This window comes from Streptomyces sp. NBC_01506 (assembly GCF_045040295.1).
Classification (GTDB): Bacteria; Actinomycetota; Actinomycetes; order Streptomycetales; family Streptomycetaceae; genus Streptomyces.
Genome location: NZ_CP109422.1, coordinates 7,561,644 through 7,790,553, shown reverse-complemented (window position 1 = coordinate 7,790,553; position 228,910 = coordinate 7,561,644). Strand labels below are relative to the sequence as shown.

General features: G+C 70.5%; 206 protein-coding genes, 1 tRNA gene, 3 rRNA genes and 5 pseudogenes (1 of these 215 running past the window's edge). 78 read left to right on the top strand and 137 right to left on the bottom strand.

What is annotated here, in order from left to right:
• Positions 1-883: the 5' portion of an aldehyde dehydrogenase family protein gene (locus OG329_RS34945; protein WP_405800563.1), read on the bottom strand. Its footprint begins 491 nt before the window's first position; the window shows 883 of its 1,374 coding nt (coding positions 1-883); it begins with the start codon at positions 881-883; the stop codon falls past the left edge of the window.
• An 11-nt stretch (positions 884-894) separates the two neighbouring features.
• Positions 895-2,265, bottom strand: coding sequence for a glutamine synthetase family protein (locus OG329_RS34940; RefSeq protein WP_405800561.1), 1,371 nt, complete (start codon positions 2,263-2,265; stop codon positions 895-897).
• Between the two features lie 78 nt (positions 2,266-2,343).
• Between OG329_RS34940 and OG329_RS34935 the strand changes: the two genes are divergently transcribed.
• From OG329_RS34935 to OG329_RS34925, 3 genes are all read left to right on the top strand, one after another.
• A complete protein-coding gene (locus OG329_RS34935) occupies positions 2,344-3,096 on the top strand; it encodes a FadR/GntR family transcriptional regulator (protein WP_405800559.1) in 753 nt (250 codons plus the stop codon).
• A gap of 156 nt (positions 3,097-3,252) precedes the next feature.
• Positions 3,253-4,803 (top strand): ethanolamine permease, encoded by a 1,551-nt coding sequence (gene eat / locus OG329_RS34930; RefSeq protein ID WP_405800557.1) that lies wholly within the window; start codon positions 3,253-3,255, stop codon positions 4,801-4,803.
• 59 nt (positions 4,804-4,862) lie between these two features.
• Positions 4,863-5,549 (top strand): gamma-glutamyl-gamma-aminobutyrate hydrolase family protein, encoded by a 687-nt coding sequence (locus OG329_RS34925; RefSeq protein WP_405800555.1) that lies wholly within the window; start codon positions 4,863-4,865, stop codon positions 5,547-5,549.
• Here the strand turns inward: OG329_RS34925 and OG329_RS34920 are convergent, their stop codons facing one another.
• Positions 5,550-6,533: a LysR family transcriptional regulator gene (locus OG329_RS34920; protein WP_405800553.1), complete on the bottom strand. Its 984-nt coding sequence runs from the start codon at positions 6,531-6,533 to the stop codon at positions 5,550-5,552.
• A gap of 70 nt (positions 6,534-6,603) precedes the next feature.
• Here OG329_RS34920 and OG329_RS34915 point away from each other — a divergent pair, with 70 nt between their 5' ends.
• Positions 6,604-7,779: a TDT family transporter gene (locus OG329_RS34915; protein ID WP_405800551.1), complete on the top strand. Its 1,176-nt coding sequence runs from the start codon at positions 6,604-6,606 to the stop codon at positions 7,777-7,779.
• Here the strand turns inward: OG329_RS34915 and OG329_RS34910 are convergent.
• The 4 genes from OG329_RS34910 to OG329_RS34895 form a co-directional block, all read right to left on the bottom strand.
• On the bottom strand, positions 7,718-8,440 hold the full coding sequence (locus OG329_RS34910) for a helical backbone metal receptor (RefSeq protein WP_405800550.1): 723 nt from the start codon (positions 8,438-8,440) through the stop codon (positions 7,718-7,720). The two genes, OG329_RS34915 and OG329_RS34910, sit on opposite strands and share 62 nt — an antisense overlap.
• 12 nt (positions 8,441-8,452) lie before the next feature.
• Positions 8,453-9,007 carry a helix-turn-helix domain-containing protein gene (locus OG329_RS34905; RefSeq protein ID WP_405800549.1) on the bottom strand — a complete coding sequence of 185 codons (555 nt, stop codon included), beginning with the start codon at positions 9,005-9,007 and terminating at the stop codon, positions 8,453-8,455.
• Between the two features lie 267 nt (positions 9,008-9,274).
• Positions 9,275-11,899, bottom strand: a complete 2,625-nt coding sequence (locus OG329_RS34900) for an ABC transporter permease/substrate binding protein (RefSeq protein WP_405800547.1) — start codon at positions 11,897-11,899, stop codon at positions 9,275-9,277.
• The gene (locus tag OG329_RS34895) at positions 11,892-12,989 is read right to left on the bottom strand and encodes a glycine betaine/L-proline ABC transporter ATP-binding protein (protein WP_405802185.1); all 1,098 of its coding nucleotides are present in this window, start codon (positions 12,987-12,989) and stop codon (positions 11,892-11,894) included. Before OG329_RS34895 ends, OG329_RS34900 begins: the two co-directional genes overlap by 8 nt.
• 361 nt (positions 12,990-13,350) lie before the next feature.
• Here OG329_RS34895 and OG329_RS34890 point away from each other — a divergent pair, with 361 nt between their 5' ends.
• The 3 genes from OG329_RS34890 (at position 13,351) to OG329_RS34880 (ending at position 16,273) form a co-directional block, all read left to right on the top strand.
• Complete coding sequence (locus OG329_RS34890; RefSeq protein ID WP_405802184.1) at positions 13,351-14,256, top strand: 5'-3' exonuclease H3TH domain-containing protein; 906 nt, start codon at positions 13,351-13,353, stop codon at positions 14,254-14,256.
• Between the two features lie 115 nt (positions 14,257-14,371).
• Entirely contained in the window at positions 14,372-15,217 is an 846-nt protein-coding gene (locus tag OG329_RS34885) for a siderophore-interacting protein (protein ID WP_405800546.1), read from the top strand.
• A gap of 96 nt (positions 15,218-15,313) precedes the next feature.
• Positions 15,314-16,273 carry an ADP-ribosylglycohydrolase family protein gene (locus tag OG329_RS34880; protein WP_405800544.1) on the top strand — a complete coding sequence of 320 codons (960 nt, stop codon included), beginning with the start codon at positions 15,314-15,316 and terminating at the stop codon, positions 16,271-16,273.
• A 71-nt stretch (positions 16,274-16,344) separates the two neighbouring features.
• On the opposite strand, the gene OG329_RS34875 is transcribed toward OG329_RS34880, so the two are convergent.
• From OG329_RS34875 to OG329_RS34820, 12 genes are all read right to left on the bottom strand, one after another.
• Positions 16,345-19,173, bottom strand: coding sequence for a DEAD/DEAH box helicase (locus OG329_RS34875; protein ID WP_405802183.1), 2,829 nt, complete (start codon positions 19,171-19,173; stop codon positions 16,345-16,347).
• Between the two features lie 68 nt (positions 19,174-19,241).
• Positions 19,242-20,138, bottom strand: a complete 897-nt coding sequence (locus tag OG329_RS34870) for a diacylglycerol kinase (RefSeq protein ID WP_405802182.1) — start codon at positions 20,136-20,138, stop codon at positions 19,242-19,244.
• A gap of 34 nt (positions 20,139-20,172) precedes the next feature.
• The gene (gene tatC, locus OG329_RS34865; protein WP_405800542.1) at positions 20,173-21,063 is read right to left on the bottom strand and encodes a twin-arginine translocase subunit TatC; all 891 of its coding nucleotides are present in this window, start codon (positions 21,061-21,063) and stop codon (positions 20,173-20,175) included.
• A gap of 112 nt (positions 21,064-21,175) precedes the next feature.
• A complete protein-coding gene (gene tatA, locus OG329_RS34860) occupies positions 21,176-21,475 on the bottom strand; it encodes a Sec-independent protein translocase subunit TatA (RefSeq protein ID WP_405800541.1) in 300 nt (99 codons plus the stop codon).
• A gap of 207 nt (positions 21,476-21,682) precedes the next feature.
• Positions 21,683-21,880: a hypothetical protein gene (locus tag OG329_RS34855; RefSeq protein ID WP_405800540.1), complete on the bottom strand. Its 198-nt coding sequence runs from the start codon at positions 21,878-21,880 to the stop codon at positions 21,683-21,685.
• A 17-nt stretch (positions 21,881-21,897) separates the two neighbouring features.
• Positions 21,898-22,158 (bottom strand): hypothetical protein, encoded by a 261-nt coding sequence (locus OG329_RS34850; protein WP_405800538.1) that lies wholly within the window; start codon positions 22,156-22,158, stop codon positions 21,898-21,900.
• 14 nt (positions 22,159-22,172) lie between these two features.
• On the bottom strand, positions 22,173-23,192 hold the full coding sequence (locus OG329_RS34845) for a helix-turn-helix transcriptional regulator (RefSeq protein ID WP_405800537.1): 1,020 nt from the start codon (positions 23,190-23,192) through the stop codon (positions 22,173-22,175).
• Positions 23,193-23,209: 17 nt separating this feature from the next.
• Complete coding sequence (locus OG329_RS34840) at positions 23,210-24,166, bottom strand: helix-turn-helix transcriptional regulator (RefSeq protein ID WP_405800535.1); 957 nt, start codon at positions 24,164-24,166, stop codon at positions 23,210-23,212.
• 175 nt (positions 24,167-24,341) lie between these two features.
• On the bottom strand, positions 24,342-24,716 hold the full coding sequence (locus OG329_RS34835; RefSeq protein ID WP_405800534.1) for an FKBP-type peptidyl-prolyl cis-trans isomerase: 375 nt from the start codon (positions 24,714-24,716) through the stop codon (positions 24,342-24,344).
• Between the two features lie 43 nt (positions 24,717-24,759).
• The gene (locus OG329_RS34830) at positions 24,760-25,695 is read right to left on the bottom strand and encodes an FKBP-type peptidyl-prolyl cis-trans isomerase (RefSeq protein ID WP_405800533.1); all 936 of its coding nucleotides are present in this window, start codon (positions 25,693-25,695) and stop codon (positions 24,760-24,762) included.
• 126 nt (positions 25,696-25,821) lie between these two features.
• Positions 25,822-27,183: a Pup--protein ligase gene (gene pafA, locus OG329_RS34825; RefSeq protein WP_078078166.1), complete on the bottom strand. Its 1,362-nt coding sequence runs from the start codon at positions 27,181-27,183 to the stop codon at positions 25,822-25,824.
• A 9-nt stretch (positions 27,184-27,192) separates the two neighbouring features.
• A complete protein-coding gene (locus tag OG329_RS34820; RefSeq protein ID WP_405800531.1) occupies positions 27,193-28,464 on the bottom strand; it encodes an MFS transporter in 1,272 nt (423 codons plus the stop codon).
• Positions 28,465-28,623: 159 nt separating this feature from the next.
• Here OG329_RS34820 and OG329_RS34815 point away from each other — a divergent pair, with 159 nt between their 5' ends.
• Complete coding sequence (locus tag OG329_RS34815; protein WP_405800530.1) at positions 28,624-29,682, top strand: LacI family DNA-binding transcriptional regulator; 1,059 nt, start codon at positions 28,624-28,626, stop codon at positions 29,680-29,682.
• 106 nt (positions 29,683-29,788) lie between these two features.
• On the opposite strand, the gene prcA is transcribed toward OG329_RS34815, so the two are convergent.
• From prcA to arc, 6 genes are all read right to left on the bottom strand, one after another.
• Positions 29,789-30,562, bottom strand: coding sequence for a proteasome subunit alpha (gene prcA, locus OG329_RS34810; protein ID WP_405800529.1), 774 nt, complete (start codon positions 30,560-30,562; stop codon positions 29,789-29,791).
• A gap of 54 nt (positions 30,563-30,616) precedes the next feature.
• Positions 30,617-31,462 (bottom strand): proteasome subunit beta, encoded by an 846-nt coding sequence (gene prcB, locus OG329_RS34805; RefSeq protein WP_405800528.1) that lies wholly within the window; start codon positions 31,460-31,462, stop codon positions 30,617-30,619.
• Positions 31,414-32,019 (bottom strand): endonuclease VII domain-containing protein, encoded by a 606-nt coding sequence (locus OG329_RS34800; RefSeq protein WP_405800527.1) that lies wholly within the window; start codon positions 32,017-32,019, stop codon positions 31,414-31,416. The genes prcB and OG329_RS34800 overlap by 49 nt, the downstream gene beginning before the upstream one ends.
• Before the next feature lie 3 nt (positions 32,020-32,022).
• On the bottom strand, positions 32,023-32,241 hold the full coding sequence (locus OG329_RS34795) for a ubiquitin-like protein Pup (RefSeq protein WP_405800526.1): 219 nt from the start codon (positions 32,239-32,241) through the stop codon (positions 32,023-32,025).
• A gap of 133 nt (positions 32,242-32,374) precedes the next feature.
• Entirely contained in the window at positions 32,375-33,886 is a 1,512-nt protein-coding gene (gene dop / locus OG329_RS34790; RefSeq protein WP_405800525.1) for a depupylase/deamidase Dop, read from the bottom strand.
• Between the two features lie 236 nt (positions 33,887-34,122).
• Positions 34,123-35,889: a proteasome ATPase gene (arc, locus tag OG329_RS34785; protein WP_405800523.1), complete on the bottom strand. Its 1,767-nt coding sequence runs from the start codon at positions 35,887-35,889 to the stop codon at positions 34,123-34,125.
• A 253-nt stretch (positions 35,890-36,142) separates the two neighbouring features.
• Here arc and OG329_RS34780 point away from each other — a divergent pair, with 253 nt between their 5' ends.
• Positions 36,143-36,463 (top strand): ferredoxin, encoded by a 321-nt coding sequence (locus OG329_RS34780; RefSeq protein WP_405800522.1) that lies wholly within the window; start codon positions 36,143-36,145, stop codon positions 36,461-36,463.
• A gap of 63 nt (positions 36,464-36,526) precedes the next feature.
• Here the strand turns inward: OG329_RS34780 and OG329_RS34775 are convergent, their stop codons facing one another.
• The 3 genes from OG329_RS34775 to OG329_RS34765 form a co-directional block, all read right to left on the bottom strand.
• Positions 36,527-37,114: a hypothetical protein gene (locus OG329_RS34775; protein WP_405800521.1), complete on the bottom strand. Its 588-nt coding sequence runs from the start codon at positions 37,112-37,114 to the stop codon at positions 36,527-36,529.
• Positions 37,115-37,319: 205 nt separating this feature from the next.
• Complete coding sequence (locus tag OG329_RS34770) at positions 37,320-38,222, bottom strand: tRNA (adenine-N1)-methyltransferase (protein WP_405800520.1); 903 nt, start codon at positions 38,220-38,222, stop codon at positions 37,320-37,322.
• A 53-nt stretch (positions 38,223-38,275) separates the two neighbouring features.
• Entirely contained in the window at positions 38,276-39,523 is a 1,248-nt protein-coding gene (locus OG329_RS34765) for a site-2 protease family protein (RefSeq protein ID WP_405800519.1), read from the bottom strand.
• A gap of 107 nt (positions 39,524-39,630) precedes the next feature.
• On the opposite strand from OG329_RS34765, the gene OG329_RS34760 reads away from it, so the two are divergent.
• Together OG329_RS34760 and OG329_RS34755 are read left to right on the top strand one after the other, a co-directional pair.
• Positions 39,631-40,503 (top strand): RecB family exonuclease, encoded by an 873-nt coding sequence (locus OG329_RS34760; protein WP_405800517.1) that lies wholly within the window; start codon positions 39,631-39,633, stop codon positions 40,501-40,503.
• Between the two features lie 81 nt (positions 40,504-40,584).
• Entirely contained in the window at positions 40,585-41,256 is a 672-nt protein-coding gene (locus OG329_RS34755) for a response regulator transcription factor (protein ID WP_023542799.1), read from the top strand.
• A gap of 115 nt (positions 41,257-41,371) precedes the next feature.
• On the opposite strand, the gene OG329_RS34750 is transcribed toward OG329_RS34755, so the two are convergent.
• From OG329_RS34750 to metH, 3 genes are all read right to left on the bottom strand, one after another.
• Positions 41,372-42,976 carry an ABC transporter substrate-binding protein gene (locus OG329_RS34750; protein ID WP_405800516.1) on the bottom strand — a complete coding sequence of 535 codons (1,605 nt, stop codon included), beginning with the start codon at positions 42,974-42,976 and terminating at the stop codon, positions 41,372-41,374.
• Between the two features lie 464 nt (positions 42,977-43,440).
• Positions 43,441-44,145, bottom strand: coding sequence for an HAD family hydrolase (locus tag OG329_RS34745; RefSeq protein WP_405800515.1), 705 nt, complete (start codon positions 44,143-44,145; stop codon positions 43,441-43,443).
• A gap of 129 nt (positions 44,146-44,274) precedes the next feature.
• Complete coding sequence (gene metH, locus OG329_RS34740; RefSeq protein ID WP_405800514.1) at positions 44,275-47,787, bottom strand: methionine synthase; 3,513 nt, start codon at positions 47,785-47,787, stop codon at positions 44,275-44,277.
• A 220-nt stretch (positions 47,788-48,007) separates the two neighbouring features.
• Here metH and OG329_RS34735 point away from each other — a divergent pair, with 220 nt between their 5' ends.
• From OG329_RS34735 to OG329_RS34715, 5 genes are all read left to right on the top strand, one after another.
• Positions 48,008-48,772: an IclR family transcriptional regulator gene (locus OG329_RS34735; protein ID WP_405800513.1), complete on the top strand. Its 765-nt coding sequence runs from the start codon at positions 48,008-48,010 to the stop codon at positions 48,770-48,772.
• Positions 48,773-48,999: 227 nt separating this feature from the next.
• The gene (locus tag OG329_RS34730; RefSeq protein ID WP_405800512.1) at positions 49,000-49,791 is read left to right on the top strand and encodes an MIP/aquaporin family protein; all 792 of its coding nucleotides are present in this window, start codon (positions 49,000-49,002) and stop codon (positions 49,789-49,791) included.
• Between the two features lie 51 nt (positions 49,792-49,842).
• Positions 49,843-51,393: a glycerol kinase GlpK gene (gene glpK / locus OG329_RS34725; RefSeq protein ID WP_405800511.1), complete on the top strand. Its 1,551-nt coding sequence runs from the start codon at positions 49,843-49,845 to the stop codon at positions 51,391-51,393.
• A 46-nt stretch (positions 51,394-51,439) separates the two neighbouring features.
• Positions 51,440-53,053, top strand: coding sequence for an FAD-dependent oxidoreductase (locus OG329_RS34720; RefSeq protein ID WP_405800509.1), 1,614 nt, complete (start codon positions 51,440-51,442; stop codon positions 53,051-53,053).
• 199 nt (positions 53,054-53,252) lie between these two features.
• Entirely contained in the window at positions 53,253-53,924 is a 672-nt protein-coding gene (locus OG329_RS34715; protein WP_405800508.1) for a FadR/GntR family transcriptional regulator, read from the top strand.
• A gap of 112 nt (positions 53,925-54,036) precedes the next feature.
• Here OG329_RS34715 and OG329_RS34710 read toward each other — a convergent pair whose 3' ends face one another.
• From OG329_RS34710 to OG329_RS34690, 5 genes are read right to left on the bottom strand one after another with little or no spacing between them, the layout of a single operon-like run.
• Positions 54,037-55,068: an ABC transporter permease gene (locus tag OG329_RS34710; RefSeq protein ID WP_405800507.1), complete on the bottom strand. Its 1,032-nt coding sequence runs from the start codon at positions 55,066-55,068 to the stop codon at positions 54,037-54,039.
• Positions 55,065-56,639, bottom strand: a complete 1,575-nt coding sequence (locus tag OG329_RS34705) for a sugar ABC transporter ATP-binding protein (protein WP_405800506.1) — start codon at positions 56,637-56,639, stop codon at positions 55,065-55,067. The genes OG329_RS34710 and OG329_RS34705 overlap by 4 nt, the downstream gene beginning before the upstream one ends.
• A gap of 2 nt (positions 56,640-56,641) precedes the next feature.
• On the bottom strand, positions 56,642-57,715 hold the full coding sequence (locus OG329_RS34700; protein ID WP_405800505.1) for a sugar ABC transporter substrate-binding protein: 1,074 nt from the start codon (positions 57,713-57,715) through the stop codon (positions 56,642-56,644).
• Between the two features lie 43 nt (positions 57,716-57,758).
• Positions 57,759-58,547, bottom strand: a complete 789-nt coding sequence (locus tag OG329_RS34695) for an SDR family NAD(P)-dependent oxidoreductase (RefSeq protein WP_405800504.1) — start codon at positions 58,545-58,547, stop codon at positions 57,759-57,761.
• Positions 58,544-59,863 (bottom strand): enolase C-terminal domain-like protein, encoded by a 1,320-nt coding sequence (locus OG329_RS34690; protein WP_405800502.1) that lies wholly within the window; start codon positions 59,861-59,863, stop codon positions 58,544-58,546. The genes OG329_RS34695 and OG329_RS34690 overlap by 4 nt, the downstream gene beginning before the upstream one ends.
• 255 nt (positions 59,864-60,118) lie before the next feature.
• Between OG329_RS34690 and OG329_RS34685 the strand changes: the two genes are divergently transcribed.
• The gene (locus OG329_RS34685; protein WP_405800501.1) at positions 60,119-61,198 is read left to right on the top strand and encodes a PAC2 family protein; all 1,080 of its coding nucleotides are present in this window, start codon (positions 60,119-60,121) and stop codon (positions 61,196-61,198) included.
• Positions 61,199-61,345: 147 nt separating this feature from the next.
• Here the strand turns inward: OG329_RS34685 and mshC are convergent, their stop codons facing one another.
• The 4 genes from mshC to OG329_RS34665 all read right to left on the bottom strand — a co-directional run bounded on the left by mshC (position 61,346) and on the right by OG329_RS34665 (position 64,901).
• Positions 61,346-62,575, bottom strand: a complete 1,230-nt coding sequence (gene mshC, locus OG329_RS34680; protein ID WP_405800500.1) for a cysteine--1-D-myo-inosityl 2-amino-2-deoxy-alpha-D-glucopyranoside ligase — start codon at positions 62,573-62,575, stop codon at positions 61,346-61,348.
• Positions 62,576-62,693: 118 nt separating this feature from the next.
• Positions 62,694-63,527: an SCO1664 family protein gene (locus OG329_RS34675; protein WP_405800499.1), complete on the bottom strand. Its 834-nt coding sequence runs from the start codon at positions 63,525-63,527 to the stop codon at positions 62,694-62,696.
• The gene (locus OG329_RS34670; RefSeq protein ID WP_078078138.1) at positions 63,491-64,081 is read right to left on the bottom strand and encodes a DUF3090 domain-containing protein; all 591 of its coding nucleotides are present in this window, start codon (positions 64,079-64,081) and stop codon (positions 63,491-63,493) included. The genes OG329_RS34675 and OG329_RS34670 overlap by 37 nt, the downstream gene beginning before the upstream one ends.
• 106 nt (positions 64,082-64,187) lie before the next feature.
• Entirely contained in the window at positions 64,188-64,901 is a 714-nt protein-coding gene (locus tag OG329_RS34665; RefSeq protein ID WP_405800497.1) for a histidine phosphatase family protein, read from the bottom strand.
• Between the two features lie 122 nt (positions 64,902-65,023).
• Here OG329_RS34665 and OG329_RS34660 point away from each other — a divergent pair, with 122 nt between their 5' ends.
• Complete coding sequence (locus OG329_RS34660; protein ID WP_405800496.1) at positions 65,024-66,037, top strand: magnesium and cobalt transport protein CorA; 1,014 nt, start codon at positions 65,024-65,026, stop codon at positions 66,035-66,037.
• 96 nt (positions 66,038-66,133) lie between these two features.
• Here the strand turns inward: OG329_RS34660 and OG329_RS34655 are convergent, their stop codons facing one another.
• Positions 66,134-66,916, bottom strand: coding sequence for a ferritin-like domain-containing protein (locus OG329_RS34655; RefSeq protein WP_405800494.1), 783 nt, complete (start codon positions 66,914-66,916; stop codon positions 66,134-66,136).
• A gap of 242 nt (positions 66,917-67,158) precedes the next feature.
• On the bottom strand, positions 67,159-68,211 hold the full coding sequence (locus OG329_RS34650; protein WP_405800493.1) for an LLM class F420-dependent oxidoreductase: 1,053 nt from the start codon (positions 68,209-68,211) through the stop codon (positions 67,159-67,161).
• Positions 68,212-68,361: 150 nt separating this feature from the next.
• On the opposite strand from OG329_RS34650, the gene OG329_RS34645 reads away from it, so the two are divergent.
• Positions 68,362-69,345 carry an aldo/keto reductase gene (locus OG329_RS34645; protein ID WP_405800492.1) on the top strand — a complete coding sequence of 328 codons (984 nt, stop codon included), beginning with the start codon at positions 68,362-68,364 and terminating at the stop codon, positions 69,343-69,345.
• A gap of 299 nt (positions 69,346-69,644) precedes the next feature.
• The gene (locus tag OG329_RS34640) at positions 69,645-71,930 is read left to right on the top strand and encodes a helix-hairpin-helix domain-containing protein (protein WP_405802180.1); all 2,286 of its coding nucleotides are present in this window, start codon (positions 69,645-69,647) and stop codon (positions 71,928-71,930) included.
• A gap of 350 nt (positions 71,931-72,280) precedes the next feature.
• Here OG329_RS34640 and OG329_RS34635 read toward each other — a convergent pair whose 3' ends face one another.
• Positions 72,281-72,964 carry a hypothetical protein gene (locus OG329_RS34635; RefSeq protein WP_405800490.1) on the bottom strand — a complete coding sequence of 228 codons (684 nt, stop codon included), beginning with the start codon at positions 72,962-72,964 and terminating at the stop codon, positions 72,281-72,283.
• A gap of 47 nt (positions 72,965-73,011) precedes the next feature.
• On the opposite strand from OG329_RS34635, the gene OG329_RS34630 reads away from it, so the two are divergent.
• A complete protein-coding gene (locus tag OG329_RS34630) occupies positions 73,012-73,200 on the top strand; it encodes a DUF5703 family protein (RefSeq protein WP_405800489.1) in 189 nt (62 codons plus the stop codon).
• Between the two features lie 79 nt (positions 73,201-73,279).
• Here OG329_RS34630 and OG329_RS34625 read toward each other — a convergent pair whose 3' ends face one another.
• From OG329_RS34625 to OG329_RS34615, 3 genes are all read right to left on the bottom strand, one after another.
• Positions 73,280-74,056: a chaplin gene (locus OG329_RS34625; RefSeq protein ID WP_405800488.1), complete on the bottom strand. Its 777-nt coding sequence runs from the start codon at positions 74,054-74,056 to the stop codon at positions 73,280-73,282.
• A gap of 135 nt (positions 74,057-74,191) precedes the next feature.
• Positions 74,192-74,425, bottom strand: a complete 234-nt coding sequence (locus OG329_RS34620) for a chaplin (RefSeq protein ID WP_405800487.1) — start codon at positions 74,423-74,425, stop codon at positions 74,192-74,194.
• 135 nt (positions 74,426-74,560) lie between these two features.
• Positions 74,561-75,925 (bottom strand): M20/M25/M40 family metallo-hydrolase, encoded by a 1,365-nt coding sequence (locus OG329_RS34615; protein ID WP_405800486.1) that lies wholly within the window; start codon positions 75,923-75,925, stop codon positions 74,561-74,563.
• Between the two features lie 88 nt (positions 75,926-76,013).
• Between OG329_RS34615 and OG329_RS34610 the strand changes: the two genes are divergently transcribed.
• Positions 76,014-76,101: transfer RNA gene (locus OG329_RS34610), tRNA-Leu, on the top strand.
• Between the two features lie 157 nt (positions 76,102-76,258).
• Here the strand turns inward: OG329_RS34610 and OG329_RS34605 are convergent.
• The 4 genes from OG329_RS34605 to OG329_RS34590 all read right to left on the bottom strand — a co-directional run bounded on the left by OG329_RS34605 (position 76,259) and on the right by OG329_RS34590 (position 79,288).
• Positions 76,259-76,672: a hypothetical protein gene (locus tag OG329_RS34605; protein WP_405800485.1), complete on the bottom strand. Its 414-nt coding sequence runs from the start codon at positions 76,670-76,672 to the stop codon at positions 76,259-76,261.
• Between the two features lie 109 nt (positions 76,673-76,781).
• Positions 76,782-77,429: an MBL fold metallo-hydrolase gene (locus OG329_RS34600; RefSeq protein WP_405800484.1), complete on the bottom strand. Its 648-nt coding sequence runs from the start codon at positions 77,427-77,429 to the stop codon at positions 76,782-76,784.
• Positions 77,429-78,514 carry an S-(hydroxymethyl)mycothiol dehydrogenase gene (locus OG329_RS34595; protein WP_405800482.1) on the bottom strand — a complete coding sequence of 362 codons (1,086 nt, stop codon included), beginning with the start codon at positions 78,512-78,514 and terminating at the stop codon, positions 77,429-77,431. The genes OG329_RS34600 and OG329_RS34595 overlap by 1 nt, the downstream gene beginning before the upstream one ends.
• Before the next feature lie 72 nt (positions 78,515-78,586).
• Positions 78,587-79,288: a FadR/GntR family transcriptional regulator gene (locus tag OG329_RS34590; protein ID WP_405800481.1), complete on the bottom strand. Its 702-nt coding sequence runs from the start codon at positions 79,286-79,288 to the stop codon at positions 78,587-78,589.
• A gap of 146 nt (positions 79,289-79,434) precedes the next feature.
• Between OG329_RS34590 and OG329_RS34585 the strand changes: the two genes are divergently transcribed.
• Together OG329_RS34585 and OG329_RS34580 are read left to right on the top strand one after the other, a co-directional pair.
• Positions 79,435-79,983: a gluconokinase gene (locus tag OG329_RS34585; protein ID WP_405800479.1), complete on the top strand. Its 549-nt coding sequence runs from the start codon at positions 79,435-79,437 to the stop codon at positions 79,981-79,983.
• A gap of 91 nt (positions 79,984-80,074) precedes the next feature.
• Positions 80,075-81,484 (top strand): GntP family permease, encoded by a 1,410-nt coding sequence (locus tag OG329_RS34580; protein WP_405800478.1) that lies wholly within the window; start codon positions 80,075-80,077, stop codon positions 81,482-81,484.
• A 28-nt stretch (positions 81,485-81,512) separates the two neighbouring features.
• Here OG329_RS34580 and OG329_RS34575 read toward each other — a convergent pair whose 3' ends face one another.
• Positions 81,513-82,226, bottom strand: a complete 714-nt coding sequence (locus OG329_RS34575) for a cytochrome b/b6 domain-containing protein (protein ID WP_405800476.1) — start codon at positions 82,224-82,226, stop codon at positions 81,513-81,515.
• Positions 82,168-82,833, bottom strand: coding sequence for a molybdopterin-dependent oxidoreductase (locus OG329_RS34570; protein WP_405802179.1), 666 nt, complete (start codon positions 82,831-82,833; stop codon positions 82,168-82,170). Before OG329_RS34570 ends, OG329_RS34575 begins: the two co-directional genes overlap by 59 nt.
• A gap of 159 nt (positions 82,834-82,992) precedes the next feature.
• Between OG329_RS34570 and OG329_RS34565 the strand changes: the two genes are divergently transcribed.
• Positions 82,993-83,427 carry an ASCH domain-containing protein gene (locus OG329_RS34565; RefSeq protein WP_405800474.1) on the top strand — a complete coding sequence of 145 codons (435 nt, stop codon included), beginning with the start codon at positions 82,993-82,995 and terminating at the stop codon, positions 83,425-83,427.
• 23 nt (positions 83,428-83,450) lie between these two features.
• On the opposite strand, the gene OG329_RS34560 is transcribed toward OG329_RS34565, so the two are convergent.
• Positions 83,451-85,106: an FAD-binding dehydrogenase gene (locus OG329_RS34560; RefSeq protein ID WP_405800473.1), complete on the bottom strand. Its 1,656-nt coding sequence runs from the start codon at positions 85,104-85,106 to the stop codon at positions 83,451-83,453.
• A gap of 104 nt (positions 85,107-85,210) precedes the next feature.
• Between OG329_RS34560 and OG329_RS34555 the strand changes: the two genes are divergently transcribed.
• The 4 genes from OG329_RS34555 to OG329_RS34540 all read left to right on the top strand — a co-directional run bounded on the left by OG329_RS34555 (position 85,211) and on the right by OG329_RS34540 (position 87,568).
• Positions 85,211-85,750, top strand: a complete 540-nt coding sequence (locus OG329_RS34555; protein ID WP_405800472.1) for an NUDIX hydrolase — start codon at positions 85,211-85,213, stop codon at positions 85,748-85,750.
• 10 nt (positions 85,751-85,760) lie between these two features.
• Complete coding sequence (locus tag OG329_RS34550; RefSeq protein ID WP_405800471.1) at positions 85,761-86,153, top strand: YidH family protein; 393 nt, start codon at positions 85,761-85,763, stop codon at positions 86,151-86,153.
• On the top strand, positions 86,153-86,473 hold the full coding sequence (locus OG329_RS34545) for a DUF202 domain-containing protein (RefSeq protein WP_405800470.1): 321 nt from the start codon (positions 86,153-86,155) through the stop codon (positions 86,471-86,473). Before OG329_RS34550 ends, OG329_RS34545 begins: the two co-directional genes overlap by 1 nt.
• A gap of 177 nt (positions 86,474-86,650) precedes the next feature.
• A complete protein-coding gene (locus OG329_RS34540; RefSeq protein WP_405800468.1) occupies positions 86,651-87,568 on the top strand; it encodes an alpha/beta fold hydrolase in 918 nt (305 codons plus the stop codon).
• 31 nt (positions 87,569-87,599) lie between these two features.
• Here OG329_RS34540 and OG329_RS34535 read toward each other — a convergent pair whose 3' ends face one another.
• The 6 genes from OG329_RS34535 to OG329_RS34510 form a co-directional block, all read right to left on the bottom strand.
• Entirely contained in the window at positions 87,600-88,259 is a 660-nt protein-coding gene (locus OG329_RS34535) for a response regulator (RefSeq protein WP_405800466.1), read from the bottom strand.
• Complete coding sequence (locus OG329_RS34530; RefSeq protein WP_405800464.1) at positions 88,256-89,410, bottom strand: sensor histidine kinase; 1,155 nt, start codon at positions 89,408-89,410, stop codon at positions 88,256-88,258. The genes OG329_RS34535 and OG329_RS34530 overlap by 4 nt, the downstream gene beginning before the upstream one ends.
• A gap of 88 nt (positions 89,411-89,498) precedes the next feature.
• On the bottom strand, positions 89,499-89,666 hold the full coding sequence (locus OG329_RS34525) for a hypothetical protein (RefSeq protein WP_405800463.1): 168 nt from the start codon (positions 89,664-89,666) through the stop codon (positions 89,499-89,501).
• Positions 89,667-90,380: 714 nt separating this feature from the next.
• Entirely contained in the window at positions 90,381-90,572 is a 192-nt protein-coding gene (locus OG329_RS34520; RefSeq protein WP_405800461.1) for a hypothetical protein, read from the bottom strand.
• Positions 90,572-90,739: a hypothetical protein gene (locus OG329_RS34515; RefSeq protein ID WP_405800459.1), complete on the bottom strand. Its 168-nt coding sequence runs from the start codon at positions 90,737-90,739 to the stop codon at positions 90,572-90,574. The genes OG329_RS34520 and OG329_RS34515 overlap by 1 nt, the downstream gene beginning before the upstream one ends.
• A complete protein-coding gene (locus OG329_RS34510; protein WP_405800457.1) occupies positions 90,736-90,864 on the bottom strand; it encodes a hypothetical protein in 129 nt (42 codons plus the stop codon). The genes OG329_RS34515 and OG329_RS34510 overlap by 4 nt, the downstream gene beginning before the upstream one ends.
• A gap of 242 nt (positions 90,865-91,106) precedes the next feature.
• On the opposite strand from OG329_RS34510, the gene OG329_RS34505 reads away from it, so the two are divergent.
• Positions 91,107-92,297, top strand: a complete 1,191-nt coding sequence (locus tag OG329_RS34505) for a helix-turn-helix domain-containing protein (RefSeq protein ID WP_405800455.1) — start codon at positions 91,107-91,109, stop codon at positions 92,295-92,297.
• Positions 92,298-92,748: 451 nt separating this feature from the next.
• Here the strand turns inward: OG329_RS34505 and OG329_RS34500 are convergent, their stop codons facing one another.
• Positions 92,749-93,711 (bottom strand): hypothetical protein, encoded by a 963-nt coding sequence (locus tag OG329_RS34500; RefSeq protein ID WP_405800453.1) that lies wholly within the window; start codon positions 93,709-93,711, stop codon positions 92,749-92,751.
• A 142-nt stretch (positions 93,712-93,853) separates the two neighbouring features.
• Between OG329_RS34500 and OG329_RS34495 the strand changes: the two genes are divergently transcribed.
• The 3 genes from OG329_RS34495 (at position 93,854) to OG329_RS34485 (ending at position 96,526) form a co-directional block, all read left to right on the top strand.
• Positions 93,854-94,150 (top strand): hypothetical protein, encoded by a 297-nt coding sequence (locus tag OG329_RS34495; protein ID WP_405800452.1) that lies wholly within the window; start codon positions 93,854-93,856, stop codon positions 94,148-94,150.
• Between the two features lie 125 nt (positions 94,151-94,275).
• Positions 94,276-95,298, top strand: coding sequence for a phosphotransferase family protein (locus tag OG329_RS34490; RefSeq protein WP_405800450.1), 1,023 nt, complete (start codon positions 94,276-94,278; stop codon positions 95,296-95,298).
• A gap of 7 nt (positions 95,299-95,305) precedes the next feature.
• Positions 95,306-96,526: an acyl-CoA dehydrogenase family protein gene (locus tag OG329_RS34485; protein ID WP_405800448.1), complete on the top strand. Its 1,221-nt coding sequence runs from the start codon at positions 95,306-95,308 to the stop codon at positions 96,524-96,526.
• Between the two features lie 5 nt (positions 96,527-96,531).
• Here the strand turns inward: OG329_RS34485 and OG329_RS34480 are convergent, their stop codons facing one another.
• Genes OG329_RS34480 through OG329_RS34470 form a run of 3 tightly spaced genes read right to left on the bottom strand, consistent with a single transcriptional unit; the run spans position 96,532 to position 99,707 of the window.
• On the bottom strand, positions 96,532-97,125 hold the full coding sequence (locus OG329_RS34480; protein WP_405800447.1) for a TetR/AcrR family transcriptional regulator: 594 nt from the start codon (positions 97,123-97,125) through the stop codon (positions 96,532-96,534).
• 18 nt (positions 97,126-97,143) lie between these two features.
• Complete coding sequence (locus tag OG329_RS34475) at positions 97,144-98,934, bottom strand: class I adenylate-forming enzyme family protein (RefSeq protein ID WP_405800445.1); 1,791 nt, start codon at positions 98,932-98,934, stop codon at positions 97,144-97,146.
• Entirely contained in the window at positions 98,931-99,707 is a 777-nt protein-coding gene (locus tag OG329_RS34470) for an SDR family oxidoreductase (RefSeq protein ID WP_405800443.1), read from the bottom strand. Before OG329_RS34470 ends, OG329_RS34475 begins: the two co-directional genes overlap by 4 nt.
• Before the next feature lie 191 nt (positions 99,708-99,898).
• Here OG329_RS34470 and OG329_RS34465 point away from each other — a divergent pair, with 191 nt between their 5' ends.
• Both OG329_RS34465 and OG329_RS34460 read left to right on the top strand, forming a co-directional pair.
• The gene (locus tag OG329_RS34465; protein ID WP_405800442.1) at positions 99,899-101,173 is read left to right on the top strand and encodes an exo-beta-N-acetylmuramidase NamZ domain-containing protein; all 1,275 of its coding nucleotides are present in this window, start codon (positions 99,899-99,901) and stop codon (positions 101,171-101,173) included.
• 198 nt (positions 101,174-101,371) lie between these two features.
• Positions 101,372-101,983, top strand: a complete 612-nt coding sequence (locus OG329_RS34460) for a hypothetical protein (RefSeq protein ID WP_405800441.1) — start codon at positions 101,372-101,374, stop codon at positions 101,981-101,983.
• A gap of 150 nt (positions 101,984-102,133) precedes the next feature.
• On the opposite strand, the gene soxR is transcribed toward OG329_RS34460, so the two are convergent.
• Positions 102,134-102,604 (bottom strand): redox-sensitive transcriptional activator SoxR, encoded by a 471-nt coding sequence (gene soxR, locus OG329_RS34455; RefSeq protein ID WP_405800440.1) that lies wholly within the window; start codon positions 102,602-102,604, stop codon positions 102,134-102,136.
• A gap of 118 nt (positions 102,605-102,722) precedes the next feature.
• On the opposite strand from soxR, the gene OG329_RS34450 reads away from it, so the two are divergent.
• Entirely contained in the window at positions 102,723-103,184 is a 462-nt protein-coding gene (locus tag OG329_RS34450) for a MaoC family dehydratase (protein ID WP_405800438.1), read from the top strand.
• Here the strand turns inward: OG329_RS34450 and OG329_RS34445 are convergent.
• Positions 103,175-103,861 (bottom strand): TetR/AcrR family transcriptional regulator, encoded by a 687-nt coding sequence (locus OG329_RS34445; protein ID WP_405800437.1) that lies wholly within the window; start codon positions 103,859-103,861, stop codon positions 103,175-103,177. The genes OG329_RS34450 and OG329_RS34445 overlap by 10 nt on opposite strands.
• Before the next feature lie 156 nt (positions 103,862-104,017).
• On the opposite strand from OG329_RS34445, the gene OG329_RS34440 reads away from it, so the two are divergent.
• Genes OG329_RS34440 through OG329_RS34430 form a run of 3 tightly spaced genes read left to right on the top strand, consistent with a single transcriptional unit; the run spans position 104,018 to position 106,497 of the window.
• On the top strand, positions 104,018-104,674 hold the full coding sequence (locus tag OG329_RS34440) for a TetR/AcrR family transcriptional regulator (RefSeq protein WP_405800436.1): 657 nt from the start codon (positions 104,018-104,020) through the stop codon (positions 104,672-104,674).
• A gap of 14 nt (positions 104,675-104,688) precedes the next feature.
• Entirely contained in the window at positions 104,689-105,465 is a 777-nt protein-coding gene (locus tag OG329_RS34435; RefSeq protein ID WP_405800434.1) for an ArsR/SmtB family transcription factor, read from the top strand.
• A 33-nt stretch (positions 105,466-105,498) separates the two neighbouring features.
• Positions 105,499-106,497, top strand: coding sequence for a DMT family transporter (locus tag OG329_RS34430; protein WP_405800433.1), 999 nt, complete (start codon positions 105,499-105,501; stop codon positions 106,495-106,497).
• Between the two features lie 17 nt (positions 106,498-106,514).
• Here the strand turns inward: OG329_RS34430 and OG329_RS34425 are convergent, their stop codons facing one another.
• The 7 genes from OG329_RS34425 to OG329_RS34395 all read right to left on the bottom strand — a co-directional run bounded on the left by OG329_RS34425 (position 106,515) and on the right by OG329_RS34395 (position 116,831).
• Positions 106,515-107,594: a Zn-dependent alcohol dehydrogenase gene (locus OG329_RS34425; RefSeq protein WP_405800432.1), complete on the bottom strand. Its 1,080-nt coding sequence runs from the start codon at positions 107,592-107,594 to the stop codon at positions 106,515-106,517.
• 18 nt (positions 107,595-107,612) lie between these two features.
• The gene (locus OG329_RS34420; RefSeq protein ID WP_405800430.1) at positions 107,613-109,025 is read right to left on the bottom strand and encodes an aldehyde dehydrogenase family protein; all 1,413 of its coding nucleotides are present in this window, start codon (positions 109,023-109,025) and stop codon (positions 107,613-107,615) included.
• 110 nt (positions 109,026-109,135) lie between these two features.
• Positions 109,136-110,500, bottom strand: coding sequence for an ABC transporter ATP-binding protein (locus OG329_RS34415; protein WP_405800429.1), 1,365 nt, complete (start codon positions 110,498-110,500; stop codon positions 109,136-109,138).
• A gap of 122 nt (positions 110,501-110,622) precedes the next feature.
• Complete coding sequence (locus OG329_RS34410; RefSeq protein ID WP_405800428.1) at positions 110,623-111,918, bottom strand: MFS transporter; 1,296 nt, start codon at positions 111,916-111,918, stop codon at positions 110,623-110,625.
• Complete coding sequence (locus OG329_RS34405) at positions 111,918-113,384, bottom strand: CitMHS family transporter (RefSeq protein ID WP_405800426.1); 1,467 nt, start codon at positions 113,382-113,384, stop codon at positions 111,918-111,920. Before OG329_RS34405 ends, OG329_RS34410 begins: the two co-directional genes overlap by 1 nt.
• 150 nt (positions 113,385-113,534) lie before the next feature.
• On the bottom strand, positions 113,535-115,793 hold the full coding sequence (locus OG329_RS34400) for a molybdopterin oxidoreductase family protein (protein WP_405800424.1): 2,259 nt from the start codon (positions 115,791-115,793) through the stop codon (positions 113,535-113,537).
• Positions 115,794-116,228: 435 nt separating this feature from the next.
• On the bottom strand, positions 116,229-116,831 hold the full coding sequence (locus tag OG329_RS34395) for a TetR family transcriptional regulator (protein ID WP_405800422.1): 603 nt from the start codon (positions 116,829-116,831) through the stop codon (positions 116,229-116,231).
• 217 nt (positions 116,832-117,048) lie between these two features.
• On the opposite strand from OG329_RS34395, the gene hmgA reads away from it, so the two are divergent.
• The 3 genes from hmgA (at position 117,049) to OG329_RS34380 (ending at position 120,463) form a co-directional block, all read left to right on the top strand.
• Entirely contained in the window at positions 117,049-118,407 is a 1,359-nt protein-coding gene (hmgA, locus tag OG329_RS34390) for a homogentisate 1,2-dioxygenase (protein WP_405800421.1), read from the top strand.
• 19 nt (positions 118,408-118,426) lie between these two features.
• Positions 118,427-119,176: a GntR family transcriptional regulator gene (locus tag OG329_RS34385; protein WP_405800420.1), complete on the top strand. Its 750-nt coding sequence runs from the start codon at positions 118,427-118,429 to the stop codon at positions 119,174-119,176.
• Between the two features lie 81 nt (positions 119,177-119,257).
• Positions 119,258-120,463: a type ISP restriction/modification enzyme gene (locus OG329_RS34380; protein WP_405800419.1), complete on the top strand. Its 1,206-nt coding sequence runs from the start codon at positions 119,258-119,260 to the stop codon at positions 120,461-120,463.
• A 17-nt stretch (positions 120,464-120,480) separates the two neighbouring features.
• Here the strand turns inward: OG329_RS34380 and OG329_RS34375 are convergent, their stop codons facing one another.
• Positions 120,481-121,194 (bottom strand): TetR/AcrR family transcriptional regulator, encoded by a 714-nt coding sequence (locus OG329_RS34375; protein WP_405800418.1) that lies wholly within the window; start codon positions 121,192-121,194, stop codon positions 120,481-120,483.
• 77 nt (positions 121,195-121,271) lie between these two features.
• Between OG329_RS34375 and OG329_RS34370 the strand changes: the two genes are divergently transcribed.
• The gene (locus tag OG329_RS34370; protein ID WP_405800417.1) at positions 121,272-122,255 is read left to right on the top strand and encodes an ATP-binding cassette domain-containing protein; all 984 of its coding nucleotides are present in this window, start codon (positions 121,272-121,274) and stop codon (positions 122,253-122,255) included.
• Positions 122,252-123,034 carry an ABC transporter permease gene (locus OG329_RS34365; RefSeq protein WP_405800416.1) on the top strand — a complete coding sequence of 261 codons (783 nt, stop codon included), beginning with the start codon at positions 122,252-122,254 and terminating at the stop codon, positions 123,032-123,034. The genes OG329_RS34370 and OG329_RS34365 overlap by 4 nt, the downstream gene beginning before the upstream one ends.
• Before the next feature lie 238 nt (positions 123,035-123,272).
• Here OG329_RS34365 and OG329_RS34360 read toward each other — a convergent pair whose 3' ends face one another.
• Both OG329_RS34360 and OG329_RS34355 read right to left on the bottom strand, forming a co-directional pair.
• Positions 123,273-123,536: a hypothetical protein gene (locus OG329_RS34360; protein ID WP_405800414.1), complete on the bottom strand. Its 264-nt coding sequence runs from the start codon at positions 123,534-123,536 to the stop codon at positions 123,273-123,275.
• 309 nt (positions 123,537-123,845) lie between these two features.
• Positions 123,846-124,652 (bottom strand): SGNH/GDSL hydrolase family protein, encoded by an 807-nt coding sequence (locus OG329_RS34355; protein WP_405800413.1) that lies wholly within the window; start codon positions 124,650-124,652, stop codon positions 123,846-123,848.
• Positions 124,653-125,368: 716 nt separating this feature from the next.
• Here OG329_RS34355 and OG329_RS34350 point away from each other — a divergent pair.
• From OG329_RS34350 to OG329_RS34310, 9 genes and pseudogenes are all read left to right on the top strand, one after another.
• Entirely contained in the window at positions 125,369-126,313 is a 945-nt protein-coding gene (locus tag OG329_RS34350) for a glycosyltransferase family 2 protein (RefSeq protein WP_405800412.1), read from the top strand.
• On the top strand, positions 126,310-127,392 hold the full coding sequence (locus OG329_RS34345; RefSeq protein WP_405800411.1) for a glycosyltransferase family 2 protein: 1,083 nt from the start codon (positions 126,310-126,312) through the stop codon (positions 127,390-127,392). Before OG329_RS34350 ends, OG329_RS34345 begins: the two co-directional genes overlap by 4 nt.
• Entirely contained in the window at positions 127,389-128,309 is a 921-nt protein-coding gene (locus OG329_RS34340) for a polysaccharide deacetylase family protein (RefSeq protein WP_405800410.1), read from the top strand. The genes OG329_RS34345 and OG329_RS34340 overlap by 4 nt, the downstream gene beginning before the upstream one ends.
• A gap of 95 nt (positions 128,310-128,404) precedes the next feature.
• Positions 128,405-129,514 (top strand): DUF5925 domain-containing protein, encoded by a 1,110-nt coding sequence (locus OG329_RS34335; RefSeq protein WP_405800409.1) that lies wholly within the window; start codon positions 128,405-128,407, stop codon positions 129,512-129,514.
• Positions 129,515-129,571: 57 nt separating this feature from the next.
• Positions 129,572-130,039, top strand: coding sequence for a MarR family winged helix-turn-helix transcriptional regulator (locus OG329_RS34330; protein ID WP_405800407.1), 468 nt, complete (start codon positions 129,572-129,574; stop codon positions 130,037-130,039).
• Positions 130,036-130,926 (top strand): ABC transporter ATP-binding protein, encoded by an 891-nt coding sequence (locus tag OG329_RS34325; protein ID WP_405800405.1) that lies wholly within the window; start codon positions 130,036-130,038, stop codon positions 130,924-130,926. The genes OG329_RS34330 and OG329_RS34325 overlap by 4 nt, the downstream gene beginning before the upstream one ends.
• Entirely contained in the window at positions 130,886-131,746 is an 861-nt protein-coding gene (locus OG329_RS34320) for an ABC transporter permease (protein ID WP_405800403.1), read from the top strand. Before OG329_RS34325 ends, OG329_RS34320 begins: the two co-directional genes overlap by 41 nt.
• Positions 131,747-131,770: 24 nt before the next feature.
• Positions 131,771-132,094, top strand: a pseudogene (locus OG329_RS34315) (alcohol dehydrogenase catalytic domain-containing protein); the annotation flags it as partial.
• A gap of 203 nt (positions 132,095-132,297) precedes the next feature.
• Positions 132,298-132,426 carry a hypothetical protein gene (locus OG329_RS34310; protein WP_405800401.1) on the top strand — a complete coding sequence of 43 codons (129 nt, stop codon included), beginning with the start codon at positions 132,298-132,300 and terminating at the stop codon, positions 132,424-132,426.
• Between the two features lie 26 nt (positions 132,427-132,452).
• Here the strand turns inward: OG329_RS34310 and OG329_RS34305 are convergent, their stop codons facing one another.
• Entirely contained in the window at positions 132,453-132,845 is a 393-nt protein-coding gene (locus tag OG329_RS34305; RefSeq protein WP_405800400.1) for a GntR family transcriptional regulator, read from the bottom strand.
• Positions 132,846-132,954: 109 nt separating this feature from the next.
• Here OG329_RS34305 and OG329_RS34300 point away from each other — a divergent pair, with 109 nt between their 5' ends.
• Both OG329_RS34300 and OG329_RS34295 read left to right on the top strand, forming a co-directional pair.
• Positions 132,955-133,875 (top strand): GNAT family N-acetyltransferase, encoded by a 921-nt coding sequence (locus tag OG329_RS34300; protein WP_405800398.1) that lies wholly within the window; start codon positions 132,955-132,957, stop codon positions 133,873-133,875.
• On the top strand, positions 133,856-134,419 hold the full coding sequence (locus OG329_RS34295) for a DUF402 domain-containing protein (protein WP_405800397.1): 564 nt from the start codon (positions 133,856-133,858) through the stop codon (positions 134,417-134,419). The genes OG329_RS34300 and OG329_RS34295 overlap by 20 nt, the downstream gene beginning before the upstream one ends.
• On the opposite strand, the gene OG329_RS34290 is transcribed toward OG329_RS34295, so the two are convergent.
• The 4 genes from OG329_RS34290 to OG329_RS34275 all read right to left on the bottom strand — a co-directional run bounded on the left by OG329_RS34290 (position 134,376) and on the right by OG329_RS34275 (position 138,729).
• On the bottom strand, positions 134,376-135,521 hold the full coding sequence (locus tag OG329_RS34290; protein WP_405800395.1) for a methyltransferase domain-containing protein: 1,146 nt from the start codon (positions 135,519-135,521) through the stop codon (positions 134,376-134,378). The genes OG329_RS34295 and OG329_RS34290 overlap by 44 nt on opposite strands.
• A 137-nt stretch (positions 135,522-135,658) precedes the next feature.
• Positions 135,659-137,164, bottom strand: coding sequence for a tripartite tricarboxylate transporter permease (locus OG329_RS34285; RefSeq protein WP_405800394.1), 1,506 nt, complete (start codon positions 137,162-137,164; stop codon positions 135,659-135,661).
• 3 nt (positions 137,165-137,167) lie between these two features.
• Positions 137,168-137,650 carry a tripartite tricarboxylate transporter TctB family protein gene (locus OG329_RS34280; protein WP_405802177.1) on the bottom strand — a complete coding sequence of 161 codons (483 nt, stop codon included), beginning with the start codon at positions 137,648-137,650 and terminating at the stop codon, positions 137,168-137,170.
• A 95-nt stretch (positions 137,651-137,745) separates the two neighbouring features.
• Entirely contained in the window at positions 137,746-138,729 is a 984-nt protein-coding gene (locus OG329_RS34275) for a Bug family tripartite tricarboxylate transporter substrate binding protein (RefSeq protein ID WP_405800392.1), read from the bottom strand.
• A 166-nt stretch (positions 138,730-138,895) separates the two neighbouring features.
• Here OG329_RS34275 and OG329_RS34270 point away from each other — a divergent pair, with 166 nt between their 5' ends.
• The 4 genes and pseudogenes from OG329_RS34270 to OG329_RS34255 all read left to right on the top strand — a co-directional run bounded on the left by OG329_RS34270 (position 138,896) and on the right by OG329_RS34255 (position 142,359).
• Positions 138,896-139,549: a response regulator gene (locus OG329_RS34270; RefSeq protein WP_405802176.1), complete on the top strand. Its 654-nt coding sequence runs from the start codon at positions 138,896-138,898 to the stop codon at positions 139,547-139,549.
• 272 nt (positions 139,550-139,821) lie between these two features.
• Positions 139,822-140,412, top strand: a pseudogene (locus tag OG329_RS34265) (family 20 glycosylhydrolase); the annotation flags it as partial.
• A gap of 138 nt (positions 140,413-140,550) precedes the next feature.
• Positions 140,551-141,097: pseudogene (locus OG329_RS34260) on the top strand (hypothetical protein); the annotation flags it as partial.
• A 260-nt stretch (positions 141,098-141,357) separates the two neighbouring features.
• Positions 141,358-142,359 carry a lytic polysaccharide monooxygenase gene (locus OG329_RS34255; RefSeq protein WP_405800391.1) on the top strand — a complete coding sequence of 334 codons (1,002 nt, stop codon included), beginning with the start codon at positions 141,358-141,360 and terminating at the stop codon, positions 142,357-142,359.
• Positions 142,360-142,423: 64 nt separating this feature from the next.
• Here the strand turns inward: OG329_RS34255 and OG329_RS34250 are convergent, their stop codons facing one another.
• Entirely contained in the window at positions 142,424-143,314 is an 891-nt protein-coding gene (locus OG329_RS34250) for an esterase/lipase family protein (protein ID WP_405800389.1), read from the bottom strand.
• A gap of 648 nt (positions 143,315-143,962) precedes the next feature.
• Here OG329_RS34250 and OG329_RS34245 point away from each other — a divergent pair.
• Complete coding sequence (locus tag OG329_RS34245; RefSeq protein WP_405800387.1) at positions 143,963-144,289, top strand: hypothetical protein; 327 nt, start codon at positions 143,963-143,965, stop codon at positions 144,287-144,289.
• A gap of 502 nt (positions 144,290-144,791) precedes the next feature.
• Here OG329_RS34245 and OG329_RS34240 read toward each other — a convergent pair.
• On the bottom strand, positions 144,792-145,862 hold the full coding sequence (locus OG329_RS34240) for an FAD-dependent oxidoreductase (RefSeq protein WP_405800386.1): 1,071 nt from the start codon (positions 145,860-145,862) through the stop codon (positions 144,792-144,794).
• A 125-nt stretch (positions 145,863-145,987) separates the two neighbouring features.
• Between OG329_RS34240 and OG329_RS34235 the strand changes: the two genes are divergently transcribed.
• Together OG329_RS34235 and OG329_RS34230 are read left to right on the top strand one after the other, a co-directional pair.
• Positions 145,988-146,575, top strand: a complete 588-nt coding sequence (locus OG329_RS34235) for a TetR/AcrR family transcriptional regulator (protein WP_405800385.1) — start codon at positions 145,988-145,990, stop codon at positions 146,573-146,575.
• Between the two features lie 208 nt (positions 146,576-146,783).
• On the top strand, positions 146,784-147,674 hold the full coding sequence (locus OG329_RS34230) for an intradiol ring-cleavage dioxygenase (protein WP_405800383.1): 891 nt from the start codon (positions 146,784-146,786) through the stop codon (positions 147,672-147,674).
• Here OG329_RS34230 and OG329_RS34225 read toward each other — a convergent pair.
• Both OG329_RS34225 and OG329_RS34220 read right to left on the bottom strand, forming a co-directional pair.
• Positions 147,645-147,977, bottom strand: coding sequence for an alpha/beta hydrolase fold domain-containing protein (locus OG329_RS34225; RefSeq protein ID WP_405802175.1), 333 nt, complete (start codon positions 147,975-147,977; stop codon positions 147,645-147,647). The two genes, OG329_RS34230 and OG329_RS34225, sit on opposite strands and share 30 nt — an antisense overlap.
• Positions 147,978-148,011: 34 nt before the next feature.
• Positions 148,012-149,307, bottom strand: a pseudogene (locus OG329_RS34220) (AMP-binding protein); the annotation flags it as partial.
• 150 nt (positions 149,308-149,457) lie between these two features.
• On the opposite strand from OG329_RS34220, the gene OG329_RS34215 reads away from it, so the two are divergent.
• Positions 149,458-150,330: a LuxR C-terminal-related transcriptional regulator gene (locus OG329_RS34215; protein WP_405800381.1), complete on the top strand. Its 873-nt coding sequence runs from the start codon at positions 149,458-149,460 to the stop codon at positions 150,328-150,330.
• 99 nt (positions 150,331-150,429) lie between these two features.
• Here OG329_RS34215 and OG329_RS34210 read toward each other — a convergent pair whose 3' ends face one another.
• From OG329_RS34210 to OG329_RS34185, 6 genes are all read right to left on the bottom strand, one after another.
• Entirely contained in the window at positions 150,430-151,446 is a 1,017-nt protein-coding gene (locus tag OG329_RS34210) for an ImpB/MucB/SamB family protein (RefSeq protein ID WP_405800380.1), read from the bottom strand.
• Complete coding sequence (locus tag OG329_RS34205) at positions 151,443-154,901, bottom strand: DNA polymerase III subunit alpha (RefSeq protein WP_405800379.1); 3,459 nt, start codon at positions 154,899-154,901, stop codon at positions 151,443-151,445. The genes OG329_RS34210 and OG329_RS34205 overlap by 4 nt, the downstream gene beginning before the upstream one ends.
• Positions 154,902-155,617: 716 nt before the next feature.
• Positions 155,618-156,703: a S1 family peptidase gene (locus OG329_RS34200; protein ID WP_405800378.1), complete on the bottom strand. Its 1,086-nt coding sequence runs from the start codon at positions 156,701-156,703 to the stop codon at positions 155,618-155,620.
• 343 nt (positions 156,704-157,046) lie between these two features.
• Positions 157,047-157,946 carry a S1 family peptidase gene (locus OG329_RS34195; protein WP_405800376.1) on the bottom strand — a complete coding sequence of 300 codons (900 nt, stop codon included), beginning with the start codon at positions 157,944-157,946 and terminating at the stop codon, positions 157,047-157,049.
• A gap of 289 nt (positions 157,947-158,235) precedes the next feature.
• On the bottom strand, positions 158,236-159,036 hold the full coding sequence (locus OG329_RS34190) for a DUF1684 domain-containing protein (RefSeq protein WP_405800374.1): 801 nt from the start codon (positions 159,034-159,036) through the stop codon (positions 158,236-158,238).
• Positions 159,037-159,117: 81 nt separating this feature from the next.
• The gene (locus OG329_RS34185; protein WP_405800372.1) at positions 159,118-160,332 is read right to left on the bottom strand and encodes a DUF5685 family protein; all 1,215 of its coding nucleotides are present in this window, start codon (positions 160,330-160,332) and stop codon (positions 159,118-159,120) included.
• Positions 160,333-160,610: 278 nt separating this feature from the next.
• On the opposite strand from OG329_RS34185, the gene OG329_RS34180 reads away from it, so the two are divergent.
• Complete coding sequence (locus OG329_RS34180; RefSeq protein ID WP_405800371.1) at positions 160,611-161,045, top strand: cell division protein SepF; 435 nt, start codon at positions 160,611-160,613, stop codon at positions 161,043-161,045.
• A 46-nt stretch (positions 161,046-161,091) separates the two neighbouring features.
• On the opposite strand, the gene OG329_RS34175 is transcribed toward OG329_RS34180, so the two are convergent.
• Together OG329_RS34175 and OG329_RS34170 are read right to left on the bottom strand one after the other, a co-directional pair.
• On the bottom strand, positions 161,092-162,294 hold the full coding sequence (locus tag OG329_RS34175; protein WP_405800370.1) for an acyl-CoA dehydrogenase family protein: 1,203 nt from the start codon (positions 162,292-162,294) through the stop codon (positions 161,092-161,094).
• Positions 162,295-162,385: 91 nt separating this feature from the next.
• The gene (locus OG329_RS34170; RefSeq protein WP_405800369.1) at positions 162,386-164,122 is read right to left on the bottom strand and encodes an MFS transporter; all 1,737 of its coding nucleotides are present in this window, start codon (positions 164,120-164,122) and stop codon (positions 162,386-162,388) included.
• Positions 164,123-164,564: 442 nt separating this feature from the next.
• Here OG329_RS34170 and OG329_RS34165 point away from each other — a divergent pair, with 442 nt between their 5' ends.
• Positions 164,565-165,563 carry a phosphatase PAP2 family protein gene (locus OG329_RS34165; RefSeq protein ID WP_405800367.1) on the top strand — a complete coding sequence of 333 codons (999 nt, stop codon included), beginning with the start codon at positions 164,565-164,567 and terminating at the stop codon, positions 165,561-165,563.
• Positions 165,564-165,676: 113 nt separating this feature from the next.
• On the opposite strand, the gene OG329_RS34160 is transcribed toward OG329_RS34165, so the two are convergent.
• The 4 genes from OG329_RS34160 to OG329_RS34145 all read right to left on the bottom strand — a co-directional run bounded on the left by OG329_RS34160 (position 165,677) and on the right by OG329_RS34145 (position 169,361).
• Positions 165,677-165,892: an I78 family peptidase inhibitor gene (locus OG329_RS34160; RefSeq protein ID WP_405800366.1), complete on the bottom strand. Its 216-nt coding sequence runs from the start codon at positions 165,890-165,892 to the stop codon at positions 165,677-165,679.
• Between the two features lie 369 nt (positions 165,893-166,261).
• On the bottom strand, positions 166,262-167,227 hold the full coding sequence (locus OG329_RS34155; protein WP_405800364.1) for a helix-turn-helix transcriptional regulator: 966 nt from the start codon (positions 167,225-167,227) through the stop codon (positions 166,262-166,264).
• A 62-nt stretch (positions 167,228-167,289) separates the two neighbouring features.
• Entirely contained in the window at positions 167,290-168,078 is a 789-nt protein-coding gene (locus OG329_RS34150) for a transferase (protein ID WP_405800363.1), read from the bottom strand.
• On the bottom strand, positions 168,075-169,361 hold the full coding sequence (locus OG329_RS34145; protein ID WP_405800361.1) for a glycosyltransferase family 4 protein: 1,287 nt from the start codon (positions 169,359-169,361) through the stop codon (positions 168,075-168,077). Before OG329_RS34145 ends, OG329_RS34150 begins: the two co-directional genes overlap by 4 nt.
• A 334-nt stretch (positions 169,362-169,695) precedes the next feature.
• On the opposite strand from OG329_RS34145, the gene OG329_RS34140 reads away from it, so the two are divergent.
• Positions 169,696-170,472 carry a hypothetical protein gene (locus OG329_RS34140; protein ID WP_405800360.1) on the top strand — a complete coding sequence of 259 codons (777 nt, stop codon included), beginning with the start codon at positions 169,696-169,698 and terminating at the stop codon, positions 170,470-170,472.
• Positions 170,473-170,759: 287 nt separating this feature from the next.
• Entirely contained in the window at positions 170,760-171,038 is a 279-nt protein-coding gene (locus OG329_RS34135; RefSeq protein ID WP_405800358.1) for a hypothetical protein, read from the top strand.
• A gap of 131 nt (positions 171,039-171,169) precedes the next feature.
• Here the strand turns inward: OG329_RS34135 and der are convergent, their stop codons facing one another.
• From der to aroH, 5 genes are all read right to left on the bottom strand, one after another.
• Positions 171,170-172,630: a ribosome biogenesis GTPase Der gene (der, locus tag OG329_RS34130; RefSeq protein ID WP_405800356.1), complete on the bottom strand. Its 1,461-nt coding sequence runs from the start codon at positions 172,628-172,630 to the stop codon at positions 171,170-171,172.
• 51 nt (positions 172,631-172,681) lie between these two features.
• Positions 172,682-173,404, bottom strand: coding sequence for a lysophospholipid acyltransferase family protein (locus tag OG329_RS34125; protein ID WP_405800354.1), 723 nt, complete (start codon positions 173,402-173,404; stop codon positions 172,682-172,684).
• Positions 173,362-174,087: a (d)CMP kinase gene (cmk, locus tag OG329_RS34120; RefSeq protein ID WP_405800353.1), complete on the bottom strand. Its 726-nt coding sequence runs from the start codon at positions 174,085-174,087 to the stop codon at positions 173,362-173,364. Before cmk ends, OG329_RS34125 begins: the two co-directional genes overlap by 43 nt.
• 196 nt (positions 174,088-174,283) lie before the next feature.
• A complete protein-coding gene (locus OG329_RS34115) occupies positions 174,284-175,369 on the bottom strand; it encodes a prephenate dehydrogenase (protein ID WP_405800351.1) in 1,086 nt (361 codons plus the stop codon).
• Positions 175,366-175,734: a chorismate mutase gene (gene aroH, locus OG329_RS34110; protein WP_405800349.1), complete on the bottom strand. Its 369-nt coding sequence runs from the start codon at positions 175,732-175,734 to the stop codon at positions 175,366-175,368. The genes OG329_RS34115 and aroH overlap by 4 nt, the downstream gene beginning before the upstream one ends.
• A 160-nt stretch (positions 175,735-175,894) precedes the next feature.
• On the opposite strand from aroH, the gene OG329_RS34105 reads away from it, so the two are divergent.
• Positions 175,895-176,647, top strand: a complete 753-nt coding sequence (locus tag OG329_RS34105) for a DNA polymerase beta superfamily protein (RefSeq protein ID WP_405800348.1) — start codon at positions 175,895-175,897, stop codon at positions 176,645-176,647.
• Here OG329_RS34105 and OG329_RS34100 read toward each other — a convergent pair.
• From OG329_RS34100 to OG329_RS34035, 14 genes are all read right to left on the bottom strand, one after another.
• Positions 176,579-177,427, bottom strand: coding sequence for a DNA polymerase beta superfamily protein (locus tag OG329_RS34100; RefSeq protein ID WP_405800347.1), 849 nt, complete (start codon positions 177,425-177,427; stop codon positions 176,579-176,581). The two genes, OG329_RS34105 and OG329_RS34100, sit on opposite strands and share 69 nt — an antisense overlap.
• 3 nt (positions 177,428-177,430) lie before the next feature.
• Positions 177,431-178,483: an ADP-ribosylglycohydrolase family protein gene (locus OG329_RS34095; RefSeq protein WP_405800345.1), complete on the bottom strand. Its 1,053-nt coding sequence runs from the start codon at positions 178,481-178,483 to the stop codon at positions 177,431-177,433.
• Complete coding sequence (locus OG329_RS34090) at positions 178,480-179,256, bottom strand: NUDIX hydrolase (protein WP_405800343.1); 777 nt, start codon at positions 179,254-179,256, stop codon at positions 178,480-178,482. The genes OG329_RS34095 and OG329_RS34090 overlap by 4 nt, the downstream gene beginning before the upstream one ends.
• On the bottom strand, positions 179,253-180,335 hold the full coding sequence (locus OG329_RS34085) for an AAA family ATPase (RefSeq protein ID WP_405800341.1): 1,083 nt from the start codon (positions 180,333-180,335) through the stop codon (positions 179,253-179,255). The genes OG329_RS34090 and OG329_RS34085 overlap by 4 nt, the downstream gene beginning before the upstream one ends.
• Positions 180,332-180,988 (bottom strand): nicotinamide riboside transporter PnuC, encoded by a 657-nt coding sequence (pnuC, locus tag OG329_RS34080; RefSeq protein ID WP_405800340.1) that lies wholly within the window; start codon positions 180,986-180,988, stop codon positions 180,332-180,334. Before pnuC ends, OG329_RS34085 begins: the two co-directional genes overlap by 4 nt.
• A gap of 153 nt (positions 180,989-181,141) precedes the next feature.
• Positions 181,142-182,353 (bottom strand): pseudouridine synthase, encoded by a 1,212-nt coding sequence (locus tag OG329_RS34075; protein WP_405800338.1) that lies wholly within the window; start codon positions 182,351-182,353, stop codon positions 181,142-181,144.
• Complete coding sequence (scpB, locus tag OG329_RS34070) at positions 182,353-182,928, bottom strand: SMC-Scp complex subunit ScpB (protein WP_405802174.1); 576 nt, start codon at positions 182,926-182,928, stop codon at positions 182,353-182,355. Before scpB ends, OG329_RS34075 begins: the two co-directional genes overlap by 1 nt.
• 56 nt (positions 182,929-182,984) lie before the next feature.
• Positions 182,985-184,103: a segregation and condensation protein A gene (locus tag OG329_RS34065; protein ID WP_405802172.1), complete on the bottom strand. Its 1,119-nt coding sequence runs from the start codon at positions 184,101-184,103 to the stop codon at positions 182,985-182,987.
• Positions 184,104-184,152: 49 nt separating this feature from the next.
• A complete protein-coding gene (locus tag OG329_RS34060; protein WP_405802170.1) occupies positions 184,153-184,740 on the bottom strand; it encodes a hypothetical protein in 588 nt (195 codons plus the stop codon).
• Positions 184,737-185,861, bottom strand: coding sequence for a ParA family protein (locus OG329_RS34055; protein WP_405800336.1), 1,125 nt, complete (start codon positions 185,859-185,861; stop codon positions 184,737-184,739). The genes OG329_RS34060 and OG329_RS34055 overlap by 4 nt, the downstream gene beginning before the upstream one ends.
• A gap of 369 nt (positions 185,862-186,230) precedes the next feature.
• Positions 186,231-187,346 carry an alanine dehydrogenase gene (gene ald, locus OG329_RS34050; protein WP_405802169.1) on the bottom strand — a complete coding sequence of 372 codons (1,116 nt, stop codon included), beginning with the start codon at positions 187,344-187,346 and terminating at the stop codon, positions 186,231-186,233.
• A 141-nt stretch (positions 187,347-187,487) separates the two neighbouring features.
• Complete coding sequence (locus OG329_RS34045) at positions 187,488-189,575, bottom strand: tetratricopeptide repeat protein (RefSeq protein WP_405800334.1); 2,088 nt, start codon at positions 189,573-189,575, stop codon at positions 187,488-187,490.
• Between the two features lie 1,660 nt (positions 189,576-191,235).
• Positions 191,236-191,862, bottom strand: coding sequence for an NUDIX domain-containing protein (locus tag OG329_RS34040; protein WP_405800333.1), 627 nt, complete (start codon positions 191,860-191,862; stop codon positions 191,236-191,238).
• 105 nt (positions 191,863-191,967) lie between these two features.
• Positions 191,968-193,626, bottom strand: coding sequence for a CTP synthase (locus tag OG329_RS34035; protein ID WP_405800331.1), 1,659 nt, complete (start codon positions 193,624-193,626; stop codon positions 191,968-191,970).
• Positions 193,627-194,358: 732 nt separating this feature from the next.
• Between OG329_RS34035 and OG329_RS34030 the strand changes: the two genes are divergently transcribed.
• Positions 194,359-196,167, top strand: coding sequence for a glycoside hydrolase family 15 protein (locus tag OG329_RS34030; RefSeq protein WP_405802167.1), 1,809 nt, complete (start codon positions 194,359-194,361; stop codon positions 196,165-196,167).
• A gap of 46 nt (positions 196,168-196,213) precedes the next feature.
• Positions 196,214-197,857: a PucR family transcriptional regulator gene (locus OG329_RS34025; protein WP_405800330.1), complete on the top strand. Its 1,644-nt coding sequence runs from the start codon at positions 196,214-196,216 to the stop codon at positions 197,855-197,857.
• A gap of 64 nt (positions 197,858-197,921) precedes the next feature.
• Here the strand turns inward: OG329_RS34025 and OG329_RS34020 are convergent, their stop codons facing one another.
• The 3 genes from OG329_RS34020 to OG329_RS34010 all read right to left on the bottom strand — a co-directional run bounded on the left by OG329_RS34020 (position 197,922) and on the right by OG329_RS34010 (position 201,578).
• Positions 197,922-199,031 carry a glycosyltransferase family 4 protein gene (locus OG329_RS34020; protein ID WP_405800328.1) on the bottom strand — a complete coding sequence of 370 codons (1,110 nt, stop codon included), beginning with the start codon at positions 199,029-199,031 and terminating at the stop codon, positions 197,922-197,924.
• A 224-nt stretch (positions 199,032-199,255) separates the two neighbouring features.
• On the bottom strand, positions 199,256-200,977 hold the full coding sequence (recN, locus tag OG329_RS34015) for a DNA repair protein RecN (protein WP_405802166.1): 1,722 nt from the start codon (positions 200,975-200,977) through the stop codon (positions 199,256-199,258).
• Between the two features lie 124 nt (positions 200,978-201,101).
• A complete protein-coding gene (locus OG329_RS34010) occupies positions 201,102-201,578 on the bottom strand; it encodes an SRPBCC family protein (protein WP_405800327.1) in 477 nt (158 codons plus the stop codon).
• Between the two features lie 85 nt (positions 201,579-201,663).
• Here OG329_RS34010 and OG329_RS34005 point away from each other — a divergent pair, with 85 nt between their 5' ends.
• Complete coding sequence (locus tag OG329_RS34005) at positions 201,664-202,269, top strand: TetR/AcrR family transcriptional regulator (protein WP_405800326.1); 606 nt, start codon at positions 201,664-201,666, stop codon at positions 202,267-202,269.
• A gap of 227 nt (positions 202,270-202,496) precedes the next feature.
• Here the strand turns inward: OG329_RS34005 and OG329_RS34000 are convergent, their stop codons facing one another.
• Genes OG329_RS34000 through OG329_RS33990 form a run of 3 tightly spaced genes read right to left on the bottom strand, consistent with a single transcriptional unit; the run spans position 202,497 to position 204,623 of the window.
• Complete coding sequence (locus OG329_RS34000; RefSeq protein WP_405800324.1) at positions 202,497-203,465, bottom strand: NAD kinase; 969 nt, start codon at positions 203,463-203,465, stop codon at positions 202,497-202,499.
• Positions 203,462-204,277, bottom strand: coding sequence for a TlyA family RNA methyltransferase (locus OG329_RS33995; protein ID WP_405800322.1), 816 nt, complete (start codon positions 204,275-204,277; stop codon positions 203,462-203,464). The genes OG329_RS34000 and OG329_RS33995 overlap by 4 nt, the downstream gene beginning before the upstream one ends.
• A gap of 7 nt (positions 204,278-204,284) precedes the next feature.
• On the bottom strand, positions 204,285-204,623 hold the full coding sequence (locus OG329_RS33990; protein WP_405800321.1) for a hypothetical protein: 339 nt from the start codon (positions 204,621-204,623) through the stop codon (positions 204,285-204,287).
• A 42-nt stretch (positions 204,624-204,665) separates the two neighbouring features.
• Between OG329_RS33990 and OG329_RS33985 the strand changes: the two genes are divergently transcribed.
• On the top strand, positions 204,666-205,013 hold the full coding sequence (locus OG329_RS33985; RefSeq protein ID WP_405800320.1) for an SCP2 sterol-binding domain-containing protein: 348 nt from the start codon (positions 204,666-204,668) through the stop codon (positions 205,011-205,013).
• 48 nt (positions 205,014-205,061) lie between these two features.
• Here the strand turns inward: OG329_RS33985 and OG329_RS33980 are convergent.
• The 3 genes and pseudogenes from OG329_RS33980 to OG329_RS33970 all read right to left on the bottom strand — a co-directional run bounded on the left by OG329_RS33980 (position 205,062) and on the right by OG329_RS33970 (position 208,150).
• Positions 205,062-205,878, bottom strand: a pseudogene (locus tag OG329_RS33980) (ABC transporter ATP-binding protein).
• A 98-nt stretch (positions 205,879-205,976) separates the two neighbouring features.
• Positions 205,977-207,071, bottom strand: a complete 1,095-nt coding sequence (locus OG329_RS33975; protein WP_405802165.1) for a FecCD family ABC transporter permease — start codon at positions 207,069-207,071, stop codon at positions 205,977-205,979.
• 8 nt (positions 207,072-207,079) lie between these two features.
• Positions 207,080-208,150 (bottom strand): FecCD family ABC transporter permease, encoded by a 1,071-nt coding sequence (locus tag OG329_RS33970; RefSeq protein WP_405800319.1) that lies wholly within the window; start codon positions 208,148-208,150, stop codon positions 207,080-207,082.
• Between the two features lie 123 nt (positions 208,151-208,273).
• Between OG329_RS33970 and OG329_RS33965 the strand changes: the two genes are divergently transcribed.
• Complete coding sequence (locus tag OG329_RS33965) at positions 208,274-209,137, top strand: siderophore-interacting protein (protein WP_405800318.1); 864 nt, start codon at positions 208,274-208,276, stop codon at positions 209,135-209,137.
• Positions 209,138-209,256: 119 nt separating this feature from the next.
• Here OG329_RS33965 and OG329_RS33960 read toward each other — a convergent pair whose 3' ends face one another.
• Positions 209,257-210,285, bottom strand: coding sequence for an HAD hydrolase-like protein (locus tag OG329_RS33960; protein WP_405800317.1), 1,029 nt, complete (start codon positions 210,283-210,285; stop codon positions 209,257-209,259).
• 85 nt (positions 210,286-210,370) lie between these two features.
• On the opposite strand from OG329_RS33960, the gene OG329_RS33955 reads away from it, so the two are divergent.
• The gene (locus OG329_RS33955) at positions 210,371-211,705 is read left to right on the top strand and encodes a DUF1015 family protein (RefSeq protein ID WP_405800315.1); all 1,335 of its coding nucleotides are present in this window, start codon (positions 210,371-210,373) and stop codon (positions 211,703-211,705) included.
• Positions 211,706-211,781: 76 nt separating this feature from the next.
• Here OG329_RS33955 and OG329_RS33950 read toward each other — a convergent pair whose 3' ends face one another.
• The 5 genes from OG329_RS33950 to OG329_RS33930 all read right to left on the bottom strand — a co-directional run bounded on the left by OG329_RS33950 (position 211,782) and on the right by OG329_RS33930 (position 219,982).
• Positions 211,782-212,516, bottom strand: a complete 735-nt coding sequence (locus OG329_RS33950; protein ID WP_405800314.1) for a hypothetical protein — start codon at positions 212,514-212,516, stop codon at positions 211,782-211,784.
• A gap of 1,082 nt (positions 212,517-213,598) precedes the next feature.
• A 5S ribosomal RNA gene (gene rrf, locus OG329_RS33945) occupies positions 213,599-213,715 on the bottom strand.
• A gap of 136 nt (positions 213,716-213,851) precedes the next feature.
• A 23S ribosomal RNA gene (locus OG329_RS33940) occupies positions 213,852-216,976 on the bottom strand.
• Between the two features lie 318 nt (positions 216,977-217,294).
• Positions 217,295-218,818: ribosomal RNA gene (locus OG329_RS33935) — 16S ribosomal RNA — on the bottom strand.
• Together the 16S, 23S and 5S rRNA genes form the textbook arrangement of a ribosomal RNA operon.
• Positions 218,819-219,340: 522 nt before the next feature.
• Positions 219,341-219,982 carry a DNA-3-methyladenine glycosylase gene (locus tag OG329_RS33930; RefSeq protein WP_405800313.1) on the bottom strand — a complete coding sequence of 214 codons (642 nt, stop codon included), beginning with the start codon at positions 219,980-219,982 and terminating at the stop codon, positions 219,341-219,343.
• 75 nt (positions 219,983-220,057) lie between these two features.
• On the opposite strand from OG329_RS33930, the gene OG329_RS33925 reads away from it, so the two are divergent.
• The 3 genes from OG329_RS33925 (at position 220,058) to OG329_RS33915 (ending at position 222,151) form a co-directional block, all read left to right on the top strand.
• On the top strand, positions 220,058-220,840 hold the full coding sequence (locus OG329_RS33925; RefSeq protein ID WP_356597135.1) for a sporulation protein: 783 nt from the start codon (positions 220,058-220,060) through the stop codon (positions 220,838-220,840).
• A gap of 70 nt (positions 220,841-220,910) precedes the next feature.
• Positions 220,911-221,450 carry a YbhB/YbcL family Raf kinase inhibitor-like protein gene (locus OG329_RS33920; protein WP_405800310.1) on the top strand — a complete coding sequence of 180 codons (540 nt, stop codon included), beginning with the start codon at positions 220,911-220,913 and terminating at the stop codon, positions 221,448-221,450.
• A gap of 188 nt (positions 221,451-221,638) precedes the next feature.
• Complete coding sequence (locus OG329_RS33915; protein WP_405800308.1) at positions 221,639-222,151, top strand: HNH endonuclease; 513 nt, start codon at positions 221,639-221,641, stop codon at positions 222,149-222,151.
• A gap of 106 nt (positions 222,152-222,257) precedes the next feature.
• Here the strand turns inward: OG329_RS33915 and OG329_RS33910 are convergent, their stop codons facing one another.
• The 4 genes from OG329_RS33910 to OG329_RS33895 all read right to left on the bottom strand — a co-directional run bounded on the left by OG329_RS33910 (position 222,258) and on the right by OG329_RS33895 (position 225,542).
• Complete coding sequence (locus OG329_RS33910; RefSeq protein ID WP_405800307.1) at positions 222,258-223,025, bottom strand: sulfite exporter TauE/SafE family protein; 768 nt, start codon at positions 223,023-223,025, stop codon at positions 222,258-222,260.
• A gap of 120 nt (positions 223,026-223,145) precedes the next feature.
• Positions 223,146-224,075 carry an SPFH domain-containing protein gene (locus OG329_RS33905; RefSeq protein WP_078078021.1) on the bottom strand — a complete coding sequence of 310 codons (930 nt, stop codon included), beginning with the start codon at positions 224,073-224,075 and terminating at the stop codon, positions 223,146-223,148.
• A gap of 170 nt (positions 224,076-224,245) precedes the next feature.
• Positions 224,246-224,677, bottom strand: coding sequence for an NfeD family protein (locus OG329_RS33900; RefSeq protein WP_405800305.1), 432 nt, complete (start codon positions 224,675-224,677; stop codon positions 224,246-224,248).
• A 73-nt stretch (positions 224,678-224,750) separates the two neighbouring features.
• Positions 224,751-225,542 carry an ABC transporter ATP-binding protein gene (locus OG329_RS33895; protein ID WP_405800304.1) on the bottom strand — a complete coding sequence of 264 codons (792 nt, stop codon included), beginning with the start codon at positions 225,540-225,542 and terminating at the stop codon, positions 224,751-224,753.
• A gap of 135 nt (positions 225,543-225,677) precedes the next feature.
• On the opposite strand from OG329_RS33895, the gene OG329_RS33890 reads away from it, so the two are divergent.
• Positions 225,678-226,463: a hypothetical protein gene (locus tag OG329_RS33890; RefSeq protein ID WP_405800302.1), complete on the top strand. Its 786-nt coding sequence runs from the start codon at positions 225,678-225,680 to the stop codon at positions 226,461-226,463.
• A gap of 153 nt (positions 226,464-226,616) precedes the next feature.
• Here the strand turns inward: OG329_RS33890 and OG329_RS33885 are convergent, their stop codons facing one another.
• The 3 genes from OG329_RS33885 to OG329_RS33875 form a co-directional block, all read right to left on the bottom strand.
• Entirely contained in the window at positions 226,617-226,862 is a 246-nt protein-coding gene (locus OG329_RS33885; RefSeq protein ID WP_405800300.1) for a chaplin, read from the bottom strand.
• 171 nt (positions 226,863-227,033) lie between these two features.
• A complete protein-coding gene (locus OG329_RS33880) occupies positions 227,034-227,681 on the bottom strand; it encodes a response regulator (RefSeq protein WP_405800299.1) in 648 nt (215 codons plus the stop codon).
• On the bottom strand, positions 227,674-228,819 hold the full coding sequence (locus OG329_RS33875) for a GAF domain-containing sensor histidine kinase (protein WP_405800298.1): 1,146 nt from the start codon (positions 228,817-228,819) through the stop codon (positions 227,674-227,676). Before OG329_RS33875 ends, OG329_RS33880 begins: the two co-directional genes overlap by 8 nt.
• Positions 228,820-228,910 lie beyond the last annotated feature (91 nt).

The following is a 228,910-nucleotide window of genomic DNA, read 5'->3' as shown; positions in this document are numbered from 1 at the left end:
CCACCGACCGCACGGCGGGGGCGAGGAGTTCGAGGAACCGGTCGTACACGGTGCGCTGGACGAGGATGCGGGTGCGGGCGCAGCAGTCCTGTCCCGCGTTGTCCAGATAGGCCATCGGGGCCTGTGCCGCCGCCTGTTCCACGTCGGCGTCGGCGAAGACGATGTTGGGGCTCTTGCCGCCGAGTTCGAGGGTCACGCGTTTCATGTGCCGCGCGCCCCTGGCCATGATCTCGCGGCCCACCCGGGTGGAGCCGGTGAAGACGATCTTGGCCACGCCGGGGTGGTCGACCAGCGCCTGGCCGGCGACGTCCCCGGCGCCCGGCAGGACCTGGAACAGATGCTCGGGAAGCCCTGCCTCCAGGGCGAGTTCGGCCAGGCGCAGAGCGGTCAGCGGGGTGGTCTCGGCGGGCTTGAGGAGTACGGCGTTGCCTGCCGCCAGCGCGGGCGCGGTGCCCCAGGCGGCGATGGGCATGGGGAAGTTCCACGGGGCGATGACGCCGACGACCCCGAGCGGTTCGAGGAGGGTGATGTCGAGACCGCCGGCGACCGGGATCTGCCGGCCGGTCAGGCGCTCCACTCCCCCGGCGGCGTAGTCGAGGAGGTCGCGGACGTTGCCCGCCTCCCAGCGGGCGTTCCCGAGGGTGTGGCCCGCCTCCTCGACCTCCAGTCGGGCGAGTTCTTCGAGGTGGCCGTCGACCGTGGTGGCGAAGCGGCGCAGCAGGCGCGCGCGGTCGGCGGGGGCGGCGGCCGACCACCGGCGCTGGGCGGTGGCGGCCCGTGCGACGGCCGTGTCGACCTCGGCCGCGCTCGTCGCCGGGACGGTGGCGACGACCTCCTCGGTCGCCGGATTGAGGATCTGATGGGCGTGGGGCTGGTCGGGCACGGCGGTGTTCCTCACATGCGTTCGAAGGAGCGGCGCAGCTCCCAGTCGGTCACGGCGGCGTCGAAGGCGGCCAGTTCGACGCGCGCCAGATTGAGGTAGTGGGCGACGACCTCGTCCCCGAACGCGGCCTTGGCGATGGGGCTGTGCTCCCACAGGTCGGCGGCCTCGCGCAGGGTGGTGGGGACCTGCTCGTACGCGGAGGTGTAGGCGTTCCCGGCGCAGGGCTCGGGGAGTTCGAGCGCGTGCTCGATGCCGTACAGCCCCGCCGCCACCAGCCCCGCGACGGCCAGATGGGGGTTGACGTCGCCGCCGGGCAGCCGGTTCTCGAAGCGCGTGGAGCGGCCGTGGCCGACGACCCGAAGTGAGCAGGTGCGGTTGTCGTTGCCCCACGCGACGGCGGTCGGGGCGAACGAGCCGGGTGCGAAGCGTTTGTAGGAGTTGATGTTGGGCGCGTACAGCAGGGAGAACTCGCGCAGCGCGGCGAGCTGCCCGGCCAGGAAGTGGCGCATCACGGGAGACATGCCGTGGGCGTCGTCGCCCGCCATCACGTTCGTGCCGGGTTCGTCGGCGGACTGGAGCGAGAGATGGATGTGGCAGGAATTGCCCTCGCGCTCGTTGTACTTGGCCATGAAGGTGAGCGAGACGCCTTCTTGGGAGGCGATCTCCTTGGCACCGGTCTTGTAGATGGCGTGCTGGTCACAGGTGACCAGGGCGTCGTCGTAACGGAAGACGATCTCGTGCTGGCCCGGATTGCACTCGCCCTTGGCGGACTCGACGGTCAGACCGGCGGCGGTCATGTCGTTGCGGATCCGGCGCAGCAGGGGCTCGATACGGCCGGTGCCGAGGATCGAGTAGTCGACGTTGTACTGGTTGGCGGGGGTGAGGGAGCGGTAGCCGCTGTCCCACGCCTGCTCGAAGGTGTCCTTGAAGACGATGAACTCGAGTTCCGTGCCGACGTGCGCGGTGTAGCCCTGCTCGGCGAGCCGGTCGAGCTGGCGGCGCAGGATCTGGCGGGGCGCGGCGACGACCGGTGAGCCGTCGTTCCAGGCGAGGTCGGCGATGAGCATCGCCGTCCCCTCGTTCCAGGGGACACGGCGCAGGGTCGAGAAGTCGGGGTGCATGGCGAAGTCGCCGTAACCGCGGTCCCAGGAGGACATCGCGTAGCCGTCGACGGTGTTCAGCTCGACGTCGACGGCGAGGAGGTAGTTGCAGCCCTCCGTGCCGTGTTCCAGTACGTCCTCCAGGAAGAACCGCGCGGCGAACCGCTTGCCCTGGAGTCTGCCCTGCATGTCGGGGAAGGCCAGGACGACGGTGTCGATCTCGCCGCTCACCACAAGGGCGCGCAGTTCCTCGACGGAGAGCGGGGGTGTGCGGTCTGCCACGGGACAACTCCTCCATCGGCCAGCCGGGGACCTTAAGGTATTCCGGGAGACCATTGCTTGGGAAGGGGAAACGGCGACGTGGCGAAGAAGGATGCGGCGAAGAAGGGTGAGCCGGCCGACCGGCTGACGTCCGTCCTGCGCCCCGTGCGGGCGGGCAACGGTTTCGAGGAGGCTCTGGAGCAGATCATGCAGGTGCTGCGACTGGGGCTGGTCGCGGGCGGCGAACGGCTGCCCGCCGAGCGGGAGTTGGCGGAGCGGCTGCGGATCAGCCGGGTCACGCTGCGCGAGGTGCTGAAGGTCCTCACGGAGCAGGGGCTGGTGGAGAGCCGGCGGGGGCGCTACGGCGGCACGTTCGTCCGGCCCCGGCCCGACACCCCGCCGCAGGGGGTCGAGGAGGAGCTGCGCCGCCGGGTGTCGGGCGTCGACATCGAGGACGTGCTGCGCTTCCGCGAGGTGCTGGAGGTGGGCGCGGCGGGCCTGTGCGCGGCGCACGGGCTGACCGAGCGCGAGGCGGCCCGGCTGCGTACGGCGCTCGCGGCCACGCACGACGCCCCGCTGGGCGACTACCGCCGACTCGACACGCTGCTGCATCTGACGCTCGCGGAGCTGTCCGGCTCGGCGCGGCTCACCGAGCAGTACGCGTCGGTCCGCGCGACCGTGAACGACCTGCTGGACTGCATCCCGCTGCTGGTACGGAACTTGGAGCACTCCCAGCAGCAGCACACGGCGCTGGTGGAGGCGGTCCTGGCCGGCGACGCGGACGCGGCGCGCGAGGTGATGCGCGAGCACTGCGGCGGGACGGCGGCGCTGCTGCGGGGATTTCTGGCCTGAGAGCCCGATCGGCCCCGTCCGGCGGTCGAGCCCGTCCGGCGATCGAGGGCAGGGCCACCAGGCCCGTAACAGCGGCTTAACGCACAGGGCTTGCGCACGAGCGATTCCGGCCGCAATGGTGTGGCCTCACACCTTTACCCGAGGCAGGAGCGGCTCATGGCCGAAGACACGGACTCCGGTATCCCACTCGCCAAACCACCCGGTCCGACGGGTCCGACGGGTCCGACGGGTCCGGCAGGTCCGGCAGGTCCGACGGGTCCGGCAGGTCCGGCGGGCACGGCACCGGGCGGCTCCGCCGAAGACGCGGCCTATCTGAACCGCCGCACGCTGAAGCGCGGCAGCGCCGGCTGGCTCCTGCTGACCGGCCTCGGCGTCGCCTACGTCGTCTCCGGGGACTTCTCCGGCTGGAACATCGGACTCTCCGAGGGCGGCTTCGGCGGGCTCGCCATCGCGACCCTCCTGATGGGCGCGATGTACGCCTGTCTCGTCTTCTCGCTCGCCGAGCTGTCCGCGATCCTGCCCACGGCGGGCGGCGGTTACGGCTTCGCGCGCCGCGCGCTCGGCACCTGGGGCGGCTTCCTGACCGGCACGGCCATCCTCATCGAGTACATCCTGGCGCCCGCCGCGATCTCCATCTTCATCGGTGACTACGTCGAGTCGCTGAACCTCTTCGGACTGGACGCGGGCTGGCCGGTCTATCTCGCCTGCTTCGCCATCTTCATCGGCATCCATCTGTGGGGCGTCGGCGAGGCGCTGCGCTTCAGCCTCGTCGTGACGGCCATCGCCGTCGCCGCGCTGCTGATCTTCGCCGTGGGAGCCTTCACCGAGTTCGACAGCAGCGGCCTCAACGACATCCCCGTCCAGGAGGACGCCTTCGGGTCCAACTCCTGGCTGCCGTACGGCCTGTTGGGCATCTGGGCCGCGTTCCCGTTCGGTATGTGGTTCTTCCTGGGCGTCGAGGGTGTGCCGCTGGCCGCCGAGGAGGCCAAGGACCCGGTGCGCTCGATGCCGCGCGCCCTGTCGATCTCCATGGGCATCCTCGTCCTGCTGGCCCTGATCACGTTCTTCGCCGCGACCGGCGCCCGTGGCTCCGCCGCGGTCCAGGAGGCGGGCAATCCGCTGGTGGTCGCGCTCCAGGGCGACGGCGAGCCCACGGCGCTCAGCCGGTTCGTCAACTACGCGGGGCTCGCCGGTCTGGTCGCGTCCTTCTTCTCGCTCATCTACGCCGGTTCCCGGCAGTTGTTCGCGCTCTCGCGCGCCGGCTATCTGCCCCGCTTCCTCTCACTGACCAGCAGCCGCAAGGCCCCGTACCTCGGCCTGCTGATACCCGGCGCGATCGGCTTCGCGCTGGCCGCCGGCAGCGGCAACGGCGGCCGGATGCTGAACGTCGCGGTCTTCGGCGCCACCATCTCCTACGCCCTGATGGCCCTGTCGCACCTGGTACTGCGGCGCCGCGAGCCCGGTCTGCACCGTCCGTACCGCACACCGGGCGGCATGCTGACCTCCGGCGTGGCGTTCGTCCTGGCCCTGTCGGCGCTGGTGGCGACCTTCCTGGTGGACAAGGACGCCGCGTTCATCGCGCTCGGCGTCTATGTGGTCGCCCTCGCCTACTTCGCCTTCTACAGTCGGCACCGGCTGGTCGCCGCCGCCCCCGAGGAGGAGTTCGCCGCGCTCGCGGAGGCCGAGGCCGAGCTGAAACGGGACTGAACGCAAAGCGTGACAGCACAGCACAAGCACAGCACAGCACCGCGACGGAGGAACGATCCTTGAAACCGCTCATCGGCGTCAGCACGTATCTGGAGACGTCGGCCAGGTGGGGCGTCTGGGACCTGCCCGCCGCCCTGCTGCCCGTGGGATATCCCCGGCTCGTCCAGCGCGCGGGCGGCGTCGCCGTCATGCTCCCGCCGGACGAGCCGGCCACCGCCGCCTCGGTGGTTGCCCGGCTCGACGGGCTGGTCGTCGCGGGGGGTCCGGATGTGGAGCCCGTACGGTACGGGGCCGAGCCCGACCCCCGTACCGGACCACCGGCCAGGGAGCGGGACGACTGGGAACTCGCCCTCATCGAGGCCGCGTTGGCGTTCGGGACACCGCTGCTCGCGATCTGCCGGGGCATGCAACTGCTGAACGTCGCGCTCGGCGGGACGCTCATCCAGCATCTCGAGGGCCATACGGCCGCGACCCTCGGCGTCTTCGGCGAGCATCCGGTGAAGCCGGTGCCGGGCACTCGGTACGGGACCGCCGTGCCGGAGGAGTCGGATGTGCCGTCCTCGCACCACCAGGCGGTGGACCGACTGGGCGAGGGGCTGATCGTCTCGGCGTATGCGGGCGACGGGACGGTGGAGGCGGTGGAGCTGGGCGACGAGCGGTGGGTGCTGGGGGTGCAGTGGCATCCGGAGATGGGCGAGGACGTGCGCGTGATGGCGGCGCTGGTGACGGCGGCGTCGCAGGCGTGATCAGCGGGGTGGCGTTACCGGCCGTACGAGCATGACCGGATCTAACCCGCCCGGCCGCTCGCCCTCCAGATCCGTACGCGTCAACGACAGCAGCTCGCGCGCCGGACCGCTCGGCCTGTGCCCCGCCGGCCACACCGCCCGCAGGTCGCGACGGAGTGACACCCCCGAAACCGCCACCTCCATCAGCCGCCGCGACGCCAGCTCCTCCCCCACGGCCAGCTCACTGAGCACCGAGGGCCCCGCGCCGCTCACCACCGCCGCCTTGACCGCCGTCGTCGAGGACAGTTCGAGCAGCGGCGCGGCAACACCTCCGTAGGAGGCGAGCGCCGCGTCGAGCACCTGGCGGGTGCCCGAGCCCTCCTCACGGAGGATCAACGGGGCGGCGGCCAGCTCCTCGGGCGTCAGGGCCGTACGGCGCCCCCACGCGTGCGTCGGCGCGACGACGACGACCAGCCGGTCGCGGCCGATCACCGTGCCGTCCAGTCCCGCGGGCACGGCCAGGCCCTCCGCGAAGCCGAGATCCGCCTCGCCGCCGATCAGCCGCGCGGCCACCGCGCCCGAGTTGCCCGCGAGGAGCGAGACAGCCGTGTCCGGCCGGGCCGCGCGGAGCGCGATGAGCCAGCCGGGCAGCAGATACTCGGCGATGGTCATGCTCGCGGCGACCCGCAGCCGTGAGTCACGCCGGTCGCGCAGCGCCTGTGCGCCCGCGTCGAACGCCTCGGCCGCCTCCATGATCCGCCGCGCCCAGTCGGTGACGAGCGCGCCCGTGCCGGTGAGCCGGGACCCGCTGGGCGACCGGTCGAAAAGGCTCACCCCGAGCTGCCGTTCGACGGACCGTATCCGGCTGCTCGCCGCGGGCTGGCTGATGCCCAGCTCACGGGCCGCCCCGCCCATGCTGCCGTGCCGCGCGACGGCGATGAGCAGTTCCAGAGCGCCCAGTTCGGGCACCCGGTGGGCGAGGCTCACCGTGGGCTCGTCAGTCATACGTTCAGGTTATGGCCTCATAGCGCCAAGGGGCCTGGTGGGGAGGACATCGCCCGAGGAGGGTAGGACCATGCCCGCCCTCGCCCCGACAGCCCTGATCACGCGACCCGCCCCGCCCCGACCACGGCCCTTCCCGGTCCTGCGCCACGTCGGACCCAACTGGTACGCGAGCGTCATGGGGACCGCGATCGTCGCGAGCGCGGGCGCCGCCCTGCCCTGGGACCCCGGAGGGGTCCCCGTACTGCGCGCCGCTCTTGTCACCGTATGGGCGCTGTCCGCGCTGATGCTCCTGCTCGTGCTGACGGCCCGCGCCGGGCACTGGGTCCACCACCGCGACCGGGCGCGCGCCCATCTGCTCGATCCGGCGGTGGCGCCGTTCTACGGATGTCTGGCGATGGCGCTGCTCGCGGTCGGCGGCGCCACCCTCGCGGTGGGCCGGTATGTGATCGGCGAGAGCGCCGCCGTGGCCGTGGACGCCGTGCTTTTCACGGCGGGCACGCTGGTCGCTCTGGCGGGCGCCGTGGCCGTCCCGTATCTGATGGTGGTACGGCACAGGGTGCGGGCCGCCGACGTGTCCCCGGTGTGGCTCCTGCCGGTGGTGGCCCCGATGGTGTCGGCGGCGCTCGGCCCGGCGCTGATCCCGTATCTGCCCGCCGGTCAGTGGCGCGAGGCGCTGCTGCTGGCCTGCTATGCCATGTTCGGCCTGAGCCTGCTCGCCACGCTCACCCTGCTGCCGCTGGTCTTCGGCAGGCTCGTCCTGATCGGTCCGCTGCCCGTCGCCCTGACGCCCGCGCTCTTTCTCGTCCTGGGCCCGCTCGGCCAGTCCACGACGGCGGTCGGCCATCTCGCGCGGGCCGCGCCCACCGCGCTCGGCGCCCCGGCCACCGACCCGTACGCCTCGGCCCTGGACGCCTTCGCCGTGCTGTACGGCGTCCCGGTGATGGGCTTCGCGCTGCTGTGGCTGGCGCTGGCACTCGCGATGGTCGTGCGGGCGGTACGGCGCGGGATGGCGTTCTCGATGACGTGGTGGGCCTTCACCTTCCCGGTCGGTACGTGTGTGACCGGCGCCGCCGGGCTCGCCCGCGCCACGGGGCTGGCCGCCCTGGCCTGGCTGTCACTCGCCCTGTTCGTGCTGCTGACGGCCGCCTGGGCGGTCGCCTGGACCCGTACCGTCCACGGCCTGGTCAGCGGAGCGCTGCCCGCAGCGCCGCCGGTGCTTGGACCAGCGACGGCCCGTACCAGGTGAGGAACCGCCCGTCGACCAGCGCCGCCGGCAGTCCGGGAAAGCACTCGGGACCGTCGTCGGCGGTGAAGCGGTACGGCTCGTCGGGCAGGACCACCAGATCGGCGCCCGAGGCCCGCAGCCGGTCCGGTTCGATGCGCGGGTAGCGCTCGGCCAGCTCCCCGTAGACGTTGTGCACACCGAGCCTGGCGAGCAGATCGCCCGCGAAGGTGTCACCGCCCAGCACCATCCACGGCCTGCGCCAGATCGGTACGACCGCCCGGCGCCCTTCTCCGTACGAAGGAGGCACCGCCGCCCAGGCGTCGCGAGCCTCGTCCAGCCAGCGCGGCACCGCGAGCCCACAGCCCGTGACGAGCATCCGCTCCAGTTCGGCGAACGCCTGGTCGAGCCGGCGCACCTCGGTGACCAGCACCTCGATGCCCGCCGCCCGCAGCGCGGCCAGATCCGGCTCCCGGTTCTCCTCCTCGTTGGCCACCACGAGGTCGGGGCGCAGCGCGGTGATGACGGCGATGTCCGGATTCTTGGTGCCGCCCACGCGTACGACGTCGAGCCCGGCGGGGTGGACGCACCAGTCGGTGGCGCCCACCAGGAGTCCGGGCGCGGTGACCGCGACGGCCTCGGTGAGCGAGGGGACCAACGAGACGACCCGCGGTGCGGCGGTCACGGCGCGCGCCGCTCAGCGCCGGGTGTCGAACGTCGCGTCGATGTGTTCGGCGACGGCGACGACCAGGATGCGGGTGCCCGGCTCGGTGGCGCGCCAGCGGTGCCTGACCCCTCCGGAGAGATACAGCGTGTCGCCGCGCTCCAGGCGGTACGCGCGGCCTTCGGCCTCGACCTCCACCGAGCCGTCGGCGATGTACATCACCTCGTCGTTGCGGTGCTGGTACTCGCGCCCGGTGTCCTGCTCGCCGGTGTACTCCTTGGCGTGCAGTTGGTGTCCGCCCCGGGCCACCCTGCGTACACCGGGGCCGGGGCCGCCGCCGTCGGCCCGTACGACGTCGACCGTGCGCGCCGAGTCCGCCGCGGCGTGCAGCACGGCGATGGTGGTCTCCAGGGCGCCGGCCACCCGCTCCAGCGAGCGGGCGCTCGGCCGGGCGCGTTCGTTCTCGATCTGGCTGAGGAAAGGCACGGAGAGCCCGCTGCGGTCGGCGACGGCCGCCAGTGTGAGACCGAGGGACCTGCGCCGCCTGCGGACGGCGGCGCCCACCCTGAGCGCTTCCTTGTCGTCCATGTCTGGGCTCCCTCCCGGCCGGATCGTCATCTTCTCAGAGTTGACGGCCGCGCAAGGGCGGTCTGTCCCACTCACCGCGATGCGGTGAGGCGATCCGGTTACCGATCCGTAGGGCCACACGCTCCAACGTACGACGCCGCGCCCCCGAACGCGCCCTGCCGGCGGGCACCGAAAGGGCGGGCACCGCTTCGCGCGACGCCCGCCCTTTCGCCACACATCGACATGCCGATACACCGGCACATCGGTACGGCGATACGTTCCGTTCCGCTACTGCGGAGCGATCTGATCGGCGATGCCCGGATTCTTCGCCATCCAGGCCCTCACCGCCTCCTCCTCATGCCCCGTACCCCGCTTCTGGATCTCGTTCTCCAGCCCGGCGAGCTGTTCCTCGCTGAGCTTGAAGTTCTTGAACCACTCGGTGAGCTGCGGGTAGTTCTTCGGAAAGTCCTTGTTGGCCACGGTGCGGATCTGGTCGCCCTCGCCGAACGCCTTCTTCGGGTCCTTCAGCTTGGTCAGCTCGTACTCGCTGTAGGCCCAGTGCGGGGTCCACAGCATGACCGCGATGGGCTCCTTCTTCGCGTACGAGCGCTCCAGTTCGGCCAGCATGCCGGGCGTGGAGCTGTCGACGACCTCGTAGCCGCCGTCCAGGCCGTAGTCCGGCAGGACCGTGTTCTTAAGGATGTTCATGGTTTCGGTGCCGGGCTCGATACCGACGATCCGGCCCTTGAACTCGTCCTCGCGGCCCTTCAGGTCGGCCAGCGAGTCGACGCCCTTCACATAGGAGGGCACGGCGATCTCCAGTGACGTCGGCCCGTACCAGGAGCCGAGGTCGGAGAGTTTGTCGCCGTACTTGTCCCAGTATCTCTTCTGTGTGTTGGGCAGCCAGCCGTCGAACTGGACGTCGATCTGCCCCCGGGCGAGCGCCGTGTACATCGGACCGACCTCGAACTGCTTGAGGTTCATCGTGTAACCCCGGTCCTCCAGCACCGCCTTCCACAGATACGTGGCCGCGATGTCCTCCTCCCAGGGGAACCAGGCGACCTCGATGGGCCTGTCACGTTCGTCCTTGCCGTTCGCGCCCTTGCTGACGCCGGAGACCGGGGTCCACTTGTCGGCCAGTTCGGGGTTGTCCGCCAGCCAGGCGCGTACGGCCTCCTGCTCCTTGCCCTTGCCGGCGCCCTGGATCTTCGCCTCGAGGCTGGTGAGCTGGTCCTCGGTCATCTTGAAGCTCTTGAGCCACTTGGCGATGCTCGGGTTCTCGGCGGAGAAGCCCTTGCGGGCGAGCATGTGCACGCCGTCGCCCTCACCCCAGGTGCCCTTGGGGTCGGTGAGCTTCTTCAGGTCGTAGGTGTTGTACGCCCAGTGCGGGGACCAGAGCGTGACGACGACCGGTTCCTTCTTCTCGTACGCGCGCTTCAGCTCGGCCAGCATGCCGGGCGTGGAGCCGTCGACGACCTTGTACTCGCCCTCGAGGCCGTACTCCTTCAGGACCTTGTCCTTGAGGATGCCCATCTCGCCGGCGCTGGGCTCGATGCCGATGATCCGGCCCTTGAACTGGTCGGCCTGGCCCTTGAGATCCGCGAGCGAGTCGACACCCTTCACGTACGAGGGCACGGACAGCTCCAGGGACGTCTCGCCGTACCAGGCGCCCATGTCCTCCAGTTTGTCCTGGTACTTGGCCCAGTAGGTGGCGTGGGTGGTCGGCAGCCAGGAGTCGGTCTGGAGGTCGACCTGGCCGTTCGCCTGGCCGGTGTAGAGCGCCCCGGCCTCGTACTGGGTGGCCTCGACCTCGTAACCGCGCCGCTCCAGCAGTTCCTTCCAGAGGAAGGTGGAGGCGACGCCCTCGTCCCAGGGGATGTAGCCCATGCTGATCTTCTTGCCCTGGCCGACGTCCCCCTCGCCGGCGACCGTCGCGGCCTTGTCGCCGCCGCCGAAGATGCTCATGCCGCCCGCGACGAGCGCGAGGACGACCACACCGACCACCGCGACCGAGGGACGCGGCCGGTGGTCCCGCACCTTGAGCGAACCGCTCATCGCCCGCGCCTTGGCGAGCGCACGGCGGCCCAGCGGCGAGACCTGCCGGCCCAGCGCGCCGGTCAGCCGGTCCAGATACATCGCCAGGATGACGATGGAGACACCCGCCTCGAAGCCGAGCCCGATGTCGACGTTGCCGATGGCGCGGTAGACGGCGCCGCCGAGACCACCGCCGCCGACCATGCCGGCGATGACGACCATCGACAGACCCAGCATGATCACCTGGTTGATGCCGGCCATGATCGTCGGGAGCGCGAGCGGAAGCTGGACGCGCAGCAGGGTGTCGCGCGGGCTGGTGCCGAACGCCTCGGCGGCCTCCACCAGTTCGGCGTCGACCTGCCGGATGCCCAGCTCCGTCATGCGGACGCCGGGCGGCAGGGCGAAGATGATCGTGGCGATGATGCCGGGGACCACGCCGACGCCGAAGAAGATGATGCCGGGGATCAGATAGACCATCGCGGGCATCGTCTGCATGAAGTCGAGCACGGGCCGGATGACGGCGCTGACGGTGCTCGAGCGCGCGGCCCAGACGCCGAGGGGCACCGCGATGACCAGGATGACGATCGTCGCGACGAGCACGAGCGAGAGCGTCGACATCGCGAGTTCCCACAGCTCGATCGAGTCGATGAGGGCGAAGCCGACGAAGGCGAGCACGGCCGCGAGGAGGCCGCGAAGCCACCAGGCGAGTACGGCCAGGATGCCGGCGAGGAGCAGCGGCTGGGGACCGTTGAGCACCGCGTCGACGGCGTCGTACATGTGGGTGACGAGCGAGCTGATCGCGTCGAACAGCCAGGAGAGATGGCGCTGGAGGAAGTCGACTCCGCTGTCGACCCACTCGCCGAGCGGGAGCCTAGGCACTGGCCGCCTCCTTGTCGACGGTCAGCGTCGTCGGCCCGACGCCGGCCACCGGCGCCGCAGGGGGCGCGGGCGCGTCGGCGGGGGTCATCGGCTCGCCGAGTACGGCCAGGAGCCGGGCGCGCGGTACGACGCCGACCAGGCGCCCCTCGTCGTCGGTGACGGCGACGGGGACCGAGCTGGTCGAGCAGGGGGTGAACAGCTCGATGATCGGAGTGCCCACGGAGACGGTGGCGGGCGCCGCCGCCAGCACGTCCTTGTCCGTGCGCAGCTCCTTGCCGTCGTCGGTACGGCTGCCATGGGCGGTGTCGGCGTCCGCCATGATCGCGCCGGCGGTCAGGACTCGTGAGCGGTCGACGTCCTGGGTGAAGGAGGCGACGTAGTCGTTGGCCGGGGTGACGAGGATGTCCTCGGCGGTGCCGAGCTGGACGATCTCGCCGTCGCGCATCACGGCGATCCGGTCGCCGAGCCGCATGGCCTCGTTGAGGTCGTGGGTGATGAAGACGATGGTCTTCTTCAGCCGCTTCTGGAGTTCCAGGAGCTGGTCCTGCATGTCACGGCGGATGAGCGGGTCGAGCGCGCTGAACGACTCGTCCATCAGCAGCAGGTCCGCGTCGGTGGCGAGCGCGCGGGCGAGGCCCACCCGCTGCTGCATACCGCCGGACAGCTCGTCGGGCCAGGCCTTCTCCCAGCCGGCCAGGCCCGCGAGTTCAAGCGCCTCGGCGGCGCGTCTTTCGCGCTCGCGGCGTGGGATGCCCTGGACCTCCAGGCCGTATCCCGCGTTCTCGAGCACGCTGCGGTGCGGAAAGAGCGCGAAGTGCTGGAACACCATGCTGATCTTGGTGGAGCGCACGGTACGAAGCTGGGCCGCGCTCAGGGCGGTCAGATCCTGGCCGTCGAAGAGCACCCGCCCCGCCGTCGGCTCCAGCAGACCGTTGAGCATGCGCAGCAGCGTGGACTTGCCGGACCCGGAGAGGCCCATCACGACGAATATCTGACCGGGATCGACGGAGAACGAGGCGTCGATCACCGCGGCGGTCGTGCCGTCGGCGCGCAACTCGTCGCGGTCCGTGCCGCTTTCGAGCTTCCGCACCGCGTCTTCGGGTCGTGCGCCGAACACCTTGTACAGATGTTCCGCCTGGAGCCTGGACACATACACCTCACGCCGTCGAAATGAGAAACGGCCCGCCACCCCCGCCGGCGGGCCGTGAAGCGGTACGGGGTCTGCCCGCGTGGCCGGTCCACGGCCCCCGAGAGTTCGCGCCCGGGTTCGCTCCGGATGCGCGCCTGCCCTCCCTTGCATGGCCCAAACGTCTATGTGGTCCACTCCACTCGGGCACTTCCTCGCAGGTCGGACGGGGCGCCGGCGGTTCCGGGCCGCCGGGCTCACGGCCGCCGGTGTCCGGCCGCTGTCAGTGGGATGCGGCATCATCAGGGATGTGACGCGACGCCTGATGCTCCTCGACACCGCCTCCCTCTACTTCCGCGCCTATTTCGGGGTCCCCGACTCGGTGCGCGCCCCTGACGGCACGCCCGTCAACGCGGTCCGGGGCCTGCTCGACTTCATCACCCGGCTCGTCCAGGACCACCACCCGGACGACCTCGTGGCCTGCTGGGACGCCGACTGGCGGCCCCGGTGGCGGGTGGATCTGATCCCGTCGTACAAGGCGCACCGCGTGGCGGTGGAGACGGCTCAGGGCCCGGACGAGGAGGAGACCCCGGACACCCTCGCACCGCAGGTGCCGATCATCGAGGCCGTGCTGGACGCGCTGGGGATCGCCCGCGTCGGCGTGGCGGGGTACGAGGCGGACGACGTGATCGGCACCCTCGCCGGCGCCGCTGCCGGCCCGGTGGACATCGTCACCGGCGACCGCGACCTGTATCAGTTGGTGGACGACGCCCGCGGGGTGCGGGTCTTGTATCCGCTCAAAGGCGTCGGATCGCTCCAGATGACGGACGAGGCGTGGCTGCGCGAGAAGTACGGGGTGACCGGCTCCGGGTATGTCGATCTGGCGCTGCTGCGGGGCGATCCGAGCGACGGGCTGCCCGGTGTGCCCGGGATCGGGGAGAAGACGGCGGCCAAGCTGCTGGACGCGTTCGGGGATCTGGCGGGGATCATGGCGGCGGTCGACGATCCGCGTTCGGGGCTGACACCCTCGCAGCGCAAGCGGCTGGACGAGGCCAGGGCCTATGTGGCCGTCGCCCCGACGGTGGTGCGGGTCGCCGGGGACGTACCCCTGCCGGAGTTCGACCCGGCGCTGCCCGCCGAACCGCTCGACCCGGAGACCCTGGACGCGCTGGCCGCGCGGTGGGGTCTGAACAACGCGCTGCACCGGCTGCTCACCACGCTGGGGAAGTGACGGGCCCGGGGCGACAAGAGGTGCGGCGGGCGGCGGGGTGTTAACTTAGGTAAACCTAAGCACCGCACGGCCGCCGAGCGGTGGTCGCGCACCGTACGAGTCAGGGGAGACCGCCGTGGCAGCAGAGCCGGCCCGTAAGTCACCGAAGGTCCATGAGGCGCGGGTGGTGCGCGGTCAGCGCATCACGCCGCACATGGTGCGCCTGGTCCTCGGCGGCGACGGACCCGCCGCGCTGGGAGCGGGCGAATTCACCGACCGCTACGTGAAGTTGCTGTTCGCCCCCGAGGGCGTCAGCTACCCCGAACCGTTCGACGTGGGCCGGATCCGCGAGGACTTCCCGCGCGAGCAGTGGCCCGCGACCCGTACGTACACGGTGCGTGAGTGGAATCAGACCGCCGGGGAGATCACGATCGACTTCGTGGTGCACGGCGACGAGGGCCTGGCGGGACCGTGGGCGGCTGCCGCGCGACCCGGCGACACGGTGCGATTCCTGGGCCCCGGCGGGTCGTACGCCCCCGACCCGGCCGCCGACTGGCATCTGTTCGTCGGTGACGCGAGCGCGCTGCCCGCGATCGCCGCGTCGGTCGAGCAGGCTCCCGAGGACGCCACGATCCACGCGTTCATCGAGGTGGAGGGCCCCGACGAGGAGCAGAAGATAGCCGCCCCCGCAGGGACGGACATCGTCTGGCTGCACCGAGGGACCCGCCCGGCCGGCGAGGCGCTGGTCGCCGCCGTACGGGCACTGGACTTCCCCACCGGCGACGTACACGCGTTCGTGCACGGTGAGGCGGGCTTCGTGAAGGAGCTGCGCCGCCATCTGCGGCACGACCGGAAGATCCCGCGCGAGCGCCTTTCGATCTCCGGCTACTGGCGGCTGGGCCAGAGCGACGAGGCGTGGCGGGCGGTCAAGCGCGAGTGGAACGAGCAGGTGGAGCGCGAGCAGGAGGACACGAACGCCTGACCCGTCGCGCCCCCTCCCCGTCGCCGGACGGCCCCCATCCCGCGTACGCCCCGCACCCGGCACTCGAGACCCGCGGTCGGTCCTTATGCTGGCCGGATGGCTCCCGTGGATCAGCCGGACGCCCCGGACGGAACAGCCCGACGCGATCGGGTGCGCGGAGCGGTCGTCGGCTCAGCCGTCGGTGACGCGCTCGGAGCGCCTTTCGAGTTCGGCCCGGCCGGTGGATTCGGCGCCCGCTTCCCGGACGGCGCGGGCGAGATGCACGGAGGCGGCGGCTGGGACCCGGGCGAGGCCACGGACGATACGCAGATGGCGGTGCTGATCGGCGAGTCGCTGCTGGAACGCGGCGGTCTCGACCTGCCCGACATCTTCGGCCGGTTCCGCCGCTGGGCCGCGGCCGACCCCAAGGACATCGGACTCCAGACCGAACAGGTCCTGATGAGCGGCGATCCGTGGGACCTCGCATCCGCCCTCCACTTCCGGCGCTCCGGACGGGCCGCCGGCAACGGCTCGTTGATGCGCGCGGCCACCCCCGCCGTGTACTTCGCCGCGGCGGGCCGCGAGGCCACCATGTCGGCCGCCCGCCGGATCGCGGCACTCACCCACGGCGACGCGGCGGCGTGGGAGGGCACAGCCGTGCTGCACGAGCTGATCCGGGTGGCACTGGAGGGCGGCGACCCGGTGGCCGCCGTCCCCGGCACGCTCAGGGACGTACGCGAGGAGCACCGTCCGCGCTGGGCCACCGTGCTCGACCCCGGATGGCACCCCGACGACGCGACGGAGTTCAACGGCGCGGTCTGGCCCTGCCTGGGCTCGGCCCTGTGGGCCCTGCGGACGACCGGCTCGTTCGAAGGCTCCCTGGCGGCGGCGATCGACCTGGGCGGCGACACGGACACGGTCGCGGCGGTCACCGGCGCGCTCGCGGGCGCCGTGTACGGCTTCGACGCGATCCCCCACCGCTGGACACAGCCGCTCCATGTGCCCCTGCCCGGGTACGGGGACCGGGTGCTGCGTACGCCCGAACTGGCCCGGCTCGCACAGTCGTTGACGGACTGACACCCGGGACCTGTCGTCGGAACGTCCGTCGTACGGCCCTCGGCCTCGACTGCGACCGTGAGCCCCCGTCGTCACCCCACCGAGCTGTACGCCACCACCCCGCGCAGCACCGCGTCGACGGCCTTGCGCGCGTTCTTCGCGACCGTGCTGTTCTCGCGGGGTGCCGCCGCGGCGATCTGACCCAGGACGTCGATCACCTGCTTGCACCAGCGCACGAAGTCACCCGCCGGCATCTCGGCGTCGCGCAGCACCTCGTCGAGGCCCTTGCCCGACGCCCACATGTGCACGGGCCAGGCGAAGCCGAGATCGGGCTCGCGCTGGCCGACCCCCTCCGCCTGATTGATCTTGAAGTCCTCCTCCAGCGCGTCGAGCCGGCCCCAGATACGGACCATCTCGCCGAGAGCCGCCTTGGCCGCGCCACTCGGCAGCCGGGGCGCCACCGCGTCGTCCGACTGGCGCGCCTCGAAGACCAACGCCGAGACGCACGCGGCCAGTTCGGCCGGGGAGAGCCCTTCCCACACGCCTTCGCGCAGACATTCGCTGGCGAGCAGGTCCAACTCGCCGTACAGCCGCGCGAGCCGCCGCCCGTTGCCCGTGACCTCGTCGCCACGCAGATAGTCCATCTCCGTAAGGAGGGCGACGATCCGGTCGAAGGTGCGGGCGATGGTGTTCGTACGGCCCTCGATCCGCCGCTCCAGTTGCCGCGTGTCCCGTTGCAGCCGGTGGTAGCGCTCGGCCCAGCGCGCGTGGTCCTCGCGCTCGTCGCAGCCGTGGCACGGGTGCGCGCGCAGCGCCGCGCGCAACTGGGCGATCTCACGGTCGTCGGCGGCCGGCGCGCGCCCCTTGCGGTGCCGCTCCGGTACGACATGACCGGCCTTCGTGCGCAGCGCGGACGCCAGGTCGCGGCGCGACTGCGGCGAGCGCTGGTTGAAGCTCTTGGGGATCCGCATCCGGTCCAGCGCCTCGACCGGCACGGGGAAGTCCATCGACGCGAGCCGCTTGACCTGCCGCTCGGCGGTCAGGACCAGCGGCCTGGGGCCGTCGTGATACTCCACGCCCCGGTGTACGTTGGCCCGCCCGGCCGGCAGTCCGGGGTCGAGCACGAGGGCGAGACCGGCGAACTTGCCGGTCGGGACGTGGATGACATCGCCGGGCTTGAGCTTCTCCAGCGAGGACGCGGCGGCGGCCCGCCGCTGCACGGCTCCCTGCTTGGCCAGCTCCGTCTCGCGGTCCTTGAGGTCGCGGCGCAGCCGCGCGTACTCCTCGAAGTCCCCCAAGTGGCAGGTCATGCCCGCCCGGTAGCCCTCCATCCCCTCTTCGTTCTTCTGGACCTGCCGGGAGATCCCGACGACCGACTTGTCCGCCTGGAACTGCGCGAACGAGGTCTCCAGCAGCTCGCGCGAGCGGTGGCTGCCGAACTGCTGCACCAGATTGACGGCCATGTTGTACGACGGCCGGAAGCTGGAGCGCAGCGGATACGTGCGCGTGCCCGCGAGGCCGGCGAGCGCACCCGGGTCCATGCCGCGCTGCCACAGGACCACCGCGTGGCCCTCGACGTCGATGCCACGCCGGCCGGCCCGGCCGGTCAACTGCGTGTACTCACCTGGGGTGATGTCCGCGTGCTGCTCGCCGTTCCACTTGACGAGCTTCTCCAGGACGACCGACCTGGCGGGCATGTTGATGCCGAGCGCCAGGGTCTCCGTGGCGAACACGGCCTTGACCAGGCCCCGTACGAACAGCTCCTCGACGACTTCCTTGAACGTGGGCAGCATGCCGGCATGGTGGGCGGCGATGCCACGCTCCAGGCCCTCCAGCCACTCGTAGTACCCCAGCACATGCAGGTCCTCGGTGGGGATGGACGCCGTGCGCGCCTCCACGATCTCGCGGACCCTGGCCCGTCGCGCGTCGTCGTTGAGCCGCAGCCCCGCGTACATGCACTGCTGTACGGCGGCCTCGCAGCCGGCCCTGCTGAAGATGAAGGTGATCGCGGGCAGCAGATCCTCGGCGTCCAGCCGCTGGATGACCTCGGGCCGGCTCGGCGTCCAGATCCGGCCGCGCTGTCGGCGCTCGCGCTCCCGGTCGGCCTCGCGGACCATCTTGCCGCGGCGGCGGTCCCGCGGGTTGTACGTCTTCTGATTCTCCATCCGGGCCAGCCGCACGAGGTCGGGGTTGACCTCGCGGCGCGCCCCGCCACGGCCTCCGTGGTCGGTGCCCTCCTCGAAGAGGTCGTACATCCGGCGGCCCGCGAAGACGTGCTGCCACAGCGGCACGGGGCGGTGCTCGGAGACGATCACCTCGGTGCTGCCACGGACGGTGTCCAGCCAGTCACCGAACTCCTCGGCGTTGGAGACCGTCGCCGACAGGGACACCAGGGTCACGGACTCGGGGAGGTGGATGATCACCTCTTCCCAGACGGCGCCCCGGAAGCGGTCGGACAGGTAGTGCACCTCGTCCATCACGACATAGCCGAGCCCCGTCAGCGACTGCGAGCCCGCATAGAGCATGTTGCGCAGGACCTCGGTGGTCATGACGACCACCGGGGCGTCGGAATTGACGCTGTTGTCGCCGGTGAGCAGGCCCACCTTGTCGGCGCCGTAGCGTTTCGCCAGATCCGCGTACTTCTGGTTGGACAGCGCCTTGATGGGTGTGGTGTAGAAGCATTTACGGCCTTCGGCGAGCGCCAGGTGCACCGCGAACTCACCGACGATCGTCTTGCCGGAGCCGGTGGGCGCCGCGACCAGGACGCCCTTGCCCGACTCCAGCGCCTGGCACGCCTCGATCTGGAACGGGTCGAGGCCGAACTCGTACATCTCGCGGAACGGCGCGAGTGCGGTGGCCTGCTCGGCTGCGCGGATCCGAGCTGCTGCGTAACGCTCGGCCGGTGTGAGGTCCTCTGTCATCTTGCTCACGAGCCTACCCGTCCCCTCTGACAGTCAGCCGATCTTTATCGGCGAGCTGGCGGGCCCCGTCAGGGGCCGGCGGTCAGGACCCGTACGGCCCCGGCGACACACTCCGCGGTCAGGGGCAGCGGCCCGAGCCGCTCCCCGTCGGCGTATCCGGTCAGACCGGGGGCGGCCAGGGTGATCTTCGAGGTGCGGTACACGGTGACCTTGGGATGGCTGAGGTGCGTGCCCCGGTAGACGCGCGGAAAGACCTTCAGCAGCGTGGCACGGCTACAGTCCCCGACGACCGTCACATCGAAAAGCCCGTCGTCCATGACGGCGTCCGCGCAGATCCGCATCCCGCCTCCGTAGGAGGGGCCGTTGCCGACGGCGATCAGGGTCGCCTGGATCTGCCGTTCGATGCCGTCGTCCAGGGTGACGCGGTAGGCGATGGGCTTGAAGGCGGCCAGTTCGGCCACCATCGCCAGGTCGTACTTGAGGCGGCCGCTCGGCCGGCGCATGCGGTTGCCGCGGTCGTTGACGCGTGAGTCGAACCCGGAGGCGAGGACGGTCCCGAACCACCGGCCCGCGACCCGCCCCAGGTCCAGCTCCCGGATCCCGTCGTTCTTGAGCGCGTCGGCCGCGATCCGGCCGGCCGCCTCGGGGTCGCGGACCGGCAGGCCCAGCGCCCGGCCGAAGTCGTTGCCGGTGCCGACCGCGACGACGCCGAGCGGGGTGCCGGTACCGGCCACGGCCTGGAGAGCGAGGGAGACCAGACCGTCCCCGCCGACGGCGATCAGCGCACCCGTTCCCGCCGCGACGGCCTCCCGTGCGCGCCGCAGCGCGTCACCGGCGTCGGAACCGAGCACCGTACGGACGGAGTACCCCGCGTCCCGCAGGGCACGGGCGGCCGGCTGCGCGGCACGCGCGCCCCTGCCGCGCCCCGCGGTGGGATTGACGAACAGGCTGATCTCACTGGTCACAGTCACGGTCGGGGCTCGGTCCGATCGATCCGGATCAGGTGATGTCGTCGTAGCCGTTCACACGGCTCGCACGGCTGCTGTCCGCCTGCTCGGGCAGGCCGGGCACCGCGGAGACCGGTTCGACACTTCCGACGCTCTCCGGGGCGAGGTCCAGATCGGATGCCTCGTCGTCGTCCAACTCCGCGTCCGGGTTCTTGCGGCGCTTACGCCGGTCGTTGATGAGCGAGAAGCCGACCGCGCCGAAGTAGAGGATGACGATGGGTCCGGCCAGCGCGAGCATGCCCACGGGGTCGGTCGTGGGAGTGATCACCGCGCCGAAGACGAAGACACCCATGACGACGCCCCGCCACCATCCGACCATCCTGCGGCCGGTGACGACGCCGGTCAGGTTGAGCATCACCAGAACCAGCGGCAACTCGAAGGCGACCCCGAAGACCAGCACCATGCGGGTGGTGAAGTCCAGGACCTCGTCCAGCGAGAGAAGGTTGCCGGAGCCCTCCGGCGTGAGGCTGATCAGCACCTTCATGCTGATCGGCAGAATGATGTAGGCGAGGTACGCACCGGCCGTGAACAGCGGCACGGCGGTCGCGACGAACGCGTAGGTGTACTTCTTCTCGTTCTTGTGCAGGCCCGGGGCGATGAACGCCCACAACTGGTAGAGCCACACGGGGCTGGCCACGATGATGCCGGTCGTGAGGCTGATCCGGATCGTCGTGGTGAACGGCGAGGTGAGGGTGTTGAACACGACGTCCGCGCAGTTGCCGCCGTCGCTGACCTCGTCCTTCCCGCACTTGGGTACGGAATCGCCGAGGAAGGACATGATCTGCTCGCTGTAGAACACGGCCACGATCGTCACCACGACGATCGCGAGCAGGCCCTTCGACAGGCGGTTGCGCAGCTCACGAAGATGCTCCACGAGCGGCATGCGCCCCTCGGGATCCTTCTCTTGTGTGCGGGCAGACTTGGGCAACCCACGTCCTCATCTCGTGCGGCAGGCCGTCACCGTGCCCGGTGCGTGCATCGGCCCAGGGGTCGGATCAGCGCTTGGTCGAGTCGGTCGGCTCCGCGACGGGGCGCGAGCTGGTGACATCGCCGGGTGCGGCCTGGATGGTCCGGGGCGCGGGCTGGTCCGGGTCCGCGGAGGCGGTGGCGGTCGGCGGGTCCGTCGGAGCCGTGCCGCTCTTGTTCTCGTCGGACTTCATCGCCTTCGCCTCGCTCTTGAGGATGCGCGCCGACTTGCCGAGTGAACGGGCCATGTCGGGGAGCTTCTTGGCGCCGAAGAGCAGGATGATGACGACGAGAATAAGGATGATCTCGGTGGGGCCGAGCCTACCCATAGCGATTACCTTCTTCACCGAGGCGACAGGGAGTCTGTGACGACGACCGGACACCTGTCCGAGCGCCGTGCTGGGAGCGATCGTAACCCGCAGGGGTAAACGCAGGGCAATGCCTGTGCATACTCCCCGCGACGGCCCCCGCCTCCAGTCCGAGACCGCTTCGTCAGCCTACCGCCCGAACTGGCGATAAAGGGAGGGTGCATTCATTTATCGGATGGCGTCACCGGTCTTCGCGAGATGGGTGGCCGCCACCTCCAGCTCCTCCGCCGCCCGGTTGATCCGCCGCGTCGTGGAGGCGACTTGCTGGCCGAGGCGCTGGGCCTCGACGAAGACACGGATCGCGAGGACGCCGAGCACGGCGATCCCGCAGAAGCCGAGGACGACGGCGAGCATGGGCCAGAACATGCGAGGAGCCTTTTCCGCTAGCTGGTGGAATGCAGGCGCAGCGTCCGAACGCCGCCCCGGGTGAGCAGTTCGACGATGCGCTCACCTGCGGGTTTACGCACCGCCGCGTCACACTCGGGGCAGATGAACGAGTAGAAGGTCGTACGGCGGCTGGCGCCGATCGCGAGCCGCAGCGCACCGGCCGAGAGCTCGAAGCGGGCCTTGCACTCGGGGCAGGCGGCCTGGAAGAGAACCGGCACCGTGGACGTCGGCGCGGAGCAACCACTCATCACGGACATAACCCCCAAATCCCCTAGTGTCGTTGATTCGCGTCATCGGAGCCCGAGCCGGCCTCGGCGCCCGAGCCCGCAGCGAGCCCGGGGCCGGAGCCGTACGCCGCCAGCGCCTCACGAGCGGCCCTCCGCGCGCTCTCCGCCAGATCTTGAGGGGACGCGATCCGTCCGTCCCTGCCCAGCCGCAGCGCGAGCCGCCGAAGAGAAGCCGGCGCCGGCGTACGCAGCGTGATCCGCAGCCCCCCGTCGGCCAACTCCTCCGCGCTGTCGTGCGGGTAGTACTCGGCCACCCAGCGCCCGCCGGGCCCGACCTCGACCACCACCTCGGGATCGTCCGCCGACGGCTGCACCAGCCCCTCCGACAGATCACGCAGCTCCAGCTCCGGCGGCGCGGCCGGCTCGTCCAGCAACTTGATCTCGGCGACCCGGTCCAGCCGGAACGTACGCCGCGCCTCGGAGAGCCGGCACCAGGCCTCCATATACGTATGCCCCACCGCGAACAGCCTGATCGGATCGACCTCGCGCTCGGTCAGCTCGTCGCGCGCCGGCGAGTAGTAGCGCAGCCACAGCCGGCGCCGCTCCGAGATGGCCCGGTCCACATCGGCGAAGACACCGCCCTCGGACTCGAACGTCACCGACAGCCGGGAACTGGCACCCGCCGCCTCCCCCGCCGCGGCCTCCAGCTTCGCGGTGGCACGCAACAGCGCCTGCCGGTCGCTCTCCCGCAGCCCCGGCAGCGTGGCGACCGCGCGCGCGGCCACCAGCAGCGCCGTCGCCTCGTCCGCGGCCAGCCGCAGCGGCTCGGCGACATCGTCCGGGTTGTGCCACCAGATCCGGTCACCGTCGGTGTCGATGTCGAGAAGGTCACCACCGCGGAAACTCGTCCCGCACATGGGCAGGACATCGAGATCCGAGATCAACTCGTCCTCGGTGATGCCAAAAGCACGGGCGACATCACTGACGTGCGCGCCGGGGCGCTCGCGCAGATACGTCACCAGCGAGAGCATCCGACGGGTCTGGTCGATGGCGTTGGCTGCCATATGTGTACGCGTTCCCCTCAGACCTTGGCCACGGCGCGCAGCCGGTCCACGACATCGGCCCGCAGATCCGCGGGCTCCAGCACGACCACGTCGGGGCCGAACTCCACCAGCCAGGCGTCCAGACCATGACCGTACGGGATCTCCAACTCGTCCCAGCCGTCGCCCAGTTCCCTCGACGACACCGCCCTGGCACGCAGCGGGTAACCACAGTCCGAGCGCAGCCGGATCAGCGCCGAGCGCGTCGCCGTCTCACCGGCCCAGCTCTCGACCGTCTCGCGCACCGTGACCACATCGGGGACCGGGGCGGTGAAACCACCCGTCCTGGAACGGACCTTGCCGGTGATCCGCGAGAGCCGGAAGACCCGCTCGGCCCGGCGCTCGCGGTCCCAGCCGGCCAGATACCAGTGACCGCGCCAGCACTCCAGGGTCCAGGGCTCCACCTGACGCTGCTCCGGCTTGGCGGCGTTGGCCTTGCGGTAGTCGAAGACGACGGGCCGCCGGTCCCGGCAGGCGAGCATCAGCGGCTCGAACGCGGCCTCGTGGACCGGGATACGCGGTTCCAGGGCGCTGTGATGCGCCTCGTACGAATCCTCCGCCTCCGGCATCCCCGCGGCCCGCAGCTTCTGCAGCGCCCCACTGGCGGCGCCCGCGAGACGGGCCTGCTGCCAGACCTTCGCGGCGAGCCCCAGCGCGGCGGCCTCCTCGGCGTCCAGAGTGATGGCCGGAAGCCGGTTGCTGTCACGGCGGGCCAGATAACCGGTCTCGCCGTCCAGATTCTCCACCGTCTCGATGACCAGACCGAGTTCGCGCAGATCGTCCTTGTCCCGCTCGAACATCCGGTTGAAGCTGTCCTCGGAGCCGGCTTCCAGATACGCCTCGATGGACTCGCGCAACTCGCGCTTGCTGAGCGGGCGCCGGGTGCCGAGCAGGCACAGCGCGAGATTCATCAACCGCTCGGCCTTGGCAATGGCCATCGACGCCCTACACCTCATCTGATAGTGCCGGATCCGCGCGTCGACCGTACCGCCCGGAAGTCCCGCGGTAAAAGCCGAGGGCCCACGCCGCACAGCATGGGCCCTCGGGGTGTCCGTAACCGATCGGACGGCGACGTCCATCAGTACGCCGCTTCGTACGTCGATCAGACAGCGATCAGACAGCGACCAGATCGCAGACGAAGATCAGCGTCTCGCCGGGAGCGATCGCGCCGCCACCCGCGCCACGCTCGCCGTAGGCGAGGTGCGAGGGAATCGTCAACTGCCGGCGACCGCCGACCTTCATGCCCTGGACACCCTGGTCCCAGCCGGAGATGACCTTTCCTGCACCGAGCTCGAACTGCAGCGGCGTACCTCGGTTCCAGGAGGCGTCGAATTCCTCACCGGTGGAGAAGGCCACGCCCACGTAGTGGACGGAGACGGTGTCACCCGCCTTCGCCACGGCGCCCTCGCCCTCCCAGATGTCCTTGATCTCCAGGTCGGCCGGCGGCTCGCCACCCGGGAAGTCGATCTCGGGCTTGTCGATGCTCACTGAACTGCTCCTCTAAATGATGAACGGGGCAACCGGGACAGTCTTACACCTTCGCCAGGATGTCCACGGCGAACACCAGAGTGGAGTTCTTCGGGATGCCCTCCTGCTCCTTGTCACCGAACGCGTCGGCCGGCGGGATCACGACCAGCACACGGCTGCCGACCTTCTTGCCGACGACACCGTCCTTCAGCCCCTTGAGGGTGAGCTGCGGCAGCGGGAACGTCACCGTCTTGCCGTTCGCGTACGTGCTGTCGAACGTCTTGGCGTCCTTCCACAGCAGCGCCTCGTAATTCAGCACGACCGTGTCGGTGTCCTTGACGACCTCGCCCTTGCTCTCCAGCACATAGTTGGAGACGAGCTTGTTCGGCGGATCCGTCTTCGGGATCGTGACCTTGGGCGCCTTGCCGTCGGCGTTGACCCCGACCTTCGGCAGATCGGCGTTGCCCTGCGCGACCTCGGTGCCCTTCGCGGTCGTCGGGACCTCGGTCGCCTTCAGAATGTCGACCACGAACACCAGCGTGGCGTTGGGCTTGATGTCGCCCTGGCCCTGCGCGCCGTAACCGAGGTCCGGCGGGATGACCAGCTCGACACGGCTGCCGACCTTCTGGCCCTCCAGGCCCTTGTCCCAGCCCTGGATGACCATGCCGGCGCCGAGCGTCAGATCGAAAGGCGTCTTGCGGTCGAAGCTGTTGTCGAAGGGCTTGGTCGAATCCCACGACTGGCCCAGGTAGTTGACCTGGATCGCGTCGCCCTTCTTGAGCTTCGCGCCGTCACCCTCACTGATGACATCGGTCTGAAGCTCCTTCGACGGAGTTCCCTCACCCTTCCCGAGGGTCGGCTTCTCACCGAACTTGGCACCCGCTGTGATCTCGGGAAAACCGTTCTTGGACGAGGTGGAGTCGGAGCCTCCGTCGTCACCGCACGCCGCCAGCGACAGCAGCAGTAGGGGGATGACGACGAGGCCGGCAAGTCGGCGCACGAATTTCCTCAGATCTCAGACGGAAGGTTTAGGTCCTCGACACTCTAAGGCGTGCCAAGGGCCCCGCACGAGAAACGTACGGGGCCCGAGTGGCGTTCCGGTCGGCCGCGGGCAGTGATCGAACTGTCACATACCGGCGATCAGCTTTTCGACCCGGTCGTCCACCGAGCGGAACGGGTCCTTGCACAGCACGGTGCGCTGCGCCTGGTCGTTGAGCTTGAGATGGACCCAGTCGACGGTGAAGTCCCGCCGCTGCTCCTGGGCCCGGCGAATGAAGTCCCCGCGCAGCCGCGCCCGGGTCGTCTGCGGGGGCACCGACTTGCCCTCGAAGATCTTCATGTCGTTGCAGATCCGGGCCGCCTGACCGCGCTTCTCCAGCAGGTAGTACAGCCCCCGGCGGCGGTGGATGTCGTGGTAGGCGAGGTCTATCTGGGCGACCCGCGGATGGGACATGGTCATGTTGTGCTTCGCCCGGTAGCGCTCGATGAGCTTGTACTTCATGACCCAGTCGATCTCCGTACCGATCCGGTCCAGATCCTCGGCCTCGATCGCGTCGAGCGTACGGCCCCAGAGCTCCAGCACCTGCTCCACGGTGCCGGTGCGGATGCCCCGGCGGTCGACGAAGTCCACGGCCTTCTCGTAATACTCCCGCTGGACCTCGATCGCGGACGCCTCACGCCCGCTGGCCAGACGCACCTTGCGCTGACCGGTGATGTCATGGCTGACCTCACGGATCGCCCGGATCGGGTTCTCCAGGGTGAGATCGCGCATGACCGTGCCCGCCTCGATCATGCGCAGCACGAGATCCGTGGCACCGACCTTGAGGAGCATCGTGGTCTCGGACATGTTCGAGTCGCCGACGATGACATGCAGCCGGCGGTAGCGCTCCGCGTCGGCGTGCGGTTCGTCACGGGTGTTGATGATCGGACGCGAACGGGTGGTGGCGGAGCTGACACCCTCCCAGATGTGCTCGGCGCGCTGACTGACGCAGTAGACCGCGCCACGCGGAGTCTGCAGCACCTTGCCGGCACCGCAGAGCAACTGCCGGGTGACGAGGAACGGGATGAGGATGTCAGCGAGCCGGGAGAATTCCCCATGGCGGGCGACGAGATAATTCTCGTGGCAGCCGTAGGAGTTTCCCGCCGAATCGGTGTTGTTCTTGAACAGATAGACGTCGCCCGCGATTCCCTCCTCGTGCAGGCGGCGTTCGGCGTCGACGAGCAGGCCCTCCAGAATGCGCTCGCCCGCCTTGTCGTGCGTGACCAGCTCGGTCACGTTGTCGCATTCGGGTGTCGCGTATTCCGGATGCGATCCCACGTCGAGGTAGAGGCGGGCGCCGTTCCGCAGGAAGACGTTGCTGCTGCGGCCCCATGACACAACACGGCGGAAGAGGTAGCGCGCCACTTCGTCAGGTGACAGCCGGCGCTGTCCCCTGAAGGTGCACGTGACGCCGTACTCGTTCTCCAGCCCGAAAATGCGGCGGTCCATGTCTGAACATTACGCCTGATGGCCTGAGCTGAAACCGTGTTGGGCCGCACCGTTGCGATCATTTTCGTATCCGGCTTCCCCGTCGGCACCGCTCACGGCGCCGTCGGGCTCCACCTCGAGCACCTTCTGGGTGGCCAGCAGAACCAGCAGCGCGGCGACACCGCCCGCCCCCGCGACGGCGAAGCTCGCCGACGTCCCGGCGAGTTCGACGGCCGGGCCGGCCACCGCCGTACCGAACGCGGTGCCGACACCGAAGGTGGTGACGAGCCAGGAGAACGCCTCCGTGACGGTGCCGCGCGGGGCGTGCCGGTCGACGACGATGAACGCGCAGGCCAGCGCGGGCGCCAGAAAGACACCCGCGAGGGCCGCGAGCGCCGTCATCGCCACCACACCGGGGGTGATCATCAGCGGCAGATAACAGACGGCGAGCAGCGCGGTGATCCCCAGCAGCCTGCGTTCGGGGGTGCCCGTCCACTGCCTCGCCCCGTACACCAGGCCGCCGAGCAGCGCCCCTAGGCCCAGGGCGGCCATCAGCCAGCCGTAGACGGACTCGCTGCCCTGGTCGTCGCCGTACGCGACACCGGCGACCGTGATGGAACCCAGCGCCAGACCGATGAAGAGGAAGGCCGCGAGGAGCGCGAGGAGCCCGGGTGAACGCAGCGCGCCCAGCCAGTGCGCCTCGCGGGGCGCCGAGCGCCAGGCGCGCGAGGGTTTCGACAGCACGACCGTCAGCGCGCCGAGCACGCCTATGGCGTTGATGACCAGCAGGGCCGCGGCCGGGGACCACAGGGCGACGAGGAGGGTGACGAACAGCGGGCCCGCCGTGAACATCACCTCCTGCGCCACGGCGTCCATGGCGTACGCCCGGTGCACCCGGTCCTCCCGGCCCAGCACACTGGGCCACAGGGCCCGCAGACCGCCTTCGAGCGGCGGGGTGAAGAAGCCGGCGACGGCGACCGCCGCGTAGGCCAGGACCAGCGGATCGATCCCGGTCACGGCCAGGAGCACCATGCCGAGGGCCGAGACGAGCGCGGCGGGAAGCTGCACACGCGGCTGACCGACCAGGTCCACGGCCCGGCCGAGCAGCGGCTGGCCGATCGCGGTGGAGAGCCCGTAGACGGCCGTCAGGGCGCCCGCGAGGGTGTAACTGCCGCCCGCGTCACGGGTGAACAGGACGATGGCGATATGGCCGGTGGCGCTCGGCAGCCGCCCGACGAGCGTGCCGGTGAGCAGTCGTGCGGCGTGCGGTGCCTTGAGAATGTCCCCATAGCCTGCGGCCATGACTCCCCTTCTCTCCCCCGGTTCACCCGGCACAGTCAAGTTTTACGTATAACTTCCGGGGTCATACGTACCATGTCACCAGCCCACGGGTCCACCCACCCACCGGGACGAGCAAAGCGGCGCCCCACCCGCGGGCAGTCACCACGGAGGACGACACCCATGGCAGAGCCGCCCGCCACGGACCGGCACGCCCCCGGCACGGCCGCCCGCCCCACGAGGCCGACCAGCAGGGACGTCGCACGCGCCGCCGGGGTGTCGCAGGCCACCGTGTCCCTCGTCCTCGGCGACAAATGGCCCGGCCGCGTCTCCGAACGCACCGCCGGAATCGTCCGGGACACCGCCCGCGAACTCGGCTACCGACCCAACCTCGCCGCCCGCAACCTGCGCCTCGGCCGGACCAGGACCGTACTGCTGGTCGTGCCGTCGCTCACCCACGAGTTCTTCGCCGGCGTCTACACCGGCGCCGCGTCCGTCGCCGCCGAACACAGCGTCGGCGTGGTCCTCTACCCGTCACCCGACGGCGTCAGCCCCGCCAAGGACCCGTTCGCGTCGGCACGGGCGGCACTGGACGGAGTGATCGCCTCCTCCATCGCCACCGAGGCACTGGCCGCCATCCGCGGCACCGACCTGCCGCTGGTGATGCTCGACAGCGACCCCGCCGACACCGGCGCCGCCGCACACGTGAACCTCGACATCGCCGACGCCATGCGGCAGGTCACCGGCCATCTGCTCGCGCTCGGCCACCGCCGCATCACCCACCTCGCCTCCGCCGTGACCTCCTGGACCTTCACCGTCCGCGCCCAGACTCTCGCCGAGGCGGTACGAGACGTGCCCGAGGCGGTCGTACGCACCGTGCCCGCACCCCTGGAGATTCATGCCGCGCGCGAGGCCGCACAGCGGGCACTCAGCGGCCCCGGTCCCCGGCCCACCGCCCTGATCTGCGACAGCGACGTCCTCGCGGCGGGCGCCGTCAAGGCCGTACGCAAACTCGGCCTGCGAGTGCCGGACGACGTCTCCGTCACCGGCTTCGACGACCTGGCCCTCGCCACCGCGGTGGAACCCGAACTGACCACCGTACGACTGCCCGCCGAGCGCGTCGGCGAGCACGGCATGTCGGCACTGCTGGCCATCCTCGACGGACGCCGGCCCGAGAACACCGTCCTGCCCGTCTCCCTGGTGATCCGCGGCTCCACCGCACCCCCGCCGCCGCCTGCCTGAGCCGCCCCACATACCCCGGACCGCCGGTCCGCCCCCAGTCAGCCCCCGGACACACCGGTGCCCCGGACCGCACACGCGAACCGGGGCACCGAAGCGAACGCGCCACTCACTCCTCGGCGTCGCCCGACTCCTCGGTCTCCTCGATGTCCGAGGGAGCATCCGTCGGCGTGGACGCCGCACCGTCCGCCTCCAGCAGCCGGGCGAGCTGACGGCCCACCACACGCTTGAACTTGCGCTCCTGCGGCCTGGTGCGGTCCAGAACCGCCACCTCCAACCGCTCCGCGGGAATCTCCCGCTCACCGCCGTTGGTGTCCCGCGACAGAGCCTGCACAGCCAGCTTCAACGCCTCGGCGAGCGACATCCCGTCACGGTGCTGCTGATCAAGAAACGTACTGATCTGCTCCGAATTACCGCCCACGGCCACCGAACCGTGCTCATCCACGATCGACCCGTCGTGCGGCAGCCGGTAGATCTGGTCACCGTCCGCCGTCGGACCCACCTCGGCGACGACCAACTCCACCTCGTACGGCTTCTCACCGGCACTGGAGAAGATCGTGCCCAGCGTCTGCGCGTACACATTCGCGAGCCCACGGGCCGTCACATCGTCACGGTCATAGGTATATCCACGCAGATCCGCGTAGCGCACACCGCCGATGCGCAGATTCTCGTACTCGTTGTACTTGCCGGCGGCGGCGAACCCGATCCGGTCGTAGATCTCGCTGAACTTGTGCAGCGCGCGGGACGGATTCTCACCGACGAAGACGATGCCGTCGGCATACTGCAGCACAACCAGGCTGCGACCGCGGGCGATGCCCTTGCGGGCGTACTCCGCCCGGTCGGCCATGGCCTGCTGGGGTGAGACATAGAACGGCGTCGACACCGGCTATCCGTCCCTTCCTGTCAGTGACGTGTTTTTGTTCAGCAGAGGCCGGAGTCAGAGCAGTTCGGCGCGCGGGCCGTCGGGCTGCTCCATCCGGCGCTCGATGATCGAGCGGGCGATCCGCGAGGACTCCTCGTCGGAGACCCTGCGGAAGCCCTCGTCGCTCATGATGGTGACGATGGGATAGATCTTGCGCGCCATGTCCGGACCGGCCGTGGCCGAATCGTCGTCAGCCGCGTCGTAGAGCGCCTGGACAACCAGGGTGACGGCCTGCTCCTCCGTCAGACCCTCACGGAAAAGCTTCTTCATCGCGCCACGCGCGAAGATCGAGCCCGACCCGGTGGACGCGTACCCGTACTCCTCGGAACGGCCGCCCGTCACGTCGTACGAGAAGATACGGCCCGTCTCCCGGTCGACGTCCCAGCCGGCGAAAAGCGGGACGACAGCCAGACCCTGCATGGCCATGGAGAGATTGCCACGGATCATGGTGGAGAGCCGGTTGGCCTTGCCCTCGAACGAGAGCTGCGCGCCTTCGACCTTCTCGAAGTGCTCCAGCTCCAACTGAAAGAGCTTGACCATCTCCACGGCGAGACCCGCCGTACCCGCGATGCCCACGGCCGAGTACTCGTCGGCCGGGAAGACCTTCTCCATGTCGCGCAGCGAGATCATGTTGCCCATGGTCCCGCGCCGGTCACCGGCGAGGATGACCCCACCCGCGAACGTCACAGCGACGATCGTCGTCCCGTGCGGCGCCTCGAACGCACCCTGCACGGGCGGCAGCACCCGATTGCCGGGCAGGATCTCGGGCGAGTGGGCCGACAGGAAGTCCATGAACGAGGCCGACCCGGGCGTCAGGAAGGCAGCCGGTAGACGCCCGGTGCCACGAGTGTTGGCTTCCACGCGTTTCCTTCCAGATATGCGGTGGCACGGCGCAGGGTGTCGGGATCGTCCCCCAACTTGCCAATGGCCGAATTGCAGTTGAAGCACAGTACGCCCCGGACCCTACCCGTCTCATGGCAGTGATCCACGTGCGCGGCGGGGGCGGACAGGCAGATGACACAGATACCCATCTGCGACGAGATCATCTCGTCACGCTGGGCGATGGTGAGGCCGTACTGTCGCTTGAGGTGTCCCGCGCGACCTTGGACCGCCCGACATGACTTGCACCGCGTGGACAATCCGTCCGAGGCGCTGGAATTCCGATGCCACTCGCTGTGAGGTTTGACGACGCCACAGACCCGGCACAGCTTGTGACCGGCCGCCACCTCGACCTTTTGACGAACGACCTTGCCCTCGGCTTCCCGGCGGCGCCGGTGGCGCATGGCACCGTACTCCGCCACACACTGCCGACACCGCGTCTGGAGGCCGTCTCGCCTATTTCTGTCCGCCGCGAAGGAGCTGAGCGGCAGAACGCGACGACAGGCCGCGCACTGCTTCCCTTCGGACGAATCGCCCATTGTTCACTCTCCGCCTTTTTGAACGAAACTCCGCACGAAATCCTCGGCATTTTCCTCGAGTACGTCGTCGATTTCGTCCAGCACGGAGTCCACGTCGTCCGACAGTTTTTCCTGGCGTTCCTTGAGGTCCTCGGACTGCTGTACGTCCTCGGTCTGCTCCTCCACGTCCTCGGTGGAACGCGTTGCCTTCTGCTGCCCGCCGTCGGTGTCCTTGGTCGCCATATCCCTCACCCCGCTCGGTTGCCCCGCTCGATGTGACCTTCAAGATCCGACCCTACAAGCAGGGTCCGACATCGGCCCCGCAGTTGCTACAACGTCCGGGCGCCACCTCCATGATTCCCGGACCGGGACCATTTCAGCCGCCCGAGAGCACCCGGACCAGGTCTTCGGCCGTGCGGCACCGGTCCAGGAGCGCTTTCACGTGGTTACGGGTGCCCCGGAGAGGTTCCAGGGTCGGTACCCGCTGGAGGGAGTCCCTGCCCGGCAGGTCGAAGATGACCGAGTCCCAGGAGGCCGCGGCGACGTCGTCCGCGTACTGCTCCAGACAGCGGCCCCGGAAGTACGCGCGTGTGTCCTCAGGTGGCTTCGTCTCGGCCCGTTCGACGTCCGGTTCGTCCAGGAGCCTGCTCATCTTGCCGCGGGCCACCAGACGGTTGTACAGGCCCTTCTCGGGGCGTACGTCCGAGTACTGGAGATCGACCAGGTGCAGCCGTGCCGCGTCCCACTCCAGGTTGTCGCGGCGGCGGTAGCCCTCCAGGATCTCTTTCTTGGTGACCCAGTCCAGTTCGCCCGACAGGCTCATCGGGTCGTTCTCCAGGCGGTTGAGCGTGTCTTCCCAGCGGCCCAGGACGTCGCGGGTCTGCTCGTCCGCGTCGGCGCCGTAGCGCTCCTCGACATATTTGCGCGCGAGTTCGAAATACTCCATCTGGAGCTGCACAGCGGTGAGTGTCCGGCCGCTGCGGAGAGTGATCAGACGGGCCAGGGTCGGATCGTGCGAGACCTGGTGGAGCGTGCGCACGGGCTGGTCCACGGCCAGGTCGACATTGATGAACCCGTCCTCGATCATGGACAGGACCAGGGATGTCGTCCCCAGTTTGAGATAGGTGGAGATCTCCGAGAGATTCGCGTCGCCGATGATCACATGGAGTCGGCGGTATTTCTCGGCGTCCGAGTGCGGTTCGTCCCTGGTGTTGATGATGGGCCGTTTGAGGGTGGTCTCCAGCCCTACCTCGACCTCGAAGTAGTCGGCTCGCTGGCTGATCTGGAAGCCGTGCTCGTGGCCGTCCTGGCCGATGCCCACCCGGCCGGCGCCGGTGACGACCTGCCGTGAGACGAAGAACGGCGTCAGATGCCGCACGATGTCCGAGAACGGGGTCTCCCGCTGCATCAGGTAGTTCTCGTGCGTGCCGTACGAGGCGCCCTTGTTGTCGGTGTTGTTCTTGTACAGGAGGATCGGCTGGGCTCCGGGGAGCTGTCCGGCGCGTTCGGCGGCCTCGGCCATGATGCGTTCGCCGGCCTTGTCCCACAGGACGGCGTCACGCGGGTTGGTGATCTCCGGAGAGCTGTATTCCGGGTGCGCGTGGTCGACGTAGAGGCGTGCGCCGTTGGTGAGGATCACATTGGCGAGCCCGATGTCCTCGTCGGTGAGCTGGCTGGACTCGGCGGCCTCGCGGGCGAGGTCGAAGCCTCGTGCGTCCCGCAGCGGGTTCTCCTCCTCGAAGTCCCAGCGGGCGCGGCGCGCCCTGTGCATCGCCGCCGCGTAGGCGTTGACGATCTGGGACGAGGTGAGCATGGCATTGGCGTTCGGTTGGCCGGGGACGGAGATGCCGTACTCCGTCTCGATGCCCATTACTCGCCGTACGGTCATGCGGCCCTCCTTGCCCGGCGGCGCTCCCCTTCGGGAGCGGCGCTCAAGTACCGCTGTCTCTCCGGTGCGTGTGCGGTGCCCGTCCCCGCACTGCGCGACGTGGCGGTACCGATGAGCCTAGAACGGCTCCGCACTGGTGGGGAGATCGTTTCCGTCATTGCCCTGGTGTCGTGAAAGGTACGGGGAAAACAGCCGGCTGCGGATGCCCGTCCGGACATCCGCAGCCGGTCTGTGTCTTACAGGTACTGTCCGGTGTTCGCGACGGTGTCGATGGAGCGTCCGGTGTCCGCGCCTTGTTTTCCGGTGACCAGGGTGCGGATGAAGACGATCCGCTCGCCCTTCTTGCCGGAGATGCGGGCCCAGTCGTCCGGGTTGGTGGTGTTGGGCAGGTCCTCGTTCTCCTTGAACTCGTCCACGCATGCCTGGAGGAGATGGGCGACGCGGAGTCCTCGCTGGTTCTCGTCGAGGAAGTCCTTGATGGCCATCTTCTTGGCCCGGTCGACGATGTTCTGGATCATCGCGCCGGAGTTGAAGTCCTTGAAGTAGAGGACTTCCTTGTCGCCGTTGGCGTAGGTGACCTCGAGGAAGCGATTCTCCTCGGATTCGGTGTACATGCGCTCGACGACGGACTGGATCATGGCCTGGACCGTGGACTCGGGGGAGCCCTTGTGCTCGGACAGGTCTTCCTCGTGCAGGGGCAGCGAGGACCGCAGGTACTTGGCGAAGATGTCCTTCGCCGCTTCCGCGTCCGGGCGCTCGATCTTGATCTTCACGTCGAGGCGGCCGGGGCGCAGGATCGCGGGGTCGATCATGTCCTCGCGGTTGGAGGCGCCGATGACGATGACGTTCTCCAGGCCCTCCACACCGTCGATCTCGGCGAGGAGCTGCGGGACGATGGTGTTTTCCACGTCCGAGCTGACTCCGGAGCCGCGGGTGCGGAAGAGGGATTCCATCTCGTCGAAGAAGACGATGACGGGGGTGCCCTCGCTGGCCTTCTCACGGGCGCGCTGGAAGACCAGGCGGATGTGCCGCTCGGTCTCGCCGACGTACTTGTTGAGAAGTTCGGGGCCCTTGATGTTGAGGAAGTAGCTCTTTCCCGCGGGGCGGCCGCTGACTTCGGCGACCTTCTTGGCGAGGGAGTTGGCCACGGCCTTGGCGATGAGTGTCTTGCCGCAGCCGGGCGGGCCGTAGAGCAGGATGCCCTTCGGCGGGCGCAGTTCGTGCTCTTTGAAGAGGTCCGGGTGGAGGTAGGGAAGTTCGACGGCGTCGCGGATCATCTCGATCTGGCCGCCGAGTCCGCCGATCTTGCTGTAGTCGACGTCCGGTACTTCTTCGAGGACGAGTTCTTCGACCTCGCTCTTGGGGACGACTTCGTAGACGTAGCCGGAGCGTGGTTCGAGCAGGAGGGCGTCGCCGGCGCGGATGTTGATGTCGAGCAGCGGCTCGGCGAGCCGTACCACCCGTTCCTCGTCGGTGTGCCCCACGACCAGGGCACGCTCGCCGTCCTCGAGGATTTCCTTGAGGGTGACGATGTCCCCGGCCCGCTCGAATTCCATGGCCTCGACCACGTTGAGGGCCTCGTTGAGCATGACTTCCTGGCCGCGTCGGAGCTGTTCGAGCTCGACGCCGGGGCTGACGTTCACCCGGAGCTTGCGGCCCCCGGTGAAGATGTCGGCCGTGCCGTCCTCGTTCGCGTGCAGGAAGACGCCGAAGCCGGCCGGTGGCTGTGCGAGCCGGTCGACTTCTTCCTTGAGGGCCACGATCTGGTCGCGGGCCTCACGCAGCGTGTTGGCGAGCCGCTCGTTCTGCGCGGACACTCCTGCCAGGTTTGTCTGCAGTTCGACGATCCGCTCTTCGAGAATCCTCGTATGACGCGGAGAGTCGGCGAGCTTACGTCGCAGGACGGCGATTTCCTGCTCGAGATAGGCAACCTGGCCGGCTGGGTCTTCTGACCCCCGCCCGGGCCGGATGCCGCGGTTGATGTCGTCGTCGTGGGCTGCCACGGTCCTCACCTCCTCCAAGGGGAGCTGGACGCTTCCTGACCCTACCTGGGTAGGTGGTGATTAAAACCCCTAGATCACAAAGACTGTCGGGGTGTGTCCGATCTTCACCCTTGCGCTCTCCCTCACGCCAGGGGAATACCCACCGTTCAACATCGGAAAGCGGCCGGTTGTATCGTCGGAGTGTTCAACACCCGTCGGGGCTGGCGCGACTTGCCCTGGTTCGCCTCGTCCTACGCAGGAAACGGCAGGAGATATGACCGTGCAGCAGCAGGCTCCGACCGACGCCGTCACTGAGGGCGGCGAGCCGCTCGAGGTGTGGATCGACCAGGACCTGTGCACCGGTGACGGGATCTGCGCCCAGTACGCGCCCGACGTGTTCGAGCTGGACATCGACGGGCTCGCTTATGTCAAGAGCGCGGACGACGAGCTGCTGCAGGCGCCTGGTGCCACCACGCGGGTGCCGTTGCCGATCTTGAAGGATGTTGTCGACTCGGCCAAGGAGTGCCCGGGTGACTGCATTCATGTACGGCGCGTCTCGGACAGTGTCGAGGTGTACGGCCCGGACGCGCAGTGAGCGTGCCGGGGGCGGCTGTGGCGCCTTCGCCGTTTGGGCGGGGTCGTCGCTCGGTGTGACGGGTCAGACGCTCTGTGACTCGTTCCGGGCGCTCTGTACGAAGGCGCCGTTCTTCCATTCCCAGGTGAGCCGCTGTTCTTCGTCGGGGCAGCAGCCGGGTACGTCGGGGCCGGAGTAGCCGAGCAGCCGGGCGTGGACGAGGCCGTCGCGTATCTCGAGGTCGGCGACGCTCTGCCGGTCGGCGGGGTCCACGAGTGTGGCGACGATGCGGGGCGCGCTCGCGTCCTTGGTCGCTGTGAGTACGTAGACGCCGCTGGGCGGGGTGCCGGATCCGGCGTCGCAGCGGGCGGCGGCGACGGTCTCGGGGCGGCCGTCGCCGTCGAGGTCTCCGGTGGTCTTCTTTGTGACGACCGCTTTCGCGCCACCGCATTCGAGCGGGAAGTCGACGGCGGCGGTGTCGGGCGCGGGTGTCGGCGCCGTGTCGGGGGCGGTGTGTGTGCTGGTGCCGGAGCCGGACTGGTGGGCGGTGGCGGCGTCGGGCTGGAGCAGTCCGGCGCCGGCGACCACGGCGGCCATCGCGGTGGCGGTGGCGAGCCAGTGCACCGGGCGCGGGCGGGTGTGCGCGAGGTCCGGGACGTCGGAGATCTGCACGCGGTGTCTCCTGTGAAGGCGGTGCCGGTGGGGGTGGCGAGAATGGTGCCACATGTCACAGTGCGGTGGAACAGCGGGGTCCGTAAGGCCAACGTAAAGGCGCCGCCGCCGAGTTCGTGTCGGGTGGACGTGAACTGGGCGGCGGCGGTGTCGTGTTGTGGGCCGTGCGGCGATTCGTGCCTGTGGGCCGGGTGGTGACGTGGGCTCAGCCTCGGGTGCCGCTGCCGCTTCCGGGGCCGTCGTAGTCGTCGCCGTACGCGCCCTTGGAGGGGCGGCGGCGGCGCAGGGGCGGCTCGACGCCGTCGGCGAGGCGGCGGGCGGTGATCAGGAAGCCGGTGTGGCCGATCATGCGGTGGTCGGGGCGTACGGCGAGTCCTTCGACGTGCCAGTTGCGGACCATCGATTCCCAGGCGGCCGGTTCGTTGAACGAGCCGTGTTCGCGGATCGTCTCGACGGTGCGGGCGAGCTGGGTGGTGGTGGCGACGTAGGCGCAGAGGATGCCGCCGGGCACGAGGGCCTTCGACACGGGCTCGACGCATTCCCAGGGGGCGAGCATGTCGAGGATGACGCGGTCGACCTCGGTGTCCGAGAGGTTGTCCTGGAGGTCGCCGACGGTGAGCTGCCAGGCGGGGTGCGGGCCGCCGAAGTAGCGTTCCACGTTCTGCCGGGCGATGTCGGCGAAGTCCTGGCGGCGCTCGTAGGAGTGCAGCATGCCCTGGTCGCCGATGGCGCGCAGCAGGAAGCTGCTGAGCGAGCCCGATCCCACTCCGGCTTCGACGATGCGGGCGCCGGGGAAGATGTCGGCGAAGGCCAGGATCTGGCCCGCGTCCTTGGGGTAGACCACGGCGGCGCCGCGGGGCATGGACAGGACGTAGTCGGGGAGCAGGGGGCGCAGCGCGAGGTAGGCGACGTTTCCCGTGGTGCGGACAACACTGCCCTCGGGGGCACCGATCAGCTCGTCGTGGGGGAAGGAACCCTTGTGGGTGTGGAAATTCTTCCCCGCTTCGAGCGTGAAGGTGTAGTGGCGTCCCTTGGGGTCGGTGAGCTGGACCTGGTCCCCGACTTTGAAGGGGCCGCGACGACGGGCGGCTCCGGTCGGTTCGGACATGCGGTCAGACTACCTGCTTCTTTTGAGGGTCCCTCACCTGGTGTGGGGCGCTGTCATTTGGCGTCGGGCCTGGCCATGGCGGCGACGAAGGCGCGTTCGACGTCGGCGGTGGACAGCACTCCGTAGATCTCGCCGGTGTCCTCGACGACCAGGTATTCGGTGGCGGGGTTGGCCCTGAGCCGGTCGAGGAGTGCTTCTCCGGCGAGTTCGGCGGGGACTTTCATGCCGTCGGTGAGGTCGTGGGCGAGACCGCTGACGGCGACCCAGGGGCGGCGGTGGGTGGGGACGCCGACGATGGCCGCCTCGCGGACGAGGCCGGTGGGTTCGCCCTGTCCGTCGACGACGACCAGGGCGCGGGCTCCGGCTTCGTTGGCGCGGCGCAGTGCTTCGGAGAGGGGGGTGGCCGATTCGACGGGGACGGCGCGGCGGGTGAGGGCGCGGGCGCGTAGTTCGGGCAGGTGTTCGCGTAGGCGTGCCATGCGCAGGCTGTTGCCGGCGCCGGTCCAGATGATGGCGGCGAGGATGGCGGCGAGGAGCGCGTCGGTGACGGTCTCCATGCCGCCGATGTCCTTGGTGGAGTTGCCGAGGGCACCGGTGTGGGTGAGCAGGGGCAGGCCGATGAGGACGGCGACGGCGAGGGCTCTGCCGACCCAGGCGGCGGCGACGGTGCCGGCCATGGGTTTGCCGGTGATCTTCCAGACGACGGCGCGCAGCATCCGGCCGCCGTCGAGCGGCAGGCCGGGCAGGAGGTTGAAGGCGGCGACGATGAGGTTGGAGATCATGAGTCCGGCGAGCAGGACGCCGGGGACGGTGCCGGGTTCGACGGTCATCATGGTGAGGTAGAAGAAGCCGGCGAGGACGAGGGAGAGCAGGGGGCCGACGAAGGCGAGCATGAATTCGCGGCCGGGGGTCTCCGATTCCTTCTCGATCTCGGAGACGCCGCCGAAGAACTGGAGCTGGATGCGGCGTACGGGCAGCTTGTAGCGCAGGGCGACGACGGTGTGGGCGAGTTCGTGGACGAGTACGGAGGCGTAGAAGGCGACGGCGAAGAAGAGGGCGACGAGGTAGCGGACTCCGCCGAGGTGGGGCAGTACGCGGTCGAGCTGGCCGCCGAAGACCCAGGTGATGAGGGCGGCCACCAGGAACCAGCTCGGGGCGACGTAGACGGGTACGCCGAAGGGGCGGCCCATGAGAATCCCGCCGCCGGGGTCTTCGGGCCGCTTGCGCTTGCGGCGGGGGGGCGCGTCCTCAGGACCGGACCGCGGCCTCTTGCTCTCGCCGCTCTCGTCGTCCTTGTTCACGTCGTCCCTTCGTTGCGGCGCCGTCGCTCGCTCGATGGTGCCGTGTGCGAGTTCTTGCGTCGATGGTATTCCGCTCGCTGTCAGTGGCGGGCCGTAGGGTCTGAGTCATGAGTACGAGTCAGCAGCCCACGTCGCTGTCGCCGTCGCGTGCGAGCGACTTCATGCAGTGCCCTCTGCTGTACCGGTTCCGGGTGATCGACAAGCTTCCGGAGAAGCCGAGCGAGGCGGCCACCCGGGGGACGCTGGTGCACGCGGTGCTGGAGAGGCTGTTCGACGACCCCGCTGTCGAGCGTACGGCGCCGCGGGCCAGGTCGTTGGTTCCCGGGCAGTGGGAGCGGCTGCTGGAGTCGAGGCCGGAGCTGGGTGAGCTGTTCGAGGGGGACGAGGGCGGTGAGCGGCTGGCGGGGTGGCTGTCGCAGGCCGAGCAGTTGGTGGAGCGGTGGTTCGCGCTGGAGGATCCGACGCGTCTGGAGCCGGCGGAGCGTGAGTTGTTCGTGGAGACGGAGCTGGAGTCGGGGCTGCGGCTGCGCGGGGTGATCGACCGGGTCGACGTGGCGCCGTCGGGTGAGGTGCGGATCGTCGATTACAAGACGGGCAAGGCGCCGCGTGCGGAGTACGCGGAGGGGGCGCTGTTCCAGATGAAGTTCTACGCCCTGGTGATCTGGCGGTTGAAGCGGGTGGTACCGCGCCGGCTCCAGCTCGTGTATCTGGGCAGTGGGGACGTGTTGACGTACGACCCGGTGGAGGCGGATCTGGAGCGTGTCGAGCGCAAGTTGCTGGCGCTGTGGGACGCGATCAGGGAGGCGACGCGGACGGGTGACTGGCGGCCGCGGCCGACGAAGCTGTGCGGCTGGTGCGACCATCAGGCGGTGTGTCCGGAGTTCGGCGGGACTCCCCCGGTGTATCCGCTGACGGTGCCGCCGCCGCAGAGCGCCGAGCCGCTGACGGCCGGGGGGCCGGTGGTTTCCACCGGGCCCTAGCGGGGCGGCGTGTGCCCGCCGCGTTCGCGGGCGGGTGCTCAAGGCAGAATGGGCCGGGATCGGTCTACCGAAGGAGATCCCGTGGCGATCCGCGTCCTACTGGTCGATGACCAGCCACTGCTGCGCACCGGCTTCCGGATGATTCTGGAGGCCGAGCAGGACATCGCGGTCGTCGGTGAGGCCGGGGACGGCCTCCAGGCCATCGATCAGGTCCGGGCGCTGCAGCCCGATGTCGTCCTGATGGATATCCGGATGCCGCGGATGGACGGGGTCGAGGCGACCCGCCAGATCACCGGTCCCGGCAAGGACGGTCCGGCGAAGGTGCTGGTGCTGACGACGTTCGATCTGGACGAGTACGTGGTGGAGGCGCTGCGCGCGGGGGCGAGCGGTTTTCTGCTGAAGGACGCGCCGGCGAACGAGTTGGTGCAGGCGATCCGGGTGGTGGCAGCCGGTGAGGCGATGCTGGCGCCGAGCATCACGCGCAGGCTGCTCGACAAGTACGCGGACCATCTGCCGTCGGGTGACGAGCAGGTGCCGGACACGCTGCACACGCTGACCGAGCGTGAGGTCGAGGTGTTGAAGCTGGTGGCGCGCGGGCTGTCCAACGCGGAGATCGCGGCGGATCTGTTCGTCAGTGAGACGACGGTCAAGACGCATGTGGGTCATGTGCTGACGAAGCTGAGCCTGCGTGACCGTGTGCAGGCGGCGGTGTACGCGTACGAGAGCGGTCTGGTGCGCCCCGGCGCGCAGTGATCGCGCCTCGGCGCGGTCCGGCGTACGGCGGAGGTCCCCGGCATCACCTCGATGCCGGGGACCTCTGCCGTACGACCCGTACGACCCGTACGACCCGTACGACCCGTGGGGCCGGTCAGACCGCGCTGCCGGTGCCCAGCTCCCAGAGCAGCAGTTCGCCCGAGGGGTTGAGGGCCCATTCCACACCGGAGATCTCGTCGGCGGCGGCCACGTACTGCTTGCCCTGCCACAGCGGCAGCACCGGCACGTCCTCGGCGACGATGTCCTGTATCTGTGCGAAGTCCTTGGCGGCGGCGCTGCGCTCGGCCTCGCCGCGGGACTGCGGGATCAACTGCCCGCTGACCTTCTTGTTGGCGTACGGCGCGTTGAGGAAGTTGTCCTCGTCGAGGAACGGTGCGACGTAGTTGTCCGGGTCGGGGAAGTCGGGGAACCAGCCCATGCCGTAGACGGTGTAGTCGCCGCGTGTCTGGGCGGGCCGGAATTTGGACCACTCGGTGCCCTTGGTGTCGACCTGGAAGAGGCCGCTGGAGTTGAGCTGCTTCTTGAGCGTCTCGAACTCCTTGGCCGTGGCCTCGCCGTAGTGGTCGGTGGTGTAGTTCAGGGTGAACTTCACCGGTGTGTCGACACCGGCCTCGTCGAGGAGTCTGGCGGCCTCGGCCCGGTCGGGCTCGCCGTACTTGTTGAAGAACGAGTTGGTGTGCGCGGTGATGGTCGACGGGATGAGCGAGTAGAGCGGTTCGGCGGTGGAGCCGTAGACCTCGGAGGCGATCTGGCCGCGGTCCACGAGGGAGGCGACGGCCTGGCGTACGGCCTTGTCCTTCACGACCGGCTCGTCGGTGTCGAAGGCGAGGTAGCGGATCTCCAGGCCGGGCATCTCGGTGAGTTCGATGCCGTCCTTGGGCTTGGCGGACATGTCCTCGATCTGACCGGGCGACATGGTGCGGGCCATCACGTCGATCTCGCCGGAGTCCAGTGCCTTGCCCATGGCGTCCGCGTCGGGGTACGAGCGCAGCTCGACCTTGTCGTTGCGGAGTTCGAGGTCGCCCTTGTACGAGGTGTTCTTGGTGAAGGTCGCCTTGACGATGCGGTCGCCGTCGACCTCGGACTTGACGTTGTAGGGGCCGGAGCCGTCCACGTCGAATCCGTCGCGGAGCTTCTTGCCGTCGTACGAGTCGGGGTTGACGATGCCGGCGACGGGCGTCGAGAGCTTGTACGGGAACGTGGCGTCGGGGGTCTTGAGGTGGAAGATGACCTCGGCGTCGCTGGGCGTCTCGATGGTGTCGATGTTCTTGAGCAGGCCGACCGCGCCGGCGTCGGAGTTGATGTCGATCACGCGCTCGACGGAGAACTTCACGTCTTGCGAGGTGATCTCGCCGCCGCCGGCGAATTTCAGGCCCTCGCGCAGCTCGCAGCGGTAGCTCTCGTTCTGGTTGTCCGAGAAGCGGCAGTTGGACGCCGCCTCGGGGACGGGGGCGCCGCCGCCGCGCGGGATGGCCATGAGGGTCTGGAGGGACTGGCGCAGGACGTTCCAGGAGCCGGTGTCGTAGGCGAACGCCGGGTCGAAGGGCGCCGGGGACTCCTTGGTGGCGGTGAACTGGTCCGTGGTGCCGACGACGATGACGTCACCGCTGCCGGACCCGCTGTCGGACCCGCCGCAGGCGGCGAGCACCGGGGCGAGCAGTCCGGCCACAACCGGCAGCACGAGAGACTTGCGCTTCATCCTGGACGTACTCCCTGATCCGAACACCCGGCGACACAACGGTGGTTGAGAATTTCGCGACGTGATTGACCGTCGGAGGGCACCGGTGAGGCGGTGAACGTGTGGCGAAGTTCTCGCGACGAGATTAGTCCGCAGGTCCGGATGTGCTGAACCGGGCCCACTTCGGGCGTAATCGCGAAGTGCTCAACGAATGCTGTGAAGCGGTATTCGCCCGCCGGAATGATTCGCACATCAGGCGCTAAAACTGGACACATGGGCGCCCGGATCGGCGTGGCGAACGGGCGGGACAGGCGCGGGGAACGGGCAGGATGACCCGCGGCGACGGCGGGGCGAGTGACAAACGTCACCCGCATTCCCCGCCGGGCAATCATGATCATGTTCGTGATGATCGCTTGACGCCCACCGTAAAGGCGTGCCGCAATCCCCCGGACTTTCGATAGTTTCAGGGGCCACGCTCTGTATGTCTATGAGCGCTTGTGCGTAATCAGACCGCGCAGGAATACCAGATCGACCTCTTCGAGAGAGTTCACGATCACCCGGCCCGCCGCAGCGGCGATGGGGGCGACGGAGGGCACGGCCACCACCCGGCAGCCCGCGGCCTCGGCCGAGGCGACGCCGGTCGCCGTGTCCTCGATGACGGCGCATCTGGCTGGGGCGGCGCTCAGGCCGCGCGCGGCGATCAGATACGGGTCGGGGTGCGGCTTGGTGTTCAGCACCTCGTCACCGGCCACGGTGAGGCTGAAGTGGTGGCGTCCGACGGACTCCAGCACCCGGTCGATGATGCGCCGGTGGGAGGCGGAGACCAGGGCCGTGGGCACGCCGTGGTGGGCCAGCTCGGCGAGGAGCCGGGCGGCGCCCGGCATCAGCGGTACGTCGCTGCCGACGCGCTCCTCGAAGCGGTCGTTGAGCAGTACGGTCAGCTCGGCGAGGGTGATGTCGGCACCCGTCGCCTCGATGAGGTAGCCGGCGCTCCTGGTCATCGGCCCGCCGACGACCACATCGCGCCACGCGTCGTCCAGGGGGTGTCCGAGGTCCTTGAAGACCGCGACCTCCGTGTCCCACCAGAAGCCCTCGGTGTCGACCAGGGTGCCGTCCATGTCGAGAAGGACGGCCTCGAGGGCCGATCCTTCGGCCGTACGGGTCAAGGACACGGGAACCGTACTGGTCATGCGGCACACCTCCGAGAGGGACGAGAAGGCCGGTCACCTTTCCTGACGGGGATTCCCGTCGGGTCCGGCAACCGGCCTGCACTGGACCGACAAGTGTACGACTCGTCCGTAAAAAGCGCGCGGTGGGCGCTATCGCGCGTTGAAGTACTTCGCCTCGGGGTGGTGGATGACGATGGCGTCGGTGGACTGCTCCGGGTGGAGCTGGAACTCCTCGGAGAGCTCGACGCCGATCCGGCCGGGCTGAAGGAGATCGGCGATCTTCGCGCGGTCCTCCAGGTTGGGGCAGGCGCCGTAGCCGAGCGAGAAGCGGGCGCCCCGGTACTTCAGCGCGAACATGTCCTCGACCTGCGAGGGGTCCTCGGCCGCGAAGCCCAGCTCGGAGCGGACGCGGGCGTGCCAGTACTCGGCGAGGGCTTCGGCGAGCTGGACGGACAGTCCGTGCAGTTCCAGGTAGTCCCGGTAGGCGTTGCGCTCGAACAGCTCGGCGGTGACGCCGCCGATCCTCGAGCCGACGGTGACGACCTGGAGGCCCACGACGTCGGTCTCGCCTGACTCCTCGGGGCGGAAGAAGTCCGCGAGGCACAGGCGCCGGCCGCGGCGCTGGCGCGGGAAGGTGAATCGGGTCCGCTCGGAGCCGTCCTCACCGAGCAGGATCAGGTCGTCGCCCTTGGACACGCAGGGGAAGTAGCCGTAGACGACGGCGGCTTCGAGCATGTTGTCGGTGTGGAGCTTGTCCAGCCAGCCCCGCAGATGCGGCCGTCCCTCCGACTCCACCAGCTCCTCGTACGAGGGTCCGCCCTTGCGGGCCTCCTTCAGCCCCCACTGGCCCTTGAACAGGGCGCCTTCGTCCAGCCAGGAGGCGTACTCCTTGAGCTGGATTCCCTTGATGACGCGGGTGCCCCAGAAGGGCGGCTCGGGAACGGGGTTGGTGGTCGACACGTCCGAGCGGACGGTGCCTTCCTCGGGGCGCTCCTCCACCACGGCGGCTGTGGCGGCGGGCTTGACGCGGCGCTGCTTGAGCTCGGGCAGTACGGCTCCGGGGACGCCGCGCTTGATCCCGATGAGCGCGTCCATCAGCCGCAGCCCCTCGAACGCGTCGCGGGCGTAGCGGACCTCGCCCTCGTAGATCTCGTGGAGGTCCTGTTCGACGTAGGCGCGGGTCAGGGCGGCGCCGCCGAGGATGACGGGGAAGTCGGCCGCCATCTTGCGCTGGTTCAGCTCCTGAAGGTTCTCCTTCATGATGACGGTCGACTTCACCAGCAGTCCCGACATCCCGATCACATCCGCCCGGTGTTCCTCGGCGGCCTCCAGGATCGCGGAGACGGGCTGCTTGATGCCGAGATTCACCACGGTGTAGCCGTTGTTGGACAGGATGATGTCGACCAGGTTCTTGCCGATGTCGTGCACATCGCCGCGGACGGTGGCCAGGACGATGGTGCCCTTGCCGTCGTCATCCGTCTTCTCCATGTGCGGTTCGAGGAAGGCGACGGCCTTCTTCATGACCTCGGCGGACTGGAGAACGAACGGCAACTGCATCTGGCCGGAGCCGAACAGCTCGCCGACGACCTTCATGCCGTTCAGCAGGGTGTCGTTGACGATGGCCAGCGCGGGCCGCTCTGCGAGGGCGGCGGTGAGGTCGTCCTCCAGGCCGTTCTTCTCGCCGTCGATGATGCGCCGTTCCAGGCGTTCGTTCAGCGGCAGCGCAAGCAGTTCCTCGGCCCTGCCGTCCTTCATCGACTTGGTGTTGACGCCCTCGAACAGCTCCATCAGCTTCTGGAGGGGGTCGTAGCCTTCTTCGCGCCGGTCGTAGATCAGGTCGAGTGCGACCCTGACCTGCTCCTCCTCCAGTCGGGCGATCGGCAGGATCTTCGACGCGTGCACGATGGCCGAATCCAGGCCGGCCTTCACACACTCGTCCAGGAACACCGAGTTGAGGACGATGCGGGCGGCCGGGTTGAGGCCGAAGGAGATGTTCGACAGACCCAGGGTGGTCTGGACGTCGGGGTGGCGCTTCTTCAGTTCGCGGATCGCCTCGATCGTCGCGATGCCGTCCTTGCGCGACTCCTCCTGGCCCGTGCAGATCGTGAACGTGAGGGTGTCGATGAGGATGTCCGGCTCATGGACGCCCCAGTTGCCGGTCAGGTCCGCGATCAGCCGCTCGGCGATGGCGACCTTGTGCTCGGGGGTACGGGCCTGGCCCTCCTCGTCGATGGTCAGCGCGATCAGCGCCGCACCGTGCTCGACGGCCAGTTCGGTGACCTTCGCGAAGCGGGACTCGGGCCCGTCGCCGTCCTCGTAGTTGACGGAGTTGATGACCGCGCGCCCGCCCAGCTTCTCCAACCCGGCCCGCAGCACGGGCAGTTCGGTGGAGTCCAGCACGATGGGCAGCGTGGAGGCGGTCGCGAAGCGGCCGGCCAGCTCGGCCATGTCGGCGACCCCGTCGCGGCCCACGTAGTCGACGCACAGGTCGAGCAGATGCGCGCCCTCGCGGATCTGGGCGCGTGCCATCTCTACGCAGTCGTCCCAGCGGCCTTCCAGCATGGCCTCACGGAACTTCTTCGACCCGTTGGCGTTCGTGCGCTCACCGATGGCCAGATACGAGGTGTCCTGGCGGAAGGGCACCGTCTGGTACAGCGACGCCGCGCCCGGCTCCGGTCGCGGCGCCCGCTCGGTGATCGCCGCGCCCCGTACCCGCTCCACGACCTGACGCAGATGTTCCGGAGTCGTACCGCAGCAGCCGCCGACCAGCGACATGCCGTAGTCGCGGACGAAGTTCTCCTGCGCGTCGGCGAGTTCACCGGGGGTCAGGGGGTAGTGCGCACCGTCCTTGCCGAGGACGGGCAGGCCGGCGTTGGGCATGCAGGACAGGGGGATACGGGAGTGGCGGGCCAGATAGCGCAGATGCTCGCTCATCTCGGCCGGCCCGGTGGCGCAGTTCAGACCGATCATGTCGATGCCCAGCGGCTCCAGCGCCGTCAGGGCCGCACCGATCTCGGACCCGAGCAGCATCGTGCCGGTCGTCTCGACGGTCACGGAGCAGATGATCGGCAGTTCGGTGCCGGTGGTCTCCAGTGCCCGGCGGGCTCCGAGGACGGCCGCCTTCGTCTGGAGCAGATCCTGGGTGGTCTCCACGAGCAGCGCGTCGGCGCCGCCGGCGATCATGCCCTCGGCGTTGCGCTGGTAGGCGTCGCGCAGCGTCACATAGTCGACATGTCCCAGGGTCGGCAGCTTCGTGCCCGGTCCCATCGAGCCGAGCACCCAGCGCTGCTGCCCGGTCGACACCGTGAACTCGTCGGCGACCTCGCGGGCGATTCGCGCGCCGGCCTCGGAGAGTTCGTAGACCCGCTCGGGGATGTCGTACTCGGCGAGCGCGGCGAAGTTCGTACCGAAGGTGTTCGTCTCGACGCAGTCGACCCCGACCGCGAAGTACTCCTCGTGGACCGACCGGACGATGTCCGGGCGTGTCACGTTCAGGATCTCGTTGCAGCCTTCCAGGTCCTGGAAGTCCTCCATCGTCGGGTCCTGCGCCTGGAGCATGGTGCCCATCGCCCCGTCGGCCACCACGACGCGGGTGGCGAGCGCCTCGCGCAGGGCTTCGACGCGGGTGCGGCTGTCGGCGGAAAGGCTGGAGGACGGGGCCATGAAAATACTCCCGGGGATGCGACGGCTGTCGGCTTTGCGCCTTCCGGTGGAAGGGGCACCCGGCCAGGGTAGCGGTGCCCGTCCCGGTGCGGCGTTCTGTTTCACGGGGCGGACGCCCGCGCGTCGGCCGAGTGGGATTCAGGCTGTCCCTCACTCAAGGTCGGCATGGGCCCATAATGTTCAGCATTGTCGAACGACAGCGTCAGGAAGGTCCGGGCCGATGGCGAAGAGCATCCAGTCGCTCCAGCGCGCGGCGGCGGTGCTGCGGCTTCTCGCGGGGGGCGAGCGCAGGCTCGGCCTGTCCGACATCGCCTCCTCGCTGGGTCTCGCCAAGGGGACGGTGCACGGGATTCTGCGCACGCTCCAGGAGGAGGGGTTCGTGGAGCAGGACGCCGCCTCCGGCCGCTATCAGCTCGGGGCCGAGCTGCTGCGGCTGGGCAACAGCTATCTGGACGTCCATGAGCTGCGCTCCCGCGCCCTGGTGTGGACGGACGATCTGGCGCGGTCCAGCGGCGAGAGCGTGCATCTGGGGGTGCTGCACCTGGAGGGCGTACTGATCGTGCACCACGTCTTCAGGCCGGACGACAGCCGGCAGGTCCTCGAGGTGGGCGCGATGCAGCCACTGCACTCCACGGCGCTGGGCAAGGTGCTCGCGGCGTACGACCCGGTGGCGCGCGGCGAGGCTGTCAGAGGCACCCGGGAGCCGCTGACCTCGCGCACCGTCACTGATCTGGAGCAATTCGAGAAGATTCTCGAACGCACCAGGTCGCGCGGCTGGGCGACGGATATCGAGGAGAGCTGGGAAGGGGTGGCCGCGGTGGCCGCGCCGATCCACGACCGGCGCCGGATGCCGGTGGGAGCCATAGCTCTCACCGGAGCGGTGGAACGGCTGTGTGAGAACGGTGAGATTCGTACGGAGCTGATCACAGCGGTGCGCGAATGTGCGCGTTCGGTGTCCAGAGATGTCGGCGCCGGGCGGTTTTGAGTCGCAGAGCGGATGATCTGAGAAGAACAAGGTTCCAACGACGGGACCCTTGACGACTCCTTCACCCCAGGATGACACTGCCGTTCAGCGGTCGGCATTGTCGAACATTGATCGACGGGTCAACATGTGTGCACGACAAGGCCAGAGGCCGGCAACGCCCTCACCTGAGGGCTCGGACCATCGGTGCGAGCCGCTGATCCGCCTTCCCCTGGACGAAGGAGTCTTGGGTGTCACACTTCGACATCTTCATAGGCGAGACCGTAGGTACCGCTCTCCTGATCCTGCTCGGTGGTGGCGTGGTGGCGGGCGTCGTCCTCAAACGCTCCAAATCGCACGACGCGGGCTGGGTCGCCATCAGCTTCGGATGGGGATTCGCGGTCCTGACCGGGGCATATCTCGCCGCCGGTGTCTCGGGCGCCCATCTGAACCCCGCGGTCACCCTCGGTCTCGCGATATCCGGCGGTACGCGGTGGAGCGATGTCCCGCTCTACATGGCGAGCGAGTTGCTGGGCGCCATGATCGGCGCTTTCCTGGTTTGGGTGACGTACATGGGGCAGTTCAAGGCCCATCTGACCGACCGGGAGATCCTCGCTCAGCAGCCGGCGATCGAGGGTCTGGTCGATCAGCGGGCGGCGCCCAAGGCCGGTCCGGTCCTGGGCATCTTCTCGACGGGCCCGGAGATCCGGCACACCGTGCAGAACGTGCTCACCGAGATCATCGCCACCTTCGTCCTGGTCATCGCGATCCTCACCCAGGGGCTGAACGACGAGGGCAACGGCCTGGGTGTGCTGGGCGTACTGATCACCGCGCTGGTCGTGGTGGGTATCGGGCTCTCGCTCGGTGGCCCCACCGGATACGCGATCAACCCGGCGCGTGACCTCGGCCCCCGTATCGTCCACGCGCTGCTGCCGCTGCCGAACAAGGGCGGCTCCGACTGGACGTACGCGTGGATCCCCGTCGTCGCCCCGCTGATCGGCGCCGCCGCGGCGGCCGGTCTCTACAACTGGGCCTTCAAGTAGGCCGCCAGCCCCGACTTCCTCCGCCCTCCGCACCGAGCAGGAGCAGACACCGTGAGTGAGACACAGAGCACCGGGACTTCCTCCCACGGAACGGGCCCGTTCATCGCGGCCATCGACCAGGGCACGACGTCCAGCCGCTGCATCGTCTTCGACGTCGACGGGCGCATCGTCGCCGTCGACCAGAAGGAACACCAGCAGATCTTCCCGAAGCCGGGCTGGGTCGAGCACGACGCCAAGGAGATCTGGACCAACGTCCAGGAAGTCGTGGCGAACGCCATCGAGAAGGCCGGCATCACCAAGGCCGACGTGCTGGCGATCGGGATCACCAACCAGCGCGAGACCACCATGCTCTGGGACAAGAACACCGGTGAGCCCGTCCACAACGCCATCGTCTGGCAGGACACCCGCACCAGCGGGCTCGTGAAGGAACTGGGCCGCAACGTGGGCCAGGACCGGTTCCGCCGGGACACCGGGCTGCCGCTGGCGACCTACTTCGCCGGGCCGAAGGCCCGCTGGCTGCTGGACAACGTCGAGGGCCTGCGCGAGCGCGCCGAGAGCGGCGACATCCTGTTCGGCACGATGGACTCCTGGGTCATCTGGAATCTGACCGGCGGCACGGACGGCGGTGTGCACGTCACCGACGTCACCAACGCCTCCCGCACGATGCTGATGCGCCTCGACACCCTGGAGTGGGACCCGAAGATCTGCAACTCCATCGGGGTCCCGATGGCGATGCTCCCGAAGATCCGCTCGTCGTCCGAGGTGTACGGGACGGCCAAGGGCGGCCCGCTGAACGGGATTCCGGTCGCCTCGGCGCTCGGTGACCAGCAGGCGGCCCTGTTCGGCCAGTGCTGCTTCGCCGAGGGCGAGGCCAAGTCGACCTACGGCACCGGCACGTTCATGCTGATGAACACCGCCCACAAGCCCATCAACTCCTACAACGGGCTGCTGACCACGGTCGGTTACCGCATCGGGGACGAGAAGGCGGTGTACGCGCTGGAGGGCTCCATCGCCGTCACCGGCGCCCTCGTGCAGTGGATGCGCGACCAGATGGGCCTGATCAAGACCGCTCCCGAGATCGAGACGCTGGCCTCCTCGGTGGAGGACAACGGCGGCGCGTACTTCGTCCCCGCCTTCTCGGGCCTGTTCGCTCCGCACTGGGACTCGGCCGCCCGCGGTGTGATCGCCGGTCTCACCGGCTATGTCACCAAGGCGCACATCGCCCGCGCGGTGCTGGAGGCCACGGCCTGGCAGACCCGTGAGATCAGCGACGCGATGACCAAGGACTCCAAGGTCGAGCTGACGTCTCTCAAGGTCGACGGCGGTATGACCGCCAACAACCTGCTGATGCAGACGCTCTCCAACGTCCTCGACGCGCCCGTCGTACGCCCGATGGTCGCCGAGACGACCTGTCTGGGCGCCGCGTACGCCGCCGGGCTGGCGGTCGGCTTCTGGCCGGACACCGACGCGCTGCGGGCCAACTGGCGCCGCGCCGCGGAGTGGACGCCGGACATGGACGCGACGAAGCGCGACCGCGAGTACAAGAACTGGCTCAAGGCCGTGGACCGCACCAAAGCCTGGGTGGACGACGACGAGAACTGACCCGGGTCCGTTCACCCGCGTCCGTTCGTCCGAGCGAGGAGGCACCATGACCACCCTTCACAGCGGTCCCGCCCTGGGCACGCATCCGGCCGGCGGCTCCCTCCCGAGCCGTGCCGAGACCCGGGAGCAACTGTCCCGCGCCACCTACGACCTGCTGGTCATCGGTGGCGGCATCCTGGGCATCTCCACCGCCTGGCACGCCTCCCAGTCGGGACTGCGGGTGGCCCTGGTGGACGGTGGCGACTTCGCGGGCGCCACCTCGTCCGCGTCCTCCAAGCTGCTCCACGGCGGTCTGCGCTATCTCCAGACCGGCGAGGTGAAGCTGGTCGCCGAGAACCACTTCGAACGCCGCGCGGTCTCCCGCCGGGTGGCGCCCCATCTGGCGAACCCGCTCACGTTCTATCTGCCCGTCTACAAGAACGGGCCGCACAGCGCGGCCAAACTGGGCGCCGGTGTGTTCGCGTACTCGGCGCTCTCCGCCTTCGGCGACGGCGTCGGGCATCTGCTGAGCCCGGCCAAGGCCCGGCGCGCGGTGCCCGAGCTGCGCACGGACAATCTGCGGGCCGTGGCCGTGTACGGCGACGACCAGATGAACGACTCGCGGATGGCCGTCATGACGGTCCGCGCCGCCGTCGAGTCGGGTGCCGCCGTCCTCAACCACGCGTCGGTCACCGGACTGCGGTTCACCGGCGGCCGGGTGACGGGCGCCGACCTCAAGGACGGGATGGACGGTACGGAGTTCGGGGTCGACGCCCGGCTCGTACTGAACGCGACCGGCCCGTGGGTCGACCATCTGCGCAAGATGGAGGACCCGCGCTGCGAGCCCTCCATCCGGCTGTCCAAGGGCGCGCATCTGGTGCTGCGGCGCACCGCGCCGTGGAACGCGGCGCTCGCGACGCCGATCGACAAGTACCGCATCACCTTCGCCCTCCCCTGGGAGGACATGCTGCTGCTCGGCACGACGGACGAGACGTACGAGGGCGATCCGGCGCAGGTGGCGGTCACCGACGCGGACATCCACCAGATCCTGGACGAGGCGTCTCTGTCCGTACGCGACCAGCAGCTCTCGCGGGATCTGATCACCTACTCGTTCGCCGGGCTGCGGGTGCTGCCCGGCGGTCCCGGTGACACCTCGACCGCCAAGCGGGAGACGGTCGTCACCGAGGGCAGCGGCGGCATGCTGTCGGTGGCGGGCGGCAAGTGGACGACGTTCCGCCATATCGGCCGTACGGTGCTGGACAAGCTGGAGACCCTGCCGGGCCGGCCGCTCGGCTCCGACATCGAGCCGACGTCGCGGCTGCCGAAGATGCTGCCGCTGCCGGGCATCGCCAATCCGCACGCGGTGACGCACCGGCTGCTGATCGACGGCGGCTCGCACGGCGACGGGATCGCGCGGGACACCGCGCACCATCTGGCCACGCACTACGGGTCGTTGGCGTTCGACATCGCCCGGCTGGCGTACGAGCGGCCGGAGTTGGGCGAGCGTATCCACCCGGACGCGCCGGAGATCTGGGCGCAGGTCGTGTACGCGCGTGACCACGAGTGGGCCGAGACGGCGGACGACGTACTGCGGCGCCGTACGACGCTGACGATCCGGGGTCTCGACACGGAGCCGATCCGGGCCCGGGTCGAGGAGCTGCTGAGCCGGCGGAACACCTGAGCGAGTGGGACGGCCTGTCGGGCGGGATGAGCGGCGGGCGCCACGCCTCGAATCAAATTCCGAAACCGTGCCGGCCGTGCCGGGGCCGGGGACACCGGCCCCGGCCCCGCCGATCCGGAGAACTCCGGCGGAACGGGGCGCCGGGCGTGCGCGGAGACGCATAATGGAGGCCGATACATCGGATGTATGGAGGTCGCCCATGGCTGTCACCGACGAGGCCATCGAGAAGATCAAGGGAATGATCGTCTCGGGCGCGCTGCGCCCGGGGGACCGCCTTCCCAAGGAGAGCGAGCTCGCCGCCGAACTGGGTCTGTCGCGCAACTCGCTGCGCGAGGCGGTGCGCGCCCTGTCGCTGATCCGCATTCTCGACGTACGGCAGGGCGACGGGACGTATGTCACCAGTCTCGATCCTCAACTGCTGCTGGAAGCGCTGAGTTTCGTGGTCGACTTCCACCGGGACGACACGGTGCTGGAGTTCCTGGCGGTACGCCGGATCCTGGAGCCGGCCGCGACGGCGATGGCCGCCTCCCGTATCAAGGACTCCGAACTGGACGTGCTGGGCGAGCAGTTGGACGCGCTCGGGGCGGATCCCTCGGTGGAGGAGCTGGTCGCTTCCGACCTGGAGTTCCACCGGGGCATCGTGCAGACCTCGGGCAACTCGGTGCTGTGCTCGCTGCTTGACGGTCTGTCAGGGCCCACGACCCGGGCCCGGGTGTGGCGCGGGCTGACGCAGGAGGACGCGGTGAGCCGCACCCTGCACGAGCACCGGGCGATCCTGGCCGCGCTGCGTGACCGGGACGCGGAGGCGGCGCGGTCGTGGGCGACGGTGCATATCGCGAGTGTGGAGCAGTGGCTGCGCTCCACGCTCTGAGACGCCATTGGCGGCCGGCCGGGCAGGACGAAGCCCGGCCGTCCGGCAGACGGGCCTCCCGGGAGGTGAATCCATCCCGGGAGGCCCGTGTCCGTGGTGGTGCGGGTGGCCGTCAGTCCTGCTTCTCGCCGCTCGCGAACCGCGAGATGACCAGGGCGACGATGATGATCGCGCCGTTCAGGAACTGGTTCCACAGCGCGGGCACCCCGCCCAGCGTCATCACGTTCACCACGAGTTGAAGCGTCAGCACACCGGTCAGCGCGCCGAACAGCGTGCCGCGCCCGCCCTTGAGGCTGATGCCGCCGATCACGGCGGCGGCGAAGACCTGGAAGATCCAGCCGTTGCCCTGGGTGGCGGCGACGGAGCCGTAGTGCCCGGTGTAGAGGACGCCGGCGAAGGCCGCGAGGATGCCGCCGATGGCGAGCACGATCCAGGTGATGCGGTCGACCCGGATCCCGGCGGCGCGTGCCGCCTCCGGGTTGCCGCCGATCGCGTACAGCGAGCGCCCGTGCCGCAGCCAGGCGAGCGACGCGCCGCCGACGGCGAACAGCGCCAGACAGATCCAGACGGCGGCCGGTGCCCCCAGCCAGTCGGTCTTGCCGAGGTAGCGGAAGGACTCCGGGACATCGGTGATCGACTTGCCCTCGGTGATGCCGATCTGGAGACCGCGCAGCATGGTGAGCATGCCGAGCGTCGCGATGAACCCGTTGACCCGCAGCTTCAGGATCAGGAAGCCGTTGATCACGCCGACGATCAGACCGACCAGCAGGCACGCCGGGATGGCCATCCACTCGGGCAGCACCCCGAGACCGGCGAACCGGCCGCCCTCCTCGGGCAGCACCATCCACATGGCGATCACCGGCGCGATGCCGATGGTCGACTCCAGCGACAGGTCCATCCGGCCGCAGATCAGGATCAGTGCCTGGCCGAGCACCAGCAGGCTCAGTTCGGACGACTGCTGGACGACGCTGATCAGATTGTTGGAGGTGAGGAAGACCGGCGAGACGATGAAGCCGATCACCATCAGCACCAGGATCACCGGCACGAGCGAGAAGTCGCTCCATCTGATGAGCTTGAGCCGGCTCAGCGGGTGGTCGTCGTCGCGCTCCTTGTCGAGCACCGGCGGTCGTATCGTCTCGGTCATCGGCTCTCCCCCACACCTTCCATGGCGGCGACCAGTTCCCGGTCGGTCCACCCGCTCCCGAACGTTGCCACCACTCGCCCGTGGAACAGGGCGAGTACGCGGTCGCAGACCCGTAGATCATCCAGCTCGTCGGAGATGATCACGGCCGCGTTTCCCTCGTCCGCCACCCGGCGTACGACGCCGAGCAGCGAGTCCTTCGACTTGACGTCGACGCCCGCCGTGGGGCGCAGCGCCACCAGCACGCTGGGCGCGCGGGCCAGGGCCCTGGCGACGACCACCTTCTGCTGGTTGCCGCCCGACAGGCCCGAGACCGGCTGCTCGGGCCCTGTCGTCTTGATGTCCAGCGAGTCGATCATGGACCGGGCGAACTCCCTTGTACGGGAGGGCAGTACGGTCCCCCACGGGCCGAGCTGGTCGGCGACCGTGAGTGTGGCGTTCTCGGCGACGCTGCGGTTCAGTACGAGCCCCTGGAGGTGCCGGTCCTCGGGGATGTAGCCGATCCCGGCGTCCAGGGAGTGCGGCACGCTGCCGGGTTTCACCGTACGGTCGCGGACCGCGATCCGGCCCGCCGTCGCCTTGCGCATGCCGACCAGGGTCTCGCCCAGCGCGGTGTTGCCGCTGGCGGCGGACCCGGCCAGGCCCAGGACCTCACCGGGCCGTACTTCGAGGTCGAGGGGTTCGAACTCGCCGTCCAGACAGAGCCCTTCGGTGGTCAGTACGGGCTCCACCGCCTCGTCCGGCGCCACCGCGTGCGCGGCGTGCCAGGCCGCCGCCGAACTCGCCGCGTCACCGGTCATGGCGGTCACCAGGTCCGCCTTGGCCAGTTCGGCGACCGGTGCGGTCAGGACGTGGCGGGCGTCGCGGTAGACGGTGACGGCGGTGCACAGCTCGTACACCTCCTGGAGGTGGTGGGAGATGAAGAGGAACGCCACCCCCTGGCTCTGGAGATCACGGAGCTTGGCGAAGAGGCTGTCGATGCCCCGTGCGTCGAGCTGGGCCGTGGGCTCGTCGAGGATGATCAGCCGGGCGCCGAACGACAGGGCGCGGGCGATCTCCACGAACTGCCGCTGTTCGACGGCGAGATCCTTGGCGCGCGCGTTCGGGTCGACGCTGACGCCGTACTCGGCGAGCAGTTCCTCGGCCCGGGTACGCAGCCGGCGCCAACTGATGAGACGGCCGCCGCCCCCGGAACGTCCCTTGTCCAGACCGTAGTTGTTGAGGAACAGGTTCTCGGCGACGGTCAGGTCGGGCACGACCATCGACTTCTGGTAGACGCAGGCGACCTTGGACTGCCAGGCGGTGATGTCGCCGAAGGCGGGCGCCGGTTCACCGCCGAAGCTCACCTGGCCCGCGTCGGCCTCGTGGAGTCCGGTGAGGACGCTGACGAGGGTGGACTTGCCGGCGCCGTTGCGCCCGACGAGTGCGTGGGACTCGCCGGGCGCGACGGTCAGCCGGACACCGTCGAGCGCCACGGTGGGACCGAAGCGCTTGACGATGCCCTCGGCGTGGACGGCGGGCGCCGGCGCCGCGACCGCGTCGGGCGCCTGGGCCTGGGCTCGGGCGGAATCCATGGTTAGCTCTTTTTCTCCAACTGGTTGGCCCACAGCGCCTTGTCGTCCACGTTCTCCTTGGTCACCAGGGGCGCGGGAAGCTGGTCCTCGAAGCCGTTCGGGATCTTGATGATGTTGGAGTCGTGGTCGGTCGGGCCCTCCTTCGGGGTCTTCCCGGCCAGCGCCTCCTTCGCGTAGTACAGGGCGTACTTGGCGTACAGGTCGGCGGGCTGCGAGATCGTGGCGTCGATCTTGCCCTCGCGGATCGCGTCCAGCTCCTCGGGGATGCCGTCGTTGGAGATGATCGTGATGTGGCCCTTCTCCCCCGGCGGCTTGAGGAGCTTCTTCTGCTCCAGGAGTGCGAGCGTGGGCTGGAGGAAGACACCGCCGGCCTGCATGTAGATGCCGTTGAGGTCCGGGTGGGCGGCGAGGGTGGACTGGAGCTTGGCGGACGCCACTTCGCCCTTCCACTCGGTGGCCAGCTCGAACACCTCGATGTCCGGGAACTTCTCGTCCATGCAGCTCTTGAACGCCTCCGAGCGGTCACGGCCGTTGATGGAGGAGAGGTCGCCCTGGAACTCGGCGACCTTGCCCTTGCCGCCCAGTTGCTCGCCGAGGTAGTCGCAGGCCTTCTCGCCGTACGCGCGGTTGTCGGCCCGTACGACCATGTAGACGTCGCCCTTGTCGGGGCGGGTGTCGACGCTGACGACGGGGATCTTCTTGTCGTTGAGGTCGGCCAGCGTCTCGGCTATCGCGCCGGTGTCCTGCGGGGCCATGACCACGGCCTTGGCGCCCTGGTCGGTGAACGCCTGGACGTTGGAGACGAGCTTGCCGATGTCGTTCTGCGAGTTGGTCAGCGACAGCGCGTCGACCCCCTCGTCCTTGACGCCGGACTCGATGTACTGCTGGTAGGAGTTCCAGAAGTCGCTGTCACTGCGGGGCAGGTCGATACCGACCTTGCCGCCGCCTTCGGCGTCCCCGCCCTCCGAGTCACGGTTGCAGCCCGCGAGGGCCGTGACGGCCAGCAGTGCGGCGCAGGCCGCGGCGCTCGTACGCAGTGCGGTGCGTGGGGATCGCCCCACAGGGTGTCGCAGCATGGATTGTCCGTCCTTGGGTGAGTGTCGGCTCAAGCTCACATGTTCAGGGGGTGGCGGGACGCAGGCGCAGGCCCTGCATTCCTCCGTCTACCGCGAGTGCCGTGCCCGTGACGGCGGCCGCGGCGGGGCTGGCGAGATAGACGATCGCCGCGGCGACCTCGTCCGCACCGACCAGCCGTCCCGTGGGCTGGCGTGCTTCGAGGGCGACGCGTTCGGCCGCGGGATCGGCTGCCTGGTCGAGCAGGCGGCCGATCCAGGGGGTGTCCGCGGTGCCGGGGTTGACGCAGTTGACGCGGATGCCTTCCCGGACGTGGTCGGCGGCCATCGCGAGGGTCAGCGAGTAGACGGCGCCCTTGCTGGCGCTGTACAGGGCGCGCTGCGGAAGCCCCGCCGTGGCGGCGATGGAGCAGGTGTGGGTGAGGGAGACGTGACCGGGCCGGTCGGCGGCGGCGCGCCGCAGATGGGGCAGTGCGTGGCGCGCGGTACGGACCATGCCGAGGACGTTGATGTCGATGACCCGCAGCCATTCGGCGTCGTCGTTGTCGGCGACGGTGCCGACGGCGCCGATCCCGGCGTTGGAGACGACGGTGTGCAGGGCCCCGAACTCGGCCGCCGCCGCGTCGACCGCCGCGCGTACGGCGTCGTCGTCGCTCACGTCGGCCTTGAGCGCCAGTGTGCCGGCGGGGGCGGACGCGGTGTCGCGGTCGAGTACGGCCACGCGCGCGCCGCGCGCGAGCAGCAGGGTCGCGACGGCCGCGCCGATGCCGGAGGCGCCGCCGGTGACGAGGGCGCCCAGGCCCGTGAAGTCGCCTGTGGCCGGTGCCACGGTCATGAGTTGGCCTCCTCGGTGGTGCGGCGGGCCTGCCAGACGGGCCCTTCGGGGTAGCGGTGCGCGGCGATCGACTCCGGGCGCATCCGCGCGGAGAAGCCGGGCGCGCCGGGGGCGACGTAGCGTCCCGATTCGATCACCGCCGGGTCGGTGAAGTGCTCGTGGAGGTGGTCGACGTACTCGATGACGCGGTCCTCCCAACTGCCCGAGACGGCAACGTAGTCGAACATGGCCAGATGCTGGACCAGTTCGCACAGGCCGACTCCGCCCGCGTGCGGGCAGACGGGTTTGCCGTACTTGGCGGCCAGGAGCAGGATCGCCAGGTTCTCGTTGACTCCGGCGACGCGCGCGGCGTCGATCTGGACGAAGTCGACGGCCCCGGCCTGGAGCAGTTGCTTGAACACGACACGGTTGGCGGCGTGTTCGCCGGTGGCGACCTTGACGGGCTGGCCGGCCCGGACGGCGGCGTGGCCGAGGATGTCGTCGGGGCTGGTGGGCTCCTCGATCCAGTGCGGTTCGTGCGGGGCCAGCGCGGTCATCCAGCGGATCGCGTCGGGGACGTCCCAGCGCTGGTTGGCGTCGACGGCGATGCGGATGTCGGGGCCGACCGCCGCGCGGGCCAGCTTCATCCGCCGTACGTCGTCCTCGAGGTCGCCGCCCACCTTGAGCTTGATCTGCTCGAAGCCGTCGGCGACGGCCTGTTCGGCGAGGGTGACGAGTTTGGTGTCGGAGTAGCCGAGCCAGCCCGGTGAGGTGGTGTACGCGGGGTAGCCCTCGGCGCGCAGCCTTGCGGCGCGCTCCGCGCGGCCGGGTTCGGCGGCGCGCAGGATCTCCAGCGCCTCGGCCGGGGTGAGGGCGTCGGTGAGATAGCGGAAGTCGACGAGGGAGACCAGTTCCTCGGGCGTCATGGCGGCCAGGAACTCCCAGACGGGCAGGCCGGCGGCCTTGGCCGCGAGGTCCCAGGCCGCGTTGATGACCGCGCCCGCGGCCATGTGCATGACCCCCTTCTCCGGGCCCAGCCAGCGCAGTTGGGAGTCATGGGTCAGCTCGATGTGGAGCGCGGCGAGGTCGGCGGCGGTACGTGGCGCGCGGCGGCCGATCATGTACGGGCGCAGGGCCTCGATGGCGGCGGCCAGTACGTCGTTGCCCCGGCCTATGGTGAAGCAGAACCCGTGGCCCTCGGCGCCGTCGTCGGTGCGCAGGACCACGTACGCGGCGGAGTAGTCGGGGTCGGGGTTCATGGCGTCCGAGCCGTCGAGCTGTTCCGAGGTGGGGAAGCGGATGTCGTGTACCCCGAACTCTGTGACGGTCTGACTCACTGCACGCCCCCTGAGAAGAACATCGGACCTCTTCGGTCATCCGATGTATAGCGTCGTTGACGGGTAAACGTCCAGGGGCGGAACGAAATTTACGGTCACAGCTCGGATGAATTCTGCGGTTCGTCGGATCGGCACCCCCAGCTATGCCCAGCGGCGCGGAAGTTCACCCACGCGTGCACCGGGGCTGCGGGCGGGTAGTCGATAAGCCGTAAGGTTGGTCCGTACGTTCACAGAACACTTCCGAAGGAGGTCTGGGTGATCGAGCTCGAGGGGGTACCCGAGCTGATCGACCCGGTCATGGTGGCCGCGTTCGAGGGCTGGAACGATGCCGGCGACGCCGCTTCCACGGCGGTCGGACATCTGGACCGGGAGTGGAAGGGCGAGGTGTTCGCGGCGCTGGACGCCGAGGACTACTACGACTTCCAGGTCAACCGCCCCACGGTCTGGCTGGACGGCGGAGCGCGGAAGATCGTCTGGCCGACGACCAGGCTCTCCGTGGTCCGGGTCGGCGGGGAGAAACCGCGTGACCTCGTGCTGGTACGCGGCATCGAACCGTCCATGCGCTGGCGCTCCTTCTGCAACGAGATCCTGGGCTTCGCCCATGAGCTGGGCGTGGAGATGGTGGTGATCCTGGGCGCGCTGCTCGGCGACACCCCGCACACCCGTCCGGTGCCGGTCAGCGGCGTGACCTCGGACGCGGACCTGGCCAGGACGATGGATCTGGAGGAGACGCGGTACGAGGGCCCGACCGGCATCGTCGGCATCCTCCAGGAGGCGTGCACGCACGCGGGAGTGCCCGCGGTGAGCCTGTGGGCCGCCGTGCCGCACTATGTCTCGCAGCCGCCCAACCCGAAGGCGACGCTGGCGCTGCTGAACCGGCTGGAGGATCTGATCGGGCTGCGCATCCCGCTGGGCGAACTGGCGGAGGACGCGCGGGCGTGGCAGCTCGGGGTGGACCAACTGGCCGCCGAGGACAGCGAGGTGGCGGAGTACGTCCAGTCGCTGGAGGAGGCGCGGGACACCGCGGAGCTGCCCGAGGCGTCGGGCGAGGCCATCGCGCGGGAGTTCGAGCGGTATCTGCGCCGGCGGGACGGCGGTCCCGGCCAGCCGCCCGGCGGGCACGCCACGGAGAGCGGTGAGGGCTCGGGGACGTATCTGCGCGACACGTCGGGGCCGGGGTCGGGTCCGGGTCGCGGCAGACCTCCGCGGACGCCGCGACCGGGGCCGGATTCGGCTACAGGTCCGGGGTCGGACCGGGGGCCGGAGTCGGGGCCGAGCTCCGGGCCGGACCCGGGCTCGGGCTCGGATGACGACGAGGATTCCTCGGACGACTGAGCACGGCCCTCGCGGGCCGTGGCTGTCCTCAATCGCCGGACGGGCTTCAAGCCCGTCCGGCGCTTGAGGACACAACACCCAACCCCGTCCGGCGCCTGAGGACGAGCCGGCCACCGGGCGGACCCGGTGAACCAGTCCCGAAACCCCCTACAGCGCAACCCCCAGCAGCGCGTCCACCGTGCGGGACACGACTCCCGGGGCACCCTCGTCCGTACCGCCCGTGGACTCCTGGAGCGCGGCCCAGCGGTCGACCGCGGCCAGCGCCGCCGGGGCGTCCAGATCGTCCGCCAGCGCCTCGCGCACCTCGTCCACCACGCTCGAAGCCGCCGGTCCGTCGGGCCGCGACACGGCGGCCCGCCAGCGCCCCAGCCGCGCCACGGCGGCTTCGAGCACCTGGTCCGTCCACTCCCAGTCGGCGCGGTAGTGGTGCGCGAGCAGCGAGAGCCTGATCGCGGCCGGGTCCACGCCCTCGCGGCGCAGGGTCGAGACGAAGACCAGATTGCCCTTGGACTTGGACATCTTCGCGCCGTCGAGTCCGACCATCCCGGCGTGCACGTACGCCTTGGCGAACGGGTACTCGCCGGTCAGCGCCTGCGCGTGCGAGGCGCCCATCTCGTGGTGCGGGAAGGCCAGATCACTGCCGCCGCCCTGGATGTCGAAGCCCATGCCCAGATGGTCGAGGGCGATGGCCACACACTCGATGTGCCAGCCGGGCCGGCCGCGGCCGAGGCTGCCGCCGTCCCAGGCCGGCTCGCCCTCGCGGGCGGCCATCCAGAGCATCGGGTCGAGCGGGTTCTTCTTGCCGGGGCGCTCGGGGTCGCCGCCGCGTTCGGCGGAGAGCAGCCGCATCGCCTCGGTGTCGAGACCGGAGACCTCGCCGAAGTGCGGGTCGGCCTCGACGGAGAAGTAGACGTCGCCTTCCAGGACGTACGCGGCGCCGCTGTCGCACAGCCGCTCCACGAGGGGCACGATGCCCGGTATCGCCTCGACCGCGCCGATGTAGTGCTGCGGCGGCAGCATCCGCAGGGCCGTCATGTCCTCACGGAAGAGGGCGGTCTCACGCTCGGCGAGCCCGGTCCAGTCCTCGCCGTCGCGCGCCGCGCGCTCCAGGAGCGGGTCGTCGATGTCGGTGACGTTCTGGACGTACTGGATCTGGCGCTTGGTGTCGAGCCATACGCGCTGCACGAGGTCGAACGCGTTGTAGGTCGCAGCGTGCCCCAGGTGCGTCGCGTCGTACGGCGTGATGCCGCAGACATAGATACGGGCGACGGGGCCGGGGTCGACGGTGACGCGACCACCGGTCGCCGTGTCGTGAATCCGGAGGTCGCGGCCCTTACCGGGCAGGGCGGGGACGTCGGAAGCGGGCCAGGCATGCATGTCATGAGCGTAACCGGACGTCGGTTCCGGATACGAACCGGACCTGGGCTGTTGTCCGGTTCGGCGCCCTTGCCTTTTCGGCGGGTTGATGTAATGAGGCCGTGGAAGCCCATCCGGCTCAGACCGGTGGCCAGGGGATCGCGGGCCACTGGCCGGACGGCTTCGGGTGGCGTCCCGTACGGCGCAGTCCCTGGACCCGGGACCGTACGGCGTCGGTCTCCGCCGGTGTGATCAATTCGGCCAACCGGGTGGTGAGCGGGGTGCCTTCGGCCAGTTCGTCGGCCAGCCGGTCCAGGACGGTGACGGCCTCGGCGGGCAGCGGCTCCCCCGCCCAGCCCCACAGCAGGGTGCGCAGTTTGTCGTCCACGTTGAAGGTGACGCCGTGGTCGATCGCGTACAGGTGGCCGCCGGCCTCGGGCAGCAGATGGCCGCCCTTGCGGTCGCCGTTGTTGATCACCGCGTCGAGGACGGCGAGCCGCCGCAGCCGCGCGTCGTCGGCGTGCACCAGCAGCGCCGTACGGCCCTCGCCGACCTCGGCGAAACCGATCGCCTTCCAGCCCTCGGCCGGCTCCTTCTCCTCGACCAGGGCGAGGAGTTGGGGCGCCGCTTCGCTCTCGTCGGCCTCGATCCACAACTGGCACATGCCTTCGCCGTACGGGCCGTCACGCAGCACGGTGGGCGGCACCAGACCCCAGCCGGTGACCTCGGAGATCTCGTACGCGGCCACCTCGCGCCGGGCGAGCGTCCCGTCGGGGAAGTCCCAGAGCGGCTGCTCCCCCGCGACGGGCTTGTAGACGCAGGACGCCTCCTCGCCGTCGTACGACACGGAGCAGTACAGCACCGCGTTGGAGGCCTCACGGATCCGGCCGCGCACGGTCAGTTCGCCCTTGGTGATCAGATCCACCGCTGTGCCGCTCATGCGTCGCGGCGGTATCCGTTCTGGCGCGGGCATACGTGTCCCTCCGGGTCGAGCGGCAGACTGCACAGCGGGCACGGCGGGCGGCCTGCGTTGACCACGTCCAGGGCACGTTTGGCGAAGGCCCTCGCCTGGGCGCCGGACAGCCGGACGCGGAGCATCGGCGGACCGTTCTCCTCGTCCTGGAGAAGCCGTTCCTCGGCGTCGGCGAGGTCTTCGTCGGTGTCCGCGTCGAGTTCGACGAGGGCCTGGGCCTCGACGATCATGCGCTGTTCGTCGCCGTCCCAGGCCAGGGCCATGGTGCCGACCCGGAACTCCTCCTCGACGGGAGCGTCGAGCGGTGCGGCGTCGGCGACGTCGGTGGGTGCCACGGCGGGCACGGGCGCGTTGCCGCCGGTACGGCGCACGACCTCGTCCAGCAGCTCATCGATCCGCTCGGCGAGTGCGGCGACCTGGGTCTTCTCCAGGGCCACGCTGGTGACGCGGCCCGAGGCGGATGCCTGGAGGAAGAACGTACGGCGGCCAGGCAGCCCGACCGTACCGGCCACGAAACGGTCCGGCGGGTCGTAGAGGAACACCTGACGGGACACGTCCTGTCTCCCTTGGGAATTGACGGAATGGGGCGGGCCGCGGCGCCCGGAGAGCGAACCTCCGCCGGTGGCACGGACGGCCTGTCCACCCTACTGCGCGCCACGATCACGGCGCGCCGGTGCCACCGCCCACGACGGCCGCGCCCTTGCTCTCCGTGCTGTCGCTGTTGTCGCTCGCGCCGTTCTCACGCGGTGTCAGGGAACCGAGGTCGCCGGTGTCCCCCAGCTTCAGCACGAACGGGCGCAGCCGCGTGTATCTGATGGCGGTCACCGAGCAGGGGTCGGCGTGGATCCGCTGGAAGAGGTCGAGATGCATGCCGAGCGCGTCGGCCACCAGGGCTTTGATGATGTCGCCGTGCGAGCACATCAGGAAGAGGGCGTCCTCGCCGTGCTCCGCCTCGACGCGGGTGTTCCAGTCCCGTACGGCGTCCACCGCGCGCGCCTGCATGGCGCGCATGGACTCGCCGCCGGGGAAGACCGCGGCCGAGGGGTGCTGCTGCACGACGGTCATCAGGGGCTCCTCGCCGAGTTCGGCGAGCTTGCGCCCGGACCAGTCGCCGTAGTCGCACTCGCTGATCCGGTCCTCGTGGTGGGTCTCGATGCCGGGGCGGGCGTCGACGAGCGGCCGGACGGTCTGAAGACAGCGCTGGAGCGGGCTGCTGACGACGGCGGCGAGCGGCAGGCCCGCGAGCCGTCCCGGCAGGGCGGCGGCCTGGGCGAGGCCCTGCTCGTCCAGCGCGACACCGGGGGTCCGGCCGGCGAGGACGCCCGAGGTGTTGGCGGTGGAGCGCCCGTGCCGTACGAGGATCAGGGTGGCCATGACCGCCAGCCTAAACGGTGCGTCAAAGGTGCCGGGGGCCACCTCGACGACGGGCGGCGGGGTGTACGGGTCGCGCGGCGGCGGTGCGGCAGACGTGCGTCGAAGCCCGCCGTCCGGGAAGAATGCCCGGCGTGATCGTCGACAGTGCCATCTACCGCGACGGGCGCCGTACCGACGGGCCCGCCGATCTGTCCGACGCCCTCGCCGAGGCGCGGGCCGAGGGCGACGCCTTCCTGTGGGTCGGGCTGCATGAACCGACGGAGAACGAGTTCGCCCTCGTCAGCGGCGAGTTCGGGATGCATCCGCTGGCCGTGGAGGACTCGCTCAAGGCACATCAGCGGCCCAAGCTGGAGGTCTACGACGACTCCCTGTTCGTGGTGCTCAAACCGGTGGTGTACGACTCCGAGCACGACACCGTCGCCACCGGCGAGCTGATGATCTTCATCGGCGACTCGTTCGTGGTGTCGATCCGGCACGGCGAGGGCGCGCCCCTGCACGCCGTACGCCAACGCCTGGAGTCGGAGCCCCTGGTGCTCAAGCAGGGGCCCACGGCGGTCCTCTACGCCGTGTGCGACGCGGTGGTCGACCACTACCTCGATGTCTGCGCGGACCTCCAGGTCGATCTGGAGGAGCTGGAGACACAGGTCTTCTCGCCCGCCGACGGCGGCTCGGGGCGCCGTGAGGCGGGCGGCCAGCCGGCGGCGGAGCGGATCTACACCTTCAAACGGCAGGTGCTGGAGTTCCGCCGGGCGGCCGGGCCGCTGGCGGGGGCCGTCTCGCGGCTCACCCACGCCGGGGTGCCGTACGTCCAGGAGCGGTCGCAGCCGTTCTTCCGGGACGTGGACGACCATCTGACGCGCGTCAACGAGCAGGTGGAAGGGCTCGACCGGCTGCTCTCGGACATCCTGTCCGCCCATCTCGCGCAGATGGGTGTGCGGCAGAACGACGACATGCGCAAGATCTCCGCGTGGGCGGCGATGGCCGCGGTGCCGACGCTGCTGGCGGGGATCTGGGGCATGAACTTCCAGCACATGCCCGAGCTGAGCCAGGTGTGGGGGTATCCGGCCGCGCTGGCCCTGATGGCCGGCGCGGTGACCGTCCTGCACCGGCTTTTCAAACGGAACGGCTGGCTCTGACGGGCCGGCGGCGGGTTCGACGGCCCGCCGGGCCCACTCGGAGGCAGGAGCTCAGACGGCGAGGGCTCAGAAGGCAGGAGCTCAGACGGCGAGGGCTCAGAAGGCGGGCGCGGTCGCCGGGCCGCTCAGCGCGTCGCGGCGTTCCGGCATGGAGAGGCTGACCATCCGCCGCCAGCCGCCCGCCCGCTCCATCGCGTACACACCGTGGATCCCGGCGGTCAGCACCGCCGACTTGGCCCGGGGCCAGCCGAGGATGCGGCCCATCTGGCCCATCACCGCGATGCTCACCTCGCGGTAGATCCGGATCTCGGCCCGCGCGCTCTCCTGGAGCACGCGGTGGATGGTGCGGCCGTGACCCTGGCGCGCGAGGCGCAGCAACTCCTCGTGGCAGTACGCCAGATGGTTGTCCTCGTCGGCGCTGATCATCTTGACGGCGTTGCCGACGAGCGGGTGGTCGCCGAAGTACTTCACCAGCATGTCCATCTGGTCGGCGGCGCGCTGTTCGGTCACCCGGCTGTGCGAGAGGTAGACGACGATGTCCTGCTCGGTCAGCCGGTCGTTGCGGCGCAGCTTGTCGTGCGGCAGGCCGATGCCCCGCTGTTCGAGCAGCATCGTGTAGTCGGTCCCGGGCGGGACGTCGACCGGCTCCAGTCCGCGCCTCTTGAGCAGCGCGTTGAAGATCCGCCCGTGTTTGTCCTCGTCGGCGCCGTGGCGGGTGATCTTGGGTGCGAGATCCCGCATCCCTTCGGGCACCAGCGCGGCGATACGGCCGTTCTCCCAGCCGCCTTGGGTCTCGCCGCTGGCCGCGATGGAACAGAAAAGCCGGAAGGAGTCGTCGTTGTCGAGGATTTCCTCGAACAGGGCTCGGGCCGAGAGCATCAGTTGCCACCTCCATGCCGGGCATCCGCACGAACGCCCGCAAAAGGATTCAAATGCGACGCGGAGGAACGGGCAACAGCTCACGCCCCCCGCTCGGCCGAAGGGGGGAGGAGGCTCGGGCGCACGTCCGTACGGATGCGGCGGTGCGTAACCGGGGGCGGGGGCGGGGCGTTGTCCTTCATGACGGCCGTGGCGGGGAAGACCCCCCGAGCCCCCACCACGGCCGCGGACTTCTCGGCCACTCAGGTGACGAGACCGGCCAGTTCCAGGGCCTCGGTGCCCGCGCGCAGGGCCGCGACACGCTCGTCGAGGGTGAAGCCGGCGGGGGCGAGCGTCAGCGTCGTCACACCGGCCGCCGCGTACGCCTTCATCCGGTCGGCGATCCGCTCCACGGTGCCGAGCAGCGAGGTCGAGTCGATCAACTGCCTCGGTACGGCCGCCCCGGCCCCGTCCTTGTCGCCGGCCAGGTACTTGTCCTGGATCTCCGCCGCCTCGCGCTCGTAGCCCATGCGCCCGGCCAGTTGGTTGTAGAAGTTCTGCTTACGGCTGCCCATGCCGCCCACGTACAGCGCGGTGTACGGGCGGAACATGTCCGCCAGCGCGTCGATGTCGTCGCCGAGCGCGATCGGCAGTGTCGGGCAGACGTCGAATCCGTCCATGGTCAGTCCGGCCTTCTCCCGGCCGGCGCGCAGATGCCGCAGCGCGGTCTCTTCAAGATGCTCGGCCGAGGGGAAGATCAGCAGGGCGCCGTCGGCGATCTCGCCGGTCTGTTCCAGGTTCTTGGGGCCGATCGCGGCGATGTAGAGGGGGATGTGTTCGCGCTCGGGGTGGACGATGAGCTTGAGCGGCTTTCCGGGGCCGCCGGGCAGCGGCAGGGTCCAGTGCTCGCCTTCGTAGGAGAGGCGCTCGCGGGACATCGCGCGGCGCACGATCTCGACGTACTCGCGGGTGCGGGCCAGCGGCTTGTCGAACTTCACCCCGTACCAGCCCTCGGAGACCTGCGGTCCGGAGACCCCGATGCCGAGGCGGAACCGGCCGCCGGAGAGCGAGTCCAGCGTGGCGGCCGTCATCGCGGTCATGGTGGGCTGGCGGGCCGGGATCTGCATGATCGCCGAGCCGACGTCGATGCTCTCCGTCTGGGCGGCGACCCAGCTCAGCACGGTGGCGACGTCGGAGCCGTACGCCTCGGCGGCCCAGCAGACGTCGTAGCCGAGCCGGTCGGCCTCCTGGGCGACGGCGAGGTTGTCGCTGTCCATGCCGGCGCCCCAGTAGCCGAGATTGATGCCGAGCCGCATAACCACTCCCTTACTCATCAGTAACGTCTCTGTGCCGGGACTCTAGCGCGTGGTGCGGGCATCCGTCAGGGGTGCCATCGGGCGTCCGCCGGGGGCGGGTTGTCCACAGGCTCACTGCGAGTGGGGCAACGGCCAGTAATCTCAGCGGTCATGGAGCAGAGGCATCTCGGCCGTACCGGCCTGCGAGTGTCCCGGATCGGGCTCGGCACGCTGACCTGGGGGCGGGACACCGACGAGCACGACGCCGCCGACCAGTTGAAGGCTTTCTGGGAGGCGGGCGGCACTCTTGTCGACACCGCCGACGTGTACGGGGGCGGGGAGGCCGAGTATCTGCTCGGGCAGCTCGTGGAGAGACTTGTACCGCGCCGGGATCTGGTGATCGCCACCAAGGCGGGCAGTGTGCCGGATCCGTACCGCCGCTTCGACGGTTCGCGCGGGCATCTGCTCTCCGCGCTGGACGCCTCGCTGGAGCGGCTGGGCACGGACCATGTCGATCTGTGGCAGGTCCACGCGTTCGACACCGGGACACCGTTGGAGGAGACGCTTCAGGCGCTCGACATAGCCGTGAGCAGCGGCCGGGCCAGATACGCGGGGGTGTCGAACTTCTCGGGCTGGCAGCTCGCCAAGGCGGCGACCTGGCAGTTGGCCTCGCCCGGGGTACGGACCCGGCTGGCCAGCACACAGATGGAGTACTCCCTTCTGCAACGGGGCGTGGAGCGCGAGGTGCTGCCGGCCGCCGTCGATCTGGGGGTCGGGCTGCTGCCCTCGTCGCCGCTCGGCAGGGGGGTGCTGACGGGCAAGTACCGGCACTCCACGCCCGCCGACTCCCGTGGCGCGTCAGAGCAGTTGGCGCCGTTCGTGGAGCCGTATCTGGACGAGCCGGCGAGCCGCATCGTCGACGCGGTGGTGACGGCGGCGGAGGGGCTGGCGACGACGCCGCTCGAGGTGGCGCTGGCGTGGGTCAGGGACCGGCCGGGCGTGGTCGCCCCGATCGTCGGGGCGCGCAACGCGCGGCAGCTCACGGCCGCGTTGTCAGTGGAGAGCCTTAGGCTGCCCGACGAGATCTGCCAGGCGCTCGACGATGTGTCGGCGCCCGTGCATCGCTATCCCGATCAGGACTGGAGCACGCTGTGACTGTGCCTTCCCGGGGGACGACCCCCGGATCCCCCGCCGAGGACCGCGACACCGCAGTCGCGGAGGAGGCGACGGCCACGCCGCTGGCCGTGGCGGAGTCCGGCGCGTCGGCGGAGTCGCGGACCGGGTCCGGCGCGTCGGCGGCCGGGGCGTCGTCCGAGGCCGTCGGGGACGAGGCGGGAGCCGGGGCCACGGGGACGGACGGGGGCGGGGCCGGGGCCGGGGACGGTACGGAGGGCGAGGCGAAGTCCGCCGGTGACGACGGCGAGGACCGGGCAGCACCCGCTGAGGCCGAGGACATCGCCGGGGAAGATGCGGCCGGCATCGCCGGCGGGGCCACACCCGCCAGGGGCGAAGACACGGCCGAGAGCAGCGGCAACGTGAAGTCCGCCAGGGACGAGGACGAGGACGCCGGGGCGGGGAACGCGAGCGGGGACGGCGAAGCTGTGGCCGGCATCGCGGGCGACGCGGCGGCCGCCGGAGGCGACGACGCGGCCACACCGGCCGGGGCGGGGGACGCGGGCGACGCGGAGTCCGCCGGGGACGGCGGCGAGAGCAAGGCCGCCGAGGACGCGGCGGCGCAACTGTCCGAGGCCGAGGCCGAGATCGCCGCCCAGCGTGAGCTGCGCGAGCGGATCGCGCGGCGGAAGGCCGAGAAGGAAGGCCCCATCCCCGCGGGCACCAAGCTCAGCGGGCAGGCGGCGGATCTGCTCGCCGCCGTACGGGCCATGGAGAGCGGTCAGGCGGCTCCGGCCCGCCCGGTGGCACCCGCCGCCGCTCCCGAGGCCCCGGCCCCCGCCGTACCGGCTCAGGAGCGGCCCCGGGCTCCCGAGCCCGCCCGCGCCGCTTCCGGCGCCCCCTCGACCGCTCCGGAGGCCGTGGCGGCCGTGACCGCCGTGCTCGCCGAGGGCGGCGCGCCGCGCACGCTGGCCCCGCAGGTCACGGCCGCGCTCGGAGAGCGGGCCGGCGACGCGCTGCGCGCGGATCCGTGGCTGTTGCTGTCCGTCCCCGGTGTCCGGCCCGAGCAGGCCGACGGGTTCGCCCGCGCGCTGCTCGGTGACGACTGCGGTCCCGGTGACGAGCGGCGGGCCGCCGCGCTCGTCGGCTGGCTGCTGGAGCGCGCCGCCGTACAGGGACATACGGCGCTCACGTTCCCGGCGGTGCGGGCCGCGCTGGCGGAGCGGTCGGTGCCCGACCCCGACGGGGCGCTCCAGCACGCGATCGCGGAAGGCGCCGTGCTGGTGTTCCAGGACGGCGTCGAGGACACCGCCGGGGAGACGGAGGACGACACGGCGGACGAGGCCGGGGACGAGGCGGCGGCGCAGGGTCCGGCCGTGCCCGTCCTGCTCGGTCTCGACCGGTACGCCCTCGCCGAGGAGAGCCTTGCCGACGGACTGGCCCGGCTGGTGAAGACCGCCCAGGAGGCGTCCTGGGACGAGGTCGCGGCGCGGGCTCCGTCTCCCTCGGCAGCCGAGCTGATCCGCGCGGTCGCCGGAAACGGTCTGGTGGTCCACACGGGCGGCGAGGCCGCGCGCGCCGAGCCGGCGGCTCTCGCCGAGGCCGCGCGCACGCTCGGTCTGCGGCCGGTCGTCGCCGCGCACAGCGAGAACGGCCGGCGCCGGCTGGACGCGGGCGCCGTGACCGTCGCGGGGCTGCTGTCCGGTACGCAGGGGCCGGGGCGGGACGCGGACGGCGCGCTGGATCTCGATCTCCTCGTCGTCCTGGACGCGCCCCAACTGGACGTGGAGACGGCGACGGTGCTGGTCGAGTCGCTGCCCGACGGCGCGCGGCTGGTGCTGTCCGGCGATCCGGGGGTGCTGTGGTCGGCGGGCGCCGGGCGGGTCTTCGCCGATCTGCTGGCGGCCCGTGTGTGCCCGCAGATCGCCTCGCGCACCCCCGACCCCGGCCCGCTGGGCGAGCTGGTCTCCGGTATCGGCATCGGTGAGCTGACCCAGGTCGAGGCCCCCGGCAAGGAGGTCGTGATCGTGCCCGTACGTGACGCGGGCGAGGCCGTGCACCGCGCGGTGCAGCTCGTCGCCGACTCGGTGCCGCGCGTCATCGGTGTGCCCTCCGGGCAGACGCAGGTGATCACGGTCGGGCACGGCGGCGCGGTGGGGACGCGCGCGCTGAACACGGCGCTCAAGGAGCGGCTGAATCCCGGCCCCGGCCGGTTCGGCGGCTTCGATCCGGACGACCGGGTCGCCTATGTGCCCGCCGCGGGCCGGACACTGACCGGCTCGGTCGTGTCGGCGGACGCGGAAGGGCTGCGTCTGGACTGCGACGGGGTGCCGGTCGTGGTGCCCAGGGAGCTGGTCGACTCGGTCGTACGGCACGGCTGGGCGCTCACCGCGCACCAGGCGGCGGGGATGCGGTGGCCGGCCGCCGTCGTGGTCCTGCCCGGCGACGCGGCTCAGGGCCTGAACCGGCCCTGGGTGTACACGGCCTTCGGCCGGGGCGAGCGCCATCTGTCCGTGGTCCACGGCGTCGACCAGGCGCTGGCGCACGCGGTGGCCCAGGTTCCGGCCGCCGAGCGGACGACGCGACTCCGGACGCTCCTGGAGGCCCTGCTGACGCCCGCCGTGTGAGCGATGCCAGGCCGTGTCTTCGAAGTCCCGCCTGGCCTGAGCGACGCCTGGACGGCACCTCTCCCCCGTAGGCCCAGGGGGCCACGGGAGGTACCCCTGCGTTGTCGGAGTCTCCCGAGTACGGCCGGGCCATCCACATCGCCGATCCTCCGCCTTGCGATGCACCGCACCAACGGGACATCAGCCGCTCCGCGGTGGCGCGGGCCCTGGCCCGCGGGCGGACGGCGCTGCTTCGAAGACACGACCTCGCGGTGTGACCCGAACGGCCGTCGGCCCGCCCACGAGATCGCGGGCGGGCCGACGGCCGTCGCCGTACGAGGTGCGCGGCGCCTGACGTACGTGCGACGGCGTCAGGCGTCCTGTTCCTCCAGATCGCCGAGGTCACCGAGGTCATCGGAGCGGGCGCGGGAGCCGACCCCGTCGAATTCGTCCTCGTCGAAGACCGAGCTGACGTCGAAACGGCAGACGACCTGCTGCGGATCGGCCTGTTCGAAGGGGGCGCTCAGCCATTCCCCGGGCTCCGGAAGGTCGTCGGCGGCCGACACCCACAGGGTCGAGTCGCCCTCCTCCAGGCCGAACTCCTTGTGCCGGGAGGCGATCTCGTCCGGTTCGTACTCGCCGAAGAGCACGCCCACGGCGGCGTGCACACTGGCGCCGACGACCGCCACGGTCTCGGCGTCCCCGTCGACATCGGCGATGCGCTGTGCCTGCGCGAGCAGTCTCCGCGGCTCGGCCACCGCGTAGTCCCGGCGGATCAGCACGCTGAGCGCGTTCGGCTCCTCGGGACCCCGGTAGGGCGGCAAGGAGTCGTCCGTGCCGGGGATCTCGAACGGGGTGACCTCGTCGTAGAGGTCGTAGAGCCGCTCGTCGTACGCCTCCGCCGCGGTGGCAAGGGCGTTGAACGCTTCGGAAACCGCCGGGTCGTCCTCACCCGTGCGGCGTTCGACCGCCGCGAGGTGACGGTCCAGCGCGGCCTTGACCGCCTCGGCGGCGGCACGTACCTCGGCAGCAGTGGGCTGCGCAGCATCAGACATAGGGCAGACGCTATCCGTACCGGGCCTCTGCCCGCACAATAGATGCGATGCCGGAATACGAATTTGTCGACGTGTACGTGCCGCGCGGGGTGTCCCGCAGCGACACGACCCGCCTGCTGACCGACCACGCCGAGTACGGACACTGGGAAATGGACCGACTGAGCCTGCACCGGGACGGCAGTCGCAGAGTGCGGCTGCGCAGACGCATCATCCGTCAGGTACGCGCCACCTGGTGAACGGTGACGGGGCGGATCCCCGCTGTGCGGAGACCCGCCCCGTGCCGTACCGGGCAGAACACCTGCCGTACTCGCGCCGCTACGCGGCGGCGCGGGTGCGGCGGTAGATCACGCTGCCCGCGAGCAGCAGGGCCGCTCCGGCCGGGATCACGAGTCCGAGCCCGCCGGCGCCGGTCTCGGCCAGCGCCTCGGTGCCCTCGGGGGCGGCGGGCCGGTCGACGGCCTGCGTGTCCGGGGTGTTCGGGGACGGCGGGACGGCGCGCTCCGTCGGGGGCTCGGGGGTGACCGGCTCCTCGGGCTTCTCGGGCGGCGCGGGGGTGCCCGCGTCGTTCACGCACTCGTTGCCGAAGGCGGGGTTCAGCACACCGACGATGTCGACGCTGTTCCCGCAGACGTTCACCGGGATGTCGATGGGCACCTGGATGACGTTGCCGGAGCCGACACCGGGCGAGTTGCCGGCGCCTCCCTCGGCGTGCGAGCCGCCGCCACCGGAGCCACCGTGTCCGCCCTGACCGCCCTGACCGCCCTGCGAACCGTTGCCCGCGGGGCGGTCCTTGCCGCCGTGGGAGCCGCCGCCACCGGCGCCGCCGCCGTTCGGGCCGCGACCGCCGTCCGACGTGTTCGCGCAGTTGTTGCCCATGGCGGGGTTCAGCACACCGACGACATTGACGGTGTTGCCGCAGACGTTGACCGGGACATGCACCGGGACCTGGACGTTGTTCCCGGACAGTACGCCCGGGGAGTTCGACGCTGTCGCGCCGGCACCCGAGTCCGCGTGCGCGTAGCCGCCGCCGAGGGCGAGTACGCCGCCGGCCGCCGCCACAGTGATCAGGCCGTTGCGCGTGACCTGTCTCATAGCTTGTTCCTGCCTTCTGCCTTCCGGATACCCCCGGCACGACCGCCTGGGGCTCAATGCCCCAGCGGCCCCGGAGTGCATGGCGCGCACTCCGGGGCCGCTCGGGCCCAGACCCTTACGGGTCGAGGTACAACGTCACGCGTTGACGCAGGTGTTGCCGAAGGTGGGGTTCAGCAGCCCGATCACGGAGACCGTGTTGCCGCACGCGTTCACCGGGATGTGGATGGGCACCTGGATGACATTGCCCGAGAGCACACCGGGAGACCCGACAGCGGCGCCCTGGGCACCGGAGTCGGCGACGGCCATGCCCGCGCCCGCGAGCACGAGGCTGCCGGTGGCAGCCGCAGCGGCGACGATCTTCTTGATCATTTATTCCTCCTTGTTGGCAAACGCGGTCCCAACCTCGGACCGCACATCTGTAACGAGGAGGAAGTAATGAGGCTACGAGCCTATGGTCGCTTTCACTCTTTTCAGTCAAGTACGTACGCGCTGCCGATTACCGTCTCAGCAGGCGTCGATGAAGCGGTCGAGCACCCGTACGCCGAACTTCAGGCCGTCCAGCGGCACCCGCTCGTCCACGCCGTGGAACATCCCGGCGAAGTCCAGCTCCGGCGGGAGCTTGAGCGGGGCGAAGCCGAAGCCCCGGATGCCGAGGTCGTCGAAGGACTTCGCGTCCGTACCGCCCGAGAGCATGTACGGCACGGCCCGCGCGATCGGGTCCTCCGCGACGAGCGCGCTCTGCATGGCGTCCACGAGCTTGCCGTCGAAGCTGGTCTCCAGCGCCTTGTCACCGTGCACGTCCTCGCGCTTCACGCGCGGGCCGAGAATCCGGTCGATGTCGGCGAGGAACTCCTCCTCGTAGCCGGGCAGGAAGCGGCCGTCGACATGGGCGGTGGCCTGGCCGGGGATCACGTTCACCTTGTAGCCGGCGCCGAGCATGGTGGGGGCCGCGGAGTTACGCAGGGTGGCGCCGATCATCTTCGCGATGCCGCCGAGCGTGGCGAGCGTGCTCTCCATGTCCTCGGGGTCGAGCGGTACGCCCAGCGCGTCGGACAGCTCGTCCAGGAAGGACCGCACGGTCTTGGTCATCCGCACCGGCCACTCGTGCCGGCCCAACCGCCCCACCGCCTCGCAGAGTTCGGTGATGGCGTTGTCGTTGTTGGTCATCGAGCCGTGGCCGGCCGTGCCGTCCACGGTCAGCCGCATCCAGTGCATGCCCTTCTGCGCCGTCTCCACCAGATACAGGCGCAGATTCTCGTTGACGGTGAAGGAGAAGCCGCCGACCTCGCTGATCCCCTCGGTGACGCCCTCGAAGAGACCGGGGTGGTTGTCGACCAGGTACCGCGCCCCGTACGTACCGCCCGCCTCCTCGTCGGCGAGGAAGGCGAGGACGATGTCGCGCGGGGGCTTGCGCCCGCTGCGGAGCCTGTCGCGCACCACGGCGAGGGTCATGGCGTCCATGTCCTTCATGTCGACCGCGCCGCGCCCCCACAGGCAGCCGTCGGCGATCTCGCCGGCGAACGGGTCGTGCGTCCAGTCGGCCGCGTTGGCGGGGACGACGTCGGTATGGCCGTGGATGAGCAGCGCGGGCCTGGAGGGGTCCTCGCCGGCGATCCTGGCCACGGTGGAGGCGCGGCCCTTGTGGGATTCGAAGATCTTCGGTTCGAGGCCGACCTCGGCCAGTTTCTCGGCGACGTACTCGGCGGCGAGCCGTTCGCCGGGGCCCGAGTGGTCGCCGTAGTTGCTGGTGTCGATCCGGATCAGATCGCGGCACAGGTCCACGACCTCGTCCTCGCCCGAGACCGTCCCGCCCGTGTTCGACTCGCTCACGCTGCTCACTCCCGCTGTCGTTGCCGGTGGTCGACCCATCCTCCCATCGGGGCGGGATCGGGCAGTGCCCGATGTTTGCTATGGTTTTCCACGTCGGAACGGCCTCTGGCCGCCCGGCGGACACCTTGTCCGGGTGGCGGAATGGCAGACGCGCTAGCTTGAGGTGCTAGTGCCCTTTATCGGGCGTGGGGGTTCAAGTCCCCCCTCGGACACCAGCTAGCGGTTAACCAACAGTTAACGAACCAAGACCCCACTTCATGTGGGGTCTTGTGCGTTCTTGATCCGCCGAACCGCCGAACCGCCGAAACGCCTCGGCGGACCGGTGAAGACCCGGTCCGCCGAGGCCGGCCGGACAACCGGCTCACCCGTCATTCAGACGGTGATCCAGTTGCCCAACGTGGTGCCGCCCGCCAGCGACGACATGCGCTGAATCTGGGTGATGCTCACTCCGGACGGGGCCGTGCCCTTGCCGCAGCCGGCCTCGGACCCGTTGCTGTCCTTGATGATCCCGCTCACGCCGTCGGTCCGCTTGTACTTCGCCCACCATCCCAGGCCGTCCGCCTCTTCGTCGCACACCGTCAGAGTCCGGTGGCTGTTGCTGATGTAGACGGTCCCGCAGTTCTGCAGGTAGGCCACACCGCAGGCCCGCCAGCCCCAACTGGCGTCATGCGCCTGAGCGGTGGTTCCGCTTGCCAAGGTAATGGCGGCGGCAACAGCGCCGACGGCTGCGATTGAACGCTTTCGCATCGATACCCCCACGTAGTCAGGCCCGAAGGCCCAGGTCACGACACCGGCGGTGAAGCGCGGTGCCGCTTGGTCACCACCACGATAGGGATTACGCCGCGAACGGGTTCCTACAACTTTTCAGGGTGGGGCCGCGGCCGGCGAGGCGGGCTCAGCCGCCGCCCGCGCTGATCCAGTCGTCCAGTCGCGGCGCCTCGGCGCCGATGGTGGTCGAGTCGCCGTGGCCGGTACGGACCACCGTCCGCGGCGGCAGTGTCAGCAGGCGCTCGCGGATCGACTCGATGATGGTCGGGAAGTGCGAGAAGGACCGCCCGGTGGCCCCCGGCCCGCCCTGGAAGAGGGTGTCGCCCGTGAAGACCGTGGACAGGTCGGGGGCGTACAGACACACGGCGCCGGGCGCGTGGCCCGGGGTGTGCAGGACCGTCAGGGTGGTGCCGGCCACCGACAGGGCCTGGCCGTCGGCGAGTTCACCGTCCGGGAGGCGGTCCGGGTGGGTCCGGGTCCACAGCGGGAGGTCGTCCGGGTGCAGCAGGATCGGCGCGCCGGTCGCGGCGGCGAGTGCCGGGGCCGCGTCGATGTGGTCGTTGTGCGCGTGGGTGCAGACGACGGCGCGCAGCGTCCGGCCGCCGAGCGCGCGCTCGATGGCGTCGGCGTCGTGGGCCGCGTCGATGACGATCGCCTCGGTGTCGTCGCCGACGATCCAGACGTTGTTGTCGACGTCCCAGGTGCCGCCGTCGAGCGAGAAGGTGCCCGAGGTGACGAGATGGTCGATACGGGCGGCGGAGCCGGCGGCAGCCATCAGAGCGTCACCACCGAACGCAGGACGTCGCCCTCGTGCATCCGGGCGAACGCCTGCTCCACGTCGCCGAGTCCGATGGTCTCGGTGACGAACGCCGCCAAGTCGATACGGCCCTGCTGGTGCAGGTCGATGAGCATGGGGAAGTCGCGGGAGGGCAGACAGTCGCCGTACCAGGACGACTTGAGCGAGCCGCCGCGCCCGAAGACGTCGAGCAGCGGCAGTTCGAGCTTCATCTCGGGGGTCGGCACGCCCACCAGGACGACCGTGCCGGCCAAGTCGCGTGCGTAGAAAGCCTGTCGGTACGTCTCCGGGCGGCCGACCGCCTCGATGACGACGTCGGCGCCGAAGCCTCCGGTCAGCTCGCGGATGGCCTCGACGGGGTCGGTGGAGCGGGAGTTGACGGTGTGGGTGGCGCCCATCGTCTTCGCCGTGGCCAGCTTGCGGTCGTCGATGTCGACGGCGATGATCCGGGCCGCGCCCGCGAGGCGGGATCCGACGATCGCCGCGTCGCCGACCCCGCCGCAGCCGATGACGGCGACACTGTCGCCCCGGCCGACGTTGCCTGTGTTGATCGCCGCGCCGATGCCCGCCATGACGCCGCAGCCCAGCAGCCCGGCGACGGCCGGTGAGACGGACGGGTCGACCTTGGTGCACTGTCCGGCGGCGACCAGGGTCTTCTCCGCGAAGGCGCCGATGCCCAGCGCCGGGGACAGCTCCGTGCCGTCCGTCAGCGTCATCTTCTGCTTGGCGTTGTGGGTGTTGAAGCAGTACCAGGGCCTGCCCCGCAGACATGCCCGGCAACTGCCGCAGACGGCGCGCCAGTTGAGGATGACGAAGTCACCGGGCGCGACGTCCGTGACACCGTCGCCGACCGATTCGACGACGCCCGACGCCTCGTGGCCGAGGAGGAAGGGGTAGTCGTCGCTGATCCCGCCCTGCTTGTAGTGCAGATCGGTGTGGCAGACACCGCACGCCTGGATCTTCACCACGGCCTCGCCGGGGCCGGGATCGGGGATCACGATCGTCTCGACCCGCACCGGCTCGTTCTTGCCGGGCGCCACGACGCCTTGCACCTGCTGCGACATGCCAGGACCTGCCTCTCCATCGAGCGTGAAGGGCCAAGTCTGACACCGGGCCGCGCCCGTCGCGGCCCCAGGTCAGGGCGCCAGCACGTCGAGTTCCTGGAGGGCGCCGACGGCGATCTCCCGGGTCAGCTCCTCGGCGCGGGCCGCGTCCCGCTCCCGTACGGCCTCGGCGACCCGTACATGCAGGGTCACGGCCGCCGGGTCGGGGTCGTGGAACATCACCTCGTGCCGCGTACGGCCCGTCAGGACCTCCGCGACCACATCGCCGAGCCGCGCGAACATCTCGTTGCCCGACGCGTCGAGAACCACCCGGTGGAAGGCGATGTCGTGGCGCAGATAGCCCTCCAGTTGGTGCCCGCGCGAGGTCGCGACCATCCCGAGCGCCTGCTCGGTGAGAGCGACGCACTGCTCGGGCGTGGCGTGGAGGGCGGCGAGACCGGCGGCGACCGGCTCGATCGCGGAGCGCAGCACGGTCAGCGAGCGCAGTTGGCGGGGCCGGTCGTTGCCCGCCAGGCGCCAGCGGATGACGCGCGGGTCGTAGACGTTCCATTCGCGGGCGGGGCGCACCGTGACGCCGACGCGGCGCCGGGACTGGACGAGGTGCATCGATTCGAGGACGCGGACCACTTCCCGTACGACGGTGCGCGAGACGTCGAAGCGCCGCGCGACCTCGTCGGTGCGCACGACGCCGCCCTCGGGATATTCGCCGCCGGTGATGGCGAGGCCGAGGGTGTCGAGCACATGGGTATGCAGGCCCCGGCCTTCTGTGGTCATGACGGAAGCCTACGGGGCGGCCCCGGTGAAGAAAAAATATGACGTGTGGGTTACGACACCTTGAATACGTCGTACATATGGGCTTCAGTAGCGCGGAGGCGGCGGAGCACGCGGCGACGACGCACGTGAAGACAGCGAGGCATGAGATGAGCACCCCCCACGTCGTCGTGGTGATGGGCGTGGCAGGCACCGGCAAAACCACCGTCGGTCCCCTGCTGGCCGCCGCACTGGGCGTCCCGTACGCCGAGGGCGACGACTTCCACCCCCCTGCCAACATCGCCAAGATGTCCGCGGGCACCCCGCTGGACGACGACGACCGCCGGCCCTGGCTCGACGCGATCGGGCGCTGGGCGCACAGCCGGGCGGGCCTCGGCGGGGTGGTCAGCAGCTCGGCGCTCAAGCGCGCCTACCGCGACCGGCTGCGGGCGGCGGCGCCCGGCGCCGTCTTCCTGCATCTGACCGGCGACCGCGCGCTGATCGAACGGCGGATGACGGGCCGCAAGGGGCACTTCATGCCGACCGCCCTGCTGGATTCGCAGTTCGCCACGTTGCAGCCGCTCGGCGAGGACGAGGCGGGCGTCACCGTCGATGTGACGGGGACTCCCGAGGAGATCGCCGATCGAGGCGTCGCCGCGCTGCGCGGCCTTGACCGTCCCCATGAACCCGAGCCCGAGCCCGAGCCCGAACTCACCTGACGGACAAGCCAGTCCACTCACCGAACTCACCCAACTCACCGAACTCACCGAACTCACCGAACTCACCGAACTCACCGACTAAGGAACCCCCGTGACGACCAGTCTCAGCGTCGAGACGCTGGCGGCGGACGCCGTAGAACCGATCACCTCGGCCGGCAACACGCAGCTCGGCATCGCCGTTCTCGCCGGTATCGCCGTCATCGTCCTGCTCATCACCAAGTTCAAACTGCACGCCTTCCTCGCCCTGACCATCGGCACACTGGCGCTCGGCGCCTTCGCCGGCGCGTCCCTGGGCGACACGATCACCAGCTTCTCCACCGGTCTCGGCTCCACCGTCGCGGGTGTCGGCGTGCTGATCGCGCTCGGCGCGATACTCGGCAAACTGCTCGCGGACTCGGGCGGCGCCGACCAGATAGTCGACACGATCCTCAGCCGGGCCAGCGGGCGCGCGATGCCCTGGGCGATGGTCCTCATCGCCTCGGTGATCGGTCTTCCACTGTTCTTCGAGGTCGGCATCGTGCTGCTGATCCCGGTCGTGCTGCTGGTCGCCAAGCGCGGCAACTTCTCCCTGATGCGGATTGGTATCCCGGCGCTGGCCGGCCTGTCCGTGATGCACGGGCTGATCCCGCCGCACCCCGGTCCGCTCGTCGCGATCGACGCCATCGGCGCGGACCTTGGGGTCACGCTGGCGCTGGGTCTGGTCATCTCCATACCGACGGTGATCATCGCCGGTCCGCTGTTCTCCCGTTACGCCGCGCGCTGGGTGGACATCCAGCCGCCCGAGCGGATGCTCCAGACGCTGGAGAAGCGCCCGTCCGACGACACCGACCGGCGTCCGAGCTTCGGCGCCACCGTCGCGACGGTCCTGCTGCCGGTCGTCCTGATGCTCGTCAAGGCGCTGGTCGACATCGTCGTGGACGACCCGGAGAACCAGGTCCAGAAGGTCGCCGATGTCGTCGGCTCCCCGCTGATCGCGCTGCTCGCCGCCGTACTCGTCGGCATGTTCACCCTGGGGCGCGCCGCCGGATTCACCAAGGACCGGCTGGCCTCGACCGTCGAGAAGTCCTTCGGGCCCATCGCGGGCGTGCTGCTGATCGTCGCCGCGGGCGGCGGTTTCAAGCAGACCCTGATCGACGCGGGCGTCGGCCAGATGATCCTTGAGTTCTCCGAGAACTGGTCGATCCCGGCGCTGCTGCTGGGCTGGCTGATCGCGGTGGCGATCCGGCTGGCGACCGGTTCGGCGACGGTCGCGACGATCTCCGCCGCCGGGCTGGCGGCGCCGCTGGCCGCCGACATGTCGACATCGCACGCGGCGCTGCTGGTGCTGGCGATCGGGGCCGGTTCGCTGTTCTTCAGCCATGTCAACGACGCGGGATTCTGGCTGGTGAAGGAGTACTTCGGGATGGACGTCGGCCAGACGATCAAGACCTGGTCGGTGATGGAGACGATCATCTCGGTGGTCGGTCTGGGCTTCGTGATGCTGCTGTCGCTGATCGTCTAGCGAGGACTCGCAGGGGCGGCGGGGCGGGTCACTTCTCTTCTTCCTTCCAGAGAGGGTGTTCCCGCTCCGCCCACGGCCGTTCCACCGATCCGGTCCGCATACCCCGACGCGCCCCCGGGTCGGCCAGCGCCATCGCGATGTGTCCGACGAGTACGAGCCCCACGGCCAGCGACAGCCAGTCGTGCACGAACGTCGCGCTCGTGCGCCACACCAGCGGTGTCAGCCAGGTGAACCACATCATCAGGCCCGTGGCGAGCATGACCAGTACGGCTCCGGCGAGCCAGCTCGCGTACACCTTCTGCCCGGCGTTGAACTTGCCCGCCGGGCGCGATTCCGGGCGGAAGTCGCGCCGCCGTACCGCCCGCAGCCACTGCTTGTCGTACGGCGCGAAGCGGTTCAGCCGCCGCAGATCCGCGCGGAACGACGGGGACGCGAGACCTGCGAGGAACGGCGCGGGCAGCAGCAGCCCCGACCACTCGTGCAGGGTGACCACGAGGTAGCGGCGGCCGACGAGTTCGGCGAGCTGGGGCACGTACAGGCAGGCGGCCGTCACCACGCACAGCAGCATCAGCGCGGCCGTGGTGCGGTGGACCAGGCGCTCGGCGCGGCTGAACCGCCGCCGCAGGCGGGGCCGTGGGGCCGGCCGGCCATCCGGCCGGTCGTCCGGCCGGTCGTCCGGCCGGTCAGACAGTCGGGGTGTCGGTACGGCCGTTGGACCGCCCGACCCAGGCGTCGACGTCATAGCCGCGCTCCTCCCAGTAGCCGGGGCGGACGTCGGAGGTGACGGAGATCCCGGAGAGCCATTTCGCCGATTTGTAGAAGTACATGGGGGCCACGTAGAGCCGTACCGGACCACCGTGCGAGTGCTCGACCGGCTTGTCCTGCATCCTCAGCGCCACCAGCACATCGGGGCGCCTGGCCTGCTCCATGGTCAGGCTCTCGCTGTACGTCCCGTCGAAGCACGTGAAGCGGACCGCCCCCGCGCCCGGCCGTACCCCCGCCGCGTCGAGGATCCGCGACAGCCGTACGCCCTCGAACGCCGTGTCCGGCACCCGCCAGCCGGTGACGCACTGGACGTCCTTGACCATGCGGGTCTGCGGCAGTTGCCGCAGGGCGTCGAGCGTGTACGTGGTGGGCCGGTCGACCAGCCCGTCCACCGTCAGCAGGTAGTTCTCGGGACCCTTGCGGGGTACGGAGGTGGCCACCGAGTAGTACCGGAACCCGCCCCCGTTGGGCAGCAGACCGGTCAGCCCCGTCGGGTCACGGTCGGACGCCGCGCCAAGGAAAGTCTCGAGCCCGCGCTGGAGATACGGGGCGCTCACGACACCGGCCGCGCCGAGTCCGAGCATGGAGAGCACCAGGCGCCGCCCGACGGGCGTGCCCTCCCGGTCGCCGTGTGCGTCGCCGTGCGGAGTGGTCACCTGTTGATTCGAACACCACCGTGGCCGGGAAGCCAGGGGCGACGGCTGTCCGTCATGGTTTCGTCAGAGTCCGGCAGACTGACGCCCATGGACAAGCCCCAGGAGCACCACGAACCCCTCCCGCCCTTTCTGCTCGCCTTTCCCGGGCCGTTGCGCGATCAGTTGGTCGCGGCCGTCCTGCGCGGGGAGAAGGTCTCGACGACGGGTCTGCTGGCGGAGTACGAGGCGGAGAAGGAGGAGTTGCCGCCGGTCGGTGAGCGCTCGGCGCTGATCGATTCGGACGGTCGTGAGGTCGCGGTGACCGAGCTGACGGAGGTACGGGTGCTGCCGCTGGGGCAGGTCGATCTCCAGCACGCGCTGGACGAGGGCGAGGGGTACGAGTCGGTGGAGGCGTGGCGCGCGGGCCACGAGGCGTTCTGGCACAGCGACGAGATGCGCGAGGCGCTGGGCGACCCGTCGTTCACGGTCCACGACGGCACGCTGGTGGTGGCGGAACGTTTCCGGGTGGTGGAACGGCGGTAGTGCGGCGGCCCCCCGCCCCCGCGTCAGCGCACCGCCTGCCCCGCCGCCCGCCCCGCCGCGCGCCCCGAGAAGACGCAGCCACCGAGGAACGTCCCCTCCAGCGAGCGGTATCCGTGCATCCCACCCCCGCCGAAGCCGGCCGCCTCCCCCGCCGCGTACACGCCGGACAGTGGTGTCCCGTCCTGCCGCAGCACCCGCGACGACAGGTCGGTCTCCAGGCCGCCGAGCGACTTGCGGGTCAGGATGTGAAGCCGTACGGCGATCAGCGGACCGGCCTTGGGGTCGAGGATGCGGTGCGGCGCCACCGTACGGATCAGCTTGTCGCCCAGATACGCGCGCGCCCCGCGCACGGCCGTCATCTGAAGGTCCTTGGTGAACGGGTTCGCGACCTCCCGGTCGCGGGCGGTGATCTCCCGGCGCAGTTCGGCCTCGTCGAGCAGCGGCGTGTCGGTGAGCGCGTTCATGCCGCGTACGAGCGAGGCGAGGTCCTTCTCCACGACGAAGTCCGCGCCGTTGTCCATGAACGCCTTCACCGGTCCGGGTACGTCCAGGCGCGCCCGGTTGATCACGTCGCGGACGGACTTCCCGGTCAGGTCGGGGTTCTGCTCGGAGCCCGAGAGTGCGAACTCCTTACCGATGATGCGCTGGTTGAGGATGAACCAGGTGTGGTCGTGGCCCGAGTGCATGATGTGGTCGAGCGTGCCGAGCGTGTCGAAACCGGGGAACAGCGGCACGGGCAGCCGCCGGCCGCGCGCGTCGAGCCACAGCGACGAGGGTCCTGGCAGGATCCGGATGCCGTGCCTGGCCCAGATCGGGTCCCAGTTCTGGATGCCTTCCGTGTAGTGCCACATCCGGTCGCGGTTGATGTGGTGGGCGCCGGCCCGTTCGGTGATGCCGAGCATCAGGCCGTCGACGTGGGCGGGGACGCCGGAGAGCATCTTCTCGGGCGGGGTGCCGAGGCGGTCGGGCCACTGCGCGCGTACGAGGTCGTGGTTGCCGCCGATGCCGCCGGACGTCACGATCACGGCCTGCGCCCGGAGTTCGAAGGCGCCCGACGTGACGCGGCTGCTGGCCGTGCCGCGTTCGGCGTCGCTCGGCTCGAGCACCTCACCGGTGACGGTGTCGACGGCGCCGGCCGTGGCGCCGAGTCCGGTGACCCGGTGGCGGAAGCGGAACGTGACCAGCCCCTTGGCGACGCCCTCGCGCACCTTGCGTTCGAACGGCTCGACCACTCCGGGGCCGGTCCCCCAGGTGATGTGGAAGCGCGGCACCGAGTTGCCGTGCCCGCGCGCGCCGTAGCCGCCGCGCTCGGCCCAGCCGACGACCGGGAAGAACCGCACGCCCCGCTCGCGCAGCCAGGAACGCTTCTCGCCGGCGGCGAAGTCCACGTACGCCTCCGCCCACTTGCGCGGCCAGTGGTCCTCCTCGCGGTCGAAGCCGGCCGTGCCGAGCCAGTCCTGGAGCGCGAGTTCACGGCTGTCCTTGACGCGCAGCCGCCGCTGCTCGGGCGAGTCCACGAGGAACAGCCCGCCGAAGGACCAGTGCGCCTGTCCGCCGATGGACCGCTCGGGCTCCTGGTCGAGCAGGATGACCGAGCGCCCGGCGTCCACGAGTTCGGCGATGGCGACCAGCCCGGCCAGTCCCGCGCCGATCACGATCACATCAGCGTCGTACGCCATGGGTTCCCACCTTCTCGGGGCGACTGGGGTGGTCCGATCTTCCGTACGGGCCGGTAACGAGTCAACTGTTCGGCAGACCAGGCCGTCATGCCAGGCTGTCCCTCATGAGCGCCGCTGACGAAATCATCGACATCGTTGACGAGAACGACCACGTCGTCCGGCGGGCCACGCGCGGCGAGGCGTACGCGAAGGGGCTGCGGCACCGCTGCGCCTTCATCCTCGCGCGCGACGCCGACGACCGCGTCTTCGTGCACCGCAGGACCGCGACCAAGCTCGTCTTCCCGTCCCACCACGACATGTTCGTAGGCGGTGTGGTCGGCGCGGGTGAGACGTACGACGACGCGGCGCTGCGCGAGGCCGAGGAGGAGCTGGGCGTCTCGGGCCTGCCGCGCCCCGTACCGCTGTTCTCGTTCCTGTACGAGACCGAGGGCGGCGGACTGGGCTGGTGGTCGCGCGTGTACGAGGTGCGCTGCCTGCTTCCGGTGTCCCCGCAGGTGGAGGAGATCGACTGGCACACCTTCCTCGACGAGGAGGAGTTGGATCGACTGGTGGCGCGGAGCGCCGCCGACGGCGGGTGGCTGTGGACGCCGGACGGCCTCGCGGCGTACGAGCGGCTGAAAGCGACTCGCGCCCGGGGTGCGTAGGGTGCGACGGGTGATCGACTTTGTACGGAGCCTGCGGCTGTGGTTCGCGCCCCGGCGGATCAGCGACGAGGGCACGACCCCCGACTACCGCTTCTCGCTCGCCAACGAACGCACGTTCCTGGCCTGGATCCGCACCGCGCTCGCCCTGGTGGGCGGCGGGTTCGCGGTGGACCAGTTCCTGCCGGACCTGCGCTGGGGTGTGCGGGTGGGGTTGGCGGTGGTGCTGTTCGCCATCGGCGCGCTGAGCGCGTTGCGGGCGATCAGCCAGTGGGTGCGCAGCGAGCGCGCGATGCGGCGGGGCGAGGACCTGCCGGTGACGGCGTTCCCGACGCTGCTGGGTCTGTCGGTCGCCGCCGTCGCCGTGATCATGCTGGTCGTGGTGCTGTCCGGCGTGGCGGGCTGATGACGCAGCTACCGGGGGACGCCGCGCGGGACCCGGGACTCCAGCCGGAGAGGACCCGGCTGGCCTGGCGGCGTACGACCCTGACGTACACGGTCGTGGCGGTGCTCGCGGGCAGACAGGTACTGCGGGACGACGTGACGGTGGCGGGGGTCGTCGCGGCGGCGCTGAGCGCGCTCGTGTGGGTGGCGTTCCTCTGGGTGGCGCACCGGCGGATGGTGGCGCTGGACACGGCGGAGCCGCGTGCGCTGCCGGTGCGGGCGGGGGTGGCTGCGGTGGTGTGCGTGGTGTGTCTGGCGGCGTTCGGTGTGACGGTGGTCTGAGCGGGCTCGGAGATGGCTCTGGGCGGGCGGTATCCCCTGGTCGGGGGAGCTGTCCCCCGTGCGAGCTACGTGCGGATGTCCACCGTGGGGTGACGATTCCGGATCACTGAATCCGTAGCGTTGGGTGCAGCCGCGGCACACGGGTCGCGGCCTCAATTCTCTTATGGGGAGAGCACCATGATCCGCCATCACAGGGCATCCACCGCGATCGCGCTGGCCTGCGCCGTGGCCGGTGCGGGGCTTGTCGGCTGCGAGGAAGCCTCGACTGCGGATTCGAAGCCGTCCGCGAGTGCGAGCGCCGCCGGTGGCGCGGACGAGGCCGCCGAGATGGCCTCGTTCACCGGTACGAAGAAGATCAAGGTCGAAGGCCGTTCGGTGAACGTGTCGTGTTCGGGCAGTCCGGTGGAAGGCCGGCCGGTCGTCGTCCTGCTGCACGGGGGCGGTGACGGACTGGACAAGCTGGCCGGCTTCCAGAAGACCCTGGGCGAGAAGGACCGGACCTGTTCCTACGACCGGCTCGGCGCGGGCGCGAGCGATCAGCCCGACGGTCCCCAGACCCTCGAGGACGGCGGGAAGGTGCTGACGGCGGTGCTCGACCAGGTCGCCGGGGACGCGCCGGTCGTCCTGGCCGGGCATTCGCTGGGCGGGCTGATCGCCGCCAGGTACGCCCCCGATCATCAGGACAAGGTCAAGGGGCTGGTCCTGATGGACGCCACCTCACCGACACAGAGCGCCGACCTCAGCAAGGAGATCCCCGAGTCGGCCACCGGCATGGCGGTCGACCTGCGTGAGCAGACCCTCGCGATTCTGCGCGGCGAGAGCCCGGAGAAGCTGGTGGTACCCGACGGGGAGGTCCGCTCCGCGGGGAACATCCCGGTGGAGGTGATCCAGCACGGGAAGCAGTATCTCGCCGCTGTTCCCGAGTACGGGCCGGACCTGGAGCGGGCGTGGTCCGACGGTCAGCAGAAGTGGCTCGCGATATCCGGCGACAGCGAGCTGAGCACGGCCGGGAACAGCGAGCACTACATCTATGTCGACGAGCCCGATGTGGCGGTCGCGGCGATCGAGCGCGTCGTGTCGAAAGCCGCGGGCTGACGCCCCGTCGGGCACACCCGCAGGAGCACCGTCAGGTGACCAGGCCGTGGCGGTAGGCGTAGACGACGGCCTGGACACGGTCGCGAAGTCCTAGCTTGGTCAGGATGCGCGACACGAAGGTCTTGACGGTCTCCGGGCTGATATGGAGTGCCGCGGCTATCTCGCTGTTGGACAGGCCGTCCGCGATGAGGTGCAGGACCTCCAACTCGCGGGGAGTCACCGGAAGGTCGTCCGGAGGGCGCCCCGCGGGCCGGATCCGGGCGGCGTGCACGCCCACGAGCCGGCGCGTCACCTCGGGGTCCAGCAGTGCGGCCCCCGTCGCCACGGTCCGGATCCCGTGCAGCAGTTGGGCCGGCGGCGCGTCTTTGAGCAGGAAGCCGCTCGCACCGGCGCGCAGCGCCTCGTACACGTACTCGTCCAGGTTGAACGTGGTCACGACGAGCACCTTCACGGCCTGCGTCACCCCGGCGCCGGCGAGCAGGCGGGTGGCCTCGATGCCGTCGAGTACGGGCATGCGTACGTCCATGACCACGACGTCCGGGGCCAGTTCGGCGGCCAGCTCGACGGCGGTCCGGCCGTCTCCGCACTCGCCCACGACCTCCAGGTCGGGCTGGGCGTCGATGATCGTGACCAGTCCGGTGCGGACCATCACCTGGTCGTCGCAGACCAGGACCCGGATCGGCGCGGTCATGACCGCTCCTCGGCGGGTATGCGGGCCCGTACGGTGAAGCCGCCGTCCGGACCCCGGTCCGCGCTGAAGTCGCCGCCCAGGGCGTCGACCCGTTCGCGCAGACCGGCCAGGCCACGCCCGCTCCCGCCGGGGGACGCGGCGGGTGAGCCGGAGCCGTCCGTGCCGATCGCCACGGTGATCTCCCTTTCGCCGTGGTGCACCTGGACCGAGGTGCGGCTGCCGTGGTCGTACTTGAGCGCGTTCGTCAGGGCCTCCTGCACGACCCGGTAGGCCACGAGGTCGGCGCTGCTGGTCGAGCGCGCGGGAGCGCCCTTCTCGGTGAACTCCACCGGCTGCCCGGCTCGCCGGCTGCGCTCCACGAGCGGGAGGAGTCCGCCGACGGACGCGGTCGAGGTCCCGGTGCCATGGTCGGGGTTGAGCAGGTCGAGCAGATGCCGCAGATCGGTGATGGCCCGCCGGCCGGTGTCGCCGACGCCGGTCAGGGTCTCGTCGAGCCGTTCGGGCGCGGCGGTCAGATAGCGTGCCGCCTCGGACTGCACGACCATGGCCGTCACATGGTGGGTCACGACATCGTGGAGTTCGCGGGCGATGCGGGTGCGTTCGGCGGTACGGGTGTCGTCGGCGACCCGGCGGCGGCGTTCTGTCTCGGCGGCCCTGTTGGAGCGCAGCCACGCGCCGATTGCCCAGACGAGAGCCAGCGCCAGATAGAACGTCACGAACTCCTCCACGGGCTTGCCCGGGGCGAGTTGGTCGAGCGCGACGGCCAACGGCACATAGGCGGCGGAGAACACCAGCACGGTGGCGCGCCGGTGCCGCTCCAGCCGGGAGCCCAGGGTCAGCACGGTGATGGCCAGCCCGGTGCCCGCGAAGGAGTGGTAGCCGCGGAGTTGGTCGAGAGCGAAGCCGGTCGACACCAGGGTGAGAGCGACGACGGGCCATCGCCGGCAGATGACGAGCGGAAAGCACTGGAGGCCGACGGCCACGACGGCGAGCGCGTCGAAGGACCGGGTCGGCACGCCACCGAGCACCGTTCCGTGACTGTGCAGCGCAGGCACGAGCGACCCGACGAAGAACAGCACCCCGACGGCGAGATACCACACGGGGCTGCTGACACGGCGCCACCACTGCGGGGCCCGCGGAAGGTTGGTCACCGGGAGAGCCTAGTGAACGCGGCGCGGTGACGTTGACCGGGTCCACCCGGTGGCAGATCACACCTGGACACCAACCGGACCAACCGGATCATGACGCCTCCTCACCAGGAACACCCACAGACCGGCCGGCGGCCACACCGAAGTACGACACGGTGAGTATGGCCATCCGCACCGCACGCACGCCGAATACGGGGACGAGTGCGACCCCGTCGCCCACACCAACCACCCCCACCAGCACGGAGAGAGCTGCGGACACGGACACCCGCCTTGGCTGCGTCGGGCCGGGCCGGACCTGTCGTAGCTTCCGGTGCGAGGCCACGTCGCGGCATCGCTGTCGTGCGGGCGGGCGCGGCCGTTGACCGGGAATGACGTGACTGCGCCCTGAGCTGCCGGGTAGCTGCCACACTGATGTTGTGGCCCTTGCCGGTAGCTTTTCCAAAGAGATGGCAAAGCCCCCTCAAAACCGCAGGTCGCGAAGCGTTCTCCCCGCGCAGGCGGGGGTGTTCCGTGACAGGGGGGCGTGCCCTTCAGGCCGCAGATGTTCTCCCCGCGCAGGCGGGGGTGTTCCGCCCACCGGACGGACGGGGGCGGGAGAGTCTGGTTCTCCCCGCGCAGGCGGGGGTGTTCCGAACATGACCGCCCGAGGTGAGGACCACGAAGGGTTCTCCCTGCGCAGGCGGGGGTGTTCCGACGTAGGCGACGAGATCGCCGATCGTCTCGTAGTTCTCCCCGCGCAGGCGGGGGTGTTCCGCCGTGTTGCCGCTAAGGCTCGCGGTGCAGGGCGTTCTCCCCGCGCAGGCGGGGGTTGTTGGGCCGGACGGTGGCGGTGGCGGCCGCGAGTTCGGTGGCGGTCAGGAGTCGTGGGCATCCCGTGTGACGGGGGCCTGGAGGTGCTACTCATGAGGGGGCGCTCCTCCGTGCTGGGTGGTTGGGACTCCGCCCTGGCCGGAGTCGTCGGCCAGGGCGGGAATCAGTCGGTTCGCGGCTCGTCGCTGTCCGGTGCGGGGCCGAGGGTGAGCCACTGTGGCCGGGCGGGGTGGTCGTGCGTCAGGTCTTCGGGGTGGATCGGGTCGCCGCGCCAGAGGAGGGTGACGCCGTGTTCGGGGCAGTGGGCGCCGTGCGAGTCTTCGATGGGGAACTCGTGATCTCCGCTGGTGCACATCACGGCTGCGCTCCCAAAGCCGGGCGGGCAGTGGCGGACTGGAGCTGTTCCTCTGCGGGCGTGAGGACCAGCGGGCGCAGTTTCTCGCCCGGCCATCGGTCGCCCCGGTCGTAGTAGTTGGGGTCCCACGGGTCCGGAGGCGCGGCCGGCGCACCGGGCGCAGTCACCGGTTGCCCGACCTGGCCGCGAGGCTGGCCGAACGGGTCTCGCGCAGCCGGGCCTTGATCGGGCCAACGTCCTGGCAGTCGACGCCTTGATTCCGGCACTTGTAGCAGCCGGACACGTGGTCCATGAACGCGTTGTGGGCTGTGGTGTACCCAGCGTCCAAGTCGGGTTCACCGCTGTCCTGTTCGAATGCCTGCGGGGAATGCTGTGGTCGCCTGTGGTCTGGCACGTTGGGGCTCCCTGATTGAGCTTCGGTCATCCCCCGAACCGGTGACGCGGTTGCGGGGATCTACGTTCCGCCACGTTTCCGTCACCACACGTTCGTGCACAGCGGCCCTGTGTAGGCCCGATGTAGCCCACACTGGCCGTATGAGCGGGGAGACTGTGGCCCACACGATCAAGCGGCTGAGGCAGGCCAAAGGCTGGAGCCAGCCGCGCTTAGCCGCCGAGATGTGCCGCGCGGCCGGGCTGCCCCCCGAATCCCTCACCCGACAGGACGTGTACCGGTATGAGAAAGGCAAACGGACACCGCGCGACTGGCTGCCCGCACTCGCACTCGCCCTAGCCGTGCCGCTCGCCGAGTTCGAGGCGGCCCTGACCCCGCAGACAGTCCAGCCCGCGACCGTGGCCGACTTCCTGCCCGAGGGCGAGCCGCTGGCCCCACTGAAGACCCGCCAGGGCAGGCGCGTCGGAACAAGCGACGTCACCGACCTGGCTGGCAGGATCCACGGCCTGCGCCTGGCCGACGACGTCATGGCCGGGGGCGACCTGATCGCGCCCGCACTTCGGGAACTGCGTTCCGCGGTGAAGCTCTACCGCGAGGGCAGGCACACTGAGGAGATCGGTCGCGCGCTCCTCACTCAGATCGGGGAACTGGCACAGATCGCCGGATGGATCGCGGCAGACGCCGGCCAGCAAACGGAGGCGGAACGCATATACCGGCTAGGGCTGAGCGCCGCGCAGCAGGCCGACGACGTGACCGGAGTGGGCAACCTGTCCGGGTCGCTGGCCTACATGTGGGCCAACAACGGCCAAGCGGACAAGGCCGTCGAGCTGGCCCGTGCCGGCTTGTCCGACGACGCCCCGCCGAAGGCACGGGCCCTGCACTGGGACCGTGTGGCGTGGGCGCACACTCAGGCCCATCAGGCGAAGCCAGCGATCCGCGCACTTGGCGAGGCCCGCGAGGCGTTGGAGAAGGATCACGGGGACAACCCACCGTTCCTGTACTGGGTATCGCAAGACGAACTGACCGTCATGGAGGCGCGGGTCTACACCGAGTTGCACCGCCCCCTCCGCGCAGTCCCGATCCTGACCGAGGTGCTGGTCCGGTACGACGCCACCAGGGCGCGGGAGTTGGCCCTGTACCTCTCGTGGCTGGCGGTGGCCTACGCGGACGCCAACGAGCCGGAAGAGGCTGCGGCGACCGCGCAACGCGTCATCTCGATGTCCGCCGACGTTGCCAGCGACCGGACAGCGGAGCGCATCAAGGTCGTCCTGGGCCGGCTGCGCGAGTACGACGGCGTCCCCGAGGTGCGGGCCGTACTTGACGGAGTTGCCTAGAAACGAGGACGTCGGCGGCGGTGTCGGCTGCTCCCGCTGGTACGGGGCCGGTTTCAGGGTGCGGAGTCGTTCTCCCCGCGCAGGCGGGGGTGTTCCGGATCAAGCGCGGCGGTTGGTGCGGTACGGCCGGGATCGCCTTCGGCGTGCCTGTGGTTGTCGGAGTTGCGTTCTTCGCGGTGAGCCTCCTGCGAAGCCGCAGGAAGTGGAAGAGGTCCGACGCCAAGAAACGCCGGACCAAGATGGCCGCTCGCCAAGGGGGGGAAGACGAGGGCGGAGTCGTGCCGTTGTCCTTCGGAAAGGGCGCCTCGGATGGGGCGCTGTCCCCTTGGGTCTGCTGCTGGACATCGCGGACACGCCCCGGCGGGAACAGTCGCTGCGGTGCGGCTCATCGCTCTGGCAGGAGCCGGGCTGATGTCTCCGTGCCGTGCCCGATAGCTGCAGGCCCATCGGCCTACCGGTTGCCCGTCTTGTACCGTGCCCGCGTCCCCGCGCGGGGGCGGGTGCCCGAGCCGGTGCGGGAGGTGGATCTCGTGCGGAGCGCCAAGGCGATCCTGCGCTGTTCGCGGCCCGCGAAGCCCGGCTCGCGGGCCATCAGCCGGATCAGCTCCTCGCGTACGTGGGTGCTGCGGCCCGCCTCGGTGAAGTACCGGGCCTCGGCGAGGGCGTGGGCGACCTGGTGGTGACGGGGTGTCGGTGTCGACGGCTCGTCGAACCAGTTCCAGTGCGGGAACGACTCGTTGACCTTTGGCTGGTCGTCGGCCAGGTGCGTCCATACGCGGTGGTTCAGGGACACGTTGGTCACATGTCCGGCGGGCAGGGTCCGTACCCAGGCGTTGTCGGGGTCCTGTTGCCAGCGGCGGGTGTTCGGGCTGGTGCGGACACGGGGTGTCACCCCGATGTAGCGCAGCTTGCGGCGGATGACCGCCCACGGTTCGCGGGTCTCCTCGATCCAGGTGGCCAGGTGGCGGTGGAGGGTGCCGTAGCTGCGTCCCAGGGCGACGACGTCGACCAGGGCGATCGGGCGTTTGCGGCGGGCCAGCGCGTACGGCTCAAGGCCCACGGCGGCGAGATGTTCGCGGAAGCGGCGGACGGTGGCCGGGGTCCATTCGTCGTCGGTCATGCAGGAGACCGGCAGCCGCAGCAACCTCCCGTCCCACGGGGAGTGTTCCAGCGCACCGGTCAGCAGGTCGTACATGGAGTCGAGCGACCGGCCGAGGAAGCAGAGGTCGGCGCCGTCGGCGCGGGCGAGGATCTTGGCGGTGGTGCCGGTCAGCTCGGCGAGGACCAGGTCGCTGGGCGGGCTCTGGTCCTGCGGCGCGGGGAGCGTGCCGAGTTGGTCGGGCCGGCCGCCGCCGAACGCGGACAGCGACCAGCGGTAGGGCTGGGGCGGCGGCGGTGCGGTTTCGGCGGTCATGCCGCCCAGTTCAGCAGCGCACACCGTGTCGGGTCATCCGATTTACGGGACGCGAACCGGACCTACCGGCCATGACGGACCGGGCTGGTAGCGTCCCGTCCGGCCGAGCAAATCACCATCAAGCACAATAAAGGCGTACATCATGACGGCTCCTCACCAGGAACACCCGACGCACGAGCACACCCACGGACCGGCCTGCGGCCACACCGAAGTACGGCACGGCGACCACGTCGACTACGCGCACGACGGCCATCTGCACCGCAGGCACGCCGAGCACTGGGACGAGTGCGAGCCCGTCGCCCACGTCACCCACGACAACCACCCCCACCGGCACGGCGAGGGCTGCGGCCATCCCGCCGTCGCGCACGGCGACCACAAGGACTACGTCCACGACGGCCACCGCCACGCGGCCCACGAGGGGCACTGGGACGACCACTGATCCGGGAGGACGGACACGCGCCGGGTCCGGTCCCGGGCCCGGCGCGCACTGGACGGCATACCGACTGGTCGGCATCATGGGCGGCGAGGACAGCACCCGCCCCGCCACCCATGGAGGTACGACCGATGAGCGCCAGTCCCCCGCCAGGACTCGACCCGGAGAAGCTGCGCGGCCGTCTCGACCGTGAGCGCCCCGGTCTGGTGGCGGGACCGCTGAGCGCCCGGCTCGTCGAGGGCGGCCGGTCGAATCTCACGTACGTGGTCGGCGACGGCTCCCACGACTGCGTGGTCCGCAGACCCCCGCTCGGCCATGTCCTGGCCACGGCGCACGACATGAAGCGCGAGTTCCGGGTGATCAGCGCGCTGCACCCGACGGCCGTGCCGGTGCCGCGGACGCTGCTGATGTGCGAGGACCCGGGCGTGCTGGGGGCTCCGTTCTACGTGATGGAGTACGTGGCGGGGACCCCGTACCGTACGGCCGAACAGCTCGCCCCCCTCGGCCCCGAGCGGACCCGCGCCGTGCTCCTGGCCCTGGTCGACACCCTCGTCGAACTGCACGCGGTCGACCCGGCGGCGGTGGGGCTCGCCGACTTCGGCCGGCCCGAGGGTTTCCTCGACCGCCAACTGCGGCGCTGGGGCAAGCAGTTGGACGCTTCGCGCAATCGGGACCTGCCCGGCGTAGACGAGTTGCACGCGGCTCTCGGCCGCTCGTTGCCCCACTCCCCCGCGCCCACGGTCATTCACGGCGACTACCGGCTCGACAACGTCCTGATCGGCGACGACGACAGCGTCAAGGCCGTACTGGACTGGGAGATGTCCACGCTCGGCGATCCGCTGACCGACCTCGGGCTGCTGGTGATGTACAGCGCGCCGCTGGAGATCACCGGCTCCCCGATCAGTACGACCGCGGGCGCGGCCGGCCATCCGGACCCGGCCGAGCTGATCGAGCGTTACGCCGCCCGGTCGGGCCGCGACACCTCGGCGATCGCCTGGTACACGGCCTTCGCCTGGTTCAAGCTCGCGGTGATCCTCGAGGGCATCCACTACCGCTACACGCTGGGCCAGACGGTCGGCGGCGGTTTCGAGCGCATCGGGGATCTCGTTCCCGTCTTCATCCAGCACGGCCTGACCACCCTCAAGGAAGGCTGACCGCAGCATGGACTTCGCATTCGACGCCCGTACCGAGGAACTGCGCACCGAGCTGATGGCGTTCATGGACGAGCACGTCCGTCCCGCCGAGGCGATCGCGCACGAACAGCGGGCCCGGCTCGCCGACCCGTGGAACACCCCGGCGATCGTGGACGAGTTGAAGGCCGAGGCCCGTAAGCGGGGGCTGTGGAATCTGTTCCTCCCGGACGCGGAGCACGGCGCCGGGCTGACCAACCTCCAGTACGCGCCGCTCGCCGAAATCACCGGCCACAGCCCGCAGTTGGCCCCCACCGCGCTCAACTGCGCGGCGCCCGACACCGGAAACATGGAGGTCCTGGCCCAGTTCGGCACCGACGAGCAGAAGAAGCGGTGGCTGGAGCCGCTGCTGGCCGGTGAGATCCGCTCGGCGTTCGCGATGACCGAGCCGGAGGTCGCCTCGTCCGACGCGACGAACATCCGCACCCGGATCGACCGCGACGGCGACAGCGGCGACTATGTGATCAACGGCCGTAAGTGGTACATCTCCGGGGCCATGAACCCGGACTGCCGGATCTTCATCGTCATGGGCAAGACCGACCCGGACGGCGCCGACACCCGCCGCCAGCAGTCGATGATCCTCGTCCCGCGCGACACCCCCGGCCTCACCGTCGAGCGCGCGATGAGCGTGTACGGCTACGAGGACCACTACCACGGCGGCCACGCCGAGGTGTCCTTCACCGACGTCCGCGTCCCGGCGGCCCATCTCGTCGGCGAGGAGGGCGGCGGCTTCGCCATCGCCCAGGCCAGGCTCGGCCCCGGCCGCATCCACCACTGCATGCGGCTGATCGGCATGGCCGAGCGTGCCATCGAGCTGATGTGCCGGCGGGCCGTGTCCCGTACGGCCTTCGGCAAGCCCATCGCCCAGCAGGGCGTCGTCCGGAACTGGATCGCCGACGCGCGGGTGACGGTGGAGCAGTTGCGGCTGCTGGTGCTCAAGACGGCCTGGCTGATGGACACGGTCGGCAACCGGGGCGCCCATACGGAGATCCAGGCCATCAAGATCGCGACCCCGCGCGCGGTGGTCGACATCATCGACAGCGCGGTGCAGCTCCACGGCGCCGGCGGGGTCAGCCAGGACTATCCGCTGGCGGAGCTGTGGGCGGCGGCGCGGACGCTGCGGCTGGCGGACGGGCCGGACGAGGTGCACCAACGGTCCCTGGCGCGCCGGGAGTTGAAGAAGTACCTGTAGGCCCGCTACGGGCGCAGCGCGCGCAGCAGCAGGTCCGCGAGGTGGTCGGCGACCTGCTGCGGTGTGAGCGGGCCGTCCGGCCGGTACCAGGTGGAGAGATGGTGGACGGACCCGAAGTGGTAGTCCACCACCAGATCGGCCGGCGTGGCGTCGATGAACACCCCACCGCGCTGGCCCTCTTCGACCAGCGCGCGGAACCGTTCGTGGTAGCGCCGCCGCTCGGCCCGTACCTGCTTGTTCTTCTCCGGGCTCAGATGGTGCATCGAGCGGAAGAAGATCGCCGCGTCGTCCAGATTGTCGATGGTGGTCACGACCACGTCGGCCGCCGCCGCGCGCAGCCGCCGTTCCACGGGCTCGTCGGCGTCGGCGAAGGCGTCCAGCCGCTCCTGCTGGAGGCGGAGCACCCGTGCGTAGACCTCCTGGAGGAGGTCTTCCTTGGAGCCGAAGTAGTGGTAGAGCGCGCCCTTGGTGACGCCCGCCGCCTCCACGATCTCCTGGACCGACGTGCTGCCGTACCCCTGCTCGGCGAAAAGCCGGGTGGCGGCGGCGAGCAGCCGCTGGGGGACGGGGGTGCCGTTCCCTTCCGTCGTTCTGGCCACTGTCGCCACCTGCCCTTCTCAGCTCGTGGCGGGGTCCACCGCCGTGGTGTCCGCCGCCGTCCGGTGACGTGAACGCAGTTCCCGCCTGAGGATCTTCCCACTCGTGGTCTTCGGCAGCTCGGGCAGGACCTCCACCCGGCGGGGATATTTGTACGCGGCGAGGCGTTCGGCGCAGTACGCGGCCAGCTCGGCGGGGTCGGCCGTCGCCCCCGGCCGGAGGCTGACGTACGCCTTCACGCTCTCGCCCCGGTAGGCGTCGGGGACGCCGATCACGGCCGCCTCGCGCACCGCGGGGTGCGTGTAGAGGACGTCCTCGACCTCGCGCGGCCAGACCTTGAAGCCGGAGGCGTTGATCATGTCCTTCTTGCGGTCCACGACGTAGAGCCAGCCGTCGGTGTCCATGAAGCCGATGTCGCCGGTGCGCAGCTCCCCGTCCGGGAAGGTCTCGGCGGTGGCCGCGGGCAGCTTCCAGTAGCCGGAGACGACCTGGGGACCGCGTACGGCGATCTCGCCCCGCTCGCCGAACGGCACGTCCCCGCCCGCCTCGTCCACGATCCGCACGACGCAGTCGGGACCGGGGACACCCACGGACAGCGTGCCGGACACCGGGTCGACGGGCGCCTCCTTCTCCGGTGGCACGGCCGCGCACGGGGCGGTGCACTCGGTGAGCCCGTAGCCGTTGCGCAGATACCGGCCGAAGGCCGCGCGGAACTTCTCGACCAGCGCGGGCGGCACCGGGGCGCCGCCCGAGGAGAGCACGGCGAAGGAGCTGAAGTGGTCCGGTGTGGCGGCCGGATGGGCGGCGAGCGCCATGAAGGCCGTGGAGGGGCCGACGGTGTAGGCGGGGCGGTGCTCGGCGAACGCGTCGAGGACGACGCCGGGTTCGAAGCGGTACGCGAGGATCAGCGTGCCCGCGTTGCCGAGGCAGGCGGCCAACTCGCAGACCAGACCGGTGATATGGAACAGCGGGGCGAGCACGAAATAGCCGGCGCCCGCAGCGAGCGGGTGGCCGACGCGCTGGCGCTCGGCGTTGACGGTGATGTTGCCGTGGGAGTTCATCGCGCCCTTGGGGGTGCCGCTGGTGCCCGACGTATAGCTGATCAGCGCCACGTCGGACGCGGCCGGGTCGCGCTCGGCGGGCGCGGGCAGAGAGCGGCGGGCGACATCGAGCAGGTCGTCGGTGTCGGCGGGGCGCGGCAGCCGTTCGAAGCCGAGGACGCGGGGGTCGTCGCGGGTCTGGAGGTCGTGCTCGGCGACGGTCAGGACGATCCGTACGGGGGACGCCTCGGCGGTGTCGCGCAGGAACGACTCCCAGGCGCGGTCGGAGCAGACCAGCGCGCTCACCCCGGCGTCCGAGAGGACGTGGGTGATCTCGGCCGACTTGTACATCGGGTTCACCGGGACGACGATCGCGCCGGCCTTCCACGCCGCGAGCAGCGCGATGACGAACTGCGGGGTGTTCTGGAGCATGATCGCGACACGGTCGCCGCGTGCCAGGCCCCGGGCGGCGAGATGCCCGGCGACGGAGTCGGAGAGCGCGTCGGTCTCGCCGTAGGTCAGCCGGCCGTCGAAGTAGACGAGCGCGGGTTGCCGGGGTGCCCGCCCGGCGGCGGCGCGGAAGGCGTGCAGGACGGAGGGCGGCGGGTGGATTTCGGACCGCTGGGCCTCGCTGAGCTGGGCGATCCAGGGTTTGTCCGCGTAGCTGAGGGGTGGGGGTCGGCGGCCGGGCGGTACGGGACCGGGCGGTACGGGACCGGGCCTTGCGGGACCGGGCCTTGCGGGGCCGTCCGGCGCCGTCGGTGGAGTCATCGGCCCGCTCCTTCCCACTTCTGCTGGATCTGGTTCATGCCGGTCAGCCAGCGGTCGGGGTCGGCGGATCGGGCCTGGTAGTAGCCGGCCACCTCGGCGTGCGGCAGCACCAGGAACCGGTCCTCGTCCATCGCGTCGAACAGCGCGTCGGCGACGTCCTCGGGCTCGATCGCGGTCGGGGCGAGTACGAGATCGCCCGCCGATCCGGCGGCGGTCAGCATGTCCGTACGCACGCCCTGCGGACAGATCGCGTGGACCTTGAGCCCGCGGTGGCGGTAGGTCAGCGAGAGCCATTCCGCGTAGGCGAGCGCGCCGTGTTTGGTGACGCTGTACGGCGCGGCGCCGATCATCGTGAGCAGTCCGGCGGCCGAGACGGTGGAGACGAACCGGCCCTCGCCGCGCTCAAGCCAGTCGGGCAGCAGGATCCGGGAGGCGCGTACATGCGCCATCACGTTGACGTCCCAGGCGGACGCCCAGATGTCGTCGTCGGCGAAGGCGTCGCCCGCCGAGCCGAGCCCGGCGTTGGCGCAGTAGATGTCGACGGTGCCGCCGAGCGCGTCGCGTGCCCGCTCGACCACGGCGGAGGCGTCGCCCGGTACGGCGACGGCGTCGGCGCCGATGTCCTCGGCGACGGCCGTGGCCTTCGCCGCGTCGAGGTCGTTGACGACGACGCGGGCGCCTTTGGCGGCGAATCCACGGGCGAGGGCGGCGCCGATACCGCCACCGGCCCCCGTGACCACCACGCGCGCGCCCTGTACCGCACTCACCTTCATCGGACCTGCCTCTCCGGTTCACCGCGTCTGCCCTTGGCAGACTAACCAGTCGGTATGTTACGGCGGAAGGGGCCGGTCCCCCGGGGCGTCCGGCGACCGAGGAGCAAGGTGCGTCCGGCACGTTCCGCACGGCCGCCGCAGCCACTACCGTCCGTGGCCATGACAACCGACATGATCACGGAGGTGGCCGAATGAGCCTGTCCAGACGGGGGTTGCTCGCCATGGGCGGCGCGGCGGGCGCGGTGACAGCGGCGGGCGCGGTCGGGGCGGCGGGGACGCCGGCCGCCGCGATCGACCGGGACAACGCCAACGGCGGTCATGTCCGTACCGGCTTCGACCGGCTCGCGGCCGACGGCTACCGGCTCCTCGCCGGCCAACGGGTCGGGGTCGTCACCAACCCGACCGGCGTCACACGCGATCTGCGGCACATCGTCGATGTCATGCACCCGGACGAACGCGTCGACCTGACCGCCGTCTTCGGCCCCGAGCACGGCTTCCGCGGCACGGCGCAGGCCGGCGGTTCCGAGGGCAGGTACGACGACCCGGCGACCGGGCTGCCGGTGTACGACACGTACCAGACCAGCGGGCAGCGGCTGGCCGACATCTTCAGCGAGTCGGGCGTCGACACGGTCGTCTTCGACATCCAGGACGCGGGCGCCCGCTTCTACACCTACATCTGGACCCTGTACGACTGCATGGAGGCGGCGGCCCTCGCGGGCAAGCGCTTCGTCGTGCTCGACCGCCCCAACCCCGTCACCGGACGGGCCGCGCTCGGGCCCGTCCTGCGTCCGGAGTTCGCGACGTTCGTCGGGCGTCAGCCGATCTCGCAGGCGCACGGGATGACGGTGGGCGAGCTGGCGCTGCTGTTCAACGGCGAATTCCTCGCCCGGCCGGTGGAGCGACTGGACATCGTGAAGATGGCCGACTGGCGCCGCTCGGACTTCTACGACGCCACCGGCCTGCCGTGGGTCCCGCCGAGCCCCAACATGCCGACGCCGGAGACCGCGCTCGTCTACTCGGGCACCTGCCTGTTCGAGGGCACGAACCTCTCCGAGGGGCGCGGCACGACCCGCCCCTTCGAACTCCTGGGCGCCGAGGGTGTCGACCGCGCGTGGGCCGAGGCGGCCAACGCCGAGCAACTGCGCGGGGTGCGCTTGAGGGAGGCGTACTTCGCGCCGACGTTCTCCAAGTTCCAGGGCAAGACCGTCGGCGGGGTCCAACTGCACGTCCACGACCGGGAGTCGTTCGACCCGGTGCGTACGGGGATCGCGCTGCTGGTGACGGCGAAGCGGTCGTGGAGCGGTTTCGCCTGGCGCCCGGACAACTGGATCGACAAGCTGACCGGCTCGGTGTCCGTACGCACCCTGATCGACGCGGGCGCGGACACGGACGAGGTGGTGGGCGCCTGGAGCGGCGAACTCGCGGCGTTCCGGGCGCTGCGCGATCGGTATCTCCAGTACCGCTGAGCGGGCCGAAAAGTACCGCTGAGCGGGCCGATCGCGGCGCGTCGTCGGCCCCGGCCGTGACTCTCATCCGCTTCGAAGGCAGCTCTCAGGAGTGAAAACTACCCTGATGGCTGCCATCGGATTTTCGATGGAGCCGGATCGGGCACGCGTACGTCTATTGGATGACGCTGGTACAGCAACCGACGGAGGTGGCAGGCGATGGCCGGATTCCGGAGTCTCGCGAGACAGGTGCGCGATCCGCGATGTGATCTGGCACTACGCCGGTATTCACTGCGTAAGTGCCTTGAGCGATTTGCCCCTTATGGACATCGAGCCACCTGGGACCATCTGTGTGAACGGCATGACATCGAGCCGGAGGACAGGGCCCCCGATCCGGCGCGGCTGGTGGCCGCGCTCGACGAACTCGAAGAGGGGCGGGCCGTCTGGCTGGCCTACGAGGTCCAGTTCGCGAAGCGGCGTAAGCGTGAGAAGCACGACGGACTGAGAAGACCGGGATCGTTCGACGACTGGCACCGCCGGACCTGGGGCGGCAACGGGGTGGCGCGGTGCGACGATCCGGCCGTCCACCCGACGGAGCCGCTGGCGGAGGTGTTGCGGCGGCTGATCGCCGGACTGGAGTCGGCACCGGGCGGTGTGTGCCCGGTGTGTTCGCGGAAGGGGATCGTCTGGCGGCCGGATCTGTCGCAGGCTCCCTGGTCGGGACCGGTGTGTGAGGGCTGTGGCATTGTCGTGCCGCGGCCCGTTCTCACCTCCGAGGCCATGGAGCGGGCGAAGGTCGTACGGCGGCGGGAGCCGGCCTCGGCGGCCTGACCCGCACCGGGCGGGCCGGACCGAACAGCGGCGGACTTGACGTGACCGTGACGTACATACGGATCGGGCGGGGGCGCACCGATCCGTCAGGACGTACGGGACGCACAGGACGCACAGGACGCACAGCACGTACGGGAACGTGCGCGGCGCCTACTTGGGCGCCCGGTTGCGCTCCGCCAGGAGCCGCGAGCCGGACATCCGGTCGCCGAACGCGTCGTCCGGGTTGGACAGCACGCATGTCTCCAGCGACAGACACCCGCAGCCGATGCAGTCGGTCAGATGGTCCCGCAGCCGCCCGAGCTGTTTGATGCGCTCGTCCAGCTCCGAGCGCCACGCCTGCGAGAGCCGCGCCCAGTCGTCGTGGTTGGGCGTACGCCCCTCGGGAAGCTGCGCGAGAGCGTCCCTGATGGTGGCGAGCGGGATTCCCACGCGCTGGGCCGCGCGCACGAAGGCGACCCGGCGCAGTGTGTCCCTGGTGTAGCGGCGCTGGTTGCCGCTGGTCCTGCGGCTGGTGATCAGCCCCTTCGCCTCGTAGAAGTGCAGGGCGGACGTGGCGGCGCCGCTGCGCGCCGACAGTTGCCCGACGGTGAGTTCATGGACCTTCTCCGGAATCTGCGGCACCCGGCCGAGCCTACGTGGGCCGACGTGTCACGCGTTGACAGGACAGACGGCCCCAACCATGCTGAGCAAGCGCTTGGACACCGCGCGGACGGCGCTTGAGAGGCAGGTATCGACAGACATGGCTGAGCCGAGGATCTTCACTTCCGCCGAGGAACTGCGCGCCGCCGTCGGCGAGCGGTTGGGGCACAGCGACTGGCTGGAGGTGGACCAGCGGCGGATCGATCTGTTCGCCGAGGCCACCGGTGACCACCAGTGGATCCATGTGGACCCGGAGCAGGCGGCGAAGGGACCCTTCGGCACGACCGTCGCGCACGGCTATCTGACGCTGTCGCTCCTGCCGGTCCTCGTCCCGCAGGTGCTGGCCGTCGAGAACGTGACCATGGGCGTCAACTACGGTGCCAACAAGGTCCGTTTCCCCTCCCCCGTACCCGTGGGCTCGCGGCTGCGCGCCACGGCGGTGCTGAAGGAGGTCGCGGAGGCGGGCGGCGGCGTACAGATCACGGCGGTCGTCACGATCGAGCGCGAGGGTGGCGAGAAGCCGGTGTGCGTGGCGGAGTCGGTCTCCCGCTACTACTTCTGAGACTGCTTGTGAGACTGCTTCTGAGCCACGGCGGCCGGTTCCGGCAGCGGGTGGTCGCGTGCCACCACCATGCGCAGGACGAGGTCGGCGTAGAGCGCGCCGACCTCGTCGGGTGTCCGGTGCCCCCGCGCGTTGAACCAGCGCGCCACGTCGATGCACAGCGAGAGCACGGCCAGCGTGGTGCCCGGCACGTCCGGGACGTCGAACTCCCCGTCGCGTACGCCGTCCTGGAGGATCCGGCGCACGGTCGCGTCGCTGCGCCTGCGCAGTTCGACGATCTCGGCGCGGTGCTCGTCGGCGAGGGCGTCGAGTTCGTACTGGACCACCCGCGCCGTGGTGTGGCGTGCCGCGTGCCAGCCGACGAATGAGCGGACCGCGTCGGTGAGCCGCTCGGCCGCCGTGCCGTCGCGGTCGGCGGCGGCGGTGAGGATCTGAAGGGCCTTGTCATGGCCGATCCGGCTGATGCGGTGAAGGAGTTCTTCCTTGGTCTTGTAGTGGATGTAGAGCGCCGCCGGGCTCATGCCGGCGCGGCTCGCGATGTCGCGGGTGGTGGTGGCGTGGTAGCCGCGTTCGGCGAACGCCTCGACGGCGGCGACGAGCAGCCTTCTGGCCGCCTCGGGGGTGACCTCACCCCACGGCATGCCCTCGCCGTCGGCCGTCCGCTCCGCCGTACGCATCGCTCTCGCCCCTTCCGGTCACTTCCGGTCGACAGAACGCACACCCTACCCCCGAAGGTGAGCAAGCGCTTAGGTGTGTGCTTCCGGACCACTGGCACGCTCCCACCCGGAGCACTGCCACACTCCGGCCGGGACCACAGCCATACGATGTGCGCCATGGCCCGACCCCGCAAGCCGCTGCTGAGCCGAGACCGCATCGTCGCGACCGCGGGCGCGCTCGTGGACGCCGAAGGGCTCGGTGCCGTCTCCACCCGCCGGCTGGCCGCGGAGCTGGGGGTCAGCGGGCCGTCCCTCTACAACCACTTCCGCAACAAGGACGAGATCCTGGACGCCGTCGCGGACTCCGTCAGCGCGCAGGTCGATCTGTCGATGTTCGACGAGGCCGATGTACGGGACTGGCGCACCGCGCTGCACGACTACGCCGTCTCGTACCGCGCCGCGCTCACCGCGCACCCGCACATCGTGCCCGTACTCGCCCAGGGTCCGGGCCGCCGCCCGGCGGGGCTGCGGGTGGCCGACGCGGTCTTCGGCGCGATGGTACGGGCGGGGTGGCCGCGCGCTCAGGCGACCCATATCGGGGCGCTGATGCGGTACTTCATCACGGGCTCGGCGCTCGGCTCGTTCGCGCGCGGCTTCGTGGACGACGAGACGGCGTACGACCCCGCCGACTATCCGCATCTCGGCCAGGCGCATCTGCTGGCCGAGCGGCAGCAGCGGGTGGACGAGGGGGCCTTCGAGACGGGGCTCAGGGCGCTGCTCGACGGGCTGGCGGGGCAGTACGAGACAGTTCGGGCCACACCGAAGAGTTCCTGAGGCACCCTGGAGGCATGCCGCAGACCTCCACCACGCCCCACACCCCCCACCCGGCCCGTCCCGGCGCCGACCCGCTCGGACTTCCCGCCCCGTCGGCGTCCCCCGGCTCGCTCCTCGCGGGCTTCGCCGCGCTGCTCGCCGACGAGACGCGGGCCGTCTTCTGTCTCTCCCTGCTCGACGGGCGCGCCTGGACCGCCGGTGAGCTGGCCCGCGAGGCCGGTGTCGCCGCGTCCACCGCGAGCGAGCACATCGGGAAGCTGATCGCCGCCCGACTGGTCACCGAGGAGCGGCAGGGCCGCCACCGGTACGTACGGCTGGCCGACGCGACCACCGCCGAGCTGGTGGAGTCGCTGGCCGCGCACGTCATGCCGGGCCGCGACAGCCCGCACATCGTCCTCGCGTCGCGGGCGAGCGGCGCCATGGCGCGTGGGCGCACGTGCTACGACCACTTCGCCGGGCGGCTCGGGGTGGCGATCACGCAGGCGATGGGACGGCGCGGACTGCTGCTGATGGACGCGGGCTTCGCGCTCACCGATGAGGGCATGGACTGGTTCCGGGAGCGGGGCATCGCGCTTCAGAGCGCCGGGCGGCGCCCGGTGGTCAGCTCCTGTCTGGACTGGACGGAGCGCCGGCGTCATCTGGCGGGGGTCGCGGGGGCGGGTCTGTGCCGGCTCGCCCTGGAGTCGAACTGGTGCGTGCGCATCGGTACGGAGCGGGCGGTACGGGTGACGCCGACCGGGGAGCGGGTCTTCGCCGAACTACTCGGGATCGAACCCTCAATACTTCGGTGACGACCGAACCGTTAAGGGCTTAACATCGCTCCCATGGCGAACCCTTCCGGTCCGCGCGCCCAGGCGCGCCCGGCCGCACCGACGACCGCTCCAGGCACCACAGGCACCTCCACCCCGGCGACCGGCCGCGCGCGACCGCTGGCGCTGGCCGCCGCCGGGGTCACCGTCGTCCTGTGGGCGTCGGCCTTCGTGTCCATCCGCAGCGCGGGTGAGGCGTACGCGCCGGGCGCGCTGGCGCTCGGGCGGCTGCTGACCGGATCGCTGGTGCTGGTCGCGATCCTGCTGATACGCCGCGAGGGGCTGCCGCCGCGCGCCGCCTGGCCTGGCATCGTGGTGTCGGGCCTGCTCTGGTTCGGTGGCTACTCGGTCGTCCTCAACTGGGGCGAGCAGTTGGTCGACGCGGGCACGGCGTCCCTCGTCGTGAACATCGCGCCGCTGCTGATGGCGCTGCTCGCCTTCCGTCTGCTGGGCGAGAGTCTGGCGCCCCGGCTGCTCACCGGCATGGCGGTGTCCTTCGCGGGTGCCGTGGTGGTCGGGCTGTCGATGGCGGGCGGCGGCAGCACCTCCGTACTCGGCGTGGTGCTCTGTCTGGTGGCGGCGGTGGCGTACGCGGGCGGTGTCGTCGCCCAGAAGCCCACGCTGGCGTACGCGAGCCCGTTGCAGGTGACGACGTACGGCGCGCTGATCGGGGCGGCCGGCTGCCTGCCCTTCGGCTGGCAGTTGGTGCAGGACGCCGCGCACGCGCCGCTGTCCGCGACGCTCAACATGGTCTATCTGGGCGTCTTCCCGACCGCGCTGGCGTTCACGACCTGGGCGTACGCCCTGGCCCGTACGACCGCTTCGCGGATGGGCGCCACGACGTACGCGGTGCCGGCGATCGTCGTCCTGATGGCCTGGCTGCTGCTGGACGAGATCCCCGGCGCGCTCACACTCGCCGGTGGTGTGCTGTGCCTCGCGGGAGTCGCGGTGGCGCGCTCGCGTCCGCGCTCGCGCCCGCGCCGGGTGAAGGACCGGCCGTCCCGGACGGCCTGAGACTTTCTTACGGTCTGTCAGAAGACGATCAGCGCCCGGCCGCCGCGTCCGGCGAGCATGGTGTCGAACGCGGCCGGGATGCCCTCCAGTGCGATGCGTTCCGTCACCAGTGAGCCGAGGTCCAGCCGGCCGGCCCGGACGTGTCCGGCGAGGACCGGCAGATCGCGGACCGGGTCGCAGTTGCCGTACACACACCCGGACAGGGTGCGGCCCCAGTGGAACAACTCCAGTGCGTTGAACGTGACGTGCTGGTCCTTGCCGCCGATGCCGACGACCGTGGTCCGGCCGCCCCGGCGGGTCGACTCCCACGCCGTACGAATGGTGACGGCGCGGCCGACGCACTCCACGGCGACGTCCGCGCCATGGCCGCCGGTGAGTTTCCGTACGTCCTTGGCCGTGGTCGCGCAGGAGACGAGATAGTCGGTGGCGCCGGCCGCCCGCGCCAACTCCTCCTTCTCCGGGGAGACATCGACGGCGACGATCGTCGACGCGCCCGCGATACGGGCGGACTGGAGCACCGCGAGGCCGACCCCGCCGACGCCGAAGACCACGACGCTCTCGCCCGACCGCACCCGGGCGCTGTGGTGCACGGCGCCGTAACCGGTGAGGACGGCGCAGCCGAGCAGTGCCGCGTCGGTGAGCGGGATGGAGTCGGGGACCGGCAGGACGCAGTTCGCGGCGACGACCGTCTCCTCGGCGAAGGCGGCGACGTTCAGGCCGGGATGGAGCCGCGTGCCGTCCGCCGTACGGGCGTGGATCGCGCCCGCGCCGGTCAGTGCCGAGGCGCAGAGCCAGACTTCGCCGAGTCCGCAGTGGTGGCAACGGCCGCAGGACGGGGCCCAGTTGAGGACGACACCGTCGCCGGGGGCGACATGGGTGACGCCCTCGCCGACCGACAGGACCGTGCCCGCGCCCTCGTGGCCGAGGACGGCGGGGACGGGCAGGCGCATGGTGCCGTCGGTGAGGGACAGATCGGAGTGGCAGACCCCGGCGGCGGCCAGTCGGACGCGCACCTGGCCGGGGCCGGGCTCGGGCAGTTCGATGTCGGTGATCTCCAGCGGAGCCCCGACAGCGGGCAGGACGGCGGCGCGGACCACGATGGGTTGCCTCCCGGCTCAGAACTGGAGGGACTTGGTCTGAAGGTACTCGGCGAGACCGTGCGGGCCGAGTTCCCGGCCGACGCCCGACTGCTTGTAACCGCCGAACGGGGCAAGGGGGTTGAACCGGCCGCCGTTGATGTCGACCTGGCCGGTGTCCATCCGCCGCGCGAAGGCGACGGCCTCGTCCTCGTCGCCCGCCCAGACGGCGCCCGCGAGGCCGTAGACGGTGCCGTTGGCGATGCGCAGGGCGTCGTCCTCGTCCTCGTACCGCAGGATCGACAGGACGGGTCCGAAGATCTCCTCCTGGGCGATGCTCATCTGCGGGGTGACATCGGCGAAGACGGTCGGGGCGATGAAGTAGCCCGTCCCGTACGGGGGTTGGGCCCCGCCCACGACCAGTCGGGCGCCTTCGGCGACGCCCCGCTCTATGAACCCGCGCACCCGGTCCCGCTGTGCCGCGTTGACGACGGGGCCCACACGGCACAGTTCGTCGTACGGGTCACCCACCCGGTAGGAGGCGACGGCGGCCCCGGCGGCCTCCACCGCCGCGTCGTAGTGGTCGGTGTGGACCAGCATCCGGGTCCACGCGCTGCATGTCTGACCGGAGTTGGTCATCACGTTGGCGACACCGGCCTTGACGGCCTTGGCGAGATCGGCGCTCGGCAGGATCACGTTCGCGGACTTCCCGCCCAGCTCCAGCGCGACGCGTTTGACGGCCGCCCCCGCCGTGGCGCCGATCAGCCGGCCGACGGCGGTGGAGCCGGTGAAGGAGACGAGGTCGACGTCCTCGTGGGCGGCGAGCGCCTGCCCGGCGACGGCGCCGATGCCGGTGACCACGTTGACGACGCCCGCCGGCAGCCCCGCCTCGTGGACGGCCTCGGCGAAGATCCGCGCGGTCAGCGGGGTGTCCTCGGCGGGCTTGACGACGACCGTGCAGCCGGCGGCCAGCGCGGGCGCGACCTTGGCGACGATCTGGTGCAGCGGGTAGTTCCAGGGAGTGATCGCACCGACGACACCCACCGGCTCCATCAGCACCGTCGAGTTGCCGATCCGCTCCTCGAAGGCGTAGGAGGCGGCGAGTTCGGCGTACGAGCCCGCGACGAACACCGGCACCGAGGCGTGCACCGCCTTCGACAGCTTCAGCGGCGCACCCAGCTCGGCGGTGACGGTCTCGGCGATCTCATCCTTGCGGGCGGCCATCGCGTCGCGCAGGGCCGCGAGGCGCGCCGCGCGTTCGGCGGGCGCGGTGGCCGCCCAGCCCGGGAAGGCGGCCCGCGCGGCACGTACGGCGGCGTCGATGTCCTCGGCGGTGCCGGCCGGGACCTGCGCGATGACGAGCTCGGTCGCGGGGTTGACGACGGCGATGGTGTCGGGGCCGGCGGCGGGGCGCCACCGGCCGCCGATGTACATGCTGCTCTGTGCCTTCATCGGTGTTCCTCCCGGGGAAGAGGGCTGGCGGGTGCGGCCGGTTCGGCGTCGGCACACCCAAACTAGCGGTGTTAGTTTTCCGGCACCAGGGACCCCCGGGGTCCCGAACGTCACATGTCGAGGCCGGGCATGTCCATCGGCGCCGGACAGATCCGTTGGCCGTAGTGGTCGAAGACATAGAGATGCGCCAGGTCGACCAGGAGCGGCACCTGCGCTCCCGTACGCAGCCGCATGCCGGGGCCGGTCCGCACGACGAGGTCGCTCGACGTGATCGCGGGACGGTCCGGGGTGTACGTCGCCGGGCCCTGCGGCTCCGGGTCGTCCAGCACCACGACGGGACCCGAGACATTGCCGGGGACCCGGCCGGGCACATGAGCGGCGGCCCGCTCCCGCAGCCGCTCCAGGACACCCGGTCCGCCCCGGCGGCGGCGCGGCGCGGTCCTGGGCCGGGCCGATTCGAGATCCGGCACCACGGCGGGCCGCGAACCGGTGTTGAGATGCACCAGCGCCTCGTGCCCCTGGTACTCCAGGTGCTCGACGATGCCGCTCAGCGCCACCTCGCCGGGGCGCGCCTGGCTCGGCGGGGCGATGCGCGCCGCCTCGGAGCGCAGCCCGACGATGATCTGCCGGCCCTGCTGGATGCGGAGCAACTGGTGGTCGGGGCTGAGCGGTTCGGGCAACGGCAGCCGCTGGCTGCCGAGATCGATCGACATCCGGCCCTCGAGCGGCGCGTACACGACGGCCTGGAGCAGATTGATACGCGGGGTGCCGATGAAGGCGGCGACGAAGACGTTGCGCGGCAGCGCGTACACCTCGCGGGGCGAGCTGACCTGCTGGAGCACGCCGCCGCGCATCACCGCGACACGGTCGCCGAGTGACATCGCCTCGGCCTGATCATGTGTCACATAGACGGTCGTGACGCCCAACTCGGTCGTCAACTGGGCTATTTCAGCGCGCAGATGATTACGCAACTTGGCGTCGAGGTTGGACAGCGGCTCGTCCATGAGGAACGCCGAGGGGCGCCGCGAGATGGCGCGGCCCATCGCCACGCGCTGGCGCTCGCCGCCGGAGAGCTGACTGGGGTAGCGGTCCAGGACGTTCTCGATGCCGAGCATCCGGGCGGTGGCCTCGATGCGTTCGGAGCTGTCCTGCCGGGGATTCTCCAGCTTGAGGGGGAAACCGATGTTGTCGCGGTTGGTCATGCTCGGGTACAGCGCGAAGTTCTGGAACACCATCGCCATGCCGCGCTCACGGGGCGGCATGAGGTTGGAGCGCTCGCCGTCGAGCAGCAACTCGCCCTCGGTGATGTCCTCCAGACCGGCGATCATGCGCAGCACCGTGGACTTGCCACAGCCGGACGGGCCGAGCAGCACGACGAACTCGCCGGGGTCGATGTCCAGGGAAAGACGGTCCACGGCGCGTGTGGCCCGTCCGTACACCTTGCTGACACTGTGCAGAGAGATGGCGCGAGTCATGAGGAATTCCGCCCGGATGGTGAGAATGAGCACCTGGGACGCCTGAAGTTAGCCGACTACGCGGGGTCAGGGAATGACTCGGACAGGAGTCACAGGATGCGCTGTCCGGCGGCGACGCGAATTCAGCGGCGGTGGCGGCACTCGTCGGCGGCGACGGGCGGTTCCTCAGGAGCCGCTGCCGAAAGCGGAGTTGGTCGCGGCGTCGGTTGCGGCGTCGCCGGGGCGGCGTCGCGTGGAGTGCTCCGTACGCCCAGACCCGCCGCGCCCAGCAGCAGCACGCCGAGCATCAGGAACGGCGCGCCCGTGCCCGCGACCCCGGCGACAAGCCCGGCGGACGCGGGGGCCGCGACCTGACCGAGCCGGTTGCCGGTGAGCCTGAGCGCGAGGGCGGTGGAGCGGGCCTCGGCGGGCGCCGCCCGGACGACGGTCGTCATCGACAGCGGCTGGCCGACGCCGAGACAGAAACCGAGCGCCACGAGCATCAGCGCGAGACCCCATACCGGCACGGGCAGCGCGATCCCCGCGCACAGCAGCCCGCCGAGCAGACAGGAGGCGGTGAGCAGGACCGTACGCCCCACCCGCTGGATCATCGGCGTCATCACCAGCCGGCAGGCGATCGCGGCGGCGGCCCGCAGGCTCAGCAGCACACCGATCGTGGTCGGGGAGATGCCCCGGTCCTCGCCGATGACCGGGAGATACGCGGTGAGAATGTCCGTCGCCGAGAGCACGGCCAGACTGACGAGGATGCCGCTGGGGACGCCTCGGGTGCGCAGGATGCGCCGTACGGAGACCTTGCCGGACGTGGTCGGCCGGGCCTTACCGCGCGGCATGGCCTGCGTGGCCGGTGCCTCTATCCGCCGCAGACAGGTGAGGGACACGGCCGCGCCCCCGGCCGATACGACCAGGGCCAGCGCGCTCGTACGCCCCATCGCACCGTCCTGCCCGGAGACCAGCAGCCCGGCCGCGACCGGCCCGACGAGCTGGCCGAGCGACGCGCCGATGGTGAAGTGCCCGAAGTTACGGTCCTGGTCGGCCGGTGCGCTGCGGCGCGCGACGATGGACTGCGCGCCGATGACGAAGCAGAGATGGCCCAGGCCCATCACCCCGCTCCAGGCGGCGAGCGCGGCCGGCGAGCGCGCCGTACCGCTGAGGCCGCAGCCCACGCCTATGAGTACGGCGCCGACCGCCAGCAGGGGGACGCAGCGCCCCCGGTCGGTCCTGCGCCCCAGAGGTACGGCGGCGAACAGCGGCAGCAGCGCGTACACACCCGCGATGACACCGACCGCGCGCTCGTCGGCGCCGAGTGCGAGGGCCCGGTAGGAGACAGCCGGCCGGGCCATCGAGACCGCCGCCTGGGAGAAGGCGAAGGCGATGACGAGGCGCAGCAGCCAGCGCCGGTCCCCCGCCCCCGCCGGCATCAGATGATGCCGAAGAGGATCGCGGCCGCGAGGACGACGAGCGAGGTGAGCACGGCCCATTTGACGGTGAACCTGGTGTGGTCGCCGAATTCGACCTTGGCCATACCGACGAGGACGTAGACGGCGGGCACGAGTGGGCTCGACATGTGCAGCGGCTGGCCGACGATCGAGGCGCGGGCCACCTCCAGCGGGGAGACGCCGTGCGCGGCGCCCGCCTCGGCGAGGACGGGCAGGACGCCGAAGTAGAAGCCGTCGTTCGACATGAAGTAGGTGAGAGGCAGGCTCAGCAGTCCGGTGACGAGTCCCATCTGCGGGCCCATGCCCTCGGGGACGGCGCCCACCAGCCAGTCAGCCATGTGTTCGACCATACCGGTGCCGGTCAGGACGCCGGTGAAGACGGCCGCCGCGAAGACCATGCCGGAGACGTTGAGCACGTTGTCGGCGTGGGCGGCGATCCGGGCGCGCTGGTCGGTCATGGAGGGGAAGTTGACGGTGAGGGCGAGTGCGGCGCCGAGCAGGAAGAGGACCGGGATGGGCATGAGCTGCATGATCATCGCGGTGAGCAGGGCGAGGGTGAGTCCCGCGTTGAACCAGTAGAGGCGGGGGCGCAGGGTCGAGCGGTTGGGGTCGAGTCCCTGGAAGTCGTCGTCGTCCGTGGCGGGTTGTTCGGCGGCAGGGCTCTGGCTCTTGTCGAGGGACGTACCACCGCCGCCTCCGCCCGTCCTGCCGCGCTCAACTCCCTTGCCCGCGCTGCCGCTTCCGGCCTCCACGAGCACCGTCTCGGTGGCCGTCTCAGTGGCCGTCTCGGTCGCCGTCCCGCCCACCGGCTCCAGCACCTCGTCCAGGGTGAGCGTGCCGAGCCGCTTGCGCTCGCGCAGCCCCAGGACGTACGCGAGTACGAAGACGGCGAGCAGTCCGACGGCGAGCGCGGGGATCATCGGGACGAAGATGTCGGTGGCGTCCACCTTCAGCGCGGTGGCGGCGCGCGCCGTGGGGCCGCCCCAGGGAAGGGTGTTCATGACGCCGTTCGCCGTGGCGGCGACTCCGGTCAGGACGACCAGGCTCATCTTCAGCCGCTTGTAGAGCGGATACATCGCCGAGACGGTGATCATGAAGGTGGTCGAGCCGTCGCCGTCCAGCGAGACGATCGAGGCGAGCAGGGCCGTACCGACCACGATGCGCATCGGGTCGGCCCGGCAGAAGCGCAGGATGCCGCGCACGATCGGGTCGAAGAGACCGACGTCGATCATCACGCCGAAGTAGACGATGGCGAACATCAGCATCGCCGCGGTCGGCGCCAGATCGCCGACTCCCTCGATGACGTAGTCGCCCAGCTTCGCGCCCTGGCCGACCAGGACGCAGAACAGCGCGGGGATCAGTACGAGCGCCGCGATCGGCGACATCTTCTTCATCATGATCAGCACCAGGAAGGTGGCGATCATGACGAATCCGAGGATTGTCAGCATTTCGAGGGACCTCACGTTCACCGTTGAACTCCCACCGGAGTCGGCGGTGCGGATGACGTTAGGTGCCGATTCCGCGCGTTAACAAGATGTTGACGCGCGAGCAATACGCGCAAAACCCCAGGTCACGACGGGGCCACGCCGGGGTGCTGATCAGGCGGGGGTCAGCTCGACCGGAAAGCCGTTGAGGACCGACGTCCCCGACAGCGGGTCGCGCCGGCTTCCGTCGAGCAGTTGGTTGACGTTGACGCCCGGCCGTGCCTGGGCCACCGCCATCCGGGTGCCCGGCCGGTCGTGCCCCCAGCCGTGCGGCACGCTCACGACCCCCGTGCGGACCGTGTCGGTGATCTCCACCGGGATCGTGATCGCGCCCGCCTCGGTGGTGATACGCGCGGCTGCGCCGTCCACGAGGCCGAGCCGTTCGGCGTCCTCGGGGTGGACCTGGACCGTGCAGCGGTTCGAACCGCCGTTGAGCGTCGGCACGTTGTGCATCCAACTGTTGTTGGAGCGCGGATGGCGGCGCCCGACGAGCACCAGGGACGCGGGCCGCCCGGCGAGCGCGTCGCGCAGCCGGGGCAGATCGGCGGCGATCGGTGCGGGGAGCAGTTCGACGCGTCCGCTGCGGGTCTTGAGGAGTCCGGGGACGCGGGGTTTCAGCGGTCCGAGGTCGACACCGTGCGGCCGGTCGAGGAGCAGGGCGAGGGTGAGCCCCGCCGGGTCGGCGCCGAAGCCGTCGCCGTACGGGCCGAGGCGCAGCATCAGGTCGAGCCGCCGCTGTGGGCCATCGGCATGGGTGAGTCCGGCGGCCAGCCGCGCGGCGAGTTCCTTGGCGTCGCGTCCGTGCACGGGCGACAGCGGGTCGGTGACGGCCTTGGTGAGCGTACGGTCGATCACCTGGTCGTCCACGGCCGATGGGTCGGTCCCGTGCAGCCCGCCCACGGCGAGCACCAGCCGCGCCAGGATCTCGCACTCGTCCATCAGTCCGGCGGCCAGGGGGACGGCGGGCGGGCTGTAGCGGGCCTGATTGCGTACGGCGAGGCCGTTGAAGGCGAAGTCGAAGTGGGCGCTCTGGGAAGGCGGGGGCGGGGGCAGGACGACGTCGGCGTGGCGCGAGGTCTCGTTGAGATACGGGTCGACGCTGACCATGAAGTCCAGGCTGTCCAGCGCCCGGTCCAGGCGGCTGCCGTCCGGCGCGGAGAGCACGGGGTTGGCCGCGAGGGCGAGCACCGCGCGGATCCGTCCGTCGCCGGGTGTCTCGATCTCCTCGGCGAGGACGGCGATGGGCAGCTCGCCCTTGGCCTCCGGGTGGCCGCCGACCCTGCTGGCCCAGCGGCCGAGCGCGAATCCCTTGCCGGGGCCGGCGGGGCGGGGCGCGCGGTCGGTGGCGGAGAGCGGGAAGAGGGCGCCGCCCGGCCGGTCGAGGTTGCCGGTGAGGACGTTGAGGACGTCGATGAGCCAACTGGCGAGCGTGCCGTGTTCGACGGTGCAGCTTCCGATGCGTCCGTAGACGGCGGCGGTGGGCGCGGCGGCGAGTTCGCGTGCGAGGGTACGGATCTCCTCGGCGTCCAGGTCGCAGGCGGCCGCGACGGCTTCAGGCGTGAAGTCCCCCACCGCCTGCCGGAGTTCGGCGAGTCCCTCGAGATGGCCGGTCAGCGCGCCGGGGTCGGTGAGCCCTTCGGCGAACAGGACCTGGACGAGGGCGGCGAGCAGCAGGGCGTCGGTGCCCGGCCGGATGGCGAGGTGCCGGTCGGCGATCCGCGCGGTGCGGGTACGGCGCGGGTCGACGACCGTGAGGGTGCCGCCGCGCCCGCGCAGGGCCTTGAGCTTGCCGGGGAAGTCGGGCGCGGTGCACAGGCTGCCGTTGGAGTCCAGCGGGTTGGCGCCCAGGAGCAGCAGATGGTCGGTGCGGTCGAGGTCGGGCACGGGAATCGCGAACGCGTCGCCGAACAGCAGGCCGCTCGACACATGTTTGGGCATCTGGTCGAGGGTGGAGGCGGTGAAGAGGTTACGGGTGCGGAGCGTGCTCAGCAGGACGGGCGGGTAGAGGGCGCCGGCCATCGTGTGGACGTTGGGGTTGCCGAGGACGACACCGACCGACTGCGGTCCGTGCTCCGCGACAAGCGCGGGCAGCCGGGCGGCGATCAGCTCGAACGCCTCGTCCCAACTCGCCTCCCGCAGCTCGCCGTCCACCCGGATCAGCGGGGTGCGCAGCCGGTCCGGGTCGGCGTCCAGCCCTGCGAAGGAGGCTCCCTTGGGGCAGATGAAGCCCTTGCTGAACACGTCGTCACGGTCGCCGCGCGCTCCGGTGACCTTGGTCCCCTCGATGGTGAGGGTCAGTCCGCAGGTGGCCTCGCAGAGGGGGCAGACGCGCAGCGCGGTGCGGGCGGGGTGCGCGGGGCCGGTGGGCGGCATGGATCCTCCAGGTGCGGCGGCGACGGTGACGCACGAGCCCTCCCGAGCATACCGACCGGTACGGATGACGGAAGGGGGTCCGGAACGCTGACCGGGCCCGCCCGGCGGCCGGTTCGTCCTCAATCGCCGGACGGGCTTGATGTGCCCGCCGTCGTCGTGGGGCTGTCCTCAATCGCCGGACGGGCTTGGATTGGTCCGCCCGGCGGTGGGCTGTCCTCAAACGCCGGACGGGCTTGATGTGCCCACCGTCGTCGTGGGGCTGTCCTCAATCGCCGGACGGGCTTGGATTGGTCCGCCCGGCGGTGGGCTGTCCTCAAACGCCGGACGGGCTTGATGTGCCCACCGTCGTCGTCGGAGTGTCCTCAAACGCCGGACGGCTCGAATTGATCCGCCCCGTGGTGGGCTGACCTCAAACGCCGGACGGGCTTGGATTGGTCACCCCAACGTCCTTGCCAGATACGCCCGCACCAGTTCCCGTGTCTCCGCGATGATGTCCGGATCGCCCGACGCGTCCGCGCGGAAGGCGAGTTGGAGCAGCGCGTCCGCCGCCTCGACGGCGACCAGCACCGTCCGGCGCAGCGCGGCGTCCGGTACCCGCCGCAGATGCGCGGCGAGCAGCGTGGTCAGGCGGTCCGCGACGCGGCGGTTGGGGTCGGGGGTCGTACCGAAGTCGACCGGGCCGAAGCCGGGGACCGTGCGTTTCATGGCCAGATACTCGTCCAGGACCGCGTCGATCACGGACTGCCAGGCGGCGGCCGGAATCGTGGCGAGCCGGCGCTCGACGCGTTCGACGTAGCTGTCGAGATTGCGCCGGGCGAGGGCGTCGGCCATGTCGCGTTTGTTGCCGAAGAAGCGGTACACCGAGCCGATGGGCACCCCCGCCCGGGTGGCGACCGCGCGGGTGGACAGCTCGTCGTAGCCGGTCTCGTCAAGCAACTCGGCGCAGGCGTCGAGGATCCGGGCGAGGCGCACCGCGCTGCGTCGCTGCACGGGGACCGTGCGGAGGCCGTCGTGGGTGTCGGCGCTGACCTGGTGCACGGGCTGGCCCACCCTTCGGCGAGATCTCGGGCGAGATGTCTGGCGGTCACGGGCCCTTCGAGTCTCCCCCGGGAAGGGCCGCTGTTCGAGACGGCGTGGGCGGCCTCTTTCCGCCAACGGAACCAATTCCCGTTGACGCGCCACCGCTGGAATCCTACGGTTGAGCATAGGATTCAGCGACCGGGCAGGACAGCACGACGCGAGACGGGGAGCGACGATGAGCGGCATCGAGCGGGCGCGTAAGACGGCCGAGGGTCTTCAGTACGCCACGGGGTTCGGCAACGAGCACAGCTCGGAGGCTGTACGGGGCGCGCTGCCCGTGGGACGCAACTCGCCGCAGAGAGCCCCGCTCGGCCTGTACGCGGAGCAGTTGAGCGGCAGTGCCTTCACCGAGCCCCGCGCGCACAGCCGCCGCTCCTGGCTCTACCGCATCCGCCCTTCGGCGGCGCACCCGCCGTTCACCCGGACCGGCAACGGCGCCCTGCGCGGCGCGCCGTTCACGGAGTCCGCGCCCGACCCCAACCGGCTGCGCTGGGACCCACTGCCGGCTCCCGCGCCCGGCACCGACTTCCTGGCCGGGCTCTGGACGCTCGGCGGCAACGGCGACGCCGCGCGGCGCACGGGCATGGCCGTGCATCTGTACCACGCCAACTCCCCCATGAACGACCGGGTGTTCAGCGACTCGGACGGCGAGCTGCTGATCGTCCCCGAGCACGGCGGGCTGCTCATCGTCACGGAGTTCGGCCTGCTCGCCGCCGAGCCCGGTCATGTCGCGCTGATCCCGCGCGGGGTGCGCTTCCGCGTCGAGCTGCTGGACGAGACCGCGCGCGGTTACGTCTGCGAGAACTACGGCCGCCCCTTCGTCCTGCCCGACCTCGGCCCGATCGGCGCCAACGGCCTGGCCAACGCGCGCGATTTCCTGGCTCCCGTCGCCGCCTACGAGGACGTCGAGCGCCCGACGCAGGTGGTCAACAAGTTCTGCGGGAACCTGTGGACCGCGACGTACGACCACTCCCCGCTCGATGTCGTCGCCTGGCACGGCAACCATCTGCCGTACGTCTACGACCTGCGCCGGTTCAATGTGATCGGCTCCATCAGCTACGACCACCCCGATCCGTCGATCTTCACGGTGCTGACCTCGCCGTCCGACACCCCGGGCCTGGCGGGTGTCGATTTCGTGGTCTTCGCGCCGCGCTGGCTGGTCGGCGAGAACACCTTCCGCCCGCCGTACTTCCACCGCAACGTGATGAGCGAGTACATGGGCCTGATCGAGGGGGCGTACGACGCCAAGACCGCCGGTAAGGGAGGTTTCGTCCCCGGCGGCGGTTCGCTGCACAACATGATGTCGGCGCACGGGCCCGACCGGGAGACGTTCGACCGGGCGAGCGCCGCCGAGCTGAGGCCGCAGCGGATCGACGACGGTCTGGCGTTCATGTTCGAGACACGCTGGCCGGTGACCGCCACCGCCCAGGCGGCGACGGCCGGACACCTTCAGACGGGCTACGACAGCGTATGGCAGGGTCTGGAGCGCCACTTCAGGCCGTCTTCCGGCCCGGCGCCCACCGACAGACCCTGACCCTGACCCGGAGCCCGCCGTGACCGCATTCGCACCCGATTCGCTGGTCCTCAACCGCAAGTTGCCGCTGTGGTACCAGGTCTCGCAGTCGCTGCGCGCCTCCATACTCGGCCGGCGCCCGCACGACCCGTTGCGTCTTCCTACGGAGGAGCAGTTGGCCGGGCACTACGGCGTCAGTGTGCTGACGATGCGTCAGGCCCTGAAGGAGCTTGAGCAGGAGGGTCTGATCAGCAGGCACCGGCGGCGCGGCACATTCATCGAGCCGGGCGCGCGGCGCAGCGCGCCCCGCCGGCTGCTCGGCTCCATCGACGCGGTTGTCGCGCAGCAGTCGGGCGAGCGGACGACGGTGACGGGCCACGGCCGGGCGCCGGTGCCCGGCGAACTGGCCGAGTACTTCCCGGGCGTGGACGAGGTGACCCTCTACCGGCGGCTGCGCCGCGACGGCGAGAGCGGCGAGCCGACCAACTGGGCGGAGAACGCGCTGCGTACGGACATCGCGGACCGGCTCGATCCCGCCGATCTGGAGCGCTGGCCGATGACGAAGGTCCTGCGCGACGTGCTGGGGGTGCGGATCAGCCGGATCACGGACACGGTGGAGGCCACGCTCGCCGACCCGGCCACGGCCGGTCTGCTCCAAGTCCCGCTGCTCAGCCCGATCCTGCACTACACGGGTGTCACCTACGACGCGGACGGCCGGGTCGTGGACGTGGCCAGGATCCGCTACCGGGGCGACCGCTTCTCGTTCTCGGTCACGATGGAGACGGACTGACGGACCCCGCGGCCCCGGTCGGTACGCTTTCGCCGACGGCACGCGACGGACCGGGAGGGGTGTGCCCGTATGACGGCGCCGATGACAGCCCCGACGACGGCCCCGCTGCTGAGCGACCTCATGCCGTGGTCGGCGGCGCCGCTGCGGCTCGGCCGCAACTGGATCCTGGCCCCCGACGCCGCCTCGCTCACCGCGCGCTGGGACGCGCTGATACGGGCCGCGGAGCCCGAGCGTACGGCACTGTTCCGGCCGACCCGCTCCCGTACGCCGCACAGCGCGGTCGCCGCGCTGCCCGGACAGCTCACGGGCACGGGGAGGTTCGCGCGGGAGTCCGGGCGGTGTCCGGCGCCGCTGCGGGTGGGGCACGGTCCGTTCGACGAGCGGTATCTGATCCCCGACCACCGGCTGATCGACGTGGCCAGGCCGGAGCTGTGGCGGGTGGCCGACGAGCGTCAACTCTTCGCCGTGGAGCAGGGGTTCGTGCCCGGCGCGGCGGGTCCCGCGCTGCTGGTGAGCGCCCTGCTGCCGGACGGCCGCTCCCCCGCCGGGCGCCCCGGCCGGATCCGGCCCCTGTTCCGCCGGCCGGGCGGCGCGGAACCCAATCTGACGCCCGGCCTCCTGGAGTCGCTGACCGCGCGCCTGGGACACGAGGTCACCGCGCGCCAGTTGCTCGACTGGGCGGTGGCGGCGGCCCGCCCCTCGCCGCGCGGCTGTGTGGTGCCGCTGACCGCCGATCCGCGACTGTGGGCCAGGGGCGTCGAGTTGGGCGCCCAGCTCACCGCCGTCCAACTGCGCGGCGCGCGTGGCGGGGAGCGCCGCCGGCTGCCCGGCGGCCGTCGCCCGTACGTCCGCGCCGCCGTCCCCGCCCGCCCCACGACCATTTTTTACGGCTCCGAGGACGAGACGCTCCACATAGGTGACGGCCGGATCTCCCCCGTGCCGGTGGAGGCGTGGGACTTCCAGGTCGGTGGTGTCCGGATGATCGAGCTGTGGTTCGAGCGGCGCGCGGAGCGCCCGGAGCCGGGCACCCTGGAGGCGATCGGTCCGCGCGCCTGGCCGCAGGAGTGGACGTCGGAGCTGCTGGAGCTGATCACCGTACTCGCGCTCCTCGCCGGACTGCGGCCCCGGCAGCGGGAGTTGAGCGTGGCGCTGGACCAGGGGCCGGTGATCGGCACGGACACGCTGCGGGCCGCCGGTGTACTGCCGGTACCGGACCCGGCCCGGCGCCCCGCGTCGGTGCTGGACCACCACGAGGAGGGCCCGGACGGCCAGTTCGCGCTGATCTGAACCGTACCGACGGGGCGTCAGCCGCTCCCGAACGAGTCCAGCACCCGGCTCAGCGCCCGGTCGAAGACGGCCTCCATGTCGACGGGTCCCGAGTCCTCCGCCAGGGCCGCCGCGAGGCGCGGGTAGCGCCCCGAGGCGATCTGCTTCGCCAGATACGCCGCCCGGATCTCCTGCTCCCGCTCGGCCGGCCAGGGAAGTGAGCGGGTGCGTTCGGCGCTCTGGACCTCGTTGGAGACGTATGTGGTCACGACGCCGTTCACCATCGCCACCAGCTCCACCTTCCGGCCGTACGGCAGGTCGAGCGGATCCAGGCACCACAGGCTGAATTCAAGGAACTTCATCGTGTTCGGACTGAAGCCGTAGGCCGCCGACATCAGGCGCGCCATCCACGGATGGCGCCGCATGATCGCCCGTGCCTGGTGGGCCAGCGCCGTCAGATCGGCCCGCCAGTCGCCGGTGGGCCGCTCGGGCAGATCGTGCTCGTCGGCGACCAGGTCGACCATCAGCTCGTACAGGTCCTCCTTGCGCGGCACGTAGTTGTACAGCGACATCGTGCCGCAGCCCAGCTCCCCGGCGACCCGGCGCATGGAGACGGCGTCCATACCGTCCGCGTCCGCGATCCGCACGGCGACGGCCGCGATCTCGGCGCGGGTGTGGGCGGGCCTGGGGCCACGGGCGGCGCGCTCGGGACGCGACCAGATCACTTCGGGTTCAGCAGGTCGCCCCGCCATCGGTCATCACCTCGTCCGCCATTCTCCCCCAGGGAGTCAATTACGTACATCGTACGTAGTGAGGTACGGTGGGCCGCATGAAAACTACGTACGCCGTACTTAGTGAAGGTCTGGAGAAGCGGTTCGGCGAGGTCCACGCCCTGCGCGGCCTGGATCTCGCCGTCGCCCCCGGCACGGTCTGCGGGGTGCTGGGGCCGAACGGCGCGGGCAAGACCACAGCCGTACGCGTCCTCACCACCCTCAGCCGTCCCGACGGCGGATCGGCCACCGTGGCCGGGCACGACATCGCGAAGGAGCCGGCGGCGGTGCGCGCCGCGATCGGGGTCGCCGGCCAGAACGCCTCCGTCGACAGCGAGTTGACCGGCCGCGAGAATCTCCGGCTGTTCGCGAAACTGCTGCGTCTGAGGGGTGCGGCGGGCCGGGCCCGCGCGGACGAGCTGCTGGAGCGCTTCGAACTCGACCAGGCGGCCGACCGGGCCGCCCGCACCTACTCGGGCGGCATGCGCCGCCGCCTCGACCTGGCGTCCAGCCTGCTCACCCGGCCCCGGGTGCTCTTCCTCGACGAGCCGACGACCGGACTCGACCCGCGCAGCCGGGGCCAGATCTGGACGGCGGTGCGCGAGCTGGCCGCCGAGGGCACGACCGTCCTGCTGACCACCCAGTATCTGGAGGAGGCCGACCAACTGGCCGACGACATCGTGCTGATCGACCACGGCCGGGCGGCGCACCGCGGCACACCCGCCGAACTCAAGTCCCGCATCGGGTCGTACGCGGAAGTGACCGTCGCCGAGGACGCCACCGAGGCGGTCTTCCTCGCCGCCGCGGGTGTGCTCGACCAACTGACCGGCGCGCTCCCGGTGATCGACCGGGAGCGCCGGGCGGTGGGCGCCGTGGCGACCGACGCCACGCTCACCCTGCCCCGGATCGTCCGCGAGCTGGACACGGCGGGGGTGCCGGTCATCGACGCGAGCCTGCGTCCGCCGACGCTGGACGAGGTGTTTCTGCGACTGACCGCTGGCGCGGACGCGCCGCACAGGGCCACCGAGAGGAGCGCCGCGTGAGCACCGTCGGCTACGAAAGCACGGCCGTTCTCGGCCGCCATCTCCAGCGGATCAGGCACTCCCCCGGTGTGGTGGTGCTCACCCAGACCATGCCGATCACGATGCTGCTGTTCTTCGGCTTCGTCTTCGGCAGCGCGCTGGCGACACCGGGCCAGGAGTACCGGGCCTTCCTGGTGCCGGGCCTGCTGGCGGCGACGGCGGCCGGCGGCATGATGACGGGCATGTTCCAGTCCGCGCAGGACGCGCAGCGCGGCGTGATGGACCGCTTCCGCACGATGCCGATGAGCCGGGTCGCCGTACCGCTGGGCCAGACGGCGGCCGATGTGCTCACCACGGCGATCGGCATCGTGCCGCTGGTGCTGGTCGGGGTCGCCGTGGGCTGGCGGATCGAGGGCTCGGTGCCGGGCGCGCTCGGGGCCTTCGGTCTGCTGCTGCTGTTCCGCCTGGCGACGACCTGGGCCGGCGCGTATCTCGGTCTGCTCATCCGTAACGAGGAGATCGCGGGTCAACTGGGCAGTGTCACCTTCGTGCTGCCGCTGCTCTCGAGCGCGTACATTCCCACGGAGGGTCTGCCGGGCGGGCTCCGCGTGGTCGCCGAGTGGAATCCGATCAGCGCGGTCGCGGCGGCCGTACGCGAGCTGTGCGGCAACGCGTCGCCGAACCCGGACGCGGCCTGGCCGTCGGCGAATCCGGTGGCGGGTGCGCTGCTGTGGGCACTGGTGCTCCTGGCGGTGTTCGTACCGCTGACGGTGCGCAGATACACGAGGAGCGGCGCGTAGGTCCTGTGCCGTTCCGTCGCACCACCGTCCCTCGCCGTCCCTTCCGCTGCCGCCGGTTCACCTTGCCGGGTGGTGAGGCGGCGGCACCGCGGGGGACGGTTCCGGGTTCCGGGCTCGGCGAGCACACCGACGCACCGCCGCGGGCCCCGGGAGTGACGGGCGAGCGGAGAGCGGCGCTGCGTCGAAGCGGTGTGATCGCCCGAGCGCTCCGGGGGTCGGCCGACGCCGACCGGTCGGCTCAGCGGCGGCTGCCGAAGAGGGACCGTCGCAGCCGCCGCAGCGGTGCGAACAGGGAGACACGCGCGCTCTTGCTCTTACGGGTCCGCACCTCGTCGCGCGAGGTCAACTCCCGCATCAGGCTCGTCGCTTCGGCCGACTCGCGCTGCGGGACGGCAGGGCCGCCGAGCACCGAGAGATGGCGGTCGAGCCGTGAACTGGTCGCGCTGCTCCCACATGTGATGGCAGGTACTCGCGCCCTGCTGTGCATCGTTATCTGATCCATGTCACTCCCCACCCGTACGAGGGCACCCGGCTCGGGCAGGTTAACCCTATCGCCCCCGTAGGACACACGTGTATCCCGCCTCAAGGATTGACAGCACCCGTACGGGGATGGCAGTCCGCCCGTCGAATCCATTATATTCCAGGGCGAGTTGGACAATCGACCACCGGATTCTCCGATCGGATCGAACGCCGATTCCGGTCCGCCGGCCCCGGGGGGACGGCGGACCGGCACCGGTCCGGCGGTCAGTTCGTACGATCCGCGATTGGGTCAGACGGCCGAAGGGACCGAGGAGGCCGAAGAGACCGAAGGTCAGACGGCCGAGGAGAAGGCCGGCAGATAACCACCCGACTGGCCCTGGGCGGTGGGGTGGTACGACTCACCGATGTTCGTCCAGTTCACGCTGTGCAGCCAGGACGCCGGCGAGCAGATCTCGTGCCCGGTGAAGGTGGCGGTGACGTCCGCGAAGCGGTAGCCGCGGTCGGCGGCGCGCTTGGCGAGCAGGGTGTTGAGGTGGTCGGCCGCGCCGTTGATGGCGGCGCGCTCCTTCTCGGTCATGCCCACCACGCACGTGCCGTTGAGCTGGTAGAAGCGCGGGTATCCGACGACGACGACCTGGGCGGCCGGGGCCTTGGCGCTGATCGCGTTGTAGACGGAGTCGAGTTGAGCGGGCAGCGTGTTGTCGACGTAGGCGCGCGCCGTGTTCACCCGTGCCACACAGTTGGCCTCGGACTGCAGGACGCAGGTGGTCATGACGTCCGCGAAGCCGGCGTCGTTGCCGCCGACGGTGATGCTGACGAGGTCGGTCCCGGAGTTGACGGCGCCGAGCTGACTGCCGGTCACATCACCCGTACGAGCGCCCGAGCAAGCGGCGAAGGCGAACGACGAGGGTGAGTTGGCGGCGGCCCACAGGGCGGGGTAGGCCCGGTTGGTGCGCTTGCAGTCGCCGCTGCCGCTGTCGTAGGCGCCGGACCCGACGCCGGAGGAGTAGGAGTCGCCGAGGGCGACGTAGTCGAGTGCCGCGGCTTCGGTGGCCTGGGCCTGGCTCGCGCCGGTGAGCGCGAGGACGGCGCCGAGCAGGAGCGAGGACGAGAGCGCGGCGAATCTGGTCAGCTTCATGGAACCTCCATTGAGCAGGATCTCTGCCTCAACGTTCGTACCAGGCAAGGGACTTCACTGGAAGTGTCCATGCCAAGAAGATCCGGTGAGATGTTGCAGATGGACGCGCGTATACCGTTCGAACCCGCTCGAACGGGGGCGTGCCATAGGACGGATTGAGTAAATCGGAACAGGGAGGTTCCGGAAACCACCGGTCGAAGTACAGCCAAATAGCAAATAGGCGCGGTCATGTCGCAGCCCTTGCCATACAGTCGTAAGTATCAATACCTTCGGACATCCACCCGCATCGGTCCGTCATGGAGAGCGACTTCAGGGGAGGGCTCGGACGTCGCGGCGGCTCCCGGCGCGGAGCGCGGTAGGTCGTGTCTGACAAATAGCGCCGTCCGCCCGCAGGGCGGGGCGCGCGCCCGCCGCGGAGTGGCTGATGACTGGCGTCGGTGCGTGCGATCGCAAGGCGGAGGATCGCCCTCGTACTGGAGGTACTTGGGTGACTGACGACAACGCGGCGAGCGTGCGTGCCGGGCGTCGCGCGCCAGGCGGGATTTGTCAGACACGGCCTTGGGGGGTGCCGCGCGGTGTACTTCCTGTTGCAACTCACCTGACAGGCACGGAGATCCACGCTGTCACGCACAGGGTGAGAACCCCCCTTTCGAACCGGCACATCATCCGGACCGCCCGGGGGCGGGCGGTCCACCGGTGGAGAGGGAAACGATCCCGTGAGCTCATTCGCGCGCCCGGCGGTCCCGGGCGAAGACCCGTTGGCCGTGCCGTTAACCATGCCGTTGGCCGTGCCGTATTCCGGCCATGTTCTCGACAACGCACCGGACGAACCGCTCGACCACTTTCCCGGCCGATACCGGTTGGTCTCCTCGTATCTCGCGATCGCGCCGCCGGTGAGCGTGGTGATCCCCGCGATGAACGAGGCGGAGAATCTGCCGTACGTCTTCAAGACACTGCCCGACTGGATCCATGAAGTCGTCCTGGTGGACGGGAACTCCACCGACGGCACGGTGCGCGTCGCACGCGAGCTGTGGCCGGACGTCAAGGTCGTCGAGCAGCGCGGCAAGGGCAAGGGCGACGCCCTGATCAGCGGATTCGCCGCCTGTACGGGCGACATCATCGTGATGGTCGACGCGGACGGCTCGGCCGACGGTCACGAGATCGTCAGCTATGTGTCGGCCCTCGTCTCGGGCGCCGACTTCGCCAAGGGGTCCCGGTTCGCCAACGGCGGCGGCACGGACGACATGACGCTGATCCGCAAGCTCGGCAATCACGTCCTGTGCTCGGTGGTGAACGCCAAGTTCGGCGCCCGCTACACCGACCTCTGTTACGGATACAACGCCTTCTGGCGGCACTGTCTGGACCGGATCACGCTCGACTGCACCGGATTCGAGGTCGAGACCCTGATGAACATCCGCGTCGTCAAGGCCGGTCTGCGGGTGCAGGAGATCCCGAGTCACGAGTACGACCGCATACACGGCGTGAGCAATCTGCGGGCCGTACGCGACGGGCTGCGGGTCCTGAGGGTCATCCTGAGGGAGAAGGGCGTCCCCAGGGCCGCCCGGCGCCGGCCGCGCGCCGTCCGGCCCCTCCTGCCGCTCGCGGTCCCCAAAGGCATTCCCGGGGCCGTCATCGGGCAGCGGCGAGGAGAGGTCACATGATCGACCGTCAACTCCACCGCTCGTTCTCCGTGGTGGTCTGCGCGTACACACAGGAGCGGTGGGAGGACATCCTCGCCGCCGTCGACTCCGTACAGAGGCAGTCGATGCCGGCCACGGAGACGCTGCTCGTGGTCGACCACAACGAGGCGCTGCTGGAACGCCTCCGCGCGTGGTACGGCGCCCCGGCACCGGCGGACGGTGGTGAAGTACGGGTGCTGGCCAACGCGGGGCCCCGTGGTCTCTCCGCCGGGCGCAACACCGCGATCGCCGCCGCGCGCGGGGACTTCGTGGCCTTCCTGGACGACGACGCCGTCGCGGATCGCGACTGGCTGCGGTATCTCGCGGCGGGCTACGGCGATCCACGGGTGATGGCCGTCGGCGGCAGGACCCTGCCCGCCTGGTCCCCGGGGGGCCGGCCGGTCTGGTTCCCCGAGGAGTTCGACTGGATCGTCGGCTGTACGTACCGGGGTCTGCCGCCCGGCAAGGTGCGGGTCCGCAACATCCTGGGCGGCAACGCCTCCTTCCGCCGTACCGCGTTCGACTCCGCCGGGGGCTTCGCCACCGGCATCGGCCGGGACGGCGACCGGCGACCGCTGGGCTGCGAGGAGACGGAGCTGTGCATCAGGCTCAGCGAGGCGCTGCCGCACGCCGTGCTGCTGATCGACGACCGCGCGGTGATCCACCACAAGGTGCCTCCGGCGCGTACGCGGTTCGGGTACTTCCGTACGCGCGCCTACGCCGAAGGGCTGTCGAAGGCCCTCGTCGCGCGAAGTGTCGGCGCGGGCAAGGGACTTGAGTCGGAGCGGCGCTATGCCACGCGGGTGCTGCCCGCCGGGGTGGCGCGCGGGCTGCGCGACGCGGTGCGCGGGCCGGGGCGCGGACGCGGGGGTGCGCGGCGGGCCGGGGCGATCGTGGCCGGGGTGCTGACGACGACGGCCGGGTATGTCGTGGGCAGCGCCCGCGCGCGCCGGGGCCCGGTCACGTTCTCGTCCGGACCGATCACACCGGCGACGACAGCGGAGACGGCGAAGCCCGTCACCACGGCGGCGCGGGACAGTCCGCGAGGTGCGGCCGTATGAGCATGGGCATGGGCGACGGCGCGCCACCGCGGCCCGGACCGGGCTCCGGGGAGCCCGTACCGATCCTGATGTACCACGCCCTCGCGCACCGGCCGGCCCCGTCCGTGCGCGCCCTGTCCGTGGCGCCGGAGGCGTTCGCCGAGCAGATGGCGCTCCTCGGCGAACGGGGGTTCACTCCGCTGACGACGGCGGCGCTGGCCGCCGTCTGGCGGGGGCACGGGCAACTGCCGGCCCGGCCGGTGCTGATCACCTTCGACGACGGGTACGAGGGCGTGCACCGGCACGCCCTGCCCGCCTTGGCCCAACACGGCTTCGCGGCCACCCTGTTCGTCTCCACGGGGTGGCTGCGCGGCCCGTACGACGAGGGCGGCGCCCTCGACACGATGCTCGACTGGGACCAGGTGCGCCAACTGGCCGCCGGAGGTGTGGAGATCGGCGGCCACAGCCATACGCATCCGCGACTGGACCAGCTCGACGGCGGGCGCCTGGGCCACGAGACGGCGCGCTGCCGGGAGATCGTCGCCGCCGAACTGGGCGCGGCGCCGGTCTCGTTCGCGTACCCGTACGGCTACTCGACGCGCCGCGTACGGCGCGCGGTGCGGGCCGCCGGGTTCGAGCAGGCGCTGGCCGTGGGCAACGCGCTCGCCCGCCGGGGCCAGGGCCCGTACGCCCTGAAACGCGTCACGGTCCGGCGCTCCACGGGGATCGGCGAGTTCGCGCGGCTGATCGACGGCCGGGGCCTCGGCGGCCTCTTCGCGGCCGACCGGGCACTGACGAAGACGTACGCGGTGGTCCGGGCGGTACGGCGGGCCGGCCGTCCCCTCGATCGCGGGACAGACTTCGTACGCGGCCCGTCCGGCGGCCTTCCAGCCCGTCCGGCGATTGAGGACAACACACGCAGCCCGTCCGGCGATTGAGGACAGCACACCCAGCCCGTCCGGCGATTGAGGGCGAAGCCGGCACCGCGCTAAACGCCGTGCGCCGACCGCGCCCGTGCCGGATCATGGGCGCCATGTCTGCCAAGCCTCAGGACGCACTGCCGATTCGGCTCAACGTCGACGACAGCGACTCGCCGTCGGATGTGGTCGACGCGCTCTTTCTCGGCCGTTTCGCGACGGGCGAGCAACCCCACTCGCACAGTTCGTCCATCGACCGCGTCAGGTCCGGCGCCTCCCTGCTGCCACCGGACGCCACCGTGCTGCGCTCGGCCCGTGACGACGACCGCAGCGCCATTCTCGCCGAGGGCGACGGCTGGACGCTGCTCGTCTCGCGCTGGAACCGGGGCGCGGACGTCACGGTGACCGCGACCACCCCCGAACTCGCCGAGAAGGTGCACGGCGAGGCGACCGCAGGCGCGCAGGACGAGCCAGAACCGGTGCCCGAGAACGTGACCATGGGGTTCTGGTACGACTCCCCGCGCCGTGGCCCGCACCGCACGACCCGCCAGATCTCGGCCGGTACGTGGGACGAGGTCCGGGCCAACTACACGGCCCCGGTGGCCGACGCGATGGACCGGCTGATGAAGGTGACGCCGGACGACATCTCCGGCCGGCTGCTCCTGCTGCACGGCCCGCCGGGCACCGGCAAGACGTCCGCGCTGCGGACGCTGGCCCGCTCGTGGCGCGAGTGGTGCCAGGTGGACTGTGTCCTGGACCCGGAGCGGCTGCTCAACGACGTCGGCTATCTGATGGACATCGCGATCGGTGAGGACGAGGGCTCGGCGAAGGGCCGCTGGCGGCTGCTGCTCCTGGAGGACTGCGACGAGCTGATCCGTGGCGAGGCCAAGCACACGGCGGGCCAGGCGCTCTCGCGGCTGCTGAATCTCACCGACGGGCTGCTCGGCCAGGGCAGGAGCGTCCTGGTGGGCGTGACGACCAATGAGGACCTGGAGCGTCTGCACCCGGCGGTCGTCAGGCCCGGCCGCTGTCTGGCCCGTATCGAGGTGGGCTCGCTGACCCGTCCGGAGGCGGAGACCTGGCTCAGCCGGGAGGATGGCGACTGGGAGGGAGCGGTGGGCCGGGAGGGGGCAACGCTGGCCGAGCTGTTCGCCTTGCGCCGTGGCGGTGGCCCGACGTCGGTCCCGGGTCAGTCGAAGGGCACGGACGCGGGCATGTATCTCTAGAGCGGCCCTTATGTACCTTTTCTGGCGATAGCTCCTAGTCAGAGCTAAAATGAAGGCATGACTTCGATCGAGTCGTCCGACTCGCTCTCCGACTCGCTCGCCGATGTGCTGGCAGGGGTTCAGCGCATGATCCGGCGGCGGCTGAGGGCGGGTCTGACGGAGCCGCGGTTGCGGGGCGCGCAGATCGATCTGCTGCGGCTGGTCGCGACCCGGCCCGGAATCCGGGTGTCGGACGCGGCGAAGGAGCTGTATCTCGCCGGGAACTCGGTCTCCACGCTGGTCAATCAGCTCAGCCGGGCCGGATATCTGCGTCGCGGGACCGATCCCGCCGACCGCCGGTCCGTGCTGTTGCTGCCGACCGAGGCGGCGACAGCGCGCCTGGGCGACTGGGCGGCGCGGCGCTCCGCGCTGGTTCGCGAGCAGGTGGGCCGGCTGACCGACGAGGAGCGGGCGGCCCTGGCTGCGGCGCTGCCGGCGCTGCGCAGCCTCGCCCGCCATCTGCACGAGGAAGTGGAGGGCGCATGACCGACGGAGACGTCACCCCCGCTGATACCACCGCCGACGGGTCCGCCACCGAGGCCGTGAGCTGCCGGGGGCTGGACTACTCCTTCGGCGACACCAAGGCCGTCGACGGCCTCGACCTCTCCGTCCGCACCGGCGAGGTCTTCGGTCTGCTCGGCCCCAACGGCGCCGGAAAGACGACCGCGATCCGCTGTATCACCACCCTGCTGCCGGTCCCCGCGGGCCTGGTGCGGGTGTTCGGACACGACGCCGCGAAGGAGAAGATGGCGGTGCGCCGCCTGCTGGGGTACGTACCGCAGCAACTGTCCGCCGACGCCGCGCTGACCGGCCGCGAGAACGTGACACTGTTCGCGCGCGTCTTCGACGTCCCACGCCGCGAGCGCGCCGAACGGGTCGCCCAGGCGCTGGACGCGGTCAATCTCACCAACGCCGCCGACCGGATGGCCGCGACGTACTCCGGCGGCATGATCCGCCGGCTGGAACTCGCGCAGGCGCTGGTCAGCGCGCCCCGGCTGCTGATGCTGGACGAGCCGACGATCGGTCTCGACCCGATCGCCCGCAGCAGCGTGTGGGAGCGCATCAACGCCGTGCGGCACGCGACCGGCATGACCGTGCTGGTGACCACGCACTACATGGACGAGGCCGAGCAGTACTGCGACCGGGTCGGACTGATGCACCAGGGCCGGATCCACGCGCTCGGCACGTCCGGGGAGTTGCGGAACGAGCTGCGCGAACGGCGCCGTGCGGAATCGGGCGCGGCGGCCGGGCCGGACACCGTACCGACGCTGGAGGACGTGTTCCGCGAGGTGGCCGGGCAGGGCCTGGACGAGGAGGGAGGCGACTTCCGCGATGTCAGGAACACCCGCCGGACGGCGTCCCGCGTCGGCTGAGGGCGCCGGCCCCGGACGGTTCGATCTGCTGCTCGAGCCGCCCCGGCCCCGAACGGGCTGGCGGGTACTGCCCGCCAGGGTTCTCGCCATGTGCGTGGTCGAGCTTCAGAAGCTGCGCCACGACCGCACCGAGCTGTACACCCGCGCCATCCAGCCGGCCCTGTGGCTGCTGATCTTCGGCGAGACCTTCACCCACATCAAGGCCATCCCGACCGGCGGCATCCCCTACATCGACTTCCTCGCGCCCGGCATCATCGCCCAGTCCGCGATGTTCATCGCGATCTTCTACGGCATCATGATCATCTGGGAGCGGGACGCCGGAATCCTGACCAAGCTGCTGGTCACGCCCACCCCGAGATCCGCTCTGATCAGCGGAAAGGCGTTCGCCTCCGGGGTGAAGGCGCTGATCCAGGCGCTCGTGGTGATCCTCATCGCCGCCGCCCTCGGAGTGGGGCTGACCTGGAATCCGCTGAAACTGCTCGGGGTCGCGGTCGTGGTGATCCTCGGCTCGGCCTTCTTCTCGTGCCTGTCGATCACGATCGCGGGCATCGTGCTCACCCGTGACCGGCTGATGGGTATCGGCCAGGCCATCACCATGCCGCTGTTCTTCGCGTCGAACGCGCTCTATCCGGTGGCGATCATGCCGGGCTGGCTCCAGGTGGTCAGCAAGATCAACCCACTGAGCTATCAGGTGGACGCCCTGCGCGGACTGCTGCTCGGTACGCCCTCCCATCTCCTGCTGGACTTCGGCGTGCTGGCCTTCGCGGCGCTCGTGGGCATCACCGCCGCCTCGTCGCTGCTGGGCCGGCTGGCGAGATGATCCAAACAATGTGCGTCGACGACGATGCGAGCGGTGCGATACGAGCGGTACGGACCACCGGAGGTCCTGACGGTCCACGAGGTTCCAGTGCCGACGCCGGGCCCGGGGACGGTTCTCGTCAAGGTCCATGGCACAAGCGTCAACCCCGCCGAGGCGCTGGTGCGTTCGGGCCGGATGAAGGTCATGAGCGGGTTCCGTTTCCCGAAGGGAACGGGTGAGGACTTCTCCGGCGAGATCGTCGCCGTGGGCCCCAGGGCCGACGAAAGCCTTGTCGGTGAGCATGTCTGGGGCCTCGTCCACGGGATGAACGCCGCCACCTGCGCCGAGTACATCACCGTGAAGCAGTCGCAGTTCACCCGCGCGCCCACCACGATCGACCTGGTGACGGCAGCCGCCGTCCTGATGCGGGTCCGGGGGCTGGGACGGCGGGTGGGCGCCGTCTTCCTGTTCGCCGTGGTCGGCGGCCTCGTCCTCAGCGCGATGCCGAAGTACGCGTTCGGCGCGACCGCCTGGATGATCCTCGGACTGCGGGCGGCACTCTGCTGCGGTCCGTGGCGTACTTCGACGGCAACGGCGCTCTCATGCCCGTACTGGTGCCGACGTCTTGGATGGCCGCGGGAGTGGTCCTGTTCCTGTTCGGGATGGCGCGGGCCCGCAAGCAGGCCATGGCCGCCGCGTAGGCGGGCGCGTAGGGCGCGTCGAGCGGTCAGCTCCCGGACACTCCCTGGCGGGAGTACGCCGCCCGTACCGCGTCCTCGGCCAGTGACAGCGCCCGCGCGCGGGACAGGCCCAGCCGTCGCGCCTCCTCGGCGTACGCCTGGGCGGCGGCAGCCGCCTTGCGGTCCGCCGCGTCGCCCGCCGCCGCGACGAACGTGCCGTTGCGGCCGCGTGTCTCGATCACCCCGTCCGCCTCCAGGGCCCGGTACGCCTTGGCGACGGTGTTCGCCGCGAGGCCGAGTTCCCCGGCGAAGCCCCGTACCGTCGGAAGCTTGTGTCCCACGGGCAGCGCACCCGAGCGCGCCAGTTCGGAGATCTGGGTGCGCAGTTGCTCGTACGGGGCGGCGGCAGCGTCGTCGTCGATGGCGATTCTCAAGGTCACACGGCCGATTGTCCCCCATCCCCCGTGTTCCGCGCCCGTGTTCGCCGCCGCGTTCCCGGGCGGAAAATGAGAGGCGTCGTGGCGGCGCGTCCGCGTAGGGTGCCGCACCATGACTGTGATCGTTCGTGACTTCCGCCGCGAGGACGCCGCCGCCGTCGTCCGTGTCCGGCGTGCCACCGTCCCCTACGCCGTGACGACCGAGGAGGCCCTGCACTTCGCCGTACGGAGCGCCCACCCCGCCTCGAAGTACCGGATGCTGGTCGCCGAGGACGGCGGGGAGGTGATCGGCACGTCGCATGTCGGGCTCGCGTACGACAGCGACGAACCCGGTCAGTCCCGGCTCAACCCCCATGTGCACCCCGACCACACGGGCAAGGGCGTGGGATCCGCGATCCTGCGGGCGGCCGAGGAGTATCTGGCCACCGAGGGCGCGACAACCGCCTACACGTGGGTGAACGACCAGCCCGCGTCCCTCGCCTTCGCCGCCCACCGGGGCTACTCGCCACTGCGTACCGCACACTTCCAGCGGCTGGATCTGGCGGGTGCCACGCTGCCCGAGCCGGTGAAGCTCCCCGCCGGCTGCTCGTTGGCGACGGCGGCGGACTTCGCCGACGACCCGCGGCCGGTGTTCGAGGCCGACGCCGAGGCGACGTCGGACGAGCCGGGCGACGTCGGCACGAACCTCGACGACTACGAGGACTGGCTGAACAACACCTGGCAGCACCCGTGTCTGGACCACCGCCTGAGCACCCTCGTGGTCGCCGACGGCAGGATCGCGGCCTTCACCCTCGCCCACACGGACGGGGACACGACCTATCTGTCGGCCATGACGGGCACGCTGCGCGACTACCGGGGCCGCGCTCTGGCCAAGGCCGCCAAGGTCGACTCCATGCGCCGCGCCCGCGCCGCCGGTTACACAGACGCGTTCACCAACAACGACGCGCGGAACGAGCCGATGCTGGCGGTCAACACCTGGTTCGGCTACCAGGTCTGCGCCTCGGAAGTACGCCATGTCCGCACGCTCGGCTGACGCCGAAGTGACCTCGGGGACCAAGGTCGAGGTGCGTCTGGTCAAGGCGGGCCGGACGAAGATCCGCTACCCCGCCACCCTGGTCGCCGACGACGGCACGCATGTGGTGGTGCGCGCGCCGTGGGCGGCCGACGGCGTAAGGGACTTCGGCTTCGTACGCTTCGAGCCCGGCGACATCTTCACCGAGCACTACTGGCGCGACCGGTGGTACGCGGTGAAGGAGGTCCGTACGGGCGACGGGACGCTCAAGGGCTGGTACTGCGACGTGACACGGCCGGCGGTCGTACGCGGGCCGGGGCCGGGGCCGGGTGAACTCCGCCACGAGCTGCTGGTCGAGGATCTGGACCTGGATCTGTGGGCGTCGGCCGACGGCGGGACGGTCCTGCGTCTGGACGAGGACGAGTTCGAGGAGAGCGGTCTCGCCGAGCGGGACCCGGTCGCGGCCGAGGCCGCCCGCCGCGCGCTGGACGAGCTGGAACTCCTCGTACGCGAGGGGGCGGTCACGACTCCGCTGGATCTGTCGAGCCGTCCCCTGTCCCGTTAGGACCTGAGTCCGTCCTGGTCAGGGGTATCGCGCGCGATACGCCGTGCGGGTCGTGGGCGATCGGGTCGGCTTCCTCGTGCCAGTGGATGACGAAGCGCTCCCCCGCGCGATACGCCTCCAGGCCCGCGCGGCAGTACGCCACGATGTCGTCCGGGAGCGCGGAGAGCGGATGCCAGGAGAGGCCCGAGCACTTCTGCGGCTCTCGGTTGTACGGCTCCCAGGTCGTGCGCGCCGGATCGTACCGCGCCTCGAAGAACCAGCCCGTGCGCGGCCGGCCGCCGGGGCCGCGGTGGTGCATGACCAGGGCCGTACGCAGGTCGTCGGGGCCCAGTTCGGCGCCGATCTCCTCGGACGCCTCGCGGATCATCGCCGCGCGGACGTCCTCGCAGTCCTCGACGTGGCCCGCCGGGCTGTTCAGCAGACCGTCCCCGTATCCCGTGCCGGACCGGCGGGCCAGCAGCACCTCGTCGCCCCGGCGCAGGATCAGATGGACGTCGACCACTTCCGTGTGGCGACGGTGCTGCGCGGCGTGGGCGATCAGCGCGTAACGCTCGTCGTCCACGACACGGCCCCACAGGGCCGCTTCGGCCGACAGACGTTCGTGCTGGACGCGCTCGACGAGCGGGGCGAGGGACATCGTGACGCGCGTCGCCGGCAGTCCGGCGCCGGACCAGACGCCTTCGATCAGGATCAGCCGCCCACCGGGCCGCAGCAGCGACAGCCAGTGGGTCAGCGCGCGGTCCGGATCGGGCAGCAGCCACAGCACATGACGGGCCATGATCACATCGAACGTGCGCTCCCCCACGGGCGGTCTGGCCGCGTCGCCGACCAGCACCTCCGTGTCCGTGCCGGACAGCTTGGCCCTGGCGAGTCCGACCATGCGTGGCGAGAGGTCGACGGCGGTGACGCGGTGGCCCAACTCGGTGGCCAGAAGGGCGAGGCTGGCGGTGCCGCAGCCGAGGTCGAGCACCCTGGACGGCTCGGGTGGCAGCCAGCTCGCGAGCTTGGCGGCCCACGCCTTGCGCACGGTCGGATCGAGCAGCCCGTGGTCGGGCTCCTCGTCGAAGGAGTCTGCGGCGTCGTCCCAGTCGAGCGCGGTCATGTGTCGATGGTCGCATCCGGGACCGACAGTTGGGACCGACAGTGGGGACCGGTGGCCGGTACGTCCTCAATCGCCGGACGGGCCGTGTGAGCGGCCTGTCCGGCGATTGTGGACAAACGCCGCCCACACGGCACGGCCTACGCGGAGATCTTCGTCTTCTCCCGGCGGTTCAGCACCAGCTTGCGCACCAGCGGCCAGCAGATGATCAGCACGATGACGGCGTAAACGGTCACCGAGAAGGGCGTGTTGACCAGTCCGGAGACACTTCCGTCGCTGATCTGGAGCGCCCTGCGCATCTGCTGCTCGGCGGCCGGGCCCAGGATGACGCCGATGACGGCCGGCAGCACCGGCAGCCCGTAGCGCCGCATCCCGAACCCGATCAGACCGATGATCAGCAGGATCACCAGGTCCAGCGCCTCGCCGCCGACCGCGTACGCGCCCACGGCCGCGAAGAAGAGGATGCCCGCGTAGAGGTAGGGGCGCGGGATGCGCAGCAGCTTCACCCACACGGGAGCCAGCGGCAGATTCAGTGCCAGCAGCAGCACCATGCCGACGAACAGCGAGGCGATCAGGCCCCACACCAGCTCGGACTCGCGCTCGAACAGCAGCGGTCCGGGCTGGATGCCGTACTGCTGGAACGCGGCCAGCATGACGGCGGCGACGGCGGTCGTCGGCAGCCCGAGCGTCAGCATCGACACGAGCGTGCCGGCGGCGGAGGCGGACGCGGCCGACTCGGGGCCCGCGACGCCCTCGATGGCGCCCTTGCCGAACTCCTTCTTGTGCTTGGACAGCCGCTTCTCGGTGACGTACGACAGGAACGTCGGGATCTCCGCGCCGCCGGCCGGGATCGCGCCGAACGGGAAGCCGATGAGCGGCCCGCGCAGCCACGGCTTCCAGGTGCGCCGTACGTCGTCCTTGCCCAGCCAGGGGCGGCCGACCGGGACCGGCTCGCCCGAGGAGCGGCGCAGGTGCGCGGCGACCCACAGGGCCTCGCCGATCGCGAAGAGACCGACCGCGACGATCACGACGTCGATGCCGTCGGCGAGTTGGAGTGTGCCGAAGGTGAGGCGCTGCTGGCCGGTCATCTGGTCCAGGCCGACGAGTCCGATGGTCAGGCCGATGAGCAGCGAGGCGAGACCGCGGATACGGGACGAGCCGAGGACCGAGGTGACGGCGATGAAGGCCAGCACCATGATGGCGAAGTAGTCGGGGGCGCCGATGTCGACGGCCAGGGAGGCGACGGTCGGGGCGAGGACGACCAGCAGGATCGTGCCGATCATGCCGCCGACGAAGTGACCGCCGGCCGCGGCGGCGAGCGCTTGCGCGCCGCGTCCCGCCTTGGCCATCGGATTGCCCTCGATGGCGGCGACGACCGCCGCGCTCTCGCCGGGGGTGTTGAGCAGGATCGAGGTGGTGGAGCCGCCGAACATGGCTCCGTAGTAGATGCCGGCGAACATGATGAACGCGCCGGTCGGCTCCAGACCGTAGGTGACGGGGAGCAGCAGGGCGACGGCCATGGCCGGGCCGATGCCGGGCAGTACGCCGATCGCGGTGCCCAGCAGTACGCCGATCGCGGCCCAGAGCAGGTTCATCGGCGTGAGCGCCGTACCGAAGCCGTCGATCAGGGAGTTGAGGGAGTCCATGGTCTAGATCACTCCCATCAGCGGGCCACCGGGGAGGGGGACGCCGAGCAGGTTGTTGAAGATGAAGTAGGTGACGAGGGCCAGGCCCGCGGCGATGAGCGGGTCGCGTCGGAGATGCCGGCTGCCGAGCGCGTACGCGGAGCCCCAGAAAAGGAGCGCCCCGGATATGGGGAAGCCGAGCGGGCCGATGAGTACGGCGTTGCCGAGGAAGACCCCGGCGAGCAGCAGCACGGTGCGCCAGTCGCCGGGTTCGCTCAGGTCGATGTCCTCGCCGCCCTCGGCCTCGCCCCGGCCGCCGCGCAGGACGTCGAGGCTGAGGAGGACGGCGACGACGAGCAGACCGATACCGACGACGATCGGCACGGTCTTGGGGCCGATCGGGCCGCGCTGGGTGATGTCGACGTCCATGGTCAGGGCGTCGGTGAGGACGAGGATCCCGAGGAGGAGCAGCATGAGGCCGACGCCGAGTTCGGAGTGCTCGCGCAGCCAGGTGGAGCGGCGGGACGGGGAAGTCCCGTCCTGGGGAGGGGTGTTGGCGGGGGTGTTGGGAGGGGTGTTGGGAGGGGTGTTCGGGTGGGTGGTCACAGTCCCAGCTCCTTCAGGACGGATTCCACGCGCTTGTCCTCGGCGGCGAGGAAGTCGCCGAATTTCTCACCGGTGAGGAAGGCGTCGTCCCAGCCGTTCTTCTTCAGCGAGTCCTTCCACTGGGACGAGGCGTGCAGCTCCTCGAAGAAGGCGATGAGCTTGTCGCGCTGGGCGTCGGAGAGTCCGGGCGGCGCGACGACGCCGCGCCAGTTGGTGAACTCGGTGTCCAGGCCCGCCTCGCGCAGGGTGGGCGCGTCCATGCCGGGGGTCCGCTCGGGGCCGGTGACGGCCAGCAGGCGCAGCTCGCCCGCCTCGATCTGGTCGCGGTACTCACCGAGACCGGAGACGCCGAAGGCGACCTTGTTACCGAGGATGGAGGCGAGGAGTTCACCGCCGCCGTCGAAGGGGACGTAGTTGACGGTCTTCGGCGCGATTCCGGCGGCCCGCGCCATCAGCATGGGCGCGAGGTGGTCGGGTCCGCCGGGCGACGAGCCGCCGCCGACGGGCAGTTTGGCCGGATCCTTCTTCCACGCCGTGATCAGATCGTCGATCGTCTTGTACGGGGAGTCCTTGCCGACGACGACGATGTCGGTCTCCTCGCTGATGCGGGCGATCGGCGTCGTGTCGGCCAGGGTCTCGTGCGAGTTGTTGGTGCGTACGGCGCCGACGACGCCGAGGCCCATGGAGACCACGAGCTTGCCGTTGCCGTGTTCGCTGACGGCGCGGGCGAGTCCGACGGTGCCGCCGGCTCCCGGCAGGTTGAAGACCTCGATGTTGTGGTTGAGTTCGGCGTCCTCGGCGTTCTTGGCCATGGTGCGGGCGGTGATGTCGTAGCCGCCGCCCGGTGTGTTGGGGACCATGAAACGCAGGCCGGGTATCTGGGTACCGGTATCGCCACCACTGCCCACGGAGAGCAGCGGCGGACCCACCAGCACCAGCAGCGCGGCCCCGAGGAGGGCGAGGGGAGTGCGGAATCGCACGTGTGCCGCCTTTCAGGGGAGCAAGTCGTAGGGCAGTGAGGTGGCTCACATGTTGCCTTCGCGTTAAGAAGCTGTCTCTCTTCCGTCATCAACGGACGTTGTGGTCATTGCGGTCGCGGCTTAGCGTGACGGCGTGACAAAGGTGCTGGTGGTGGACGACGACTTCATGGTCGCGAAACTGCATGGCCGCTATGTGTCCGCTATGGACGGTTTCGAGGTCGTCGGGGTGGCCCACAGCGGGGCCGAAGCGCTGCGCGCGGCGGAGCTGCGCCGCCCCGACCTGGTGCTTCTCGACATCTATCTGCCGGACATGGACGGCATCGCGGTGCTGCGTGAGCTGCGGGCGGCGGAGGAGCGGGATGCGGCCCGTACGAGCGTGGACGCCCTGTTCATCACGGCGGCGCGGGACGCGGGCGTCATCCGCGCGGCGCTGCGGGCGGGGGCGCTGCACTATCTGATCAAGCCGTTCAGCCAGTCCGCGCTCCAGGAGCAGTTGCGGCACGTGGCGTCGCTGCGGACCCGGCTGGACCGGCTGGGCGAGGCGCGTCAGGAGGACGTCGACCAGATCTTCGGGACCCGTCCGCCGGGCTCCCGTGAGCTTCCGAAGGGTCTGGCGGCGCATACGGCGGAGCTGGTCGAGCGCACGCTGCGCGGCCACGCGGAGGGTCTGTCGGCGACGCAGTGCGCGGACGAGGGGGCGCTGTCGCGGGTGAGCGCGCGGCGCTATCTGGAGTACTTCGCGGACACGGGCCGGGCGGAGGTCACGCTGCGGTACGGGGGGACGGGGCGCCCGGAGCGGTGCTACCGGTGGGTGGGGTGAGGTGCGCGGGGCGAGGTGGGCGCGGGGTGAGGTGGGCGCGGGGTGAGGTGGGCGCGGGCGTTGACCGGGTCCGCCCGGCGGCCGGTTGGTCCTCAATCGCCGGACGGGCCGCGGGTTGTGTCCTCACCCGCCCGACTGGATGTCCCCCGGTTCCGGGTGGACGACGTGATGGCGTCACCGTGCGCGAAGCCGCCCGGCGGGATGCCCGGACGGTGCCCGTCCCCGTCGGCCGGCACCGCCGCGGCTGCCGCTGCCGCCGCCGCCGGGCCGAGCGCATGCCGGTCGACGCCTACCCCCTGCTGACCTCGGTCGGCGGTCACCGCAGCGAGTCGATGACCTGGCCTGCGGGCCGGGGCGGCGACCGGTTCGACGGGGTCCCGCACTCGGGGTCGTACACCAAGGAGGAGCTGCCGCGCCCTGGTGAGCTACGCGGCGGAGCGCGGGGTGGGCGTCGTGCCGGAGATCGAGATGCCCGGCCATGTGCGCGCGGCCCTCGCCGCGTACCCCGAGTTGGGCAACCACCCGGAGCGACGGCTCGACGTCTGGACCCGGTGGGGTGTCTACGACACCGTGCTCGGCGTCCATGACCAGGCACTCGGCTTCTGCCGGACGGTGCTGGAGGAGGTCATGGACGTCTTCCCGTCCCCGTACATCCATATCGGCGGCGAGGAGTGTCCGACCACCGAGTGGGAGACCGGCACCGAACTGCCCTCGACTTCACGGTGATGACCTGGCGCGATCCGGCGCACGCACTGTCCGCCGCCCGGCGCGGCCACCAGGTGGTGACCGCCCAAGTCCTCGGTACGCAGGCACAGTTGTGGACCGAGTGCGTGAAGACGCCGGACCGGATCGAATGCCGCACGGTCGCTCATGACCGCCCCCGCAGGTACGGCGCCACCACTCGCGTAATCGTTCAGCCCCTCCCCCACCACCGTTCCGGGGAGGAACATCCCATGCCGAAACTCCCCAAGAGCCGCCTCCGCGCGGCAGCCGGTGCCGTACCGACCGGGACCACGGCGGCGGGCACCGGGGCGCCCGCTGGTCCCACCCTGTTCGACGACTTCAACTACTGCGGCCACAGCGATCCGAGGATCGCCGCGAACGGCTGGAGCGTCCGCGCGAACTCCGGCGGTCCGGGGGTACCCGGGGCCAACTGGTGCCGGAGAACGTCACGTTCGCCAGTCAGAGCGGCAACTCGGTGATGAACCCGGAGACGCCGTCAACCAGCACAGCGAGGCCGGGCAGAGTTACGCCGGGTGGCACGACCTGGTGGTGACCATCGACAACAACACCATCACCTACCACATCGACGGTCGGCACTTCGGCACGCACGGGGCCGCGTATCTGCCGGAGCGGCCGATGTCGATCAACTTCAACCAGTGGCTGATCGACCTGGCGAGCCGGACCAGCGCCACGCCGTGCTCGTACGGCCAGCAGGTGGGCTATGTCCCGCACTTGAAGGACCAGGTCCTCGGCCCGGCCCAGGTGGGCACGCCGGTGAACGGGTACCGCGCGGCGGGCACGACGTTCGAGGACACGGTGCCGGCCGTCCGACGGTCCGTGAGCAAAGCTGGTCCGGCTCATTCTCAGCGGTCGCTTAGCGTCGGCTTACTCTCGGCTTAAGCGGACCATAAGGATCCCCTTCACCCCGTTCCAGCAGGCCGTTCCGGGGTTTCGAAGGGCTAGCTTGCTGAGGGCCGGAGCGGGTCGGACGCCGGTGGCGCCGTGTGCAACGGAGGTCACGCACCCGGGAGTTCGGCCCGCTCCGCTCCCCCCTCGCCTGTGCCGCTCAGAAGGAGAACCAAGCCATGACCGCTCGTCGCAGGACCACCGGGATCGCCGTGCTGGGCGTCGCGCCGCTCGCGCTCATCGGGCTCGCGGCCGTTCCCGCCGCCGCCCACGGCTCGATGACGGACCCGGTCAGCCGCGTGTCCGCCTGCTTCGCCGAGGGGCCCGAGAGCCCGCGGTCGGCCGCCTGCAAGGCGGCGGTCGCGTCCAGTGGGACGCAGGCGTTCTACGACTGGAACGAGGTCAACATCGCGAACGCCGCGGGCGACCACCGGTCGATCATCCCGGACGGCAAGCTCTGCTCGGCCGGCCGCGACAAGTACAAGGGGCTCGACCTGCCGCGCGGCGACTGGCCGTCGTCGCCGTTCACCGCGGGCAACCGCACCTTCACCTACAAGGCCACCGCCCCGCACAGAGGGTCCTTCGAGCTGTACATCACCAAGGACGGCTACGACCCGGGCAAGCCGCTGAACTGGTCCGATCTGGAGGACAAACCGTTCGCCAAGGTCACCGACCCGAAGCTGGTGAACGGCGCCTACGTGTTCGACGGCATCGTCCCCGCCAGGTCCGGCCGCCATCTGATCTACTCCATCTGGCAGCGCTCGGACAGCCCCGAGGCGTTCTACACCTGCTCCGACGTGGTCTTCGGCGCCGACAACGGCGGCTCGGCCGCCGCTCCCGAGGCGTCCGCCCCCTCCGAGACCGATGTCGAGGAGGGCGCGGCCAAGTCCACCGTCGACCACGGCGGGCACGGCGGCGACAGCCCCGAGAAGGCCGGTGCGCCCCAGGATGCCGGGGCACCCGACGCGAAAGACGCGAACGCCCCCGAGGCGAACGGCGCCGGCCCGGCCGAACAGCAGCCGGCCGGTGGTCCGGCGAACCTCGCCGAGACCGGCGGCGACAGCACCACGCCGTACATCGCGGCGGGTGGCGCGGCGATCCTCGCCGCCGGCGCGGCCGTGATGTTCGGTACGGTCCGCCGCAGGGCCCAGCCCGCGGGCGGCGGCCGGCACGGCCGCTGACGCGACGACGTACGGCGGGGCTCCGGACCGGTCATCGGTCCGGAGCCCCGCGGTCTGTCGTCGCTCAGCCGATGACCGACGCGCAGGTCGTCGGTGTGGCACGGCCCGGATCGAGCGCGTTGGCCACCTCGTGGAACGCGATCCGGTCGATCAGCCCGATCGACACATGCTCGGAGATGTCCACCGCGCACAGGTCCTGGATGAGGACGTTCCGTACGTCGGGCCCGGACAGGAACTGGCTGCGGTACGGCGTGACCACCTGGTCGTAACGGGTCGAGATGACCGTGTACTTGACCCCGGGCACGGTGTCGCCGCCCGCGTTGAGCTTGGTGAGGAAGGCCGATCCGGCGATCTGGTCGGCGAGTCCGGGGGTGTTCTCGGTCAGCAGGTCCTCCACGCCGGGGAAGTACGGCAGTAGCTTCGTCAGACCGAGCAGGCTCGTGCCGTGGTTGTCGGGCGCGAGTCCGACCAGGGCGTTCACCTTCTGTGCCCCGCCGAGGAACTTGAGGTAGTGGCGGGGCATCATGCCGCCCTGGGAGTGGCCGACGATGTCGGCCTTCGGGGCGCCCGTGGCGGCGAGCACCCGGTCGACATACGCGCTCAGTTGTCCGGCGGACTTGTCGATGGGGCCGAGACCGTTGAAGAACGGCACTCCGGGGAGCTGCCCGTAGTCGAGGGAGAAGACGCAGTAGCCGCGGTTCACCAAGTACGGGGCGAGACCGAGCCAGTTGTCGACGGAGTTCCCGAAGGTGCCGTGGACGAGGACGACGGGGCGGGGGTGGGCGGCGGACGGCTTGCAGGAGTAGTTGTTCCAACCGCTGCTCACGGTGGAGGAGGTCGCGGTGGGGGTGGGGGTGGAGGTAGGGGTGGCCGCGACGGCGGGGGCGGTGGTGGCGACCGAGACCGCCAGCAGCAGCGCCGCCAGCGGTCCGAACGCGCGTTTCCAGGGCAGCATCGAGCGATCTCCTTGCGGCTCAAGGGGAAAAGGCGATGGCTGTCAGCCCTGTGGCCCGGACCACACATTGGCTGTGCTCATGCCAAGTTACGCATGAGTAAGAACCGGAAGGGAAGTTACGCGTCGGTAAAAATTGAACGAACGCCAACGCCGCGCCCGCGCCCCGTCGTCACCGCTCACCAGGCGGCTTGCACCAGGTCATGATCTCGGTCGGCGGAAGACGCTCCGCGAACCGCCCGCCGGACGACGCCTGCCGCAGCGTCGCGCGACCAAGTCCTCCCGGTTCGAAGTGCCGTTGACAATCGCGCCCTGCCCCGCGCGCCGCACCGGACCCCAGAGAACGGCGTACCTGTTCACCGATCCGCTCGTACGCGGGAGCGGGCAGCGCAGCGGCATCGATACGGGGGATCCGCCCAGTGGAAGGACCGCGCGGCCTGCGCCGGCATGTCCTCATGGGCGGCGCTCCCCCGGAACAGGGCGCGGTCCCGTCGCCATCCGTCAGGTATGTCGATTCCACTCCGCTCGGGTGATGTGATCCGAGAACCTTGGAGCTCGCGCGGGTAGGTGTGTAGCCATGGTCGTCGGGTGGGCCCGTCGTGCCGGCGATGGGTGGTCCGGCGTACTTGACGCCCTGTACTGTCGGTCGGCGTGATCGAAGAGGTCCTCACACTCCTGACCCCTCACTTGCCGCGCCCTTCGTTTTGGAACGTCGACTGGAACGCGATCGAGGCCGAACTGGGCCACCATCTGCCCACTGACTACAAACGACTGTGCGAGCACCTGCCGCCGGGCCGATTCCGTGACTTCCTGTGGCTGCAGCATCCGCTCGGCACCCGCGGCGGCAACCTGCTCGGCAGGGAGGCCGAGTTGGTCGCGACAGTGCGCGAGATGGCCGACATCACCTGTGGGAGCACGGGCACGGGCACGAGCACCTGGACGATGCCGCGCTTCCCGGGCTGCTGTATCCCTGCCTGATCACCGACAACGGCGACACCGGCTACTGGCTTGCCGCCACCGACAACCCCGATGGCTGGACCGTCATGCTCAACAAAGGCCGGGACCTCGAATGCACCACCACGGCACCACCCTCTCGGAGTTCCTGTACGACTTCCTCACCGAGGGCCATCCGTTCGGCGTCACCCTGTCCGCCAACCATCCCCTGTTCACCTCTGACTTTGGATGACTTCAGGCGCGCAGGTGACCGGGAATCAAGTCCTTGGACGATACGAGCGGCTACCTGCCGGAGCGCCCGCGCCTCCGACTGCGCCTTCAAGAGGGGGCACCACTGTCCTCACGACGAAGGGCCTGGCCTCGGGCGAGCTCCTGGCCTGGATGGACAAGGCGTTCGCCGGACGCGCGGCACGTGAGCTGAGCGCTACCGGCGAGTTCCCGCGCAAGCGCGGGGCGGCGGACGCGCACCGGCTCACGGCCCAGGAACGGCGGATCGCGCGGCTCGTTCGCGGAAGCGTCGCCGGGACTAAGCCGCGCCGGGAAGGCCGGGGTTGGTGGTGAAGATCTTGCGCGGCGAGGTGTTCACGTTCATCGCCTTGCTGATCTCGTGGCTGTAGCGCTGGAGTGACTGTGCCTCGGGCTTGCGAAGCGCCTCGAAGCTGGCCAGCGCCAGCGGGGCGGACAGCCGGGGGGTGGTGAGCAGGTCGGCGAGGATCGCGGCGTCTTCGAACCCGGCGCCGGCCCCTTGTCCCACCACGGTGGTCATGGCGTGTGCGGCATCACCGGCGATCGCGACGCGGTTGCGTACCCAGTTGTCCACAACAGCCTGTTTTACGTTGGTGTACAAGCTCGGTGGATCGGTCCGCATCACTTCCACCAGGGCGATCAGCGGGCCCGTGACGACAGGAAACAGGTCGGCCAGCTCCGGGAGGGTCAGTTCACGCCGGTTGTCCTGCTCACCGTGGAGGAACACGATGCCCTGGAACTTCCTGCCTCCGTCCATCAGAAAATAGGCAAGAGTCGCATCCCCACAGGTCGCTACCGCCGTCACGGTCATCGTGTGGTCCGGGTTGGGTGCCTGGAAGCGCAGCTCCGCGGTCCCGGTGTACGTGGCTTCCGGCCCGCCCAGGACCTCACGGCGGGTCCAGGAGTTGATGCCGTCGCAGCCGATCACCGCGTCGAAACTTTCCCGTCGGCCGTCGTCGAACTCGACCTCCACACTGTCTCCTTGATCGGTCAAGCCACGGGGTCGGACCCCCGTCCGTACCAGGCCGGCCACTCCCTCCAGCAAGGACAACTGGAGGTCGGACCTGTTGAACATGACCGGACTCTCCTCGAGGACCTGGTCCACCAACCCGGTCCGACCGTCGAACATCAGGGTCCGGTCGGCCCGATGGCCGCCCCAGCGGTCCCGGTCGGTGATGCCGAGCCGGTCCAGCGCGACGAGATGGCGCTTGCTCAGTCCGATCGCCCACCCGGCTTCGGTGATGATCGGCGCTTGTTCCACGACCACCGCGTCGACACCGCGGCGGTGAAGCCCAGAGGCCAGCGCGAGGCCGGTGAGACCGGCGCCGATGATGAGAATTCGATGGCTCACAGGCATCCCCAGACGCGTGATCACTACCGCCGAGGCGCCCTGCCCGACGGAAAAGAGAATGATGATTCTCTTAACCTAGCGAGGCCGCCGGGGGCCGTCAACGCCGCCCTGGCCTATCCTCAGCTATGCCTAGAGTCAGCCAGGAGTACCGCGAGAAACGTCAACGGCAGATCCTTGACGCCGCGACAATCTGCTTCGCCCGCAACGGTTTCCATGCCACGTCGATGCCTGACATCTTCGCCGAGTCGGGCCTGTCCTCCGGGGCGGTCTACCGGTACTTCACCGGCAAGCAGGCCATCATCGAGGCGCTGCTGGATTCGACGATGCAACCGGTGCTGCGCGGCCTGCGCGACGCGGCCGAGGCGGAGCCGCCCCTGACCGTGCCCGAGATCCTCGACGTGATCCACCGCGAGATGGTCACGGTGCCCGATGCCGACGCCGCCACCTCTCTGATCGTCCAGTTCTGGGCCGAATCGATGCGCGTACCGCACTTGCAGGTCTCGCAGCGGCGCGACGCCGCCGCCCTGCACGACGCGGTACTCCCCCTGCTCACCCGGCTGCACCCCGGCGATCGCGTCGGCTCCGACGCGGCCTGGGCCCTGATCTCGCTGAGCCTGGGCACCCTCATCTCCCAGACCGTGCTCAAGACCAACACCGTCCCGACCGGAACGCTGGTCGAGGAACTGCGCGTACTGCTGTCGAAGTCCACCTGACCCGCAGCACGGGCCGGGCCAGGCACGCCCTCCAGGCGACCCAGCTCCCGCCTTGACGACCCGTGGAGGCGACGCTAGCCTAAAGAGAATAATCATTCTCTTTTAGCTTGTTCCAGCGTTCCGCGGCCCGCGCGCCGACAGGTGTGCGGCGGAGCCCTGCGGAACAGATCGGCGAACAGGCCTTCCTGCTCAGGGAGTTGAGCTCGGCATGTCCGAAACCCCTCCGAACGACAAGAAACCTCAGCCGCACAGCCGTCGGTCCTTGCTCGTCACCCTGGGTGGTGCGGGGCTGGGTGTCGCTGCCGCCGGGTCGGCCGCGGTGGGCGCCGACGCCCGACCGGCTGCCGCCGCCACCCCGTCGGGCACCACGGTGAAGCCGTCCTGCGTACTGTCCCCCGAGGAGATGACGGGGCCGTACTACCTGGACATCGACAAGGTCCGCCACACGATCGCCGAGGACCGCACCGGAGTTCCGCTCGAACTCACATTCATGATCGTCGACAGCGTGAGCTGCCGGCCCGTGCGGAACGTCGCCGTTGACATCTGGCACTGCGACGCGGGCGGCCTGTACTCCGGATACACGGGCTACTCCGGCCCCGGACTCCCCCCGACGGACGAGAACGGCCACGCCACCCCGACCGACGACACGACCTTCCTGCGCGGCGTGCAGGTCACCGACCGGCTGGGACTCGTGCGTTTCCGGACCGTCTACCCCGGCTGGTACTGGGGCCGAGGACTGCACATTCATCTCAAGACGATCGTCGACGCCTCGGTACGGCCCGACAGCGTGACCGGTGGCCATGTGGCGCACACCGGGCAGCTCTACTTCCCGCAGTCGGTGAACGACAAGGTCGCCGCCGTACCGCCCTATTCGTCCAACACCACCCCCCGCCTGTCCAACGCCGAGGATTTCTTCTACTCGATGGACAACAAGGGGCCGGAATCGACCATGGTCGTCACCCCGCTCAAGGGAAATGGGTCGATCAAGCACGGACTGCGCGCGTCGATCGTGCTCGGCATCGACCCCGGCGCGACTCCGCCGCCCGCGAATCCGACCCCACCGCCGACCTCAGCGCCGACCCCACCGCCGACGGCCTAGTTCCTCCAGCCAGCGGCGCTGTGCCGTCACGACCTCGCCCAGGGCGGCGGCCGTCTCGCGGAACAGGTGCGGGGCGTTCGCGAAGCCGTGGACCATACGGGGGTAGTCGAACAGCTCTACGGGGACGCCGGCCTCGCGCAGCCGCTCCGCGTACATGACCCCTTCGTCGTGGAGCGGGTCGTGTCCGGCCACGACGATCGTCGTGGGTGGCAGGCCCGCGTGACTGGGCGCGTGCAGGGGGGAGATCTCCGGTTCCAGGAGGTTGGCTTCCGGGGGCAGATAGTGGTGGTAGGCGTTGCGCACGCCCGCGGCCGTGAGTCAGGGGGCGTTCGCGTTCGTCGGGGGCGCCGACGACGGCTGCCTCGGCGACGGCGTCGTGGGCGGCGAGCACGCTCTCCACGTCGAAGGGCCCGATGCGGTAGCCGCCCGTCAGGATGACGTCGTCGGCGCGGGCGGCGAAGAACAGGTATCCGTCCTCGTCCTTCCTCGCGACGTCGCCGGTGTAGTACCAGCGGCGATCGGCACTGAACCGCTGCGCCGGGATGTCGTCCTCCGGCCGGAGGATCTCGACGCTCCAGCCCGGCAGGGCGCGTCCCATGGACCCGGGGCGTACGTCGCCACGCAGGTCCGGGTGCCAGGCGTTGGCGACCGCCATACCGAGTTCGGTCTGGCCGTAGTGGTCGAGGACCGGCACGCCGAGTGCGCTCTCGGCCCAGGGGATCACGTCCTGGGTGAGGGGTTCACCCGCTGAGGAGCAGTGCCGCAGGCGCAGCCCCTCGGGGACCGGCGTGTCGGCGTGGCGCAGGGCGCGGTACACGGTCGGCCCCGCCGCGAAGTTGGTGACGGCGAACCGCGCGAGCACCGACCAGGTCAGCGCGGGGCTGAATCCCGAGTGCAGGAGGATCGCGGTACGACCGAGGGCGAGCGGGGCGACGACGGAGAAGTACAGGCCGTACGCCCAGCCGGGATCGGCGGCGTTCCAGAACACGTCCGAGGGCCGGTGGTCCAGGCCGTACTCCTGGTGCATCGCGAACGCCGCGACGGCGCGCAGCGGCACCGGGACGCCCTTGGGCGATCCGGTCGTGCCGGAGGTGAACAGCTCGATGACGGGCGCGTCGCCGCCCATGGCCACGGCGCGCTCCAGCGGTGGGTGCGCCGCGATCAGGTCGGCGAAGGCGAGTGCTCCGTCGGCGGCCGGCCCGGTGGTGATGATCCGCCACCCGGCGTCCTGGGGGAACGCCGGGCAGGGGTCGAGCTTGGCGCGCTGGTCGGCGTCGACGAACACCGCCTTGGTGCCGTTGCCTGCGATCCGAACCCCGATCGCCGCAGGCGCGAAGGCCGTGAACAGGGGGACGTGCACCGCGCCGAGGCGCCAGATGGCGAGCAGAGCGACGACCAGTTCGGCGGACTTGCCCATCAGCGTGGCGACGCGGTCGCCGGCGCCGACGCCCAGCCCGGCCAGCGCGCTCGCCATCCGGGCGGAGGACTCCTTCAACTCGCCGAACGTCACGTTCCGGCCGGTCAGGTCGGGTTCGACAAGCGTGAACGCGACGGCGTCGGCCGCGTGCCGGTCGCACAGCAGGTCCGCCGTGCACGCCGCCGGCGAGCCGAAGGTCGTGAGCAGGTGCGCCATGTGCTGTTCCGGGCTGGTCATCATGCTCCTTGAAGGGGCGGGGGCCGACGCGTGCCGTTGACGCGATGTTTCCTCGGACCGCTCCGAGCGCGGTACCCCCGCATGAGGGAGGCGCCACAGACAGCGCCGTACCGTTTCGAGGAGGCGTCCATGGCCACCGGACCACCGGCATCCGTCGCCGACGACAGCCGGCTGATCGGCCGGGCCCTGGCCGGGTTGCGCGACGCCACCGGAATGGGACTCACCTTCGGAGGCGTGGTGACCGGCGAAGGGCAGGTGCGGCTCGACGAGTTCACCGGCGTCACCAAGGGCGCGCTGCGCGGCGTCGGCCTGGCGTTCGGACAGGGACTCGGCGGCGAGGTGGTCACCCTGCGGCGCCCGATGGCGGTCAACGACTACGTCGCGAGCCGGCGGATCAGCCACCACTACGACCGGGTGATCACCGCCGAGGGCCTGCGCGCGATGGTGGCGGCCCCGGTGGTGGTGTCCCGGACGGTGCGCGGGGTGCTGTACGGGGCGGTCCGCCAGGTCGTGCCGCTGGGAGACCGCGCCGTACGGGCGGTGGCCGATGCCGCTCGCGACCTCGAACAGGAACTTGCCGTATGTGACGAGGTGGTCCGGCGGCTGGCCCGGCTGAGCGAACAGGTGTCCACGGTAGAGCCGGCACCGGGCCCGATGGGACCCCAGTGGGAGCTGGTCAGGGAGGCGTACACGGATCTGCGGAGCCTCGCGCGGCAGCTCACGGATTCCGGGACACGGCAGCGGTTCGACGTCGCCTGCGAAAAGCTCGCCGCCGCGGGGCACCCGACCGCCGGAGGGCCCGGCCCGCAGGTGCTCTCCCCCCGGGAGCTGGATGTCCTGGCGTGCGTCGCCGTCGGGCAGAGCAACGCCGACGCGGCGATCGAACTCGGCGTCACCTTCGAGGCGGTGAAGGGCCACTTGCGCAGCGCCATGCGCAAGCTCGAATCCCGCTCCCGCCTGGAAGCCGTCGTCGCCGCCCGCCGCCTCGGCCTCCTGCCGTAAGACACATCGGGCTCCGGCACAGCCACCCCCGTGCCCGTCGGAAGCCCGGCGCCGCCTCGGTCTTCTCGTGCGAGCGGCCGATGAAGTTCCACCACAAGATCAGCTCATCGAGTCACCCGGCCCCCGCCTACGATGATCGTCGGCCAGAGCGGCGGGGTGGAGGGCTCTTGGTCCGAAACGGCGGCGGGCCCGGTCCGCGGCCTTCTCCACCGTGCGGGCACGGGTGTCACCGGGATCCAGGGAGAGTTGACGGTGGGCCCCATCGGCCGGCAGCAGACCGTCGGCACGGGCCACGAAGGCGCGGACTCTCGCACGCTGCAACCCGAGAGCGGCCAGCAGACCGAGAAAAGCCGCCGCGAGTGCGGGTGAGTGGTTGGTCGGCTCCGGCAGCGCACGGGTGCGCGTGGTGGAACTGCGGTCGGCGTAACGCACGGTGAGAGTGAGCCGGCCGGTGACCTGGCTTTCGCCACGCAGGCGCTGACCGATGTGGTCGGCAAGCCCCAGGACAGCCCGATGATGCCCTTCCGGGTCGAGGCAGTCCCGGTCGAGCACGAGGTCGGCCACCAGGTGGGCCGCCGGCTCCAGCGGGGTGACAGGACGGGGATCGTGGCCTTGAGCACGCTCGGCCAGCAGACGTGCGGCGCCGGCGCCGAGAAGGCGCTGCAGGGTCACCGCGGGTAGGTCGGCGACCTGGCCGATCGAGTGCAGGCCGTATTTGCCGAGCGTGGTGGCTGTGGCGCGGCCGATTCCGGGCAGCCCGGTGACCGGGCGGGGACGCAGCCAGGCGGCGGCCCGTTCCGCGGGTACCCACGTGGCGTGTCCCGGCGCGGACGCGTCGGCCGCCATGGTGGCCAGCATGCGGTTGGCCGCGAGCCCCGCGCTGCTTTCGATGCCGTACAGGGCCATCAGCCGTAGCTGTGCCAGTTGGACCAGGTCGTAGGGGGGCAGGTCGAAGTATCTGAGCGCGGAGGTCAGGTCGAGTTGTACGGCGTCGGGCGAGACGGTCTGGACATGGGGGGTGATGCCGGTCAGCAGGTCGATCGTGTCCGCGTGCTGTCCTTCGTCCGGTACGGCGTGCAGGTGCAGGTGGGCGATGTGCCGTTGGTCCGTGGTCATCCCGCGCTCCCCGGGCTGGTGTGGCCGAACTTCTTCAGGTTCGCCGAGCGGTTGCCGGGCGGTCGCAGGTCGGCGTAGGGGTGCAGACGAGCGCCGGTGGTGCCGTTGGCCAGGGTCCGCCCGGGTTGCGCGGGGGTCGGGTGCGGGTGATTGGCGCCGAGCAGGGCGAGCGCGGCCTCGGGGCCGTTGTCGCGGCGTGCGGCGGCGATCTCGTCCAGATCCCAGGCCATGGTGCCGACGACGGTGCGACGGGTGCCGCGCACTTGTACGGTGCCGCGCACCAGCAGCAGCCCGCTGTGGAAGACGGTGTGTGCGCAGGCCGGGTGGGAGTCTTCGAAGAACGCCAGGTCGACCAGGCCGGAGCCGTCCTCCAGGGTGACGAAGATGATGCGCTTGCCGCTGGCGATCGGCGGGGTCTGGGTGGAGGCCCGTACACCGGCGACGAGGACCTGCTGCCCGCCACGCATCCCGCCCAGGTGCGCCGCGTCGGTCGCGCCGATCTCCCGCAGCAGCCGGTGGTGGTGTTCCATCAGGTGCTTGGAGACGTCGATGCCGAGCGTGTTCAGCTCCGCGCTCAGGGCTTCGCGTCCGGTCATCTCCGGCAGGCCGCTCGGCTCGGCCCCTCCGGCCGCGTCGGTGTCGGTGTTGATGGACAGTTGTCCCTTGCCCGCGGACCTGACGCGGGACTGCCGATGGAGTTCGGCGATCTGTAGCAGCAGGTCGCGCCGGGTGAGCCGCTCGTCGTGCAGAGGGCGCAGCGCGCCGATCTCCGCGAGGCGTTCGGCGACCGGTCTGCTGGGGCGGGCCCGCTGCCAGAAGTCCGACAGCGAGTTGTACGGCCGGCCCTCGTCGATCCGCGCGCATTCCTCTTCGCTGATTCCGTGCACGCCGGACAGCGCGAGCCGTACACCCCACCGTTCTCCTTCGGTCCGCTCGACGGTGTGCTCCGTCCTGGAGTGGTTGACGTCGACGGGCAGGAGCGGGACACCGCGCCGGCGGGCGTCCGAGACGAGGACGCGCTTGGGCCACATACCGGGGTCGTGTTCGAGCAGACCGGCCAGCAGGAACGCCGGGAAGTGCGCCTTCAGCCAGGCGCTCTGCAGGGCCGGCACGGCGAAGGCGACCGCGTGCGCGCGGCAGAAGCCGTAGGCGCCGAAGGCCTCGACGGTCTTCCACACCTCGTCGCGGACCGCGCAGTCGTAGCCCCGGGCCCCGGCCTGGTGGTGGAACCAGTCCCTGATCCTGGGCAGCCGCTCCTTGTCGCCGAGCGCTCGCCGGGCGATCTCGGCCAGCGCGTAGTCGCAGCCGGTCAGCACCGACAGTGTCTGGATGATCTGCTCGTGCCAGATGGTCACGCCGTAGGTGTCGGCGAGTACCGGTTCGAGGTCCGGATGGGCGTAGCCCGGGTCGCCGCCGTGCCGGGCGGCGATGTACCGCTCCGGCATCCCCCCGGCGACCGGCCCCGGGCGGAAGAGACTGATGTCGGCGATGACGTCCTGCGGGTCGCGGGGCTGCAACCGTGACAGCAGGTCCTGCTGGCCGGGCGATTCGAGCTGGAACAGCCCCAGGGTCTCGCTCTGTTGGATGATCTTGAACGCGAACGGATCGTCGAGCGGGACCTGCCGCGGGTCGTCCAGGTCGATACGGTTGCCGGTCGCCCGTTCGACCTCGGCGACGGCGTGGGCCATCGCGGACTGCATCCGCACACCGAGGACGTCCAGTTTGATGTTGCCCAGCGCCTCGATCTCCTCCTTGGCCGCCATTGCCATCGGATAGTTGCCTTGTGGAGTGGGCTGCACCGGCAACCGGTCCAGGAGCGTCGCGTCGCTGATGACCACTCCGCACGGGTGCATGGCCATACCGTGGACCAGGGAATCAAGGCCCTCGGCGAGTTCCCACAGGGGGCCGTACCGCTCCGCCTCGGAGGCCAGTCGGCGCAGTTCGGGCAGTTCGGCGAGTGCGCCGGTGATGTCGGAGGCCCGCAGATGCGGGAAGCTCTTGGCGATCCGGTCGACGTCCGCCGGTGCGATGCCCAGAGCCAGGCCGGTGTCCCGCAGGGCACGGCGGGCCCGGTAGGTCTCGGGCATCGCGGTGACCGCGACCCGTTCGGTGCCGAACCGGTCGAAGATCGTGTCGTAGCACTCAAGCCGTCGGGCGGACTCCACATCGATGTCGATGTCGGGCAGCGATGCCCGGCGCACGCTCAGGAAGCGTTCGAACAGCAGGCTGTGGTCGAGAGGGTTCGCCGTGGCGATGCCCAGTGCGTGGCAGATCATCGATCCCGCGGCCGAGCCGCGGGCGGCGACCCGGATACCCAGCTCCCGGATGTCGGCGACGACCTGGCCGACGGCGAGGAAGTACGAGGCGTAGTTCAGCGTGGAGATCACACGGAGTTCTTCGTCCAGCCGGTCGAGCGCGCCCCGGTCGCGGTCCAGGCCGCGCCGGACCAGGCCGTCCTCGCACTGCCGGCGCAGCAGCCGGGTCGCGCCGTCCGCGCCGGGCTCCGCGCCGAACATCGCCGGTTCCGGGAAGTGCGGCGTGCCCAGGCCCAGGTCCGCCGCGGGGTCGACGGTGCACAGGGCCGCCGTGGCCGCGGTGTCCGCCAGCAGGCGGTACGCCCGCCGGTCGTCCTCTCCCGCGCATTCGGCGATCCGCCGTGCGATGTCCGTCATCGCTTCCTCGTCCTTGAGCCAGCGGTGGCCACCGTCCAGGCGGCGCCGGTCGATCGGCCTCAGCAGCCGCGCGGCGTCGAGGACATCGGCGAGCCGGTGCTGGTCCGGGTCGGCGTAGCGGACCGCGTTGGAGAGAACAGCGGTGGTGCCGGTGCGGTCGGCCAGTGCCAGGGTGCGGGCGGCCAGCCGCAGCGAGCCCGGCCCGGTGCCGGACCGCTCGTGCAGGACGGCCTCCAGCCGGATCCCGGATCCGAAGATCTCCCGCCACGGCGCCAGCAGCTTCGCCGCGATGTCCTCCCGGCCCGCCGACAGTGCCCGTACCGGCTCCGAGAGCGGTCCGAGCAGCACGATCAGACCGGGACCGCCGTACGTACGCAGTGCTTCCCACGGCACCACCGGTGCCGTGCCGGCGAGCGCGCCGACATGGGCGGCCGAGGTGATACGGCACAGCCGGGCCCATCCGGCGCGGTCCCGCGCGAGCAGGACGAATCGCAGGGGCGGCTCGATCACGTGGGCGCCACCGCGCGCCGGAGTGCGGCGCCGCCGCGCCGGAGGAGGCGGAGCAAGAGCCTCCACCGCCAGGTCGATACCGAAGATCGGCCGGACGCCCGCTTTGGCGGAGGACCGCGCGAACCGGACCGCACCGGTGACCGTGTCCCGGTCGGTGAGCGCGAGCGCCGGCTGGCCGCGCTCGGCCGCCCGCCGGACGAGGTGTTCGGGGTGGGCGGCACCGTAGCGGGCGGAGTAACCGGACGCGGCGTGCAGATGGGCAAAATGCCCCATGACGCGCCTCCGTCTCCACCCCATTCCCGCCATACGCCCGATGCATCTATCGCACGCCTGTTCGATTACTCTAACCCCATCGCCCCTAGTCAGCGACCTAAGTCGAACGTGAGAGCGACCTCGTGGCTCGCGGAAACGGTGGCTGAACGGCTATCGCGCCGTCACTTCCACAAACATGAGACGGAGTTGGAGGCGGCGACTCCCCCAAGGCCACGGACACCCGCTCAAGCAATGAACTTCGTCACCTGACGGAGAGGCCGCGCCGCGCCCGCCGCCGCGACGGCGACGAGTCGGTTCACGATCACCCAGGCCCCTCGCGGGCCCTTCCCCGTTCAGCCCCACGGAGGTCTGCTGCTGAAGATCCGTATGCGCCGCGGCACAGAGCGCGATTGCGCGCAGGAGCCCGCAACCAGGGCAGCAGCGGGCTGTCGTCCCCGGCGGCGGGAGCCCGGCCCCGCTCGCGCGCGAGCCCACCCGCCGCACCGCCACCGGTCCGCCCGCCGGCTCGGCCACGGCCGGCTCCACTCCGAACAGCGGTCCGATCCCCCACTCCTCGCAGGCGTCGACAGAGCGGACGGCACCGTCGAGGGTGTCGCGGTCGGTCAGGGCCGGGGCGTCCCACCTCCCCACTCCCACCTGCGCAATCAGCGAAGAGGCCCGGCCCCCGCCGACAACGGCGGGGGCCGGGCCTCTTCGGCTCCGTACGGTCGTGCGGGTCAGCCGATCTCGGCACCGAACGCCGCGAGCGCTTCCGGCACCGGCTGGAAGAACGTCTCGCCGCCCGAGGAGCAGTTGCCGCTGCCGCCCGAGGTCAGCCCCAGCGCGGTGTCACCGGCGAAGAGCGAGCCGCCGCTGTCGCCGGGCTCGGCGCAGACCGTGGTCTGGATAAGGCCCTCGACCACGTCGCCGCCGCCGTAGTCCACGGTGGCGTCCAGCGCGGTGACCTCACCGTCGTGCACTTGGGTGGTGGAGCCGCTGCGCGAGACCGACTGGCCGACCGTCGCGTCGCCCGCCCCCGCGATGGCCTGCGTGCTGCCGTCGTACAGGTCGACCTCGCTCGGGTGCTCCGTGGAGCCGGTGTACTTGACGAGCGCGAAGTCGTCGCCCGGGAACTGCGAGTCCACCATGGAGCCGATCTCGGCGCCGCCCGCGGAGTCGGACCAGGAGCTGCCCGCCGTGCCGCAGTGGCCCGCGGTGATGAAGTGCGGCTCGCCGCCGACGACCACGTTGAAGCCCAGCGAGCAGCGGCCACCACCGGAGTGGATGGCCTCGCCGCCGGCGATGAACTTCCTGAACTCCCCCGCGGTCTTCTTCAGTTCGGCCTTGGCGCCCAGCTTCTCCACGGTCTTGGTGAGCTTGTCGAGCGCGGCGCCCTTGACCGTGCTGTCCGCCGTGACGACGACCTTGTTCGTGACCGGGTCGACGGCGACGGCCGTGCCGGGGGTGCTCGCCTCGCCGGTGAGGAAACCGCGGGCGTCCTTCAGCTCGGCGAGGGAGTGCGCCACGACCTTCGCCCTGGCGCCCGCCTCACGCACGGTCTCGGCGGCCTTCTCGTCCAGGACGTTGACGACAAGAGCCTTGGTCCCACTGTCGTAGTACGAGCCGGCCGCGTCACCGGCGAGGTCGCCGACAAGGCTGGATGCGAGCTTTCCGGCCGCCGGCGCCGACAGTGTCTTCGCCGTGATCGTGGTGCTGTCCTCGCTGGCGTTCGCAGTCTGGAAGGAAACCCCGGCCACGATCATGGCGGTGACCGCGCCGCCCGCGATCGCCACACGCTTCCTGGAAATGCGACGGTGCTTCAACTGATACCTCCTGTGGGGGCCGCGTCATCGCATGTGGGGTGCGGTGACGCGGAGGATGGGGCGCCCACTGTTCCTGAACTCGCCAGTAGCACACAAGGTCGACTTCAGGACGTGCACACGACGGGTTCATTTCCCTCCCGCCCCGTTCACGTGCGGAGGTCAGAGCCGATCCGTTCCATTGGTGAACACTCGCCGCGGTCACCGGTTCGGCAGCGGGTGAGGACTGGACCTGTCCTGAAACCGCCCCTCCGGTCCGGGAGTTCACCCCGGCCGCGCGGCCCCGGAACGCGCGTAGAGTCCCCGCCCGGAGCTCTCGGGCGGGGACTCTCTACGCGGGATGTGCTCAGGTGATGCTGACGCCGTACGCGCTCAGCGCTTCCGTGACCGGCTGGAAGAACGTCGTACCGCCGGAGGAGCAGTTGCCGCTGCCGCCCGAGGTGAGGCCGATCGCGCGGCTGCCCGAGTAGAGCGGGCCGCCGCTGTCGCCGGGCTCGGCGCAGACGTTGGTCTGGATCATGCCGTAGACGACGTCGCCGCCGCCGTAGTTGACCGTGGCGTTCAGGCCCGTGACGCTGCCGCCGTGGGTGCCCGTGGTCGAGCCGCGCCGGGTCACCGACATGCCCACCGTGGCGTTGGCCGCGCTGGTGATGTCCACGCTGCCGACGGTGCCGGGGCGGGAGACCGCGGCGTTGGAGTAGCGCACGATGCCGTAGTCGTTGCCCGGGAAGCTGGAGCCCGCCGTCGGGCCGATGAGGGTGGTGCGCGCCGAGTTGGTGTACCAGCTCGGGTTGCCCTCGGTGCAGTGCCCGGCGGTCAGGAAGTAGTCGGTGGTGCCGCTGCGTACGTTGAACCCGGCCGAACAGCGACCGAGGCTCGAGTAGATCGCGTCGCCGCCGGAGAGGAGCTTGGAGATCTTGCCGGGGGTGCGCTCGATACGCAGGGCACCGGAGTTGGCACCCGCCTCGCGCTTGATCTCGGCGATCTCCGCCTTGCTGACGCTGCTGTCGGCCGAGACGACAAGGGTGTTCGTCGTCTTGTCGACGTACCAGGCGGTGCCCGCCACGTCGGCGCCCAGGACGGCGTCGCTCGCCGCCGTGAGCTGGTTCGCGCTGAAGGTGTCGGGTGTGCCGGCGTTCGCCGTGGGGACGGCGATCGCCGCCGCGGCGACGAGACCTGTGGTGACGGCGAGCAGCCGGGTGCGTCTCGCTATACCACTGCGGGGGGTGGTGCGCTTGATCCTCACGTGTGGTTCCTCCGAAGGAATCTGGGGCCTGATTGGGGTGGTCCGGCCCGTGAGGCGCAGTCAGGGATACGTCCGCATTCCGGATCTGCCGTGCCCCTGACAAGCGCTGAGGGGAGTATTAGGTGAGCCAACTGGCCGCGCAAGGGCGCTTTTCAGCCACTCCACCGGCCGAAATACCGCTGATACGTCTTGAAATCGCCGCCACTGTCCGGTTCACACACTGCCCACATGGTGGGACGGCCCCGGTCTGTACGACCCGGACCGGGGCCGTCCCACGGCCCGAAATCGCTCAGCGCGAAACGGTGTTCCGCTCACCCGCGGGGAGCTCGAACGGCAGCGTGTTCCCGGGCGGCGGGAGGGGGCAGATGAAGTGCTCGGCGAAGGCGCAGGGCGGCAGCAGCACTCGGTTGAGATCGACGGTCACCGTGCCGTCCGGAGCCGGCGGGGACGGCCGCAGAAAACGGAAACGATAGCTGGTCAGCCCGCTGGTGCCGTCGGCGAGGACCGCCCAGAGCGACCCGTCGGGCTCGACGGCGACCTGGAGCCTGTGCTCCGTACCGTCGACGGAGAAGGCCAGTTCACCGGCGAGCCCCAGTCCGCGCTCCCGCCCGTCGGCGTTCTCGACGCGCACGGTGCGGCTCTCCGCGTACGGACGGAAGCGGCCCGGCAGCACCCAGCGGTCGTCGTACGGCGTGGCCTCGACGGTCACGAACGCCCGGCGTGCCGGGGAGTCCGGGTCGAAGTCACGTACCGCCCAGAGCCCTTCACGGCGCATGACCACCAGCCTGCGTCCGCCGTGGGCGACCCGGGACTCGTCGATGGGGCCCCGGTCGGCGGTCAGGACGGCCTCACCGGTCAGCGGCCGGCCGTCGACCGTGATCCCGTCGCCGGCCGCGGCGGTCACCGACACCTCGTCACCACGGTCCCGCCATACGCCGGGCACGGCCGGAATTCGACCTTCCGGGTAGTCGGAGAGCCAGTGGGTACCGGTCAGCGAGAGCGGTCCGTGCGGCGCCGAGACGGCGGCGACGCGGCGTTCGTGCCAGTTCTTCCAGTTCCGCACGGGATCCGGATCAGTGTCTGTGCTCATGCCCACGCAGCCTTCCACACGGGTGGCCGGAGCGGACGGGACGGACGGGGCGGACGGGGCGGCGGACGGGGCGGACAGGAATCAGCAGTCGCACGCGCAGTCGCAGCAGTCACAGTCGCAGTCCCGGCAGCAGCCCTCGCGCTTCTTGCGCGACCACGGACCCTCGTACTCCTTCGCACAGCAGAGTTTGCAGGTGCAGCAGAGACCGATCGCCACCGCGCAGCCGGCCCAGAAGCCACGCCGCTCCGGCCGCCGGGGCGGCTCGTGGAAGGGGTTGGGGCCGAGGTCGCGCGGTCCGCGCGGACCGCCGGGCGCGCCGGGATTCCCGCCCCCGTACGGGTTGTTCGCACCGTACGGACGATTCGCGTTCCCGCCGCCCTGCCCCGCGTACGGATTCCCGCCGTCGCCCTGGACGCTCGCCCGCCCCTGGTGCGAGCAGGACGAGGTCCCGAAGGCGCGGTCGACCGAGGTGCGCAACTCGTGTGCCAGCAGCACGTGCGCCAGCTTGTCGTCCACGAACCGCGCGTCGCGCAGCGCCAGCCTGATGCCGTGCAGCGCGTCGTCCGCGAGCCTGCGCGCCTCGGCGAGTGAGGTGCCGGTCGCCGTGAGCGGGTTCCAGGCACCCGACGCGGCGTCGGCGGACTGGTCCTCCACGGCGTCCAGCAGATGCGCGAGCCGTCCGAAGAGGCGGCCCGCCTCGGCGAGCGGCGCCATGTTGTCCGGCCGGCCCGCGAGTACGGCGGTGTGCGCGAACGCGGCGGCGGTCGCCGTCTCGGTCGGCTCGGTGACGGTGAGCAGCGAGGTGCCCGGTCCGGCCAGCGCCTCGATACCGCTCTGCCGGTCGACCGCGTCGAGAAGCACCGCCGTGTCGAAGCCCAGCTCCGCGCCGGTACGCGCGCCCGCGCGGTCCCAGCCGCCGGCTATCCGGCGCGCGGCGAGCGCCACCGGCCGCCGCTTCAACACCCCGTCCCCGTCGGCGACGTGGTCGCGTACCTTCGCAGACGCGAGCACCAGCGAGACGGCCGCCGCGAGACGCGCTCCCTCGCCTTTCGCGACCGGAGCGGTTCGCATGCCGCGAAGTGGGCAGGGGCCAGCTACGCGGCGCCATCCAGTGGCGCGCTCGGCCTGAGCCTCCGTCAGAACGGAGACGATCAGGCCGTCGTAGTTGGTGACGATGCGGGAGAACTGTCCGTGGTCCGAGCGAAGTGCCAGGCACAGCCCGCACAGATGAGCCATCCACTCGGTCTTGAGTCCTTCGGAGAGCCGGTGACTGCAAGGCCGCACAATTCCGAACATGACGGTTTCCCCCGGGGGTCTGTCGACGGTGCGTCAGGCATCGTATCCAGCCGCCGGATTCACCCGTACGTCCCCAGCGTCACCCGTCTGGCCGGACTTTCATATTTTCAGTACATCAGGGCTCGTACACAGGAAGAACCCTGACGAATCGCCATATCTTCTGCACCAGTACCGTCACGAATCCCCTGCGCGGCGACAATCCACTTGGCGCGCAATCCGCATCATGGACAACCATAGGGATGCGGAACCACAAGCGACCGCGGTGAAAGGAGGCGTCCATGGGATCGGTGCGCAAGGCGAGTGCCTGGCTGGGCCTCGTTGAGGACAACGACGAGCGTTACTACGACGACGAGTACTCCGAGGGTGCCGAGAGCAACGACACCTGGAAGACCGATCCGCGTGTGCGGATCGCCGCCGAGGCCGCTCCCGAACAGGAGCGCAGGATCGCCACCGTCTCGCCGGAGAGCTTCCGGGACGCGCGTGGCATCGGCGAGCTGTTCCGGGAGGGCGTCCCGGTCATCCTGAACCTCACCGCCATGGAGCCCGCCGACGCCAAGCGCGTGGTCGACTTCGCCGCCGGACTGATCTTCGGTCTCCGTGGCTCGATCGACCGTGTCGCCACCCGCGTGTTCCTGCTGACCCCCGCCGACACCGAGATCGTCAGCGGGGAGTCGAAGGCCCACGGACGGGACGGCTTCTTCAACCAGAGCTGAGCAAGGCGCTCACCGGGTCGGCGTCACGCCCCCGGTCGCCACCCGGTCACCGGAAGGCATCCAGACCGGTGAGTGCCTTGCCCAGCACCAGTTGGTGCATCTCCACGGTGCCTTCGTAGGTGAGCACCGACTCCAGATTCGTCGCGTGCCGCATCACGGGATATTCGAGCGAGATCCCGTTGGCCCCGAGGATCGTGCGCGAGGTGCGGCAGATCTCGATCGCCTCCCGCACATTGTTGAGCTTTCCGAAGCTGACCTGCTCGGGGAGGAGCTTCCCCGCGTCCAGGCGCCGGCCAAGATGGTGCGCCAGCAGGATTCCCTTGTGGAGTTCGAGCGCCATGTCGGCGAGCTTGGCCTGGGTGAGCTGGAAGCCGCCGATCGGCCTGCCGAACTGTTCGCGGGTCTTCGCGTAGTCCACGGCCGACTCGAAACTGGCGCGCGCCGCCCCCATCGCGCCCCAGACGATCCCGTAACGGGCGTGGCTCAGACAGCTCAGGGGCCCGCGCAGACCGGTGACCTCGGGGAGTACGGCGTCGGCGGGGAGCCGTACCTCGTCCAGGACCAGTTCACTGGTGACCGAGGCGCGCAGCGACCACTTGTGCTTGATCTCGGGCGCCGAGAAGCCGGGGCTGCCGGCCGGGACGAGAAATCCACGGATACCGCCGCGCCCGTCGTCCGTCTGCGCCCAGACGACGGCGACGCCCGCGACCGAGCCGTTGGTGATCCACATCTTGCGGCCGGTGAGCACCCAGTCGGTGCCGTCGCGCTTGGCGTACGTGCGCATCCCGGCCGGGTCGGAGCCGTGGTCCGGCTCGGTGAGGCCGAAGCAGCCGATGGTCTCGCCGGCCGCCATGCCGGGCAGCCACCGCTGCTTCTGCTCCTCGGAGCCGAACCGGTGGATCGCGTACATGGCGAGAGAGCCCTGTACGGAGACGAGCGAGCGGATCCCGGAGTCGGCGGCCTCCAGCTCCAGACAGGCCAGTCCGTACTGGACGGCGCCGGCGCCCGCGCAGCCGTAGCCCTGGAGCGACATGCCGAGCGCGCCGAGGGCGCCCAGCTCACGGCTCAGCTCGCGGATGCCGGGCAGCTCGCCGCGCTCGTACCACTCGGCGATGTGCGGCATGACCCGGTCGGCCGCCCAGGAGCGCACGGTGTCGCGGACGGCCAGGTCCTCGGGCTCCAGCAGATCGTCGATGCCGAGGGGGTCGCGCGGGTCGAAGGGCGGACGTTTCGGGGAGGGTGCGGACATGGGGCTGCCTCCGGCGGCTCGCGGATGTCGGTTCGCATGTGTCGGTTCGGTTCGCATGCGTCGGTTCGCGGGTTGAGTAAAACTAGCAGCGCTAGTTAGACTCGGCGCCGACATTACGGCGCAGGGCCGCCGCCCGTCCAGACCCGCCCCGGCGCGCGGCGCTCAGCCCCGCGGGGACCACGGCGCCGTCGCGCGGCGCCGGTATGTCCGCCGCGACCGCGTCCGTAGCCGTAGCCGTATCCATGTCCGCGACCCGTCCGCAGGGCGGTGCGCCGCAGTCCATCACCCGGGGCAGCCGCAGCGCCGCCACCGCGCCGAGCAGCAGCAGACCCGCGCTGACCAGGAGCGTGACATGCAGACCTTGCACGAAGGAGTGACGCGCCGCGATCCGCAGGGCCTCCCCCGCCGGACCACCGAGCTGGGCGGCCACCTGGTACGCCTCCCCCAGCGAGTTGGCGGCGGCCGACCCCGCGGCCTGCGGCACCCCGTGGACCGCGCCGGACGACAGGGCGGGCGCGTAGGCCGCGTTCATGACGCTGCCGAGCAGCGCGATGCCCATCCCCGCGCCGAGCTGGTAGGACGTCTCGCCGATCGCGGCGGCGCCCCCCGCCTGCTCGGGCGGCGCCTCGCTGAGCATCGACTCGTACGCGCCGAACAGCGTGGACTGAAGACCGAAACCGAGCAGCACGAAGGCCGTCGTCAGCAGCCCCGGCCGGTCGTGCTGGCCCATCGGCATCAGCAGCAGCACGGCACTCGCGGTGAGGACGAAACCGAAGGCGACCATCCGGCGCGGGCCGATCCGGCGCAGTGTGTACGAGCCGGTGGCGCCCGCCGCCATGGCGGCGAAGGTCAGCGGCAGCAGCCGCAGTCCGGTCTGAAGCGGGCTGAGCCCCAGCACCAGTTGGAGGTACTGCACGGCGATCAGCTCCAGGCCGACCAGCGCGAGCATGGCGAGCACGATGCAGCCCACGGAGGTCGAGAACGTCGCCCTGGCGAACATCGTCACGTCTATGAGCGGATGCTTCCGGCGTCGCTGGCGCCGTACGAAGAGGGCGAGAAGGACCGCGCCGAGCAGCAGCGGGCCGAAGGTCTTGACGTCGAGCATCGAGGCACCCGCGCCCAGGCGCTTCACCCCGAGGACGACGCCGAGCACACCGGCCGCCGCCATCAGCGCGCCGGCCACGTCCCAGGGGCCGTCGCAGTTGCCCTTCGACTCGGGCAGCAGGAAGCGGCCGACCGGGAGGATCAGCGCCATCAGCGGCACGTTGATCAGGAAGACCGAGCCCCACCAGAAGTGTTCGACGAGGAATCCGCCGAGCACCGGGCCCGTCGCGGCGCCGACGGCGGCGACCGCCGTCCAGATGCCGATGGCCATGGCGCGCTCGCGCCGGTCGGGGAAGACGGTACGGAGGATGGAGAGCGTCGCGGGCATGATCATCGCGCCGCCGATGCCCAGCAGGGCGCGCGCGGCGATCAGTATGCCGGGCGAGCCGGCGAAGGCCGCGGCCACCGACGCCAGCCCGAAGATCCCGTAGCCGATGAGCAGGACGCGCCGCCGGCCGATCCGGTCGCCGAGCGTGCCGAACAGGATCAGCAGGGCGGCGCAGACCAGCGGATAGGCGTCCACGATCCACAGCAACTCGACACCGCTGGGCCGCAGATCCTCGGTGACGGCGGGGACCGCGACATGCAGCACGGTCGAGTCGAGCGCGACGAGCAGCAGACTGACGCACAGGACGACCAGGACGGCCCAGCGGTTGACGCCGCCGTGGGCACCGCCGCCGACCGCGGCACGCAACCGCGCTCCGGCCGTGGTGGTCCCGGACATCTGCGTACCTCCCAGTGAAGTCCCTCGCGGTCGGCGGACCGGGCGGGACAGTGACGACACGTCCCGGGCGGCCCGGCATCGACGGGCGAGCGCGCGCACAGCGTACGCGAGTTCGCCCGCCCCGAGCGTGGCCTGTCCCACCTCGACGGACGTCGAAGTGTCGCGTACGCCGACGGCGGCCGTACGCCCGGGGGTCACCCCGGCGCGGTCAAGCCTCGGTCAAGCTGCCGGAAAATTCCGTGCGACGCCACGGTGAACTAATTCTGTTGTGCACAAAGACACTTACCCGGGACCGCGCCGCGAGCAATAGGGCACAAGGTCACTTGAAATTGCGGAACGGTCTCGGATAAACAGCGATCCGAGACACACTCCACATCACATCGTCATCACAAAGAGACTGGAACGACCGAGTCGGCCGTTCACTCGCTGTAACGTCGATTGGGTGCGTACCGACATCTTCGCCCGACTGGACCGGGAGCCGGAGCCGCCGAAGATAGAGATCCCGCGGATGAGCCGTACCCGCGCGACTCTCTTCGGCGGGACTTTGGCGTTCTATCTCGCCATCGTGGTCGCCGTTCTCGCCTCGTCCTGGCTGGTGACTCTCGACTGGAAGATCATGCTGTTCCGGCCGTACCAGCAGTGGCAGCAACTGCACGCGTTCCTGGACTACTTCGTGGTCCTCGGCCAGCGCGGCCCCACCGCCGTGATGATCGCCGCCTGGCTGGGCTGGCGGTCCTGGCGCCAGCACACGCTGCGTCCGCTGCTGGTCCTCGGGGCCGCGCTGCTGCTGCTGAACGTGACGGTGGGGGCGGTGAAGCTCGGCCTCGGGCGGCTCGGCCCGCACTACGCGACGCAGATCGGATCGGCCGAACTCTTCGCGGGCGGCGACATATTCCCCTCCGGCCACACCGCGAACGCCGTGGTGACCTGGGGCATCCTGGCCTATCTGGCCACCACGCCGCGGGCCAGGCGGTATCTGTCGATCATCTCGTCCGTGGTCGCCCTCGGCGTCGGCGCGACGACCGTCTATCTGGGCACGCACTGGCTGAGCGACGTCCTGCTCGGCTGGGTCGCCGGTCTGCTGATCCTGCTCGCCCTGCCGTGGTTCGAGCCGACCATCGCCCGTACGGAGGCGGCGGTGTTCGCCGTGCGTGAGCGGTTGCGGGAACGGGTGCGCGTACGGCGCGGGGCGGTCTCCGGGCCGGTACCGGCCGACGGTCCCTGGCCCGTGATAGTCCCTCAACTCCCGGCGCAGGAGGACGAGGACGCCGGCCGCTCGACGGTCGGCACGGCCCACTCGGGACGTAACGCGACGAGCCGCAACACCACCGCGCAGCTCACCCAGCCCCGGCCGCACGCCACGGCGCGCTCCGAGCGCACCCCGACCACCCCGGCGGGCAGCCGCCGCCCGCCGCGCTCACGGCCGGTGACGGGCGGCTGAGCCCGGCGCCCGGCGCGAGCCACGGTGAAGGACCCCGGCGGTATATCCGCGCCGGGGTCCTTCGCCGTCCGGACAACTGGGCCTGAACGCGCGGATATCGCCGCCCGGCCGGGTCAACCCAGCCAGCAGCGAACGACGGTGTCGTTCTCGACCTCGAAGTTCAGCCGCCCTCGCAGATACTCCAGGGTGATGATGGCGCCCGGCGGCAGCGCCCGGACGGTGGTCCAGCCGCGCTCACGGGCGATCCGCTCGGCCTCGGGAGCGGCGAGGCCCACATAGGAGTCGGGTGCGTCGTCGGGCTGTGCCGGAGGTGTCGGTATCGATGCCATACGGCTCAGCCTAGGCTCTCCCGGCCCGGTTCGCCGGTGACGGCGGACGGTGACGGAAGGGCGGCGTCCGGCGGCTCCGCGGTCACCGAGCCTACGCACTTACGTACGACCTCGGTCACACTTGTGTCACAGGATCACGACATCTGTTCGGCCACTCCCCCATGCCTTCGGACCGCTGTTCACACATCGTCCGTAAGTAAGCGATAAGCAATTCGGCAGACTCGAAGATCACCGTATTTTCCGCGCTCCGAATTCCTCCGTTCGACCGTCCGCCGGCATTTGACACGTCGTACGGAATTCACCTCCCCCTCGCACAATCATCGGCGGTACGACACCTTCCGGATGACCGCCGACGCGGCGACCGAGGTGTTACGGAGCGTCCCCGAGCGCCCGGGAAAGGCGGTCGCGCGCCGCCCTCATGTGGTCGGTCAGCTCGGGTGGCTCGACCACCTCGAAGTCGACGCCGAGGAGCATCACATGGACCACCATCACGTCGAGACCGCCCGCCCCGGTGCGCAGCAGACAACTGTGCTCGTCCACCGGCTCCAGCACACCGGCGGACGGTGACACCAGCTCCGCCGCCCGTGCGGCGGACACCTTGAGCCGGATCACCGCGGCCGAGGCGTAGACACGGGTGGAGACGCCCTCGGAGACATAGGCGGCCAGATCCTCGGCCGGGGGCTCGCGGGGCGTGAAGCGCGGGCCGTGCGGGGGCCTGGGGGTGATGCGGTCGGCCCGGAACGTACGCCAGTCGGCGCGGTCCAGGTCCCAGGCGACCAGATACCAGCGGCGCTCGGTGCACACCAGCCGGTGCGGCTCCACGGTGCGGCGGCTGGCGGAGCCGACATGGTCGAGATAGTCGAAGCGCAGCCGCTCGCCGTCCCGGCACAGGTTCGCCAGCTCGGTGAGGACGCTCGCGTCGACGGTCGGGCCCGAGCCGCGGAGCATGGGGACGGTGAAGGCGTTGAGCGCGCCGACCCGGCGGCGCAGCCGGCTCGGCAGGACCTGCTCCAGCTTGGCGAGCGCGCGCACGGACGTCTCGCCGATGCCGTCGATCCCGTTGCCCGCCGCCGTACGCAGCCCGACAGCGACGGCGACGGCCTCCTCGTCGTCCAGCAGGAGCGGCGGCAGTTCCGCACCGGCGCCGAGCTGGTAGCCGCCGCCGGTGCCGGGGCTGGCGTTCACGGGGTAGCCCAGCTCACGCAGCCGGTCGACGTCGCGCCGTACGGTGCGCGGCGTCACCCCCAGGCGCTCGGCCAGATCGGGGCCGGACCATTCGCGGTGGGCCTGCAGGAGGGAGAGCAGGCGGAGCAGTCGGGCGGAGGTCTCCAGCATGCGTCGATTCTGACAGCCGTAGCGGACAGGGCCTGTCCGCTACGGCTTTGGCGTCGACGTGGTCAGTCCGCCGGGTCCAGGCGTACGTGGAGGTTGTTGTCGCCCGAGTAGCAGGGGGCGGCCAGCCAGCCAGCCGCCCGGTGCCCCGGGTAGACGTGGGAGCGGCTGCGGTCCCAGATGTCGTCCAGGATCCGTGCGAGCCGCACGGCGGGCGCGCCGGGCGCGGGCAGCAGCCACAGATCCCACAACCGCCGCTCCGTCAGGGGCGGTTCGGCCAGCGGCGGGTACGGCAGCGTGAAGGTGAAGGCGCCGCCCGCGCCGCCGGTGACCGGGACGCGGTGGGTACGGGGCGCCGTACCGCTCTCGCCGGGGCTCGCGCACCGCCGGGCCTCGACCGCCGCGCCGTGGCCCGGCTCGGCCCCGTACAGCACGCCCCGCACGGTCATGGCGCCGTCCGCGAGGTGGATGGCCCCGGCCTCCGCGTGCGGTGCGCGGACCCAGCAGCGCAGCGCGAGGCGCCCGTCGGCGGTCGGGTACGGGACGCGGACGGTGACCGGGCCGGCGCCGGGGACCCGGTCGACCAGTGCGCGTACGTCCCTGGTGCCGGGGCGGACGGGCTCCGTGTCGTGCCCGCCCGGCTCCGTGACCCGCACGATGTCCCAGCGGCCCTCGGCGAGTGGTGTGCCGTGGTCCAGGACGGCGCGCCCGCCGGTCAGCGGCAGCCGTACCTCGTCCGCCGGGGTGGCGCCGCCGCGCCGGCGCAGCAGCAGTTCGGTGTCGGGGCCGCCGGCCAGCTCGAAGGTGACGGTGCCCGCCGCGTCGGCGGCGCAGTGCGCGAGAGGGGCGCTCACGCGGGCCTCCTTCGGCGGGCCGCCGCCGCTGCCAGCTCGCGCACCGTCTGCGTCCCTCCGACGAGGAGGCCACGGCCGCGCCGTACGGTGCCGAGCAGCGCCTCGCGCGGCCCCGGCCGGCGGCGGCGCCGGGCGACCAGATCGGTGAACAGCTCCTCGTGGCGCTCGGCGATCCGCGCCGGGTCGAACCGGGCGGACGACTCACGGGCCGCCAGCGCCGTACGCCGCCGCAGTTCGTCGTCCTGGATCAGGGCAAGGAGTCCTCGTGCGATCGCGTCCTCGTCGCCGACCGGGACCAGCAGGCCGTCGACCCCGTGCTCGATAATCTCGCCGGGCCCGTGCGGGCAGTCGGTGGAGACGACGGGAACACCGCAGCGCATCGCCTCCACGATGGTCATGCCGAAGGATTCGAGGCTCGATGTGACGGCGGCGATCGAGCCCTTGACCCACTCGGGCTCCAACGGGTGTGCCGTGCCCATCAGATGGACGTGGTTGTACAGTCCGCGCTCCTCGATCAGTGCGCGCAGCGTGGCCCGTTCGTCGCCGGTCGCGTCGCCCGCGCCGTAGATCCGCAGTCGCCAGTCGGGCCGGGCGGCCACCACCTGGGCGAAAGCCCTGATCAGCAGGTCGTACCGCTTGACCGACGTGAGCCTGCCCGCCGCCACGACGTATCTGGCGGCGGAGTCGGCGGGGGCGACAGCGGGCGCGGGCACGCTGCCCGGCACGGCGTCGATCCGTACGCCGGGCAGCCGCAGCCGGGAACGGTAGGCCCGCGCGTCGGCCTCGGTGACGGTGGTGACGGCGTCGAGCAGCACATACCGGTGGGCGATCTCGCGGCGCAGCCGGTGGCCGTGGCTGTCCAGCGTGAGATGTTCCTGGCCGACCCGGACGGGGCCGCGCCGGGTCTGCCGGGCGATATGGCAGTTGAGGCCGGGACGGGTGCCGACGACGACATCGGCCGTCAGCGACCGCAGATGCTCGGCGATCCGGGTGTCGGTGAGCCGGCTGTACTGCTTGTGCCGCCCGTCGCCGCGCGGGAAGACGGTGGCCGGCCGACCGATGTCGGGGTGCCCGCCGTCGTAACCGCCGCTGTTCTTGCGCAGATCGACGAGCTGGCGCAGCAGGACGCCCTCGGGGGCGCCCAGCGTCGGCTCGTCGCGGTGGCGGAAGACGGAGACGATCTCGACGTCGTGCCGCTCGGCGAGCGCCCGCGCGAGATTGAACGTCGTCCGGATCGTTCCGCCGACCCCGAACGCGTTGTGGAGCAGAAAAGAGATGTGCATCGGCCGCGGTGTCTCCCTGGTTCTGCCCGGTTCTGCCTGGTCGACCCGGCGTCCGGTGCTGCCTGGTGCTGTCGGGTGCGCTCTGGTCGGCCTGGCGCGGCGACTCCAGGCCGTGCGCCGCGCCGCCGCCGCACCCTCGCGCGCCCCGGCGGCGGCTCCCGTCAGGCGGGGCGGGGGCGGGCGGAAGCTTCACCCGTATGTGCGAGCGGGCCCAGGTGGTGTCCTGACAGTTCGATTCGTCCGGCTTCGCGCGTGACCCCGGCGACAACTCACCCGTTGTCTCTTTACGAGCCGGGAACAGCCCGGCCCACGCACCGAGTTCGAGGAGCCACCCGTGCCGCGCATGCTCGACGTCAGCGAAGACGTACGCGCCGAGATCGGCGACGAAGAAGCCGACCGCCTGCTCGCCGGCGAGAACTCCCCGGGCAGTTACGACTGCACCTCCTGCCGTACCCCGGGCGACTCCGAGACCGAACGCACCAGCACGGTGCTGTTCATCGGCGAGGAGACCGCCGTCCTGGCCTTCGCCCATGCCTCCTGCATCCCCTCCCAGGTCGTCAAGGTCGCCGAGGACCAGCTCCAGGGCGCCGTCCGCAGCATCACCGGCGGGGACCCCCAGGCGCCGGCCGCCGGCGGCGAGCAGGCCGTTCTCGGTGTCACCAGCGGTCTGGTCCTGATCGACAACCAGCTCCACCCCGCCCTCGTGGTGGAGCCGACCGGTCCCATCGCCCGGCCCGGCTCGACCCTCGCCGAGGACGAGTTCCTGCCGCTCCTCGCCGAGCAGGGCTTCCAGTTGGCCGGCGATCTGAACCGCGCCCCGGCCACGCTGTCCGGCTGGTCGGTGCTGCTCGCCATGGGCCAACTGCACGCGATCCTCCAGCCCGGCACCGGCGGCGGCACCCCCGTCGCCTGGTGGCAGGCGCACCAGCCGCTCCAGGTCACCGGCGACTGGCGGGCCGCCGCCAACAAGTCGCGGACGGTCCTGGTCTTCGCCGCCCCGGTCGGCTCCATCGGCCAGCAGCCGCGCGAGGACCTGCTGCGCGACGCGCTGGACAAGGCGGCTGCCGACGGGCGTCTGGTCGCGGCGGCGATGCCGCTGGCCGGCACGTGACGGACCAGGGACAGGCCCCGGCGGCCGGGGCCGGTGAGCGGTACGCGACGGCGCACCGCGGCGGTGAACACCCCGGCAGTGGGCAGCACCGCGGTGAGGAGCGCCGCGAGGAGGAGCAGCCCGGCGGCGCCGGGGAGCCGGGCCGTACGTCCGCCGGCTCGCCCTCCCACCCGTCGCGACCAGCATTTTCGCGAGTCAGCCCGCATCCGACGGACGATGGGGTCGTTGGCACGTACGTGCACTCATACGACCGTCCACGCCAGCAGTACCAGCCCCAGGTCCCCGCCATGCGCCCGGCCCAGGACACCCCCGCCGGGTACTCGTCCGGATACTCGGCCACGCCGATCTACGACGCGCTGTACTCCGAGTATCTGCGGTCGTTCAGGACGCTGCCGGGCGACCGGAGCGGTGAGGAGAGCCTGGGCTTCACCGCTTTCGGTACGGGGATGCACGGGTCCTCGGGGCGGCAGGCCCCGTTCACGAGTACGTGGCAGAGCGGCGGCCGGCAGTATCCGGCGGGCCGCGCCCAGGTGGCCCTGCCGCCGGCGCCCCGCCGGGGGCTCTGACCCCGCGTCGTCAGCCGTACGGGACAGGGACAGGAACAGGGACAAGGCCGGTGGGCCGGCGCGGATGTCGTCCGCGCCGGGCCACCGGCCTTGATCCTGTCCTTGTCCCTGTCCCTGTCAACCGCCGCGTGTCACTTCTTGCGGCCGCGCTTCTCCCGCACCCGTACCGAGATATGGATCGGCGTGCCCTCGAAGCCGAACTCCTCGCGGAGCCTGCGCTCCACGAACCGCCGGTAGCCCGCCTCGATGAAGCCGGACGCGAAGAGCACGAACCGGGGCGGCCGGGTGCCCGCCTGCGTACCGAACAGGATGCGCGGCTGCTTGCCGCCACGGATCGGGTGCGGGTGCCCGGCGACGAGTTCGCCGAGGAAGGCGTTGAGCCTGCCGGTCGGCACGCGCGTCTCCCAGCCCGCGAGCGCCGTCTCGATCGCCGGGACCAGCCGCTCCATGTGGCGCCCGGTGCGGGCCGACACGTTGACGCGGGGCGCCCAGGCGATCTGCGCCAGCTCGGTCTCGATCTCGCGCTCCAGGTAGTAGCGGCGCTCCTCGTCGAGGGTGTCCCACTTGTTGAACGCGACGACGAGGGCGCGGCCCGCGTCGACGGCCATCGTGATGATGCGCTGGTCCTGGACGCTGATGGACTCGCCGGTGTCGATCAGGACGACGGCGACCTCGGCCTTCTCCACGGCCGCGGCCGTACGCAGCGAGGCGTAGTAGTCGGCGCCCTCCTGGAGGTGGACGCGGCGCCGGATGCCCGCCGTGTCCACGAACTTCCAGACCGTGCCGCCGAGTTCGATCAGTTCGTCCACCGGGTCACGGGTGGTGCCCGCGACCTCGTTGACGACGACGCGCTCCTCGCCCGCGACCTTGTTGAGCAGCGAGGACTTGCCGACGTTGGGGCGGCCGATCAGCGCGATCCGGCGCGGGCCGCCGATGGTCGTGCCGAAGGTCTGCTTCGGTGCCTCGGGCAGCGCTTCCAGCACGGCGTCGAGCATGTCGCCCGTACCGCGCCCGTGCAGCGAGGACACCGGGTGCGGCTCGCCGAGACCCAGCGACCACAGCGCCGTCGCGTCGGCCTCGCCGCTCTGGCCGTCGACCTTGTTGGCGCACAGCACGACGGGCTTGCCCGCCCGGCGCAGCAGCTTGACGACGGCCTCGTCGGTGTCGGTCGCGCCGACCGTGGAGTCCACGACGAAGACCACCGCGTCGGCGGCCTCGATCGCGAACTCGGCCTGGGCGGCGACGGACGCGTCGAGACCGAGCACGTCCTGCTCCCAGCCGCCGGTGTCGACCACCTTGAAGCGGCGCCCGGCCCATTCGGCCTCGTAGGTGACGCGGTCGCGCGTGACGCCGGGCTTGTCCTGGACGACGGCCTCACGGCGGCCGATGATCCGGTTCACCAGCGTCGACTTGCCGACATTGGGGCGGCCGACGACCGCGAGGACGGGCAGCGGGCCGTGACCCGCCTCGTCGATCGCGCCCTCGATCTCCTCGGGGTCGAATCCTTCGTGGGCGGCGAGCTCCATGAACTCCGAGTACTCGGCGTCGCCAAGCTCTCCGTGCTCGTCGCCGGAGTCAATATGGTCGTTCATGAAGTCCGTACCTCGTTCATCGTGATCGGTGCACCGCGACAGCGCGGCGCACTACTCAAGTCCTGCCCGGCGCCCGGTGAGGCGTCTGGCGTTGTCCAGATGGGCGGTCAGCCGCTTCTGGATCCGCAGCGTGGCGTCGTCCATCGCCTGACGCGTGCGCCGGCCGCCGCTTTCCCCCGCCTCGAACGCGTCCCCGAAGACGACGTCGATACGGCTGCGCAGCGGGGGCGCCGCGGATATCAGCCGCCCGCGGCGTTCCGTGCTCCCCAGCACCGCCACCGGGACGATCGGCGCCCCGGTCCGTACGGCGAAGTACGCGAGCCCGGACCGCAGTGAGGCGAAGTCGCCCTCGCCCCTGCTGCCCTCGGGGAAGATCCCCAGGACCCCGCCGCCCTGGAGCACCCCGAGCGCGTCGGTGACGGCGGCGCGGTCGGTCGTCGTACGGTCCACCTTCAACTGCCCGATGGACAGCAGGAACGGGTCGAGCGGACCGACGAAAGCCTCTTTCTTGATCAGGAAGTGCACGGGCCGGGGCGCGGTGCCCATGAGCATCGGCCCGTCGATGTTGTGCGAGTGGTTGACGGCCAGGATCACCGGGCCGGTCGCGGGGACCCGCCAGGCGCCGAGCACCCGTGGCCTCCACAGGCCGTACATCAGTCCGATGCCGATTCCGCGGCCGACCGCCGCGCCCTTCGCGGACGGTGCGGCCTTACGCGGCCGGGAGGGTCCGCTCACCGGGCCGCCCGCTTCTCCTCGACAAGGGTGACGACGCACTCGATGACCTGCTGGAGCGTGAGGTCGGTGGTGTCCACCTCGACCGCGTCGGCCGCCTTGGCCAGCGGGGACGTCTTACGGCCCGAGTCGATGGCGTCCCGCTTGATCAGCGCTTCCTTCGTGGCGGCGAGGTCCGTCGCCTCCTTGCCCTTCAGCTCGCCGCTGCGGCGCGCGGCGCGTGCCTCGGGCGAGGCGGTGAGGAAGACCTTCAGGTCGGCGTCGGGCAGCACGGTCGTGCCGATGTCACGGCCCTCGACCACGATGCCGTTGTCCGCGGCGGCGGCGATGGTGCGCTGGAGCGCGGTGATGACGGCCCGTACCTCGGGGACGGCGCTGACCGCGCTGACCTTGGCCGTGACCTCCTGGGTGCGGATGGGGCCGGAGGCGTCCGCGCCGTCGACGGTGATCGTGGGGTTCGCCGCGTCGGTGCCGGACACGATGACCGGCTTGCCGGCGGCCGTGGCGACGGCCGAGGCGTCCTGCACGTCGATACCGTTGCTGATCATCCACCAGGTGATCGCCCGGTACTGCGCGCCCGTGTCCAGGTAGCTCAGTCCGAGCTGGGTGGCCACGGACCGGGACGTGCTCGACTTGCCGGTGCCCGCGGGCCCGTCGATGGCGACGATCACGGCGGCCGGGGCGGTCCTGGCGACGGTTGCAGCGGTTTCCACGGAGGCGGACACCTTCCTGGTTCACGGGGCGCTCAGTCGTACGCGATGTCGTTCGCGCGACACTCTCGGGACGTTCGGGGGGGTCGTTTCCGGACGCCCAGACGTCAGTACGCCCCCGCACAAGGTTACCGAGTGCTGGGGCCGCGCCTTACACCCCCGCGAAAGCCCGCCCGCGCGGCCGCCGCGGGGGCGGCTGAGCGGGCGGGCGTCAGCGGCGGATCGACCAGCCGCGCTCGCGCAGCGCCGTGCTCAGGACGGGGGCCGCCGACGGCTCCACCATCAGTTGCACCAGACCCGCCTCCTGCCCGGTCGCGTGCTCGATGCGTACGTCCTCGATGTTGACCCCGGCGCTCCCGGCGTCCGCGAAGATACGGGCCAGCTCGCCCGGCCGGTCGCTGATCAGGACGGCCACCGTCTCGTACGACGTCGGGGCCGCGCCGTGCTTGCCCGGCACCCGCACCCGGCCCGCGTTGCCGCGCCGCAGGACGTCCTCGATGCCCTCGGTGCCGCCGCGCCGCTTGGCCTCGTCGGCGGACTGGAGCGCCCGCAGCGCCTCGACGGTCTCGTCCAGGTCGGCGGCCACCCCCGCCAGGACGTCGGCGACCGGCCCCGGGTTCGCGGTCAGGATCTCGACCCACATCCGGGGGTCGGAGGCCGCGATCCGGGTGACGTCGCGGATGCCCTGGCCACAGAGCCGTACGGCCGCCTCGTCGGCCTCCTCCAGCCGCGCGGCGACCATCGAGGAGATCAGTTGGGGGGTGTGCGAGACGAGGGCGACCGCCCGGTCGTGGGCGTCGGCGTCCATGACCACCGGCACCGCGCGGCACAGCGCGACCAGCTCGAGGGCGAGATTCAGCACCTCGGTGTCGGTGCCGGGCGTCGGGGTCAGCACCCAGGGGCGGCCCTCGAAGAGATCGGCGGTCGCCGCGAGCGGACCCGAGCTCTCCTTGCCGGCCATCGGATGCGTACCGATGTACGCGGCCAGGTCCAGGCCCAGCGCCTCCAACTCGCGCCGGGGGCCGCCCTTGACGCTGGCGACGTCCAGATAGCCGCGCGCGCTGCCGGCGCGCATCGCGGCGGCGAGCGTGGTGGCGGTGTGCGCGGGCGGTACGGCGACGATCGCGAGGTCGACGGGCCCGGCGGGCGGCTCCTCGGTGCCGGCGCCGAGCGCCGCCGCCGTCCGCGCCCTGGCCGGGTCGTGGTCCACGAGATGGACGGCGACGCCGCGCCCGGCGAGGGTGAGGGCGGCCGAGGTGCCGATCAGGCCGGTTCCGATGACGAGGGCGGTTCTCACTGGGCGATGTCCTTGCGGAGGGCTGCCGCGGCGCCGAGGTAGACGTGCGCGATCTCGGAGCGGGGGAGGTCGGACTCGATGTGGGCGAGGATACGGACGACGCGGGGCATGGCGCCGGCGATGTCCGGCTCCCGCGCGCAGATCAGCGAGCCATCGTCACTGACGATGCCGATTCCGCGTGCGGCGGCGGCCGGGACGTCGCTGCGCAGGTCGGGGGTGGCGGTGAACCGGATACTGATCAGATCGTCCGCCCCGAGGCGGTTGCGCTCCAGGACGGCGGAGAGCGGCAGGGCCACCCGCTCGTCCATGTGCCCCGGCTCGTCCCGCTCGAGCTGGACGGCTCCTCGGACAGCTCGTACCGCCACGTCGTGCTCCTCGTGCCGCTCAGTGATCGTGCGCTCCGTCCAGGTTAGACACATGGGCGGGGGTACGGACGGGGCGACCGTTGCGCGAGACGGCGGGCCGCGCGAGGTGTCCCCGGGGCCGCCGTCGCGCGGTGTCCCGGGGACCGTAATCTCTACCCGCATGACACCCGAGGACCTGGTACGCGACCACACCGTCTACGCGTGCGTGATGGGTTCACGCGCCTTCGGTCTCGCGACCGAGGACAGTGACACCGACCGCCGGGGGGTGTTCCTGGCGCCGACGCCGCTGTACTGGGGCTTCGAGAAGCCCCCCACGCATGTCGACGGGCCGGCCGACGAGCAGTTCTCCTGGGAGCTGGAGCGGTTCTGTCTGCTCGCGCTGCGCAGCAACCCCAACGTGCTCGAGTGTCTGCACTCGCCGCTGGTCGAGCATGTGGACGACACGGGCCGCGAACTGACCGCCCTGCGCGAGGCGTTCCTCTCCCGGCAGGCCCACGAGACCTTCGTGCGCTACGCGATCGGCCAGCGCAAGAAGCTTGAGACGGACATCCGGCAGCACGGCGCGCCCCGCTGGAAGCACGCCATGCATCTGCTGCGGCTGCTCGGCTGCTGCCGCGATCTGCTGCGTACGGGGCGACTGGTCATCGACGCGGGTGAGCAGCGCGAGCCGCTGCTCGCGGTCAGGCGCGGTGAGGTCCCGTGGCCGGAGGTGGAGCGGCGGATGAACCGGCTCGGTGAGGAGGCGGACGCCGCGCTCGCCGGGTCCGCGCTGCCCGCCGAGCCCGACCGCGCGCGGGTCGAGGACTTCGTGATCCGCGCGCGACGGGCGTCGGCGCTGCGCGCGTCAGCGCTCCAGACGGGTACGGACGACCAGGTCGTGCAGGGCCTCGTAACCGGCCGGGGAGTCCGGTAGCCGGGTCCGGTCCCTGGCCTGGGCCAGGACGTCGTGGAGCGCGTCCACGTCGCTCTGGAGGCGGGTCGGGGCGAGGCCGGTCGCCGCGCCGTGTTCGGCCTCGGCCTTCGCCTCGATCAGCTCCGGCAGATAGTCGGGCGCGCTCACCTCGGCGAGCAGTGTGGGCAGATGGGCCTGCACCTCGCCGCTGCGCATCAGATGGACACCGGTGAGCAGCGCCCTGAACGTGTAGAGCAGCGGCTTGAGTTCACCGGTCTTCTCGAACAGCCGCCACTGGGTTGCGGCGAACCCCCGGTAGTGGTGGGCGTGGTGGCCGGTGAGCACGCCGGGCGCGAGCGACAGCAGTTCGCGGTGCGCCTCCGTCGAGTGCACGACCAGCGGCGAGTGCAGTTGTTCCAGTACGTAGCCGTTGCGCCGCATCATCATGCGGACGAACTTGCGCAGGTCATGGCTGACCAGGTCCATCTCCACACCGTCGCTGTCCCACATCCGCGACCGGGTCTCGTCCGGCTCGTGCAGTCCTATGAGTTCGGGCACCGGCAGCAGGTGGGCGCCGCGCAGGTCGACGTCCGAGTCCGCGGAGGGGAATCCGTAGAGGTGGGCGCCGGAGACGGTGGCGAACAGCAGTGGATCCGGCTCCTCGGCGAGGGCCGGGCCGAGGTCGGTCACCGGCAGCCCGGCGCGCAGCAGGCGCCGCACGTGCTCGGCCGGTGAGTCGTCGGGGGCGGGGGTGTGGCCGAAGGGGCCGCCGTCAGTGGCGTGTTCGTCATCCAGGCGCATGGATCAAGCGTCCCAGAGTGCTCCGAGTTCCAGCAGCTCCTCGCGGTACTCGATCCGGTCCGCCCACTCCTTCGGCCAGGCGTCCGCCCCGAGGTGCGCGCCCGCGAACGCGCCCGTCAGACAGGCGATCGAGTCCGAGTCGCCCTTGGTGCAGGCGGCCCGGCGCAGCGCCGTGACCGGCTCCTGGGGAAAGAGCAGGAAGCAGAGCAGTCCGGTGGCGAACGCCTCCTCGGCGATCCAGCCGTCGCCGGTGGCCAGGCACGGGTCGGTCTCGGGCGACGGTGCGCGCAGGGCCTGCTGGAGCCGTTCGAGCACGGCCAGGCACTCGTCCCAGCCCCGCGCGGCGAAGTGTTCGGGGGTCGGGTCCTGGCTGTGGGTCCACAGGTCGCCGAGCCACGCCTCGTCGTAGCGGGAGCGGTTGTCGTACGCGTAACTGCGCAGCAGACCGACCAGGCCCAGCGGTTCGGTCCCCTGCGCCAGCAGATACACCGCGTGGGCCGTGAGGTCGGAGGCGGCCAGCGCGGTGGGGTGGCCGTGGGTGAGCGCGGACTGCAACTGCGCGGCGCCGGAGCGCTGTTCGGCGCTCAGGCCGGGTGCGAGTCCGATCGGGGCGACCCGCATGTTGGCGCCGCAGCCTTTGGAGCCGATCTGGCTCGCCCGCTGCCAGGGGCGGTCGCTGTCGAGGAGCTGACAGGCCGTCAGACAGGTATTGCCGGGGGCCCGGTTGTTCTGCGGGTCGTGGAACCAGTCCACGAACTCCTCGCGCACCGGGCGGGTGAGGCGCGCCGGTCCGAGCGGGCCCGCGTCCATGGCGGTGCGCAGGCCGCGGCCGAGCGCGAGGGTCATCTGGGTGTCGTCGCTGACGATCGCGGGCTCGATCAAAGGCATCTCGCGCCATGGGCCGAACTTGGCGAGGATCGAGGGCACGTCGTTGAACTCGGTGGGGAAGCCGAGGGCGTCGCCGAGCGCGAGCCCGGTCAGGGCGCCGGTGGCCGCGCCCTTGGCGGCGGCCCTCTTGGCAGCAGCGCTCTTAGGCGCGGTGTCCGAGGAGGTCATGAGGTGGTGGTCCGTCCTTCCGGTCGAAGCAGCGGTGGGTGGAGTGCGGTGGCGGTGCCGGCGCGGTAGAGGGCGGCCGGTTTGCCCCGGCCGCCGGTGCGGCGCGGCGGGCCCGCCACCGGTTCCACGAAGCCGGGTGAAGTCAGCACCTTGCGTCGGAAGTTGGGCCGGTCGAGCGCCACGCCCCAGACCGTCTCGTACACCTGCTGAAGCTCGCCGAGGGTGAATTCGGGCGGGCAGAACTCCGTGGCGAGGCAGGTGTATTCGAGCTTGGCTCCGATACGGCGCCGGCCGTCGGCGAGGATCCGGCCGTGGTCGAAGGCGAGTTGGCCGAGTTCGTCGGTGTCGTAGCCGCTCCAGCGCGTCCAGCGGGCCTGCGCGGCGTCGCCGCCGCCGCGCGGCTCGGGGAGGTCGGGCACGAGCGCGGTGTACGCGACGGACACGACCCGCATCCGGGGGTCGCGGTCCGGGTCGCTGTAGGTGCGCAGTTGCTCGGGCCGCAGTCCGGCGACGGTGTCCGGCGACAGGCCGGTCTCCTCGGCGAGTTCACGCCGCGCGGCCTGTCCGGCGGACTCCCGGGGCCGTACGAAGCCGCCGGGCAGCGCCCAGTGGCCCAGATACGGCTCCTCGCCCCGCTCGATGAGCAGGACGTGCAGGACGCCTTGGCGGACCGTGAAGACGGCGAGGTCGACGGTGACGGCGAACGGCACGAAGTCGGCGGGGTCGTAGTTCTCGGGAACACGGGCATGTCGCGTCGGCTGATGGGGTGTCATCTGTTCTCCGGCAGGGGTGCGGCGAAGTTCCAGCCCTGGTCCAGCAGGGCGTCCACGGCGGTGACCGCGTCGGCGAGCCGCTGCTCGCGCGGCCCGTCGAGCGCGACGAACGTGCGTCCCGTACGGGTCAGTTCGGCCCGGAACCGGCCCGTCATCCAGGGCCGCAGCTCCTCGCCGTCGCGCAGTCCGTCGTCCTCGAAGGCGACGCCTTCGTGGCCGGTGAGCAGCCAGAGATGGTGCGGCACCCGGTCGGCGATCTCCTCGACGAGCGGGTTGCGTCCGCCCACGTACCGCTCGTGCCAGACGGTGGTGGCGAAGGAGTCGGTGTCGCAGAAGAGGACGGGCGAGCCGGCGCGGGCCGCCCGCGCCTCCCTCTCGTTCTGCCGCCCGGCGATCAACGGGAAGTCCTCGGTGGTGAATTCGACGTCCTCCCACTGCGCGCCGGGCCACCGCTCGCGCAGGGCGGCGAGCTTGTGCTCGCTGAACTCCCGTCCGTACTCGGCGACGTAGCGCGTACGGGCCCACACACCGCCGCGCGCCCGGTAGTGCTCGGTGAGGGCCCGCGCCAGCGTCGTGGTGCCGGTGGACTCGGCGCCGAGCACCACGACGCGGCGGGTGAGCGCGGCCCGTACGGGCGGCGCGAGGAAGTCCCAGCAGCCGACGGGGTCCTTGCGGACGGCGGTCCCCGAGACCGGGTGGCGCGTGCGGTCCGGGTCGACGGCGACGGACGCGGCGCCGAAGCGGCGGGCGAGTTCGTCCCCGTACGACTCCGAGGTGAAGACGGCGTCCACGGGCTCGGGGACGGCCGCGCGGAAGACCGCCATGTGCGCGTCCCAGATCGCCGGGTCGTGCACGTCCATGCGGGTGTCGTCCACGGCGCCGACGACCCGGACGTCCGGATGGACCTCGCGCATCCAGGCGACGCGGTCGGCGAGCGGGACCGACTCGACCGAGGCGGCGCAGACGAGGACCGTGAGCCGTGCGCAGCGCTCCCGGGCGGTCCGTACGAGGTGGTGGTGGCCCGCGTGCGGCGGGTAGAACTTGCCGAGGACCAGGCCGTGTTCGTACGTCGCGCTCATGCGGTGACCTCCAACGGCCCACCGGCCGGGCGCCGTTGAAGGTCGCGCGACCAGTTGCGCAGTCCGATGACGCACAGGGTCATGAAGCCGACGTACAGGATCGACGTCAGATAGAGGTCCTTGTGCGCGTAGAGCGGGATGTAGACGATGTCGGCCGCGATCCACAGCCACCACGACTCGAGACGCTTCCGGCACTGCCCGTAGGTCGCCATCAGCGACAGCGCGGTGGTGACGGCGTCCCAGAACGGCACCGTCGACGAGGTCTGGTGGTCCAGGAGGAGCGTGAGACCCACGGTTCCCACCGTCCCCGCCGCGAGCAGCCAGCCCCACTCGGTGCGCGAGGTGCGCCGTACCGGGAGATACGCGGAGTCCGGTCCACCCCCGTGGGTCCAGGTCCACCAGCCGTACGTGGCGAGGGCGATGAAGACGATCTGCAACCCGGCGTCGGCGTACAGGCCGGCCTGGGTGAACAGCAGGATGAAGAACAGGTTGTTGGCGATCCCTATCGGCCAGTTGGCGAGGTGCTGGCGGGCGACGAGCCAGACGCAGAGCGCTCCGCTGCCGAAGCCGAGCACTTCGGTCCAGCTCACCGGGGTGTCGAGAACGGTCACGAGCGGCTGCTGCAAAGGGTCGAGGATATCCGCGAGACTCACACCCGCCTCCTTAATAGTCAAGTTGACTATAAAGGTGAAGTGGCGGGCGCCACAAGCAGAAAAGCCCGCGGCCTGAAGGCCACGGGCTCTCTTCGCTCGGTACGGGGTGGCACCGGTACGAGGTGGCACCGGTACTGGGTGGAACCGGTGCCGCTACAGACCGACTTCCTTCATCAGCATGCCGACCTCCGTGTTCGTGAGTCGGCGCAGCCAGCCGGACTTCTGGTCGCCCAGCGGGATCGGGCCGAACGACGTGCGGACCAGGCGCTCGACGGGGAAGCCCGCCTCGGAGAGCATGCGGCGCACGATGTGCTTACGGCCCTCGTGGAGGGTGACCTCGACCAGATAGTTCTTCCCGGTGTTCTCCACGACGCGGAAGTGGTCGGCGCGCGCGTAGCCGTCCTCCAACTGGATGCCGTCCTTGAGGCGTTTGCCCAGATCGCGCGGCAACGGGCCCTGGATCGCGGCGAGATACGTCTTCTTCACGCCGTACCGGGGGTGCGTGAGACGGTGGGCCAGCTCACCGTGGTTGGTGAGCAGGATGATGCCCTCGGTCTCGGTGTCCAGCCGGCCGACGTGGAACAGACGCGTCTCGCGGTTGGTGACGTAGTCGCCGAGATTCTGCCTGCCGTCCGGGTCGCCCATCGTGGAGACGACACCGGCCGGCTTGTTCAGCGCGAAGAAGAGATGCGACTGCGTGGCGACGGTCAGCCCGTCGACCTTGATCTCGTCCCGGTGCGGGTCGACGCGCATGCCCTGCTCGACGACGATCTCGCCGTTGACCTCGACACGGGACTGCTCGATCAGCTCCTCGCAGGCCCGGCGCGAACCCATGCCCGCACGCGCCAGGATCTTCTGGAGCCGCTCGCCCTCCTGCTCGGCGCCCGGATTGGTCCTGGGGGTCTTGATCTCCGGCTTGCCCGCGTACCGGTCGCGGTTGCGCTGCTCGATCTTGGCGTCCAGCTCGCGCGGACGGGCGGGCTTGCCCTGGATCCGGCGCTGGGCCGCCGCGCTCGGGGCCTTGGGACGGCCCTTGGCACCGCCGCGCGCCGAGGCGCCCCGGCCGCTGCCCCCGGCGGGACCGCCGGGGCCACCCTGACCGCCGCCCTGGCCGCCGCCGGGACCACCGGAGCGCCCGACGTCGTAACGGCGCTCCTCGGGACGGGGCTTGCTCTCACGCTTCGGCTGCTTGTCGTCCCGCGCCCCGGCACCGCCGCCGCTCCCCCGGCCCCCGGCGCTCGCCCCGTTGCCGCCGCGACCGCCACCGGCCCGCGACTGGGGCTTGCCGCCGGCGGCTCCCCGGCCGCCGCCGCTCCGATTCCCGCTGCCGCTGCCGCTTCCGCTGTTCCTGCCGTTGCTTCGCATCAAATGTCCGTCTTGTCGTCTGCGTGAGTTTCCGGGGCGTACGGTGCGTCCGGATCGAACGACGGAACGCCTTCCAGGGTGTCGGCCTCGATCGCGTCCGCCTCCGGAAGGAAGGGCGCGAGTTCCGGAAGCTCGTCCAGACCGCGCAGGCCCATCCGCTCCAGGAAATAGTTCGTCGTCCTGTACAGGATCGCACCTGTTTCGGGTTCCGCTCCCGCCTCCTCGACCAGACCGCGCTGGAGGAGGGTCCGCATGACCCCGTCACAGTTCACTCCGCGTACGGCCGAGACCCGCGACCGGCTGACCGGCTGGCGGTAGGCGACGACCGCCAGGGTCTCCAGCGCGGCCTGGGTGAGCCGGGCCTGCTGACCGTCGAGTACGAAGCCCTCGACGGCCTGGGCGTACTCGGGCCGCGAGTAGAAACGCCAGCCGCCCGCGACCAGGCGCAGCTCGAATCCGCGCCGCTGCACGGTGTAGTCGTCGGCCAGCTCGCGCAGCGCGTCGGCGACGGCCCGCCGCGGCCGGTCGAGGACCTTGGCCAGGTGATCCTCGGTCGCGGGCTCGTCCACGACCATCAGGACCGCCTCCAGGGCGGGCTTGAGTTCGAGGTCGGCGACCGTACGGTGCTCGCTCACGCCTTCTCCTCGCTCGTGTCTGCTGTTACGGCCTTGGGGTCGTCCGGCACGGGATCGGGCGGGCGGTCGAACTCGTCCGTCACCCGTGGCGCCTCGTCGTCGTCCCCGCCCGTCCAGCGCACCATGAGCGGGCCAAGGGCCTCGTCCTGGTCCAGGGCGACGGCCTTCTCCCGGTACAGCTCCAGCAGGGCGAGGAAGCGCGCCACGACGGTGAGCGTGTCCGGGGCGTCCTCGGCGAGTGTCGCGAAACTCACCTCGCCGGCCGCCCGCAGCAGCGCCACGACGATCCCCGCCTGCTCCTGGACGGAGACGAGCGGCGCGTGGATGTGGTCGATGTACACCTGTGGCTTGGGCTTGGGCTGCATCGCCTTGACCGCGAGCGCGGCGAACCCCTCGGCGCCGATGCTGATGACGACCTCGGGGAGCAGCGCGGCGTGGTGCGGCTCGAGGCCGACGGTACGGGGGTAGCGCCGCGACTCGGAGTCCAGCCGGGCGCTGAAGATCTCGGCGATCCGTTTGTACGCGCGGTACTGGAGCAGCCGCGCGAAGAGCAGGTCCCTGGCCTCCAGCAGCGCCAGATCGCCCTCGTCCTCCACCTCGGCGGACGGCAGCAGGCGGGCGGCCTTGAGATCGAGGAGCGTCGCGGCGACGACCAGGAACTCGGTGGTCTGGTCGAGGTCCCAGTCGGGGCCCATGGCGCGGATGTGCACCATGAACTCGTCGGTGACCTTGGACAGGGCGACCTCGGTGACGTCCATCTTGTGCTTCGAGATCAGTTGCAGAAGCAGGTCGAACGGCCCCTCGAAGTTCGCGAGCCGTACGGTGAACCGCCCGTCGTCGGGCTCGGGTTCGGTGTCCGCGTCGCGTACGGGTACGGGCTCCGGTACGGGCACGGTCTCCGGCTCCACGGCGGGCTCCGGCTCCACGGCGGGCTCCGGTACGCGTACGACCGCCGGCTCGGGAGCGACAGGCTCGACAGGTGCGACGGGCTCGACGGCCTCCGCGACCTCCACGGCCCGCGCCACCACCGGCTCCGCCGCCGCACCGGCCGCCCCCGGCCCGCGCCCCAGCGCACGGCGGGGCGAGCGGGCTGGAGAGTCGTCGGTCGGCGGCATGGCGGTCCTGGCGGCGGAGGGGACGGGGGGCAACCCGCCGAGGCTACCTTCAGCGCCCGCGCAGGCGCCGGACGAGGATGCTCGCGTCGCCGCGCGACTCCAGGTCGGCGAGGACCACGGCGACCGCCTCGCGGACGATCCGCCCCCGGTCCACGGCCAGTCCGTGCTCGCCGCGCAGCACCAGACGCGCGTGCTCCAGGTCCATCAGCTCCTCGGCCGAGACATAGACCGTGATCTTCTCGTCGTGCCGTTCGCGCCCGCTGGGGCGGCGGTTGGCCCCGCGGCCCCCTCGGCGGCGCTGACCGCCCTGCGGCCCGCCCTGCTGGCCGACGGTGGGCGTACCGGAGCCGTTGCCGCCGTCCTGCGCGCCCTGCGGCCTGCGCCGCTGTTCCTGCTCGGGGGCGCGGCTGCGGGACGTGGCCGACGAGTCCGCGTCGGTCGCCGAGTGCTCCTGGGCCGGTGCCGGTGCCGCGGCCTGCGCGGCCCCCGGCTGTTCGGCGCCCTGGTCGCTCTCCCCGGCCGGTGCCGGGACCCGCGGTTCACCGTTCGCGGTACGCCGCCGGTCCCCCGGTGAGGAAGCCTGGAGCGCCATGCCCCCGGTCGTACGGAACAGCTCGTCGGCCCCCGGCAGACTCACTCGGCGTGACACCGGGCGAGCACCTCCCTGGCGAGCTGGCGGTAGGCGGCGGCGCCGACGGAGTTGGAGGCGTAGGTGGTGATGGGCTCACCGGCGACCGTGGTCTCCGGGAAGCGCACGGTCCGGCCGATCACCGTGTGGTACACGTGATCGTCAAACGCCTCGACGACCCGCGCCAGGACCTCGCGGCTGTGCACCGTGCGGGAGTCGTACATCGTGGCGAGGATGCCGTCCAGCTCCAGATCCGGGTTGAGCCGTTCCTGGACCTTCTCGATGGTCTCGGTGAGCAGGGCCACACCGCGCAGCGCGAAGAACTCGCACTCCAGCGGGACGATCACCTTGTGCGCGGCGGTCAGCGCGTTCACGGTCAGCAGACCGAGCGAGGGCTGGCAGTCGATCACGATGTAGTCGTAGTCCTGCATCAGCGGCTTGAGCGCGCGCTGGAGCGTGGACTCGCGGGCGACCTCGCTCACCAACTGCACTTCGGCGGCCGAGAGATCGATGTTGCTCGGGAGCAGGTCCATGTTGGGCACGGCCGTCTTCAGAAGCACCTCGTCGGCCGACATGCCCCGCTCCATGAGCAGGTTGTAGACCGTGAGGTCGAGCTCCATCGGGTTGACGCCGAGACCGACGGACAGGGCACCCTGCGGGTCGAAGTCGACGAGCAGCACGCGCCGGCCGTACTCCGCGAGTGCGGCGCCCAGGTTGATGGTCGACGTGGTCTTGCCGACGCCGCCCTTCTGGTTGCACATCGCGATGATCTTCGCGGGGCCGTGGTCGGTGACCGGGCCGGGGATCGGGAAGTACGGCAGGGGACGCCCGGTCGGGCCGATTCGCTCGCGGCGCTGGCGTGCGGCGTCGGGTGCGAGGGTGGCCGCGTACTCGGGGTCGGGCTCGTACTCGGCGTCAGGGTCGTAGAAGTGCCCCTGGGGCACTTCGTCGAAGTCGGCGAAGTGGGTGGTCTCTCGGCCACTCTCGTTGCCGGCCATGGCGTTCACGTGTTGGCCGTCCATCGTCTGGTGGGCTGTCGTCGTGTGCTGATGGGTGGTGAAGGTGCGGACAGCGACGGAGCCGACGGCCTCTAGCCCGGACGACGGGCTCCGGTGGCCCAGCGCAGGCATTCCTGGTTGACCACCCCCGGGAGTAAATGTCGACTCATTCACAAGTCGTCTTACCTCCTTGGACGTGACCAGGAAACTTATCGATAGGTCAGCGTGGCACCATGCCGACGGTTGGCGACTCTATGGCGTGTCACCGCTCCGCAGCAACACAATCCGCCGGACCCAGCCCGATGTGTCGGCAACCGAACACCCTTGTGTCAAGGGCGCGCAGCCCTCCGTCGACGCGTTTCACACGGGTGCGAAAGGGTTAAAGGGTTACGTTCGAGGCGAGTTGAACGAAGGCCGGGAAGTGGCGGGACACACAGCCGGCCGGACCTTGCCGAGCAAGATCCGGCCGGTGGCGCGAGGTTGACGGACACCGTTGACGGGTCAGGCCAGAACGGCGGCCAGTTCGGTGTACGCGAGACCGTGCGCCTCGGCCACGGGACCGTAAGTGACCTGCCCGTCATGGGTGTTGAGGCCCATGGCGAGCGCCGGGTCGCGGCGCAGCGCCTCGGTCCAGCCGAGGTTGGCCAGCGCCACGATGTAGGGAAGCGTGGCGTTGGTCAGCGCGTAGGTGGAGGTGTTGGGTACGGCGCCCGGCATGTTGGCGACGCAGTAGAACACCGAGTCATGGATCCGGAAGATCGGCTCGGCGTGGGTGGTGGGGTGCGAATCCTCGAAGCAACCACCCTGATCGATTGCAATGTCGACAAGTACACTTCCGGGCTTCATCTTGGCGACGAGCGCGTTGGTGACCAGTTTCGGCGCCTTCGCGCCGGGGATGAGAACGGCGCCGATGACAAGGTCGGCGTCGACGACCGCGCGCTCCAGTTCGTACGTGTTGGAGACGACGGTCTGCACCTTGGTTCCGAAGATTTTGTCGGCCTCGCGCAGCTTGTCGATGTCCCGGTCGAGCAGCGTCACATGGAAGCCCATGCCGACGGCGATCTGCGTGGCGTTCCAGCCCGAGACACCGCCGCCGATGACGACGGCGCGGCCCGGAGCCGTACCGGGGACGCCACCGGGGAGCACACCACGGCCGCCGACCGAGCGCATCAGGTGGTACGCGCCGACCTGCGGGGCCAGCCGGCCGGCCACCTCGGACATCGGGGCGAGCAGCGGCAGCCGCCGGTTCGCGGTCTCGACCGTCTCGTAGGCGATGGCGGTGGTGCGGGACTTCAGCAGCGCGTCGGTGCACTCGCGGGAGGCGGCGAGATGCAGATACGTGAAGAGGGTCTGGTCCTTGCGGAGGCGGTGGTACTCCTCGGCGATGGGCTCCTTGACCTTCAGTACGAGGTCGGCGGTGGCCCAGACCTCGTCCGCGGTGGGCAGTATCCGGGCGCCGGCGGCGGTGAACTCGGCGTCCGTGATCGAGGAGCCGGCGCCGGCGTCGCGCTCGATGACGACCTGGTGACCGTGGCGCACGAGCTCGTGCACTCCGGCGGGGGTGATGGCCACCCGGAACTCGTTGTTCTTGACCTCGCGGGGGATGCCGACGAGCACGATGATCACGGTCCTTGGCTCAGGGTTACTCGGGCAATGCCCCCCAAACCCATACGCCGAGGGCGCATCGGAAGGCATCGTTGCCGGTTACGGTAGAGCCAGTCTAATGAAGGACTTCCCGCTGTCTAGCCTTGCAAAGCATCAACCTTCAGCCGAGGTGCTACGGATTTCGTAGGTGGAGGTACCGGTTCCGAGCAATCGATCGGAGGCGTTGCGGTGCAATCGGGCCGCCGTCGGGTCGCCGAGGCGGTCCAGCGTGTCCGCGAGCCGCAGCTCCAGTGCGGCCTGGAGACGGCTGTCGCCGGCCAGTCTGGCCAGCTCCACGGCCTCCTGGCAGGTGTGCAGCGACTCGTCGGGACGGCCCGCGTACTCCTGGACCCTGGCCGCCTCACTGAGCGCGCGGGCCTGGCCGGTGAGGTCCTGGAGCCTGCGGTAGCCCGCCGCCGCGGCCCGCCACTGGCGCAGCGCCTCGCCGTAGCGGCCCGCGTAGGTGTGGACGGTGCCGAGCCGTCCGTACAGCCGCGCCTCGTCGGCCCGCTCGCCGCGGCTGAGCCGCTGCGCGAGGGCGCGGCCGTACCAGTCGGCGGCCCGGTGCCAGTCCTGGAGTTCCTGGTAGGCGCCGCCTACGGATTCCATCGCGCGGCCGGTGGCGTAGTGGTCGTTCGCGGCCCTTCCGGCGTCCAGGGCGGACCGGTAGCGGGCCAGCGCGTCGTACGTACGGCCCGTCCGGGCGTCCAGATCGCCGATGTTGAGCAGCGCGGCGGCCTCCTCGCGGTGCAGCCCGTGGCGCTCGGCGACGCCGAGGACGAGCTGGTGCAGCCCGTACAGGTCCGGCGCCGCCGCGTCCGTGCCCTGGTGCGCGGCGAGCGCCCGCACGAGGGCGGAGACGAGCCTGCGGGCGAGGGTGTCCAGCTCGCCGTCGGCCACCGCGAGGCGGGCGGACGCCAGCAGGGCGGGCCTGCGGGACGACAGCCAGTCGGCGGCGGCCCGTGCGGTGGTGAAACGCACGGCGCGGGGCAGCGCGGCGAGCTTCTTGCGGGCCGGGGAGCCCTCGGGCTCGGTGACGGCGCGGCAGGACTGGAGGAGCCGTACGGTCCGCTCCAGCATCCGGGCCCTGGCGAGCTGCACCTCGCCGGGGCGGTCGTACGCCTCCATCAGCGCGCGCATCAGTGGGGCGAGGGAGCCGGGGATCTCGAACTGCTCCCCCGCCGGCCGCAGCAGGTTCAGCGCGGCGAGGTCGTCCAGCGCGGCCCTCGCGGCGGAGACGGAGCAGCCGGCGAGCGCGGACGCGGTGTGGGCGTCGGCGAATCCGGCGGGAGCCAGTGAGAGCAGCCGCAGCAGGGCCGCGGTGGAGGGCGGCAGCCCCTCGTACACGAACCGGAAGGCACGCGCCAACGGGCGGGCGCCCTGCGGTTGTTCGGGGTCCTCGGGGACGGAGCGCAGCCGCTTGGCGACGTCGGCGACCGCGAGCATGGGGTGGGTGGCGAGCCAGCCGCCGACGACGGCGAGCGCGGCGGGCTGACCGCCGCACTCCTCCGCCAGGGACTCGGCGGCCTGCGGGTCGACGGTGATCCGTACGGATCCGGTAAAGGTGCCGAGGAGTTCGATTGCGGCCTTGGCGTCCAGACCGCCGATGGTGCAGGGGCGGATGTCCGGGATGCCGGTGAGCGGGCCGCGCGCGACGGCGACGACGAGGCAGTCCGGGTTCTCGGGGAGCAGGAGGTCGACCTGCTCGGCGTCGTGGGCGTCGTCCAGGAGCAGCAGCACACGGCGTACGGCCAGCGCCTCGCGCACCATCTCGGACAGCTCGTCCTCTCCGGCGCCGGGCGGCACGGGGATGTCGAACTCGCCGAGGAGGTCGCGCGCGGTGCGCTCGACGGGGACGGGCTCACCGCTCGGCTCGGTGAGCCGGATGTGCAGCACCCCGTCCGGATACCGCCTCCCCACCTGCCGCGCCAACTCCCGCGCCAGCGCGGTCCGCCCGGACCCGCGCTGCCCGGCGACGAGCAGCACCCGCGTATGGGCGGCCCGTCGCCCGGCGATGGTGTTGAGCCCGGCCCGCTCGATGTCCCCGTGCAGAGCCTTCAACTCCCGCTGCCGCCCGAAGAACCCGGGGGCGGGGGTGGCCGGGGCGCCCCCGTACGCGTCACCCCGGCGCTGGTCGGTCGCCACCCCGCCGGAACCACCGGTCCGCGCGGGCGCGCCGGCGACGTCGGGCGCGGTGCGCATGCTGGTTGACGGGGCGACACGCCCTGCGGCGCGCTCTCGTGGACCGGGCTCCCGCGCCGCCCCGCCGGCCGTGGGGACAGGCTCGGAGACGGGGCTGGCGTGGGCATCCCCCACGCCGCGCGGACCGTCAGCGGTGACGGGCGGTCCCGCGACTGTTCCGGTGCCGCCGAGCGGATCGTCGGTGCCCCCCGGCGGGACCGGAGGAGCCCACGAGCCGGCTGCCGCCACCGGCACAGGGCCGGTGGCCGACGTGCCGACGTGCACGGCGGACTTCCCGCCCCCGGAGCCGACAGAACGGCCGGCGACGCGGGGCACGGCCGGAGCCGACCCGGCCGGCAGCGGCCCGGAGGGCGCCCCATCGGCGACATCAGGCGCGGCGCCGGTACTGGTTGGCGGGGCGACATGAGCATCGGCACCGCCGCGCGCATCGTCAGTGACCTCCGGCGCGACCGGAGGAGCCGACGAGCCGGCCACCGGCACGGGGTCGGTGGCTGCCGACCCAGCACCCGCCACGTGGTGACCAACCGCCTCACCGGTGGCCGACGCAGTGGACTTCCCGCCCCTGGAACCGACAGAACGGCCGGCGACGCGGGACGCGGCCGGAGCCGACGCGCGGCCGCCCTGCGCCGACCCGGCCGGCAGAGGCCCGGAGGGCGCCCCATCGGCGACATCAGGCCCGGCGCCGGTACTGGTTGGCGGGGCGACATGAGCATCGGCACCGCCGCGCGGACTCGACGCCTTGCCCCGACCGCCGCCCCGGCCGCGCGGACCGGCACCGGCGTCCAGACCGCCGGGCGCCGACGCCCGGCCGGCGGGCGTCTCGTCGGCGGTGATGGGCGGGCCCGCGACCGCTTCGGCAGCGCTGAGCAGACTCGACGTCTCACCCCGAGCGTCGACTTGACCACGCGGACCGGCACCGGCGTCCGCACGACCGGGCGCCGGCGCCCGGCCGGCGGGCGTCTCGTCCGCAGTGACCTCCGGCGTCGCCGGAGCCGACAGGCGTTCGGCCGGAGTCTTCCCGCGCCTGGCGCTCGCCCCGCCGGGGGCGTCCGGGGGCGCCGTGGCCCGGCTCGAGGCGGTCGGCGGGGCCACAGGCGCCTCGCCGACGGTGATCGGCGGGCCTGCCTGCGCTCCCGAACCGCCGCGCCGAGCGGATTGGGCCGGAGCCGGAGAACCGGACTCCGACGCGCGCGCGGCAGCGACGTCCGCGGCGTCCGGCTCGGACGGAGCCGGAGTGCCGGCCGCGCGGGGCGGGACCCGGCGTGTGCCCGTGGCGCGTGGTGGCTTCTTGGGGACGGCGGCCGGCACCGCCGGAGCCGGGGGGTCGGGCTGCGTCTCGCGCCCGGTGGGCGGCGCTGACGGGTCGTCGGACGCCGCCCGCGTACGCGCGCTCCGGCGGCGCGGCGGCTTGGCTGACTTGGTGTCAGGTGGCGCCGTTTCGGGGGGAGTTGAGGATCCGCCGTCCAAGTCCACCGCCTGGTCCGTCACGGCCACGCTCCTTCCCCTGCCCGTTCGGCGGGGTGCGCACGAGTCGAGCCCGGCGGGTGTCCGCACGGGTGATTCGAGCGTAGTTCACGCTGTGCGACCAACCACGCGGGGCGCGGCGACAAATCCCCCAATCGGATCAGCAGTTCGTCCTATGAGACACACGTCCGAACGCTTACGCCTCGAACGGCCGCGCCGGCCACTCCGCGTCCGCCGGACGCAGCGCGTCCACCCCGTCCCCCGCCAGTGCGGCGGTCAGCGACAGCACGCCCACGACAAGCGCGTTGTTGTGCAGATCGCCCGCCAGCACCCCCCGTACCAGCTCCGCCAGCGGCACCCGCGCCTGCTCCATGTCCGCCTCCTCCTCGGAGACGTCGAAGCGCTCGCCCTCCGCCTCCGACAGCTCGCGCGCCAGGAAGATCCGTACGGACTCGTCGCAGCCGCCCGGCGTCGTGTAGACGTCCGTCAGCACCCGCCAGTCCGCCGCCTTGACGTGCGCCTCCTCGTAAAGCTCCCGCTCCGCCGCGTGCAGCGGGTTCTCGCCGGGGATGTCGAGCAGGCCGGCCGGGATCTCCCAGAGCTTGTGGCGTACGGGGTGCCGGTACTGGCGCAGGACCAGCACCCGGCCCGCCTCGTCCAGGGCGAGGATCGCGACCGAGCCCGGATGGACCTGGTAGTCGCGGCGCGCCACCGAGCCGTCGGGCATGACCACGTCGTCCGTACGGACGCTGGTCTTGTTGCCCCGGAACGGCGTCGCGGTGGCTGTGATCCGCCACTCCTCGGGGGTGTCCTTGATCGCCATCGAAATCTACCTCCACGCACGCCCACACCAGCGGAAACCGAGGTACGGATCCCGGTGCCCGGGAGAGCCGTACCTCGGTCAACGTTATCGTCTGGGCGCCAAGGGCTACGCCCCCTGCTGACGCTCCACCGCGGCCTTGACCAGCCCCGCGAACAGCGGGTGCGGCCGGGTGGGACGCGACCGCAGCTCCGGGTGCGCCTGGGTGGCGACCAGGTAGGGGTGCGCCGTGCGCGGGTACTCCACGTACTCGACGAGCTTGTTGTCGGGCGACGTGCCCGAGAAGACGAGGCCCGCCTTCTTCTCCAGCTCCGCGCGGTACGCGTTGTTGACCTCGTAGCGGTGGCGGTGGCGCTCCTCCACGTACGGCTGGTCGTCGTAGACGCCCCGCACGATCGAGCCGTCCGCGAGCTTCGCCGGGTACAGGCCCAGACGCATCGTGCCGCCGAGGTCGCCGGCGCCTTCTACATAGGCGAGCTGTTCCTCCATCGTGGAGATCACCGGGTGCGCCGTCGCGGCGTCGAACTCCGTGGAGTTGGCGTCCGGGTTGTCCAGGAGGTTGCGCGCGGCCTCGATGATGATGCACTGGAGACCGAGGCAGATGCCCAGCAATGGGATCTTCTGTTCGCGTGCGTACTGGATCGCCCCGACCTTGCCGGTGACGCCGCGCTCGCCGAATCCGCCGGGGATCAGGATGCCGTCGACGTCCCCGAGCTGCCGTGCCGCGCCCGCGGGCGTCTTGCAGTCGTCGGAGGTGACCCACTTGACCTTGACCCGCGCCTTGTTGGCGAAGCCGCCGGCCCGCAGCGCCTCCGTCACCGACAGATACGCGTCGGGCAGGTCGATGTACTTGCCGACGAGCGCGACGGTCACCTCGTGGTCGGGGTTGTGGACCCGGTCCAGCAGGTCGTCCCAGACGCTCCAGTCGACGTCGCGGAACGGCAGGTCCAGCTTCCGTACGACGTATGCGTCCAGCCCCTCCGTGTGCAGCACCTTCGGAATGTCGTAGATGGACTTCGCGTCGATCGCCGCGACCACGGCCGCCTCGTCCACGTCGCACATCAGCGAGATCTTGCGCTTGATGGAGAGCGGCACCTCGCGGTCGGCGCGCAGCACGATCGCGTCCGGCTGGATACCGATGCTGCGCAGCGCGGCGACGGAGTGCTGGGTGGGCTTGGTCTTCAGCTCGCCGGAGGGGCCGATGTACGGCAGGAGCGAGATGTGCACGACGAAGACGTTGTCGCGGCCCACCTCGTGGCGGACCTGGCGGACGGTCTCCAGGAAGGGCTGCGACTCGATGTCGCCGACCGTGCCGCCGACCTCCGTGATGACGACGTCGACGTCGTCCGTCGCCATGCGCCGGATGCGGTGCTTGATCTCGTTGGTGATGTGCGGGATGACCTGGACGGTGTCGCCGAGGTATTCGCCGCGCCGCTCCTTGGCGATGACCGTCGAGTAGACCTGGCCGGTGGTGACGTTGGCCGAGCCGTCGAGGTCGACGTCAAGGAAGCGCTCGTAGTGCCCGATGTCCAGGTCGGTCTCGGCGCCGTCGTTGGTGACGAACACCTCACCGTGCTGGAAGGGGTTCATCGTGCCGGGGTCGACGTTCAGATACGGGTCGAGCTTCTGCATGGTGACCCGCAGGCCCCGCGCCTTGAGGAGGGCCCCCAGGCTGGAGGCGGTCAGGCCCTTGCCGAGGGAGGAAGCGACGCCCCCGGTGACGAAAATGTGCTTGGTCGTCGAGGAAGTCGAGGATCGGTTCGGCATGGCCAAGAGGGGGCTCCCGTGGTCGCGGTCTGAGGTGCGTACCGGCGCCCCTGTCCGGTGGATCACCGGTGAGACCGGAGGATCTTCAGGGGGTGCCGTCGCTGCGGTTCGGGGCCCCCGATAAGCGCTGGGGGGCCATCCGTCCACGGGCCACCAGGGTATCAGCGACGGCAGCCGGACGTTCCCGTCGTCCACCCGTCGGACCCCCGTGAAGGGCGGCGGGGCGGGCCCGGGGCACACGCGGGACGGACTCGGGGCCGACTCGGGGCGGACTCGGGGCGGACTCGGGGCGGGAGGGATTGGCGGGGATATGTCGGGGTCGATTTCCGGCCACACCGTCGTACGCGTCTACACCTGGTCCAGCCCCGGTCGGGACCCGGTCCAAGATCACAGATTGATCACCTCGCGAACCCCCTTGATCAGCACACGGTCACCACATGATCACCTCAGCGCCGCCGGTTCGTCGGCGCTCAGTCGTCGCCCCGTTACCGCACGTCATCGGAGGTGCGACGGCCGGGGCTGTGTCACCCTTGGGCAACTCGTTCGGCTCAGTCATGTTGCTTGGACACCTGCGCGGATCCCCGAGGTGCGTCGTATCCTGCTCGGACATTCGCTGCCGAGTCCGGCCGGCAAACGGCACCACCCCCGCCCGTGTTCCCGGAAAAAGAGCTCGTCAACGACCCTTGACCGCAGTAAGCGCCCCGAGGGGCGAACGTGGCCGTTCGACTGGAGATGCACGTGGCCGGGCGCATCGAGGATTACGCACTCATCGGAGACATGCAGACCGCTGCCCTGGTCTGCCGGGACGGCACAGTCGACTGGCTGTGCCTGCCCCGCTTCGATTCGCACGCCGTGTTCGCGGCGCTGCTGGGGACCGACGAACACGGTTTCTGGCGGCTCGGACCGGCCTCCCCGGCGGGAGCCGAACCCCCGCGGGCCGACCGGCGCCGCTATGTGGGCGACTCCCTGATCCTGGAATCGGAGTGGGACACGCCGCGCGGCACGGTCAGAGTGACCGATTTCATGCCCCCGCGTGACGGCGCGCCGCAGCTCATCCGGATCGTGGAAGGCGTAAGCGGCCGGGTGCCGATGCGCTCCGCGCTGCGGATGCGTTTCAGCTACGGCCGGGTGGTGCCCTGGGTGCACCAGGTCGACAACCGCACCGTCGCCGTCGCCGGACCGGACTCGATCTGGCTGGACACGGAGGCGGACACGTACGGCAAGAACCTGACGACGTACTCCGACTTCACCGTGGCGCCCGGCGACCGCGTCGCCTTCACGATCAGTTGGCAGCCCTCGCACCGGCAGCCGCCCGCGCTGCCGGACCCCGAGGGATCGCTGACGCTGACGTCGGACTTCTGGCGGGAGTGGGTCGAGCACTGTACGTACCACGGCCCCTACCGCGAGGCGGTCGTCCGCTCGCTGATCACGCTCAAGGCCCTGACGTACGCGCCGACCGGCGGCATCGTCGCCGCGCCCACGACATCGCTGCCCGAGGAGATCGGGGGCGTACGGAACTGGGACTACCGCTACACCTGGCTGCGCGACGCCGCCATCACCCTGTCCTCGCTGCTGCGCACCGGCTACCGCGAGGAGGCCCGCGCGTGGCGCGAATGGCTGCTGCGGGCCGTCGCGGGAGACCCCGAGAACCTTCAGATCATGTACGGGATCGCGGGCGAGCGTGAGCTGGGCGAGGCGGAGCTGGACTGGCTGCCGGGATACGAGCAGTCGGGCCCCGTCCGGGTCGGCAACGGCGCGGCGCACCAGCTCCAGCTCGATGTGTACGGCGAGGTCACCGAGGCCCTGCACCTGGCGCATATGACGGGCCTGGCGCGCAACGACTACGCCTCGCTGCTCCAGCTCAAGCTGATCGAGTATCTGGAGCGCCACTGGGACCAGCCGGACGAGGGCATCTGGGAGGTACGCGGGCCGCGCCGCCACTTCGTGCACTCGAAGGTGATGGCATGGGTCGCGGTCGACCGGACGATCAAGCTGATCGAGTCCGGCGACGCGGACGGTCCGCTGGAGCGCTGGCGCGAGATGCGCGACGACATCCACCACGACGTGTGTGAGAAGGGTTACGACAAGGAACGCAACACCTTCACACAGTCGTACGGCTCCAAGGAGCTGGACGCCTCGCTCCTGCTGATCCCGCAGATGGGCTTCCTGCCGCCGGACGACAAGCGCGTCATCGGCACCATCGAGGCGATCCAGCGCGAGCTGTCCACGGAGGACGGCTTCGTCCTGCGCTACCCGACCTCGGGCGAGGACGCGGGCGTGGACGGCCTGGAGGGCGACGAAGGCGCGTTCCTGGCCTGCTCGTTCTGGCTGGCGGACGACCTCGCGATGATCGGCCGGGTGGACGAGGCCCGGAAACTCTTCGAGAAGCTGCTGGCGCTGCGTAACGATCTGGGGCTGCTGGCCGAGGAGTGGGACCCGCGGCTCAAGCGTCAGGTGGGCAACTTCCCGCAGGCGTTCAGCCATGTGCCGCTGATCGACACGGCGCTGCGCCTGACGGCTTCGGGGGCGTACGGCGGCTGAGAACCCGGAGGGACACCGCCGCGCGGGCCGGGTAGCGTCCGGGAGCATGGACGATCAGGCCGGAATCACCGTGCGGCGGGCCCTGGAGCTGCCGGGGCTGCGTGGCGGGCTCCCGGAGGTCGTCGCCGGTAGCGATCAACTGGGGCGCACCGTGCGCTGGGTGCACGCGGGCGAGGTGCCGAACATCGCGTCGCTCCTCAAGGGCGGCGAGCTGCTGCTCACCACCGGCATCGGTCTCGGCACCCGCCCCGCCGACCAGCGCGCCTTCGTACGCAGACTGGCCGACCGAGGGATCGCGGCGCTGGTGGTGGAGCTGGGGCCGCGGTTCACGCGGCTGCCCGCCGCGGTTGTCGAGGCGGCGCGGGCGGCCGGGCTGCCGCTGGTGCAACTGCACCGTGAGGTGGCGTTCGTCGCGGTGACCGAGGAGGTCCACACCGAGATCGTCAACGGGCACTACGCGCTGCTGCGCCAGGCCGAAGAGGTCCATCGGCGGTGCACGGAGGCGCTGCTCGAGGGCGGCGGCGTACCCCAGGTGCTGCGTATCCTCGCCGAATTCGCCGGCAATCCCGTCTTCCTGGAGACCGCGGACGGACAGCTCCTGTACGCGGCGGCGGGCACGACGGGGCCACCGGCCGGGCCACCGACGGACGCGGAACCGCTCCAGGTCTGGGAAGGGCTGCGCGGGCGGCGGGCCGACCGCGACGCGGGGCCGCCGGCGGGCACGGTGCTGGTGGACGTACCCGGCGGCGGGCACGGGGCGGGTGCGGTACGGGCCCGGCTCATACTGCCCGCCGTGGCGGCCCCGCTGCTCCCGGTGCACCGGATGGCGGCCGAGCGGGCGGCGGGCATCCTGGCGGTCGTCCTGATGCAGGCCCGCCAGGAGGACGAGCTGGCCGCGCGCGGCCGGGGCGACTTCCTCACCGACCTCGCCGAGGGCCGGATCGCGGCGGACGACGCGCCCGCGCAGGCGGCGGTGCTGGGCTTCCGGCCGGGCGACGGGCCGCTGCTGCCGGTGGTGATGCGGCTGGGTCCCGAGCCGGCTCCGCCGGGCAACTGGGCGCCGCTGGCACGGGCCGTGCTGGACGAGCTGTCGTCCGTGGGGGTGCCGGTGCTGCTGGGCGTACGGCCCGTGGAGGGCCGGATCCCGCTGCTGCTCGGGCTGCGCTCCGAGTCCGAACGCGCGGCGGTGGCCGACCGGGTCGCGGCGGCGCTGCGGGTGGGCGTGGAACGCTCCGGGCTCGAACGTCCCGGCGGCCCCCGGCCCGTGGTGGTCGTCGGCGTCCCGGGCGGCTGGGCGGCGGCGAGCGCGGGTCTGCGGCACGCGGCGGAGACGGCGGCGGCGGCGCGGGGCCTGCCGGAGCGGCCGTGGCACGACGCCCAGCGGCTGGACATCGACCTGCTGCTGTGGCGGCTGCGGGACCATCCGGACCTGTCGGCGTTCGTGGACCGCGCGATCGGCCCGCTGCTCACCCACGACCGCACGTCCCGCGCCCCGTTGCTGCCGACGCTGACGACGTTCCTGGAGCACGCGGGCCGTAAGGCGGAGACGGCGCGCGAACTGCATCTGAACAGACAGACGCTCTACAACCGCCTCGCCCGTATCTCCGAACTGCTCGGCACGGACCTGGACGACCCGCAGACGGTCCTGGCCCTGAGCCTGGCGTTGCGCGCGCGGCGCCACGTCGGCTGATCCGTTGCGGCCCGGGCCCGCCCGGTTGGCGGTTCGTCCTCAATCGCCGGACGGGCTGGAAATGTCACCGCGACGGTGACGGCTGGGTCAGTTCGTCGTAGACGCTCAGCACATGCGCGATCGTGTCGTCCTCCGTCGGCCACGTCGCCGCCCGCGCCCGCCCCACCGAGGCGAGTTCGGCGCGCCGGTCGGGGTCGGCCAGCAGGCGGGTCACCGTGTCCGCGAGGGCGGGGGCGTCGCCGTACGGGATCAACTCCGCCGCGTCGCCGACCAGTTCGGGTATGGCGCCGACCGCCGTGGCGACCAGGGGGACACCGAGCCGCAGCGCTTCCTGGGCCAGCAGTGACCGGGCCTCCCAGCGGCTCGGCAGGAGCGCGACGTCGGCGGCGGCGAGGAGTTCGGTCACGTCGTCGCGGCGGCCGACGAGGCTGACCGGCAGGCCCTCGTCGTCGATTCGCCCCTGGAGCGCGGCCCGTTCGCGGCCCTCGCCCGCGATGACCAGCAGCGGTACGGGATCGAGACCGCGCCACGCCCTCGCGGCGTCCAGCAGCGTGCCGTAACCGCGATCCGGTACGAGGCTGCCGACGGCCATCAGCAACGGCCGCCCCACCGCGCCCAGTTCGGCGCGAGCCTTGCCGTCGACGGCGTCCTCGCCGTCGTCGGCGAGCGCGGGAGCCCGGCGCGGGGCCGGGAAGGCGACCGGTGCGAGGCGCGCGTCGCGGGCGCCGCGCTCGCGGGCCCGGTCGACCAGTTCGGACGAGGCGCCGAGCACAACGGCCGCCGCCCTGACGGCCCTTCGCTCCATCAGGCGCAGCAGATGGCCGCGCGGCCCGTCCGCGTACATACGGGTGTGCCAGGTGACGACGAGCGGCACCCGCTGCCCGCCCAGGGCGACCGCCGCGCGTACGGCGGCGTGCAGCCCGTGCGCGTGCACCACGTCGGCGGTGGCGCAGGCGGCCCGCAGCGCCCCGAGGGAGAGGAGGTCGCCGCGCCGGGCCACCGGCACATGGTCGGCGCCACAGCCCCGGAAGTCGTAGATCCGCTCCAGCGAGTCGGGGGCGCAGACGCTCACCCGTACGCCCCGGGCGACGAGCCCCGCCGCCAGCGACCGGACGTGCGCGCTGCTTCCCGCGCTGCCACCGCCGAGCACTTGGACCGTACGAAGCTGTGTCACGTGGCCGAGGCTCCTGTTCCGGTGGTGTGTGCTGCGCCAAGGATGCCAGCCGGTACGGACCTTCCGGCACCGAGGGGGCGTCGCGGGTGTGTCGGTCGGTGCGGCTCCCCCGCCCGGTTATCACTCGCACGAGTGACCTCCGAAGCGCACCGACGTACGGTACCGCCGGCGCGGCGGGCCCCGGTGCGGTGACCGGACCCGGTCCGGCCCGGTCCAGCCCGGCCCTACGCGTCCGCGCGGGCCGTCGCCAGCAACTCCTCCGCGTGGGCGCGGGCCGTCTGCGAGTCCTCCTGGCCCGCCAGCATGCGGGACAACTCCCGTACGCGGTCCTCCCCTTCGAGGACCGTGACGCCGGAGCGGGTCACCGAGCCGTCGTTCGTCTTCTCCACCAGCAGTTGCCGGTCGGCGAAGGCCGCGACCTGCGGCAGATGCGTCACGACCACCACCTGCGCGGACTTGGCGAGCTTCGCGAGCCGCCGGCCGACCTCGACGGCCGCCTTGCCGCCGACACCCGCGTCCACCTCGTCGAAGAGATACGTCGGCACCGGATCGGACCCGGCGAAGACCACCTCGACCGCGAGCATCACGCGCGAGAGTTCACCGCCGGAGGCACCCTTGGCGATGGGCCTCGGCTGGGCGCCGGGGTGCGGGGCCAGCAGCAGCTCGACCTCGTCCGCGCCGGACGAGCCGTACGCCACGGGGCGGCCGTCCACCTCGACACCGTTCGGATCCTCGGTCTGGCTCACGGCGAACGTGACGCGCGCGTGCGGCATCGCGAGGGACGCGAGTTCGGCGGTGACGGCTTCCGCGAAGCGCGCCGCCGCCTCCGTACGGGCGTCGGTCAACGCCTGCGCCAGAGAGGACAGTTCACTCAACACAGTGGCGTGCTCGGCCGTCAGCTCGCCGATCCGGTCGTCGTCGCCCTCGAGTTCGGTCAGTCGCGCCGCGTTCTCCTGTGCCCAGGCCAGCACGCCGGCGATGTCCTCGCCGTACTTGCGTGTCAGCCCGGTGAGCGAGGCCCGCCGCTCCTCGACCGCCGCGAGCCGCAGCGGGTCGGAGTCCAAGTTGTCGGCGTAACCGGCGAGTTCACCGGCCACGTCCGCCAGCAGGATCGCGATCTCGCCCATCCGGTCGGCCAGCGCGGCCAGGGCGGGATCGTGGGACCGTACGGCCTCCAGGGCCCGTCCGGCACCGCCGACGAGCGTCGTCGCGTCACCGCCCTCCGAGGGGTCCTCGGGCCGGCCGACGAGCGCCGCGTGCGCGACGGACGCGGCGGACGCCAACGCCTCGGCGTGGCCGAGCCGTTCGGCCTCGGCGGCAAGTTCGGTGTCCTCGCCGGGAAGGGGTTCGACGGCGGCGATCTCGTTCAGGCCGAAGCGCAACAGGTCCGCCTCCTGCGCCCGTTCGCGGGCGCGGGTGGTCAGCTCGGCCAGTTCGGCGGCGACGGTTCTCAGCCGCCGGTACGCGTCGGCGTACTTGGCGAGCGGCGTCGCGACCGCGTCCCCCGCATACCGGTCGAGCGCCTGCCGCTGCCGCGAAGGCCGCAGCAGCCCCTGCTGGTCGGTCTGGCCGTGCACGGCGACCATGTCGTCCGCGAGCTCGGCCAGCACACCGACCGGCACAGAACGGCCGCCGATATGGGCGCGCGAGCGTCCCTCGGCCGAGACGGTCCGGCTGATCAGCAGCGCGCCGTCGTCCAGTTCGGCACCCGCCTCCTCGGCGCGCAGGGCCGCCGGGGCGTCGGCGGACATGGTGAGCCGCCCCTCCACCACCGCGGCCTTGGCACCGATCCGCACCAGGGCGGCGTCGGCGCGACCGCCGAGCAGCAGCCCCAGGCTGGTGACGACCATGGTTTTGCCCGCGCCTGTCTCACCGGTCACCGCGGTGAAGCCCGGCGACAGCTCGACCACCGCGTCGTCGATGACCCCGAGCGACCGTATCCGCATCTCCTCCAACACGGACACGACCTTACGAGGTCCGGGGCCCGGTGTGCGACGGCCCCCGCCCTCCGAATCACTCACGGGGCACTCGCGGGGCGCTCATCGGGGCGCTCACCGGGCCGGGACCGGCTCATCTCGCGGCCAGGGCGCGGCGCAGCAGCCGTACGTACGGAATCCACCGTGACCTGCGCACCCCTTCCGCGCGGTCGAGGCTGTCCTCGATCAGGGCGTCGTGGAGCCGGCGCCAGAACAGCGGCCAGGTGAATCGCGCGGCGCCGCGCAGTCGCATGGTGAGGAGATGGTGCAGTACGGCCCCGTCCGTGGTGTTTTCGACGGAGTACTCGTGAAAGCCGTGGAATCCTCGCGGCCCACTGAAGCGGAAACGCACCCACCGGCCGGGGGTGTGCGCGACGACGGTGTAGCGGACGGGGCCGTGGCCGCCTTTGGCGCCGACACCGAGCGGCCGGTCGAGCCTCATGCGGGGCCAGCGGTCGTACGGCCAGAGGGCGTCGTCCGGGGAGGCGAGGGAGTCCAGCAGACGGCCCAGCTCGTCGGGGGTGCGGGTGGTGGCGGGTATCGCTCGACGGTGCAGGTTGTACACGGCCATGACGGCCTCCCCGGTGTGTGGGACGGTATCCGTGCCGTATTAGAGAGACATCTCTAATACGACTCCGAGCGTATAGCCTCCGGGCATGGGAAGGCCACCGGCACACGATCCGGACTCACTGCTGGACGCCGCGCTCTCGCTCGCCGCCGGGTCCGGCCCGGCAGCGGTCACCATGGCCGCCGTCGCCCGCCGCGCGGGAGCGCCCAGCGGCTCGGTCTACCACCGGTTCGCGAAGCGGCCCGATCTGCTGTCGGCGCTGTGGCTGCGGACGGTGAGCCGCTTCCAGGACGATTTCCTCGCGGCGCTGGACACCTCGGCGGTCGCCGCCGCCCGGCATGTCGTCGAGTTCAGCCGCGCGCGCCCCGACGAGGCACGCGTCCTGGTGCGCGGCGCACGGGACTTCGGCGAACCGGACTGGGACGCGACGGCGCGCGACGAGCTCCGACGGCTCAACAGGCGTGTGGAGGCGGCGCTGGGGGCCGCCGCCGTACGTCTGGCGTGCGACGTGGAGCGTGTGGTGCTGGCGACGGTCGACCTGCCGCTCGCGGCCGTACGCCGCCCGCTGCTGGCGGGCGACGACGTGCCGGAGACGACCGCCGCGCTCGTTTCCGAGGGCGCGGCGGCGCTGCTCCGCCCGAGCGAGGCCGGCCCGGCGATGGACGACAAACCACCTGGCCCGTCAGGCGATTGAGGACGAACACGGGCAAAGCCCCCCAGGGCCGAGGGGGTGTCTTGTCGCGGGGCGCCGCACAGGGCCCAGGGCGTGCGATCGCAAGGCTGAGGAACGGCGTTGTGGATGACCCGGCCGCACTTGGACGACTCCGACAACGCGCCTGGGGTACCCCCGTGCCCCCTCAGGGGCTTCGGGGGGGGTGCGTACCAGGCGTCGTCGGCCGGGCGGGACTCTCGCGACACGCCCTAGTGCGGCGCCCCCCGCCAGCCCGACACCGGCAGGGCGAACTTCGCCACCAGCCGGTCCGTGAAGGACGCCTGGTGCAGCCGCGCGAGCCGTACGGGCACCGCCCCGCGCCGTACCTCCACCCGCGCGCCCGCCGGCAGTTCGACCGTCCTGCGCCCGTCGCACCACAGCACCCCGTGCGGCGTATGCGGCTGGACCTCCACCGCGAGGACCGACTTCGGCGACGTCACCAGCGGCTTCGCGAACAGCGCGTGCGCGCTGATCGGCACCATCAGCAGCGCCTCCACCTCCGGCCACACCACGGGGCCACCGGCCGAGAACGCGTACGCCGTCGAGCCGGTCGGTGTGGCGCACACGATGCCGTCGCAGCCGAAGCCGGTCACCGGACGCCCGTCGATCTCCAGGACGACCTCCAGCATCCGCTCGGGCGAGACCTTCTGCACCGCCGCCTCGTTGAGCGCCCAGTCCCGGTGCACGACGGCACCGTCGCTGTGCACGAGGACGTCGATGGTCATCCGTTCCTCGACCTCGTACGCGCGGGTCACCACCCGGTCGACCACCTTGTCCAGGTCGTCGCGCTCCGCCTCCGCGAGGAAGCCGACCCGGCCCAGGTTGACGCCGAGCATCGGCACGCCCGAGGCGCGCGCGAAGGCGGCGCCGCGCAGCAGTGTGCCGTCGCCGCCGAGCACGATCAGCAGTTCACAACCGTTCAGCGCGCCGGACGTGGCCTCCGGGACGGTCTCGACGGCCGGTGGGAGCGGCAGATCGGCCGCCTCGGTGGCCAGCACCCGTACCCCGAGGCCGTTGCGCAGCAGCCCCTGCACCACCAGTTCGGCGCTGCGGATCGCGGCGGGTCTGCCGGTGTGTGCCAGCAGGAAGACGGTGCGGTTCTCCGCACCGGCATCCCCACCCGCATCCCCACCGGCATCCGCACCGGTGTCCGTGGTCTGTTCAGCGTTCGTCGTCAACGGGGTCCCTCCGCCACAGCACGGTCGACATCGGCCGGATCGACTTCGGGCGCCCCGGCGTTGAGCCACAGGAAGTATTCGACGTTCCCGGCGGGTCCGGGCAGCGGGCTCGCGGTGACGCCGCGTGTCCCGAGGCCCAGCTCCGCCGCCTTGCGCGCCACCGCCCGCACGGTGTCGGCCCGCAGCTCCGGGCTGCGCACCACTCCGCCGCTGCCGAGGCGCTCCCTGCCCACCTCGAACTGCGGCTTGACCATGAGCACCAAATCCGCGTCGGGCGCCGCGCACCGCACCAGCGCGGGCAGCACCAGGCCGAGCGGGATGAACGACAGGTCACCCACGATCAGGTCCACCGGATCCCCCCCGATCATCTCCGGCGTCAACTCACGCACATTCGTACGGTCCTTGACGACGACGCGTTCATCGCTCTGGAGCGACCAGGCGAGTTGTCCGTAACCGACGTCCACGGCGACGACCTGCCGGACCCCGGCCCGCAGCAGTACGTCGGTGAAGCCGCCGGTCGACGCGCCCGCGTCCAGCGCCCTGCGCCCCTCGACCCGCAGGCCCAGGGGTACGAAGGCGGCGAAGGCGCCCGCGAGTTTATGGCCGCCGCGCGAGACGTAGCCGGGGTCGTCGGCGTCCTCCGCGACGACGACGGCGGCGCTTTTCTCTACCTGGGTGGCGGGCTTGGTCGCGGTGGCGCCGCCGACGGTGACCCGTCCCGCGGCGATCAGTTGGCTCGCGTGCTCGCGTGAGCGCGCGAGGTCGCGGCGTACCAGCTCGGCGTCGAGGCGTTGGCGTGCCACTCCTGCCACGTTCGGTTCAGCTCCTGTGGTCGTACGACGGTGAGGGGCCGGGCCGGGGGGCGGCCTGACCGGGTCCGGGGCGTACGTCGAGCGCGGTGAGCGCGTCGCGCAGGCCCCGGTGCACATCCTCGTACACGTCGAGGTGGCCGTCCGCCGGAAGGTGGTCCGCGTCGCCCAGTCTGGCCAGTTTCCCGTCCACTTCCGGGTCGCCGGTCGGCACGCGCTCGATACCGATCGGCGCGGGGACGGCGGGGTCATGGGCCGGGGAGTGCATCGCGTCGTGGGCCGGGGATGGGGGTTCGGGTGGAGGGGAGGCGTGCTCCTGGTCGGCCGGGCCCGCCGTCTCGTCGCTCATGCCCAGACGCTACCGCGAAGCCCTGCGGTACCGTCGATCACGATGGCGACGAAGGAGGAGTGCCGCAGCGCACTCGACAAGCTCTCGGACAACATGGCGCGGGCGGACGACGGGATCCGCGGGGCGGCCGGTTTCGACCGCTCGCTGAGCTGCCACATCACCGACCTCGACACGACCTTCACCGGCCGGTTCGACGACGGCCGGATCGAGGTGCTGGACACCCATGAAGGCCCGCCGCGCGAGAAGGCGCAGATCAGGCTGGCCATGAAGGGCGACGATCTGGTGGCCATGGTCGACGGCGAGCTGAACTTCGCGAAGGCGTGGGGCTCGGGGCGGGTCAGACTCGAAGCGGGTTTCCGGGATCTGCTGCGGCTGCGCTCGCTGCTGTGAGGAACGGGCGCGTACGGCTCACCACCCGGTCCGCCGCCCCCGCACGGCTCACTCGGCCGGCCCCACAGGCACCGTGTGCCGCGCCCTGCGCGCGGCCGGGACGACCAGCGGCGTACCGGTCTCCGGGTCGTCGATGACCTGGCAGCGCAACCCGAAGACGCGCTCCACCAGCTCCGCCGTGACGACCTCGGCGGGCGGCCCCTCGGCGTAGATCTCGCCCTCGCGCATCGCGATGAGGTGCGTGGCGTAGCGGGCGGCGTGGTTGAGGTCGTGCAGGACGGCGACGAGCGTACGGCCCTGGGTCTCGTGCAGATCGGCGCAGAGGTCGAGGACATCGATCTGGTACTGGATATCCAGGAATGTGGTGGGCTCGTCCAGGAGCAGCAGCGGCGTCTGCTGGGCGAGCGCCATGGCGATCCAGACACGCTGCCGCTGTCCGCCGGACAATTCATCGACATAGCGATCGGCCAGCTCACCGACGCCGGTCGACGCCATCGACTCCTCGACAATCCGTTCGTCGTCACGGGACCACTGGCGCAGCAGCGCCTGGTGCGGGTAGCGGCCGCGCGCGACAAGGTCGGCGACCGTGATGCCGTCCGGTGCGAGGGACGACTGCGGCAGCAGCCCCAGCGTGCGGGCGACCTTCTTGGGCGGGCATGGAGTGGATCGCGGCGCCGTCGAGCAGGACACGGCCCCGGGACGGCTTGAGCATCCGGGACAGGGCGCGCAACAGGGTCGATTTACCGCAGGCGTTGGGGCCGACGATCACGGTGAAGGAGTGGTCGGGTATCTGGACGGAGAGGTCGCGGGCGATGACCCGCTGGTCGTAGCCGAGGGTCACCGTATCCGCCGCGAGGCGCTGCATGGTCGTACTCCTGAAGGTGTGAGGGGAGGCCGGGACTGAGGCGGAGACGGGGACGGAGACAGAGGCGGAGGCGGGGACGGCTACGGGGGCGTCGGCGCTCATATGCGGCCCGCCTTGCGCTCGGTGACCAGCAGCCAGAGCAGATAGCAGCCGCCGAGCACACCGGTCACCACACCGGCCGGCACCTGACGCTCGCCGAACGCCGACGTCGCCGCCCAGTCGGCGACCAGCAGCAGCAGAGCCCCCATCGCGGCGGCCGGGCCGAGGTTGGGGCCGGGCGAGCGGGTCAGCCGGCGCGCGAGCTGGGGCGCGCCGAGGGCGACGAAGGTGATCGGACCAGCGGCGGCGGTGGCGACGGAGACGAGCAGCACGGCGGCGCCCAGCAGGACGAGCCGGGTGCGTTCGACCCGTACACCGAGCGCGTACGCCGCGTCGTCGCCCATCTCCAGCATGCGCAACGGCCGTCCGTACACGAGCGCGAGCGGGATCAGTACGGCGCAGACGGCGAGCAGCGGCCAGACCTGCGCCCAGTCCCGGCCATCCAGCGAGCCCGTCATCCACAGCACGGCGCGCGTCGCGTCGATCAGGCTGGCCTTGGTGATCAGGTAGTGGTTGACCGCCGTGAGCATGGCGGCGACACCGATGCCGACGAGGACCAGCCGGTAGCCGTGCACGCCGCGCTTCCAGGCGAGCAGATAGATCCCCGTACCCGTCAGCAGACCACCGACGACGGCCCCGCCAGCGACGGCGGCCGAGCCGGCCTGGAAGACGACGATCGCGGTCAGCGCGCCGACGGTCGCGCCCTGGCCGAAGCCGATGACGTCCGGACTGCCCAGCGGATTACGGGAGATGGACTGGAACACCGCGCCGCCGACCCCGAGGGCCGCGCCGACGAGCAGGCCCACCAGAATCCTCGGCAGCCGTAGCTCCTGGACGATGATCTCCTGCGCCGTCGTGCCGTTTCCGAGGAGCGTGGCGACGACGTCGCCGGGCGCCATGGCGAAGTCGCCCTGCCCGATGAGGATCACGGACATCGCGCCGGCGGCGAGAAGGAGGATCAGGACGACGACGGCGGACCGGACGTCCACCCTGACGGAGAGACCACCGGGGGTACGGATCGCGCGCGCCGGGCGCGTCCGGCCGCCAGTGGCGGCAGCGCCGGCCTTGGTCGCAGTGCCCGCCTTGGTGGTCAGGTCGTCGCTCACAGTTGGGCCATCCTCTTGCGGCGTACGAGCTGGATGAAGACGGGCCCGCCGATGATCGCGGTGACGATGCCGACCTGCACCTCCGCCGGCCGCGCGACGACGCGCCCGATCACGTCGGCGCCGAGCAGCAGTACGGGCGAGAGCACGGCCGCGTACGGCAGGATCCACCGCATGTCCGGCCCGGTGATGGCCCGTACGAGATGCGGCACCATCAGCCCGACGAAGACGATCGGCCCGCAGGCGGCGGTCGCCCCGCCGCACAGCAGCGTGACGCTGAGCATGGCGAGGACACGGGTCCGGGTGAGATGGGCGCCGAGCGATCTGGCGGTGTCGTCGCCCATCTCCATCGCGTTGAGCGGCCGGGCGATCAGCAGCGCGAGGACGACACCGGCGGCGATGAACGGCCACACCTTGCCGACAGTCGACATGTCGGCCGACGCCAGTGACCCCACGGTCCAGAAGCGCAGCCGGTCGAGAGCCGCCGAGTCGAGGAGTTGCACCGCGTTGACGTAGCCGAACAGCGCCGCCGTCGCGGCGGTGCCGGCGAGGGCGAGCCGTACGGGTGTCGCGCCGCGGCTGCCGCCGATCGCGTACACGAGTACGGAGACGATCGCGGCGCCGGCGAAGGCGAACCACACGTAGCCGCCGATGGACGTGACACCGAAGAAGCTGATGGCCGAGACCACCGCGGCGGCGGCGCCCGCGTTGACACCCAACAGCCCCGGTTCGGCAAGGGGGTTGCGGGTCAGCGCCTGCATCACCGCGCCCGCGAGCCCGAGCGCCGTGCCGACGAGCAGCCCGAGCACCGTCCGGGGCAGCCGGACGTCGGCGACGATCACGTCGTTGCCGGTGCCGGAGTTGTGGAACAGGCCGTGCCATACGTCGCCGAGCGGCATCGGCTTGGCGCCGACGGCGAGACCGGCGGCGCAGACGAGCAGCAGGACGCCGACGGACACCAGCAGCCCGGCGGCGCGCAGCGTGCGGCGCTTGCGGGTCACGGTGAGCGGCAGGGACTCCGCGCTCTGTTCGGATTCGGGGGGACTTTCGGGGGGACTGTCGACCAACACGGAGTTAGGTTAGCCTACCCTCATACTCGCTCCTCAAGAGGGAAGCCCTGGGGAGGCACCGTAAATGAACAGCCCCCTTCCGGTTCCGGCCGGGGTTCCTCCGCACACACCGAGGCCGGCCCGATGACCGACGCTCCGTTCCAGTTCTTCGCCCTGCGTGTGCTGCGTACGACACGCCCCACCCCCTCATTCGTCCGCGTCACCTTCGGCGGCGACGTCGCGCGCTTCGCGTCGGCCGGCCGGGACCAGCGCGTGAAGCTGTTCCTGCCGGGGCCGGGCCAGGACGCCCCCGTCCTGCCGGGCCCGGAGGACGGGCACTGGTGGGACGCGTGGCGCGCCCTCGACCCGGACGTACGGGGCGTCATGCGGACGTACACGGTGCGCGAACTACGGCGCGCAACACAGGAGTTGGACATCGACTTCGCCCTGCACGAGATGTCGGCGGAGGCGGAGGCGGGGGCGGGGGCGGGGGCGGGGTCCGGCGAGGGCCCGGCCACCCGATGGGCCTCGAACGCCGGACCCGGTGACCGGGTCGGGATCCTCGCCCCGATCCACGAGGAGAACGCCGGATACGACTTCCGGCCGCCGGACGGCACCGACTGGATTGTGCTGACCGGCGACGAGTCCGCGCTCCCGGCGGTCGCCGGAATCCTTCAGTCCCTGCCGGCCGGCATCCCCGCCCATGTCTGGATCGCGCTCGACCACGCCGCCGACCGGTGGGAACTTCCCACCAAGGCCGACGCGCACGTGACCTGGCTCGTACGGGACGAGTCCGCGCCCGCCACCGAGGACGCGATCCGCGCGGCCGACGACCTGCCGGACGGCACACCGTACGCCTGGATCGCGGGCGAGTCGGCGACCGTCAAGGCCGTCCGCAGACACCTCGTCGGCGAGCGCGGCTTCGACCGCAAGGCGGTGAAGTTCACCGGCTACTGGCGGCGCGGGACCTCCGAGGACGAGCTGCTGCGCTCGGGCGAGGACGCGTAGCGCCTGCCGGCGGATCTTCGCGGGGGCAGGCCCTGGCGCGCCCGTGTCCTCAATCGCCGGACCGGCTCATTTGAGCCCGTCCGGCGATTGAGGACAGAACACACGACCCGTCACAAGCCCTAAAACCCCAGCTTCGCCAGCACCTTGCCCGCGTCCAGACCGCACGCCCCGTCCCCCGCGTACGTCCAGGCCGCGCCGCACAGCGCCCGCAGTCCGTCCAGCGCTCCGCCGTCCCCGTCGAGGACCAGGGCGTCGTCCCGTACGGAAGCGGTCCACCCACCGCACCCGAACGCGCCGTCCCTGACGACCACTTCGGGCTGCCCGGTCAGCAACCCCCGCAGATCCGCGTCCACATACGTCGGCCGGTACTTCGGCTCGGCGGCCAGCAGCAGCGCCCCGTCCGTCACCCCGGTCAGCACCAGCAGCGAGTCCACACCACCGTTGAACGCGCCCTCGATGTCGGTGTCCAGCCGGTCCCCCACGACGATCGGCCGCTTCGCCCCCGTACGCAGCACCGTCTCCCGGTGCATCGGCGGCAGCGGCTTGCCCGCGACCTGCGGGTCGGCGCCCGTGGCGATCCGTACGACCTCCACGGCCGCCCCGTTGCCCGGCGCGATCCCACGCGCGCTCGGAATGGTCAGATCGGTGTTGGACGCGAACCACGGCACGCCCCGCGCGATCGCGTACCCGGCCTCGGCGAACCGCCCCCACGCCAACTCCGGCCCCCCGTACCCCTGCGCCACGGCCGCCGGGTCGTCGTCGGCCGACTCCACCGGCTCGAGTCCCCGCTCGCGCAACGCGACCCGCAGCCCCTCACCGCCGATCACCAGCACCCGCGCACCGGCCGGCACCTGCTCGGCGATCAGCCGCGCCACCGCCTGCGCCGACGTGATCACCTCGGCGGGCTCGGCGGGCACCCCCAACTCCGTCAGATGCGCGGCGACGGTGTCCGGCGTCCGCAGCGCGTTGTTGGTGACATACGCGAGACGCATCCCGCCGTCCCGGGCCGTGACCAGCGAACCGACCGCGTGCTCGATGGCCTCGCCACCCGCGTACACCACGCCGTCCAGATCCAGCAGAGCCGTGTCGTACGCCTCGTTCAGCGCCGTCGCGCTGCAGTCGGGCCTGGTCCTGCTCGGCTGACTCATCAGTCTCCCGCTCCCTCTTCCGCCCCATGTCCGGGCGCTCCTCCCCCGATCATCGCTCATGGCCCGGCCCGCATACGATGCGGAGATGAACACCACAGGGCCGGCCGCGAGGGGCCTTCGCCTGATCCCGTTCCGCGGACTGCGCTACGTCCCCGAGCGGGTCGGCAGCCTCGCCGCCGTGACCTCGCCTCCGTACGACGTCGTCGTACGGCCCGACGGACTGCACCACCTGGAGTCGGCCGACCCGCACAACATCGTCCGGCTGATCCTGCCCCAGGCCGCGACCGCCGCCGACCGGCACCGCCAGGCGGCGAGCACCCTGCGCCGCTGGCTCGCGGAGGGCGTCCTCGCGCCGGACGCCGAACCGGCGTTGTACGTGTACGAGCAGCGCCACGGCGACCTGCTCCAGCGAGGCGTCATCGGGGCCCTGGCCCTGTCCACGCCCGCGGAGGGTGTCGTCCTGCCGCACGAGGACGTGATGCCGGACATCGTCGAGGACCGCGCGGCCCTGATGCGGGCGACCGCCGCCAATCTGGAACCGCTGCTCCTCACGTACCGCAGCGAGGGCAACGCGACGGGCACGACCGCCGTCATCGAACGCACCTCGCGCCGGGCGCCCCTGCTGTCCACCACCACGGAGGACGGCTTCAGCCACCGGCTCTGGGCGGTCACCGACCCCGCCGAACTGGCCGAGATCGAGAACGACCTGGCCGGCCGCCAGGCCCTCATCGCGGACGGTCACCACCGGTGGGCGACGTATCTGCGGCTGCGCGAGGAACACCCGTCGTCCGACGCGGGACCGTGGGCATACGGCCTGGTCCTGCTGGTCGACACCGCGCGCCACCCCCTCCAGGTCCGCGCGATCCACCGGCTGCTGCACCAACTGCCGGTCGCGGAGGCGCTGGCGGCGCTGGAGGCGGTGCCGGGCTCGTTCCGGGTCCGCACGCTCGACGGCACGCTGCCGGAAGCCGTCAAGGAGCTGTCGGAGGCGGCCGGTGAAGACGCCGGTGACGCCGGTGACGCCGGTGACGCCGGTGACGCCAACAACGCCTTCCTGCTGGCCGGCGACGGCCGCTTCCACCTGGTCGACCGCCCCGACGCGGAACTCCTCGCCCGTACGGTGCCGGCCGACCGCCCGCAGCAGTGGCGCGCCCTGGACGCGACCGTGTTGCACTCCACGCTGCTCGACCACATCTGGCGGATCCCGGACGCACCCGAGCACATCTCGTACATCCACGACACGGAAGCCGCGGTCGAACAGGCGGAACGCCACGGCAGTACGGCGGTCCTGCTGCACCCGGTACGCGAAGAGGTCGTACGGGAGCTGGCACGCCAGGCGGTCACGATGCCGCGCAAGTCGACGTCGTTCGGCCCGAAGCCGGCGACGGGCCTGGTGCTGCGGAGCCTCGCGGACGGCTGAGAAACGCGAAAGAGGGCGGCACCCCCGTGTGGGGATGCCGCCCTCTTCCGTGGTGCGGTCGTCGGTCGTCGTCGGATCAGGACTTGTCGCTGTCCGAGTCCTCGTCGGCGATGTCGTCGTCCTCGGGAGCCTCGGCGGCACCGGCGGGAAGACCGTGCTCGCCGTCGCCGTCGCCGTCGCTGTCGTCGCCGTCCTCGTCCACGTCGACGAACTGGACGCCGTCCAGGGCCGCCAGACGGTCCGAGGCGTCCGTGGCACCGTCCTTGTCGGCCTCAAGGGCCTTGGCGAACCACTCGCGCGCCTCGTCCTCGCGCCCGGCCGACAGCAGGGCGTCGGCGTACGCGTAACGCAGACGCACGGTCCACGGCTGTACGGAGTTCGAGCCCAGCTCCGGACCCTGCAAGGTCACGATGGCGGCGTCGATCTGCCCCATGTCCCGGCGCGCACCGGCGGCGACCAGCCGCATCTCGACCTGACCCGCCTTGTCGAGCTTCAGCACCTCGGGCTCACCGGCCATGGTCATGGCCCGCTCGGGACGGCCCAGTCCACGCTCGCAGTCGGCCATCACGGGCCACAGGTCGACGTTGCCCGTCATCCGCCGCGCCGCCCTGAACTCGGCGAGGGCTTCACCGTACTTCTGCGTCGCGTACGCGGCGAAGCCGGCGGCCTCCCGCACGGCGGCGACCCTGGAGGCGAGCCGCAGAGCCACGCGCGAATAGGCGTAAGCCTGGTCGGGGTCCTCGTCAATGAGGTTGGCGACCATGACAAGGTTCTTCGCGACGTCGTCGGCGAGCGTCTTGGGCAGGCTCATCAGCTCCTGCCGCACCGCCTTGTCGATCTCGTCGCCCGTGACGTCCTCCGGGATCGGCAGCCGCTTGATGGGCTCCCGGTCACGGTCACGGTCGTCACGGCGCCCGAACCCACCACGATCGTCACGGTCCTCACGACGGCCGTAACCGCCCCCGCCGGACGGCCGACCACCACGGCTGTCGTCCCGGTCCCGACGCGGACCGCTCGGGCGGTCGTCACGGCGGAACGACGGACGCTCATCACGCCGATCATCACGACGAGGCCCACTGGGACGCCCACCACTCGCAGGCCGACCACCGGTGCTCGGCCGCCCACCACGGTCGTCGTCCCGGTCCCGACGCGGACCACTGGGCCGCTCGTCACGGCGGAACGACGGACGCTCATCACGCCGATCATCACGACGAGGCCCGCCAGGACGCCCACCACTCGTGGGCCGACCACCACCGCCACCGGTGCTCGGACGCCCACCACTCGTCGGACGGCCACCACGGTCGTCGCTACGACGCGGCCCACTGGGACGCTCGTCGCGCCCACGGAACCCGCCGCCACCGCTGTTACCGCTGTTACCGGCAGGCCGACCACCGCTGGTGGGACGCCCGCCACTTGTAGGCCGACCACTACTTGTGGGCCGACCTCCACGGTCGTCGTCCCGGTCCCGACGCGGACCACTCGGCCGCTCGTCACGCCCACGGCCACCAGCACCACCGCTGCCGGCAGGCCGACCACCGCCGGTGGGGCGGCCACCACTCGTGGGTCGGCCACCACCGGCAGGCCGACCGCCGCTGCGGTTGTCGTTGCGGGCTACGTAGTCACCGACGCCGCCGCCCTTACCGGTGGGACGGCTACCACCACGGTCGTCACGACCGCCACGGGAACCGTTCCGATCACCACCGTCCCTACGACGTGATTCGCGCTCCGGACGGTCGTCGGGAGAGTTGGGGGACATCGGCACGGCTCCTGTCTTCGGGTACCACAGTCATTCTCACGCAGCCGGCGATCGGACGCGCTTCGTACAAAAGGCAGAGAAAACAAAAAAGACCCCTGGTCCAGCGTGAACGCTGGACCAGGGGTCCATGAAAGATTGTTCGGCGGCGTCCTACTCTCCCACAGGGTCCCCCCTGCAGTACCATCGGCGCTGAAAGGCTTAGCTTCCGGGTTCGGAATGTAACCGGGCGTTTCCCTAACGCAATGACCACCGAAACACTATCGGCCGTGTCCCGCACAAGGGGGACTTCGGCACTAAGCGAACAGGCACTCTATTCAATTGAGTACACAGAACCGGATATAAACACGGTCGTTCGTTGTCTCAGAACTAACACAGTGGACGCGAGCAACTGAGGACAAGCCCTCGGCCTATTAGTACCGGTCAACTCCACACCTCACGGTGCTTCCATATCCGGCCTATCAACCCAGTCGTCTACTGGGAGCCTTACCCCATCAAGTGGGTGGGAGTCCTCATCTCGAAGCAGGCTTCCCGCTTAGATGCTTTCAGCGGTTATCCCTCCCGAACGTAGCCAACCAGCCATGCCCTTGGCAGGACAACTGGCACACCAGAGGTTCGTCCGTCCCGGTCCTCTCGTACTAGGGACAGCCCTTCTCAAGACTCCTGCGCGCGCAGCGGATAGGGACCGAACTGTCTCACGACGTTCTAAACCCAGCTCGCGTACCGCTTTAATGGGCGAACAGCCCAACCCTTGGGACCGACTCCAGCCCCAGGATGCGACGAGCCGACATCGAGGTGCCAAACCATCCCGTCGATATGGACTCTTGGGGAAGATCAGCCTGTTATCCCCGGGGTACCTTTTATCCGTTGAGCGACGGCGCTTCCACAAGCCACCGCCGGATCACTAGTCCCGACTTTCGTCCCTGCTCGACCCGTCGGTCTCACAGTCAAGCTCCCTTGTGCACTTACACTCAACACCTGATTACCAACCAGGCTGAGGGAACCTTTGGGCGCCTCCGTTACTCTTTAGGAGGCAACCGCCCCAGTTAAACTACCCATCAGACACTGTCCCTGATCCGGATCACGGACCCAGGTTAGACATCCAGCACGACCAGAGTGGTATTTCAACGGCGACTCCACCGGAACTGGCGTCCCGATCTCAAAGTCTCCCACCTATCCTACACAAGCCGAACCGAACACCAATATCAAACTGTAGTAAAGGTCCCGGGGTCTTTCCGTCCTGCTGCGCGAAACGAGCATCTTTACTCGTAGTGCAATTTCACCGGGCCTATGGTTGAGACAGTCGAGAAGTCGTTACGCCATTCGTGCAGGTCGGAACTTACCCGACAAGGAATTTCGCTACCTTAGGATGGTTATAGTTACCACCGCCGTTTACTGGCGCTTAAGTTCTCAGCTTCGCCACACCGAAATGTGACTAACCGGTCCCCTTAACGTTCCAGCACCGGGCAGGCGTCAGTCCGTATACATCGCCTTACGGCTTCGCACGGACCTGTGTTTTTAGTAAACAGTCGCTTCTCGCTGGTCTCTGCGGCCACCCCCAGCTCACACTGCAAGAGTGATCACCGGAAATGGCCCCCCTTCTCCCGAAGTTACGGGGGCATTTTGCCGAGTTCCTTAACCATAGTTCACCCGAACGCCTCGGTATTCTCTACCTGACCACCTGAGTCGGTTTAGGGTACGGGCCGCCATGAAACTCGCTAGAGGCTTTTCTCGACAGCATAGGATCATCCACTTCACCACAATCGGCTCGGCATCAGGTCTCACCCTGCATGAGAGACGGATTTGCCTATCTCTCGGGCTACACCCTTACCCCGGGACAACCACCGCCCGGGCTGGACTACCTTCCTGCGTCACCCCATCGCTTACCTACTACAAGTCTGGTCCGACGGCTCCACCACTCCCCTACACTCCGAAGAGCTCAGGGCGGCTTCACGGTCTTAGCATCGCCTGATTCAGTACTGGGCGTTTCAAAGCGGGTACCGGAATATCAACCGGTTGTCCATCGACTACGCCTGTCGGCCTCGCCTTAGGTCCCGACTTACCCTGGGCAGATCAGCTTGACCCAGGAACCCTTAGTCAATCGGCGCACACGTTTCCCACGTGTGTATCGCTACTCATGCCTGCATTCTCACTCGTGAACCGTCCACAACTCGCTTCCGCGGCTGCTTCACCCGGCACACGACGCTCCCCTACCCATCCGCACGCCCGTTGAGGCTATATGTACGAATGACACGACTTCGGCGGTACGCTTGAGCCCCGCTACATTGTCGGCGCGGAATCACTTGACCAGTGAGCTATTACGCACTCTTTCAAGGGTGGCTGCTTCTAAGCCAACCTCCTGGTTGTCTCTGCGACTCCACATCCTTTCCCACTTAGCGTACGCTTAGGGGCCTTAGTCGATGCTCTGGGCTGTTTCCCTCTCGACCATGGAGCTTATCCCCCACAGTCTCACTGCCGCGCTCTCACTTACCGGCATTCGGAGTTTGGCTAAGGTCAGTAACCCGGTAGGGCCCATCGCCTATCCAGTGCTCTACCTCCGGCAAGAAACACACGACGCTGCACCTAAATGCATTTCGGGGAGAACCAGCTATCACGGAGTTTGATTGGCCTTTCACCCCTAACCACAGGTCATCCCCCAGGTTTTCAACCCTGGTGGGTTCGGTCCTCCACGACCTCTTACAGCCGCTTCAACCTGCCCATGGCTAGATCACTCCGCTTCGGGTCTTGAGCGCGCTACTATACCGCCCTGTTCGGACTCGCTTTCGCTACGGCTTCCCCACACGGGTTAACCTCGCAACACACCGCAAACTCGCAGGCTCATTCTTCAAAAGGCACGCAGTCACGACTGACAGCACAAGTGCTGCCAGCGACGCTCCCACGGCTTGTAGGCACACGGTTTCAGGTACTATTTCACTCCGCTCCCGCGGTACTTTTCACCATTCCCTCACGGTACTATCCGCTATCGGTCACCAGGGAATATTTAGGCTTAGCGGGTGGTCCCGCCAGATTCACACGGGATTTCTCGGGCCCCGTGCTACTTGGGTGTCTCTCAAACGAGCCGTTAATGTTTCAGCTACGGGGGTCTTACCCTCTACGCCGGACCTTTCGCATGTCCTTCGCCTACATCAACGGTTTCTGACTCGCCTCACAGCCGGCAGACTGTGAAAGAGAGATCCCACAACCCCGTATGCGCAACCCCTGCCGGGTCTCACACACATACGGTTTGGCCTCATCCGGTTTCGCTCGCCACTACTCCCGGAATCACGGTTGTTTTCTCTTCCTGAGGGTACTGAGATGTTTCACTTCCCCTCGTTCCCTCCACATACCCTATGTGTTCAGGTACGGGTGACAGCCCATGACGACTGCCGGGTTTCCCCATTCGGAAACCCCCGGATCAAAGCCTGGTTGACGGCTCCCCGGGGACTATCGTGGCCTCCCACGTCCTTCATCGGTTCCTGGTGCCAAGGCATCCACCGTGCGCCCTTAAAAACTTGGCCACAGATGCTCGCGTCCACTGTGCAGTTCTCAAACAACGACCAACCACCCGCCACCCCACCGCATACACAGTGAGTTCACCGGGGCCGGCATCCCGAAGACACAAACAGCTCACGCCGCCCGTACCTTCAGACACCCAACAGCGCGCCCGGCCCAGCCCCCCAGCATTCCCGTTCCACGCCGAAGCAGTACTTGGAAAACCCTGAAAAACTGTGCCGAATAGTCAACGTTCCACCCATGAGCAACCAGCACCGGACAGTCGCCGATGTACTGGCCTCTGACCAAACCCCCGAAAGAATCTGGTGAGAAGTGCTCCTTAGAAAGGAGGTGATCCAGCCGCACCTTCCGGTACGGCTACCTTGTTACGACTTCGTCCCAATCGCCAGTCCCACCTTCGACAGCTCCCTCCCACAAGGGGTTGGGCCACCGGCTTCGGGTGTTACCGACTTTCGTGACGTGACGGGCGGTGTGTACAAGGCCCGGGAACGTATTCACCGCAGCAATGCTGATCTGCGATTACTAGCAACTCCGACTTCATGGGGTCGAGTTGCAGACCCCAATCCGAACTGAGACCGGCTTTTTGAGATTCGCTCCACCTTGCGGTATCGCAGCTCATTGTACCGGCCATTGTAGCACGTGTGCAGCCCAAGACATAAGGGGCATGATGACTTGACGTCGTCCCCACCTTCCTCCGAGTTGACCCCGGCGGTCTCCTGTGAGTCCCCATCACCCCGAAAGGCATGCTGGCAACACAGAACAAGGGTTGCGCTCGTTGCGGGACTTAACCCAACATCTCACGACACGAGCTGACGACAGCCATGCACCACCTGTACACCGACCACAAGGGGGGCACCATCTCTGATGCTTTCCGGTGTATGTCAAGCCTTGGTAAGGTTCTTCGCGTTGCGTCGAATTAAGCCACATGCTCCGCTGCTTGTGCGGGCCCCCGTCAATTCCTTTGAGTTTTAGCCTTGCGGCCGTACTCCCCAGGCGGGGAACTTAATGCGTTAGCTGCGGCACCGACGACGTGGAATGTCGCCAACACCTAGTTCCCAACGTTTACGGCGTGGACTACCAGGGTATCTAATCCTGTTCGCTCCCCACGCTTTCGCTCCTCAGCGTCAGTAATGGCCCAGAGATCCGCCTTCGCCACCGGTGTTCCTCCTGATATCTGCGCATTTCACCGCTACACCAGGAATTCCGATCTCCCCTACCACACTCTAGTCTGCCCGTATCGAATGCAGACCCGGGGTTAAGCCCCGGGCTTTCACACCCGACGTGACAGACCGCCTACGAGCTCTTTACGCCCAATAATTCCGGACAACGCTTGCGCCCTACGTATTACCGCGGCTGCTGGCACGTAGTTAGCCGGCGCTTCTTCTGCAGGTACCGTCACTTTCGCTTCTTCCCTGCTGAAAGAGGTTTACAACCCGAAGGCCGTCATCCCTCACGCGGCGTCGCTGCATCAGGCTTTCGCCCATTGTGCAATATTCCCCACTGCTGCCTCCCGTAGGAGTCTGGGCCGTGTCTCAGTCCCAGTGTGGCCGGTCGCCCTCTCAGGCCGGCTACCCGTCGTCGCCTTGGTAGGCCATTACCCCACCAACAAGCTGATAGGCCGCGGGCTCATCCTGCACCGCCGGAGCTTTCAACCATCCCCCATGAGGGGCACAGTATTATCCGGTATTAGACCCCGTTTCCAGGGCTTGTCCCAGAGTGCAGGGCAGATTGCCCACGTGTTACTCACCCGTTCGCCACTAATCCACCCGAAGGCTTCATCGTTCGACTTGCATGTGTTAAGCACGCCGCCAGCGTTCGTCCTGAGCCAGGATCAAACTCTCCGTGAATGTTTACCCAATATCGGGTGACACCACGAGAGCGGAACAACCAGTCGGAATAAGACCGGCCGTTCACAGCGTCCTCGCTGTGTTTCCATCAAAGGAACCTCAACCCCAGCCCACAGAATGTGGACGAGGTCGGGGTATCAACATATCTGGCGTTGACTTTTGGCACGCTGTTGAGTTCTCAAGGAACGGACGCTTCCTTCGACCCCGTCTCCGGGCCCTCCGGGCTTTCCCTTCGGTCTTGCTGTCCTGCGTTTCCGACTCTATCAGAACCTTTCGGCGCCTGATTCCCAGTCAGCGGGAACGCTTTCAGATATCCGCTTTCGCGTTTCCCTTTCGGCGTGTTCACTACGTTAACCGATTCTCCGGGCGACTCATAATCGAGTCGAGAGGTTCGAATTTCGGCATGCCGAAAAGGAACCCGTCAGGGGGAAATCGTAGGTAGTGGGTGGCCGCTCCGGGCTGCTGAAGAGCAAGACCCGTTGAAAGCGGCTCGGACTACATTAGGGGGCTCACCCCGGCGCGTCAAGTTGCCCGGCGGCGCGGGGTGTGGGCGCGGTACGGGCTCACCGTGGGGTCCCCGTCGATCCAGAACCGCCAGGGGTGCGGGGCGCCGTCACCGCCCACACCCGTGCGCGGGCCGTTGCGTACCTGGTCACTCGGGGGCGGTGTCCCCATCAGTACGGACAGGGGCGCGTCGCCGCCCCTACAGACGTCCGTGCCGTTCAGGCTGCGGTCGACGTCCAGACCGGTGGCCAACCGGGCCGGGCCTTTGGCCAGTTCTCTGTCGTTGCGGGCCGAGAAACGTCGTCGCCGTACCTGGTCCTGGCCCTCCTGGATCTCGCCCGCGCGCAGCAGCACACCGCTCGCCCGGCCCTCGGGGCCGCACACCAGGTTGAGGCAGTGCCACATGCCGTACGTGAAGTAGACGTACGCGTGGCCGGGCGGGCCGAACATCACGTCGTTGCGTGCCGTCCGGCCACGGTAGGCGTGGGAGCCCGGGTCGATGTCGCCCGCGTACGCCTCCACCTCCGTGAGGCGCAGCTCTATGGTTCCTTCCGCCGTGCGGCGTAGGAGAGTTCGGCCCAGGAGGTCGGGGGCGACCTCCAGCACGGGCCGGTTGAAGAAGTCGCGGGGCAGCGGCGTACGGTCGGGGCGCTCGATCATGTCGTCCGAGCGTAGCGGGGGAACCGCCTGCGGTCGTGGCGCGTATGTAGAGGTCAGGATCTAGGAGGAGTGACTATGGGCTTCAAGAGGCTGCTCGCGAGCATGGGCGCCGGCGGTGCGTCCGTCGAGACCGAGCTGACCGAGCAGAACGTCGTGCCGGGCGGGGTCGTCCAGGGTGAGGTGCGTATCCAGGGCGGGTCGGTCGACCAGCAGATCGAGGGGCTGTCCGTCGGTCTCCAGGCGCGCGTCGAGGTCGAGGGCGGTGACCAGGAGGTCAAGCAGGACCTGGAGTTCGTCAAGCAGCGTCTGGGCGGTGCCTTCGAGGTGAAGGCCGGTGCGGTGCATGTGGTGCCGTTCGGTCTTGAGATCCCGTGGGAGACGCCGGTGACGAGCATCGCCGGGCAGCAGTTGCACGGCATGAACATCGGTGTGACGACGGAGCTGGAGATCGCGCGGGCGCTGGACTCCGGTGACCTGGACCCGATCAACGTGCACCCGCTGCCGGCGCAGCAGGCCATCCTGGATGCCTTCATCAGTCTGGACTTCCGCTTCAAGAGCGCGGACATGGAGCGTGGGCACATCCGCGGGACGCGTCAGCGGCTGCCGTTCTACCAGGAGATCGAGTTCGTCCCGCCGCAGCGCTACCGCGGGCTGAACCAGGTCGAGTTGACGTTCGTCGCGGACGACCGTGAGATGGACGTCATCCTGGAGATGGACAAGAAGCCGGGGCTGTTCAGCGAGGGCAGCGACTCCTTCCGCGCGTTCAAGGTCGGTCTGCACGACTTCCAGGGCACCGACTGGGCCGCCTACCTCAACCAGTGGATCGCCGACGTCGGCGGACGTCGCAACTGGGCCTAGTGTCGACTTCGGAAGGCCGCCGGGTCCCGTGAGGCCCCGGCGGTGCGAAGCCGAATCCGGAGGTTCAGTAGTGACCGAGGCGAAGAGGGCTCCACTCCCTCATGACTTCCACCCGCCGGTGCCGTCCTTCACCGTGGTGAGCGACGACATCGCGCCTGGTGCGGTCCTGAAGGACGCCCAGGTCTTCGCGGCGGGGAACACGTCGCCGCATCTGCGATGGGAGGGTTTCCCCCCGCAGACCAAGAGCTTTGCCGTGACGTGCTTCGACCCGGACGCGCCGACCGGCAGCGGTTTCTGGCACTGGGTGCTGTTCGACATCCCGGCGTCGGTGACCGAGCTTCCGGCGGGGGCGGGTTCCGGCTCGTTCGTGGGGCTGCCCGAGGGGGCCGTGCACGCCCGTAGCGACTACGGGTCGAAGGAGTTCGGGGGTGCCGCTCCCCCGGCGGGTGATCCCGCGCACCGTTATGTGTTCACGGTTTACGCGGTGGACAGTGACACGCTGGGCCCGGACTCGGACGCCTCGCCCGCGTATGTCGGCTTCAATCTGCGGTTCCACACGCTCGCGCGTGCGCAGCTCATCGGTGAGTACGCGGCTCCGGCGGAGAGCTGAGCGTTCAGGTGTTGTTTGCCCTGCCCTGGTCTTGGAGAGATCAGAGCAGGGCATTTTTTCGTTGCGGGGTATTTGGGGTCGTCCCCGGAACGTGGATCGGCGGATATTGCGTTGTCCATCTCGGCGCGCCCGGCCAGAGTTGATCCCAGCCCGCCGCCCGGCGGGGCGGCACACGGGAGGTGGGCGGGATGCGGGACACGCTGGTACTGAATGCGAGCTTCGAGCCGCTGTCGACGGTGACACTCAACCGTGCGGTGGTGCTGGTCCTCCAGGACAAGGCCGTCGTCGAGCAGTCCCACCCCGGTCTGCGGATTCGTGCGGCCGCGGTGGATCTCCCGGTGCCCCGGGTGATCAGGCTCTGCCGGTATGTACGGGTGCCCTTCCGAAGACAGGCGCCGTGGTCGAGACGTGGGGTGCTGATACGCGACCAGCACCGGTGCGCGTACTGCGGCCGGCGCGCGACGACCGTGGACCACGTGGTGCCGCGATCGCGTGGCGGTGCCGACAGTTGGCTCAATACGGTCGCTTCGTGTGCCGAGGACAATCACCGCAAGGCCGACCGGACGCCGGAGCAGGCGGGGATGCCGCTGCTGTACGAGCCGTTCGTGCCGTCGCCGGCCGACGCGATGCTGTTGGCGCTGCGGGCCGGTGAGCGGTCGACGCTGCCGCAGTGGCTGGCGGGGGTCCGTACGGCCGCGTAGCCCTTGAATCCTTGTCCGTGAGGTTCGGGAATCGCCGGACGGGTCGCACGCGCGGCGGCCCGTCCGGCGATTCCCGTATCGCGCGGTCGCGCGGTCGCGCGTCGCGTCAGCGCGTGACCAGTTGGACGATGGCCACCGTGCCGACGACCACGATCAGTCCGCGCAGCACCTTTGGCGAGAGCCGTCTGCCGACCTTCGCGCCGATCTGGCCGCCGATCGCCGAGCCCACGGCGATGAGCACGACCGCCGTCCAGTCGAATTCGGCGACGAAGAGGAAGAACACCGCCGCGATGGTGTTGACGATGGCGGCGAGGACGTTCTTGACGGCGTTGAGCCGCTGCATCTCGTCGTCGATCAGCATGCCCATCAGGGACATGTAGATGATCCCCTGGGCCGCCGTGAAGTAGCCCCCGTAGACGCTGGCGGTCAGTACGCCGCCGAAGAGGAGCGGGCCGCCGTCCGTCTGTGTGAGGACGTTCTTGCGCTCGCGGCGGCGCTGGACGGTCTTGGCGAGCCGGGGCTGGAGGATCACCAGCACGAGCGCGAGGCTGACGAGGATCGGCACGATCGTCTCGAAGGCCGTGGACGGCAGCGTGACGAGCAGGATCGCTCCGCAGAGCCCGCCGCAGACGGCGGCGACGCCCAGGCGCATGACGCGGCGGCGCTGTCCGGTCAGCTCCGCCCGGTAGCCGATGGCTCCGCTGACGGCGCCCGGTATCAGGCCGAGCGCGTTGGAGACGGTGGCGGTGACCGGGGGCATGCCGGTCGCGAGCAGTACGGGGAAGGTGATCAACGTCCCCGAGCCGACCATGGCGTTGATGGTTCCGGCGCAGGTGCCCGCGACGAAGACGGCGAGCATCTCCCAGATGGTCACTCGGAATGCCCCTCGGTGATCGGTGGTTGCTGCACCGATCATGCCCGACGGCAGGCCGGGTCCCGTACGACGGGGGGTGGTGCGCCGCGTACGGGACCGGGCTGTGAGGCTACGGCTGGATCAGTCGAGCGGCGGCTGCTGGCGCCGCTCCTTGCCGGTGTTGAAGCCCGGTACCCCGGCGCCGAGGTTGTCGAAGGCGCCGCTGAGTCCCTTGAGGGCGTCGCCGATCTCGCTGGGCACGATCCAGAGCTTGTTGGCGTCGCCCTCGGCGATCTTGGGGAGCATCTGGAGGTACTGGTAGGCGAGGAGCTTCTGGTCGGGGTCTCCCGCGTGGATGGACTCGAAGACCGTACGGATCGCCTGGGCCTCGCCCTCGGCGCGCAGGGCGGCTGCCTTGGCCTCACCTTCGGCACGCAGGATCGCCGACTGCTTCTCGCCCTCGGCGGTCAGGATCGCCGATTGCCGAATGCCCTCGGCGGTGAGGATCGCGGCGCGCTTGTCGCGGTCCGCGCGCATCTGCTTCTCCATCGAGTCCTGGATGGAGGTCGGGGGCTCGATGGCCTTCAGCTCCACGCGGTTGACGCGGATGCCCCACTTGCCGGTGGCCTCGTCGAGGACGCCGCGCAGGGCCGCGTTGATCTCCTCGCGCGAGGTGAGGGTCCGCTCCAGGTCCATGCCGCCGATGATGTTGCGCAGCGTGGTGACGGTGAGCTGTTCGATCGCCTGGATGTAGCTGGCGACTTCGTACGTCGCGGCGCGGGCGTCGGTGACCTGGTAATAGATGACCGTGTCGATGTTGACGACCAGGTTGTCCTGGGTGATCACCGGCTGGGGCGGGAAGGGGACGACCTGTTCACGGAGGTCGATGCGGTTGCGGATCGAGTCGATGAAGGGGACCACGATGTTCAGGCCCGCGTTGAGCGTGCGGGTGTAGCGCCCGAAGCGCTCCACGATGGCGGCGCTCGCCTGCGGGATGACCTGGATCGTCTTGATCAGGGCGATGAATACAAGCACCACCAGGATGACCAGGACGATGATGATTGATGGCATCGCGTTCCTACTGCCCTTCGCTGCTACCGGACTGCCGGACTGTCAGATGATCCAGTTTCGCAGAACACGCCTGCGTGTGCGGCGTGTTCGGCCTGGTTGGCTCAGTTCGCACGGCGTGCGCGGGCACGTGCGGCGCGGGCACACGGAGGGCGGGCACGTGGAGCGCGCGCTCACATCACCACGGCGGTCGCGCCGTCGATGTCGGCGACATCGACCTTCTCCCCCGGTTCAAAGCTCTGTTCGGCGTCGAGGGAGCGTGCGGACCAGATCTCTCCGGCGAGTTTGATCCGGCCCCGGCCGCTGCTGTCGACCCGTTCCAGGACGACGGCCTGACGCCCCTTCAGGGCGTCGATTCCCGTGGCCAGTCGGGGAGTTCGGGAGCCTTGTCTGGCGGCCAGGGGCCGTACGACGGCGATGAGGGCCACCGAGACCAGTACGAAGACGAGGACCTGCGCCACGATTCCGCCACCGAGCGCCGCGACGACGGCACCGGCCACCGCGCCCGCCGAGAACATCCCGAACTCGGGCATCGCCGTCAGGACGAGCGGAATTCCCAGTCCTACGGCCGCGATCAGCCACCACACCCACGCTTCGATTTCCACAACTCTCATGGTAGGGCGACGAGTCCGGTCCGGACAGGGGTGCGATCAGGTCATCGGCCGAGAGCGGCGGAGGTCAGCGCAGCGGCAGACCGCGGGCGGACCAGCGGTCGTTGGCCTGCTCCACGACGAGCGGGAGGCCGAAGCAGAGGGAGAGGTTACGGGACGTCAGCTCGGTCTCCATGGGACCGGCGGCGAGGACCTTGCCCTGGCGGATCATCAGGACGTGAGTGAAGCCGGGGGCGATCTCCTCGACATGGTGGGTGACCATGATCATGGAGGGGGCGTACGGGTCTCTGGCGAGCCGGCCGAGCCGGCGTACGAGATCCTCCCGGCCGCCGAGGTCGAGACCGGCGGCGGGCTCGTCCAGGAGCAGCAGCTCGGGGTCGGTCATCATCGCGCGGGCGATCAGGGTGCGCTTGCGCTCGCCCTCGGAGAGGGTGCCGAACCGGCGGTCCAGGTACTCGGTCATGCCGAGCCGGTCGAGGAAGGCGCGGGCGCGGCGCTCGTCGACCTCGTCGTAGTTCTCGTGCCAGGTGGCGGTCATGCCGTACGCGGCGGTGAGGACCGTCTGGAGCACGGTCTGGCGCTTGGGCAGCTTCTCGGCCATGGCGACGCCGGCGATGCCGATGCGGGGGCGCAGTTCGAAGACGTCGACCTTGCCGAGCTTGTCGCCGAGGATCTTGACCTTGCCCTTGGAGGGGAAGAGGTAGCTGGAGGCGAGGTTGAGGAGGGTGGTCTTTCCGGCGCCGTTGGGGCCGAGAATCACCCAGCGCTCGCCTTCCTTGACGGACCAGGAGACATCGTCCACCAGAGCGCGTCCGTCGCGGACCACGGATACGTCCACCAGCTCCAGTACATCGCTCATGAGCGCGTTGTCTCCCCTTGCAGTCTTTGATGCGTCTTGAGATCTGGCGTGCGCCTGTGGGCGCGGCTCCACAGGGAAAACCTACGCCACCGGTCCGGCGGTCAACTCCTTAGGTCCGTTCCCTAGGCTGGGGTCATGCTTTCCGAACCACGCTCAGGACTGTTGGCGGCCTGGGGAAATGCCCTCCTTGCCGGTTTCGTATCGCCGGACGACGCGGCTGACGCGATCGTCGGGCCGGACGCGGTGCACCGGGTGGCGGGGCTGCCGGGCGAGGCCGGTCCGGTCGGGCTGACGCTGGCGCTCGGCAGGCTGCGCGCGCTGGGGGTGAGCGGGTACCGGGTGGCGCTGCCGGCGCCGGGTCATCCGCTGGGGCTCAGCGGGCCGCCGGAGTTCAACGCCCGCGCGCTGGACGCCGAGGAGGCGGTGGTCGCCTCCGGGGCGCCGTACGGTCTGGTGCCCGAGGTGTCGGCGGTGGGGCCGGCCGGCGATCCTCGTGTCGAGGTGGTCTGGCACTGTCTGCCGGTGCGTGAGGCGCCGCCGGCGGACGTTCCTTCGCTCGGCGAGGCGGAGCGGGAGCTGGCCGAGGCGCTGCGGGAGGCGACGGACGCGCTGTCGCGGCTGGATGTCGCGGGGTCGGGGCCGGTGGCGGAGGCGGCGCTGGACGCGTACCGGGCGCGGGCGGAGCGGGGCGGTGACGTACTGGCTCCGGGCTATCCGCCGCGTGCGGTACGGGTGCTGGAGCTGGCGCAGCGGGTGGGGCTGCTGGTCGGGCTGGCGCGGGAGTACGGGGACGGCGGGGCGGTGAGCGCGTCGGAGATGGCGGCGCGGGGTGAGGCGCTGCGGCCGGTGGAGCGGGTGTCGAGGCGGGCGCAGGTGGCGGCGTACAACGCGTATGTGGAGGAGCGGGAGCGGGGGTTGTGACCGGGGTTGGTCGACCGGGCCCGGCCGGGGGCTGCTTGTCCTCAATCGCCGGGCGGGCGGCATGCGCAGCCCGCCCGGCGATTGGGGACAAGCGGCCCCCGGGCCCGTCGTCGCGGACGGGCCCGGGGGCCGTGGCGCCTGGGAGGCGGTGGATCAGTGGTTCAGGCCGCCGTTGGCGAACGCCGGGTTGAGGACGCCGATCACGTTGACCGTGTTGCCGACCGCGTTCACGGGGATGTGGATCGGGGCCTGCACGAGGTTGCCCGAGCCGACGCCCGGCGAGTGCACGGCCTGGCCGTCGGCGTGGGCACCGCCGGTGGCGAAGGCGGCACCGGAACCCGCGGCGACGAGGCCACCGGCGATCATGGTGAGAGCGGCGGCCTTCTTAAGGTTGTTCATTTTCGAAAATCCTCCATCGCAAGGGCCGCGGCGGTAATCCGCGGCACGCCATGGAGAACGCGCGGACGCCGCTGGGGATACGCCGTGTGGGGGACATACACCCGACGGTATGAATCTCAGATCGGAAGACGACGTTCCGGATCGCTTCGGATCGCTTCGGAGCGTTCCGGATCAGCCCGTGATCCCGTGCCGTACGGCCCACAGCGCAGCCTGCGTACGGTCCGCGAGGTCGAGCTTCATCAGGATGTTCGAGACATGCGTCTTGACGGTCTTCTCCGACAGCACGAGCGCGCGGGCGATCTCCCGGTTGGAGCGGCCGTCCGCGATCAGGGTGAGCACTTCGCGCTCCCGGTCGGTGAGTGAGGACCCTCTGCCGTGCCCCGTGCCGGGGTCGTCCTGCGCCAGCAGGGCCCCCGCCACCTCCGGCTGGAGCAGGACATGACCGGCGTGTACGGAGCGGATCGCGCCGGCCAGCGCCTCCGGGTCGACGTCCTTGTATACGTATCCGGCAGCCCCGGCGCGCAGCGCGGGCACCACCGTGCGCTGCTCGGTGAAGCTCGTGACGATCAGCACCTTGGCCGGGTTGGCGAGATCGCGGAGCTTGCGCAGCGCCTCGATGCCGTCGGTGCCGGGCATCTTGATGTCCATCAGTACGACGTCCGGGCGCAGCTCCTCCGCGCCGGCCACGCCCTCGTCGCCGTCGGACGCCTCGCCCACGACCTCGATGTCGTCCTGGATCTCCAGGAAGGTGCGCAGGCCGCGCCGGACCACCTGGTGGTCGTCCACCAGCAGCACGCGGATTCTCTTGTCGTCAGCCACCGGGCACTTCCATCTCGATCGTGGTGCCCTGTCCGGGCGCCGATTGCACGGTCAGCCTGCCGCCCACACCGCTCGACCGGTCCCGCATCGAGACGAGCCCGAGGTGACGGCCCGCCCTGCGGACGGCCTTGGGTTCGAAGCCCTTGCCGTTGTCGGTGACGCTGAGGACCGAGCCCGGACCCCGGCGGGCGATGGTCACGTCGACGCGGTCCGCGCCGGAGTGGCGCAGCGCGTTGTGGAGCGCTTCCTGGGCCACCCGCAGCATCGCCTCCTCCTGGGCGGCGGGCAGGGCCCGTACACCGCAACTGTCGAAGGTGACCTGCGCGGCGTGCGCGCGGTCGAGGACCTGGATGTGGGTGCGCAGGGTGTGGACGAGGCCGTCCTCGTCGAGGGCCGCGGGGCGCAGCTCCACGACGGCGGCGCGCAGTTCGTCGGCGGCCTCGGCGGCGAGGTCGGCGACCTGTTGCAGTTCGCCCTTGGCCCGTGCCGGGTCGCGGTCGATGAGGCTGGACACGGCCTGGGCGGTGAGCCGCAGCGAGAAGAGTTTCTGGCTGACGGCGTCGTGGAGTTCATGGGCGAGCCGGGAGCGTTCCTCGGCGATGGTCAGCTCCCGGCTGCGCTCGTACAGCCTGGCGTTGGTGAGGGCGATCGCGGCGTGCTGGGCGAGGATGCCGAGAAGTTCCTCGTCCTCCTCGGTGAATCCGCAGCCGCCGGCCGGCTTGGGGCAGCGCTTGTTGGCGAGGAAGAGTGTGCCGATCGTCTCGTCGCCGTCGCGGATGGGCAGGCCGAGGAAGTCGGACATGTCGGGGTGGGCGCTGGGCCAGCCGCCGAAGCGGGGGTCCTTCTTCACGTCGGCGAGCCGCTGGGGCCGTGCCTCGCGCAGCATCGCCGCGAGAATGCCGTGCTGGCGCGGGAGCGGGCCGATCGCCTTCCACTGCGCGTCGCTGACGCCGTCGACCACGAACTGGGCGAAGCCGCCGTGGTCGTCGGGCACGCCGAGCGCGGCGTACTCGGCGTCGAGCAGTTCGCGGGCGGAGGCGACGATCGTCTTGAGGACGTCCCGTACCTCCAGATGTCTGCTCATCGCGAGGAGCGCGGTGCTCACGGCGGCGAGCCCGGAGCTGGGTCGGTGGCTCATGGCCTCACCGTACCGGCGGGTGTCAGCGGCCGGATCGGACCTGAGGAGCAGGGGACGAGGGCCTACGGCCTAGGGCTAAGTGACTCGGCAC

Bases quoted from the DNA above. Each gene is read 5' to 3' on its own strand.
- eat (WP_405800557.1), top strand. From the start codon at position 3,253: ATGGCCGAAGACACGGACTCCGGTATCCCACTCGCCAAACCACCCGGT.
- OG329_RS34920 (WP_405800553.1), bottom strand. From the start codon at position 6,533: ATGACTGACGAGCCCACGGTGAGCCTCGCCCACCGGGTGCCCGAACTG.
- OG329_RS34915 (WP_405800551.1), top strand. From the start codon at position 6,604: ATGCCCGCCCTCGCCCCGACAGCCCTGATCACGCGACCCGCCCCGCCC.
- OG329_RS34905 (WP_405800549.1), bottom strand. From the start codon at position 9,007: ATGGACGACAAGGAAGCGCTCAGGGTGGGCGCCGCCGTCCGCAGGCGG.
- OG329_RS34890 (WP_405802184.1), top strand. From the start codon at position 13,351: ATGCTCCTCGACACCGCCTCCCTCTACTTCCGCGCCTATTTCGGGGTC.
- OG329_RS34880 (WP_405800544.1), top strand. From the start codon at position 15,314: ATGGCTCCCGTGGATCAGCCGGACGCCCCGGACGGAACAGCCCGACGC.
- OG329_RS34875 (WP_405802183.1), bottom strand. From the start codon at position 19,173: ATGACAGAGGACCTCACACCGGCCGAGCGTTACGCAGCAGCTCGGATC.
- tatC (WP_405800542.1), bottom strand. From the start codon at position 21,063: ATGCCGCTCGTGGAGCATCTTCGTGAGCTGCGCAACCGCCTGTCGAAG.
- tatA (WP_405800541.1), bottom strand. From the start codon at position 21,475: ATGGGTAGGCTCGGCCCCACCGAGATCATCCTTATTCTCGTCGTCATC.
- OG329_RS34855 (WP_405800540.1), bottom strand. From the start codon at position 21,880: ATGTTCTGGCCCATGCTCGCCGTCGTCCTCGGCTTCTGCGGGATCGCC.
- OG329_RS34850 (WP_405800538.1), bottom strand. From the start codon at position 22,158: ATGTCCGTGATGAGTGGTTGCTCCGCGCCGACGTCCACGGTGCCGGTT.
- OG329_RS34845 (WP_405800537.1), bottom strand. From the start codon at position 23,192: ATGGCAGCCAACGCCATCGACCAGACCCGTCGGATGCTCTCGCTGGTG.
- OG329_RS34840 (WP_405800535.1), bottom strand. From the start codon at position 24,166: ATGGCCATTGCCAAGGCCGAGCGGTTGATGAATCTCGCGCTGTGCCTG.
- pafA (WP_078078166.1), bottom strand. From the start codon at position 27,183: ATGGACCGCCGCATTTTCGGGCTGGAGAACGAGTACGGCGTCACGTGC.
- OG329_RS34820 (WP_405800531.1), bottom strand. From the start codon at position 28,464: ATGGCCGCAGGCTATGGGGACATTCTCAAGGCACCGCACGCCGCACGA.
- OG329_RS34815 (WP_405800530.1), top strand. From the start codon at position 28,624: ATGGCAGAGCCGCCCGCCACGGACCGGCACGCCCCCGGCACGGCCGCC.
- OG329_RS34800 (WP_405800527.1), bottom strand. From the start codon at position 32,019: ATGGGCGATTCGTCCGAAGGGAAGCAGTGCGCGGCCTGTCGTCGCGTT.
- OG329_RS34795 (WP_405800526.1), bottom strand. From the start codon at position 32,241: ATGGCGACCAAGGACACCGACGGCGGGCAGCAGAAGGCAACGCGTTCC.
- dop (WP_405800525.1), bottom strand. From the start codon at position 33,886: ATGACCGTACGGCGAGTAATGGGCATCGAGACGGAGTACGGCATCTCC.
- OG329_RS34780 (WP_405800522.1), top strand. From the start codon at position 36,143: ATGACCGTGCAGCAGCAGGCTCCGACCGACGCCGTCACTGAGGGCGGC.
- OG329_RS34770 (WP_405800520.1), bottom strand. From the start codon at position 38,222: ATGTCCGAACCGACCGGAGCCGCCCGTCGTCGCGGCCCCTTCAAAGTC.
- OG329_RS34760 (WP_405800517.1), top strand. From the start codon at position 39,631: ATGAGTACGAGTCAGCAGCCCACGTCGCTGTCGCCGTCGCGTGCGAGC.
- OG329_RS34750 (WP_405800516.1), bottom strand. From the start codon at position 42,976: ATGAAGCGCAAGTCTCTCGTGCTGCCGGTTGTGGCCGGACTGCTCGCC.
- OG329_RS34745 (WP_405800515.1), bottom strand. From the start codon at position 44,145: ATGACCAGTACGGTTCCCGTGTCCTTGACCCGTACGGCCGAAGGATCG.
- metH (WP_405800514.1), bottom strand. From the start codon at position 47,787: ATGGCCCCGTCCTCCAGCCTTTCCGCCGACAGCCGCACCCGCGTCGAA.
- OG329_RS34735 (WP_405800513.1), top strand. From the start codon at position 48,008: ATGGCGAAGAGCATCCAGTCGCTCCAGCGCGCGGCGGCGGTGCTGCGG.
- OG329_RS34720 (WP_405800509.1), top strand. From the start codon at position 51,440: ATGACCACCCTTCACAGCGGTCCCGCCCTGGGCACGCATCCGGCCGGC.
- OG329_RS34715 (WP_405800508.1), top strand. From the start codon at position 53,253: ATGGCTGTCACCGACGAGGCCATCGAGAAGATCAAGGGAATGATCGTC.
- OG329_RS34710 (WP_405800507.1), bottom strand. From the start codon at position 55,068: ATGACCGAGACGATACGACCGCCGGTGCTCGACAAGGAGCGCGACGAC.
- OG329_RS34705 (WP_405800506.1), bottom strand. From the start codon at position 56,639: ATGGATTCCGCCCGAGCCCAGGCCCAGGCGCCCGACGCGGTCGCGGCG.
- OG329_RS34700 (WP_405800505.1), bottom strand. From the start codon at position 57,715: ATGCTGCGACACCCTGTGGGGCGATCCCCACGCACCGCACTGCGTACG.
- OG329_RS34695 (WP_405800504.1), bottom strand. From the start codon at position 58,547: ATGACCGTGGCACCGGCCACAGGCGACTTCACGGGCCTGGGCGCCCTC.
- mshC (WP_405800500.1), bottom strand. From the start codon at position 62,575: ATGCATGCCTGGCCCGCTTCCGACGTCCCCGCCCTGCCCGGTAAGGGC.
- OG329_RS34675 (WP_405800499.1), bottom strand. From the start codon at position 63,527: ATGCCCGCGCCAGAACGGATACCGCCGCGACGCATGAGCGGCACAGCG.
- OG329_RS34665 (WP_405800497.1), bottom strand. From the start codon at position 64,901: ATGGCCACCCTGATCCTCGTACGGCACGGGCGCTCCACCGCCAACACC.
- OG329_RS34660 (WP_405800496.1), top strand. From the start codon at position 65,024: ATGCCCGGCGTGATCGTCGACAGTGCCATCTACCGCGACGGGCGCCGT.
- OG329_RS34655 (WP_405800494.1), bottom strand. From the start codon at position 66,916: ATGCTCTCGGCCCGAGCCCTGTTCGAGGAAATCCTCGACAACGACGAC.
- OG329_RS34650 (WP_405800493.1), bottom strand. From the start codon at position 68,211: ATGCGGCTCGGCATCAATCTCGGCTACTGGGGCGCCGGCATGGACAGC.
- OG329_RS34645 (WP_405800492.1), top strand. From the start codon at position 68,362: ATGGAGCAGAGGCATCTCGGCCGTACCGGCCTGCGAGTGTCCCGGATC.
- OG329_RS34635 (WP_405800490.1), bottom strand. From the start codon at position 72,964: ATGTCTGATGCTGCGCAGCCCACTGCTGCCGAGGTACGTGCCGCCGCC.
- OG329_RS34630 (WP_405800489.1), top strand. From the start codon at position 73,012: ATGCCGGAATACGAATTTGTCGACGTGTACGTGCCGCGCGGGGTGTCC.
- OG329_RS34625 (WP_405800488.1), bottom strand. From the start codon at position 74,056: ATGAGACAGGTCACGCGCAACGGCCTGATCACTGTGGCGGCGGCCGGC.
- OG329_RS34620 (WP_405800487.1), bottom strand. From the start codon at position 74,425: ATGATCAAGAAGATCGTCGCCGCTGCGGCTGCCACCGGCAGCCTCGTG.
- OG329_RS34615 (WP_405800486.1), bottom strand. From the start codon at position 75,925: ATGGGTCGACCACCGGCAACGACAGCGGGAGTGAGCAGCGTGAGCGAG.
- OG329_RS34600 (WP_405800484.1), bottom strand. From the start codon at position 77,429: ATGGCTGCCGCCGGCTCCGCCGCCCGTATCGACCATCTCGTCACCTCG.
- OG329_RS34595 (WP_405800482.1), bottom strand. From the start codon at position 78,514: ATGTCGCAGCAGGTGCAAGGCGTCGTGGCGCCCGGCAAGAACGAGCCG.
- OG329_RS34590 (WP_405800481.1), bottom strand. From the start codon at position 79,288: ATGACCACAGAAGGCCGGGGCCTGCATACCCATGTGCTCGACACCCTC.
- OG329_RS34585 (WP_405800479.1), top strand. From the start codon at position 79,435: ATGAGCACCCCCCACGTCGTCGTGGTGATGGGCGTGGCAGGCACCGGC.
- OG329_RS34575 (WP_405800476.1), bottom strand. From the start codon at position 82,226: ATGACGTCGACGCCTGGGTCGGGCGGTCCAACGGCCGTACCGACACCC.
- OG329_RS34570 (WP_405802179.1), bottom strand. From the start codon at position 82,833: ATGCTCGGACTCGGCGCGGCCGGTGTCGTGAGCGCCCCGTATCTCCAG.
- OG329_RS34565 (WP_405800474.1), top strand. From the start codon at position 82,993: ATGGACAAGCCCCAGGAGCACCACGAACCCCTCCCGCCCTTTCTGCTC.
- OG329_RS34560 (WP_405800473.1), bottom strand. From the start codon at position 85,106: ATGGCGTACGACGCTGATGTGATCGTGATCGGCGCGGGACTGGCCGGG.
- OG329_RS34555 (WP_405800472.1), top strand. From the start codon at position 85,211: ATGAGCGCCGCTGACGAAATCATCGACATCGTTGACGAGAACGACCAC.
- OG329_RS34545 (WP_405800470.1), top strand. From the start codon at position 86,153: ATGACGCAGCTACCGGGGGACGCCGCGCGGGACCCGGGACTCCAGCCG.
- OG329_RS34540 (WP_405800468.1), top strand. From the start codon at position 86,651: ATGATCCGCCATCACAGGGCATCCACCGCGATCGCGCTGGCCTGCGCC.
- OG329_RS34535 (WP_405800466.1), bottom strand. From the start codon at position 88,259: ATGACCGCGCCGATCCGGGTCCTGGTCTGCGACGACCAGGTGATGGTC.
- OG329_RS34520 (WP_405800461.1), bottom strand. From the start codon at position 90,572: ATGTGCACCAGCGGAGATCACGAGTTCCCCATCGAAGACTCGCACGGC.
- OG329_RS34510 (WP_405800457.1), bottom strand. From the start codon at position 90,864: ATGGACCACGTGTCCGGCTGCTACAAGTGCCGGAATCAAGGCGTCGAC.
- OG329_RS34505 (WP_405800455.1), top strand. From the start codon at position 91,107: ATGAGCGGGGAGACTGTGGCCCACACGATCAAGCGGCTGAGGCAGGCC.
- OG329_RS34500 (WP_405800453.1), bottom strand. From the start codon at position 93,711: ATGACCGCCGAAACCGCACCGCCGCCGCCCCAGCCCTACCGCTGGTCG.
- OG329_RS34495 (WP_405800452.1), top strand. From the start codon at position 93,854: ATGACGGCTCCTCACCAGGAACACCCGACGCACGAGCACACCCACGGA.
- OG329_RS34490 (WP_405800450.1), top strand. From the start codon at position 94,276: ATGAGCGCCAGTCCCCCGCCAGGACTCGACCCGGAGAAGCTGCGCGGC.
- OG329_RS34485 (WP_405800448.1), top strand. From the start codon at position 95,306: ATGGACTTCGCATTCGACGCCCGTACCGAGGAACTGCGCACCGAGCTG.
- OG329_RS34475 (WP_405800445.1), bottom strand. From the start codon at position 98,934: ATGACTCCACCGACGGCGCCGGACGGCCCCGCAAGGCCCGGTCCCGCA.
- OG329_RS34470 (WP_405800443.1), bottom strand. From the start codon at position 99,707: ATGAAGGTGAGTGCGGTACAGGGCGCGCGCGTGGTGGTCACGGGGGCC.
- OG329_RS34465 (WP_405800442.1), top strand. From the start codon at position 99,899: ATGAGCCTGTCCAGACGGGGGTTGCTCGCCATGGGCGGCGCGGCGGGC.
- OG329_RS34460 (WP_405800441.1), top strand. From the start codon at position 101,372: ATGGCCGGATTCCGGAGTCTCGCGAGACAGGTGCGCGATCCGCGATGT.
- OG329_RS34450 (WP_405800438.1), top strand. From the start codon at position 102,723: ATGGCTGAGCCGAGGATCTTCACTTCCGCCGAGGAACTGCGCGCCGCC.
- OG329_RS34445 (WP_405800437.1), bottom strand. From the start codon at position 103,861: ATGCGTACGGCGGAGCGGACGGCCGACGGCGAGGGCATGCCGTGGGGT.
- OG329_RS34440 (WP_405800436.1), top strand. From the start codon at position 104,018: ATGGCCCGACCCCGCAAGCCGCTGCTGAGCCGAGACCGCATCGTCGCG.
- OG329_RS34435 (WP_405800434.1), top strand. From the start codon at position 104,689: ATGCCGCAGACCTCCACCACGCCCCACACCCCCCACCCGGCCCGTCCC.
- OG329_RS34430 (WP_405800433.1), top strand. From the start codon at position 105,499: ATGGCGAACCCTTCCGGTCCGCGCGCCCAGGCGCGCCCGGCCGCACCG.
- OG329_RS34420 (WP_405800430.1), bottom strand. From the start codon at position 109,025: ATGAAGGCACAGAGCAGCATGTACATCGGCGGCCGGTGGCGCCCCGCC.
- OG329_RS34415 (WP_405800429.1), bottom strand. From the start codon at position 110,500: ATGACTCGCGCCATCTCTCTGCACAGTGTCAGCAAGGTGTACGGACGG.
- OG329_RS34410 (WP_405800428.1), bottom strand. From the start codon at position 111,918: ATGCCGGCGGGGGCGGGGGACCGGCGCTGGCTGCTGCGCCTCGTCATC.
- OG329_RS34405 (WP_405800426.1), bottom strand. From the start codon at position 113,384: ATGCTGACAATCCTCGGATTCGTCATGATCGCCACCTTCCTGGTGCTG.
- OG329_RS34400 (WP_405800424.1), bottom strand. From the start codon at position 115,793: ATGCCGCCCACCGGCCCCGCGCACCCCGCCCGCACCGCGCTGCGCGTC.
- hmgA (WP_405800421.1), top strand. From the start codon at position 117,049: ATGAGCGGCATCGAGCGGGCGCGTAAGACGGCCGAGGGTCTTCAGTAC.
- OG329_RS34380 (WP_405800419.1), top strand. From the start codon at position 119,258: ATGACAGCCCCGACGACGGCCCCGCTGCTGAGCGACCTCATGCCGTGG.
- OG329_RS34375 (WP_405800418.1), bottom strand. From the start codon at position 121,194: ATGGCGGGGCGACCTGCTGAACCCGAAGTGATCTGGTCGCGTCCCGAG.
- OG329_RS34370 (WP_405800417.1), top strand. From the start codon at position 121,272: ATGAAAACTACGTACGCCGTACTTAGTGAAGGTCTGGAGAAGCGGTTC.
- OG329_RS34360 (WP_405800414.1), bottom strand. From the start codon at position 123,536: ATGGATCAGATAACGATGCACAGCAGGGCGCGAGTACCTGCCATCACA.
- OG329_RS34355 (WP_405800413.1), bottom strand. From the start codon at position 124,652: ATGAAGCTGACCAGATTCGCCGCGCTCTCGTCCTCGCTCCTGCTCGGC.
- OG329_RS34345 (WP_405800411.1), top strand. From the start codon at position 126,310: ATGATCGACCGTCAACTCCACCGCTCGTTCTCCGTGGTGGTCTGCGCG.
- OG329_RS34340 (WP_405800410.1), top strand. From the start codon at position 127,389: ATGAGCATGGGCATGGGCGACGGCGCGCCACCGCGGCCCGGACCGGGC.
- OG329_RS34335 (WP_405800409.1), top strand. From the start codon at position 128,405: ATGTCTGCCAAGCCTCAGGACGCACTGCCGATTCGGCTCAACGTCGAC.
- OG329_RS34330 (WP_405800407.1), top strand. From the start codon at position 129,572: ATGACTTCGATCGAGTCGTCCGACTCGCTCTCCGACTCGCTCGCCGAT.
- OG329_RS34325 (WP_405800405.1), top strand. From the start codon at position 130,036: ATGACCGACGGAGACGTCACCCCCGCTGATACCACCGCCGACGGGTCC.
- OG329_RS34320 (WP_405800403.1), top strand. From the start codon at position 130,886: ATGTCAGGAACACCCGCCGGACGGCGTCCCGCGTCGGCTGAGGGCGCC.
- OG329_RS34300 (WP_405800398.1), top strand. From the start codon at position 132,955: ATGACTGTGATCGTTCGTGACTTCCGCCGCGAGGACGCCGCCGCCGTC.
- OG329_RS34295 (WP_405800397.1), top strand. From the start codon at position 133,856: ATGTCCGCACGCTCGGCTGACGCCGAAGTGACCTCGGGGACCAAGGTC.
- OG329_RS34290 (WP_405800395.1), bottom strand. From the start codon at position 135,521: ATGACCGCGCTCGACTGGGACGACGCCGCAGACTCCTTCGACGAGGAG.
- OG329_RS34285 (WP_405800394.1), bottom strand. From the start codon at position 137,164: ATGGACTCCCTCAACTCCCTGATCGACGGCTTCGGTACGGCGCTCACG.
- OG329_RS34270 (WP_405802176.1), top strand. From the start codon at position 138,896: ATGGTCGCGAAACTGCATGGCCGCTATGTGTCCGCTATGGACGGTTTC.
- OG329_RS34255 (WP_405800391.1), top strand. From the start codon at position 141,358: ATGACCGCTCGTCGCAGGACCACCGGGATCGCCGTGCTGGGCGTCGCG.
- OG329_RS34250 (WP_405800389.1), bottom strand. From the start codon at position 143,314: ATGCTGCCCTGGAAACGCGCGTTCGGACCGCTGGCGGCGCTGCTGCTG.
- OG329_RS34235 (WP_405800385.1), top strand. From the start codon at position 145,988: ATGCCTAGAGTCAGCCAGGAGTACCGCGAGAAACGTCAACGGCAGATC.
- OG329_RS34230 (WP_405800383.1), top strand. From the start codon at position 146,784: ATGTCCGAAACCCCTCCGAACGACAAGAAACCTCAGCCGCACAGCCGT.
- OG329_RS34215 (WP_405800381.1), top strand. From the start codon at position 149,458: ATGGCCACCGGACCACCGGCATCCGTCGCCGACGACAGCCGGCTGATC.
- OG329_RS34210 (WP_405800380.1), bottom strand. From the start codon at position 151,446: ATGACCACGGACCAACGGCACATCGCCCACCTGCACCTGCACGCCGTA.
- OG329_RS34205 (WP_405800379.1), bottom strand. From the start codon at position 154,901: ATGGGGCATTTTGCCCATCTGCACGCCGCGTCCGGTTACTCCGCCCGC.
- OG329_RS34190 (WP_405800374.1), bottom strand. From the start codon at position 159,036: ATGAGCACAGACACTGATCCGGATCCCGTGCGGAACTGGAAGAACTGG.
- OG329_RS34185 (WP_405800372.1), bottom strand. From the start codon at position 160,332: ATGTTCGGAATTGTGCGGCCTTGCAGTCACCGGCTCTCCGAAGGACTC.
- OG329_RS34180 (WP_405800371.1), top strand. From the start codon at position 160,611: ATGGGATCGGTGCGCAAGGCGAGTGCCTGGCTGGGCCTCGTTGAGGAC.
- OG329_RS34175 (WP_405800370.1), bottom strand. From the start codon at position 162,294: ATGTCCGCACCCTCCCCGAAACGTCCGCCCTTCGACCCGCGCGACCCC.
- OG329_RS34170 (WP_405800369.1), bottom strand. From the start codon at position 164,122: ATGTCCGGGACCACCACGGCCGGAGCGCGGTTGCGTGCCGCGGTCGGC.
- OG329_RS34160 (WP_405800366.1), bottom strand. From the start codon at position 165,892: ATGGCATCGATACCGACACCTCCGGCACAGCCCGACGACGCACCCGAC.
- OG329_RS34155 (WP_405800364.1), bottom strand. From the start codon at position 167,227: ATGCTGGAGACCTCCGCCCGACTGCTCCGCCTGCTCTCCCTCCTGCAG.
- OG329_RS34145 (WP_405800361.1), bottom strand. From the start codon at position 169,361: ATGCACATCTCTTTTCTGCTCCACAACGCGTTCGGGGTCGGCGGAACG.
- OG329_RS34135 (WP_405800358.1), top strand. From the start codon at position 170,760: ATGCGCCCGGCCCAGGACACCCCCGCCGGGTACTCGTCCGGATACTCG.
- der (WP_405800356.1), bottom strand. From the start codon at position 172,630: ATGAACGACCATATTGACTCCGGCGACGAGCACGGAGAGCTTGGCGAC.
- OG329_RS34105 (WP_405800348.1), top strand. From the start codon at position 175,895: ATGACACCCGAGGACCTGGTACGCGACCACACCGTCTACGCGTGCGTG.
- OG329_RS34100 (WP_405800347.1), bottom strand. From the start codon at position 177,427: ATGCGCCTGGATGACGAACACGCCACTGACGGCGGCCCCTTCGGCCAC.
- OG329_RS34095 (WP_405800345.1), bottom strand. From the start codon at position 178,483: ATGACCTCCTCGGACACCGCGCCTAAGAGCGCTGCTGCCAAGAGGGCC.
- OG329_RS34090 (WP_405800343.1), bottom strand. From the start codon at position 179,256: ATGACACCCCATCAGCCGACGCGACATGCCCGTGTTCCCGAGAACTAC.
- OG329_RS34085 (WP_405800341.1), bottom strand. From the start codon at position 180,335: ATGAGCGCGACGTACGAACACGGCCTGGTCCTCGGCAAGTTCTACCCG.
- OG329_RS34075 (WP_405800338.1), bottom strand. From the start codon at position 182,353: ATGCGAAGCAACGGCAGGAACAGCGGAAGCGGCAGCGGCAGCGGGAAT.
- scpB (WP_405802174.1), bottom strand. From the start codon at position 182,928: ATGGTCGTGGACGAGCCCGCGACCGAGGATCACCTGGCCAAGGTCCTC.
- OG329_RS34065 (WP_405802172.1), bottom strand. From the start codon at position 184,103: ATGCCGCCGACCGACGACTCTCCAGCCCGCTCGCCCCGCCGTGCGCTG.
- OG329_RS34055 (WP_405800336.1), bottom strand. From the start codon at position 185,861: ATGCCTGCGCTGGGCCACCGGAGCCCGTCGTCCGGGCTAGAGGCCGTC.
- OG329_RS34045 (WP_405800334.1), bottom strand. From the start codon at position 189,575: ATGCGCACCGCGCCCGACGTCGCCGGCGCGCCCGCGCGGACCGGTGGT.
- OG329_RS34040 (WP_405800333.1), bottom strand. From the start codon at position 191,862: ATGGCGATCAAGGACACCCCCGAGGAGTGGCGGATCACAGCCACCGCG.
- OG329_RS34035 (WP_405800331.1), bottom strand. From the start codon at position 193,626: ATGCCGAACCGATCCTCGACTTCCTCGACGACCAAGCACATTTTCGTC.
- OG329_RS34030 (WP_405802167.1), top strand. From the start codon at position 194,359: ATGCACGTGGCCGGGCGCATCGAGGATTACGCACTCATCGGAGACATG.
- OG329_RS34025 (WP_405800330.1), top strand. From the start codon at position 196,214: ATGGACGATCAGGCCGGAATCACCGTGCGGCGGGCCCTGGAGCTGCCG.
- recN (WP_405802166.1), bottom strand. From the start codon at position 200,977: ATGCGGATACGGTCGCTCGGGGTCATCGACGACGCGGTGGTCGAGCTG.
- OG329_RS34010 (WP_405800327.1), bottom strand. From the start codon at position 201,578: ATGGCCGTGTACAACCTGCACCGTCGAGCGATACCCGCCACCACCCGC.
- OG329_RS34005 (WP_405800326.1), top strand. From the start codon at position 201,664: ATGGGAAGGCCACCGGCACACGATCCGGACTCACTGCTGGACGCCGCG.
- OG329_RS33990 (WP_405800321.1), bottom strand. From the start codon at position 204,623: ATGAGCGACGAGACGGCGGGCCCGGCCGACCAGGAGCACGCCTCCCCT.
- OG329_RS33985 (WP_405800320.1), top strand. From the start codon at position 204,666: ATGGCGACGAAGGAGGAGTGCCGCAGCGCACTCGACAAGCTCTCGGAC.
- OG329_RS33965 (WP_405800318.1), top strand. From the start codon at position 208,274: ATGACCGACGCTCCGTTCCAGTTCTTCGCCCTGCGTGTGCTGCGTACG.
- OG329_RS33960 (WP_405800317.1), bottom strand. From the start codon at position 210,285: ATGAGTCAGCCGAGCAGGACCAGGCCCGACTGCAGCGCGACGGCGCTG.
- OG329_RS33955 (WP_405800315.1), top strand. From the start codon at position 210,371: ATGAACACCACAGGGCCGGCCGCGAGGGGCCTTCGCCTGATCCCGTTC.
- OG329_RS33950 (WP_405800314.1), bottom strand. From the start codon at position 212,516: ATGAGCCTGCCCAAGACGCTCGCCGACGACGTCGCGAAGAACCTTGTC.
- OG329_RS33930 (WP_405800313.1), bottom strand. From the start codon at position 219,982: ATGATCGAGCGCCCCGACCGTACGCCGCTGCCCCGCGACTTCTTCAAC.
- OG329_RS33925 (WP_356597135.1), top strand. From the start codon at position 220,058: ATGGGCTTCAAGAGGCTGCTCGCGAGCATGGGCGCCGGCGGTGCGTCC.
- OG329_RS33915 (WP_405800308.1), top strand. From the start codon at position 221,639: ATGCGGGACACGCTGGTACTGAATGCGAGCTTCGAGCCGCTGTCGACG.
- OG329_RS33905 (WP_078078021.1), bottom strand. From the start codon at position 224,075: ATGCCATCAATCATCATCGTCCTGGTCATCCTGGTGGTGCTTGTATTC.
- OG329_RS33895 (WP_405800304.1), bottom strand. From the start codon at position 225,542: ATGAGCGATGTACTGGAGCTGGTGGACGTATCCGTGGTCCGCGACGGA.
- OG329_RS33890 (WP_405800302.1), top strand. From the start codon at position 225,678: ATGCTTTCCGAACCACGCTCAGGACTGTTGGCGGCCTGGGGAAATGCC.
- OG329_RS33885 (WP_405800300.1), bottom strand. From the start codon at position 226,862: ATGAACAACCTTAAGAAGGCCGCCGCTCTCACCATGATCGCCGGTGGC.
- OG329_RS33875 (WP_405800298.1), bottom strand. From the start codon at position 228,819: ATGAGCCACCGACCCAGCTCCGGGCTCGCCGCCGTGAGCACCGCGCTC.